The 189,811-nt window shown below is 49.7% G+C and carries 179 protein-coding genes, 1 pseudogene and 2 riboswitches (1 of these 182 running past the window's edge); of the genes and pseudogenes, 41 read left to right on the top strand and 139 right to left on the bottom strand.

Features of this window, described 5'->3' with window-relative positions; all coding sequences use genetic code 11:
- The 9 genes and pseudogenes from AR333_RS01355 to AR333_RS01310 form a co-directional block, all read right to left on the bottom strand.
- Positions 1–2,425 (bottom strand): annotated as a pseudogene (locus tag AR333_RS01355) (hypothetical protein); the annotation flags it as partial.
- 136 nt (positions 2,426–2,561) lie between these two features.
- Positions 2,562–4,820: a fibronectin type III domain-containing protein gene (locus AR333_RS01350; protein ID WP_068773560.1), complete on the bottom strand. Its 2,259-nt coding sequence runs from the start codon at positions 4,818–4,820 to the stop codon at positions 2,562–2,564.
- A gap of 493 nt (positions 4,821–5,313) precedes the next feature.
- Positions 5,314–6,258 (bottom strand): aminopeptidase, encoded by a 945-nt coding sequence (locus AR333_RS01345; RefSeq protein ID WP_068773559.1) that lies wholly within the window; start codon positions 6,256–6,258, stop codon positions 5,314–5,316.
- A gap of 396 nt (positions 6,259–6,654) precedes the next feature.
- Entirely contained in the window at positions 6,655–9,303 is a 2,649-nt protein-coding gene (locus AR333_RS01340) for an exo-alpha-sialidase (protein WP_068773558.1), read from the bottom strand.
- Between the two features lie 583 nt (positions 9,304–9,886).
- Positions 9,887–10,570, bottom strand: coding sequence for an N-acetylmannosamine-6-phosphate 2-epimerase (locus AR333_RS01330; protein WP_068773556.1), 684 nt, complete (start codon positions 10,568–10,570; stop codon positions 9,887–9,889).
- 28 nt (positions 10,571–10,598) lie between these two features.
- Positions 10,599–11,549: a dihydrodipicolinate synthase family protein gene (locus AR333_RS01325; RefSeq protein ID WP_068773555.1), complete on the bottom strand. Its 951-nt coding sequence runs from the start codon at positions 11,547–11,549 to the stop codon at positions 10,599–10,601.
- A 120-nt stretch (positions 11,550–11,669) separates the two neighbouring features.
- Positions 11,670–12,551 (bottom strand): carbohydrate ABC transporter permease, encoded by an 882-nt coding sequence (locus AR333_RS01320; protein ID WP_084783435.1) that lies wholly within the window; start codon positions 12,549–12,551, stop codon positions 11,670–11,672.
- Between the two features lie 11 nt (positions 12,552–12,562).
- Complete coding sequence (locus tag AR333_RS01315; protein ID WP_068773554.1) at positions 12,563–13,459, bottom strand: carbohydrate ABC transporter permease; 897 nt, start codon at positions 13,457–13,459, stop codon at positions 12,563–12,565.
- Between the two features lie 76 nt (positions 13,460–13,535).
- On the bottom strand, positions 13,536–14,903 hold the full coding sequence (locus AR333_RS01310) for an ABC transporter substrate-binding protein (RefSeq protein WP_068773553.1): 1,368 nt from the start codon (positions 14,901–14,903) through the stop codon (positions 13,536–13,538).
- Positions 14,904–15,111: 208 nt separating this feature from the next.
- On the opposite strand from AR333_RS01310, the gene AR333_RS01305 reads away from it, so the two are divergent.
- The 5 genes from AR333_RS01305 (at position 15,112) to AR333_RS01285 (ending at position 24,058) form a co-directional block, all read left to right on the top strand.
- A complete protein-coding gene (locus AR333_RS01305; protein WP_068773552.1) occupies positions 15,112–16,767 on the top strand; it encodes a response regulator in 1,656 nt (551 codons plus the stop codon).
- A 5-nt stretch (positions 16,768–16,772) separates the two neighbouring features.
- On the top strand, positions 16,773–18,584 hold the full coding sequence (locus AR333_RS01300) for a sensor histidine kinase (protein WP_172798784.1): 1,812 nt from the start codon (positions 16,773–16,775) through the stop codon (positions 18,582–18,584).
- A 393-nt stretch (positions 18,585–18,977) separates the two neighbouring features.
- On the top strand, positions 18,978–21,149 hold the full coding sequence (locus AR333_RS01295) for a bifunctional diguanylate cyclase/phosphodiesterase (RefSeq protein ID WP_253735689.1): 2,172 nt from the start codon (positions 18,978–18,980) through the stop codon (positions 21,147–21,149).
- Between the two features lie 531 nt (positions 21,150–21,680).
- Complete coding sequence (locus tag AR333_RS01290; RefSeq protein WP_068773550.1) at positions 21,681–23,036, top strand: cytochrome ubiquinol oxidase subunit I; 1,356 nt, start codon at positions 21,681–21,683, stop codon at positions 23,034–23,036.
- Positions 23,033–24,058, top strand: coding sequence for a cytochrome d ubiquinol oxidase subunit II (locus tag AR333_RS01285; RefSeq protein ID WP_068773549.1), 1,026 nt, complete (start codon positions 23,033–23,035; stop codon positions 24,056–24,058). The genes AR333_RS01290 and AR333_RS01285 overlap by 4 nt, the downstream gene beginning before the upstream one ends.
- A gap of 752 nt (positions 24,059–24,810) precedes the next feature.
- Here AR333_RS01285 and AR333_RS01280 read toward each other — a convergent pair.
- On the bottom strand, positions 24,811–25,245 hold the full coding sequence (locus AR333_RS01280; RefSeq protein ID WP_068773548.1) for a hypothetical protein: 435 nt from the start codon (positions 25,243–25,245) through the stop codon (positions 24,811–24,813).
- Positions 25,246–25,557: 312 nt separating this feature from the next.
- The gene (locus tag AR333_RS01275; protein ID WP_068773547.1) at positions 25,558–26,649 is read right to left on the bottom strand and encodes a Gfo/Idh/MocA family protein; all 1,092 of its coding nucleotides are present in this window, start codon (positions 26,647–26,649) and stop codon (positions 25,558–25,560) included.
- 206 nt (positions 26,650–26,855) lie between these two features.
- On the opposite strand from AR333_RS01275, the gene AR333_RS01270 reads away from it, so the two are divergent.
- Entirely contained in the window at positions 26,856–27,725 is an 870-nt protein-coding gene (locus AR333_RS01270; RefSeq protein WP_068773546.1) for an AraC family transcriptional regulator, read from the top strand.
- A 187-nt stretch (positions 27,726–27,912) separates the two neighbouring features.
- Here the strand turns inward: AR333_RS01270 and AR333_RS01265 are convergent, their stop codons facing one another.
- The 3 genes from AR333_RS01265 to AR333_RS01255 form a co-directional block, all read right to left on the bottom strand.
- Complete coding sequence (locus tag AR333_RS01265; RefSeq protein WP_068773545.1) at positions 27,913–28,635, bottom strand: response regulator transcription factor; 723 nt, start codon at positions 28,633–28,635, stop codon at positions 27,913–27,915.
- 122 nt (positions 28,636–28,757) lie between these two features.
- Entirely contained in the window at positions 28,758–30,557 is a 1,800-nt protein-coding gene (pnpS, locus tag AR333_RS01260) for a two-component system histidine kinase PnpS (RefSeq protein ID WP_068773544.1), read from the bottom strand.
- A gap of 244 nt (positions 30,558–30,801) precedes the next feature.
- Complete coding sequence (locus AR333_RS01255; protein ID WP_068773543.1) at positions 30,802–32,388, bottom strand: fumarate hydratase; 1,587 nt, start codon at positions 32,386–32,388, stop codon at positions 30,802–30,804.
- 149 nt (positions 32,389–32,537) lie between these two features.
- Between AR333_RS01255 and AR333_RS01250 the strand changes: the two genes are divergently transcribed.
- Positions 32,538–33,710: a polysaccharide deacetylase family protein gene (locus AR333_RS01250; RefSeq protein ID WP_068773542.1), complete on the top strand. Its 1,173-nt coding sequence runs from the start codon at positions 32,538–32,540 to the stop codon at positions 33,708–33,710.
- On the opposite strand, the gene AR333_RS01245 is transcribed toward AR333_RS01250, so the two are convergent.
- The gene (locus AR333_RS01245) at positions 33,673–33,948 is read right to left on the bottom strand and encodes a hypothetical protein (protein WP_068773541.1); all 276 of its coding nucleotides are present in this window, start codon (positions 33,946–33,948) and stop codon (positions 33,673–33,675) included. The genes AR333_RS01250 and AR333_RS01245 overlap by 38 nt on opposite strands.
- 20 nt (positions 33,949–33,968) lie before the next feature.
- Between AR333_RS01245 and yfbR the strand changes: the two genes are divergently transcribed.
- The gene (gene yfbR, locus AR333_RS01240) at positions 33,969–34,565 is read left to right on the top strand and encodes a 5'-deoxynucleotidase (RefSeq protein WP_172798783.1); all 597 of its coding nucleotides are present in this window, start codon (positions 33,969–33,971) and stop codon (positions 34,563–34,565) included.
- A 215-nt stretch (positions 34,566–34,780) separates the two neighbouring features.
- Here the strand turns inward: yfbR and mdh are convergent, their stop codons facing one another.
- The 3 genes from mdh to citZ all read right to left on the bottom strand — a co-directional run bounded on the left by mdh (position 34,781) and on the right by citZ (position 38,422).
- Positions 34,781–35,725, bottom strand: coding sequence for a malate dehydrogenase (mdh, locus tag AR333_RS01235; RefSeq protein WP_068773540.1), 945 nt, complete (start codon positions 35,723–35,725; stop codon positions 34,781–34,783).
- Between the two features lie 154 nt (positions 35,726–35,879).
- A complete protein-coding gene (icd, locus tag AR333_RS01230) occupies positions 35,880–37,178 on the bottom strand; it encodes an NADP-dependent isocitrate dehydrogenase (protein WP_068773539.1) in 1,299 nt (432 codons plus the stop codon).
- Between the two features lie 131 nt (positions 37,179–37,309).
- Positions 37,310–38,422, bottom strand: coding sequence for a citrate synthase (gene citZ, locus AR333_RS01225; protein WP_068773538.1), 1,113 nt, complete (start codon positions 38,420–38,422; stop codon positions 37,310–37,312).
- 263 nt (positions 38,423–38,685) lie between these two features.
- Here citZ and AR333_RS01220 point away from each other — a divergent pair, with 263 nt between their 5' ends.
- On the top strand, positions 38,686–40,212 hold the full coding sequence (locus tag AR333_RS01220; protein ID WP_068773537.1) for a Ppx/GppA family phosphatase: 1,527 nt from the start codon (positions 38,686–38,688) through the stop codon (positions 40,210–40,212).
- Between the two features lie 282 nt (positions 40,213–40,494).
- Positions 40,495–41,628, top strand: coding sequence for a sporulation integral membrane protein YtvI (gene ytvI / locus AR333_RS01215; protein WP_068773536.1), 1,134 nt, complete (start codon positions 40,495–40,497; stop codon positions 41,626–41,628).
- 51 nt (positions 41,629–41,679) lie between these two features.
- Here ytvI (AR333_RS01215) and AR333_RS01210 read toward each other — a convergent pair whose 3' ends face one another.
- The 10 genes from AR333_RS01210 to hisC all read right to left on the bottom strand — a co-directional run bounded on the left by AR333_RS01210 (position 41,680) and on the right by hisC (position 54,490).
- On the bottom strand, positions 41,680–42,075 hold the full coding sequence (locus tag AR333_RS01210) for an FxsA family protein (RefSeq protein WP_068773535.1): 396 nt from the start codon (positions 42,073–42,075) through the stop codon (positions 41,680–41,682).
- 6 nt (positions 42,076–42,081) lie between these two features.
- Complete coding sequence (locus tag AR333_RS01205; RefSeq protein ID WP_068773534.1) at positions 42,082–42,513, bottom strand: thioesterase family protein; 432 nt, start codon at positions 42,511–42,513, stop codon at positions 42,082–42,084.
- A 153-nt stretch (positions 42,514–42,666) separates the two neighbouring features.
- Positions 42,667–44,427, bottom strand: coding sequence for a pyruvate kinase (gene pyk / locus AR333_RS01200; RefSeq protein ID WP_068773533.1), 1,761 nt, complete (start codon positions 44,425–44,427; stop codon positions 42,667–42,669).
- On the bottom strand, positions 44,420–45,394 hold the full coding sequence (gene accA / locus AR333_RS01195) for an acetyl-CoA carboxylase carboxyl transferase subunit alpha (protein ID WP_068773532.1): 975 nt from the start codon (positions 45,392–45,394) through the stop codon (positions 44,420–44,422). The genes pyk and accA overlap by 8 nt, the downstream gene beginning before the upstream one ends.
- Positions 45,384–46,250 carry an acetyl-CoA carboxylase, carboxyltransferase subunit beta gene (gene accD / locus AR333_RS01190; RefSeq protein WP_068773531.1) on the bottom strand — a complete coding sequence of 289 codons (867 nt, stop codon included), beginning with the start codon at positions 46,248–46,250 and terminating at the stop codon, positions 45,384–45,386. The genes accA and accD overlap by 11 nt, the downstream gene beginning before the upstream one ends.
- An 85-nt stretch (positions 46,251–46,335) precedes the next feature.
- Entirely contained in the window at positions 46,336–46,524 is a 189-nt protein-coding gene (locus AR333_RS01185; RefSeq protein ID WP_068773530.1) for a glutamate decarboxylase, read from the bottom strand.
- A gap of 458 nt (positions 46,525–46,982) precedes the next feature.
- A complete protein-coding gene (locus AR333_RS01180; RefSeq protein ID WP_068775079.1) occupies positions 46,983–47,486 on the bottom strand; it encodes a phosphatidylglycerophosphatase A in 504 nt (167 codons plus the stop codon).
- 120 nt (positions 47,487–47,606) lie between these two features.
- Positions 47,607–52,037 (bottom strand): DNA polymerase III subunit alpha, encoded by a 4,431-nt coding sequence (gene dnaE / locus AR333_RS01175; RefSeq protein WP_068773529.1) that lies wholly within the window; start codon positions 52,035–52,037, stop codon positions 47,607–47,609.
- Between the two features lie 162 nt (positions 52,038–52,199).
- Positions 52,200–53,393, bottom strand: a complete 1,194-nt coding sequence (locus AR333_RS01170; protein ID WP_068773528.1) for a pyridoxal phosphate-dependent aminotransferase — start codon at positions 53,391–53,393, stop codon at positions 52,200–52,202.
- 41 nt (positions 53,394–53,434) lie between these two features.
- Complete coding sequence (gene hisC, locus AR333_RS01165; RefSeq protein WP_068773527.1) at positions 53,435–54,490, bottom strand: histidinol-phosphate transaminase; 1,056 nt, start codon at positions 54,488–54,490, stop codon at positions 53,435–53,437.
- 219 nt (positions 54,491–54,709) lie between these two features.
- On the opposite strand from hisC, the gene AR333_RS25230 reads away from it, so the two are divergent.
- The 3 genes from AR333_RS25230 (at position 54,710) to AR333_RS01155 (ending at position 56,046) form a co-directional block, all read left to right on the top strand.
- Complete coding sequence (locus tag AR333_RS25230; protein WP_268893085.1) at positions 54,710–54,787, top strand: putative holin-like toxin; 78 nt, start codon at positions 54,710–54,712, stop codon at positions 54,785–54,787.
- Between the two features lie 390 nt (positions 54,788–55,177).
- On the top strand, positions 55,178–55,510 hold the full coding sequence (locus AR333_RS01160) for a YtrH family sporulation protein (protein ID WP_068773526.1): 333 nt from the start codon (positions 55,178–55,180) through the stop codon (positions 55,508–55,510).
- Between the two features lie 2 nt (positions 55,511–55,512).
- On the top strand, positions 55,513–56,046 hold the full coding sequence (locus tag AR333_RS01155) for a hypothetical protein (RefSeq protein ID WP_253735776.1): 534 nt from the start codon (positions 55,513–55,515) through the stop codon (positions 56,044–56,046).
- Positions 56,047–56,061: 15 nt separating this feature from the next.
- On the opposite strand, the gene AR333_RS01150 is transcribed toward AR333_RS01155, so the two are convergent.
- Genes AR333_RS01150 through AR333_RS01140 form a run of 3 tightly spaced genes read right to left on the bottom strand, consistent with a single transcriptional unit; the run spans position 56,062 to position 59,407 of the window.
- Complete coding sequence (locus AR333_RS01150; protein ID WP_068773524.1) at positions 56,062–57,000, bottom strand: polyprenyl synthetase family protein; 939 nt, start codon at positions 56,998–57,000, stop codon at positions 56,062–56,064.
- 50 nt (positions 57,001–57,050) lie between these two features.
- On the bottom strand, positions 57,051–57,674 hold the full coding sequence (locus tag AR333_RS01145; protein WP_068773523.1) for a response regulator transcription factor: 624 nt from the start codon (positions 57,672–57,674) through the stop codon (positions 57,051–57,053).
- A complete protein-coding gene (locus tag AR333_RS01140; protein ID WP_172798782.1) occupies positions 57,671–59,407 on the bottom strand; it encodes a sensor histidine kinase in 1,737 nt (578 codons plus the stop codon). Before AR333_RS01140 ends, AR333_RS01145 begins: the two co-directional genes overlap by 4 nt.
- 1,185 nt (positions 59,408–60,592) lie before the next feature.
- Between AR333_RS01140 and AR333_RS24860 the strand changes: the two genes are divergently transcribed.
- A complete protein-coding gene (locus tag AR333_RS24860; protein WP_172798781.1) occupies positions 60,593–60,745 on the top strand; it encodes a hypothetical protein in 153 nt (50 codons plus the stop codon).
- Between the two features lie 174 nt (positions 60,746–60,919).
- A complete protein-coding gene (locus tag AR333_RS01135; RefSeq protein WP_068773521.1) occupies positions 60,920–61,216 on the top strand; it encodes a YtpI family protein in 297 nt (98 codons plus the stop codon).
- On the opposite strand, the gene AR333_RS01130 is transcribed toward AR333_RS01135, so the two are convergent.
- From AR333_RS01130 to AR333_RS01120, 3 genes are all read right to left on the bottom strand, one after another.
- Entirely contained in the window at positions 61,213–62,535 is a 1,323-nt protein-coding gene (locus tag AR333_RS01130) for a DRTGG domain-containing protein (RefSeq protein WP_068775078.1), read from the bottom strand. The genes AR333_RS01135 and AR333_RS01130 overlap by 4 nt on opposite strands.
- Before the next feature lie 173 nt (positions 62,536–62,708).
- Positions 62,709–62,984: a hypothetical protein gene (locus AR333_RS01125; RefSeq protein ID WP_068773520.1), complete on the bottom strand. Its 276-nt coding sequence runs from the start codon at positions 62,982–62,984 to the stop codon at positions 62,709–62,711.
- Between the two features lie 120 nt (positions 62,985–63,104).
- The gene (locus AR333_RS01120; protein ID WP_068773519.1) at positions 63,105–63,296 is read right to left on the bottom strand and encodes a hypothetical protein; all 192 of its coding nucleotides are present in this window, start codon (positions 63,294–63,296) and stop codon (positions 63,105–63,107) included.
- A 275-nt stretch (positions 63,297–63,571) separates the two neighbouring features.
- Between AR333_RS01120 and AR333_RS01115 the strand changes: the two genes are divergently transcribed.
- Positions 63,572–64,810, top strand: a complete 1,239-nt coding sequence (locus tag AR333_RS01115; protein WP_068773518.1) for a serpin family protein — start codon at positions 63,572–63,574, stop codon at positions 64,808–64,810.
- Between the two features lie 497 nt (positions 64,811–65,307).
- On the opposite strand, the gene AR333_RS01110 is transcribed toward AR333_RS01115, so the two are convergent.
- The 6 genes from AR333_RS01110 to AR333_RS01085 all read right to left on the bottom strand — a co-directional run bounded on the left by AR333_RS01110 (position 65,308) and on the right by AR333_RS01085 (position 72,020).
- Entirely contained in the window at positions 65,308–66,303 is a 996-nt protein-coding gene (locus tag AR333_RS01110) for an acryloyl-CoA reductase (protein ID WP_068773517.1), read from the bottom strand.
- Between the two features lie 151 nt (positions 66,304–66,454).
- The gene (locus AR333_RS01105) at positions 66,455–67,291 is read right to left on the bottom strand and encodes a PRD domain-containing protein (protein WP_068773516.1); all 837 of its coding nucleotides are present in this window, start codon (positions 67,289–67,291) and stop codon (positions 66,455–66,457) included.
- A gap of 17 nt (positions 67,292–67,308) precedes the next feature.
- On the bottom strand, positions 67,309–68,727 hold the full coding sequence (locus tag AR333_RS01100; protein ID WP_068773515.1) for a PTS transporter subunit EIIC: 1,419 nt from the start codon (positions 68,725–68,727) through the stop codon (positions 67,309–67,311).
- 44 nt (positions 68,728–68,771) lie between these two features.
- The gene (locus tag AR333_RS01095) at positions 68,772–69,617 is read right to left on the bottom strand and encodes a carbohydrate ABC transporter permease (RefSeq protein WP_068773514.1); all 846 of its coding nucleotides are present in this window, start codon (positions 69,615–69,617) and stop codon (positions 68,772–68,774) included.
- 13 nt (positions 69,618–69,630) lie between these two features.
- Entirely contained in the window at positions 69,631–70,581 is a 951-nt protein-coding gene (locus AR333_RS01090) for a carbohydrate ABC transporter permease (RefSeq protein ID WP_068773513.1), read from the bottom strand.
- 80 nt (positions 70,582–70,661) lie between these two features.
- Positions 70,662–72,020 (bottom strand): extracellular solute-binding protein, encoded by a 1,359-nt coding sequence (locus AR333_RS01085; protein ID WP_068773512.1) that lies wholly within the window; start codon positions 72,018–72,020, stop codon positions 70,662–70,664.
- Between the two features lie 414 nt (positions 72,021–72,434).
- On the opposite strand from AR333_RS01085, the gene AR333_RS01080 reads away from it, so the two are divergent.
- From AR333_RS01080 to AR333_RS01065, 4 genes are read left to right on the top strand one after another with little or no spacing between them, the layout of a single operon-like run.
- Entirely contained in the window at positions 72,435–73,826 is a 1,392-nt protein-coding gene (locus tag AR333_RS01080) for a YheC/YheD family protein (protein WP_068773511.1), read from the top strand.
- Positions 73,827–73,839: 13 nt separating this feature from the next.
- Positions 73,840–74,985, top strand: coding sequence for a YheC/YheD family protein (locus AR333_RS01075; protein WP_068773510.1), 1,146 nt, complete (start codon positions 73,840–73,842; stop codon positions 74,983–74,985).
- 4 nt (positions 74,986–74,989) lie between these two features.
- Positions 74,990–76,357 carry a YheC/YheD family protein gene (locus AR333_RS01070; RefSeq protein ID WP_068773509.1) on the top strand — a complete coding sequence of 456 codons (1,368 nt, stop codon included), beginning with the start codon at positions 74,990–74,992 and terminating at the stop codon, positions 76,355–76,357.
- A complete protein-coding gene (locus AR333_RS01065; RefSeq protein ID WP_068773508.1) occupies positions 76,357–77,481 on the top strand; it encodes a YheC/YheD family protein in 1,125 nt (374 codons plus the stop codon). The genes AR333_RS01070 and AR333_RS01065 overlap by 1 nt, the downstream gene beginning before the upstream one ends.
- Positions 77,482–77,607: 126 nt before the next feature.
- Here the strand turns inward: AR333_RS01065 and AR333_RS01060 are convergent, their stop codons facing one another.
- From AR333_RS01060 to AR333_RS01045, 4 genes are all read right to left on the bottom strand, one after another.
- A complete protein-coding gene (locus tag AR333_RS01060; RefSeq protein WP_068773507.1) occupies positions 77,608–78,867 on the bottom strand; it encodes a glycosyltransferase family 39 protein in 1,260 nt (419 codons plus the stop codon).
- Between the two features lie 92 nt (positions 78,868–78,959).
- The gene (locus tag AR333_RS01055) at positions 78,960–79,331 is read right to left on the bottom strand and encodes an EamA family transporter (RefSeq protein WP_068773506.1); all 372 of its coding nucleotides are present in this window, start codon (positions 79,329–79,331) and stop codon (positions 78,960–78,962) included.
- Complete coding sequence (locus tag AR333_RS01050; RefSeq protein ID WP_068773505.1) at positions 79,328–79,720, bottom strand: DUF2304 domain-containing protein; 393 nt, start codon at positions 79,718–79,720, stop codon at positions 79,328–79,330. Before AR333_RS01050 ends, AR333_RS01055 begins: the two co-directional genes overlap by 4 nt.
- 14 nt (positions 79,721–79,734) lie before the next feature.
- Entirely contained in the window at positions 79,735–80,430 is a 696-nt protein-coding gene (locus AR333_RS01045) for a glycosyltransferase family 2 protein (RefSeq protein ID WP_068773504.1), read from the bottom strand.
- Between the two features lie 334 nt (positions 80,431–80,764).
- Between AR333_RS01045 and AR333_RS01040 the strand changes: the two genes are divergently transcribed.
- Together AR333_RS01040 and AR333_RS01035 are read left to right on the top strand one after the other, a co-directional pair.
- The gene (locus AR333_RS01040; RefSeq protein WP_068773503.1) at positions 80,765–81,304 is read left to right on the top strand and encodes a protease; all 540 of its coding nucleotides are present in this window, start codon (positions 80,765–80,767) and stop codon (positions 81,302–81,304) included.
- A gap of 20 nt (positions 81,305–81,324) precedes the next feature.
- Entirely contained in the window at positions 81,325–82,881 is a 1,557-nt protein-coding gene (locus tag AR333_RS01035) for a flotillin family protein (protein WP_068773502.1), read from the top strand.
- Between the two features lie 224 nt (positions 82,882–83,105).
- Here the strand turns inward: AR333_RS01035 and AR333_RS01030 are convergent, their stop codons facing one another.
- Both AR333_RS01030 and AR333_RS01025 read right to left on the bottom strand, forming a co-directional pair.
- Positions 83,106–84,332, bottom strand: a complete 1,227-nt coding sequence (locus AR333_RS01030) for a glycosyltransferase family 39 protein (protein WP_253735775.1) — start codon at positions 84,330–84,332, stop codon at positions 83,106–83,108.
- Between the two features lie 351 nt (positions 84,333–84,683).
- On the bottom strand, positions 84,684–85,376 hold the full coding sequence (locus AR333_RS01025) for an HAD family hydrolase (RefSeq protein WP_068773500.1): 693 nt from the start codon (positions 85,374–85,376) through the stop codon (positions 84,684–84,686).
- 222 nt (positions 85,377–85,598) lie between these two features.
- On the opposite strand from AR333_RS01025, the gene AR333_RS01015 reads away from it, so the two are divergent.
- The 3 genes from AR333_RS01015 to nagA are packed head-to-tail and all read left to right on the top strand — an operon-like array spanning position 85,599 to position 88,373.
- Positions 85,599–86,456 (top strand): MurR/RpiR family transcriptional regulator, encoded by an 858-nt coding sequence (locus tag AR333_RS01015; RefSeq protein ID WP_068773498.1) that lies wholly within the window; start codon positions 85,599–85,601, stop codon positions 86,454–86,456.
- A 1-nt stretch (position 86,457) separates the two neighbouring features.
- Entirely contained in the window at positions 86,458–87,186 is a 729-nt protein-coding gene (nagB, locus tag AR333_RS01010; protein WP_068773497.1) for a glucosamine-6-phosphate deaminase, read from the top strand.
- Positions 87,183–88,373, top strand: coding sequence for an N-acetylglucosamine-6-phosphate deacetylase (gene nagA / locus AR333_RS01005; RefSeq protein WP_068773496.1), 1,191 nt, complete (start codon positions 87,183–87,185; stop codon positions 88,371–88,373). Before nagB ends, nagA begins: the two co-directional genes overlap by 4 nt.
- A 125-nt stretch (positions 88,374–88,498) precedes the next feature.
- Here the strand turns inward: nagA and AR333_RS01000 are convergent, their stop codons facing one another.
- From AR333_RS01000 to AR333_RS00960, 9 genes are all read right to left on the bottom strand, one after another.
- Complete coding sequence (locus tag AR333_RS01000; protein WP_068773495.1) at positions 88,499–89,620, bottom strand: ROK family transcriptional regulator; 1,122 nt, start codon at positions 89,618–89,620, stop codon at positions 88,499–88,501.
- Between the two features lie 162 nt (positions 89,621–89,782).
- Positions 89,783–90,970 carry an MFS transporter gene (locus AR333_RS00995; RefSeq protein WP_068773494.1) on the bottom strand — a complete coding sequence of 396 codons (1,188 nt, stop codon included), beginning with the start codon at positions 90,968–90,970 and terminating at the stop codon, positions 89,783–89,785.
- Between the two features lie 152 nt (positions 90,971–91,122).
- Positions 91,123–92,250: a Gfo/Idh/MocA family protein gene (locus AR333_RS00990; protein WP_068773493.1), complete on the bottom strand. Its 1,128-nt coding sequence runs from the start codon at positions 92,248–92,250 to the stop codon at positions 91,123–91,125.
- A gap of 5 nt (positions 92,251–92,255) precedes the next feature.
- Entirely contained in the window at positions 92,256–93,068 is an 813-nt protein-coding gene (locus AR333_RS00985; RefSeq protein ID WP_068773492.1) for a sugar phosphate isomerase/epimerase, read from the bottom strand.
- Between the two features lie 110 nt (positions 93,069–93,178).
- On the bottom strand, positions 93,179–93,460 hold the full coding sequence (locus AR333_RS24855) for a hypothetical protein (protein ID WP_068773491.1): 282 nt from the start codon (positions 93,458–93,460) through the stop codon (positions 93,179–93,181).
- A 161-nt stretch (positions 93,461–93,621) separates the two neighbouring features.
- Complete coding sequence (locus tag AR333_RS00975; RefSeq protein ID WP_068773490.1) at positions 93,622–93,948, bottom strand: hypothetical protein; 327 nt, start codon at positions 93,946–93,948, stop codon at positions 93,622–93,624.
- A 29-nt stretch (positions 93,949–93,977) separates the two neighbouring features.
- Positions 93,978–94,679 carry a pirin family protein gene (locus tag AR333_RS00970; RefSeq protein WP_068773489.1) on the bottom strand — a complete coding sequence of 234 codons (702 nt, stop codon included), beginning with the start codon at positions 94,677–94,679 and terminating at the stop codon, positions 93,978–93,980.
- A gap of 253 nt (positions 94,680–94,932) precedes the next feature.
- On the bottom strand, positions 94,933–95,331 hold the full coding sequence (locus AR333_RS00965; RefSeq protein ID WP_068773488.1) for a holin family protein: 399 nt from the start codon (positions 95,329–95,331) through the stop codon (positions 94,933–94,935).
- 233 nt (positions 95,332–95,564) lie between these two features.
- Positions 95,565–96,440: an NlpC/P60 family protein gene (locus AR333_RS00960; RefSeq protein WP_068773487.1), complete on the bottom strand. Its 876-nt coding sequence runs from the start codon at positions 96,438–96,440 to the stop codon at positions 95,565–95,567.
- A 3-nt stretch (positions 96,441–96,443) separates the two neighbouring features.
- A riboswitch (cyclic di-AMP (ydaO/yuaA leader) is annotated at positions 96,444–96,586 on the bottom strand.
- A gap of 146 nt (positions 96,587–96,732) precedes the next feature.
- On the opposite strand from AR333_RS00960, the gene AR333_RS00955 reads away from it, so the two are divergent.
- Positions 96,733–97,788 carry a polysaccharide deacetylase family protein gene (locus AR333_RS00955; RefSeq protein WP_068773486.1) on the top strand — a complete coding sequence of 352 codons (1,056 nt, stop codon included), beginning with the start codon at positions 96,733–96,735 and terminating at the stop codon, positions 97,786–97,788.
- Between the two features lie 72 nt (positions 97,789–97,860).
- Here AR333_RS00955 and AR333_RS00950 read toward each other — a convergent pair whose 3' ends face one another.
- From AR333_RS00950 to AR333_RS00895, 12 genes are all read right to left on the bottom strand, one after another.
- Positions 97,861–98,823 carry a 3D domain-containing protein gene (locus tag AR333_RS00950; protein WP_068773485.1) on the bottom strand — a complete coding sequence of 321 codons (963 nt, stop codon included), beginning with the start codon at positions 98,821–98,823 and terminating at the stop codon, positions 97,861–97,863.
- Positions 98,824–98,835: 12 nt separating this feature from the next.
- A riboswitch (cyclic di-AMP (ydaO/yuaA leader) is annotated at positions 98,836–99,023 on the bottom strand.
- 253 nt (positions 99,024–99,276) lie between these two features.
- The gene (locus AR333_RS00945) at positions 99,277–99,477 is read right to left on the bottom strand and encodes a hypothetical protein (RefSeq protein ID WP_068773484.1); all 201 of its coding nucleotides are present in this window, start codon (positions 99,475–99,477) and stop codon (positions 99,277–99,279) included.
- A gap of 273 nt (positions 99,478–99,750) precedes the next feature.
- Positions 99,751–100,320, bottom strand: coding sequence for a manganese catalase family protein (locus AR333_RS00940; protein ID WP_068773483.1), 570 nt, complete (start codon positions 100,318–100,320; stop codon positions 99,751–99,753).
- 92 nt (positions 100,321–100,412) lie between these two features.
- Positions 100,413–100,679, bottom strand: coding sequence for a spore coat protein CotJB (locus AR333_RS00935; protein ID WP_068773482.1), 267 nt, complete (start codon positions 100,677–100,679; stop codon positions 100,413–100,415).
- A 47-nt stretch (positions 100,680–100,726) separates the two neighbouring features.
- Complete coding sequence (locus AR333_RS00930) at positions 100,727–100,930, bottom strand: spore coat associated protein CotJA (RefSeq protein ID WP_068773481.1); 204 nt, start codon at positions 100,928–100,930, stop codon at positions 100,727–100,729.
- Positions 100,931–101,170: 240 nt separating this feature from the next.
- Positions 101,171–102,217, bottom strand: a complete 1,047-nt coding sequence (gene ytvI / locus AR333_RS00925) for a sporulation integral membrane protein YtvI (RefSeq protein WP_068773480.1) — start codon at positions 102,215–102,217, stop codon at positions 101,171–101,173.
- Positions 102,218–102,234: 17 nt separating this feature from the next.
- Positions 102,235–103,557, bottom strand: a complete 1,323-nt coding sequence (locus AR333_RS00920; protein WP_172798814.1) for a hemolysin family protein — start codon at positions 103,555–103,557, stop codon at positions 102,235–102,237.
- A gap of 73 nt (positions 103,558–103,630) precedes the next feature.
- On the bottom strand, positions 103,631–104,743 hold the full coding sequence (gene yfkAB, locus AR333_RS00915; RefSeq protein ID WP_068775077.1) for a radical SAM/CxCxxxxC motif protein YfkAB: 1,113 nt from the start codon (positions 104,741–104,743) through the stop codon (positions 103,631–103,633).
- Between the two features lie 98 nt (positions 104,744–104,841).
- A complete protein-coding gene (locus AR333_RS00910) occupies positions 104,842–105,183 on the bottom strand; it encodes a hypothetical protein (RefSeq protein WP_068773478.1) in 342 nt (113 codons plus the stop codon).
- A gap of 85 nt (positions 105,184–105,268) precedes the next feature.
- Complete coding sequence (locus AR333_RS00905) at positions 105,269–106,357, bottom strand: HD-GYP domain-containing protein (protein ID WP_068773477.1); 1,089 nt, start codon at positions 106,355–106,357, stop codon at positions 105,269–105,271.
- Between the two features lie 125 nt (positions 106,358–106,482).
- Complete coding sequence (locus tag AR333_RS00900; RefSeq protein WP_068773476.1) at positions 106,483–107,313, bottom strand: undecaprenyl-diphosphate phosphatase; 831 nt, start codon at positions 107,311–107,313, stop codon at positions 106,483–106,485.
- A gap of 161 nt (positions 107,314–107,474) precedes the next feature.
- Entirely contained in the window at positions 107,475–108,944 is a 1,470-nt protein-coding gene (locus AR333_RS00895; RefSeq protein ID WP_068773475.1) for a bifunctional UDP-sugar hydrolase/5'-nucleotidase, read from the bottom strand.
- Between the two features lie 161 nt (positions 108,945–109,105).
- On the opposite strand from AR333_RS00895, the gene AR333_RS00890 reads away from it, so the two are divergent.
- From AR333_RS00890 to AR333_RS00880, 3 genes are all read left to right on the top strand, one after another.
- A complete protein-coding gene (locus AR333_RS00890; RefSeq protein ID WP_068773474.1) occupies positions 109,106–109,864 on the top strand; it encodes a molybdenum cofactor biosynthesis protein MoaE in 759 nt (252 codons plus the stop codon).
- A gap of 48 nt (positions 109,865–109,912) precedes the next feature.
- Complete coding sequence (locus AR333_RS00885; protein ID WP_068773473.1) at positions 109,913–110,986, top strand: ThiF family adenylyltransferase; 1,074 nt, start codon at positions 109,913–109,915, stop codon at positions 110,984–110,986.
- A gap of 380 nt (positions 110,987–111,366) precedes the next feature.
- Entirely contained in the window at positions 111,367–112,419 is a 1,053-nt protein-coding gene (locus AR333_RS00880; protein ID WP_068773472.1) for an HD-GYP domain-containing protein, read from the top strand.
- Positions 112,420–112,676: 257 nt separating this feature from the next.
- On the opposite strand, the gene AR333_RS24475 is transcribed toward AR333_RS00880, so the two are convergent.
- The 27 genes from AR333_RS24475 to AR333_RS25685 form a co-directional block, all read right to left on the bottom strand.
- Complete coding sequence (locus tag AR333_RS24475; RefSeq protein ID WP_068773471.1) at positions 112,677–112,925, bottom strand: hypothetical protein; 249 nt, start codon at positions 112,923–112,925, stop codon at positions 112,677–112,679.
- 128 nt (positions 112,926–113,053) lie between these two features.
- A complete protein-coding gene (locus AR333_RS00870; protein WP_068773470.1) occupies positions 113,054–113,506 on the bottom strand; it encodes a GNAT family N-acetyltransferase in 453 nt (150 codons plus the stop codon).
- A 250-nt stretch (positions 113,507–113,756) separates the two neighbouring features.
- The gene (locus AR333_RS00865) at positions 113,757–114,167 is read right to left on the bottom strand and encodes a phage holin, LLH family (RefSeq protein WP_068773469.1); all 411 of its coding nucleotides are present in this window, start codon (positions 114,165–114,167) and stop codon (positions 113,757–113,759) included.
- 20 nt (positions 114,168–114,187) lie between these two features.
- Complete coding sequence (locus AR333_RS00860) at positions 114,188–114,916, bottom strand: N-acetylmuramoyl-L-alanine amidase (protein ID WP_068773468.1); 729 nt, start codon at positions 114,914–114,916, stop codon at positions 114,188–114,190.
- A gap of 67 nt (positions 114,917–114,983) precedes the next feature.
- Positions 114,984–115,397 carry a hypothetical protein gene (locus AR333_RS00855; RefSeq protein WP_172798780.1) on the bottom strand — a complete coding sequence of 138 codons (414 nt, stop codon included), beginning with the start codon at positions 115,395–115,397 and terminating at the stop codon, positions 114,984–114,986.
- A 95-nt stretch (positions 115,398–115,492) separates the two neighbouring features.
- The gene (locus tag AR333_RS24850) at positions 115,493–115,633 is read right to left on the bottom strand and encodes a CD1375 family protein (RefSeq protein ID WP_172798779.1); all 141 of its coding nucleotides are present in this window, start codon (positions 115,631–115,633) and stop codon (positions 115,493–115,495) included.
- Positions 115,630–116,076 carry a hypothetical protein gene (locus AR333_RS00850; RefSeq protein ID WP_068773466.1) on the bottom strand — a complete coding sequence of 149 codons (447 nt, stop codon included), beginning with the start codon at positions 116,074–116,076 and terminating at the stop codon, positions 115,630–115,632. The genes AR333_RS24850 and AR333_RS00850 overlap by 4 nt, the downstream gene beginning before the upstream one ends.
- Positions 116,077–116,089: 13 nt before the next feature.
- On the bottom strand, positions 116,090–118,687 hold the full coding sequence (locus AR333_RS00845) for a hypothetical protein (protein WP_068773465.1): 2,598 nt from the start codon (positions 118,685–118,687) through the stop codon (positions 116,090–116,092).
- A 2-nt stretch (positions 118,688–118,689) separates the two neighbouring features.
- Positions 118,690–118,971: a ketopantoate hydroxymethyltransferase gene (locus tag AR333_RS00840; protein WP_068773464.1), complete on the bottom strand. Its 282-nt coding sequence runs from the start codon at positions 118,969–118,971 to the stop codon at positions 118,690–118,692.
- Positions 118,968–119,552, bottom strand: coding sequence for a putative phage tail protein (locus tag AR333_RS00835; RefSeq protein WP_068773463.1), 585 nt, complete (start codon positions 119,550–119,552; stop codon positions 118,968–118,970). The genes AR333_RS00840 and AR333_RS00835 overlap by 4 nt, the downstream gene beginning before the upstream one ends.
- Positions 119,545–120,624: a baseplate J/gp47 family protein gene (locus AR333_RS00830; protein ID WP_068773462.1), complete on the bottom strand. Its 1,080-nt coding sequence runs from the start codon at positions 120,622–120,624 to the stop codon at positions 119,545–119,547. The genes AR333_RS00835 and AR333_RS00830 overlap by 8 nt, the downstream gene beginning before the upstream one ends.
- Positions 120,617–121,027, bottom strand: coding sequence for a DUF2634 domain-containing protein (locus AR333_RS00825; RefSeq protein ID WP_068773461.1), 411 nt, complete (start codon positions 121,025–121,027; stop codon positions 120,617–120,619). The genes AR333_RS00830 and AR333_RS00825 overlap by 8 nt, the downstream gene beginning before the upstream one ends.
- Positions 121,024–121,278, bottom strand: coding sequence for a DUF2577 domain-containing protein (locus AR333_RS00820; RefSeq protein ID WP_068773460.1), 255 nt, complete (start codon positions 121,276–121,278; stop codon positions 121,024–121,026). Before AR333_RS00820 ends, AR333_RS00825 begins: the two co-directional genes overlap by 4 nt.
- 1 nt (position 121,279) lies before the next feature.
- Positions 121,280–122,248, bottom strand: a complete 969-nt coding sequence (locus AR333_RS00815) for a hypothetical protein (RefSeq protein WP_068773459.1) — start codon at positions 122,246–122,248, stop codon at positions 121,280–121,282.
- Positions 122,249–122,257: 9 nt separating this feature from the next.
- Positions 122,258–122,923 (bottom strand): LysM peptidoglycan-binding domain-containing protein, encoded by a 666-nt coding sequence (locus AR333_RS00810; protein ID WP_068773458.1) that lies wholly within the window; start codon positions 122,921–122,923, stop codon positions 122,258–122,260.
- Positions 122,923–124,953, bottom strand: coding sequence for a hypothetical protein (locus AR333_RS00805; protein ID WP_172798778.1), 2,031 nt, complete (start codon positions 124,951–124,953; stop codon positions 122,923–122,925). Before AR333_RS00805 ends, AR333_RS00810 begins: the two co-directional genes overlap by 1 nt.
- A 309-nt stretch (positions 124,954–125,262) precedes the next feature.
- The gene (locus AR333_RS24845; RefSeq protein WP_172798777.1) at positions 125,263–125,430 is read right to left on the bottom strand and encodes a hypothetical protein; all 168 of its coding nucleotides are present in this window, start codon (positions 125,428–125,430) and stop codon (positions 125,263–125,265) included.
- Positions 125,430–125,852, bottom strand: coding sequence for a phage portal protein (locus tag AR333_RS00800; RefSeq protein ID WP_068773456.1), 423 nt, complete (start codon positions 125,850–125,852; stop codon positions 125,430–125,432). Before AR333_RS00800 ends, AR333_RS24845 begins: the two co-directional genes overlap by 1 nt.
- A 14-nt stretch (positions 125,853–125,866) precedes the next feature.
- Entirely contained in the window at positions 125,867–126,334 is a 468-nt protein-coding gene (locus AR333_RS00795; protein WP_068773455.1) for a phage tail tube protein, read from the bottom strand.
- A 1-nt stretch (position 126,335) separates the two neighbouring features.
- On the bottom strand, positions 126,336–127,652 hold the full coding sequence (locus AR333_RS00790; protein ID WP_068773454.1) for a phage tail sheath family protein: 1,317 nt from the start codon (positions 127,650–127,652) through the stop codon (positions 126,336–126,338).
- The gene (locus AR333_RS24840) at positions 127,649–127,825 is read right to left on the bottom strand and encodes a hypothetical protein (protein ID WP_172798776.1); all 177 of its coding nucleotides are present in this window, start codon (positions 127,823–127,825) and stop codon (positions 127,649–127,651) included. Before AR333_RS24840 ends, AR333_RS00790 begins: the two co-directional genes overlap by 4 nt.
- Positions 127,818–128,237, bottom strand: coding sequence for a DUF6838 family protein (locus tag AR333_RS00785; RefSeq protein WP_068773453.1), 420 nt, complete (start codon positions 128,235–128,237; stop codon positions 127,818–127,820). Before AR333_RS00785 ends, AR333_RS24840 begins: the two co-directional genes overlap by 8 nt.
- Positions 128,238–128,596: 359 nt before the next feature.
- A complete protein-coding gene (locus AR333_RS00780) occupies positions 128,597–129,097 on the bottom strand; it encodes a hypothetical protein (protein ID WP_253735688.1) in 501 nt (166 codons plus the stop codon).
- A gap of 22 nt (positions 129,098–129,119) precedes the next feature.
- Positions 129,120–130,448, bottom strand: coding sequence for a replicative DNA helicase (dnaB, locus tag AR333_RS00775; RefSeq protein ID WP_068773452.1), 1,329 nt, complete (start codon positions 130,446–130,448; stop codon positions 129,120–129,122).
- The gene (locus AR333_RS00770; protein WP_068773451.1) at positions 130,429–130,803 is read right to left on the bottom strand and encodes a replicative helicase loader/inhibitor; all 375 of its coding nucleotides are present in this window, start codon (positions 130,801–130,803) and stop codon (positions 130,429–130,431) included. The genes dnaB and AR333_RS00770 overlap by 20 nt, the downstream gene beginning before the upstream one ends.
- On the bottom strand, positions 130,763–131,677 hold the full coding sequence (locus AR333_RS00765; protein ID WP_156430794.1) for a hypothetical protein: 915 nt from the start codon (positions 131,675–131,677) through the stop codon (positions 130,763–130,765). Before AR333_RS00765 ends, AR333_RS00770 begins: the two co-directional genes overlap by 41 nt.
- A gap of 131 nt (positions 131,678–131,808) precedes the next feature.
- A complete protein-coding gene (locus AR333_RS25685; protein ID WP_068773449.1) occupies positions 131,809–131,997 on the bottom strand; it encodes a helix-turn-helix transcriptional regulator in 189 nt (62 codons plus the stop codon).
- Between the two features lie 150 nt (positions 131,998–132,147).
- Here AR333_RS25685 and AR333_RS25225 point away from each other — a divergent pair, with 150 nt between their 5' ends.
- Together AR333_RS25225 and AR333_RS00750 are read left to right on the top strand one after the other, a co-directional pair.
- A complete protein-coding gene (locus AR333_RS25225) occupies positions 132,148–132,471 on the top strand; it encodes a helix-turn-helix transcriptional regulator (protein WP_084783427.1) in 324 nt (107 codons plus the stop codon).
- A gap of 11 nt (positions 132,472–132,482) precedes the next feature.
- Entirely contained in the window at positions 132,483–132,947 is a 465-nt protein-coding gene (locus AR333_RS00750) for an ImmA/IrrE family metallo-endopeptidase (RefSeq protein WP_068773448.1), read from the top strand.
- Between the two features lie 268 nt (positions 132,948–133,215).
- On the opposite strand, the gene sufB is transcribed toward AR333_RS00750, so the two are convergent.
- The 7 genes from sufB to AR333_RS00715 all read right to left on the bottom strand — a co-directional run bounded on the left by sufB (position 133,216) and on the right by AR333_RS00715 (position 139,879).
- Entirely contained in the window at positions 133,216–134,613 is a 1,398-nt protein-coding gene (gene sufB / locus AR333_RS00745; RefSeq protein ID WP_068773447.1) for a Fe-S cluster assembly protein SufB, read from the bottom strand.
- 26 nt (positions 134,614–134,639) lie between these two features.
- Entirely contained in the window at positions 134,640–135,068 is a 429-nt protein-coding gene (sufU, locus tag AR333_RS00740) for a Fe-S cluster assembly sulfur transfer protein SufU (protein WP_068773446.1), read from the bottom strand.
- Complete coding sequence (locus AR333_RS00735; protein WP_068773445.1) at positions 135,055–136,281, bottom strand: cysteine desulfurase; 1,227 nt, start codon at positions 136,279–136,281, stop codon at positions 135,055–135,057. Before AR333_RS00735 ends, sufU begins: the two co-directional genes overlap by 14 nt.
- The gene (gene sufD / locus AR333_RS00730) at positions 136,278–137,570 is read right to left on the bottom strand and encodes a Fe-S cluster assembly protein SufD (protein WP_068773444.1); all 1,293 of its coding nucleotides are present in this window, start codon (positions 137,568–137,570) and stop codon (positions 136,278–136,280) included. Before sufD ends, AR333_RS00735 begins: the two co-directional genes overlap by 4 nt.
- A 34-nt stretch (positions 137,571–137,604) precedes the next feature.
- Positions 137,605–138,441 carry a Fe-S cluster assembly ATPase SufC gene (sufC, locus tag AR333_RS00725; RefSeq protein WP_068773443.1) on the bottom strand — a complete coding sequence of 279 codons (837 nt, stop codon included), beginning with the start codon at positions 138,439–138,441 and terminating at the stop codon, positions 137,605–137,607.
- Between the two features lie 252 nt (positions 138,442–138,693).
- On the bottom strand, positions 138,694–139,266 hold the full coding sequence (locus tag AR333_RS00720; protein ID WP_068773442.1) for a DUF1802 family protein: 573 nt from the start codon (positions 139,264–139,266) through the stop codon (positions 138,694–138,696).
- Between the two features lie 163 nt (positions 139,267–139,429).
- The gene (locus tag AR333_RS00715; protein WP_068773441.1) at positions 139,430–139,879 is read right to left on the bottom strand and encodes a Dps family protein; all 450 of its coding nucleotides are present in this window, start codon (positions 139,877–139,879) and stop codon (positions 139,430–139,432) included.
- 253 nt (positions 139,880–140,132) lie between these two features.
- On the opposite strand from AR333_RS00715, the gene mtnK reads away from it, so the two are divergent.
- Together mtnK and mtnA are read left to right on the top strand one after the other, a co-directional pair.
- Positions 140,133–141,359, top strand: coding sequence for an S-methyl-5-thioribose kinase (gene mtnK / locus AR333_RS00710; RefSeq protein ID WP_068773440.1), 1,227 nt, complete (start codon positions 140,133–140,135; stop codon positions 141,357–141,359).
- Complete coding sequence (gene mtnA / locus AR333_RS00705) at positions 141,356–142,462, top strand: S-methyl-5-thioribose-1-phosphate isomerase (protein WP_068773439.1); 1,107 nt, start codon at positions 141,356–141,358, stop codon at positions 142,460–142,462. Before mtnK ends, mtnA begins: the two co-directional genes overlap by 4 nt.
- Before the next feature lie 104 nt (positions 142,463–142,566).
- On the opposite strand, the gene AR333_RS00700 is transcribed toward mtnA, so the two are convergent.
- The 4 genes from AR333_RS00700 to AR333_RS00685 all read right to left on the bottom strand — a co-directional run bounded on the left by AR333_RS00700 (position 142,567) and on the right by AR333_RS00685 (position 146,967).
- Complete coding sequence (locus AR333_RS00700) at positions 142,567–143,091, bottom strand: SMI1/KNR4 family protein (RefSeq protein WP_084783425.1); 525 nt, start codon at positions 143,089–143,091, stop codon at positions 142,567–142,569.
- Positions 143,092–143,144: 53 nt separating this feature from the next.
- Positions 143,145–144,164, bottom strand: a complete 1,020-nt coding sequence (locus AR333_RS00695) for an HNH endonuclease (protein WP_068773437.1) — start codon at positions 144,162–144,164, stop codon at positions 143,145–143,147.
- A gap of 671 nt (positions 144,165–144,835) precedes the next feature.
- Positions 144,836–145,798, bottom strand: a complete 963-nt coding sequence (locus AR333_RS00690; RefSeq protein ID WP_068773436.1) for an aldo/keto reductase family protein — start codon at positions 145,796–145,798, stop codon at positions 144,836–144,838.
- Positions 145,799–145,956: 158 nt separating this feature from the next.
- A complete protein-coding gene (locus AR333_RS00685; protein ID WP_068773435.1) occupies positions 145,957–146,967 on the bottom strand; it encodes a Gfo/Idh/MocA family protein in 1,011 nt (336 codons plus the stop codon).
- 245 nt (positions 146,968–147,212) lie between these two features.
- Here AR333_RS00685 and AR333_RS00680 point away from each other — a divergent pair, with 245 nt between their 5' ends.
- Positions 147,213–147,833 carry a pyridoxamine 5'-phosphate oxidase family protein gene (locus AR333_RS00680; protein ID WP_068773434.1) on the top strand — a complete coding sequence of 207 codons (621 nt, stop codon included), beginning with the start codon at positions 147,213–147,215 and terminating at the stop codon, positions 147,831–147,833.
- A gap of 409 nt (positions 147,834–148,242) precedes the next feature.
- Here AR333_RS00680 and ptsP read toward each other — a convergent pair whose 3' ends face one another.
- The 9 genes from ptsP to AR333_RS00635 form a co-directional block, all read right to left on the bottom strand.
- On the bottom strand, positions 148,243–149,988 hold the full coding sequence (gene ptsP / locus AR333_RS00675) for a phosphoenolpyruvate--protein phosphotransferase (RefSeq protein WP_068773433.1): 1,746 nt from the start codon (positions 149,986–149,988) through the stop codon (positions 148,243–148,245).
- Positions 149,988–150,257 carry an HPr family phosphocarrier protein gene (locus AR333_RS00670; RefSeq protein WP_068773432.1) on the bottom strand — a complete coding sequence of 90 codons (270 nt, stop codon included), beginning with the start codon at positions 150,255–150,257 and terminating at the stop codon, positions 149,988–149,990. The genes ptsP and AR333_RS00670 overlap by 1 nt, the downstream gene beginning before the upstream one ends.
- Before the next feature lie 47 nt (positions 150,258–150,304).
- A complete protein-coding gene (locus AR333_RS00665) occupies positions 150,305–151,039 on the bottom strand; it encodes an SIS domain-containing protein (protein ID WP_068775075.1) in 735 nt (244 codons plus the stop codon).
- Positions 151,040–151,173: 134 nt separating this feature from the next.
- The gene (locus AR333_RS00660) at positions 151,174–152,028 is read right to left on the bottom strand and encodes a creatininase family protein (RefSeq protein WP_084783423.1); all 855 of its coding nucleotides are present in this window, start codon (positions 152,026–152,028) and stop codon (positions 151,174–151,176) included.
- Positions 152,029–152,040: 12 nt separating this feature from the next.
- Complete coding sequence (locus AR333_RS00655; protein WP_068773431.1) at positions 152,041–153,033, bottom strand: phosphotriesterase; 993 nt, start codon at positions 153,031–153,033, stop codon at positions 152,041–152,043.
- A 150-nt stretch (positions 153,034–153,183) separates the two neighbouring features.
- Positions 153,184–154,479, bottom strand: a complete 1,296-nt coding sequence (locus AR333_RS00650) for a PTS ascorbate transporter subunit IIC (RefSeq protein WP_068773430.1) — start codon at positions 154,477–154,479, stop codon at positions 153,184–153,186.
- Positions 154,480–154,498: 19 nt separating this feature from the next.
- Positions 154,499–154,762 (bottom strand): PTS sugar transporter subunit IIB, encoded by a 264-nt coding sequence (locus AR333_RS00645; protein ID WP_068773429.1) that lies wholly within the window; start codon positions 154,760–154,762, stop codon positions 154,499–154,501.
- Positions 154,763–154,764: 2 nt separating this feature from the next.
- Positions 154,765–155,202, bottom strand: a complete 438-nt coding sequence (locus AR333_RS00640) for a PTS sugar transporter subunit IIA (protein ID WP_068773428.1) — start codon at positions 155,200–155,202, stop codon at positions 154,765–154,767.
- 26 nt (positions 155,203–155,228) lie between these two features.
- A complete protein-coding gene (locus AR333_RS00635) occupies positions 155,229–157,349 on the bottom strand; it encodes a BglG family transcription antiterminator (protein ID WP_301336115.1) in 2,121 nt (706 codons plus the stop codon).
- Between the two features lie 274 nt (positions 157,350–157,623).
- On the opposite strand from AR333_RS00635, the gene AR333_RS00630 reads away from it, so the two are divergent.
- Positions 157,624–159,867 (top strand): helix-turn-helix domain-containing protein, encoded by a 2,244-nt coding sequence (locus AR333_RS00630; protein ID WP_068773426.1) that lies wholly within the window; start codon positions 157,624–157,626, stop codon positions 159,865–159,867.
- A 13-nt stretch (positions 159,868–159,880) separates the two neighbouring features.
- On the opposite strand, the gene AR333_RS00625 is transcribed toward AR333_RS00630, so the two are convergent.
- The 9 genes from AR333_RS00625 to AR333_RS00585 form a co-directional block, all read right to left on the bottom strand.
- Positions 159,881–160,744 carry a carbohydrate ABC transporter permease gene (locus AR333_RS00625; RefSeq protein WP_068773425.1) on the bottom strand — a complete coding sequence of 288 codons (864 nt, stop codon included), beginning with the start codon at positions 160,742–160,744 and terminating at the stop codon, positions 159,881–159,883.
- A gap of 13 nt (positions 160,745–160,757) precedes the next feature.
- A complete protein-coding gene (locus AR333_RS00620) occupies positions 160,758–161,702 on the bottom strand; it encodes a sugar ABC transporter permease (RefSeq protein WP_253735687.1) in 945 nt (314 codons plus the stop codon).
- A 143-nt stretch (positions 161,703–161,845) separates the two neighbouring features.
- Positions 161,846–163,390 carry an extracellular solute-binding protein gene (locus tag AR333_RS00615; RefSeq protein ID WP_068773424.1) on the bottom strand — a complete coding sequence of 515 codons (1,545 nt, stop codon included), beginning with the start codon at positions 163,388–163,390 and terminating at the stop codon, positions 161,846–161,848.
- Between the two features lie 377 nt (positions 163,391–163,767).
- Positions 163,768–164,631: an SDR family oxidoreductase gene (locus AR333_RS00610; RefSeq protein ID WP_068773423.1), complete on the bottom strand. Its 864-nt coding sequence runs from the start codon at positions 164,629–164,631 to the stop codon at positions 163,768–163,770.
- A 123-nt stretch (positions 164,632–164,754) separates the two neighbouring features.
- The gene (locus AR333_RS00605) at positions 164,755–165,561 is read right to left on the bottom strand and encodes an inositol monophosphatase (protein ID WP_068773422.1); all 807 of its coding nucleotides are present in this window, start codon (positions 165,559–165,561) and stop codon (positions 164,755–164,757) included.
- A 126-nt stretch (positions 165,562–165,687) separates the two neighbouring features.
- Positions 165,688–165,990 (bottom strand): hypothetical protein, encoded by a 303-nt coding sequence (locus AR333_RS00600; RefSeq protein WP_068773421.1) that lies wholly within the window; start codon positions 165,988–165,990, stop codon positions 165,688–165,690.
- 178 nt (positions 165,991–166,168) lie between these two features.
- Positions 166,169–166,657, bottom strand: a complete 489-nt coding sequence (locus AR333_RS00595; protein ID WP_068773420.1) for a DinB family protein — start codon at positions 166,655–166,657, stop codon at positions 166,169–166,171.
- 105 nt (positions 166,658–166,762) lie between these two features.
- Positions 166,763–167,179 (bottom strand): hypothetical protein, encoded by a 417-nt coding sequence (locus AR333_RS00590; protein ID WP_068773419.1) that lies wholly within the window; start codon positions 167,177–167,179, stop codon positions 166,763–166,765.
- A 251-nt stretch (positions 167,180–167,430) separates the two neighbouring features.
- On the bottom strand, positions 167,431–167,733 hold the full coding sequence (locus tag AR333_RS00585; RefSeq protein ID WP_068773418.1) for a YunC family protein: 303 nt from the start codon (positions 167,731–167,733) through the stop codon (positions 167,431–167,433).
- Positions 167,734–167,870: 137 nt separating this feature from the next.
- Between AR333_RS00585 and AR333_RS00580 the strand changes: the two genes are divergently transcribed.
- A complete protein-coding gene (locus AR333_RS00580; protein ID WP_068773417.1) occupies positions 167,871–168,431 on the top strand; it encodes a hypothetical protein in 561 nt (186 codons plus the stop codon).
- A gap of 86 nt (positions 168,432–168,517) precedes the next feature.
- On the opposite strand, the gene AR333_RS00575 is transcribed toward AR333_RS00580, so the two are convergent.
- The 6 genes from AR333_RS00575 to AR333_RS00550 form a co-directional block, all read right to left on the bottom strand.
- Entirely contained in the window at positions 168,518–170,425 is a 1,908-nt protein-coding gene (locus tag AR333_RS00575; protein WP_068773416.1) for a bifunctional diguanylate cyclase/phosphodiesterase, read from the bottom strand.
- Complete coding sequence (locus AR333_RS00570) at positions 170,422–171,900, bottom strand: PAS domain S-box protein (RefSeq protein WP_068773415.1); 1,479 nt, start codon at positions 171,898–171,900, stop codon at positions 170,422–170,424. Before AR333_RS00570 ends, AR333_RS00575 begins: the two co-directional genes overlap by 4 nt.
- A gap of 173 nt (positions 171,901–172,073) precedes the next feature.
- Positions 172,074–172,445, bottom strand: coding sequence for a DUF423 domain-containing protein (locus AR333_RS00565; protein WP_068775073.1), 372 nt, complete (start codon positions 172,443–172,445; stop codon positions 172,074–172,076).
- A gap of 262 nt (positions 172,446–172,707) precedes the next feature.
- The gene (locus AR333_RS00560) at positions 172,708–173,013 is read right to left on the bottom strand and encodes a hypothetical protein (RefSeq protein ID WP_068773414.1); all 306 of its coding nucleotides are present in this window, start codon (positions 173,011–173,013) and stop codon (positions 172,708–172,710) included.
- Positions 173,014–173,249: 236 nt separating this feature from the next.
- A complete protein-coding gene (locus AR333_RS00555; protein ID WP_084783419.1) occupies positions 173,250–174,764 on the bottom strand; it encodes a DHA2 family efflux MFS transporter permease subunit in 1,515 nt (504 codons plus the stop codon).
- A complete protein-coding gene (locus AR333_RS00550; RefSeq protein ID WP_253735686.1) occupies positions 174,757–175,221 on the bottom strand; it encodes a MarR family winged helix-turn-helix transcriptional regulator in 465 nt (154 codons plus the stop codon). Before AR333_RS00550 ends, AR333_RS00555 begins: the two co-directional genes overlap by 8 nt.
- A gap of 563 nt (positions 175,222–175,784) precedes the next feature.
- On the opposite strand from AR333_RS00550, the gene AR333_RS00545 reads away from it, so the two are divergent.
- Together AR333_RS00545 and AR333_RS00540 are read left to right on the top strand one after the other, a co-directional pair.
- The gene (locus tag AR333_RS00545; RefSeq protein WP_068773412.1) at positions 175,785–176,201 is read left to right on the top strand and encodes a hypothetical protein; all 417 of its coding nucleotides are present in this window, start codon (positions 175,785–175,787) and stop codon (positions 176,199–176,201) included.
- A 292-nt stretch (positions 176,202–176,493) separates the two neighbouring features.
- On the top strand, positions 176,494–176,832 hold the full coding sequence (locus tag AR333_RS00540; protein ID WP_068773411.1) for a VOC family protein: 339 nt from the start codon (positions 176,494–176,496) through the stop codon (positions 176,830–176,832).
- Positions 176,833–177,054: 222 nt separating this feature from the next.
- Here AR333_RS00540 and AR333_RS00535 read toward each other — a convergent pair whose 3' ends face one another.
- The 6 genes from AR333_RS00535 to AR333_RS00505 form a co-directional block, all read right to left on the bottom strand.
- Positions 177,055–177,333, bottom strand: a complete 279-nt coding sequence (locus AR333_RS00535) for a hypothetical protein (RefSeq protein WP_068773410.1) — start codon at positions 177,331–177,333, stop codon at positions 177,055–177,057.
- 157 nt (positions 177,334–177,490) lie between these two features.
- The gene (locus tag AR333_RS00530) at positions 177,491–179,404 is read right to left on the bottom strand and encodes a lamin tail domain-containing protein (RefSeq protein ID WP_068773409.1); all 1,914 of its coding nucleotides are present in this window, start codon (positions 179,402–179,404) and stop codon (positions 177,491–177,493) included.
- A gap of 380 nt (positions 179,405–179,784) precedes the next feature.
- Positions 179,785–180,387: a glycerol-3-phosphate responsive antiterminator gene (locus AR333_RS00520; protein ID WP_068773407.1), complete on the bottom strand. Its 603-nt coding sequence runs from the start codon at positions 180,385–180,387 to the stop codon at positions 179,785–179,787.
- Between the two features lie 85 nt (positions 180,388–180,472).
- Positions 180,473–181,264, bottom strand: coding sequence for an HAD-IIA family hydrolase (locus tag AR333_RS00515; protein ID WP_068773406.1), 792 nt, complete (start codon positions 181,262–181,264; stop codon positions 180,473–180,475).
- Between the two features lie 22 nt (positions 181,265–181,286).
- Positions 181,287–182,039: an MBL fold metallo-hydrolase gene (locus AR333_RS00510; protein WP_068773405.1), complete on the bottom strand. Its 753-nt coding sequence runs from the start codon at positions 182,037–182,039 to the stop codon at positions 181,287–181,289.
- Between the two features lie 472 nt (positions 182,040–182,511).
- Entirely contained in the window at positions 182,512–183,147 is a 636-nt protein-coding gene (locus AR333_RS00505) for a hypothetical protein (RefSeq protein ID WP_068773404.1), read from the bottom strand.
- 274 nt (positions 183,148–183,421) lie between these two features.
- On the opposite strand from AR333_RS00505, the gene bluB reads away from it, so the two are divergent.
- On the top strand, positions 183,422–184,063 hold the full coding sequence (gene bluB, locus AR333_RS00500; RefSeq protein ID WP_068773403.1) for a 5,6-dimethylbenzimidazole synthase: 642 nt from the start codon (positions 183,422–183,424) through the stop codon (positions 184,061–184,063).
- A gap of 245 nt (positions 184,064–184,308) precedes the next feature.
- Here the strand turns inward: bluB and AR333_RS00495 are convergent, their stop codons facing one another.
- The 4 genes from AR333_RS00495 to AR333_RS00480 all read right to left on the bottom strand — a co-directional run bounded on the left by AR333_RS00495 (position 184,309) and on the right by AR333_RS00480 (position 188,670).
- Positions 184,309–184,998, bottom strand: coding sequence for a YitT family protein (locus tag AR333_RS00495; protein ID WP_068773402.1), 690 nt, complete (start codon positions 184,996–184,998; stop codon positions 184,309–184,311).
- Between the two features lie 284 nt (positions 184,999–185,282).
- Positions 185,283–187,007, bottom strand: coding sequence for an amidohydrolase family protein (locus AR333_RS00490; RefSeq protein ID WP_156430791.1), 1,725 nt, complete (start codon positions 187,005–187,007; stop codon positions 185,283–185,285).
- A 254-nt stretch (positions 187,008–187,261) separates the two neighbouring features.
- Positions 187,262–188,239 carry a LacI family DNA-binding transcriptional regulator gene (locus tag AR333_RS00485; RefSeq protein ID WP_084783417.1) on the bottom strand — a complete coding sequence of 326 codons (978 nt, stop codon included), beginning with the start codon at positions 188,237–188,239 and terminating at the stop codon, positions 187,262–187,264.
- Positions 188,240–188,487: 248 nt separating this feature from the next.
- A complete protein-coding gene (locus tag AR333_RS00480; RefSeq protein WP_068773400.1) occupies positions 188,488–188,670 on the bottom strand; it encodes a hypothetical protein in 183 nt (60 codons plus the stop codon).
- A gap of 202 nt (positions 188,671–188,872) precedes the next feature.
- Between AR333_RS00480 and AR333_RS00475 the strand changes: the two genes are divergently transcribed.
- Together AR333_RS00475 and AR333_RS00470 are read left to right on the top strand one after the other, a co-directional pair.
- A complete protein-coding gene (locus AR333_RS00475; RefSeq protein WP_068773399.1) occupies positions 188,873–189,601 on the top strand; it encodes a response regulator transcription factor in 729 nt (242 codons plus the stop codon).
- Positions 189,591–189,811, top strand: partial view of a sensor histidine kinase KdpD gene (locus AR333_RS00470; protein WP_068773398.1) — the 5' end (the start) only. 826 nt of this gene lie beyond the right edge of the window; 221 of the gene's 1,047 nt are visible here — the first part of the coding sequence; it begins with the start codon at positions 189,591–189,593; its stop codon lies off the right edge, out of view. The genes AR333_RS00475 and AR333_RS00470 overlap by 11 nt, the downstream gene beginning before the upstream one ends.

The following is a 189,811-nucleotide window of genomic DNA, read 5'->3' as shown; positions in this document are numbered from 1 at the left end:
GCGCGTCGTCTTTAATGGTAATGCGTGTAGGGTTACCGAAAGCATCATACGTATAACTCGTGTGGGCTTGCAGGGCACCTGCCGCATTGTTCTCTTTTACCCGTACTTCCTTGATTCCATTGGTCACCGGGTAACGTTCCAGTTCCATGTAGCTGTTTAACCCGCTCGTAGCCGGTGCCGTTACACTGCTGAGCAAATGGGTGGCTGCATCATACTGATACGTGCTCACCGTATTGGCGGGGTCCGTCTCTGTCAGCACATTCCCGTATTCATCATACGTACGCTGACTCACTTGTTCCGTCGAGCTGGAAGCACCCTGCACCGTCTTCGTGGTGGTTTTCGTTGGAGACGGCCAGCGGTTTGTCCGGTTGTACTCCATGGCCGTGGTCGTTTGCGTCACCCCGTCGTCTTGTTTGATCTGGGTGTTGTAGAAGACTTCCGGTGTATTGTCGTCGATATAGACTTTGTCGTAGCTATAGGTCGTTTGGGTTCTACCGTTGTTGATGGTGGTAGCGAAGGATGAATTGCTATTCTGAAACGATCCGCCGTCACCTGAGTAGGTATAATCGACGTGATTAGACTTATTCTCCGTGCCGTCGGCATAGGTGATCACATCTTCACGGGCTTTGACACGATTGACTGTTTCTTTTGCATAACTACCCAGTTTTCTAGAAAAAGGCTCATACGTATAGACAGTCTTAGCCATAGTCGGATGATGCACTTCTTTAAGCAAAGCGGAGTAGTTATTTTTCATCCGTTTTGCATTCACTAAATCAAAAGGCGTATTCTCAATCGAATAAATATAAGAAGTCTTTTTACCCAAAGGATCCGTTACTTGTGATAGTAGTTCCTTGTTTCCTTTCGGGTCCTTTATCTTGTCATATTTGACAGTCTTATCTCCCATCGTTACAGATACGGAGCTATTTTCATAGGCAATATTAATTTCATTCCCGATTGAATCTTTAATCTTAACTAATTGCCCTATTTTCTGATCATCCGTATTATTGTATTCAAATTGGATGGAATTCTGGTAGGCATCGGATATTTGAATTAATTCTCCATTAGTTGAGAAATATTGTTTTTGACCATTGAGATGCTTCAGCGCTTTTGTAGAAGTCTTATTCCCTACCCTAACGGAGATATCTTGAGTTAATTCAAGGTCTTTCCACGGATAACCGACTAGTATGTTCCCGTTTAATTCATAGGTAGCACCGCCGGATAAATGAATGGCTTGTTTATTCTTCTCTCTATTGTAGTCAATATAGGGAATATCCCAACTCCAGCCTTTGCCAATTGAGAATCTGTCTTCATTTCTAAGATCTTTAAGAATATTTCTATACCCCCATCTGTATGTGGGGTAATTTTGAAAAGTAGGATCCTTAATAACCTGCCCCGTCGTGTAAGCTTTGGTCATTAGATTCACACCATCTAACTGAACCGATTCTGTAGAAACAGGTCTACTATTGGGGTCATCCGGATTTACATAAGGCCATCCTTCGGCTAATGAATCTTTTACATCGTCATCAAACTCTTCAACAATAGATGGAATGGGATAAATCCAATATTTACTCTGCATGTGAAACTGAATAAATGAAACATATGAAGCATTAGAAAAACCAAATCTAGATGAATGGCCCTGACTGGTTTCTACTTGTTTATTGGCATATAGATAGAATAATCTTGTGTCTAATCCCGGATAATACCTTGTCTTATAACCTGAAGTATATTCAACATCTTTATCGTAATAAGATGTATTGGAACTGTCGTAGATCCGATTTAAAGAAAATCCTAAACCATTTCTACCCGGAAGCGTCATATCGGTTGTTTGTAATTGTAAAGAACCATTCATTACAGAAATATTCTCGTTCACAGCACTTGTAGAGAAAGGAGCATCCGTCTTAATATCTAAACGCTTCATTGCTAATTGATCATAACTTTGCGGGTAGCTGTTCGATGAAGTCAGACTTCTACCTTGCAATTCATAGGTATCGGATACAACAGTTTGTGAATTATCTTGTAATTCGAGCTCATGCTGTCCATACACTTGTGAACTAACTGTTTGTGGATCGAAATTAACTTCTGCTTTTTTCTTTTCGTAAGCCTCCAATGAATAGTCCAGCTTTTGAAGGTTTGTTTCAACATCTGGGTTTATTTTTTTAAGCGTTTCTTTGAAATCCTCGTTACCCGTTTGTAAGGCTGAATATATTTCTAGAAGCGTGTACCCTTTATTCAGCTCCTCAAGCAAAGTAATCTCCGAGATATGATAGCTGCGGCTAAGCCATTCTAGCGTTATAACTTCTTGATTATTAGAGGATGGACTGGCGGGTACTGTATCTGATGCACTGACTGCCCATGACTGTGTTAGGGGTGCTATCAGCTGTACAAATAAGCATAGTATGATTAACAATGATGTTTTGTTTTTCACTAAAAAGCCTCCTTATATTGGGTTGTAATTACTTTGAGTTGGCCTTAAGTTGTCGTCACTAGATCAATATCAGCCGTAAGTATAATGGATAACGGGCTGCTTGAAGCCGTGATTCCCCTCTGCGCTTGTGTTCTGGCTACGGGATGATATTCCCGTCAACTGACGTTTTCCTCAACGTTTTCTTTATTAGATTTCCATTGGGATCATATTGGTAATAGAGTATTTCCTTGTCGGATAGTCGCTGAAACTTTAATCTCCCATTAAGATCATAATAATATCTCGCATAATTTATATCTGGCAGATTTGATGTATAGGATACTATATTACTCGAAGCGGATACTTTCCCCGCATGATTAATTGCTTTAACAGTAAAAGAATTTATCTTAAATAGAAGAAATACATCTAACTGAACATTGTTTGTAAAGGTCTTCTCAATCAAATTATTGTTGTTATAGAGTTCATAATACTGCACGTCAATCTTATTGTTATGTTCCCATGTGAGTGAAACCGAATCGGCTGTTTCTTCTGCTATTGTTAACTCCGTTGGAGCGTCCGGAACTAGTCTATATATGAATGATTCACTAGGGGCTGATATATTCCCAGCTGCATCTTTGGCTCTTATTGTAAATACATTCGCTTCATTCAAAGTTTGTAAACTTACAGAGGCATAATAGGGAGTGGTAGTTAGAATGTAATCATTACCATTAAAAAGATCATATCTCGTAGGTCCGTTAGGATTAATGGATTCATTCCAAGTTAATTTAAGTACTGAATCCGTAACGCTATGAATTCTTAGATTTAAAGGAACTGAAGGAGGAGTCTTATCAATCCGAGCCGTTGAAGAGGCAATCTTGCTAGGATATCCTCCCTGATCAATGGCTTGTGCTTCAATTATCGTACTGCCTTCATTTGTAATGCTGACAGGTCCAGTATAAATGGCCCAGTTCCCCGTAGTTCCTGTTGATTGGTTGATTAATCTGTACTTCAGCTCTCTTGTGGAGGCGGGTGATGTGATGTTAACCGTAACAGGTTGATTGGTCCAGTTGTCATTTGATAATGAGATTACAGGTGCATCCGGAATCCCGTAAGTGATACTAGCTGAGAAAGAAGTGACAAATCCCGTAATCTCATTCCCATCTTCAACATAAACAGGTACCTCAGCTGTGGCATTATTGATATGCCACAGACCTGGCTTTTTGGCTCGGATATCATCTCCGCTAATCTTAAAAGTGTGTTGCCCGGTTAAAATATAGTTGTTAAATACAGTTACATTCGGACCGTTAAGGAAACTGTAAGTCATCATACCGCCGCGGGCGTTCGGATAATCCCCCCAATATCCCGAGGTTCTAATTTTGAATCCGGTTGTGGAAGTAAATGAAGCCTCAATGACTTCCAAAGAACTTATGGAAGGAAACTCTACAGATAATCCAATTCTAGGGCCTGCGGCTCTAGCTTCTTTCGTTACCGTTGTCGGATCGATGACCATCGGATACACGAGACCCTTATCATCCAAAATAATTTCTAGAACCTGACCTTCTTTAGTCGTGTTCAGCGAAACCTTCAGACGGTCATAACGAAGCTCCTCACTGGAGCTGTCTTTTACCCACATAGGCGGGATAGAGAATTGCAATTCTCCTTTCTTATCTAAGAAGTCCACGGAACCATCGCTGTTTAATTTACTCTGCACTCCACCTGTCTTAAGCTTAAAGCTATACTTTTTTGGGGCTTTCTCGTTTTTTAAATGCACAAGCATTTTCAGATCCGAAGGATTTACCATATAGATCAGATCCGCGTTGTCCCACGCGTCTGTGTATGTAATCGTATTATCTTTCGTGATACCGGTTACATTATGGCTATTTAGTGCTTCATACGTTACAAAATTGCTCTCGCTGGAGAACTTAATCGGCTGCTTACTTTTTTTATTAAATTTTACTTGGAATGAGTTTTCTTTTACTCCGAGTTCATACTCTTTATCCGTCGTATCTGCTTGAATGGAGGTATTGATTTCTTTCCATGTTTGTCCTTCTTTATAATGCAAAGGCTCATTGGACATTAGAGTGGTACGGGTATTATCTTTATTAAGAAAAGTTTTGCTGTTCGGTGTCCGGTCTTTTTCGATTTCCTTGCTGTGCTTTTTATCGCTTTTTTCCCTTGCGAGAAATGACTTGTTAGCGACTTGTTTCTCTACTAGATCATCGATCATCGTTTGTTTCTCAGTTAATTGTAAAGGGGCTGGTTTAGCTGTTGTCTGATCTTCAACTGCAGTTGATTCCTTAAAATTAACCTTCTCTGATGCACTGTTCGCATAATTCACGGTCGGAAAAAGATTCATCACTAAACACAATGAAATCATAAAACTGAGAAATAATTTGAACATTTTCTTTTGAATCTTCATACTTAAACCCTCCACTATAAATGATAGACATACTTGAATCTCCCTTCATTACTGCAAATTACAGAATTTTCTTAAACTACTGTATTAATACATATGTATTATCTTGTTTGTAAAATTGTTTTACAATAGAATGTTTTGATATAATTTAATTTATTATGTCGAAATTGATTAATTTCACGCAAAATTTATTTGGTTTTTACATAATTACAACATTTCTTTATTAAAGTTTATTTCGATCTAGAGAATACCTCTTCTGCAATTTAATAGATGACGGTTCAAACACATGGCAACTAATTACTAACCGGCAGGATCAGAAATACCACTTACAATTCAAGGTGTTTCTTGGGCAATGAGCTAACCTTGTTCTTCAATAAAGTCTGTCCCCATATAACGTTAGATTTAGTTAACTGTACTATCACACAAAAAAAATCGCCTGCCCCATTTCCGCCCCAAAGGGCCGAACAAGACAAGCGATTCCCCTACTGCTTACACCCTACACAAACTTCCCTGCCGCCATCACAGCACGGCCGTCCAGCTCCACACTCGGCTGCTTCACGACGCAGTCGATGTGAACACCTGCGGCGATGGTGCCGCCGAAGGTGTTGTTGCTGCCGAACGCCACGTGGATCGTGCCGTACACCTTCTCGTCCTCGAGGACGACACCGGTGATTCTCGCTTTATCGTTCGTGCCGATGCCGAACTCGCCGAGAAGACGGCCGTCCCCGTCTCCGAGGGTGCGCAGCAGCTGCCCGGCGGCTTCGCCTTCTGCGCTGACGATGCGTCCCTGCTGAATAGTCAGCAGCAGCGGAGCGTTCAGCTTGCCGATTCCGGCGACGGAACCGTCAATCAGAATCTGGCCCTCGGCCTTGCCTTCAACCGGAGCGATGTACGCTTCACCCGAAGGCAGGTTGCCGGATTCGCCGCGATTGACGTACATGCCCGTGCTCGGCACGCCGCTCCGGCCTGCGATCGGGAACGTGAGGACGTAGCCGTCCTTCTCGATCCGCACGTTCTGAGCCTCTGTGAGCAGCCCGGTGACCTGCAGGGTCAGCTCCTTCACCTTGGAATAGTCGGCCGTAATCGCGCCTTCCATGAACATGTCCTCGGTGATGCTCGGCATCGTAGCCACGCGCACACCGGCAGCAGCGGCCTGCTTGCGGGCCGCTGTATGCGTCAGCGAGTGTTTCGTGATGCAGACAGCGGCATCGGCGCCCAGCATCGCGCTGGCTACGGCAGCCGGAGGCTCTTCGCCTGAACGGCTTCTTTCCTGCATGACCATCAGCATGGATTCCGCGCCCAACAGCTTGCCCGCTTCGTAGAGCGATTCAGCCAGCTCTTTTTTATCATCGTCGGCCACGACCAGGAACACTTCTCCCTTTTTCAATCCCAGGCAGTCCCTCAGCAAGTTGCGGCTAATCTCAATTCTTTTGTGGCTCATATCCATTCATTCCTTTGTCTGTAAAAGTTCTGCTTCCATGTAAGTCTACTCTGCTTTTTTAATCCCGCAAAAAATCTCTCCGCAAGACGCATCCCACAGAATAAGTTGATACCATCTCTCTTCTCAAGCTTACTCCGCTTTCCTCCAAAGCTCAAATCATCTCCAAGGCTAGCTTAACCATCCGTGCATTGAATAAAATAACCGGGAGTCCCGTTGCGCCCTTCAGTACGCCTTTAAAAAACAGCTCCAGATTGCCGTTCGCCTGATTGAGCGCTTCCTGAGCGTTATTGCCGATTTTGGTTTCACGCGCCCCCTTGCGTAGCCTACTGCCGGCCGGATAAAGCCAAAAAAAAGATCTTTCAAGCCGCTGTATAAGCGCCTTGAAAGATCCGGGAATTACGGAGTTTTGATCCAGTCCAGATTAAAGCGTGTGAACAAAATTTCGCCGGATTCCCCTTCGTACAGCAGGCCGATGCTCTTGTCCGGGAGCACGGTTAGAGACGAGTAGGAGTAGCTGCCCGGTGTGATTACTTTGGAGTAAGCCCACGTGGAGCTTCCGTCCTCGCTTAGACGAACCGTGCCGTTGGTGCGGCTTCCCGTGCTCGCCGGATTCGAGAAGAGGACGCGGCGCTTGCCGTCTCCTAGATCAGGGAAGTTCACGGCCGAAAGCTGGCAATAAGGTTCAGGCAGCGCAGAGTCGAACGTCACATTATCGTCCCATGTGGCACCACCGTCACTGCTGGTCGCTACCGCCACGCGCTTCTGGGCGGACGTGTTGCGCATAAACATTTTGAGACCGCCGCCGGTAACCTCAATCACCGCATCTTCGGTGAGCTGGGCTGTGCTGACGTTAAGCGTCTGCGAATTCAGAACGGCTCCGTTTACGACACGGCCGTCGTTCGGAGATTCGCCCCTTTTCCAGGTTTTCCCGTGATCGTCGCTGTAAATGACCGCGCTGGACTGGTAGCCCCCGGTGTTCGTGTAATAGACCGGGAATACGAGCCGTCCCGCGTAAGGACCCGAACCGATGGCAATGCCGTTTCCGGGGCCTGTGCCCATAAATTTCATCCAGTCCGCTTTGACCTGTGCGTTAAGGTCGACCGGAGCGGACCAGGTCAGACCGTCATCGGTGCTCTGAATGATCTGAAGGTAAGACGTGCCATACTCGTGCAGGCTTTCCGGAGCGATGCCGGTCTTGAGATAAATATTGCCGGCATAAGTCGCGCCGTTGTACACGTCTCCGTTATCGCGTACCGTGTAAGTCGTCACCGCGCCCGCGCTGTTATAAACGGCTCCCCCTGCTCTCAGCGTATAGGCAGCTCCGGAGTTGTCCGTCAGTATCTTGTTGCCGTTGGCATCGAAGCCCGTCCCGGCCTTCGCCTGCCCGAATCCGTAACCGCCGGGGAAATGGTCGACCAGAGCGAAAAGCGTGCCCGTCGCCGGGTCCTGCATAAGCTCGGAGTCGATTACGGACGCCCCGTTGTATCCGGAGCCGGGATAGTCGATCAGCACCTGGATGCTGTTCCAGGTCTGTCCCCCGTCCGTGCTTCTGCGGATTGCGAAATTGATGTCGTTCGGGCTGTCCGCATTACCCGGAATCCGCTGGTCAATGCCCGCAATCAGCGTCCCCTTGCTCGTGGTGAACAGGGACGGAATGCGGTAGCCCGCCGATCCGAACATATTCGGACCGAAGAGCGCGGTTGGAACCGTTTTGAACGCATTGCCCGTTAAAGTCGCCGCCGAAACCGGCGCGCTCCATTCGCCCGTACCGCGGCTGTTGCGACCGCGAATCTTGTAGGTATGCGTGGAACCCGCCGCTAGCCCTGTGTGCAGGTATGGCGATGTTACTCCGCTGATAACGGTACCGTCCGCCTCCAGATCGTAACCGGTCGCTCCGGCAGAGTCGTTCCAGCTCACGTATATTTCCGATGACTTGGTCGCTTTGGCGGACAGCCCCCCCGGAGATGGAGGGGTACCGTCTCCGCCCGGCACGTAAACGCCGATTTCCGCAGCGGAAGCGAAGCCGCCTGTTCCTGCGAGCGCTTTCAACTTAACATAGCGGACGCCATTCGCCGCGACTACGGCTGCTTTAAGCGTTTTATCGTTGGCCCAGGTACCGGATACCGATTTGGTGAAAGCCGTTCCATCGGCACTCGTATAAATTTCGTAGCTCGTGATCGTACCGTTCGCCGAGCTATCCTGTCTGGGCAGATAGGTCAGTTTGGAGAGACTGTAAACCCCGCCGAGGTTCAGCGTAAGCTCTCGCGTCGTATCGGTACCGCTCCAGAGCGTGTGCCACATCGTGCCCGTGTTTCCATCCAGCGCTTTGACCGGCTCGTTGCCGGTCTGGAAGCTCGATGCGGATGCGGTCATCGCGTTTTGAGCAAGCGCTCGGTCCGTACTGACGGCAAGAGCTTCATCCGCGGACAGGGCTTTGTCGTAGAGCTGCACGAGAGCGATATCACCTGCATAGTACCACTGGCCTCCGCCGTTATCCCCATTTCGGCCGATCCACATGCCGTCCGGCGTTTTCACGTTCGGGAAGAAACTCGTCGATGCGTCCGTAACACTCAGCGCACCGTCGATATACATGGCAGTGCCTCCGCTTCCCACGGTCAGGACGACCGTATGCCAGTTTCCATCGTTGATAACGGAAGAAGCCGGAGCGTTAAGTTTCGTCGCGTAAACGCCGTTTTCACGATTTTCAAAATACAGGGAACCGCCGTTTATCGTCAGTGACATGTTGCTGGAAGGATCTTTCGTATCCGATAAACTGAAAATCGTTTTGACCGCCGCACCGCTTGATGTTCTTACCTTCGCGGCAATCGAACCTTGCGCAAGACCGGACACCCTTGAAATATCCGATGTGAGATCGGTGAAATCCGCCGTGCCGTTAAACGTTTTGTTTACGGGATAGTCCAGGACGGGCGCTGCCGGCAGAGCAGCCGAGGCAAGTCCCGCTGTCAGGCCGGAACCCAGAAGCCATAAAACCAATGCGAGCGATAACACTTGAACGACCGGCGAAAACAGTTTGTTTTCCTTCAATAAAACAACCTCCCGGGGTGTATGATTTTTAAAACTGTCTTCATTTTAGGCCCTGCCGGACATGCTTGAAATCCCTTACTTTTTACTTTAAGGGGTCTTGTTTTGACCTATTGACCTATTGAGAGGGATTCTTGACCTTTCGGCCGATACTTCTTCATGTATTTTCCATCCCGGTTACTTCCCCCCAATTTTATATCCGTGACTGGCACTCCGAGCGAAGAACAAGGAGGCAGCTTTCATCCCTTTACGGCCGATCCATTTCATAAAAGGGGCTGCCTCAAAAATGCACCGGAGAACGAATCCGTCGCAAACGTTGAACAAAAAGCCTTCATACCCACAGCTATGGGGTTTGAAGGCTTCTCTGCTGCTTGAAAGGCTATGAGGGATTCGTCCGCCTGAAACCCACGCTCCTCCGTCCTGACCGTCCCGGCCATCGTCGGCAGGCTCACCGTACGCAGCGCGCCGCCCCCACGCGTAACCCGAGTCACGCACTGAGCTTCGCGCCTCCGGTATTGACGCCGACGGCGGTATCGGAGGGTGCGATGCTCGCCGAGTTCGCAGTCATCACCGCCAAAGGCCCTCCTTAAGACAAGCGGCTGCCGATCGCATCCACATAGCGGGCGACAATCAGCTGCGGACGGGTAATCGCACTGCCCACGACTACATAGGATGCTCCGGTTTCCAGCGCCCGGGCCGCATCCGCGGGCGTCCAGATGCGCCCCTCGGCAATGACGGGCACCTTCGCACGGGAGCACAGCCCCCTCAGCAGCTCGAAGTCCGGCTCTTCCTGCTGGAGGCTGTAAGCGGTATAGCCCGAAAGAGTGGTCCCGATGAAGTCGACGCCCAGGCTTTCGGCTGCAAGCCCTTCTTCCAGCGTAGAAATATCCGCCATTACGAGCCTGCCCTTCGAATGAGCATACTCAATGAGCGGTTTTACCCGCTCCAGCCGGTCTTCCCGGCTAGTCACATCCAGCGCCACAATGTCGGCTCCCGCCTCCACGATGGCTTCCACTTCCTCCAGTGTCGGCGTGATAAATATGCCGGAGCCGGGAATATCCCGCTTGATGAGACCGATTACGGGCACATCCACCTCTTGTTTGATCGCCGCAATATCGTGGGCACCGTTGGTCCGGATGCCGATCGCGCCGGAACGTACGGCCGCCCTGGCCATTTTGGCCATGGTGTCGCCGCCGTGCAGCGGCTCGTCCTCCAAAGCCTGGCAGGATACGATCAGACCTCTGGCAAGAAAAATATCGTGTGTATTCATCTCATTCGCTCCTCTATTACCGTCTCCGTCACTGGCGCGTACTCCCCTGCCGTTGCTTGCGGGAAGCTTCCGCCCGGGCTATGCAGTCCAGTATTTTATCGTTCAGTGCCCCCACCCGCTCCATGTCCGTTTCACGTACCGGCAGCAGAGGCAGTCTCGGCTCGCCGGAGTCGAGTCCGCGCAGCTTCAAGACCGCTTTGCAAGCCCCGTACAGGGACGGGAACGTCAGCAGTTCGGCGATCAGCTCATTGACGGTAAACTGCCATTTCTGCGCTTCCGCCAGCTTGCCTTCCTGGAAGCAGTTCTCGATTTCGAGGAAAAGCTCCGGCATAACCCCGTACGTTCCGCCGATTCCGCCGTCCGCCCCGATACTCCGTCCCGCCAGATACTGCTCGTCCGGTCCGTTTAATACGAGAATGTCATCTCCGCCCGCCGCCTTGAATTGCTGAAGCTCGAACGTGCTTTCGGCGGAAATTTTCACCCCGATAATTTTGTCCTGCCGAATTAGCCGGGTCAAAAGCGTTTTAGACAAATGGAAGCCCGTCGTCTGCGGGATATGGTAAATGATAAAAGGTAGTAGCGTGCTGTCTACAATCGACTGCCAGTGATGCTCCACACTTGCCTCAGGCAGACGGTAATAGATGGCCGGGACGGCGGATACCGCATGTGCTCCCGCTTCCTCCGCATGCTTGGCAAGCGCAACGCTGTCACGCGTGGACGGCGCTCCGATATGGGCGATAACGGTGAGCTCCCGCCCGACTTCGGCAATGACTGCTTCCAGCATTTTTTTGCGCTCCTCTACCGATTGCAGCATACCTTCTCCAGAGCTGCCTCCGACGTACAACCCGCTGACGCCCGTGTTCGCGTAATGCCGGGCCAGCATGCGGGCCGCTTCCGTTGAAACTTCTCCCTGTTCATCGTAGCAGGAATACATGGCGATCGTAATGCCTTTGAAACGATCCAAATCTACCGTTCTCATTTGTGGATAACCTCCGTTTATACAAGCGAATATAATGGATATTTTCACCTAAAATGCGCAAATAGATGTTTTTTATTTGATATTTGTTGCCCGCCAACCACTCAGAACGGCGATCGCTGACTATCCTTTTACGGCGCCCATCGTAATTCCCTGGGTAAACGATTTTTGGAACAGGAGAAAAATCGCGATCATCGGTACCGACGCAAGAGCCGCTCCCGCCATCATCACCCCGTAGTTCGTCGTATACTCGCCCTGCATCGTCGCGATTCCAAGCGGGAGAGTCATCATCGAAGTGGAGCGTGTCATGATGAGCTGGCTGAAATAATCGTTCCACGAAGCGATAAACGTAAAAATAGCCAAGGCGCCGAGCGCCGGTTTAAGCAGCGGTAAAATAATCGTGGCGAACAGTCTGATCTCCGAGCAGCCGTCCATTTTCGCCGCTTCCATCAATTCGCCCGGAATCGTTTGCGCAAACTGCTTCATGAGGAAGACGCCGAACGGCCAGCCGATTGCAGGCAGGATCAGGCCCCAGTACGTATTCACCCAGCCGAAGTCAGCCAGCATGGTGAACAAGGGAACGAGAATCACCTGCTTGGGCAGCGCCATTGCAGCCACGAACAGCGTGAAAATCATTTTGCGGCCCGGAAACACTTTTTTCGCGAGCACATATCCGGCCAGCGATGAAACCATACAGACTGCGATCATTTCGCAAAAGGCGATCAGAAAGCTGTTGAACGTCCAGCGCCAGACCGGATTTTTGAACAAATCCGTCCAGTTCTGCAGGGTCGGTTTCAGGGGAAACCACTCCGGCGGAATCGCGGTCGCGACGGTCTGAACTTTAAACGCGCCGGTGATGATCCAATAGAACGGGAAAATAAAAAGCACAGTAGCCAGCAGCAGCAAGATGAAGGAGAATACTTTAACGGGCGATATCTCCTTCAGCCGGCTTTTTTTGCGGACCGCGCCAGCAGTCCCCGGACTCCTATCAAGTAAAGCGTTCATAAGTATCCCTCCTAGTACTCTACATCGCTGCCGAAGAATTTGAACTGGATGACCGAGATGATTCCGATCACGATCGCCAGCAAAATGCCCATCGCCGAAGCGATTCCGAAATTACCGAGCACAAACGCCTGTTCATAGACGCCGTACATAACGGTAGAGGTGCTGTAAACCGGACCGCCTGCGGTAAGCAGCTGAATGAGAGCGAAGCACTGGAACGTATTGATCGTCGTAATGACGATGATGTACAAATTCGTCGGCATCAGCATCGGCCAGATGATTTTGCGGAAAATCTGCCAAGGCGTGGCCCGGTCAATCTGAGCGGCTTCGATGTAAGAAGTCGGGATGTTGCCTAGGGACGCGACGTATAGAATAATCGGCTGCCCGACCGAAGTCGTGATAAGCACCGCAATAATCGCAAGCAGGGCGGTACGCGTATCCCCCAGCCAGAACACAGGCTCTGCTCCGGCCAGACCCGTCAGGTAGTTCAAAATCCCGTAGTTCGGATGATAAATCCAGCCCCAGACGACGGTGATGCTGACGACGGAAGATACGGCCGGCAGATAAAAGACCCCCCGGAAGAAAGAGCGGGAGAATTCTTTCATTTTGTAAATGTTCACCGCTACGAAAATCGAAAACACGATCACGATCGGAACCGCGATGACGACCAGCAGAAGCGTATTTCTCATCGATTTGAGAAACGTATCGTTTTTGAGCAAAGAGGCGTAATTATCCAGTCCGGTAAATTCGAAATGCCTCAGCGAATAATCAAAGAAGCTGATATATACTCCCTTGAACATCGGGTACGCCACAAAGAGCAGGAAAAACCCGAGCGCCGGCAGTAAAAACAGGTAACTCATCAGCCAATCGCGCCGCACCGCTTTCCTGGATTTGCGAACTGCTGCTTCCATCCCCTATCCCTTCTTTCTCTGTTGTTTAGTGAAAGGAGCGGAGTACACTCGCACCCCGCTCCCACGCTTTGCTTGTTTACTTGGCCTTGCTCTGCGACTTCGCTTTCGTAATCGCCTCATTGGCTTTGGAGGCGAAAGTGTCCAGCGCTTCTTTGGCCGTGGCTTGACCCGACAAAGCTTTCTGCAGTTCAGGGAACCAGAACGTGCGGATTTCGGCATATCCGTCCGCAATCGTCGGCGGATCGGTAATAAATTCACGGGCAAGCTCCGCGTATTTGTATTCCGAATTGTCGTACAGCCCCGTGACCGATGTACGTGCGGACAAGCCGCCCGTCTGGATAAGGTTTTTCTTTGCCGTCTCAGGATCGTTCGCGATGAAATCGATCAGCTTTTTGCCAGCTTCAATCTTAGCTTTATCCCCGTTGTTGAAAATAGCCATTCCGCCGAGATACGGTTCCAACTTGGGCTTAGAGCCGTCGAGTGTCGGGAACGGAAGCAGCACGTCATCGAACTTCACCTTCTTGTTCGGCTCGTTCTGAGCCTTCAGCACGGCGGAGTAGTTGATCGTAAACGCAAGCTTGCCTTGCAGGAACAGATCGTTCACGTCGGCTGCCGCAAGGGAAACCGCACCCGGAACGACAAGCTTGTCTTTGCTTCCTTTTACGATCCAGTCGAGAGCTTTGGCCGCATTGTCGGTGTTGATCGCGGCTTTGCTGTTGTCCTCACTCAAGAATCTGGATACGCCCATGTTGGCGATGTAAGCGCGCGTTCCCTGATCGCCCGCTGTGCTTTTCGCGTAGAAGCCCGACGGAATAATTTCCGGCGCTTTTTCTTTAACCGCTTGCAGCGCCTTCTCATATTCGGCCACCGTCCACGTACGGTCGGGACGATCAAGCGGGAGCAGATCCGTCGCGCCAATTTTATCGAACACGCTTTTGTTGACCGCCATCATGAAAGGAGCTGTGTTAACCGGATACATATAAATCTGATCCCCGACCATCGACTGCTTCCAGAGCGCCGGTGAAATGTCTTTCTTCACTTCTTCGGACACCATATCGTTTAGCGGAGCCAGCAAATTTTTCTTGCCCCAGTCGATAATGCGTCCCGGAGCGTCATAAATCACGTCGGGAGCGGTGTTGGAAGCAATCGCCACATTGAGCTTTTGCGGTCCGCCTTCGTACGTAATCATTTCCAGATTCACTTTGATATCGGGATACTTTTTATTAAAGGCAGCGATAATCTGCTTCTCGTACTTACCCACTTCACCGTCCAGCGGCTGGAAATTCGGGAAGTTCCACCAGGTAATCTCTACCGGTTTGGATGAAGACTGATTAGGTGAAGCGCTTTCATTTTGTTTAGTCTGATCACTGCCGCAAGCGGCCAGTTGTGTCCCGATCAGGGCAATGCTCGCTGCGGTCATGAGTCCTTTTTTCCAAGTTCTCATTTCTTATCCCCCTCTATAGTTGAAAATGAATCGCTTTCATTTCCTGTGTTAAGCATAGAACATATCGCGGCGCTGCATAATCCCTTAGATTTTACTTTCATGGGCGTATTTTGACCTGTTGGGATTTAAACCTGTCCTCTATGTCCGGTGTTTAGTATACTAGTTTTACATCTAACTATCAGCATGACAACACTTCCGGAGGACATCTATGTACAAATTGATGATTGTCGAAGACGAGCCTCTCATTCGCGCGGGGCTCAAACATTATTTTGCCTGGCAGGAACTTGGAGTCGAAACCATATTGGAAGCGGAAAACGGCAAACAAGGGTTCCACATAGCGCTTGGCGAACGGCCCGACATCGTCATTACGGACATCCGCATGCCGGAAATGGACGGCCTTCAAATGATCGAAGAACTGCGCTCCGAGCTCCCGGATACCGTTTTTATAATTTTAACGGGATATAACGATTTCGCCTACGCCCAGAAGGCCATACGGCTCGGGAGTGTTCACGCGTTCCTTCTCAAACCCTTGGAGTACGACGAAAGCCTGTCGATCTTGACGGAATGCCTGGACACACTGAAGCAGAGAAAAGCGGCGCGCGTCCAGCTAAATCTGCTCGAAACGCAGGCCCGGGAAACGATAAAGCTGAAGCGCAGCCAGCTTGTGAAGCTTCTCCTGGAGGAATCCGTTCCCGGAGAGGTCCCGCTATCCTCGTACGGACTGGACGGCGCATCGTATACATACCTGCCCTTTGTCGTCACGTGGTTTACGCAGCAGCCGCTGAGCTACCTGGCACGGGGACGTCTCAGAAACCAGGCGGAGAAGCTGGCGTCGGAGCTCATCCGCTGCTGCTACGACGATGCCGATCGGATCCAGGTCCTGACGTATTTTGATCACGCCAAAATGTATGCGCTTGCATTCCTGGAAGAGAGTACGAGTCCGTCCTTGACCGGGGCCGGAATTTCCGGCCCGGACGTCTCAAGGGCAAGCGGACTCTTCCGCCAGGCAGGCACCGATCAGGCCACTTTCTACGCGGCGCTCGGCCGCCACTCGTCTGACCCGGCCGCAGCGGGCTCTTCCCTCCGGCAGGCGGAGAAAGCGCTTTACTTGCGCTTTTTCCAGCCGGAGCGGCAGCTCTTGGAAGCAGGCAGGCTAGCCTCTCTTCCGGCGGATAGCGACTCAGACCCGCTCGTCCGGCTCAGCGGCCCGGACAAGGCCGAACTCGAGCGCGGCCTTGAGACCGGCGGCGCCGAGCCGATCAGGGAGCTTTTGGCGAGGCTTGCCCGGGAGAAACTGCTGGACACGCCGGGAGCCGCTTACGGCAGCCTGCTCGGCTTTCTGCAGGATATCGTGTCCGTCACGCTGCGCTTCGCCCACAAACACGATATTCCTGTCGAAGGCGTCTATAGCGACAAGCTCCTCAAGTTGAGCTGCGTGGACGATTTCCGGACGCTGGAGGGACTTCTGGACTGGATGAGCGGGTGGATGCTGCACCTAAGCAGCGTCTACCAAGAGTCATCGCAGACGAACGGTCCCGGCAACGGGATTATTTTCAAACAGATCGAAACTTATATCCGGCAGCATCTCGATCAAGATGTGACTTTGCAGATGGTGGCGGACCAATTTTTCTACAATCCTTCCTATCTCAGCCGGCTGTTCAAGCTCAAATTAAACAAAAATTATATGACGTTCGTATCCGAAATCCGTATTTCCCATGCGATGGACTGCCTGCAAAAGCCCGAGTATCTGGTGACGGAGGTCTGCCATCTGTGCGGGTATAAGAGCTACAAACATTTCGTTAAAACCTTCAAGAAGATTACCCGTCTGACACCGACCGATTACCGAAAACAAATAGGGTTGTGAGTGCCGTGAAGTTAAGAAAACCGAACGTGAAGTTTACCCGTATGAGGCATGTGAATCACCAGATTTTCCTGCTCATGATCTTGACCGTTACCCTGCCGCTTCTGATCATGTCGGGAATCATATATATGTTCTCCTTCAAAGCCGTGAAGACGGAGTATCAGACGAGCTCCAACCTGATCCTGAACAACCTTTCCTTTAATATCGACCAGTATTTGCAGAGTATCGAGAAAGGGACGCTCAACGCCCAACTCGACGCCCAGCTTCAGAACGCCCTGGAAAACTACACCTACCATCAGGAAGAAAACAGCCAAGATATGAAATTCCAGTACCGGAGCGTAATCGAAACGTTTATCAGCTCAATCGAAATGACGATCAAGAACGTGGACAGCATCCGCATTTATGCGGGAGACCGCGCCTTCTACTCCGCCGATTTTAACCGGGCCGATTATACCTCCGGTGATTTTACGAAAGAGCCGTGGTACATCCAGACCCTCCAGCATAACGGCGGGGTCGTGCTGTTCGGCACCCATCCCCCGTTTAACCGGACGAACGTGCACGAGCCCGTCATCTCCATCGCCCGGGTTATTAACAAGGTCGGAAGCAAGCAGCAGCTCGGCGTCATGCTGGTGGACATCCGCCTGGATTCGCTGCGGGAGATTTTGAAACTTTCGGAGACGAGCATGCGCAACTTTGTCATCATCGACAGCGACGGGGGAATCGTTTATTCCTCCGCCAACAACCAGATGGACCCAAGCAGCGTCTACAAGCTGGACACCGGAATAATCGAAACCGTTCTGAAAGAACGCACGGGCAGCTTTTACGCGCCTATTTCGGGCAAAAAATCGTACATTCATTTCCTCACGTCGCCTTATTCGGACTGGAAGGTCATTCAATCCATCGAGGAGAAAGAAATGACAAAGCCGGCCGGTTTGCTCGGCAACCTCATTCTGGGGCTGGCTCTCGCTTCGCTCGGAACTGCCGTACTGTTCATGATCCTGCTGTACAACCGCGTCACGAAGCCGATCATCAAGCTTACCCGCCAGGTTAAGCTCGTCGGCATGGGCCGCTTCGATGTGAATCTGAGCAGCAGGCGGCAGGATGAATTCGGGGTGCTTTATCAGGGAATTCATAAAATGGTGGAGGAACTCCAAAATTATATCGAACGTTCTTCCATGGCGAAAGCCCAGCAAAAAATCGCCCAATACGGAGCGCTGAAAAGCCAGATCAATCCCCATTTTCTCGCCAACGCCCTGGAAACGATTCAGATGAAAGCCGTTATCAACGGTCAGCGGGACATCTCGGAAATGGTAGGCATCCTCGGCAAGCTGTTCCGCATTCATATCCAGACCGGCAAAGAAACCGTTACTCTGCGGGAGGAGCTGGATCACATCCGCCTCTATGTCCGGGTTCAGCAGATGCGCTTCGGCGACAAAATCCGGTACGTCGAAAATCTCGACCCGGGAAGCGAATCCGCGGAAGTGATGCATTTCTCGCTCCAACCGCTGGTCGAGAATGCCATCGTCCACGGACTGGAACGCAAATCCGGTCCGGGGCTGCTCGAGATCGGCGCCACGCTCTCCGGTCAAGAACTGGTCATCACCGTCCGGGATGACGGGGCGGGCATGAGTGCCGAAGAGCTGGAGAAGCTGCGCGAGCGGCTGAAGCTGCCTTCGGACACGCTGGATCAGCGGCACATCGGGATCAAAAACGTACACGACCGCATCCACTTCTACTTCGGCGAAGCTTATGGTCTGACGGTGGACAGCACCGACGGAGAAGGTACGGCGGTCAGCATCCGGCTGCCGGGCGGAAAGTAAGCCGAAGGACAGCACCTTCTCAGCACCTATGCTTATGCGGCCTTCGTTTACAGACATAGGAACGCTCGTTTCCGAATATCATTACATAGCAGCGGTCACTTGTGCCCAGATCACAAGTGACCGCTGCTATTCTATTTACCTCCTATTGCAGCCTATCCCTTTCATGCTCCAGCCAAACTAGGACAGGCACCTATTTGTAAATTATTCGTAAAAAGAATCACACTCCCTTACTTACCGGTTCCCACGACTATGATTTTTTATGAAAAATTAATATTTTAAAGATTTTTACGACTTTAGACCTATAAACAGTCATTATTTCCGCAGAAATATCCGATAAAAAGAAAATAAGGATTTAATATTCTCTTTACCATCTCTATCTGGGAGTTGTTTTGAATGGGAACCACAGAGAAGACGAGTACACCTGACACCGATTCTGATTCTTTACGCTATTTTTTAAATCAAATGTCCATAATGACCGATAACAATCAATCGCTGCTTCCCTTTTATCAAACCTTGTTCCAGACTCTTTTTAATAATGCTCCAATCGGAATTTATATTCTGCAAGGGGAACACTACACCTATGTAAACAATTATTATTCCAAATTACTCGGATATACGGCACCGGAATTGACCGACGGAAGTGTATCGCTGGAGCAGATCATTCATCCGGATGATTTTGAGATGATCCAGCAAAGAATAAAGAGCCGGAGAGCAGGCGAACCGGCTGACGGGCAGTATGTACTGCGGAAGTTCCACAAGGACGGCAGTTTGATCTATACCGAAATTCACGCCTCGGCCGCGGAAATAGAAGGAAGAACCGTCTTATTCGGGAGCGTGATCGATATAACCGAGCGGGTGCTGACGCAGCAGAAGCTCCTGGAGAGCAACGAGCAGTACAAATCTCTCTTCTATAACAGCCCGGATGCCATCTTCTCCTTCGATGACGAAGGGAATTTTCTCAGTGCGAATCCCGCAAGTGAAGTAATCACCGGTTACACGACGGAAGAATTGCTGAACATGTCGTTTGCTCCCCTCATCCACCCCGAGGATCTGCCCGAAGCGATCAAGCATTTCGAAGATGCCAAGAACGGCATACCGAGCAGCGGGGATCTCGTGATCACCAAGAAGGACGGTACGCCTATTCACTTGAACGCCACCCACTTTCCTATGAAAGTAGGCGGTGTAATCACGGGTACATACGGACTGGCCAGAGATATTACCCAGCGGATTCTGTATGATCAGCAGATGGAACAATTCGCTTTCTATGATCCGCTTACGGGCCTGCCGAACCGGAAGCTGTTCGAGGACCGGCTGGGGCAGTTAATGAACTATTCCGAAGAAGACCGCAAACAATTTGCCGTCTTGTTCCTCGATCTGGACCGTTTCAAGCTCATTAACGATTCGTTAGGTCATCATTTGGGGGATGAGTTTCTCAAAATGGTGGCGGTACGGCTCTCGCAAGTGCTAAAACCGACAGATACGTTCAGCCGCCTGGCCGGCGATGAATTCACCATCCTTTTACCCGAAACATCCAGAGAAGAAGCCCAGCAGACTGCCGAAGCAATTATCGACCTGCTGGCAGAGCCCTTTCAGGTAGAAGGTCATTCGGTAACCGTTACAGCGAGCATTGGGATCGCTTTCGGCAAAGGACGGGAGAACACCGTTCATGAACTGATCCGCAATGCCGATACCGCTATGTATTACACCAAAAAGTTCCGTAAAACGAGGTATACGATTTATTCCGAAGAAATGGACCAGAACGCTTCCTACAAACTTACAATTGAGCGCGATCTCAAATTCGCGATTGAAAAGAATGAACTGGAACTTTTTTATCAGCCTATCATTGATTTGAAAACAGAGCAGATTACAGCCATGGAAGCGCTCATCCGCTGGAAACACCCCGAACTCGGACTTGTTCCGCCAAGTGACTTTATCCCTGTTGCGGAAGAAAGCGGGCAGATCATTACCATCGGCTCCTGGGTTCTGCACACCGCCTGCCAGCAGGCCAAGGCTTGGCAGGATTCGGATGTGCCGCCTTTTAAGGTAGCCGTGAACATTTCAACCAAACAGCTGCAGCATGAGAATTTCGTCGATTCCGTCATTGAAATCCTCGGTACGACGAATCTGGCTCCCAAATGGCTGGAGCTTGAAATTACCGAGAGTATCCTGCTCGATGATGTGGAATTAATCAATGAAAGCTTATTGAAGCTGAAGCAGGCGGGTGTTTTTATTTCCATTGATGATTTCGGTACGGGGTATACCTCCTTAAGCTATCTGCGGCAGTACCCGTTCGATAAGGTCAAAATCGACCGCAGCTTCATTGACGATATCAACCGCGACCTGAACGGCAAACGGATCGCCTCCGCTATCATCTCGCTGGCCCACAGCCTGAACATGAACGTCGTCGCGGAAGGCATCGAGAATGAAGTCCAGTGGGAGTATCTGATCGAAGAAAAGTGCAACGAAGGACAAGGTTACTTCTTCAGCCGGCCGCTGCCGGTTCATTCTCTTCAGCTTCATTCACCCATGAAGTTTGCTTCCACCGGCAAAAATCAGCAGATCTGACTGGCTTTACCTGCTGTGTGTCTGATCCTGCTGCGTGTCCGATTCCACAGTTGAATAAGCTTCTGATAGAAAGGGAGCCGCGGCTCCCTTTTTTGTATGCCTGTTATCGGCTGTAAAACATGAATAGCTGCCTTATTGGCAGCTGTCAAATTGTTGTCAAGATTTATTCAAGCTTTCTTCACCCGTTTGTCAACGATCCATCACATATATTGTGAAAATAATCACATACAAGATGTATCCTAGTGTTATAAGGTTTTTTATTCACATCAAGATTTTGTTTTCGTATGAACCAAGGGGGAAGGCGATGACAATGACTCCATTCAAAAAGCACGAGAAGAATCTCATGATTCTGATGTTCGCAGTGGCTGCGATCATGCTGATCTCTTTTCTCAGAAGACTATTCAGCTAACGTTTCCAGTTATAATCCAGCTGAGATAACGGGTCAGAGGAAGAAATCAGCCGATTGCAATGGCTGCACGAATGCAGCCTGCTTATTCTATTAAAATACTACTAAGAGGAGTTGACACTATTATGTTCGATTATGATCCGGTGCTGTACAGCCGCTATCTGACGGAGCTGACACTGGCTTTCCATATCATTTTTGCGACGATCGGTGTCGGCGTTCCTGTCATGATCGCCTTGGCGGAATGGACGGGAATCCGGCGCAATGACCGCTACTACTCCCTGCTCGCCCGCCGCTGGGCACGGGGATTCGTCATTACCGTTGCCATCGGTGTGGTGACCGGTACGGCTATCGGTCTCCAGCTTAGTCTGCTGTGGCCGAGCTTCATGGAAATTGCGGGGCAGGCCATTGCGCTTCCGCTCTTTATGGAGACCTTCGCTTTCTTCGTAGAGGCGATTTTCCTCGGTATTTATTTATATACCTGGGACCGCTTCAAGCCCAAAAAACACTTGATGCTGCTTATACCCGTTGCCATTGGAGCTTCGGCTTCCGCTTTTTTCATCACCACGGTGAACGCGTTTATGAATACGCCGCAGGGATTTACCCTGGAGAACGGCGTCATCACGAACGTCGATCCCCTCGCGGCCATGTTCAACCCGTCGACACCTACCAAAGTGTCTCACGTGCTCGCTTCCGCGTACATGACCAGTGCCTTTATTCTCGCGGCGATCGCGGCCTTCTCGCTTCTGCGCGGCAAAGGCGACAGGCTCTACGCTAAGAAAGCGCTGAAGCTGACCATGACAGCCGGTCTCGTCTTCGCCCTGGCCACTGCGGCCATCGGTGACTTGTCCGGTAAATTCCTTGCGGAATACCAGCCGGAGAAACTGGCCGCAGCCGAATGGCATTTCGAGACGCAGGAGAAAGCTCCGCTTCTGTTCGGCGGCATCCTGACCGAAGACAACGAAGTCAAATACGCGATCAAAATCCCTTACGCCCTAAGCATACTTGCCGGAGGCACGCCCGGCTACGAGGTGAAGGGGCTCGATCAGATCGACGATGAGCTGGAACCGCCGCTCTACGTGCATTACTTCTTCGACGGCATGGTCGCCATCGGATCGTTCACGATCCTGGCTGCGCTCGTGTATCTGTGGATGAGCCGCCGCAAACGGGCCGCTAAGCCTCTGCCGCGCTGGCTGCTGCGCACGATCGTTGCGTGCGGGCCGCTGTCCATGCTCGGCATCTGGCTCGGCTGGTTCTATGCCGAGGTCGGCCGCCAGCCATGGATTCTGCGCGGCTACATGAAGGTAGCCGATGCCGCGACCACCTCTATGCACGTCGATAAGATGCTGCTGCTGTTCTGTCTGCTCTACCTGATCCTTGCTTTCACCGCAGTGAAAGTGCTCTCCAAGCTGTTCCGCAACAACGATGTGGCAGATGAACTGATCGCCTTCGGTGTTTTGGAGAAAAGGGGGCCGCTTAAATGAGTATTGAACTTCTTGGCATCACGGTACTCTGGATATTTCTGTTCGGTTATCTAATTGTCGCTTCCATTGATTTCGGAGCCGGATTTTTCAGCTATTACTCGGTCATTACCGGCAACAAAAATATCACGCACCGCATCATCGAGCGCTATCTGTCACCCGTGTGGGAAGTGACGAACGTCTTTCTAATCTTCTTCTACATCGGACTCGTCGGCTTCTTCCCGGAAACCGCCCGCTATTACGGGACAGCGCTGCTTGTCCCCGGCTCGATCGCATTAATTCTGCTCGCATTCCGCGGCTCGTATTATGCGTTCAGCACGTACGGCTCCAAGGACAACAAATGGTACATGCTGATCTACGGAGCTACGGGGCTGCTGATTCCGGCCGCCTTATCGACTGTCCTTGCCATATCGGAAGGCGGAATCATTCTGGAGAATGCGGGAACAATCACACTCGACTGGAGCGCCTTGTTCGGAAGTGTCTACACCTGGTCCGTCGTTCTGCTTGCGATAGTGAGCGTGCTGTATATCTCGGCCATGTTCCTGTCCTACTATGCGCATAAAGCCCGCGACGAGGCGGCTTTCGAAATTGTCCGCGGCTACGCGCTCTTCTGGAGCATTCCGACCATTCTGGCGAGTGTGCTTGCTTTCTTCGCCATCTCCAAGCACAATCCGGAGCATTTTGCCAATATGCTGGATCTGTCTTGGATGTTCGTTCTCTCATTCCTATTCTTCCTGATTGCCGTGTACAGTGTATGGAAGAAACGCAATCTCGGCCTTGCCTTCGTGGCCGTTATCCTGCAGTTCGGCTTTGCTTTCTTCGGCTACGGGGCTTCACATCTTCCGTACATTCTGTATCCGTACATCAGCATTCACGAGAACTTCACGAATCAGACGATGGGGGCTGCGCTGGTGACCGCCTTTATCGCGGGACTGCTCATCCTCGTGCCTTCACTCGTGCTGCTAATGAGACTTTTCCTGTTCGACGCCAGTTATGTGCAGGGCAAATCCGACAAGAAAGGATGATCAGTCGTGGAATATTTCCTGATTACGTACGCGCCGCCGCTTGTTGTCGCACTTTCGCTTCTTTTTCTGTTTCTCTGGTCACCCCGAACCAAAGAAGTAACCGACCCCCGGGACCCTAAGGAGCAAGTCGAACGAAATGCAGGTGAGCCGAGGACCCCGTCCCCGAAATAATTTTTCTCACCCTCTATAGAAAATGAAGAAGTGAGTCGTCCCTTTACCGGGCTGCGGCTCACTTTTTTTTGATATCCGGGTCTTATGTCCGGCTCCTATTGACCTGCCCTTAACAAAAATAGGTTCGTTAGCTAACAATTCGTAGTTATACTATTCACATCACCTGCATACAATAACCAACACAAGGAGGTGCTGCAGCTTGTACTATGAAGAAGACCGAGAACCGTTCGAAGAGCCGTCCTCTGACGAAGAAGAGTGAAGACATCTATGTGACGTGATGCTCCCCCAAGCTTCCTAGGTCTGTCCCGATCCACCTGACGCCCCATTGAAGTTCCTTATCCCTTTTCAAACCCATTCATGTTTATTCGATCCCAATACAAAAAGCCCGTTACCTCGAAAGGCAACGGACTTTACTTTTGTTAAACGCGGATGCCCGGCAGCAGCGTTTTTTTATTTGTCTGTTTGAACTTTTTTTTTGTTTTTTCGTCAACGACCAACATACCGTCCTTCTTGTTTGTAACGATCCCAACGCTCAAACTTTCCATAGTCCCGATCCATCAACAGGCGTGTAATGTAATACTCTAATCAAACAATATTACTCCTGTTCCCTCCAAATTTTTTATTATTTTTAATTTATCATTAACATCGATAGCATAATATTCTTCACTATTATTATAGTTAAAGTACCCCTCTTCCATTGTCAGCAATCTAAAATATAAATATAAGGATTCGTCATTTTTATTTGTTTCTATTTTAACAAAGAAGTCCCATCGGTCATCATCCGGCTTTTTTTCCAATTGGATCGATGGTTTTAATAGAAGTAAAAATTCAGAAATGAAATTCGCATCACGAATTTCTATCTCCTTTCCTTTGTGCACAACTGAAACCATTCTTACATTCTCTATTGAAATATTTTCATTAAATTTAGTAATCGTTGTTTGTGATTGATTATAAATATAAAATACCAATGCAATTAATATAAAGACGCCAAATACATAAAAGATAATTTTCTTCATTTGTATATCTCTACTTTCTCACACGAACGTCAAAGATCGCTATCACAACAATTAAAGACAATAGAAATAAATAATATTTTCTTTGCATGAATACTACTTTCTGGTTTATGAGGTAATTATATACAACTCATCATTGTATGCAAAGAAATTTTGAATGAAACTCTTATACGATCTTATGTAAATAACTTCATACCCAGACAACAAAAAAAAACTGACGCCGGCAGATTGCCAACGACAGCTTGCTGTCTTTTAACTATTTTTCAAAGAGGGAGCACCGTCCCCTAGAGAAACAATTCCTCCGGGATACTCCGCTTATTTATCTTCGTTCAAATACACGGCTTTGCCTGTTTTGGAGGATTCGTAGATCGCTTCCAGAATCTCCGATACGACAAGCGCCTGCTCCGGTGTAACGACAGGGTCCTTGTCGTTCTCGATGGCGTCGATCCATAGACGCATCTCAAGATCCGGCGCGTTATCCGTATCACCTTCGTAGAAAGCGACACCGCCGCTGGACAGCTCGATGTTCTGCGTGTAGAGACGGCTGTTCTTCTCGCCGTTAATGCGCAGACCGTTTTTCATGTCCGCTCCGCCTTCTGTTCCGCTCAGTGTGCATTTCGCTTCGTCCACCTCCAGCGTGTTCAAAGCCCAACTGGATTCCAGCATGATCGTCGCGCCGTTCTCCATGGTGATCATTCCGAAAGCGGAGTCTTCGACCGTAAATTTAGCCGGATCCCAAGGTCCAAAAGCGTTAGCTGCATCTGCGCGGTGGGACAGCTTGTGATAAGCGGTACCCAGAACGACTTTGGGTTTGTAGTTATCCATCATCCACAGGGTCAGATCCAGCGCATGAGTACCGATATCGATCAGCGGGCCTCCGCCTTGCTTCTCTTCATCCAGGAACACGCCCCAAGTCGGTACGGCGCGGCGGCGGATCGCATGAGCCTTGGCGAAGTATACTTCACCCAGTTCACCGTCCTGGCAAAGTCTTTTCAAATACTGGGAATCCGAGCGGAACCGGTTGTTGTAACCGATCGTAAGCTTCTTCCCGGTACGTTTTGCAGCTTCTACCATCCGGCGGGCATCGGCAGATGTCTTCGCCATCGGCTTCTCGCACATCACGTGCTTATCTGCTTCCAGAGCCGCAATCGTAATATCCGCATGAGAATCGTTTGGTGTACAAACATGGACTATATCAAGGGAGGAATCCTTTAGCAGTTCACGGTAATCCTGGTACACGCAAGCATCTCCGGAGCCGTATTGTTTCTTTGCGTTTTCTGCCCGTTCAAGGATGATATCGCAAAATGCAGCCAATTCTACGTTAGGCAGTTTGGCCAGACTTGGAAGGTGTTTGCCGTTAGCAATACCTCCGCATCCAATAATTCCGATCCGGTACTTTTGTGACATTGCAGTTCCTCCTTAAAATGGTTAACCAAGGTATGTAGATAGGAGCAGACAGGGTCGGCATTCTAAATGTACGCGCGTTCTAAAATTTATCGGCTTCCCCTGTCCTCTCGAACGTACTACAATAAAGTATAGAAGATACGACGCCAAAAGAAAATTACGAATCTGGCGATACTTATATGCAATTTTGGCATTCGGGGGTCCAGTCGGTGGAAATCTATAATGAACAAATTAACTATGAAAACCCTTTTTTGGCTATGCGGGTTTTTCAAGCCCGCAGGGAGACTGAATTGCTGGGGCAGTGGCATTACCATAAGGAGGTGGAGATGCTGGCCGTCGTCGAGGGAGAACTGGAGGTCTACCTTGAACACGAGGTTGTCCGCATGAAGGCAGGCGATGTTCTCCTTATCGGTTCTTCAGAGCTGCACCGTGACCGCTCGGCATCCAGTTCACCTCTGATCTACTACGTATTTCAGTTTGATCTGGAACATTATTTTGACGAAAGCGGGATTGCATATCTCCGATACTTCTCAGAGACTCAATCGGCGCTCAGTAAGCTTAATTATATCTTCCGGGATAATCCGGCCATCCGGTCTGAAATCTTCTCGTACATCAAGGACATCCACATGGAATGGAAAAACAAGCAGGTCGGCTACGAAATTGCCGTCAGTATTCTGATCAAGCGGATCGTACTTACCCTGCTGCGCGGAGATACGGAAAGACTGCTTAATTATGGCAGCAGTACAGACCTCGTCAGGCTTAAGCCTGTATTCGAATATATCGACCGCAATATCGACGGCAAAGTATACGTGGAAGAGGCTAGCAGAGCCGCGAATATCTCCTACTACTATTTTGTCAAATACTTCAAGAAAGTACTCGGCATTTCTTTCATGGATTACGTGAATTCCAAGAAAATCAAGCGGGCGGAGAAAATCCTGCTCACCCAGGATATCAGCGTCGCGCAGGTCGGCGAACAAATCGGCATGCCGAATATGGCGCACTTCTACAAAACCTTCAAGAAAGTCAATCAATGCTCCCCGCATGAATTTCGCAAAAAAATGCTGGAATGGAACCGGTAGTCCCTAAGTTCTCTCCTGCCGTCAACCTAATAGCTTCCCGGCGTCGTCTTGGCTCTGTACCCAGCTTGAGCACCATGCCCGCGCATTTTGTTTAAGCCCCTTGCTTGATAAGAGTATCCTATATAAAAAAAAGCCCGACCGAATTCGGCCGGGCTCTTCAGTACGGAATCTTGTCCATTATTACTCGTTAAAGTGACCGGCGAACCTGCTGGGCAACCAGCTTATAGCCTACCCCGCGGATCGATTCAATCTGCACCGACTGCTGGTTCATCTCCAGCTTCTTGCGGAGCGAACTAACATGCACGTCCACCGTCCGCTGTCCGCCGATATAATCGAACCCCCATACGATGTTCATCAGATCATCGCGTGTGACGACAACGCCGGGACGCTGGACGAGATACAGCAGCACCTCGAACTCCTTCGGACGAAGCGGGATCGATTCTTCTCCGAGATAAACTTCATATTTTTCAGGAAAAATCTGAAGATCTCCGAACGCAATAACCTTGTCCGTTGATTTCTTGCCCTCGCTGCCGGGTTCATCCGTATGGGTGCGCCTTAAAACTGCGGCAACCCTGGCAAGCAGCTCCGCAACTCCGAACGGCTTCGTAATATAATCGTCTGCGCCATGCTTCAGACCTTGAACGACTTCTTCCTCCGCGTTGCGGGCCGTCAGAATGACAACCGGCGTCGCGTTGCCTTTCTGTCTCAGCTTGGACAGTACTTCAAACCCATTCAATCCCGGCAGCATGATGTCCAGAATGATCAGATCATAGGGCTGCTGCATAGCAGCCTGCAGACCGTCTCCCCCATGATCGACCACCTTAGTCTCATAGCCTTCCTGAGTCAAATTATAAGAAAGCAGCCTTGCGAGTGTAGGCTCATCTTCAATAACCAGAATTTTTTGTGACATCGTGTCCCCCACGCCTTTTAACGTCTTGTACGACTAGTGTAAGCTAATCATACCAGTGAAATGTAAATCTCATGTAAACAAATCATTAAGGCCATGTAAACTATCCTCAAAAAACACCGCGTCTAAGGATGAATGACCGGCAGCTCGATAATAAATTCGGTTCCGGAGCCGACTTCGCTTTCTACGCGGATCGTACCCTGGTGCATATCGACCAGATGCTTCACAATCGACAGACCCAATCCGGTTCCGCCTGAACTCCGGGATCTTGCCTTATCTACCCTGTAGAATCTTTCGAAAATACGCGGCAAATCCTTACTTGGTATTCCGATGCCGCTGTCTTTAATGCTTATCCGGATACGTTCATCATCCATACCGCCATCATGCTCAATCGACTCGGCCTGTACCGATACCGTCCCGCCTTCCGGCGTATAATTAATTCCATTGGCCAGGAGATTAATGAGAATCTGGCTGATCCGGTCTTCGTCCGCTTCCAGATAGAGATTCTCCTCTGCACTCATGGATAGGGATATCTTCTTCTTCGCCGCTTCTGACTCCATCATTTGAAGAGATTTTTCAATAATGCTGTCCAGGCTCGTAGGCGACAGCTGGAGAGGAATGCGTTTGGACTCGATTTTGGATAACTCCAGAATATCCCCAACCAGCCTGTTCAACCGTTCGCTTTCATCAAAAATAATTTGCAGGAACGACTTCGCGGTCTCGCGGTCGTCAAGTGCGCCCGCCAGCAGCGTTTCGGAGAAGCCTTTTACAGCTGCAATCGGCGTCTTGAGCTCATGGGATACATTGGCGACAAACTCGCTGCGCATCCGCTCCAGACGGCGGATCGCGGTAATGTCGTGCAGAACGACCAGCACGCCCGACCATTCCCCGCCCGCCTGAAGAATCGGGCTCAGACTTATTTCCAGAATCCGCTCCACCGGATAATAGAAAATCTTTTCTTCGCGGATATATTTATTCGTTTCTATACATTCCTGAATCAGCTTCGTCAATTCGAACTGCTGCTTGGCTTCATTATACTTCTTCCCGTACAGTTCACTCGAAGAGAAGCCCAGAATATCTTCCACAGACCTGTTTACAAGTACGATCCGCTGATCCTTATCCACCATCAGAATGCCGCTGCCCATATTCTCAAGGACACCTTTAAGGCGTCCCTCATGCTCCAGAATCCGGTTCATCTGCATCTGGAGGCTGTCAGCCATCCGGTTAATCGCCTGGCCCAGCTGCCCCACCTCATCCAGGCTTTGAGTTTCTACCCGCGCTTTGTAATTGCGGTTCGTAATCTGCTGGGCGACTTGAGTAATATTCTCAATCGGCCGGGTCAAACCTCTGGCAATCCGGTAACTGATTATGCCCGCTGCCGCGAACAAGATAAGCAGTCCGGTGAGCAGGAACAGCCACAGATGGCGGATTGTCTGTTCCACTTGCTCCAGACTAATCGCAAGCCGCAGGTATCCGCTCACTTCACCTCTGCCGTCTCTTACAGGTATCGCCGCATACAGCATATTCCGCTCCAGCGTATTGCTGTGACGGATGGTATAACCCGCGCCTTCCTTCATAGCTTGACTGATTTCGGCCCGATTCATGTGATTATCCATTTCTGCCGGATTCTCATCGGAATCTCCCAGAACTCGGCCGTCTTCCCGGATATAAGTAACACGAGCTTCCGTATATTGCTTCAGACGCTGTGCCTGCTGCGTATAATACGGAATCAGGAACTCTTCTTTGCCTGCACGGTTCCAGTCGCCCATTGTTTCCATCACGCGAAGCTCGCGTACGAGATTGCTCTCCAGTTCTTTTATATGGGAGTCCTCAAGCAGCTTCGCCATAAACACACCGGCGATCAGCATGGAGCCCCCGATCATGATCATAAGAATAACAGTTAATCGGACACGAAATTTATGCATCGGTTCTTTTCACTCCAAACGTCGGGATCATCTTATTGCTAGTGTCTGCCTTAATAGCTATCGTTCTTTTATACCGTATTTGCAGACACACAAATTCCATCTTAAGTGTAAGCTCCCGCCGCGGGCAACAAAAGTAAAGATTATGTAAATGGCAAGAAAACCGGAAGCGAATTGCCTCCGGCTTCCTTATATTCACAACTTTTTAATCATCGTATAAGTCCGTATTCCAATTATATTACAAGTATTAAATGAATACCGGCTCTTTAAATTGCTCCAGCTTCTGAAGGGAATTCTTCTCTACATCCGCATGCAGGCTGTTGCCGTGAGAGTCCATCGTCACAATCGCAGCGAAGCCTTCCGTCTCCAAGTGCCACATGGCTTCCGGAATACCGAATTCCATAAAGTCTACACCCTCAACCTTTTTGAAACACCTCGCATAGTATTGCGCCGCGCCGCCGATCGCATTCAAATACACACCGCCATGCTCGTTAAGAGCGGCGAGCGTTTTGGGCCCCATACCGCCTTTGCCGATGACAGCACGGATGCCGAACTTCTTAATAATATCTCCCTGGTAAGGCTCTTCCCGGATGCTGGTTGTCGGACCTGCTGCCCGGACTTGCCAGTTGCCTGCCTGATCTTTGCTCATTACCGGACCGCAGTGATAAATGGCTGCGCCGTTAAGATCCACAGGAGCATCGTGGTCCATCAAGTATTTGTGCAGCGCGTCACGGCCTGTGTGCATCGTACCGTTAATGATGACCACATCGCCTACTTTCAGCTCACGGATTTGCTCTTCGCTGATCGGAGTCTGAAGAACAATTTCGCGCTGCCGGGCAGGCGCTTCCGCTTGTACCGCAGCTGCGATTGCCGGGGACGGAGCTTCTTCCACAGGTGCCGCTTGATCGAGCGCCGCGTTTTCCATCGGAACATCGGAGCCGCGCTCGTAAGACCATTCGCGGATCTCGCCTGTCGAAGCATCCAGGACGACACCTTGACGGCGGTATGCCCAGCAGTTATACGCTACGGATACGAAGAAACTTGCCGGCAGACGGTTCATGACTCCGACTTTACAGCCGAGTAAAGTCACTTGTCCACCGAAGCCCATCGTTCCGATTCCGAGCTTATTGGCGTTCTCCATCACATAATCTTCCAGCTTACGCAGATCCTCATTCGGATTCACATCATCGAGCCTGCGGAAAAGCTGATGCTTGGCAAGCTCATAGCCCGTGGTCCGGTCGCCGCCGATGCCGACGCCGATAACGCCTGCGCTGCATCCTTGACCTTGAGCCTGATACACGGAATGCATCACGCACTTGCGGATGCCGTCGAGATCCCGGCCGGCTTTGCCGAGGCCCGGAATCTCAGCAGGCAGGCTGTACTGGATGTTCTTGTTCTCGCAGCCGCCGCCTTTTAGAATAAGCTTAACTTCAATATCGCTGCGTTCCCACTGCTCGAAGTGAATCACCGGAGTACCCGGTCCCAGGTTGTCTCCTGTATTCTCTCCAGTAAGCGAATCGACTGAGTTCGTGCGAAGCTTGCTGTCTTTAGTCGCTTGCGCCACCGCTTCACGGATTTGACGCTTCATCGTGATTTGGTCAGCTCCAACCGGACAGTGTATAATAAACGTAGGCATTCCCGTATCTTGACAAATCGGAGATACGTTGGCTTCCGCCATACCAATATTCTGAGCGATCGTACTCAGCGAAAGCGCTGCTCGGGTTCCTTGATCCTCCAGTGTCCGGGCATGGCGAATCGCCCGGCGAACGTCTGCAGGAAGGTTCGTGGATGTTTCCACGATCAGGTCATATACACTTTGTAGAAACTGCTGCATGGTGTTGATCTCCTCTCCTCTGGTCACATCTTACGAGTCTGCATCCTGGAACCTGTCCAGGAAAACTCATTATTCCAATACTTTAATTATACCACACTGTTATCACCGCTTGTCACCAAGGATAATAGAAACAAGGAGCATATCCATCCATGCACAAACGACTTATTAGTGCCCTGCTTTTTTCCGTGATCGGACTGGGCGCACTGCTTGTACCCACCCAGGCGGAGAGGAACCAAGTGCTGTACCGGGACCAGGTGGCTGTCTTGATGTACCACCATATTCACGATGAGGATACAAGTACGAGCACCATTACAAGCCAGCTCTTCCGCGATCAATTGCAGTTCTTACTCAGCAAAGGCTATCATTTTATTTCTCTGCAGGAATTTAAGCAGTACATGGACGGCGCCACGGTACCCGATAATGCCGTACTTGTCACCTTTGACGATGGATACGAGAGTGTCTACAAGAATGCTTATCCGATTCTGCGTGAGCTTCGCGTTCCCGCCGTCAACTTCATGATAACGGATGCGCTTGCCGATCCGAAGTCTACGTATATCCCGTCCATGTCCCCAGAAGAACTCGCCCGCATGTCCAGGGAAACGAATTTCATGGAAGTCCAGTGCCATACGGACGGTTCGCACCGCAAACTTCCTAACGGAGAAGCTGCACTTGTCGGAAGGGACACACGGGACGGCAGAAGCGAGACGGATGCCGAGTACCGGACCAGGATATCGGCGGATGCGGCGGCTTGCGCGAACAAGCTGGAGCCCCTTCAGGACCTTCCGGTCGATACGGTCGCTTATCCTTATGGCATCATCAATGAAGAAGGAGCCGATTTGTTCCGCCAGGCAGGCTTCAATTACGGCTTTACCATCATCCCGCAGATGGCAACCCGGGAAGCGGACCGTATGCGCATTCCGCGAATCAATGCCGGCAGCCCGTGGATTACCCCTGAGAGGCTTCATACCATGCTGAAGCGCAGGACAGTAGCCCGGCCGGACACATTCACCGCAGTCGACCTGGCCGATGCCGTATCCAGACTGGGCGGAACTGTTGTCGATGACGGCAGCTCTATTCTTGTCCGGCTCGGCGACAGGTCCTTGACCGGCAATGTCGGGAGCAAGCTGTTCACATCCGGCGAGGGCAACGTTCAACTGCAAGAACCTATCCGCAGGGAACAATCCGTACTTCGGATTAATCTTCCCGACCTGCAGCAGCTGCTCGGGCGTGAAATCACCTACAACCGCAGAAGCGGCTACATCGATTGGCGGGAGCAGCCCCTAATCAGGCAGGCAGAGTCAAAAACACCCGCAGGTCCATAACGGCCTCGCAGGTCAGGAATCCTGACCCGGACGAACCGGCACACCAGGTTGTACCGGATCGTACCGTGTTGTGCCGGACACTCGTTATTACGGCCGCGGCGATTCCCGCCCGGTCATTTGCTTGTATCCTGGTTTCCGGCAGGTAACTTTTAGCTTTCGCCATCTTTACATATCCACGCTGAACCGCATACCCGCTGCTGCGTGCGGGTACACGGAACCTTTGCACCCATACCGGCATAAGCGGAAAGGAGCCCCTACATGGCTGACATGGAATCAGAGCACCATTTCTTCGCGTATTTGTACCGGCTGCGTTATATACAGCGGTGGAGTCTCATGCGCAGCACGGTATATGAGAATGTCGCCGAGCATTCGTACCATGTTTCACTGCTCACTCATGTGCTGTGCACCATCGGCAACGAAGTATTCGGCAAACAGCTGCCGACCGACAGGGCCGTCTCCTTGGCATTGTTCCATGATGTCACGGAAGTCATTACCGGCGACATTCCGACGCCGGTCAAGCACCACAATCCGCACATTCTGCGGAATTTCCGCGAGATCGAACAGCTTGCAGCGGACAAGCTGGTTACCATGATCCCTGACGAGCTCAGAAGCACCTATGAGCCGCTCATATGCGGACATGCTGATCCAGAGCTCTCCAGGATCGTCAAAGCGGCAGATCTGCTTGACGCCTACTTAAAATGCACGGCCGAACTGTCAGCCGGCAACCGCGAGTTCGGCACCGCCAAGAAACAGATCGAGCGGTCCATCTCAGAACTGGATATGCCCGAAGTGAATTACTTCCTCACCCGTCTTGCCCCCAGCCTTGAGAAAACACTTGATGAGCTGTCCGAATAACGGACAGCTTTTTTATATGTTTTTATAAGCAAAATCCTTAGCACTAAGCACACGCCTACGCTTTCAATTTCACATTCGCTTTCGATTTCGCGCAGTATCATCTGCTCGGTGCCAAGTTCTAGCAACTCCCGCACCGTTTCCCCCAGACAACAGAAAAGAGCCGAATCGGCTCTTCTCTGTGGAGTACTATTTATGACAGCAACCGGACAAATCAATTAAGCGCCCGTTACGACTTTGATTACGCTGCGAACGGAATCAGCGGACTTGTCGAGTGCTGTTTTCTCTTCGCCAGTCAGTTCAAGTTCAAATACTTTTTCGATTCCTTTTGCGCCGAGCAGAGTCGGAACGCCCATGAACAGGTCTTCATAGCCGTATTCGCCTTGCAGCAGAGCGATTGCAGGAATGATACGCTTCTTGTCTTTCAGGATAGCTTCAGCCATTTGAACCAGGGAAGCTGCAGGAGCATAGTATGCACTGCCGTTACCGAGCAGGTTAACGATCTCGCCGCCGCCTGTACGTGTACGTTGTACAATCGCTTCGATACGCTCAGCAGGAATCAGCTTTTCGATCGGAATACCGCCAACGTTGGAATAACGTACGAGCGGCACCATGTCATCCCCATGACCGCCAAGAACGAAACCGCGGACGTCTTCCACCGATACGTTCAGCTCTTGAGCGATGAATGTGCAGTAACGTGCCGTATCCAGCACGCCGGATTGGCCGATTACACGCTCTTTTTCGAATCCTAGCGCCTCGTAAGCCACATAAGTCATCGCATCTACCGGGTTGCTGAGGATAATCACGATGGAATCCGGACAATGCTGCTTAACGTTATCGCAAACGGATCTTACGATGCCTGCATTGGTGTTCACAAGGTCATCACGGCTCATACCAGGCTTACGCGCAATACCTGCAGTAATAATCACGATATCGGAACCAGCTGCATCTTCATAAGAAGACGTACCCACGATGTTGCTGTCGAAGCCTTGAACCGGACTTGCTTCCATCATGTCGAGAGCTTTACCTTTTGTCGGGTTTTCTAGTTGTGGGATATCGACGAGAACGACGTCTCCCAGTTCCTTTTGAGCCAGCATAAGAGCTGTCGTTGCTCCCGTAAAACCTGCACCTACAACCGTAATTTTATTGCGGCGAATAGCCATAATTGTGAAACCTCCTGTTCATTATCTTCCGCTTCATGAAAGGTAAGCGTGTATCTGGTAACAATGGTCTGAAGTCCACAAATACTTAGAAGGACACAGCCGGGCTGACCCGGCCTGTCCCTTGAAGTTGTACAACCGTAAAGCGGTATATCTATTAGCCCATGTGCTTGATGATTGCGTCACCGAACTCGGAGCATTTGATTTTAGTAGCACCGTCCATCAGACGTGCGAAATCGTAAGTAACAGTCTTAGCGTCGATAGCGGACTCGATACCTTTATAGATCAGGTCAGCCGCTTCCTGCCAGCCCAGGTGCTCAAGCATCATAACGCCGGACAGAATCACGGAACCCGGGTTAACTACGTCAAGACCAGCGTATTTCGGAGCTGTACCGTGAGTTGCTTCGAAGATTGCGTGTCCTGTCACGTAGTTGATGTTAGCTCCCGGTGCGATACCGATACCGCCAACTTGTGCTGCCAGTGCATCGGAGAGGTAGTCGCCGTTCAGGTTCAAAGTTGCAATCACTTCGAAATCGGTCGGACGAGTCAGAACTTGCTGCAGAGCGATGTCGGCAATCGCATCTTTCACGATGATTTTGCCTGCGTCTTCAGCTTCTTTCTGAGCCTGGTTAGCAGCGTCTGTACCTTTCTCTTCTTTGATCTTATCGTATTGTGCCCAAGTGAATACTTTATCGCCGAACTCCTGCTCAGCAAGCTCGTATCCCCAGTTCTTGAAAGCACCTTCGGTAAATTTCATGATGTTGCCTTTGTGAACGATGGTTACGCTCTTACGGCCATGCTTGATTGCATATTCAATCGCAGCACGGATCAGACGCTGGGAACCTTCTTTGGAAACCGGCTTAATACCGATACCGGAAGTTTCAGGGAAACGGATTTTGTTAGCGCCCATTTCATTTTGCAGGAACTCGATCACTTTCTTCACTTCAGCGGAACCTTCTTGATACTCGATACCTGCATAGATGTCTTCCGTGTTCTCACGGAAGATAACCATGTCTACGAGCTCAGGATGCTTCACAGGTGAAGGTACGCCGTTGAAATAACGGACAGGACGCAGGCAAGTGTACAGATCCAGCTCTTGACGAAGCGCAACGTTCAGGGAACGGATACCGCCGCCTACTGGCGTAGTCAGAGGACCTTTGATGGCTACGATATACTCGCGGATAGCTTCGAGCGTATCGTTCGGCAGCCAGCTGTTATATTGGTTGAATGCTTTCTCGCCGGCAAAAACTTCATACCAAGCGATTTTCTTCTCGCCATTGTAAGCTTTCTCTACTGCTGCATCCAGAACGCGCTGGGAAGCTGCCCAGATGTCAGGACCAGTTCCGTCGCCTTCGATAAATGGAATGATAGGGTTGTTCGGAACGTTCAGCTTACCGTTCTCAATTGTGATGGACTGACCTTCAGTCGGCAGTGCATAGCTTTCAAATTTCGGCATAATAAAAATCCTCCTAATCGATAATGGGTTATATGGGAGCAAAGGCTCTGTGCAAACGCACATAGAAGCCGGATTACCGGGCAAGGGAAAAAGACGGGTCCCTGTTATGTAAGCCCGTTGCCGGCTAGTAATTAACGCTCGTTGATCGGTACATACTTCTGATTCGTAGGGCCTGTGTATTCGGCACGAGGGCGGATCAGGCGGTTATTATCGTACTGCTCAAGAATGTGCGCTGTCCATCCGGATGCGCGGCTGATCGCGAAGATCGGTGTAAACAGGTCGCGAGGAATACCAAGTGTCGTATACACGGAAGCGGAATAAAAGTCTACGTTAGGCTTCAATCCTTTGAGGCTCGTTACAAGCTCATCGATTTGAATGGACATTTGATACCATTTGCCAAGACCCGTAGATTCTGTCAGCTGTTGGGACATCTTCTGCAGATGCTTCGCGCGCGGATCGCCGTTCTTATAAACGCGGTGTCCGAAGCCCATGATTTTCTCTTTGTTCTCTAGCTTACGGTTGATGTAAGGAACAACGTTCTCCACTTCACCGATATCTTCGAGCATTGCCATAACCGCTTCATTCGCTCCTCCGTGCAGAGGGCCTTTGAGAGCGCCGATAGCCGATGTGATGCCGGAATACATATCTGTCAAGGTTGCAACCGTTACACGAGCCGCAAAAGTGGAAGCGTTGAGTTCATGGTCTGCATGAAGGACAAGCGCCTTATCCAGAGCCGTGATAGCGGTTTCATCGGGTTCCTTGCCCGTAAGCATATAAAGAAAGTTTGCAGCAAGAGAAGGCAATCCCTTGGAGGCAACAGGTTCTTTGCCTTCACGGATGCGCGCAAATGCGGCAATAAGGGTAGGAATTTGCGCCTGCAGCTTAATCGCCTTGCGGACGTTAGCTTCACGGCTCATATCATTCGCTTCGTCATCATATAGGGCTAGGCTGGATACAGCCGTACGAAGTGCTGCCATGGAATTTGTATCTTTGGGATACAATTTAATTTGTTCAAGTACCTGATCCGGAATTGCAGAACTCGCATTTAAATCGCTGCGAAGCTGATCCAATTCGGATTGATTAGGCAATTTACCGAACCAAAGCAGGTAGATGACTTCTTCAAAGGAGGCGTTTTCCGCCAAATCATCGATATCTAATCCGCGATAAGTTAACACACCGTCCACGATGGAGCTTATCGACGATGTTGTCGCAACAATACCTTCCAAGCCTTTGGTAGCTGTCATGGAAACCTCTCCTTATTTCACTGGATTGACAAAAACTGCAGTACTCTTCTTTCCAATAATAAAGTATTTTGACCATTAAGTGAACAAAAGCGCCATAAAACTTCATTATCACTCTCATAAATAAACCTTCTTGAAAATCCGGACGCTTGCTCTCTGTTTGTGGTCATAGCTCTGTATTGATACAATTAGAGCGTGCAAAATTTCGTCATTTTTTATCATACCACATATTCGATAAACTTTCTCAACCTCCGGGGGACTAACTTATGAAAAACATTCGCTACGGCATTATCGATATAGGCTCCAACTCAGTGCGGCTTGTCATTTATGAGCTTACACCTTCGGGCGCCTATCGCATTCTTCACGAGACCAAAGAAACAGCGCGTCTTGCCGAACGCATTGGTGCAGACGGGGCCATGACTGAAGACGGAATCCTCTCTGTCGTTCCCCTGCTCCGCAGATTCCTGCGGATCTGTGATGTCTATGAAACCGATCACGTGAAAGCTGCCGCGACCGCTGCCATCCGCAATGCGGTTAATTCGGCAGACATTGCCCGGGAGCTTACGGAACGATCGGGCATCCTCATCGAGGTGCTTCCCGGACAAGAAGAAGCGCGGCTCGGATTCCTCGGGGTCGTAAACACCCTCGATATTTCCGATGGATTTATCGTAGATATCGGCGGCGGAAGCACAGAGATTACGCTGTTTCTCGGCCGCAAGCGGGTAAACAGCGTATCCTTCCCGTTCGGCGCAGTCACGGCCGCCCGGGAATACACGCCGGGCGGAATCGTCCGGCAGGAGCGTATCCGCGATCTGCGGCTGCTTCTCGGGCAGGCTATAGACCGGCATCCATGGATCGGCAGCGCACGCGCTCTGCCGCTGGTCTGCCTGGGCGGCGCCGGCCGTGCGCTGGCCAAGCTGATACAGAAGCGTACGGATTATCCTCTTCCGGTTATGCACAATTTCGAGCTGCAGGCGGAAGATCTCAGAGAGTACGCAGATCTCCTCCCTGCGCTTCCCATCGAGAAGCGCAAGAAGCTCAACGGCATGTCCAAAGGCCGCGCGGACATTATTGTTACCGGCGTCGTCCTGCTGCAGGCCATATACCAGCGTCTGGACGCATCCAGACTGATAGTCAGCAGTGCAGGCCTCAGGGACGGCCTCTTCTTCGAAGCGGCTATGGGAGACCGCCTGCCGATCGAAGACGTACTCCGCTTCAGCATAGAGAATATGATGAACCTGTACACCCCGCAGCCTCACGATTATGTGCGCAGAGCCGCGGCCCATGCCGCCATCCTGTTCGATGCGGTGGCGCCCGCCTCGCCTCTGCTCCAGCCTCGTCACCGCTCGCTTCTGGAGGCATCCGCCCTTATGCAGCGGATCGGCTTTGCCATCAGCAGCTACCAGCATGCGCGGCATACCTTCCACATGATTACGGAGTCGCGCATTGACGGCTTGAGCCATAGAGAGACGATCCTATGCGCCATGATCGCCACATTCAAGAACTCGAAACGTACCCGCCAGCAGGCTCTGCGGTTCGAGAAACTTCTGCACCAGTCAGATGTAGAATGCGCCGTGAAATTGGGTTCTCTGCTTCGCCTTGCCTCTTCATTTGACTACGGAGAGACAGGCAACATAACCGGACTGAAAGCCTGGATCACAGGGTCCTGTCTTCAGTTAAACCTGAGCCTGAGAGAACAGGATCCTTCCGAGCTCATTCATATAGAGGAAGCGGCGGCCGAGTTCGCCAAATACTGGCCTTATAAGGCTGTCATACAAAGTTCCTACTCCTGATTTGCGGTTCAATTTTGCCGATAAGCCTTAGAGCTGCCCGCTGCCTCTACTTCGCCGACACAAAAACCGTCAGCCGACGAGATTCACAAGAGCCGCTTTGAGGGTATGTTTAGTAAGCGGCCCTATCTACATATAATGAAAGAATGCAGATTCTTTCCTTCCTGCAGATTCCTGCTTGCATACAGGAGCATGCTCTCCTGAACGTCGATACAAATTCAATGAGTCATCTGACTATCGCTGCGATTGTACAGAATCTCATCCGCATAAGAAAGAGGAAGCCAAATGAGAGTATTCAATCCCTATCTGCTGCATCAAATTTTCCGCGGAGCACTGGTGGCAGCGCTGCTCTACTTCGGCTGGTGGGCAGCACGTTACGTAACACCGCTCGTATATCCGTTTATACTCGGATGGCTGCTTGCTTATCTGCTTAACCCTGTCATCAATCTGCTGCAGCGACGAGCCAAATTCCCGCGCTGGTTATCCGTCACCACGGTCATTTTGATTCTCATTGCACTGACCGTCACTGCAGTGACTCTGCTGGTTACTAAAGTCATCGTAGAACTCGGTGCTCTTGCCGTTAATTTGCAGAACAACATCAATACATGGGGAGATAAAGCGGCGAGCTTCTGGAACTCCTCCTGGTTTCAGGGGGTTATAGGCCAACTGAATAGTTTTATGAAAAGCAACAATCTTGACCTGAGCACCAATTTGAGTTCAGTGACCGGGACTGTTGCAGACTTCAGCTCCAATGCTGTGAAGGCCATCGTCAACGCCCTGATCAGCATCGTTCAATCCCTGCCTAACATTGCAACCGTGGCCATTATCGTCCTGCTTGCGACCTTTTTTATCAGCAAAGACTGGTACTTGATTGTAATGCGTTATACCGCAATTATCCCTGAAACGGCTCGCAAAGCCGTGCGCTTAATCAGCGGCGACCTGCACAAAGCTCTATTCGGCTTTCTCAAAGCTCAGCTCATCCTTGTTTCTTTGACCGCCTTAGCGGTTATTATTGGACTGCTGATTCTGCGGGTTGACTACGCCATTACGATCGGCCTGCTGATCGGGCTGTGTGATCTGATGCCTTACCTCGGTACGGGAGCGGTCATGGTCCCCTGGATCATTTACGCCTTCTTCTCTGGCAATGTCTACCTGGGGATAGGCTTATCCGTCCTGTACGGCTTGATCGTCATCGTAAGGCAGATTATGGAGCCCAAAGTACTGGCTTCCAGTGTCGGTCTGGATCCGCTGGCCGCCCTGATCGCCCTGTTCGTGGGACTAAAGCTCTTCGGCTTTATCGGCCTTATTCTCGGCCCCGTACTTATGGTCGTTCTCACTGCCATCTACCGTGCCCATGTTTTTCATGACATTGTCACTTACATCAAAAAAGGCTCCGAAGCGAACGCAGAAGTTCGCTGACGGGCCTTTTCTTTTGGCATATAACGATAAGTTCTTGCGTCTGTTAAGTCATTAGCGCCGGTTGATAAACATAAAATTACCGCCGCGCATCAGTTTCTGCAGCAGATATACCATCCCCACTTTAAAGAGAGGGCGGGTAAACGGAAGAATGAGCAGAATTCCGATCAGATCCGTGATAAATCCGGGAATAATCAGCAGCAGACCCCCAATGAAAAAGCTTAAGCTGTCGATGATCGAATCCGCCGGATTCTGAATCACCGTCACTTGGCTTTTTCTATAAGAGCTTATTCTGCGGGCTTCTCTTTTGACCAATAAAGCTCCGATTAGAGCGGTCACAAGAATCCATGTGAATGTAAACCAGCCCCCGGCGAGACTCACCATACCAATAAGCAGTGCAATCTCAAGAACAGGAACCAGAAGTATTACAGCGAGTACCTTACGCAACAACGGTCATCAACCTCCTTGCAGCCATCGATATAAATCCGGTGCTTCTCTATTTATACGTACAGGCTTCCAAGAAAGATTCACCCAAACGTGACGGGTTGTCCCGGTAACAAGCAGCTGCTCCTGCCGGCGGACCTCATAGCCGAATTCAAGTTTTACCGGACTTTGCTCCACAATACGCGCAGCAAGGGTAATTTCATCGTCATACCGGGCCGGACTGATGTACTTGAGCTCTGCCCCGACAACAGGAAGCATCAGACCCAGATCCTCAATTGTTTTGTATGTAAAACCTTTACTCCGGATGTACTCCGTCCTTGCAATTTCAAGCCAGGTCAAATAGTTCGCATGGTAAACCACGCCCATTTGATCGGTTTCCTGGTACCGGACCCTGAGTGTTTGCGTAAACCAATCCTGCCCGGTAGCCGCTTCGTTCTCCTTCATACAAACAACCTCCATGTGCTGTATTCACCTTATGTTGTGCCACTGCTGCCAGAGCGATCCTTCTCTGCAAAAAAGAGTGAATTCGCACCTGCGAATCCACTCCTCTCTTTAGAATAAGCTGGCAGAGCCAGCTCTGCTTTCCAAACCCAAAACTTAAAGTACGCGTGCACGCCCGGAGTAAACAATGCCAACTTCCGGATAAATCGTAACTTCGATATCATCTTTGATCAGCTCGACAGCACGATCCACACCTACGATAACCGGGATTCCAAGGCTCAGAGCCACTACCGCAGCGTGCGATGTAATTCCGCCGACTTCCGTAATAAGTCCGGCGGCACGTTCGATTGCCGGCATGTATTCCTTGTCCGTGGTACGGGTGACGAGAATGGCGCCGTCTTTCATCTTGCTCACCGCTTCTTCCGCCGTTTCAGCTGTAACAACGATGCCTTGGGCATGCTGAGTACCGATCCCTGTACCTTTGGCAATCATCTCGCCAACCTGATGAACTTTCATCAGGTTCGTTGCGCCTGCGTTGCCGATCGGCACGCCAGCAGTGATGATGACGATGTCTCCCAGATCAACATGGCCTTCACGGATGCTTGCATCTACTGCCTGCTCGAAGAGCTCGTCCGTAGTCTGGGCATTCTCATGAAGAAGCACAGGCTGAACGCCCCATACCAGGTTCAAACGGCGCATGATATGGCGGTTGCGGGTTACGGCTACGATTGGAGCTTTAGGGCGATACTTGGAAACCATTCTCGCCGTATAACCGCTCTCTGTAGCTGTAATGATGGCTTTGGAATCCAGCTCAAGCGCAGCATTCGTAACGGATTGCGAAATCGATTCCGTTACGGAAGTCTGGAGCGCCTGTGCCTGACGCACGAACAGTTCACGGTAGTCCAAGGCCTGCTCTGCGCGCTCTGCAATGCGTGCCATCGTCAGAACGGCTTCAACCGGGTATTTACCGGCCGCTGTTTCACCTGACAGCATAACCGCATCGGAGCCGTCAAATACGGCATTGGCTACGTCACTTGACTCAGCGCGGGTAGGACGCGGGTTGCGCTGCATGGAGTCAAGCATCATCGTCGCGGTAATGACCGGTTTGCCGACAAGATTACATTTCTTAATCATATGCTTCTGAACGATCGGCACATCTTCCGGCGGGATCTCGACGCCAAGGTCTCCACGAGCTACCATCAGACCATCCGATACTTCCAGAATTTCGTCCAGGTTGTCTACGCCTTCCTGGTTCTCGATCTTCGAGATAATCTGAATGTGAGAAGCGTTATGACGCTCCAGCAGTTCACGAATTTCCAGAACATCGCTGGCTTTACGAACAAAAGAAGCCGCAATAAAGTCGATACCTTGCTCGATTCCGAAAATAATATCGTTAGCGTCTTTTTCCGTGATGCCCGGCAAGGAAATGCTTACACCCGGAACGTTTACGCCTTTTTTGCTTTTGATAGGGCCGCTGTTCACGATCCGGCACTTAATGTCCGGTCCGTTTACTTCTTCTACAGTAAGGCCGATCAGACCGTCATCAATGAGAATAATGCAGCCTGGAGTTACGTCACTGGCAAGACCGTCATAAGTTACGGACACGCGTTCACGGTCACCGAGAATTTCTTCGGTTGTAAGAGTAATCGTATCGCCCGCGACCAGCTCGATAGGCTCTTCCTTCAGCTTGCCCAGTCGAATTTCCGGTCCTTTGGTGTCCAGAAGAATAGAAACATTACGGTCGCCTAGCTCTTCACACGCTGCACGGATATTCTTGATCCGGTTGCCGTGTTCTTCAAAATCACCATGAGAAAAGTTCAGTCTCATGACGTTCATTCCCGCTTCGATCAGCTTCTTGAGGTTTTCCTTCGATTCGCTTGCCGGTCCTATGGTACATACAATTTTTGTCTTACGCATGATTACCCTCCTGAGTGAATGTATATCTGCCGATTTGTCTGAATTTCTCGTATCTTTCGTCTTTTAATTCTTCTGCGGACATGGCTAACAGCTGCTGCAGGTGCTCCAGAATCGCCGCCTTTATATGTGTGGACTGGAGCTCCAAATCACGATGGGCGCCTCCCTGAGGTTCAGGAACAATTCCATCGATAACACCCAGCTCCGCAATTTGTTTGGCTGTAATCTTCATAGCTTCTGCCGCTTGCAGTGATTTGGATGCATCATTGTACAGGATCGCTGCAGCCCCTTCAGGACTGATGACCGAATAAATCGCATTCTCAAGCATCAGAACCCGGTTGCCCAGCCCCAGTGCCAATGCTCCGCCGCTTCCGCCTTCACCGATCACGATGCAGACGATAGGCACGCGAAAGCCGGCCATAGCGAGCAGATTCCGGGCTATAGCTTCACCCTGGCCGCGCTCTTCCGCAGCATTACCCGGATAAGCCCCCTTGGTATCGATAAACGTAATGATAGGCCGGCGAAACTTGTCCGCCTGACGCATAAGACGAAGTGCTTTACGAAAACCTTCGGGGTGAGGACATCCGAAATTACGGGCAATATTGTCCTTCGTATCCTTACCCTTCTGATGCCCGACTACTGTAACAGCCAGCCCGTCCAGCTTGGCAACACCGCCAACAATAGCCAGATCATCCCCGTACAAACGGTCTCCGTGAAGCTCGACAAAATCAGTAAAAATCGTTTGTATGTAATCGATTGTAGTCGGACGCTGAGTATGTCTGGCCAGCTGCATCTTCTCCGAGGCGGATATCGTCGTATACAGCTCTTCTTCGAGCTGCTTGTAACGTTCCTCCAGCCGCTTGATTTCTTCTGTGAAATCGATGTTCTTATCTTCTCCGAATTTCTTAAGCTCATCAATTTTGCTGCGCAGTTCTACTAACGGCTGCTCAAATGACATTTCACTCGCCATAATTCGCATCCCCCTTTCCTGCATGCAGATCAAGCAGCTTGGTCAGTGTAGCACGAAGGTCCTTACGGGCTACGACCTTATCGAGCTGCCCATGCTGGAGATTGAATTCCGCAGTCTGGAAATTATCAGGCAGTTTCTGCTTAATTGTCTGTTCAATAACACGGCGTCCTGTAAAACCGAAAGAGGTCGCAGGCTCCGCTATAATAATATCTCCAAGCATGGCAAAACTGGCCGATACACCACCGAATGTCGGGTCCGTAATGACCGAGATAAACAGACCGCCCGCTTCATCCAGACGGGAGATAGCTGCACTCGTTTTGGCCATTTGCATGAGGCTCAGAATACTTTCCTGCATACGGGCCCCGCCCGAAGTCGAGAACAACACTAACGGGTAGTTTTTCTGTATAGCGTTTTCAATAGCGCGCGTTAATTTCTCCCCGACGACAGAACCCAAAGAACCGCCCATAAAATCAAAGCTCATCGCTCCGAATACGACCGGATAGCCTCCAATGGTTCCTTCCCCGGTCACAATCGCATCTTTCAGACCGGATTTATCCTTTGCCTTGCTCAGTTTGGCTTCATAATCCGGAAATTGAAGGGGGTCCTCCGAAACCATGTTGTCGTCGTACTCGAACAGACGGCCCTCGTCGAGAGTCATCGCAACGCGTTCAAGCGCATTTAGTTTGTAATGATAATTGCATGATGTACATACTTTTAAATTCTTCTCAAGCTCTTTGCTGTACTGAATCGTTCCGCAGCGCGGACATTTATTCATCAGCCCTTCGGGTATTTCCCGTTTCGTTTTTTCAGAAGGGATGGTTGCATATTTGCGTTTTTGAAAAAGATCCTTTAACACATTCGCACCTCTTTGGCTTACAATATCCGCTCCAGCTATTCATCATGCAGGCGTCTGTTCAATAACGCCCCTGCAGCCGCTGCGGTCAGCGATGTAAAATGGTGTTGAGCACTTCCTGTACCTCTTCCACTTCACCCTCAGGAACCACGATTTCAAACTGGTTTTTGGTCATGTTGATCGCCCGGATTTGGACCAGAAAACCCTCCTCCGACAAGCTTTGTTGAATACGCTCCGCGATTTTGGGAGTGGGGGCGATATAAATCACGGTCCACACGAAATATATACCTCCTCAAGATTGCCCGGGTTATAAATGAATGCCCACCAATCGATGGCGCTGCAGCGCGCTTAAAACGACTTTCCGTTCTCACAAGTCTATACAATGGAATAATGATAACACAACCTTTCTTTTTACCGCAAGGAAGGGTTGTTTACTTCATCGGGCTTGAGAACGGGTTCAGCGCAGCCAACTGCCATGCAGGGACGACATAACCCACAATCTTATCCGGCAAAAAGAGACTCCTCACACCCGAAGGCTGTGCCGAAGTCTCCGGATTTCTTGAGCACCTCAAGAATGCAGAAGGATTCTACTCTGCTATATACTCTCGTATAGCCCGGTTGGTTTCAAACCTTTATATAACCTCTCTCCTGCACTAAAAGAAAAACTATACGTACCGGGGTATAATCAACTTGCTTGGGCACCGCTTCTTAATAGCAGCGCAGCGACAAAATACGCTATAATCCGAGGACGGCTCCACCGGGTCCATCTTCCACCCCTTCTCCGGGATAGCAGGATGCCGGCTGGTTCTGATGGGCGATTCTCGCGGAAGCCGCCGCCGCCAGAGCCGCAATCAGATCGTCGAGGAAAACATGGATTTGCTGCGGATGATCATTCAATGTACGGATAATGCCGGACTTCTGCTTATCCAGATAACCGAAGCTGGTAAGACCGATCATTCCGTACACATGAACAATTCCAAGCGCCATCGTTTCATCCACTCCGTACAGCGGCTCGTCAGCGTCCAGAATGCTCTGAAGCGGCTCAGGGAGCAGTCTGCGCTCTGCCAGCTCATCCAGTGCGATGCCGGTAAGCAGGGTGTACTGCACTTCACGCTTAGTCAGCACCGTCATGACGCTCTCCAGACATGTCTCCAGGGTTAAGGCATCGTTATAAGGCTTTTGCAGCTGGTATACGATTCCGGCAATATCATCAGCCTTAACGCCGCGTTTCTCCAGCATATGCAGCACCAGTGTCGCATTCACGCCTGCATCCCTCCCTCATCCCCCGCCCTCGGCTCCATCTCGGGACAAGCGGCAGCCTTCAGCGGGTTCTACCATTTTATTCGGGGAGGGAAATGTTTATTTCACTTTGACACAATCTTTACCCATGATTTGTTCAACAGCTGCGAACAAATCCGGCGACGGCTTCACGCGGTATTGCGCGCTCAGTGCAAGCAGCCGCTGGGTCCGCTCGTAGAACAGCACGACTTCGAGCGGGCCGCTGTGAAGCTGCAGCAGCTCCTGCAGTTTCACAAGCTTCTGCGGCTCTTCGAGATGAGCCGCAATCTTCACGTACACCCGCTGCCTGGCCGCGGGTGTGCTCGCCCGCTCCCGGTGAGCGGGAGCGGCAGACGTGTGGTCCGCCTTCCCTGAGGCGGACGTACGCTCCGCACCGGTTCGAGGTGCGGCAGCGCGGTCAGGGCCGCTGGCGGCATAGCGGCTGCGCTGCGGTGCACCGGCCTCGTGCACGCTGCCTGCGCCGCCTTGAGCGGTGCCTCGCGCCTCCGTGCGCGGTGCTTCGCTGCGACCGGCGGATCCTCGCATATCACTGCGCGGCGCCTCGCTGCGGTTCACTCCGCCTCTCGCATCACTTCGAGGTCCTTCCACACTGTTCACTCCGCCCCGGGCATCCGTCCGCGGAGTCTCGCTGCGGTTCACTCTCCCTCTCGCATCACTTCGAGGCCCTTCCGCGCTGTTCACTCCGCCCCGGGCATCCGTCCGCGGAGTCTCGCTGCGGTTCACTCCGCCTCTCGCATCACTTCGAGGCCCTTCCGCGCTGTTCACTCCGCCCCGGGCATCCGTCCGCGGAGTCTCGCTGCGGTTCACTCCGCCTCTCGCATCACTTCGAGGCCCTTCCGCGCTGTTCACTCCGCCCCGGGCATCCGTCCGCGGAGTCTCGCTGCGGTTCGCTCCGCTGCGTACGCTGCCGTCATAGGCTGCCTGGGCCCTGCCGGCTCCGCTGCCCGCAACCTGCTGCTCCGCCGGGCCCTGCCGCGTCTGGCCTGCACCCTTACGGCCGGGTCCTTGCGGGCCTCCGGACTGCTGCCCGCCCGGGCGCATCTGACGACGCTGCCAGCGGCGCGCAGCCGGATCATCGGGCGCGCAGAGCGCTTCGGCCAGAAGCTTCGGCGGATCCTCGTCCTGCAGCTGAAGTTTGCCTTTGACAAGCACTACGCTGCCCTTCTGCACAAGGGGAGCATGCTTTTTCCATACTTCCGGGAAAAGCACGACTTCCACCTTCGCAATGCGGTCCTCAAGATCCATAAAAGCCATCGGCTGGCCTTTCTTGGTCACAATGGTCTTACTGGTTACGACCATCCCTGCGACAATCACCTCACTGTGATCGGCGTAGTCCTGCAAATAGTGAAGCGGGTCCGCTTCAAGCTCTTTGAGCAAATCTTCATGATCATCCAGCGGGTGTCCCGAAATATACAGCCCTAACAGCTCCCGTTCGTATTCCAGCTGCTGGGTGCGGGTCAGAGGAGGAACGTCGGGTATCTCCACTTCCCAGTTCGGCTCCTCCACGAATCCGAACAGGTGAAGCTGGAGATCGTCCCGCTCTTTGCGCCACTTCAAAGCTGCCTCTACCGTATCGTCCAGCATCGCTATGAACTGCGAACGGTGCCCGGGGAGTTCATCCAGTGCTCCCCCCTGAATAAGGCACTCAATTACGCGCTTGTTGCACACACGCAAATCTACACGCCTGCAGAAATCAAGCAGGCTTTCATAAGGCTTCTGACGCCTTTCCTTCAGAATAGCTTCTATTGCATTCGTTCCTACGTTCTTGATAGCTGCGAGACCGAAACGGATTGCCCCTTTAGGAGCGGAGGCAGCTCCACCGCCTCCCTCCCGCTGAATAGTGCTGCGCGCCTGAAGTCCTTCACGCTCTGCTTCACGGCCATTGTGATCGTCCGGTCCAGCACTACTGGCTCCCCCGGATTGCCCAGCCTCACTGGCAGACGATACCGGGATCTTGTTCCCCTCTTCTGCCGAAGGCTCTGCTGCTGTATGTTCATCCGATTCATTGAGCCTGCGCGGATTAAGGGCAACGGGAGTAAAATTCACTCCGCTTTCATTGACATCGGGAGGCAGTACGTCAAGCTTCATCCGGCGACATTCATCGACATATTCCGCTGTCTTGCGGTGATTTCCCACTACCGCTGTCAGCATTGAAGCCATAAAATGACGCGGATAGTGAGTCTTTAAATAAGCCGTCTGAAAGGCTAACACACCGTAAGCGGTAGCATGGGCGCGCGGAAATCCATAATCGGCGAAACGGACAATCATATCGTAGACCCGGTTCGCTTCGTCACCGGTAAACCCTTGCCCCAGACTGCCTTCCACAAAATGCGCACGCTGCTCATCCAGAACTTCGCGCTTCTTCTTGGAAACCGCCCGGCGCAGCAGATCCGCTTCTCCAAGTGAAAACCCGGCCATTGCCGAGGCAATCTGCATGATCTGCTCCTGGTATACAATGATACCGTACGTATCCTGGAGAATAGGCACCAGTGCCTCGTGCGGTATTTGGGGCTCCGCCAAACCGTGCTTGCATTCAATATAGCGCGGTATAAATTCCATCGGGCCCGGCCTGTAGAGTGCAACCACAGATACAATATCTTCGAAGCCGGAAGGCTTCAAATCCCTGAGTACCCGCCGTACACCTGGAGACTCAAGCTGGAATATTCCAGTGGTCTCCCCTCGGCTAAGCAGTTCATAAGTCAGGGGATCATTATCCATATCCAGCTGGGCGAGATCCAGCCGCAATCCCTCCTGCTCCTCAATAGAACGGAGCGTGCGTTCAATAATGGACAGCGTACGCAGTCCCAGGAAGTCCATCTTCAGCAGTCCGATCGCTTCGAGATGCTCCATGGAATATTGGGTCAGCGGAGTCTGTCCGGTCCCTTCCTGCAGAGGGACATAATGCGTAAGCGGTTCGCGCGAAATGACAACTCCCGCGGCGTGTGTCGAAGCGTGACGAGGCATCCCTTCGACACGTTTCGCCATATCCAGCAGTTCGCCCGTCTTAGGCTGCTTGACAGCCAGCTCCTTCAAATCGGGGTTAACCTTCAGCGCAGATTCCAGTGTCATTCCCAACTGTCCCGGAATCATCTTGGCTGCCCGGTCCACTTCATTGTAAGGAACGTTCAGCACACGTCCGACATCGCGGACGGCTGCCTTGGCCGCCATAGTTCCGAACGTAATAATCTGGGCTACATGCTGCTGGCCGTATTTGGCCACTACATAATCGATAACCTCATCCCGGCGCTCATCATTAAAGTCGATATCGATATCCGGCATCGTAATCCGCTCCGGGTTCAGGAACCGCTCGAAGAGAAGTTTGTAGCGGATCGGATCTACATCCGTAATTCTGAGCACATAGGCAACCAGACTTCCTGCGGAAGAACCGCGTCCGGGACCGGTAAGAATACCGTTCTCATGCGAGAAGCGGATAAAATCCCATACAATCAGGAAATAATCGGAGAATCCCATGCTCTCGATGACCCGCAGCTCGTAAGCAAGGCGGTCTTCAAGAGTCCTGCGGTATTCCCCTTCTTCGTCCTGCCAGCCATCACGGCTTCCATACCTCTGGGCAAGCCCTGCTCTGCACAGCTCTTTCAAATACTCACCCGCGGTCAGCTCTTCGGGTATCGGCTGAAAACGCGGCAGGACCGATTTGCCGAACTCCAGCTCCAGCCGGCACTTATCCGCAACAAGGACGGTGTTGTCCAGCGCCTCCGGTACGTGGGCGAACAGACTGCGCATCTCTTCTTCGCTTTTGAGATACAACTGGCTGGTCTCAAATTTAAGCCTCTGCGGATCATCCACCGTCTTGCCCGTTCCAATACACAGCAGGACATCCTGTACGACATGATCCGGCTGCCTGACATAGTGGACATCATTGGTAGCGACGAGGGGAATGCCGGTATCCCTGCTGAGCTCGATCATGCCCTGCATCACTTTTTTCTGCTCGATGGAGCCGTGGTCTTGAATTTCCAGGTAGAAGTCTTCGCCGAAAATAGACCGGTAACGCTCAGCGGCCGCCTTCGCTTGTTCCTTACGGTCGTGCAGCAGATGCTGGGACACTTCTCCGCCCAAACACGAACTGAGACAGAGTAATCCTTCCGAATACTTCGCCAGATTCTCATGATCAATCCGCGGCTTATAATGAAAGCCCTGCAAATGACCGATCGAACAAAGCTTCATCAGATTCTGATAGCCCTGCATATTGCGAGCCAGAAGAATCAGATGGTAGATAGGCTGTTCCTGCCTAGTCCCTTTCGTACGGATCGATCCCTCGGTAAAATAAGCCTCGCAGCCGATGATCGGCTTGATGCCTTTGGCTATACAGGCTTTATAAAAAGCAATGGCCCCATACATGACACCATGATCCGTCAGGGCGAGCGATTTCATGCCAAATTGAGACGCCGTCTCCACCAGGTCGTGGATGCGTGCGGCGCCGTCAAGCAGGCTGTATTCACTATGTACATGCAGATGGACGAATGAATTCATGATGGCGGCTCCTCCGAAACTTTCCTTTCTTCTATTCTATCACATTTTTCAAAAAGGCGAAAATGCGTTCGGGTTACTCCCCGTAATAAAAACCGCCCGCCGAGATCATCCCGGCAGGCGGCGCAATTATACTCTGATAACCATTTTAAATAAGACTTGATCCTAACGGTAAGAATCCAGCACGGCTTTGAAGACAGGACCCGAACGCTCTATTTGACGGATAGGAACGCTGTAGGACAAACGGAAGTGTCCTCCCCGTCCAAATCCGCTTCCCGGGACAATAAGCAGTCTGTGATCCTGCACGGCCTTCAGGCAGAACTCCACATCGTCCGCAATCGGTGTCTTAGGGAAGATGAAGAAGCCACCTTGCGGCACATCGAACTCGTAGCCCGCTTCCTGAAGAACCGCTACCATCAAATCCCGGCGTTTGCGGTATTCATTCTGCTCCACTGTCAATGACTCCATTCTCGCTAAAGCACGCTGCATAAGAACCGGTGCATTGACGAAACCGAGCGTCCGGTTGCTGAACACGAAGGCCTGCGCAAGCAAAGCAGCATTCTCGGCGGAAGAATCCACCGCGACATATCCCAGACGCTCACCGGCTATCCCGAGATCCTTACTGAAGGAGCTGATGAGAATGGTGCGCGGGTACGCTTCAAACGGATTAGGCGGTACCGCATCATACACAAGCTGACTGTACGGATCGTCATAGAGGAGATACAGAAGAGAACCGTGCTTCTTCTCGGCTGCTTTGAGCACATCGCCCAGTTCGTTCAAGTTCTGCTGCGACAGCAGCTTGCCTGTAGGATTGCCCGGTGTATTGACGATAATCGCCCGTGTACGCGCCGTGATAGCTTCCGCAACCCGCTTCGTGTCGATGCTGAAATCATCTGTGAGAGCAACATGGACAGGGATGCCTCCATGATTGTCTGCATAATAGTCATATTCGACAAAATAAGGCGTCAGCAGGATCACTTCGTCTCCCGGATTAAGAAGGCTTTTGCACACGACATTCAATCCGCCTCCGGCACCGACCGTCATGACCACATGCTCCTGAACGATCTTACCGCCGTAACGGCTGTTTAGATACTCCGCGACTTTTTGCCGGGCAGCCGGCAGTCCTTGATTGGGTATGTATTGATGTTTGCCGAGCTGCTCATCCGTAATCGTATCCTGGAGGGCTTGCCGGAAAGCCGCCGGGGGTTCTACTATAGGATTGCCCAGAGAGAAATCGAATACTTCATCCGCTCCGTAAATTTCAGTGAGACGTTTGCCTTCGTCAAACAGCTTCCGAATCCATGAACCTTTCTCAAGCTGGTCCGCCAGCTTCGCTGATATTGCGCCTTGATTAGTCATTCGGGTAAACCTCCATAATTCCTTATATTTTCATTGCGAAGTTACATGGAACGTAAAAGTTGAAGCAGACATTCGTTCTCCTCTTCGGTTCCGATGCTGATTCTCAGTTTGTCCTCCAACAGGGGAGAATCGAAATAACGGATATAGACGTGCTGCTCGGCAAGTCTCGCTGTAATCTGACGGGCAGTTAAGCCCCTGGAAGCCGGAGGTGTGCAGAGGACGAAATTCGCTTGTGAATCCGGAGCGGAATAACCCAGGCAGCGCAGCTGTCCGATCAATTCCCGGCGGGATTCCTTCAGGCGCCGGACCGTTCCGGCAAGATAGCTCTGGTCCCGCAAAGCCGCAGCGGCAATCGTCTGCGTAAGCATACTTACGTTGTAGGAATCTTTACACTTGTCGAGCGATTGAATCAGGTCCGCATTTGCGAAAGCATAGCCAAACCGGATTCCGCACAAGGAATAAGATTTCGACAGCGTGCGGATAACGATCACATTCGGATGCTCATGAATGAGCGGTAAGGCTGTCGCCGCCCCATCGGCGAAATCAATATACGCTTCATCAATGATCAGCAGACCTTTGTAGCGCCGGGCGAGCTCCGTAACGCTCTCAACAGGGAGAAGGAGTCCCGTAGGCGCATTCGGATTAACGAGAATTATCGCCTCGGAAGGCACGGCGAGCAAAGCTTCGATGTCCACCCGAAAATCTGCATAGGTCGCCACAAACTCAGAATGGACCCGGTGAATGCGGGCTGCCGTCTTATACAGCGAATATGTAGGGTATGGCAGTACAATTGTACTTTCTTCCGGGAGGAATGCTTTGAACAACAGGGCGATAATTTCATCAGATCCATTCCCGCAAAAGACCTGTGATGGCTTCACGTTATAAAGAGAAGCCAGCTCTTCCCTCACATATTCGGCCGTTGCATTCGGATAGCGGCGCAGCAGGGAATAATCGAATGTCTGCAGCGCTTTTTGTACCCGCGGAGACGGCGGATACGGGTTCTCGTTCGAATTCAGCTTGATGACCTGCTGATCTGCAGCCGGCTGAAAGCCGGGTATGTAGGGCGCGAGCTCGCGGATATGCGGTTTAGCGTACACAATGATCCCTTCTTTCCCTAGGCCGTTTGCATGTTTCACTTTAATCTAGTATAGCGCAATTCGTTAGAGATTCTAGCAAAAACTTTAACCGGATAAAGAAGAAAAATAATCCTATAGGAACATATGTTTGTATATGTTTTCATGCTATACTGGGTGAACAATAGAGTCGGCCTCCGAGGCGAATAACACGCTTCAAGAAGGGAGGTGCGCGCTTTGGATATGAAGGATACCATGACCCTCATGTTCATGTTCGGCATGTTTATTCTTGCCCTCCTTACCTATGTTAAAAAGAAATAGACCTCCCTGAACTCCAGAGGAGCAAGTAGGTCTATCCGGCCCGTAAACCGATGCCCGGGGGCAGTCTATTGTATCCTCTCCCGCAGACGCTGGCACGTCTGCGGGATTTTGTGTGCCCGGAAGCCGCGACGGCTATCCGGAACGTTTCCTCTTATTGTAGCATAGCAGCGCTTGGGGTGGAATAACCCACTAGGTCTAATGATACAGCCGCTTTGTCCTAGTGACCCCTATGCAGTCTAACCTCTTCCTTGCTTCTTTCTATTAGACCAACTGAATTTCTAGTAATCTTTTTGCTTCTCTCTCTCATATTTCATTTCTCAGCTTCATAGACTAGATCAAACAAGCAACTATCACAACCGCCCTGCCGGTCAAAAGGAAGAAGGGAATCCCGTGACGAGCTTTGTCACAGCTGCTATTATGAATTTTTGCGTTGCCTTCGGAGTAGTCATGGGGGGCAGCATGCTGGCGGGAATCGGCTCCGTCCTCTCGCTTCAACCTCCCACCTATAAAATGCAGCTGATTGCCGAGAACATCAAGATTTGGGCCATGGTTGCCGCGATCGGCGGCACAATTGATCCGATCCGGATGATACAGGATAATTTCCAGGACGGCCAGCTGTCACCTGCCATTAAACAGATTCTGCTGATTATCTGCGCATACATCGGCGCACATTCCGGAACTTCTCTTATCCAATTGATCTGCAAGGGGGGCGGACAGCCGTGAGAATGCCTGATTTCAACCGGTTCCCCCGGCTTCTATCCGGTCTCGGACTATTCATATCCGGAGGAATTGTAGGCAGCGCCGTATTCTTGAGCCTGTACCATCATACCTACAATGTACTGGTCATCGATAATTTAAATCTGCGTAAAGAAAACAGTGAGCTGCAGCTGGACATCGAATCCTTGAATAAGTTCCGAAACAAACAGGGACTCATTACGCACGTAACTGTTCATTTATACAACAGTGTTCAGCATCCGCTCGAAAGTCATGTAGAGAAAGCGATTGAAGACCGGGTCAAAAGAGATTTAAAGATTGTGGAGGGGCAAAAAGTAGGGGAAATCAGGGACTCCCCCCAACTGTATGAGAGGCTCATCACGAACAAGACCTATTACGGGGTCGTCGATAAAGATTATATCGTCAACGTGAAATCAATGGTACTTGTCCAATCGGAGCTTACAGTGTGGATTACGGCAGAAGAGCCCAGGAAGCTGCCCGCGCCAGACAAAGGCACGAACGCGCCGGGAGGCGATTCCTTCTAACCAACTTCCTGAGGACTACAGCTCAAAACGCGCCAGCGCGACTTGCCGGAATGCTTCTTTGTTAGAAGCAAGTGCGGGTATTTCCGCCAGCAGCTCGTCCGCGTGGTGAAGATATAAGTTCTGTATGGTGCGCGTGTATTCAATACAGCCGGAGCCATAAATATACTCCACGCATTCCGGCTTATGCTTCAAAAACTGCTCTTGGTCGATTTCGCCCTGGTAATACTGCCGGATCCAAGGGGAGCCCTCTTCCTCTTCATCCAGCAAGAACATCACGGGAATGGTCTGTTTCTTCTGGACAATATCGTTCTTATAGTCAAAACGGAGCAAATCGCTCAGGTCGTTGTCCAGCTGCGCCATCAAGCCCGTATAAAGACCCAGCAGGTTTAATTGGCTAACCGTTTCTTCATTACTGCCGCCAAGGGTGCAGGTATAGCCCAAATAAAGAGCAAGCTGCACCAATGCACCCGATTTGCGCTGTACCATATCTACATAATCCTCTTCGCTCTGAGCCGCGCAAGTAATATCCAGATGCTGCCCGTTGATCGCCTCGGTTATAAACCGCCCGACCTGAGCCGGATCGGGAAGAGGGCTTCCCGGATAGCGCAGGCGCAGAGCCCCTAATTCCGAGATCGAAGCCGTTACAAAACCGGTGTAGATATTCAAGGCTTGTTCCTGCGGAATTCTCATCCAAGGTTTGGCTGTATTGTCCTGATCCTGCAGGTCATCCATAATATCCAGTGCCAGAAGAATCAGCTCCGTAAGTGCAGCTACCCGGTGAATAGCGGGATGATTCCCGCCCAGCAAATCATGTGCGCCGAGTGTTAACTCCCCCCAGATGGATTGCTCCTCCCGCTTGTCCTCCACACTTTTCTTCATCAAGAGACGTAAAGACTCTATGGGAAAGTGCGTTTCGATAAGATTCTGGATCTCGCTCCAAACTTCCGCCTTCATGCGGCACCGCCTTTTCGGATTGTAGATATGTCGCTTCTATACTCTAACGCTTAACGCTTCATCTGTATGAATTTCTCGATGGCTTGGGCGCGTGATTTCACTCCGAACTTATCATATATTTTGCGCACGTAGTTATCTACGGAACGCTTGCTCATATGAATTTCATCGGCAATCTGCTCGTTGGTCGCCCCTTTTACAATCTGGTTCATGATATTGATTTCCTCGTCGGTCAAACTCGACATATCATCCTCCGGCTGGCTCAGCCGTAATTGATGCAGCAGCGATATAGGAATAACCGTCTGGCCTTCTTTTAAAGAACGCATCATATTGCGGATCTGCTCCTCGCTTGAATCTTTGGACATAATGCCGCATACACCCAGATCGAGCAGATTATTCAGAATCGGCATATAATCAATTCCCGTGAAAATAACAATTTGAATCGTTTCATCTATTTCCCTCATCTTGACTGCGACTTCCATCCCTGTTAAATCCGGCAGGTGAAAATCGAGAAAAATAATGGAAGGCTTCAGCTGCATCATCATTTCGATACCGCTTTCCCCGCTGTTAGCTACACCCACAACCTGAATATCTTTTTCCTGCTCAAGAATGAATTTCGTCCCGTAAGCCATGGCGGGGTGGTCATCTACAATCAGGATCTGCTGTATATTATTCATGTCAGTAAGCCCTCCTTTATTGGGATGTGAATCGTAACCTCGACGCCTTTGCCTGACATGGTGTCCATTCGAAAGTTACCGTTCAAATGCAGCACACGGCCTTTCATCTGTTCCAGGCCCATGCCCGAACGGCCAACTGTTTTGCGTCCTGCCAGTTCCTGCTGAAAGCCAACGCCATCGTCTTCGTAATGGATAACAACTTCCTCTCCGCTTGCACGCAGCTGGATGAACAACCTGCTGGCCTGTGAATGCTTCTTGGCATTCGTGATTAACTCCTGGATCACCCGGAAAATATGGCGTTTGGCATCATAATCGAGATTTTCCATAGCCGTTGTTTTGCCCTCTGTGCTGAACTGAATCTCATAGTCTCCCATGCTTGACTCCGTATCTACCAGATTCTGAAGCGCACGGACAAGTCCTATGTTCTTGAGCAAATACGGATTCAGTTCAAAACAGCACTGCCGGAGGTTCATATTAATAAGCTCCAGATGATTCAAAATATCTTTGAGCAGACGGTGGTCATCCGGATTCAACATCTGCTTCTGCAGATTCTTAAGCTTCCTCTGGACGAAAAAGATGTCCTGCATAGTCGTGTCGTGAAGATCGGTTGCAATCCGGGTACGTTCCTTTTCCTGCAGATCGAACATCGTTTTACGGAACCAGACATAATCGGAAGAGCCTTCCTGATTAGGAAGCTCGGATGCGAGCTCCAGCAGTTTCATGTTCAGCTTGCGGATCAGATACAAATTCTCCAGGCTGACGGATAAATATGAGATAATCAAATTCAGCCACTGATTTTCTTCCCGGTTCATAAACGTATTCGTCTTCTTCTTAGTCAGAACCAGATAGGAAATATACTCCTCATGACCCTTGATTAACGTTCTCGTATACTCCGAGTCAAACCAGTCATTCGAAATAAACCGCCGTTTAACTTCCTTCTCGTCAATGTTTCCTTCGCTGATAATTTCCAGATTTCCGGATGCGTACTGAATGACGATAGCACCCCCGAATACCTGCAGCGTATCGACGATATCCACGAGAACAATGTCTTTTAACTCACGGAAATTGGTAATGCTGCCGAGGTCTGTGGCAATTTTCTTAAGCGAGTTCTGCAAGTGATATTTCCTAGGGAACATGATCTTCTCCAGCCTCGTCGCAAAATACTCCAGGGAGTAAGTAACGAAGGTCAGGACAACCATGGTCGTAGTGAAACTGATTACCAAATGCTTGACGCTGGCATCTTTCTGGAAAATAAAGTAGTTCACAGCAACCAGCACAACACTCGGAAGAATCGAAATAACGGCTGTGGAATAAATTCTTCTTAGGATAATATCCAAGTCATACAACTGCTTGGACATAATCAGATAACCGAAAACGACTGGAAATACGAGTACAAACCAACCGCTGTAGTAGGAAAAAGCTAATTCCTGCTGGAATACGATTCTTGGGATGAATGTCAGGAAAACGAGCGGGAAGAATGAAATCGTCAGCGCTATGATGACCGTTTTGATAACCGTAAATAAGTAATCATTTGTTTTGCGGTATTTATTGTAGAGATAGCCGAGCCAATATATATTCAGTAAAAACCCGATTACAAATATAAACATCGTTCCGTAATAAATTGTTTTGTAGAACCCGATATTAATGTCCGGCAGAAACATGCCCAATTGAAGGAAAGAAGATAATGTTAAGGTCATATAGACATATTTCATGAATTTAGTAGATATATTCAAACTAGATTTCTCTTTAAAGAAAGTAATTAAGAAATGTAAAAATACAAAGGGCAGACAAGCCACTAAACTTGTTATCATCCCTTTCGCCAAAATATCTATTCGAATGGACGCTCCTAAACACATAAATATAAGAGCAATATTAAGAAATACAGCGGAGAGCATAAAGGCTGATTTCGAATTAGATTGTCGGCTGAACAAGAAATAAGCGAATAACAAAGCAATTATTTCACCTAATAAAGAAAGAATATCAATAGTCATTGAGGTGGCATGATCTCTTGTTACAAACAATAATTCTTTACCGTCCCGAAGAATTTTAATTTCATCGGCCTGCTCTATACTGTAATATTTTTTAACTGTAAAATGTTCTGCAGGTTCTTTTCCATCAATACTTAGAATAATATCTTTAGTGTGAAAACCAATCCGGTCCCCTATACTTACTTTTTCTAATTGTGAGATATACCACTGTTTATTTGCATTCTGTTCAAGCAAAATACCTAAATAGGGATAGCGATAAGCTACTCTTAAGCTCCATATTTGCAGGAAGATGATGACTAATAAAAACAAGATCAACCATTTTTTATTGATTTTCATAAAATCCGCCTTTTCGAGTGAAAGATTTTAAGGTAATATAGGAAATAAGTTATATATCCTTCTTAAAGAGAGGTGTCTGTCATGCAAACGGCAGTACTATGGTCCCGTGAACTTAAGCAAGCGGTCAAAGAAGCAGTAAGTTCCAATTCGGTATCCTCATCCTCCACATCTTTGTCTAAACTCGAAGTGGCATCCTTGCAGAAAGCCGTAATTAGCGAGAAGCCAGAAGTTAGATATTTAATGTGGTAAACCTATCCACATCATAGCAAAAAACAAAAAGATTGCCTATCCGCTTAATTACGGATACGCAATCTTTTTTGTTTGCCCCTAACCTTGAATTTGCGCTCAAACGCAGCAGAAAATGCGCATTCAACCCGATCCTTTAAGTCTAACTACATACTTTGAGACATTAGGACCTAATTGTGTCCCTATATGATAGGAAAATATAACCCCATACCATGTTTATCCGGTTGCACAAGAGTGCAGATGAATTTGCATGGTAGCGAAACAAAATTGCGCTGAATATGTAAGCTTTTAAAGATAATATAAAAGTATACAATATTATCCATAGTTTAGAGCTTAGGAGTGTTCTTTATGACCCAGTATCAATTCGATAGCCATTTTGAGGATCTGCTTAAGGACGCGTTAGTTGAAAAATTTGAAGCAGTCGAGGTACCGTATGTACAGCTCAACTCCTCCTGGGAAAGTTTAAAAAAGAAACTAGAGATAAAAAACTATCCTGCTTAGAATGCTGTTATGAAGTCGTTTATTGAACCTTGTCAGTTCATAGTTCTACATTAATAAATTTCTTTCCTTCTTTTATGGATAGAGCCGGCTGCCTACAAGGCCCCGGCTTCGTTGCTTTTTGCCCGGAAAGTCGGTACAGTTAAAGCAAAACGCTCAATAGGGGGATTTTATTAGATGCTCGAAACGATACAAATTGCATTATCTGTCCTGATCTTCATTACGCTTCTATTCTCGGTTATCTTCAGCTTCCGTTCTCGCCGTCAAACCGATCCGAAACAAAAGGGCATCAATACCGCTCTGATGAACATCAGCATGGGATTGATGCTTATCGTCATTGCCATTACGCAGCTTTTCTTTATGTCCGACACGGCCACACGCCGAGTTTTCGGTACGGTCTGCATGCTGCTTGGCCTCTTTAATTTATTTGCCGGAATTCGCAATTATGCTTATTTTAACCGGATGTCCCGTTAAACCCCGTCTATAAATTGAGCCGTCAGCATCGCTCTGCATACTAAAGTGCCGGCGTGATAGATTTGCACATCGATCTTACCGAACTTCCGGCTCACCTCCAGAATATTCGGGCGGATCTGGATCTCGCTTTCCATCTGAACCGGCTTAATGAAATAAGTAGACATATTATCCATGACAAGGTCGCCTTTCTTTACCGTTTGTACCACACGATAAGCGGCCTCTGTCATGAGTGTCGTCAAAACACCCTCGGATACGGTTCCCAGATGATTGGTCATTTGCGGAGTAATCGTACCCTTGAACACCACATTGCCCTGCTCATCCCGGAATTCCTCGAATCTTCCCCATATCAAATCTTCGAATGTCTCGCCATTCTGCGGCTGTTTCTGAATGTACTGCATCGCTTTAAGCACATCGTTCCGATTGATAATCCCCAGCATTTTGCGGTTACCATCCACGACAGGCAGCAGCTCGATGCCTTCCCAGACCATCATATGGGCTGCAGAAGCTACCGAAGTAAGAGGACCCGCCGTAAGCGGGTTGCGCGTCATTAAACGGTCCACCGTCTGATCGGATTCGGCCCCCAGCATATCCTTCGGCGCTACAAGTCCAATCACGCGGTTCCACTCATCCGTAACCGGAAAGCGGCTGTGTCCCGTTTCTTCCACAAGCGCCCGCCATTCCTTGACCGTACTGTTCGACTTCAGCGCAAACACATGCGGGTTCGATGTAAGAATATCTTCAACAAGAAGAATTTTCTTCTTGATCAGCCGGTCATAGATAGCTCGATTAATCATCGAAGCCACTGTGAACGAATCATAACTGCTCGAAATAATTGGAAGCTCCAGCTTATCGGCCAGCTTCGTCATTTCCTGGCTCGTATGAAATCCTCCCGTAATCAGCACCCCCGCCCCATGCTGAAGCGCCATCTCGTGGGCCTCTTCCCGGTTGCCCACGATAAGCAGAGAGCCCGCTTCCACATAGCGAAGCATCGCGTCTAATTCCATAGCTCCAATGACAAATTTATGGAGCGTTTTATCTAGGCCGTTCATGCCGCCCAGCACTTCACCATCTACGATATTCACCACTTCTTCGAAGGTAAGCTTGTCGATGTTGCGCCGCTCGCGCTTGCCGACTCTTACTGTACCCACGCGTTCCTTCGTGCTGACAAGCCCCTGATTCTCGGCTTCTTTAATGGCGCGGTAAGCGGTCCCCTCACTGACTTCCAGCTGATCGGCAATTTTGCGGACGCTGATCTTACTGCCTATCTTCAAGCTTTCTATAAAACGGAGAATTTGCTCATGCTTGGTTAAAGTCTCCATTCCGGTTTCATCCAACTGTATTACCCCCGTCCGGTTCTCTGTATTAGTCTGTTAGTATCATTATAGACGAACACGAACCAAACGAAAAGTTCAGAGCGGCACCATTTCCTTTTTTATGAAAAATAAAGGGTCATACCGGACTAAGTAAACCCGAAACATAAGGCAGTTCCCTGTTATTTCCGAAGCCCCAGCTGTTTTTTCCCTTGGATTTTCTGCTCGTTCTGCCATCTTTTCATACGCTTGACACGGACCAGGTCCTGACGCGTTTCCTCGTCGACACCCAGAAGCTCATGCAGATGAGCTGCGATGACCAGCAGTGCAAAACAGATCCAAACCACTCCGGCGACCGTTGGCAGGGTAAACCCTTCTCCGATGTTAAGCTGCGGCACGGAATACAGCAGCATTCCCAGCGCCAGACTCATATAAATGACGTTTTTTAATCCTTTCATGGTCCACACTCCCCCTGAGATTAACAGTTACGCATCCGGATGAGGACACGCTGCCTATCTGTACATCCTATGACGGGCTTCGGGGATATATGATGTTTCCTTAGGCGCTCAAGTCCCGATTTATAAGACGGGTCTGGATTTCGTTGGTACATCTTTCGTATGCATATCCTTCATCTGATCCGCTGTCCCGGTTTCTTTTTGACGCCTAGCATGAAGAAATCTGCCTATCCGATTGTAATCACGAAGCTTGCGGTCTCGATCCCGATTGTGCTGCTCCATTTCTTTTTCCAGAAAATAATAATGAGGAAACATGCGTCAAACCCCTTTTCTATTTGAAGTGACCGGCTAAGTCTGATTATAGAAGAATTTGGAATAACAAAAAGAGTAGGTTCTCCGTTTGCTTTTTCCCCTTTTACAGATGAACACGGATAACCGGTATGTATGTATACAGGCTGTTACAGTCACCGCTACAGAAGCTGTGTATATGAAAGAGCCTTTTCCAAACTATCTTTATTGAAACATTTACCAGAAAAGCCGCGTCTAAGCATGTACATCACACTCACACAATAATGGAGGGTTAGATCATTTTGACATTCACTAAACTGGCAGCGGGCTTCATTGTCATCAGCCTGCTCAGCTCCTGTTCCCTGTCGGCCCAGCCCCGAATATCTGTACAAGAACGTCAGGAGACAGCCTCCAATCTCGATATAAAAGTAGTGAAGGCAGCGAACACTTTTGGATTGCAGATTCATAAGCAGCTCGCTCTCCAGGACCCCGATGTCAACTTGCTGCTTTCTCCTCTCAGCATCTCCATGGCGCTGGGCATGACCTACAACGGCAGCAGCGGCACTACCAAAGAACAAATTGCCTCGGTACTGGGCTGGCAGGGAATGAGCGATGACGAGATTAATCGGGGAAATCAGACCTTGAACACTCTTTTGCAAAAAACGGGAAAAGGCGTAGACGTCCATATAGCTAATTCAATGTGGCTTCGCAAAGATTTTTCCTTCAAAAAAGATTTTCTCGACACCAATAAAACCTACTACGGGGCTAAAGCGGAAGAATTGGATTTTGGCGATTCCGACAAGACAGTCCGGACCATCAACAAATGGGTTGAGCAGCAGACCAAAGAGAAAATTCCGAATCTGCTCGCGCAGGTAAACCCCAGTGATGTCATGTTTCTGGTTAATGCCGTTTACTTCAAGGGCGGATGGACGCAAAAGTTTCGTACAGCAGATACAAAAGATGATTTATTCAAAAAGAAGAACGGTTCCTCAAAAACCGTTAAAATGATGTCTCAGCAGGGCTCTTACGAGTATGTGAAAACAGAGGATTATGAAGCCGTACGACTGCCTTATGGGGAAGGGCAGATGGATCTGCTGGTCGTACTGCCGGATGAACAATCAACGCTCCAGGCTCTGCAGGAGAAGATATGGCAAGATCCTTCTCAGCTTCAGAAGCCATTCAAGAAAAGTTCCGGACAAATCCGCATACCCCGCTTTAAAGCCGAGTATGGAAAATCACTTATTGAAAGCTTGGAGAAAATGGGAATGAAAATTCCGTTCGATCCTCTCCAAGCTGATCTTAGCCGAATTGCTGCCACGCCTCCAAACTTGTTTATCGGACAGGTCACGCACAAAAGCTTTATCGAAGTGAATGAGAAGGGCACAGAAGCTGCGGCTGCAACCGTTGTCGGTGTAGAAAAGGTATCACTCGATCCGCCCCGGGATCCTTTCGACTTGAAAGTGGACCGTCCGTTCTTCATCGCGATTGAGGATCGCCAGACAGGCGCGTGGCTGTTTGTAGGATCGATTGTAGAGCCGTAGAATTTATTGTTATAAAACCTTCCCTCGATATCAGTCCAATCCAAAAAGCCGGCCGCCTGAAACTTAGGCGGCCGGCTTGTGTGTTGATAGGATCATGCGCAGGTCCTTTGCACAGAGCGCAACCCACTGCGCATACTAGTCTGCACATGGCTGCAATTGCTTCTTCCCGCTGCAGCTCTCATTCTCATACAGCTATATCGGCTATATCCCGCTATATCCGGATGTATGCTGCCCTCAAGAAAGCTGTAAACGCAGCGGGCTCTCGCATCCGCTGAGCCGAGCTGACCAGCGAAACAACGCGGAAGAGAGGAACATCCTGCAAGCAAGCGGCAATGTAAAGCGGAAGCCGCGTACATGTCCCAGAGGGCGGCGATTCAACACAGGAAGAGCCGGACATGTCCTATAAGCGGCAATTCAATGCAGGAAAAACAGGGCATGTCCCAGAAGCGGCGATTCAACACAGAAGAGCCGGACCAAGCGCCTCGGCACTTCCTGCGTTACAGCCGCACTACGGCGCGTCCGCGCATGCGGCCCGCGAGAATGTCCTCCAGCGCGGCAGGCACTTCCTCCAGCGTGATTTCCCGCTGGATCATGTCTGCAAGGCCTCGCGGCTTAAGGTCGCCCGCAAGCCGCTCCCAGATCTTCCTGCGCAGAGGCGCCGGGCAATTGACAGAGTCAATGCCCAAGAGGTTAACGCCGCGCAGAATGAACGGGTACACGGTGGCGGGGAACGATCCGCCGCCGGCGAGCCCGCTGAGGGCGACAGAGCCGCCGTACCGGATTGTGCTCAGCACGTACGGAAGCGACGCGCCGCCCACAGGGTCCACCGCTGCCGCATACTGCTCGCGGCGCAGCGCCTTCCCTTCTGCCGAGAGGGTTTCTCTCGGCAGCACATCCTTAGCTCCGAGTGCGCGCAGATACGCGTGCTCGGAGCTCTTGCCCGTGCTGGCGGTTACGTCGTAACCGAGGCCCGCCAGCATGGATACGGCGCTGCCGCCCACGCCGCCGGTCGCCCCGGTGACGAGCACGGGGCCCTGGTCCGGGCGCAGGCCGTTGTCCTCGAGCCGCTGCACGGAGAGAGCGGCTGTGAAGCCTGCGGTGCCGAGGGCCATCACGTCCTTCAGGGACAGGCCGCCGGGAACCGGCACCGCCCAATCCGCCGGCACGCGGGCCAGCTCGCTGTAGCCGCCGAAATGTCCGGTGCCCAGCCCATAGCCGGTGACCAGAATCTGGTCACCTTCGCTAAACCGTGGGTCTGCCGAGGACACCACGGTACCGGACAGATCGATTCCAAGTATCATGGGATAAGCTGCGACAACATGACTTTCGGGCTGTGAAGCTAGTCCATCCTTGAAATTAACACCCGAATAAGCTACTCTCACCAGCAGCTCTCCCGCAGGAAGCTCGCCAACAGTCATCTCCCTTATCCCCAGCGAAATGCCTCCAGCGGCATTAAGTTCAGCATGTAAAGCACGAAATGAAGAATCTTGCATAAACTCATCCCTCCTCATTCCGATCTTACTCTATCTTCGCCGGTTATGCATCCGCCCGAGTGAGGCCAGCTGAATCCGTCCAGAAAATATGAGGCTGTCCGTTTCCGTGTCCCATACTTTCCGGGCGGCAGCAGCGAAGCAGCGATGCCTGCTAGCCCATGTCAGAACGCTGCATCTGCCTTTCCAAATGCAGCGCCAGGAAGCCGATTTCATCCATCGGAATCGGTTTCTGCAAGTTTTTCTTAAGCAGCTCCGCGAGCAGCACCGCCTTTTGAAAAGCAAGCGGGTATTCTTCGCAAATTTTACCAAGCAGCGGGTTGCGTATCGTTTTCTCCTGCTTGATCCGGTCAATTAGCGCTTTCAAATGAGAGATAAAACGAACGGTCGAGAAGGAATTGTCAAAGTCTAGCCCCAGCTCCTTGGCACGCTCAATGACATCCGCCACCAGTCTTACAACGGCCAGAGCCGTCCCTTTTTCCAGCTTGGTACGGGCTGTATGGAAATGCATCGCAAGGAAAGCGATTTCATCATCCGGAAGCTTAACATCCAGGTGTTCATTAAGAAAGTCGATCGCTCTGCTTGCAATCCGGTACTCCTCTTCATACAGATGTTTAATCTCATAAGCAAAAGGATTACCGATTTGGACGCCCCTCTTGCAGCGTTCTACGGCAAAATTAATATGATCGACGAGCGCCGCATGGATGGTTTCGGAGAATTCCCCTTCCAGATGTCCCTGGGCGAACGCAATGACCTCCTCGGTTATCCCGATAATTTTAACATCAACGGCATGAAGAATATGTTCATAATGCTCCAGAACCTCAGAAGTTTGCAGCAGGAATTCCTGTGTGATATCCGAATCTTGGATCGTCATGCCAGGCTCTTTTTTAAATCCGATTCCTTTACCGAATGCAATCGAATTTTTGCCAGTGGATAATTTGGTCATGACCACATTGTGAGAAAGCACGTAAATGATTTTCCTTTGAATCATAAATGGCCTCCTCCCCTTCAGGCAGTCAATCGTCTGGCAATAGAGTCTTTAATTAGCTCTGATTCCGTGCCGAAAATAATATGAACGTGTCCCTTACCCATATTCATGATGCCGAATGCCCCCAGCTCTTTGAGCGTGTCCTCTTCTATTCCCTGATCCGTTTCCAGCCATAATCTGAGCCGGGTAATACAAGAGTCTACTTTAATGATATTGCCGATTCCCCCCACGCATTCTACAATGGCGGAAATCCGCTTCTCGTCCATCGAAGGACTATCTGCGGCTATTACCGGTGTAAGCTCAGGGAAATCCTCTTCACGTCCTGGCGTTTTCAGATGAAATAAGCGGATCAGGAGCATAAACAGCCCGTAATAGAGCAAGAAGTATATAACCCCGATTCCTAAAAACGCCCAAGGAAATTCCTTTAATTTCCAATTCAACACTAAATCAATAATTCCTGCCGAGAAACTGAATCCCATTCTGATCTCTACGGCATACATGAATGCCATCGCAAGCCCCGTTAGCAGCGCATGTACACCATACAGCAAAGGAGACGCGAACATGAATGAAAATTCCAGCGGCTCTGTCACACCAGTAAGAAGCGAAGTCAAAGCGGCGCTGTACATAAGAGCTGCCGTACGTTTGCGTTTCTCTGGACGGGCGCATTTCACCATCGCTAAAGCAGCTGCAGGCAGTCCGAAAATCATAACAGGGAAGAACCCGCTCATGAAGCTGCCCGCGGTCGGATCCCCCGCATTATAACGGGTCATATCCCCATGGACGATACTCCCTGGTCCGGTAACGTATTCGCCGATCTGAAACCACACCACGCTGTTGAGAATATGATGCAGTCCGGTAACCAGGAGCAGCCGGTTCAGGAATCCGTACATAAACACACCGATACCGCCTGCCTCCACAATCCAGAGGCCCGCACTTCGGATCACATCCTGAACGGGCGGCCAGACCAGACCCATCAGTCCTCCCATCACGACCATGACAAGCGATGTGATAATCGGCACAAAACGGCGGCCTCCAAAAAACATCAGGTAATCCGGAAGCTTGATGCTATGAAATCGGTTAAATAGCATCACCGTAATGAGCCCCGTCATAACTCCGCCGAGGACCCCCATATCCAGATGCAAATCCACGGGCACATCTTCGAAAGATGCCAGTACCCGGATAAACACGAGGTATCCGACTGCTGCGGCCAGTGCGGCCGTGCCTTGCCCCGACGTCATCCCGATTGCAATGCCGATCGCAAACATCAGCGGCAAATTGTCGGAGATGGCTTTGCCGCCTGCATCGCATATTTTACTGATATAGACAAGAAACGGATTCTCAAAAGTAAAAGCGCCAAGCCGCTGCAAAATTGCGGCGGCCGGCAGGACGGCTATCGGAATCATGAGAGACCGGCCGATTTTTTGAAGCGTATGCAGCATGTGATATCACCTTTTTGGTCATATACGGAAAGCAAGGTGACGGCTTATTTCACCGCACCTGCTGTAATTCCGCTTGCTATTTGACGCTGGAATATAAGATAGAAGATCATAACGGGCACCATCGAAATGAGCAGGGCTGCGAACAGCGGACCCCATTCGGTCCTGTACTGCATCTCTCCCTGCATAACGGCTATGCCGACAGGCAGCGTGTATTTGGAAGGTTCGCTGTTCAGGACAACACCTAGTATATATTCATTCCAAGTATTCAGGACATTGATAATACTGACGGAAATTAGTCCGGGTTTGGCGAGGGGCATCATAATTCGAAAAAAGATACCGTAATGGGAAGCTCCATCCATCATTGCGGCTTCCTCGATTTCCGACGGCAGGGTCTTGAAGAAGCCGACAAGCACGAAGACGCTGAAGGGGATGGTAGATACTGTATATACGATGATAAGGCCCAGCAGGGAGTTGGTCAATCCCATATCACTCATCAGAAAAAACAGCGGAATCATACCCAGGAACATCGGGATCATCATGGAAGCAATATAGAGATAGTACAGCGCGCCGCTTCCCTTGAAAGCATAGCGGGCCAGAACATAGGCCGTCATGGCGGACAACACAAGCCCCAGCACAACACTTGCAACCGTAACGATAATCGAATTCATGAAATAACCGCCAAACTGATATTTCTCCCATACATAACTGAAGTTAGAGAAAAGAAGCGGCAATTTCGGAAGATCCCAGGGATTGCCCAGGAAAAACTGCTGATTGTCTTTCAGCGATCCGAATACGGTCCAGATAAGCGGATACAGCACCATAATGGACCACAGAATCAACAACAGGTTGACGACAAAACGCCAGAACGGATTTTTAAGTCCATAGCTCATGCAAATAACCCCTCTACGAAATTTCTAGCGGTTCTCTCTTCATAATCCGCTGCAAGGCGGCCGTGGTGATTAATGATACGATGAGCGTCAACACGCCGATTGCAGCCGCATAGCTGAGGTGGAACTGCTTGAAGCCCTGCTGGTACAAATAAGAGCCAAGCACCTGTGTTGCGTTATCAGGTCCTCCCTCGGTCATAATCGACACGATAATAAAAGAACCGTTAAGTGTTGTCATGACGATCCACAGAACTGAAGTCTGGATTTGTTCCCAGGTCAGTGGGAGTGTAATGTTCCAGAATTGCTGCCACTGGGTAGCACCATCGAGGCCGGCCGCCTCATACAGGCTCTCCGGGATGCTCAGAATACCTGCGATCATAAGCAGTGTACAGAAGCCTACGCCTGCCCATATGGATGGCGGAAGCAGTGACCACATCGCCGTCGCTTTGTCCCCCAGCCAAGGGAACACATAGGCTTCGCCTTTAATGGCTCCGATGATGGAGTTCAGGAAACCGAGATTCGGGTTGTACACATAACGCCAGAGTACGCCGACAACAACGACGGAAATCACGTTCGGCAGGAAGAAAATCGCCCTGTAGAACCCGGCTCCTTTAATATTCAGCCTGGTTATCGCAACAGCGAAGAACAAAGCCAGAACCATAAAACCGATGACTTTGCCCAGAACCAGGAAGTAATCGTTCAGAATCGCCTTCGGGATAATCGGATCTCGGATCATTTCCTTGAAATTATCCAGGCCGATAAAGTTGTAATCCATCGAGCCGCCGGACCAGTCAAACAAACTCAGATAAATACCCTTGAGCATCGGATAAACCGTGAAAACCAGATAAATAATCAGGGTCGGTAAAATAAATGAAGCGATGAAAAGACGTCGTTTGGCTTGACCTCTTCCCCCTTTAGATTTCGCAAGAGGAGCTTGTGCTCTCCCGGTAACCGGTGTTCCTTTCATGCGCGTACCTCCGTTTTTGCTGCGGAACGACAATAAGGGAATTTACATTCCCTCATTATCCATTCCGGAGATATGTGTGCTTATTTTTTTAACTTGGCACGCTGTTTGGCGGCTTCATCCTCTAGACGTTTGGCCCACTCTTCTTTGGTAATGGTGCCCTGTGTCAAAGCAATAGTAGCATCGTTACGTACCTTCTTCAGATCTTCCGGAATCACCGGCTCTGGCGCAACCACCGTATCAGGCGAGCTGTACGATTTGATAGCGGTTTTCGCAAGAGGACTTGCATTCGTGCTGTCCAGGTTTGTTTTGATGTTCAGCAGTGCGCCTGTTGCTTCCGCCCACTTAGCAGCTTGTTTTTCCGTGAAGATAAACTGGATAAATGCTTTTGCCGCTTCCGGGTTCTTCGCTTTTTTGGCGATGCCCATCATAGCTGTTGTCGGAATTGCCACGCTCTTAGCGCCTTTAGCCTGTGTAATCGAAGGAATAAAGCCGAATTCAAAGCCTTGCGGAACATCTTTCTTCATTTCATTCTCGATCCAGAGACCATTCGGAATGAATGCGGCTTTGTGCTGCAGGAATTGAGTCTGGGAATCGGTATGATTCAGCGCAACGGAACCCTTGTCAATGAAGCCTTTGTCGCGCAACTCGACCAGTTTATCAAGCGATTTCATAACCGGTTCGCTTTTGAATACGCCCTCTTCCATGTTGTTAATTTTCTTGATAATCGAAGTATCGTAATTATTTGCCGCTACAGTAGCAGCATCCAGGAAAGCTCCATTGATGTAGTAAGGGTAGACACCCGTGTGAATATATACGCTCATCTTGCCGGACGCTTTAATCTTATCGCCAACCGCCAAGAAGCTTTCCCAGTCTTTCGGCTCTTCCCAGTTGTTCTTCTTGAATTCGGCACGATCCCAGAACGTTCCCCATGATCCGAATACGAGCGGGATGTCGTAGTATTTGCCCGCCTCATACTCTTCCGGCTTGGAGATCAGCATATCCATGATGTTCTTGCCATCGGCATTCTTTGCGGTTTTCAGCCAGTCGGTAATGTCCATCAGCTGGCCGTCCTGGAACATCGTTCTTGCATTCGCGCCTGCTCCGTCAATATAGACCACATCCGGCGGATTGCCTTGAATCCAGCGCGGTTTCATTTGATCGTTAATTTTCGCACCGGCGGATTGCTTGATTTTGAGATCCGGATTCGCTTTCTGGAATTCGTCGATGGCAGCTTTCCACCATGTATCCCCGTATCCGCCTACAAAATACTGGATTTCAAAATCACCGGTCAATTTCTTGGCGCCGGACCCCGTATCAGTAGTGGCAGCCGGTGAAGCTGCGGGTGTTGATGTCGGTGCAGCCGTCTTGCTGCAACCTGCCGCAAAAGCGGAAATAAGAAGTAAAGAAACACCCATGTTTAACCATTTGGACTTTTTCATGTGTACAAACACTCCTTTAAGATTCTTTTTGTAACCGATTTCATTTTGAAACGATCCCCCTGATGCTTAAGAAACAGTGTCCGTCTACCGAAAAATCCTCACCTCCTTCAGACAACAGAAAAAGGGCACAGTCAAAGAAGCAGAATCACTTCTTTAACTAATGCCCTTTCGGTAACATGTTAAAGTTTGGGTTTGAAATTAATTCCATACTACATGGATTCCAGGAATCCGTCAATCCCTTTCTTTTCATTTATTTAACATTTGTTTAGCTTACTTAACCGTGCTTCCCCTCCTGAATCCAGAGAACCTGATATCCGCCCTTGCACCAAGGGATATATGTCCTCATATGATGGAGTAATTCTTAAGATCACCCAGATGAAACATACCCCTTCATTCCCGGAAGGAGCCCGCCGTATGCCTCGTAAGACCGCAATCGTACGCAGCCCTGCCGATGACTGCGCGGAAGAACATGACGTAATCCGGCTGAGTCCTGCGCTTTTGCGGTCTTGGCGGCTCACTGCTGACAGCGTAATCTGTTTGCGCTTCGGCTCGGCAACCTGCGAAGCGAAGGTACAGCCACTGCCCGTTAAACGGCTCCGGTCCGCTGAAGAAGAATTGCATCTGCCGGAGAGGCTGTGCGGCAAACTTGGTCTGCGCGGCGGCTGGCGGCTCTCCCTGCTCTACCTGGCTCACGCCAAGTCGCTCTACCTCGGGCCGCTCGTTGGTGTCCTCATCAGCCGCCTGTACTCTTCCTCAGCAGAGATGCCCTTCGGTTCTATGACAGCCTTCTGTCAGGAACTCGCCCAAACTTGCGAGGCAGCCGGAGTCTGTATCTTTTTTTTCTCACCCGAGCAAATGGGCTCGCTTCCCGATGTAGGCGGTATGTATTATGACGGTGAATGGCACAAACGATCTTTCCCGGTCCCCCATGTCATTTATAACAGGCTGACTTCACGTAAGGACGAGAAGAAGCCGGATGTGCGGGAATTCCTGAAAACCGTGCATCTCCTTTATGACACACAAATTTTTAATGATAAATACCTGGATAAAAATGATGTATTTCAGGTGCTCCGGAATGATCCTGCTTTACGGGACCATTTGCCGGAAGCCTACCCATTCACTACCTACCAGCTGTTAAAAACGATGGCTCACCGCTATCCGGTTCTGTTCATCAAGCCCGCGGCGGGAAGCCTCGGCCAAGGCATTCTCAGATTGTTCCGCGCTGCCGATGATCGCTGCCAAATCCGTTATACGGCCATTAGCAGCACGGTCACCCTGCATTTTCAAACTCTCTCGCATGCTTACGCCTATATCGCGGCTAAAGTCCGCATCCAGCCGTATCAGATCCAGCAGGGACTCGATCTCCTTACAATCGGCAGCCGCCCCGTCGACTTCCGTGCTCTCGTTCAGAGAGACGGTGAAGGGAAATGGGTCCTATCTTCGCTCATAGCACGAATCGCGGCGGAGGAGCACTTTGTCTCCAATATCGCAAGGGGCGGCACGATAAGCGGAGTTCAAGAAGCACTCGAACAATCCCGGCTTCGTGCCATGAAGCAAGCCATCCATACGAAGCTCCGGAAAGCCGCACTCGGGATCGCACATTCGGTAGGTTCCCGTGTACCCGGATTATTCGGGGAACTCGGGATCGATCTGGCGGTGGATACGAGCGGCAGCGCCAAGCTTCTGGAGGTCAATTCGAAGCCCTCTCGGGAAGAGTTTGCCCGTCCTCACCCGGAGCAAGCCGTTCGGCCATCGATCAAACGACTGATAGACTACGCCATTTACCTGGCGAAATTTGCACAATAAGGCGGTGCGTACAATGGGCGGTGCCGCAAACCGCTGTCTGGGCGTCCTGGCTGCCTCAGATGAATCCATCTTGTCCGGAGATTCGGAGCCGTTCCTGCGCAAGTTATGCCTCCTTGGCGCAGAGGAAGGCGTAGACGTTATCGTATTTACGCCGGACAGCGTCTCCTGGGAGAAGAACTCAGTGAACGCTTATCACTTCCTGGCTGATACAGCCCGCTGGGAGCAAGGACATTTCCTCCTTCCTCCGATCATCTATGACCGCTGCTTCTGCAGCAGCCCGGCAGACCTCATTGTCTACAGGCGCCTGCTTGCCCAGCTCCGCGACCAGCCCGGTATCCGGCTGCTGGGCGGCGGACTTAGGGGCAAGTGGGATGTGCAGCGCCTGCTAGCAGCGGATTCCGTGCTCCGCCCTCACCTTGCGCTTACCTGTATGCTGCGCACCCTCCGGCAGCTCCAGGCTTGGCTGCATATCCGCAGCGAGGCTTTCCTGAAGCCGGAGGCGGGCACGCACGGTAAAGGCACGCTCCATATCGCACAACTGGGCAAGAATAGCAGCCTTTACCGGGTAAAAGGCCGCGACCGCTCCAATCGGCTGATCGAACTGGAATTCACGGATACCCCCGCCTTGTTCGGATGGATACGCAAATTCGTAGAGGGAAGACGCTATTTGCTCCAAGAGTATTTGCCGTTAACAACTGCGGACGGTACAGCATACGATGTCCGGTCCCTTATGCAGAAGAACGGCCGGGGCTCCTGGGAGTTAACCGGAACGGCGGTGCGCTGCGGAGATGAAGGCAGCGTCACCTCTAATCTGCATGGCGGAGGCAGCTCCTGTGAAGCGGACCCCTTCCTGCAGGAGCAGTTCGGCCGCTCCGCTGCGAGCGGGATAATCGACACGATATCCGCACTTTCTTACCGGATTCCGCTCGTACTGGAATCCTCACACGGCCGTCTTGCGGAACTCGGTATCGATTACGGCGTCTGCCGTGACGGCCGGATCCGCATACTCGAAGTGAATTCCAAGCCGGGCCGGGCTGCCTTCCGCAGCCTATCAGGCGGGGAGACCGCAAGGCTGGCTGTTTGCAACCCGGTCAGGTATGCAGCTTTTCTGCTCAAGTCGCAGCGGGCAGCAGCAGGGGCAACAAGTTTAGGAGGGTAACCCAATGAGTTTGACGACGTGCACGGTTCACGTAACAACCAAACAGGAAAGAAACATTTTCATTTCCGGAGAACTGGCCAAAGCGCTGAGGTTATCGAAAAGCAAGCAGCTCCAGCTCCAGGTCGGCTCCCAGTCCGTCACACTTCCGGCCCGGTATATCAAGAAAGCCGGCCTTCATCTTTATTTGCCCCAATCCGTTATTGCTTCTATCAAGCTTCCCCGGCTCGGCCCCTGCCTTGCTTCAAGCGGCAGCGGTAAAGAGATCCGGCTCGGTCCTGTCATCGGTGTTCTGACGAATACGATAGGTACCACTGCCGGTCCCTTCGGCTCACGCACCCCTTTCATCCGCTCTATTATGCAGCCGGGAGAGCGCAAGTCTTATCATGTGGCTTTTTCACCCAAAGATGTGAATTGGCAGCAGGGTACCGTGTCCGGATATCTCCTTCTTCCCGAAGGAGGCTGGGTGCGCAAAACGGTTCCTCTTCCCGACGTCGTATATAACCGTCTTCCTAGCCGCAAAGCGGAGAAGATGGAGTCGACCGAGATATTCAAGCAGCGTTTCGTTAAACGGAACATCCCCTTATTCAACTGGGGGTTCTTCGATAAATGGGATGTTTACCGGCTCTTGGAAAATGATCCCGTCTTCAAATTCGTCCCGGAGTCCGTCCTCAATCCTACAGCGATGCAAATTAAGGAACTCCTGGAAAATCACAAATTTATTTATTTAAAGCCGACAGCAGGCAGTCTCGGTATTGGTATCTACCGGATCACTTATTCACAAGGCAGGGGTTACTTCGTCCGGTACAGGCGCAGCGGCAAAAATGTCTTGCTCCGGTTCAACAAATTCGACGGCCTTGTCAAAATGCTCGGCGTCAACCGCGGAAAGCTGAACAACTATGTCATCCAGCAGGGAATCCGGCTGATTGAAATCGATTCGTGCCCGATAGACTTCCGCTTTCATATGACCAAGAACGGCAATAACGAGTGGGTAGTCGCAGCTATCGGCGCCAAGAAGGCCGGTAAGGGGAGCGTAACCACGCACCTTCGCAATGGTGGGCAATTGATGACAGCCGAGCAGGCCTTGAAGCAAGTATACGGCGGACGCAGCGAATCCATTCTGACCAAGATGAAGGAGACATCCATCGAACTCGCCAAAGCCATTGAGCATAATTACAATCACCCCCTCGGGGAACTTGGCTTTGATCTGGGCATTGATCAGAATGAACAGACGTGGATGTTCGAGGCAAACGCCAAGCCGGGCCGCTCTATCTTCAAACACCCGGGCCTCAAGCAGCAGGATAAAGCTTCACTCGCCAATGTCTACGATCACTGCGTCTACTTGAGCCGCTTCCGTGCGAGGAGGGATAGCTAGTGGACGCTACGATCCATAGCAGCAAGCAGCCTCCCCTTTGTATCGGCATCCTGACAACACCCGATCCCAAGCGGAAATTCTCGGGAAACCGGGAGAATTTCATCGATTTGATCCGGACCGGTTACGAACATGGCGCACTCGTTTATGTGGTGACTACAGCCGATATAAAGCTGGGGAGCAAGCAAGTGCAAGCTTTCTGCTATCAATTTCCAAGCAAGAAATGGAGAAAGCAGCTCATGCCCTTCCCGGATGTTATCTATAACCGGATTCCGACGCGACGCCTGGAGATCCAAAGTGATGTACAGCGGACGCTTCAGGCTTGTATCCGGAGTAAAAGCCTGAATGTGTTCAATCCGTATTTTTTTGATAAATGGACACTGTTCGAATGGCTGGATCAATCGAGTACGACCCGTAAATATGTCCCTACGACCAAGCAGCTGCACGGCAAATCCTCTCTGGAAGGCATGCTGAATCGCTTCGATTGTATTTACCTCAAGCCGATCGAAGGCAAGGCCGGCAAAGGAATCATGCGGCTGGAGCAGATCCCGGTCAAGAACAGCCAGCCTGTCCTTAAACTGACGATGCAAGAAAAAATGAACTCTCATTATGAACAATTCAATGATCTAAACGATGCCTGGAACCGGATTGACGGTCTGACCAGCGGAGAAGAGTACATTATCCAGCAAGGGATCTCTCTAGCCAGCTATAACAAGCGGCCGTTCGACCTGCGGGCCCTGCTGCAGAAGACCGCGGAAGGCAAGTGGAGCGTAACGGGAATCGGAGCCCGGGTTGCCGGTAAACGAAGCATCACAACCCATGTACCCAGGGGCGGAACTATTGATGATCCGGCCCGGCTGCTGGCGAAATCGTTCGGCAGCCTCAAAGCCAAGCGCATCCTCCGGCATTCGCGTAAAACTGCCCTGCTGCTTGCCCATAACCTGGAGAAGACCTCTAAGCAGACGCTTGGCGAAATGTCTATGGATCTGGGTATCGATACCAACGGGCGCACGTGGTTCTTCGAGGCCAATTCCAAGCCGATGAAGTTCGACGAGCCGCATATCCGTAATAAGTCACTCGAACGCATTATCAGCTACAGCCAGTATTTAGCGAAGAAGAGCAAATGAACAGTGAAGCCCCTTCTCCCGGACGCTTCACTTCAACACAAATCAAAGATCGCCCGCCACCTGAAAGAAGGTAGCGGGCGATCTTTGATTGTATTCAGCAGCAGAATGAATCAGCTGCCTGGCAGATCATGCCGGGTGGTTGTCACGGCTGCCTAGATGTCCCCGGCTATCCGGGCTAATCCGCTTGTTCCACTGGTTCAGAATCGCATAGGAAGCGAACAAGGCCATAAAAGGCATCAGCGGGACTGTATACCGGGAATGCGCCAAATAAACCATGTGTAACAACGTCATATAAGCAAACAGAACTGTCAGCAACAGAGTAAGGCGGTTACGGCGTGACTGCCAGATTCCTTTAAATCCGTAGATCAGGATGAAATAGTGCATCATGATGACGGGAATAATGTTAATTCCGTGAACTTTAACCCAGTAATAAACATCGCCCCAGAACATAGTGAATTTACCTGCCGTATACCACTGCAAATAATAAAGCGGCTGTTCGGTAAACCCTTCTTTGATTCGTTCCTTGGCCCACTTTGTATCATATGCGTCATTCTCAGCTAAATGATCGGACCGTGGCCAAGTCCTTTGCTCCTCAATCGTAGGAGGCCCAAAAGGAAACGTCCCGAGCAGAAGGGGATTGCCGCTTGACTGAGTCAAAGGAATGAAACGGCCGCCGGACACCTCATAGTTGCGAACCCACCAAGGGAGCAGACACAGCACGAAAATAACGGAAGCGACGGACAGGCACGTCAGCAGCTTTTTCCAGGGAATCGCCCGCCAGTAAAGAAGCAGAAGAAGAAATAATCCGGGCCAGAGCGCAATCGTAGGCCGGACGTATACAGCGAATACCCAGGCAAGTCCAAAAGCTGCCGCTACGCCGAGCGTCGGTTTATCCATGGCTTTGAGAGCGGTGTAAATCAGGAGCATAACCGCCAATACAAATAATGCCTCGGTCAAAATCAGAAATGATACGAGCCACATGGGTAAATAAAAAGCTGTGAGTATGACCGCTAGAAGCGCCACTTTTTCATTAAAAATACGTGTGCCTATTTGAAATAAAAGATAGAGCGCGAAAGTAACCATAAGGACTTGAACAATCCGCAAAGTCTGTTCCAGTTCATAACCGGTGCCGATCCATTTCATGAAAATAGCAATAAATGCCGGAAGAGCCGGCGTAATAAACATCGTAGGACGAGTCGGATCGTTGTAGGTTAACATCCCCTCTTCAAGCCAGATACGGGCCGTTTCGATATACAACTTATCGTCCGATCCAAGGCTGTATGAGTGCCCGTTGACCAGAACCTCGATGATTTTAAGCAAAGTTGAGACTAGCAGAACGATCCCCAGCCAGGAACGCACCGAAAGAGAACGCAGTTTCCTCCACATCAATGACTCTCTTACTCCCCTTTCTTACCAGTTCCTTACCGTATTTGATTCCTTGTCAATCCTTGCCAGGTCCCCTCATAAATAGAAGCGCGTTACGAATAACGCGCCGAAAGTCCGATCATCCCTACACCGATCAGAATCACGATACATCCTGCTATTTTGAGCAAAGAGAGCTGCTCGTTGAACACATAATAAGCACCGATAACTGTGATCAGATAAGCAACGCTCTGCATGGGATAGGCGATACTGATGTCCACCTTGTTCAGAATGAACAGCCAGAGGACTGTAGCCAGTCCATAAATGAAAAGTCCTCCCAATATAAAAGGAGAAAACATCAAATGAATGATACTTTGCAGATTTTCAAATGGATCTGTTTTGCGGGAGAGCCCGTATTTCCATAAAAATTGTCCGCTCACCAGCATGAGCGTATTCAATAAGATCAATCCGATATGTACCGGGTTCATGGCTTTTCTTGTCTCCCTGTATGTGTAAAAGTATCAGGCCCGTTCTCACTTTTCTGTTTGAGCAGCATGACTTCGTTCTCGAGATAAGCGTGTTCCTGGGCGAGCGTCTTGATCATGTCCTGCTGCTTCGACAACTGAATGGTTTGATGAACAAGCATACTGAGCATCACAACGATCACAATCAGGAAGATGAGCGAAGGCATGTAGGACACGCCGATCCAAAGGGCAAACCGGTTCAGAAGCGGAATACCGATGCCGGTAATAATGCCTGTAATTGCTATGAGAATCCAAGTGAAGGCATGGCGGTCTTTGAGCTTATTTTTGCTCGTATAATATAATATCTGGAATAGGAATAAGACAGTAATTCCAATTGTAATGCCTTGAATCAAAGTAAGGCCCCTCCCTAGAAGCTTCTCCGGATAATGGAAAACATGGTCACCTTCAGCATATAATAGACCGACCTCACCACATTAATGGATGATACACCGCCTTGGCGTTTTTTCATCTCCACACTAATTTCTTTGATCCGGTACTTGCTGCGGGCCATGGATACCAATATTTCCACTTCCGGGTAATCCACGGGGTACTGCTTAGAGAACTCGTTAATAATATTGCGGTTCACAATCCGGTACCCTGATGTCGGGTCAAAAATCCGATTGCCTGTAAGCAGGCGGATCAGCATATAAAAGTAATAAATACCGATACGTCTAGGCAGGCTGCTTTTGTAAGAACTTTTCTCCACGAAGCGGGAGCCGATTACAATATCCGTATCCGATGTTCGGATCTCGCTCACGAGCTTGTCTATATCGCGGGGATCGTGTTGTCCGTCTGCATCCAGTTGGATGGCATATTCATAACCGTGACGCGCAGCATATCGGTAACCGGTCTGCATCGCACCGCCGATACCCAAGTTAACGGGCAGACGAACTCCGTTATATCCCCGCTCTCTTATGATAGCCGACGTCCGGTCCGTTGACCCGTCATCGACGATCAAATAGTCATAGCTCGTATATCGTCTTAGATGTTCAACCGTCTGCTCGATTGCGTCTTCTTCATTATAAGCAGGGATGATAATCAGCACGTCGCTTTGTCTGGACATACGGTTTCCTCCTTTTCTCTATCCGACTACCCCTTCTTATGTCCAGATCTCTCTTGTTGTTAGGTTCTGTTAGGTTCATCGTTTTCTATAATTTTGGTTTAGCAATTTGTCAGCATCTTGTAACAAAAAGACCTTTGTAGTAGTTCTCAACCTGCTGTACGAACACTGAATCATTATAGTGCAAATTGATTAACTTGAACAGTTATCTCGATGGCAACTTCCAGCATATGTATACAGGACTTTACCCACTGCAGAGTCGGAACGAAACCAATCCGCTCATGAAAGCGTATATAATTTTATAGCATCATCCAGTATTTGATAGAGGAGGGATGAGATGGAAACCTGGTACTGGGGTCTGTTTATCGCCGGTGTTCTGTTTGCACTGGTTACACTTATTTTCGGTGAAATACTCGGACACCTCTTCGGATTCCTGGACTCTGCAGGCGGTCATCACATGCCTGTACTCCAGCCTGCCGTCCTTGTCGGCGGAATTACGACCTTCGGAGGAGCCGGCATCCTCCTTACCCGCTACACGGAATTCTCAGCTCTGCAGACAGGAATTGTCTCCTTGCTGATTGCAGCTGCGTTGTCGATGCTCACGTATCTGGTGTATGTCAAACCGATGGCGAACAGCGAGAACTCCGTCGGTTTCTCGATTCAGGATCTTACCGGTAAGATCGGCGAAGTAACGATACCTGTACCTGCCGCCGGACACGGGGAAGTCATTCTGCGCATTGGCGGCGGAGTGACGAATCAGATTGCCGCAAGCTTTGACGGCAAGACCATTCCTTCGCATCTGCGTGTCGTTGTCGTCGAAGTCAAGGACGGTATCCTGCTCGTTTCTCCACTGGATTCCGAATCCGAGCTTAATTAACCAACAAAGGAGCTGTGCCCATGTTTTTATCAGATGTTGTGATTATCCCCGGAATTATCGTTGCTGTCATCCTCATACTCGGTATCGCATTCTGGGCCCGTTACAAAACCGTTTCCCCGGATGAAGCCATGATTGTTACGGGTTCTTTCCTTGGAAGCAGAAACGTCAGCATCGACGAATCCGGCCGCAAAATGAAAATCGTGCGCGGCGGCGGGGCTTTCATCCTGCCTATCTTCCAGCAGTCGCAGTTTCTCTCCCTTCTCTCCCATAAACTCGATGTCATGACTCCCGAGGTTTATACAGAGCAAGGTGTACCTGTCATGACAGATGCGGTCGCGATCATTAAAATCGGCGGCTCTGTCGAAGATGTGGCAACTGCCGCAGAACAGTTCCTCGGCAAACCGACCGAAGCGCTCAAAAGCGAAGCGCAGGAAGTTCTCGAAGGTCATCTCCGCGCTATCCTCGGATCGATGACCGTCGAGGAAGTCTACCGCAACCGTGACCGCTTCGCCCAAGAGGTACAAGGCGTCGCCGCCCGCGATCTCAAGAAAATGGGACTCCAGATCGTATCCTTTACGATCAAAGATGTCCGCGACAAACACGGTTATCTGGACGCACTCGGTAAGCCCCGGATCGCTGCAGTGAAGCGGGATGCCGATATCGCCGAAGCAGAAGCTATACGGGATTCCCGTATCCAGAAAGCAAAGGCCGAGGAAGAAGGACAGAAGGCTGAGCTGCTGCGGGATACGAACATTGCTGAAGCAAGCAAAGAGAAAGAACTGAAAGTCGCCGCCTTCAAAAAAGATCAGGATATGGCGAAGGCCGAAGCCGATCAGGCCTATCATATCCAGGAGGCACGCTCAAAACAGAGCGTAGTCGAAGAGCAGATGCGTGTCGAGCTTGTTCGTAAAGAGCGGGAAATCGATCTGGAAACCAAAGAAATCCTGCGCCGCGAAAAACAATACGATGCCGAAGTCAAGAAGAAAGCGGACGCCGACCGTTACTCCGTCGTGCAGGCCGCGGAAGCGGAGAAATCCCGCAAGATGCTAGAAGCCGAAGCGCTGCAGTTCCGCATCGAGGCGGAAGCCAAGGCTAACGCCGAACAGAAACGCCTCGACGGTCTGGCGATCGCCGACTCCGAGCGGGCGCGCGGTACGGCAGAAGCCGATGTAATCCGGCTTCGCGGTCTGGCCGAGGCCGAAGCGAAGCAGCGTCTGGCCGAAGCCTTCGAGAAGTTCGGCGAAGCCGCCGTGCTCGACATCATCGTGAAGATGCTGCCTGAGCTGGCCGGCAAAGTTGCCGAACCGATCAAGAACATCGACAAGCTGACGGTGGTCGATACCGGTCACGGCGAAGGAGCTGCACGCCTCAGTAATTACGTCACATCGCTGATGGCAACCGCCCCCGAGATGCTGAAGAATGTCTCCGGGATCGACGTGGAGCAGCTCATCAAAGGCCTGACGACACGCGCGCCCCAGCCGGCAACCCAGCAGCCCCGGCCCTTGTTGACTGCGGCCGATACCCCCGCTGCCGAAGCGATAGCAGCCGCCCAGGAGACCGAGCCGGAGAAAGCTTGATTTGGAGCATGCGGCCTGAACAACGGACATATCAGCACGGCTGATTCTTCGTCCACGCTCCAAATGGGATCGTACGTGAATCGCAGCCCGATTTACCCAGAATGCCGCTTAAAGTCTGTCTGCAAGTAGATCTCCCCTCCTCTTTCATCTGTTAAACGCTGGCAGTTGGCGCAACGATTGCCGCGCAAAGAATGCGCGTTCCTACCGGGAACGCGCTTTTCTTGTCAGCGTCCGCCCGCCTCGGCCCGCCGTACTTTTCTGCCTGCGCCCAGCCTGCCGGAGAGGTAAGCAATCCCTTGAACGAGCAGTCCCGATACCATAAGCATGAGCAGGAGCATCATGCCGATCGTGTAACGCGGCTCCGGTATAAACATAAGCTGAGTGCCGAGCATAATAAAGAAGATCGCTGCCAGATACCGGTAGCTTTTGTTAATAAACCAGCTCACTAAAGAGCTCATCAGACCTGCCAGCACCAGCAGCTTATGAAGCTTGGGCAGCATAAGCGCATACCAGCCAGCAACCGTTCCGGGATAATCCCCCATATAAATCCGGTTCCAGAACATTTCCTTCAGTTTACCCACCGTAAACCATCGGATCCAGAGAGCCGGATCGGTCTGCAGCCCCTCCTTGATCCGCCGGATCGCTTCACCCTTCTGATCATTCGGGTCAATGCGGCTCCAATCCAGCGTCCCTCTCATATACGGGTCAGTTCCGCCCAGCAGCGGGTTTGCCGCTCCCTCTTTGGACAAAAAAATAAATTCCTGAAACGTCACCAGATTGCGTACCCACCAGGGCAGCATTCCTATTGCAAAAGCAAGCACACCCCAGCCGATCTCCTTGACAAACGGTTTGCGGTACTGAAACCAGAGGAAAATATAAGGCACGGGAGCGATAAGAAGAATATTAGGCCGGATCAGAACCGAAAGCGCCAGCAATATTCCGGCTATCAAGTGATCCTTACGCTTGTTTTCCTGGATAATCTTCACTTGATAGTAGACGAGCGCCATTAAAGAAGTCATGAATATAACCTCTGTAAGAATTAGAGACGTCACGAAAATAAAAGGCGCGTATACGGCTGCCATCAGAGCTGCCACGATGCCCGTCTGCCAATTGAACAGCCTGTTTCCGATTTTATAAAGAAATCCTATTGCCGCTAAACTGATAAAAGCCTGTAAAACTCTCACCACCATGTAGGTCTGCTCGATATCCGTATAGCCAAACACCGCTAAAATTGCGGTCAGAAACAAAGGAAAACCGGGTGTCACATATGTATTGGATTCCGTACTCAGGTAACCGTATACCCCTTGTTCAATAATTTGCTCGGCCATCACGGTATAGTTCTTCTGATCGTACTCCAAAGGTTCATATTCGTTGCCAAGCAGGTATGTAAGCCTCAGAACAAGCGCTATAATCAGGACAAACCAGATAAGTAATATTTTCACTAGCTGCACTGATTTCAAGAATGCGGCCCCCTTTACAAAATTTGTATACTCATAGACGATCCATATCCTTAAAAAGTTTCTTGGAGCCTAGTGACACTGAAAAAATCATGTCAGATTATATGAAATAGTTGATTTCTCCTGTCTTAGTTTAACCTAAAGAGATTATCCTTTTTCCAGACTTCTGTAAAATAATGATTAATTATCCCGTCGGGCAAACTAGGGATGCATACGATTCTACTTCACAATCTGATGTTCACCATTCACCCAATTTCGTGCACTAGAAACATAAAATCCCCACAAACAGGAATCCATTCCTGCTTGCAGGGAGTTATACTTGTCTTTACTCTATAGAAAGTAAGATTAAACACCGCTTCCGCATTCCCTGCCCGGCAGGAGCTGCAGCAGTTCGGCAAAAGAGGAGATTCTTACGTCCGCAGCATCCAATTCGTTGTCCGAACGAAATCCCGCATAATCACAACCGATGACCCGGAGGCCGTTGCAATGACCCGCTTCCACATCCGAAGAGCGGTCGCCGACCATCCAGGCATGCTGAATGTCATGGTCCTGCAGCAGTCTTTTGACAAGATCGACCTTGGATTTGGTTCTGTATTCGCCCGCACTGTACAATCCGGTGAATAAAGGGGCCAGTCCCTTCAGTCTGATCACTTCCTTCACGTAGTCCTCCAGCCCGTTACTGGCAACAAACAAGCGGATTCCTTCGTCATGCAAAGCTTTGAGGGTAGATTCCACATCATCGTAAAGCATGCCTTCACCCTGCGCAAGGCGCTTGTCTTGTTCAAACGTAAGCAGCTCGTTGGCACGGTCTCTCACCTCGGCGGATGAATCCGGCAGCACTCTTTCCCAGATCTGTTCGAGAAGCATGCCCAGCCCTCCCAGAACCCTTTCGTCCGGCGGCGTGGGCCCTTCGTAAACCCCTTCTTCGCGAAGCGCATCAAAAGTGGCGTGATAAGCCGGAAGCAGGAGTGTTTCTGTCTTGAACAACGTTCCATCGAGGTCAAAAAGCATAGCAGCGGGTTTCTCGGTTCTATTCATAGTTGTTCTCCACATCCTATTTTTTATTTTTAGCATCGCAAATCAGAGCTCGGCTTGTCAATGAAACGTCTCACATCCTTACCCGCTTCGTGAACTTTAAAAAGCCGTAAAAGAAAATCTCTATTGATGTTCCCCTGAAAATATTTTAAAATGAATATGAAAATCTTTTTCTTAAGGAAAGATATTTTCACTAAAATTTTTTTCATAAAGGTGCGATTTCCCATGTCCAGTATTCTTCGTGCCATTGAGGAAAAAAAGCACGGGCTTAACCGTCAGGAACAGGTTCTCGCCATTTACATTCTGGATCACGCGAATCAAGTTGTCCGGATGGGAATCACTGAGCTCGCAGAGCACTCTACCACGAGTCCTGCCACCATATCACGTTTCTGCAAATCTTTTCATTTCCAGGGATTCACCGATTTCAAGTTTCAGCTTGGAGCCGAACTTGCCATGCAGCCGTCGGGCCAGTCCTATCAGGACATCGTAGCCGGCAATCCGCTGGACAAGATCGTATCGGCTATCGAAGCCAATCACATGCGCTCCATTGCGGACACGACCCGCCTGCTGGACCTGAAGCAGGTACAATTGGCCGTCGATACCCTGCAGAATGCGCGCCGGATTGATTTGTACGGCGTGGCTACATCCGGTGTCGTCGCCCTTGATTTCTACCAGAAACTCGTCCGGATCGGCAAAAGCGCCACCGCCTTGTCCGATCCGCACATGCAGGTCACTTCCGCTTCCAATCTGGTTCCCGGAGATGTCGCCTTTGCGGTTTCCTACTCCGGGGACACGCCAGAGACCATACAAGCCCTCCGCTGCGCTCAGGAACAGGGGGCTACTACTATCAGTTTAACCAAGTATGGTTCGAATCCTCTGGCCGACCTTGCCGACATCCAATTGTTTGCATCGACACTGGAAGAAGGAATGCGCCGGGGCGATATGGCATCCCGCATCGCCCAACTGCATGTCATTGACATTCTGTTCACAAGTATGGTCAGTGAACGTTTTGACGAACATGTACCTCGTCTGGAAAGAACGTACCAAATGGTCCGTAAATATCGAAGCAAAGGGAGAGAATAGAATGATCATTCATCAGTTTAGCAGCCAGCAGGAATTAAACGAGGCAGGTGCGGGAATTATTGCCGCTCTTGTACAGACGAAACCGGATGCCGTACTGGGTCTGGCTACTGGAAGCACACCGATCGGCATTTACGAAGAACTGGTAAAAGCTTATAAAAAAGGCCGTGTCAGCTTCAAATCCGTCTCCACTTACAATCTGGATGAATATGTCGGCCTTCCCGTCGATCACCCGGAAAGCTACCATTCTTATATGAATCAGCACTTGTTCAGTCACATCGATGCAGCTCCTGAACGTATCCGGATCCCCAACGGCAATGCAGCGGATCTGCAAGAAGAGTGCGCGAGCTATAACCGCGAACTGGAAGAAGTTAAGCAGGTGGACCTGCAGATCCTCGGTCTCGGACATAACGGGCATATCGGTTTCAATGAACCGGCCGATTCTTTGCAGAACGGCACGCACCTGGTTGAGCTGGATCACAAGACGCGGGAAGCAAATGCACGCTTCTTCCCTTCGATCGACGATGTTCCGACTCACGCTCTTACAATGGGCGTAGGCACCATTCTAAAAGCCAAAATGCTGCTTCTTGTCGTACGCGGCGCCGACAAGGCGGAGATTCTTCACCGCGCGCTGACAGGTCCGATTACGACTCAGTGTCCGGCAAGCCTGCTGCAGACTCACCCGAATCTGGTTGTTCTTCTTGACGCTGAGGCTGGGAGGTTGTTTCAATGAGCGCTTCAAACAGTAAAGAGCGCGTTCTGATCACCAATGCCCGTATTGTAACCGAGAACAGAATCATTGAGAACGGTTCCCTGCTGGCCGTTGACGGACGGATCGAGCAGATATTCAGCGCGGATGAAACCGCGCAGCTGGATCTTGCGGGAGCTATTGATGCGGGCGGCAGCTGGCTGCTTCCCGGCTTCATCGATGTGCACGTTCACGGCGGAGCAGGCGCGGACTTCATGGATGCATCCGCTGAATCGCTGGATACGATTACCCGTTTTCACAGCACGAACGGTACGACTGCAATGCTCGCAACTACCGTTACCGGCCCGCAGGAAGCTCTTGATGCGGCCATCACTGCAACCGATGCGTATATTCGTGCCGGAATGCCTTATGCGCAGCTGATCGGCGTACATCTGGAAGGCCCCTTCATTTCGCCGAAGTGGAGCGGCGCCCAGAACCCCGAGTATATCGTGCTGCCGACTACCGAGTGGCTGAAGGACTGGCAGGAGCGCTTCCCCGGCGTCGTCAAAATGATGACACTCGCCCCGGAGCGGGAAGGAGCTCTTGAAGTGATCGAGTGGCTGAGCAGCAACGGAATCGTGGCGGCAGCTGGCCACACGGACGCTGACTATGATACCATTCAGCGTGCCGTCGATCACGGTCTCAGTCATGCGGTGCATACCTTCAACGCGATGACTCCGCTTCACCACCGCAATCCGGGTACGGTCGGAGCGGTACTGACGGATCCGCGCATCCACGCGGAAATCATTGCGGATGGTGTGCACGTACATCCAGCAGGCATTAAGCTGCTGACGATGGCCAAGACGAAGCATAACCTGATTCTGATCACCGATGCGATGTCCGCTGCCGGCCTGCAAGACGGCAACTATAAGCTTGGCGGTCTGGATGTCATCATGACAGACGGCGTCTGCCGGCTCAAAGAGGGCAACTCACTGGCCGGAAGTACGCTGACGATGATCGAAGGCTTCAAATTCCTGGTCAACCGCGTCGGCGTCAGTGTCCAGCAGGCAAGTGAGTATGCGAGCGGCAACCCGGCCCGCCAGATGGGTGTGGCGGACCGTATGGGTTCCATCGAACGCGGCAAACAGGCTGATCTCGTCCTGGTCAGCCCGTCCCTGGACCTGGAACGCGTATGGGTACTCGGCCGTGAGCTTTCACTTGATTTCAAATAAGCTGCAGCTAACAAAAAAGCAGCCTCCGACCTCCACTGTCAAAGTGGATTCCGGAGGCTGCTTTTTGTGCTGATTATGCTCCATCACCGGCGGCTTCACCAGCGGCAGCGGCTCTATCCGCTGCGTTAACTCATCGTACGGGATTTGAACATGCGGTGAAGACCAATCGTGGCGGCACCGATTGCCGCTCCGTACTCTTTCCATTGAGGCGCCTTCACCGGGGTAGGCACAAGCGCAGCTTCCGACTTCTGGATTTCCTCAGCCAGCTTGCTGAAGAACGCTTCATTCTGCGCGATCCAGCCGCTTAGAATAAGCTGCTCCGGACTCAGCAGTTGAAGAACATCGCCGCAGTAAGCGGCTATACCCCGGATAATCCCGTTCAGTTCGGACGCCAGCGGCTCCACGCCGCCTATACCCAGCTCCACGAACCGCTGGATAATGTGAGTGGGGTCCATATCACTGAAGTGATCCGGATACGAATCCATCAGCCGTTTGGACAGGTATTTGGTGCTATAGGGGGCAAAATTCTGAATGCGTCCCGCACGTTCATTCCGGCCCCTATAAATCTGATTGTTGAGAACTAGTCCTGCTCCGACTCCATAATCAATCAGAATGTAAACGATAGTCTGCAAGCCTTTAGCCGTTCCGTTAAATCGCTCGGCAAAGCCAGCCGCGTCAAGATCGTTGACAAGATGCATCGGAATACCAAATTCTTCGAAGAGCAAAGTCCGGAGAGGAAAGTTCTGGAGGCCCAGATACGTCGAGTTGACGATGTTCTCCCGTTTCTCATCGATACGGCCCGGAATGGAAATGCCCATCCAGCGGATAGTACTGAGCTGAGCAGACTGATTGCTGAGAAAAGAGCGAATCAGCTTGGGCAGCTCGATCCGGATCGTATCCTCGCCGAATAGCGGCTGGAGCCGTTCCGCTGCGAGCACCTTGCCCCGAAGGTCCAGCAGAACACAGCGCGCAGGCGCATTGGACAAATCTACGCCCAGGACGCAGCCTCCTTCCGCATGAATGTCCAGCAGCGTCATCCGGCGGCCGACTCCTGAACCGGCCGTACCTGTTTCGCGCACCAGACCCTCCTGGATAGCGTCCTCCATCAAAACGGAAACGGTCGTCGGGCTCAGCCTTGTCTTACGGGCCAGCTCCACTCTGGAGATCGGACCCTGCTCATAAATGTAATTCAGCAGTAAAGATTTGTTAATCTCACGCAGCATCTGTTGATTGCCGATTTGATTCATAGTTACCTACTCCCTGCAAAGCCATATTCTCGTTCATTTTCTTACTCCTTCTCACCCACCTTGCAGTCTGGCTGTCTAAGATTTCACAATTGCAGGTTCTCCAGATCCATTCTTCTATCCCCATACAAAATCAGTTTTCCTAATAAATTACACGGTCATCCCCTAGTCCCCGTTATGAGCTTTGCGCCGCAGTCCCTGCCAGATCAGAATAAAGCCTGTCATACCGATCAGTGAAACGCCTGCTCCGATTCCGTACATTTTGGCGGCCCCCAGTGTATCATACATCCAGCCGCCCGCAAATCCGGCGAAAATCCCCGAAACACCGCCCCAAGTCAACGCAAAAGCCGCCTGACCCGACGCTCTGAACTGGGAAGGAATCAGATGTGCGGTCAAATTCGTCCCGATGTAATAATAGCCTCCGAACGTCAGGCAGTGAAAGAGCTGAATAAAGATAAGCTGGGCCGGACTGTCCACAATTGTCATGAACATCCAGCGGATGCTGAACAGCAAACTGACTAGAGCTAAACATGCAAACATGGTTCTTGAATCTTTTTTGAGATAGCGGTCCAACAGCAGGAATACAGGCGCCTCAAAGACAGAAGACAAAAATGCCGCCCACCCGATCCAAGTTGCCGATCCGCCCATTTGTGTCAAATAAATAGAAACGAATGTAGAGTTGATGGAGTTCGGTACCGAGATCAGAATACCGAGCAGAAGCAGCAGCAGAAAGGTCCGGTTCTTGATTAGATTACGAAAGCCGCCCCCGGGGATCGTTCCTACAGAAGCTGCCTGTTTGGGCTGTGAAATACTAAACACGAACAAGAGTGAAGTCAGCAGGACACCGCTGTACAGCCACCACAAATTCTCGATGCCGATCTTCGTCAGCAAAGGCCCCGCCAGAACAGCGGCAAATGCCCATCCCAGTGATCCCCACAGCCGGAAAGTGCCGAATTTATGAGGCGTATTCTCGATAGTGCTGAGAATCAGACTGTTGCTCTGAGAGAAGATAGGACTTTGGAAAAAGAAATACATCAGCAGAACCACGTACAGCCATGAAAAAGACTGCAGATGAAAAACAGGCTGAACGACAATCAGGCTGCATACGACCAGCACGATCAAGATCTTGCGGATGTTCTGCGTACGATCGCTCCAGTAGCCCCAGAACGGATTCGCTAGAATAGAAACAAACGGACCGCCCGCCATCAGCATCCCGATCTGGAAGGGCGTCAGTCCATTTTTCAGGAATAGAAGCGGCAAATAAGTAAATAAAAGAGAGAATGCGCTGTACAAGAATACGATGTACAGCTTGAACATAGTAAATGAGCGCCGGTCGGCGGCTCCAGTCGTCATGAGAGTATACTCCTTTATGATTCGGTTCTGAGCGGGACGAGCCTGATCCGTCATACCAGTCGGGGCCGGGGAAAGCTTCCGCTCCCAGGCCCCCATGGTATTCTTATGGACCGCAGGGCCGTGTCAGCCTCTGTGACGGCTATGGCAGCCGCTTAAGCATCGACGCGTTCACTCTGCGGCTTCAGTACGGCAGCCACTTCATCTGCGCTGACTTCGCGCCCGATAGCGTCTGACAGATACATCCCTTCGCTGATCAGCATCGTCTGAAGAGCAATATCCTTGGTCGGAAGTAGTCCGGTTCTTCCTTGCAGTACGGCAATCCAGTGCCTTTGAGAAGAGTCGTAAGCATCCTCGCCATCACGAATCCGGTGCCAGCGCAGATCGGCCGCATCGACATCTATGCTTGTGTCCATATCCATATCACAGCGTGTCGAGAAGTAGTTGAGCTTGTTCTCCCCCGGAGCATTGTTAGGCAGGCGGAGGCCGCCTTTTGAGCCCAGAATGGAGCTTCCCTCGAATGCATTCATGTGAACCGCCCATGATTCCACGATGTCCATCGTCATGCCTTTCTCAAATCGTACAAAACCGAGTGCCAGTTCCTCTACATCAAATCCGGACGATTCGCGGCGTCCTTGGTCCATATCCATTTCCTGGTACAACTTGCCGGAAATACGCTCCACTTTGGGCATATCGAGCAAATACAACATTCTGGAGATATGATAGACGCCCATATCGAGCAGCGCGCCGCCAGCAGCCGTTGCCTTCCTTGTAAAAGCCGGTGTGCCGTAGCCGTCTACAAATGGCCTGTTACGCCGTCTATAGCCTGTAGAACGGGCATGGAACAGTTTACCGAGCTCCCCGCCCTCTATAAGAGCTTTGGCCACCTTCGTGTCTTTCTTGTACAATGTCGCAAGCTGAATATGAAGATGGCGGCCGGTTTCCAGCGATGCATCGACCATGGACTTGCCATCGGCATATGTGCCTGCGATAGGCTTCTCACAGTAGACATGTTTGCCTGCCTGCATAGCTGCAATCGATACCGGAGCATGGAGATTATTGTGCAGACAGACATCAACGGCATCCAGATCGTCGCGCTCTAACAGCTTGTTGTAATCGGTGTATACGTGAGGTATCCCGTACACTTCCGATACGCGGCGCGCCTCCGCTTCGTTCACATCACACACCGCGACAATCTCGACACCAGGTATGCCTTTGTATTCGTCCAAATGCAGTTTGCCGATTTGGCCTGCACCGATCAGACCGATTTTTACAGTTTTCATGAGAATTACGCCTCCTTGTGTAGATCTTCTTCACTTTGCAGCAGCAAATGCTTAACCGTTGCCAATAACCATTCCACTTCCGTATAAGGTTCTTTCATAGCATGGTGCTCTACGCCCCAATACCCGTCGAAGCCGTTATTGCGGAGCATGCGGATCGTCTCGACAGCATCCGCAGAAGCCGCAGCGCCCACGTCAAAATGAGTATGTACGGTCCAGGGAGAGATCATTTCATCCCCTTTATCTTTCTCTTGATCCCAGCGTCCGATATGAAGCAGGAAGCCGTAGGAAGGATGGTCCACCGCCTCTGCCAGCCGTTTCATTTCGGAAGGTACAAGCGAAGGGCCCATATGGTTCTCCGGACCGATCATGAAGCCGTTCTCCTTCGCGATCTTACAATATTCACGGTAACGTCCGGCTACATAATCAAGCTCCTCCTCCGAGAATGAGGACTGTCCGCGTCCGCCTGTATCAATACGTACCGTCTTAGCGCCCAGACGGATAGAAGCTTCTATATACTCCAGCGCGTTTTTGTGAAGCGCTTCCCTTTTATCGGGGTCAGCGTCCCACAGATGTGCCCCGTCTATCGCGATATTTACAAGCGTCATGCCTCTTTCATCAAGGCCGCGGCGGATTTTATTCAGGAATTCTTTGTCCGGCAGTTTGAGCAGCGGGTCCGAACGGTCGGCAAACTGTCCGTTCCACAGATCCACCGTGCTCAGTCCGTAGCGGTATCTGACCGTTTCCAGATAGCCGAATACATCCATCGTTCCATTTAAAAAAGACTGATTGAATGAAAAGCCGCCAACCGACAATTTCATAAGATAAATCCTCCTCATAATTAATTGTTCCAGTGGACAAATTAATTAAATAAATGAAAAAGTGAACGGTGTCCACTTTGTTTTGATCTTAAACCCGCTGATGGCGGATGTCAACCATAAATTGACGATTCAAAAGAATAATTCTCCTTTTTTCTATTCAAATGAGGATGTACTCTCGGCGGGTTGGGAGAAGCGGCTGATTCAGCGGATGGCGTCCATGCCAGAATATCTTCTTTACGAAAATTTCGCATCGCCTTCCTTGCATAACAATAAGCCTGGATCTGATCTCCATGGACAGTCACAGGACGTACGTCCCGCTTGCTGATTGTTCCTTCTCGGTCCATATAAATAATACTGACTTTACGCCCCAGATACCGCTCCATAGTCGCCATACCGATCCTCCTCCAAATAAAAAAAATAAGAACATTTGTTCTTATTATATCTCTACAGTTTCTTTCTTGCAAGAGGAACTCTCTGCCATTCTGCGGGCTATACGGTCCTGTCTATTTCGGTATCTTTCCCGCGTTGCAAGCAACAAAAAAACCGGACGTCCTCAGACGTGCCGGTTGCTGTAGGCCATTCGGGTATCTACCGTGATGCTAAGAACATGCCCATTGGATTCATATTCGATTCCGGGGGTTTTCTGACCGTAATACCACCATTTCTCAGCTGTATCCGCTGCCTCTTCCATGTAAAAAAGGTTCAGCTCGTCACGAAAATCAGCGATTTCCCTCGCAATATCCAAGTCAACATCGCTGACTTTGAAGCACCAGCCGCCCGCAACCCGGGACAATTGTATCTGTCCCCCGGTTTGGTCCGTATCGAGCAGCATCCGGCTTCCTACTGCGTGCTTAACATACAAGCGATGATTCGAGCTCATCTGTATAACCCCTTTCCAATGCGGCGAATTCAGGGTAAATCAATTAACATGATCCGTGCACCGGCACTGCTTTCAATTATTAGAGAAGCAGTATCCGTGATACGCGCGGAATCTCTCCTGTTAAGTTCATTTACGCCATTCAACGTTACTTTTCCTTCAAGAACCATAAAAAATATACGTCTGCCTTCCGACTGTTCAAAAGAAAGCTTTCTTCCGGGATCCAGATCCGACAAGTAAAGGGTCAAGTCCTGATGAATAGAAGCAATGTTCGGCCCGGTTTGCGCCTTGGAGACAACAGGCAGCAGATGATTCTTCATCTCTGCGGGATTGAATTCGGTTGTTTCGTAGGATGGGGCCAGACCCCGTTCTTCCGGGTCAAACCACATTTGCAGCAAACATACCTCTTCTTTACCCGGATTCACCTCTGAATGAATAATACCGGTACCGGCCGTCATTCTTTGGACACCTCCAAAGGTTGTAATGGCCCGGTGCCCCGTACTGTCCTGATGCTCGAGCTGTCCTTCAAGTACAATCGAGACAATCTCCATCTCCCGGTGCGGATGAGCGCCAAAGCCTCTTCCACCTTGGACATAATCATCGTTCAGAACACGCATTGGACCAAAACGGCTGTTTTCAGGGTCATAGTACTCGCCAAACGAGAAACTGAAATGACTAACGAGCCAGCCCAGATCCGTGGAAAAGCGCGATGCCGCGGGATAATGCAAAATCATTCATGTTCACTCTCCTTATTCAGGGATTATTCTATTCTATGTAGTATGTTACCCTTTTAACTTACAAGCAACTATAATACCAGTTATTTGTTTCTTCTCATTTTGTCACTCTTTTGTTACCCTTCGGAAAGCATTTAAAGCTACAATATGTATTAGGACCAAGTCATAAAAAAAGTCCGTTCGAACTAAACGGAAAATTTTCCAGAAAACCGTTTCATATTGGAAAATAGAGGGTAATTAATTTTACCGGTTTTTAATCTTTATCATTTTTATTCTTCAGATCCGCTATAATGTTTTTGATTCTCTTAGGAAGCGGCAAGCCGAGCCGTCCATAATTTTCGGTAATAGAAATCAATTCATTCATAAGATAGAAGTAAACAGCCGCATTCATAATTACATCGGTCTGCATCATCACATCTATACGATGCGCCAGTAATATAACGAGCAGTATGAAACCTTTCTTGGCCAGTCCCCAGAATCCGACATTGCTGTTGAGACCGGATTTTTCTTTCAACACAGCTGCTACGCCGGTGATATAATCAATGGCTATCGCAACAAGAAGCAGCTTAATAAGATCGGACCATCCGCCGAAAGCAAACGTAATTACAGAGGCAGCGAAAGCGGTAAGGCCTCCGGCAATCGACTGGTTCATAATTATCCCCCCTTCCTCTCTGCTATTCTATGTATCTAGCAGCGAAAGGGAACGACGCTTAGCTTACTATCTTACTTAATTTTCTAGTGAAATGAACAGATTCATGGCGAAACTTTTGTGAGTCCCCGATCGTTATAAGAATAAGTCCAAAAACAGCAAAAAACCGCCCGGTCGCACCCGGACGGCATCTAAATGAAATAGCTGAATTAGTAAGTAGAGAATAAGTACAATATTTACAGGACGCGTTTAGCTCCCACATAACGGGAACCCCAGTAAGAACTGCCTAAGCTGTCCACTGTAACACCATCGTTCGTAGCTGAAATGAACTTGTTAGATCCGACATAAATTCCGACATGTTGCATTTTGGAGTTGCTTGCAAAGAATACGAGATCACCTGGTTGCGGGCTCGAAACTTTATATCCTGCCTGGGCGTACATGCTGGCGGAGGATCTTGGTAAATCCACTCCATGCTTGTCAAACACGTAGCCTACAAAACCCGAACAATCAAAACCGGATGGCGTAGTTCCACCATAGACATAGCGGACGCCTTTGTATTTATTGGCTGTCTCAAGGATCGTGCTGCCCTTGGAGCTGCTGGACGTTGCTGCTTGAACAACTGGCGGTTTAGGTGCATACCATGCAGGTGCATGATATTTACCATCTTCGTTAAAAATAGCAATGGTGTTCTTATCGTCCCACTGTACACGGATGTTCAAGGAATCCGCAAGAAAACGCATCGGAACATAGACGGTGCTGTCAATAAACTGTGCTTTGCTCGGCAATGTAATCTTCTTGCCATCCACGAGAGCTGTCTTTTCTCCCGTTGTAAAAGTGACTTTGTGTCCATTCCCATTCACCGTAAGACTCATCTGTGACCCCGAGCGTGTCCAATCTACTTTTGCTCCCAAATCTTCAGCAACAACCCGAAGCGGAATCATGAGATTACTACTGGAGTCAATAAAAGGCTTTAAACTTCCGGTGTTAACTAGCGTATCGTTGACCTGAACCTTAGCGGTGCGTGCGGAGGATGCTTCAACATCAGTTGCCGACAATAAACCCGCTGTTACTACTGCGCATGAAACCACGATGCTCTGTACCCAAATCTTCAAAACTATTTTCCTCCTTGCAGCCTCCGAGGTTAGTTGACGGGTTCGGGAAGAGAGGTTCCCTAGCTAGTAAAATCACACGCATTCACCCCAATGAAAAGTCCCCCGTACCGATGGCTTTGATTCATCGGATTCGGCATTTGTAGAAATTGTGTCCTATGACACTCTTCAAAAGGTTAACATAATTTACAAAGCGGGACAACCCTTTTTCTTGTGTCCATTTTTCAACAACTCTCGGATAAAAACCCTTCCGTTAATTAAAACTACTGAAAACGGACCGTAAGGAGGGTTAAAAATGAAACGGCTTACAGCTGCAGCCGGATTAGCAGCAGTCCTCTTCATAAGCGCGACCGCATGCGTTCCCGTCAAAGATCCGAGTCCTCATTCTGCTGTATTGGAACCGGATCCGAACCGGTATATTCCGCATTCCCTGACAGCCGAACCTCCAGCTCCAGCTCCTTCTGCGCTTTGGCATCCTCCTGCTGATCCCGACATTCCTAGAGATTTGCCCGTGAAGCCTTCCGCATCACCGGCGGCCAAAGCTCCAGCTGAATGGACCAAAAGAACGCTGAAGATCCCTTTTCCAAAGAGCAGCCCCTCTGCACAATCAAGATCAGCAGTGCGAAAGCCCGCTCTTCCCGTTCAAAAGCTTCAGCAGGCGGAGCAAAGGCAGCAGAGCGCCCAGCGCAAACTTACGCTCTCAGAAATACACCGTAAATATCCTTCCGTGTTCCGCCTGAGAGGTCCTTCGCGGGGCGGTAAAATAGCGCTCACCTTTGACGATGGCCCGGATTTGAAATTCACGCCGCAAATACTGGACATTCTCCGGGAGCACCGGGTAAAAGCTACTTTTTTTGTCATTGGCAGCCGTGCCAAAGCGCATCCCGAACTGATTAGACGGATGGTAAGAGAGGGTCATGTGGTAGGCAACCATTCATTCAGCCACCCTTATTTCCCCAAGCTGAGTGAAGATAAGTTTGCAGCTCAAATAATGGACACGCAGTATATACTCAAACCGCTAACCGGTTATAGTCCCAAGCTTATCCGTCCTCCTTACGGAGCCATTAGTGAGGACCAGGTAAAGTGGATCGCCAATCGCCAGCTTCTCATCGTAAACTGGGATGTCGATTCCTTGGATTGGAAGGGTCTAGCAAGTCAAGAGGTGATTCAGAATGTCCAGGGACATGCACATGCCGGATCGGTTGTTCTTCAGCACAGTGCCGGAGGCACGGAGAAGCACAACCTGAGCGGAACCGTAGAGGCTCTGCCTCAATTAATCCGTCATTTTAGAGCTGAAGGATATAAACTTGTTACAATCCCCGAGCTTCTGCAAACGACTAAAAGCAAATAAACCGTGAGACGCTTGAATAAGACACAAAAAGGGTGAAGGAGCATTAAGCTCCCTCACCCTCACCACAAGCGATTATTTAAGGATATACACTTTGACGTTCTGATATCCGAAATTGTTCACTTTTTCTTTGGATCCCGGTACAAATATATCAATTCGGTTGCCTTTAATAGCGCCCCCGATATCCGTTGCCTTAGCTATCATGCCTTTAGCCGGCAAGCCATCGAATGAATAGCCTGTCACATACACGGTCGTTCCGAGCGGAATGACCTTAGGATCTACCGCAATCGTTCCGACTTTCAATTTGTTGCCGAAATAATCAAGGCCGGCATATCCGCCGTTTTCACTCGGGTCCGCGGAATAAGCGGACGCTTTGATGTTAAGCATGTTTTTGTAAGGAATCTGTTTGCCAGCCGCTGTCGTAACGACACGGCTAGAACTTGCAGCAGCCTTCGCGGGTACTGATTTCTTAACCGGCGTTTTCTTCGCGGCAGGCTTCTTCTCCGCCGCTTTCTTAACCGGCTTCGCAGCGCTCTTATCAGGCTCCGCAGCCTTTTGAATAGCTTTGGAAGCTTGCAGCGCGGCCGTTTTCGGTACGGTATCAACTGCTGCTTTTGCAGCCGGCACTGGAGGTGTTACAATCTCGGCTTTTAAATCCGATAGTTGGTGAAGATTAATCTCATTTAAAATTTTCAACTTTAACCCTTGAGGAAGATCCAGCGGGTCGGCTTCCGGATTCAAAGCCAGCAGATCAAGCACATCCATCTGAACTTGTGCTGCCAAATTCCACAAAGAACTAGATTCCGAGAGAATAATAGTCTGTGTCCCGGACAGCAGCAAAGACGGATCCCTATATGTTACTTCCGAGTTCAGACTGGCGGGAATTGCGACCTCCTGCAAGGATTTGGCCAACTTCCAGTGTAAATGACTCTCCGCCTTAGCAGCATCAGCAGCCCGGGTCGGTACCCCCGATAAGGTTACGATGGCTCCAAGAACAAGTACTGCGCATGTTTTTTTCCAATGATGTGTGAACTTCATAGCTGTGTGTACGCTCCTTCTCGGTATTGCCTACGAGGTTAGTTGTCGGGTTCGGGCTGAGAAGTAGCCCACGCTGCTGACAGCGTTCACCCCAATCGGATTATGAGGGCGGCTTGCCCGTCTATCCGAAAATCATCCCCCGCACCCCAGCTTCTTTGTAAATCCAAACAGAAACGTAAAGGTTTCGGCGCTATACACAAGCTATCACAGGAAAACTATCAATCAAACACACACAAATTGGTAATTAACTTATTTTTCATTTTTTTAATCAAACAGATTCTTTATGAAAACCCGCTATTCCCTAGAAAAATTGTAATGCATCAACGTATCGTTTCGGTCCGCACTAGTCTTCAAGAATTAACACTGTTTTCATAATACACTCATTCACTTTTAATCAAATTCTCATTTTGTATACCCGTCTCATCTATCTTTCACAGAAGTCAAGACGGGGTCTTACTTCCGCTTTTCCTTAAGCGAAGCATAGGCGGAAGCACTTGTAGCTTCTACGGAAGGGGCTGTTTTTCCCGCCATAATCTCATCATAGGGCCGGAAGGAAGGTCCTTCCAGGTGTTTGAATTCGTTAGGTTTACGCAAACTTACGGCTACTGCTGCAAGAACAAGCAATCCAATCAATAAACTTAAAGCGATTCCCATGTAAAAAGCAACCTCCTTGTCCGTTCTTGTATCTGCCTGCTCCGCAGAGAACGAACTTCATATTCCCATTTCAACAAAATCCAAGAAAATTAGCGGCAATAATTCTAAGCTGCAGACATCTCACTAGTTAGGACAATCTTATACTTCTATAAATTATAGACAGCTCCAGAGAGTAATAAGTTACGGTTAATTAGTAAGTTTATAAAAAATTTCCATATAACATAAGAAAAACGGAATTTCCGACAGAGTCGGTTTCCGCTTTTAAGACCCGAATTAAAATATTTTCTGGGCTTCCCGCTCGCATTTTAAAATTTCTACGGCCTCCCTGAAACGCATGGAATGGATGATTTCCCGCTCTCGCAGAAATTTTAACCCATCCTGTAAATCGACGTCATCGGTTAAATCAATCAGCCACTGATAGGTCGCACGGGCTTTTTCCTCTGCTGCTATATCTTCATATAAATCAGCAATCGGATCGCCCTTGGCTTGAATATAGGCCGCAGTCCAAGGCACTCCGGCCGCATTCTGATAATAGAGGGCGGAATCGTGGTTCACGTAATAATCACCGAGCCCAGCCGCTTTAAGCTGATCAGGCGTTGCATCTTTAGTCAGCTTGTATATCATCGTCGCAATCATTTCGAGATGCGCGAATTCCTCTGTCCCGATATCGGTCAGCAGTCCGATTACTTTGTCCGGAATCGTGTACCGCTGGTTCAAGTAGCGCAGCGCGGCAGCAAGTTCCCCGTCCGCACCCCCGTACTGTTCGATCAGCAGCTTCGCCATGTGCGGATCGCATTTGCTTACACGGACCGGGTACTGCAGCTTTTTCTCGTATATCCACATAGAAATCCTCCCTATCTTGCGCACTCCTGTGCTTGTTATGGACATCCTACTTGCGTGCCTGCCCCAATCATGTAAACTCTATGCCCGGGTATCTATACCTGCCAAGGCCAGGGATCCTGTGCCCACCGCCAGCTGTTCTGGGGAGGGCCGCTTTGTCCGAACTGGGTAAGGGGACCATAGACAAGCTGGAATTCATAGGCCAGCTTTTGCCTTTTCATAGAGAAATCATTAAACTGCTGCAGGGCTGCCCTGTCCGTGGGATGGGTGTCCAGATATAAAGTCAGTTCAACCAGAACAAAATCAGCGGCCTGCAGATCGGTGAGCATCCGGTAATAATTCTCGTCTAGCTGTATCGTCATCAATTTCTTCTCCTTTCGCCTTCTGTAGTCACCGCACTTTAGTCTCCTTATCGTCTCGGATGATAATTGCTGTAAAGATCGGGCCAAAGAGTTCCCAGTGTCAACGCTTCATAAGGACTAAACTGCGGCAGACCCATCGGCTGGAACTGAATGAATAAATTGGGCGGCGTTACATAGGTTTTGACACCGATAGGCGGACACGGATCAAACGGCCCCCTGAACGGGACATACATCCTGACTTGTGGATTCATCGGTCATCCTCCTTATCCGGAAATTTTCTTTCCACTCCTTTTAACTTAGGGCATCGCCTATGGGCGGGATTGGCGTATGCCTGATTCACCCCCTTCATTTTTATGCCCGGATAAACCGGAACATGTGTGGACGAGCTCGTGAACTTTGAACTTTACTATCTCCTTCAAAAAAGAGCCTGCCCGCCCGAGTTCCCATGAACTCGAGCGGACAAGCTCTTTTGCTTCATACAAAAAAATAGCTTAATCCAGATTAATCTTAAAATGCAGCAGCCCTACCTGCCGCATGGTTTGAATCAGAATGATGACCAGAGGTCCCAGGAACATACCGGCAACCCCCATCAGCTCGAAGCCGACATACAGGCTGACCATGGCAGCCAAGGCGCTGATTCCTACAGAATTACTTAGAATCTTAGGTTCGATAACACGCCGGACGATTGTGATCACCACAAAGAGCAGGAAAATCTGTGTCGCCATCGCCGGATCGCCAAGCAGCAGCCTGTAAATGGCCCAAGGAATGAACACGAGCCCGGTTCCGATTACCGGGACGAATTCCATGAACATCACGAGAAGGGCGATCGCCAGCGGATACTCTGTCCGGATAAAGAGCAGGCCGATCAGTGTGAGCACATACGTCAGCATAGACATCATCACCTGGGCATACATAAAGCCGAAGAGGGCTTGCCTCAGGGAAATCATCATATTCTCCACTTTCTCGCGGGAACGATCGTCGAATAACTGCAGCAGGGAATGTTTCATAGCAGGCAGAGAATAAGAAATCAGATACAGAGAGATCAGATACACCACGAAAAGAATCAGGAAATTCGGAATGGCCGCAGCCGCTCCGAGGAACGAATCGGATAGCATAAGGACAAATCGCTGAAAGGCCTGTGCGGCGGATGCCAGTCCATTCTCGAGCCAGAGCTGGACCTGTGTGTCGTTGCTTGAGAAAAGCGTGTTCACTCTCATACGTGCATGAGAGGCGGCATCCTCCAGATAAAGGCTCGCTTCGCCGATATAAGCGGGAATTCTGCCCCACAGATTCATAAATTCTACAAATGCCTTGGCTCCGATCAGGGAAAATAATCCCAGGGTCAGCACAGTAAAAAGTGTACTGACTAAAGATACGGCTGTAAAACGGCCCATTCTAAGCAGCCTCATCAGAAGAGCTACTACAGGCTCGAGCAGCATGGCGGTCACAATAGCCAGCAAGAACGGCAGGCCCACCGTAAACAGGCCGTACAGCATCAAGAGCCCCAGAATCATAATCGCTGCTGTTTTCCACGACACCGGAAAGACATTCCCCCTTAATGTTCAGGGTTAACGGCGGTAGCATCTTTCTCTGTTTTGCTTTTATTACCCGGCTTGGTTATATGAACCCGGGTGATCCGCAGACGATCCACTTCGCCCACTTCGAAGATATGATCTCCATACTCGATTTTGCGACCTTTGACAGGCGCTCCTTCCAGCGTCTTGAATAACCAGCCGCCGATGGAATCCACTTCATCGTCCTCAATCGACAAGTGAAGCAGGACATTCAGATCGGCAATGAGTGTACGTCCGTCAACGGAAGTGACATTATCTTTCACTTCCACACCGGGACGTTCGTCATCGTCAAACTCATCATGCAGTTCACCGACGATCTCCTCAATAATATCCCCAAGCGCCAGCATCCCCGCTGTACCGCCATACTCGTCCACCACGATGGCAAGCTGGGAGTGTTTCTTCTGCATCAGCTTGAGCACTCTGCTGATCTCCATCGATTCCGGCACGCTCAGAATCGGACGGATAAATGCCTGAAGCTCGTGATGAAGCTTGAAATCATCTGTCAGCAGGTCCGTAATATGGACGAATCCGATGATCTGATCCTTATCCCCAAGAGCAACCGGATAACGGGTATGCTTCTTCTCGTTGATGAGCTTAAGGTTCTCTTCCAGCGGCTGATCCATAAATAAACAGTCCATATCCAGACGTGGAAGCATAACTTCACGGGCGATCCGGTCAGAGAAATCGAAGATATTATCGAACAGCTTCATTTCATCACGGTCAATGTGTCCGCTTCGAGTGCTCTGATACATCAATATGCGGATTTCTTCTTCCGTATGCGCAGCTTCATGCTCTGTAGCAGGCTGAACCCCGATCATTTTCAGAAGCAGGTTGGCAGCACCGTTCAATACCCAGATTGCGGGCAGGAAGATTTTATAGAAATACATAAGAGGAGCAGAGGTCCACAAAGACACTTGATCCGGTTTGCGGATTGCAAGCGACTTCGGCGTAAGCTCCCCAAGTACAATGTGCAGGAAGGTTACGATAGAGAATGAAAGAATCAGCGATATGGTTCCGGATAGAACCGAGTTATGCCAATTTAACATTTGAAAGAAAGGTTCAATAATGAGATGGGCGATTGCCTTTTCCCCTACCCAGCCAAGACCGAGGGAGGCCAGTGTAATACCAAGCTGGGTTGCAGACAAATAGGCATCCAGTTTTTTGGTAACGGCATATGCAAATTTAGCTCTTTTATTTCCTTCGCTTACATACTGCTGCAGCTTAGTTTGCCGTACTTTGACTAAGGCAAACTCCGCAGCCACGAAAAATCCGTTGAGCAGGACCAGTATCAACACCAAGGACATATTCAGAATTATTTTATCCCATTCAAATGTACTCCCCAATGTATACGTCTCCTTTGCAGCTAGAATTCTGTCGTCAGATGATTGCTATGCGGCGGGTAAAATCTTCACCCGGATAATAAGAATTCGCTACGAGCAGATTCGGACCGCAGCATGCGGCCGCCGGGCAATGACAGTCGACAGTACGGCTGAGCGGGTGCTGAATCCAGCGGTCAAACACCTCTTCCAGCCGGTCATTAGATAAATTGCCTAGAGCAGGTACATCTGCAAAGTCTGTAACGTAAATGTCGCCTGTAAACATATTGACATTGAGACGGTTACGGCCATCCGGATCATTGCGGACCGTAACGTTCGGTTCATTACGCAAACGGCGAAGAAGCATCTGATCCTCCTCCGAAGAACTGCAGGCAAAGAACGGCAGCGTACCGAGGAGAATCCACATGTCCGGATCACGACTGTCCAGAAGCCGGTGAATCGTCTCACGCATCTGGTCCAATGAGAGAATCGGCAGATTCGATGCAAAAGAACTCGGATACATCGGATGCACTTCATGGCGTCTGCATCCCATCTCGACAATCAGCCTATGGATCTCCGAAATATTATCATGAGTCCGGGTGTTCAGCATCGACTCCGCAGAAATGAACATGCCTCCTTTGCTTAGAGCGGCGGCGTTCTCCAGCATGCGCTCATAGAGCCGGCTGGCTGCCTTGATCCCGACAGGCCGGCCCGATCTTACAAAACCGACTTCGTGAAAATCCTCGGCATTCGTGTAATTGAACGAAATGTGCATGACATCCAGATATGGAGCGATCCATTCATAGCGCTCCAGATCGAGTGTCAGGTTCGAATTGATTTGAGTGCGCACCCCGCGTTCATGCGCATAGCGGAGAAGCGGAACCATATAGTCTTTCACCGTCTTCACGGAAAAAGTCGGCTCTCCGCCTGTTATACTGATCGTCTCCAGGTGTTCCACTTCGTCCAGCTTACGCAGCGCATCGGCCAGAGGAAGCTTAGGCCCCTCCTGCATGACGAGCGTATCGCCCACCGCGCAATGTTCGCACCGCATATTGCATAAGTTGGATACTGTAAATTCTACACTCGTTAAAGTATGGCGTCCGTACTGTCTCAGCGAACGAATCGGGTCCCACGGATCATAAGAAGGGGAGAGTTCGGTCCAGGTACGGTTCATCGTCGGTTCATTAATCAATTGGGTTCACATCCGGTAACAAAATTGGGCGATCGCTAGGATCCCCCTGTTATACCCCGCCTATAGCGGACATATGCCCTCTATTGTACCTGATGCCGTTGAAAAATGAAATAAACCACACTCCGCAGCAGCTTCATAAGCGAAGGAAGCAGCAGGCAGAACACTACACCAAGAACAAATATAATTACCACTCGCAGTTGGTCTTGAATCCGGCTTGGCATGTCGAGCTTGAATGCAGACCCTCTCGTAATAAGCGTCTCCAGCCCCCCGTCCGGTTCCCGAAGCTTACGGGCGAGCGTATCGACCGCAGGGCGTATTCGGGAAATTCGCGGAACCGCGCTTAAGCGGAGTACTATCCACTCCGTATGATTTGTGACTTCAAGGCTATGAAGAGAAAAGATAACCTTCCTAGTATGGTCCATTTCATTCCTTTTTTATCAGCGGCTCTCATCCGGAAATAGACAAAAACTCCCCTAAGGGAGTTTCGGCGTAAAGTATAATGCGGTATCAGGTCGGATTGATACTGGTTATCATAATGGATAATTGCTTGGACAAATCGACCTCATAAGGAACTTTAAGCGGTTCCCTCCGCTGATTCTCAATAATGCGGATTACCGGCCGCTGCGGCATAGAGGCATTCAAATCTACGACAACCCCAATTTCACCCGTACATAGAGACACCGTTACCCCCAGCGGGTAAATCGCCACCTTATCCCGGAATAAATTCACCATATCCGGATCATACAGGGTGTTGGCGCCGCCCATAATCACTTCTAATGCCTCATGGGGCAGCAAAGCCGGCCGGTACACCCGGTGGGTAGTCAAAGCATCGTAAGAATCCACCATCGCGATCCATTTCGCATAAGGGTGGATTTCATCCCCTTTGATACCGCGGGGATACCCGCTTCCGTTCATTCGTTCATGATGCTGGAAGGCACAATGCGCCGACAGAAGGGGAATGTTAGGTTCCTCCTTGAGAATCCGATACCCGTAGACGGTATGATTCTGCATCTCGGTGAATTCCGAATCCGATAGTTGGGTCGGTTTGCACAGGATTTCATCCGGTATTTGTGTCTTGCCTATATCGTGAAGCAGGGCGCCCAGCCCCAAAGTCATTAATTCATCCTTCCCGTAACCATGACTCATCCCGAGCATGGTGGCATACATACACACATTAAGTGAATGCTGATACAAATAATTGTCCTTAATCTGGATATCAGACAGCATAATCATCGCGTCACCATGTCTGGACAAATCTTCAATCAGACTGTCCATATGCAAACGGAACGTTTTGCCGAAATGATGATAGCTCGCTAATGTTCTGCGTCCCGGATCGTTCGCCAGTTTGCGGAACGAACTCCGGATTTCTCTGAGAAGCTTATTCTTGTTCTCCTCGGAAATCAGCTCTACGTGAACGATATCGTCCGTTAAGGAATCCTGAATATACAGGTAGTTAATTCCATGACGATCCAGGCGGTCCAGGAGCGGCTGTGTCAACTCGACACCTTCAGCCAGCAGTACCATACCTTGTTCATTATAAATGTGCTTGCCCAGCTTCATACCGGCACGGCACATGCTGATGGGAAAAAGCCGCATAGTATTCGTAACCCCACGTTTCTGGAATGTTTCTCTCTATTCTCTTACTGTATAAGATATTTTTGGAAAGAGCAATACAAAAACCGCGTTTTTTCGACGCGGTTCCCGGCCATCACACAAAATAGTCAAATGAAGTATAAATAAACGATAAAAATTGCGGCTAATGCAAACCGGTAATAAGAGAAATAGGTCAGCTTCATGCGCTGCACAAATCGGATAAACGTAACGATTGCCAGCAGAGCGACAAGGAAGGAAACAACAAATCCCGTCAAGAAGAAAAGGATATCATCCGCCGTGAAGTTCTTGTAGCTTTTCAGCAGCGAATAGGAACTGGCGGCAAACATAATCGGTACGGCCATAATGAAAGTAAAATCCGCCCCCGCCTTACGACTGACGCCGTGCAGCATGCCTCCCGCCATCGTGGCTCCCGAACGCGAAAAGCCTGGAATCAGCACAGCCAGACATTGGTACAGCCCGATAAGTAAGGCTTGACGGAGCGATATGCCATCCATATCCTCGACAACCGGAGCCTCATTACGTTCCATTTTCTTCTCTGCCGCAATCATCAGAATACCACCGAGAATAAGCGATACGACAACAGTGTGCGGTGAGAATAAGTACGTCTCGATCAGATCATCAAATAAAAAGGCAATCAGCATAGCCGGCACAATTCCGAGCAGAATGTGAACCAGCGACAGCCGGGACTCTCCCGCCTTGACAGGTACAGGCTCACGATCTATTCCGACAATACGCAGAATACGTCTCCAGTACACAATCACAACAGCCAGTATCGCTCCGAGCTGAATCACGATGGTAAAGGTCTTCATGAGGGGCTCATCTTCATGGACCCCAAGTAAAGACTGGGCCAGAATCATGTGTCCGGTTGAGGAAACCGGAAGAAATTCCGTCAGTCCTTCAATAATTCCGATAATCGCAGCAATCCACAGACTGTACATAGTCTCCCCCTAGTAATTTGGGTAGTATTCGATATTCTGACTTGCTGCTGACCGGCAAGTCCCGCACGCGCCTAGTCGTATTTAAAGTCAGCTTACAATAGAACAAGAAATCAGCCGGCCTTCTCCCGACCGCGGAAGCCGGCAGTAGGTCAGCCGGCATATCATTCCTGCAGCGGCTGTTTACCGGCAAGAGGATACCACCTAGGCTCATCCGCTTCGTCCAAATGCTCCCCCGATCGAAGCTCTTCACGAAGGAGATCCCGCAGAAGTTCCGGCAGCAGATACTCCACATCGCTGCCTTCGCTCAGAGACATGTAGCCGACGCCGAAAGTAAACATGTCGATCATTCCGACGCTGTAAATCCGGCGGTCTTGAAGCGGTTCATCCCCAATGAACGCTTCCTTGATCCGGTTCATCGGTTCACCTTCCGGATCGTAACGGACTGTCATTCCATCGATACAGAGCATGCCGAGCACTTCTCCGCGGAAGCCGTAGCCGCGGATCGGCTTATCTTGAAATTCCCGCAGCAGCGACTCCTCCAGAGCCTGCCGCAGCTTGTCTCCCGCCAGCTTAACGCGGCAGGGATTAATAGGACCGGGACAGATGGCGAGCAGATGGCCCAGCGTGACGGGTCCTGCCGCAAGTCCGCGCAGGAGCTGTCCGGCGTTGACCAGGCCGATCTCGGCGCTCATCCAGCGGCGCAGCGCGGAGGCCAGCAGGTTGCCGAGCGCGGACTCCCGGTACCAGTCAAGTTCGAGAGGCCCGGCCAGCTCCGCAACATGGATATCCAGAGCACGCCTGCCAAGCTCCATGTTGCGGCTTAGAATCTCCTGGATGACCGGATCGTCTTCCCACCCGGACATCGTGTGGACGCATCCGCTCATCCGGAGTATACGCCGCCAGGTCAAATCGACTTCTACTTTCACTTCACCGACGTAGTTCCCGTACTTCCCTGCTGCACATACCAGCGTATTTCGGATAAGAAGAGGCTCCTGGAGCAAATGGTGCGTATGAGCGCCGAGAATCACATCAATTCCGTCGATTTCCCCGGCAAGACGCTCGTCGTACCGAATCCCCAAATGAGACAGGACAATAAGCACGTCGCACTGCGGACGGAGCTTCTGGACCCACCAAGCTGCCGATTCCATCGGATCACGGACATTCCAGCCGAGGAGCTGGTAATAATCCGTAAATGCGGCCGTCAGGCCGATGAGACCGACTGTCAGCTCTCCTTTTCGGATGAGATGATACGGAAGCATCCACCCCGGCGTCTCACCTGTAACGCTATCCTCGATGTTGCTTCCGATAACCGGAAAAAGGGCCTGTTTTTCAAATAGCTCTCTAAGTGATTCATGATCGTAGGTCAGCCCCTCGTTGTTGCCCGGGACCATCGCCTCGTAACCTGTAGCGTTCATCACTTCTATGTTGGCGGAACCGTTCGTACCTTCTGTTTCAAGCCGCATCCGGTCCATGTGATCGCCAATATCGAGCGTCAATATAGCTTCGCCTGCATAGCGGCGCTTCAGTTCTTTGAAGCAAGAGGCTATCTTAGGCATCTGCTCAAAATGACTGTGCAGGTCATTCGTATGAAGAATCCGTAAAGTCTGTGTCGATTGACGGTTTGTGGTCATCCTCTCACCTCCGCAGGAAAGCCTGTCTCTTTTAAAAATATGCACTTCCGATTGCTGTTATGTAAGATTAGCCGCAAGACACTGGTTGCCTCATTATATCATTTTCATCAAATCGTATGATATGCTAGTGGTAAATGCAAGTTGCGGGAGTGTGACCGTTCATGACGTTCCGAATACGTCTTTTTGCAGGTCTGGCCGATGTGCTCGGCAGGCCTTTTGTCGATCTGTCTATAGATGAGAAGACAGCTGGCGGAAGTGATACCGTCAAGGTACAGCAGCTGCTGGAAGAAATGAGCCGTCAATTTCCCGAAGCGGGATCCCTGCTGGCCCACTGCTTCCTAGCCAAGAATCATACTTACGCTGCACCAGAAGAACCGGTTGCCGTAACGGACGAGCTGGCTCTGATCCCGCCGGTATCGGGCGGCAGCGGCAAAGATCGAAGCGCCAATAAGGAGAAAGAGGCAGAAGACTCCTCCCCCTATGCACTGACCCGCAGTCCCATTGATGCGGATCAAGTCGCAGCCAGGACGGCTCATCCCGACTGCGGGGCCACGCTCCTCTTCATCGGCACGACACGGGAGCATACAGATGGGCAGCGTACTGTCCTGCTGGAATACGAGGCATATGAACCCATGGCCCTTATAACCATGAGAACGATCGGCGAGGAGATCGCCGGACGCTGGCCGGGAGCACGCTGTGCTATGACCCACCGCCTGGGCCCTGTTGCGATAGGCGAAAGCAGCCTTGTCATTGCGGTATCAACGCCTCACCGGGCGGCGTGTTACGAAGCCAGCCGCTATGCGATCGAGCGAGTGAAGCAGATTCTTCCGGTTTGGAAAAAAGAGATTCATGAGGACGGTTCCGAGTGGAAAGGGTATGCATCCGGAGAATGGAACCCACTGGACCCGGTCTTGAAATGACCGCGGCAAACTGCGCCGCTTATTATGTCACTTCTATAGTAGAAAGGAATGAGGATTGTGCAACTTCCTCCGGATGAAATCAAACCTGAGACGGTCCCGTCCAGGTATTCGCGCCACGTACTGTTTAAGCCCATAGGCGAAACAGGCCAGCGCACGCTGAGTCAGTCTCGCGTTGCAATCGTCGGCCTCGGCGCCCTCGGCACCGTCCTCGCGAACCACATGGTTCGCGCCGGAGTCGGCTATGTGCGCCTGATCGACCGCGACTTCGTCGAGGAGAGCAATCTGCAGCGGCAGATGCTCTATGACGAAGAAGATGCGCGCCAGGCGCAGCCCAAAGCCGCAGCCGCGGCAGCCAAGCTTGCGCGGATCAACTCTCTCGTCGACATCGAAGCGCATGTCGGCGATCTGAGCCTCTTGAATGCCGATGACCTGCTGACAGGCGTTGATCTGATTCTGGACGGGACGGATAATTTCTCCGTCCGCTTCCTGATCAACGACGTCAGCGTGAAATACGGCATTCCGTGGATCTACGGCGGCGCCGTCGCTTCACGGGGCGTATCGCTTGCGATCGTGCCCGGCCAGACGCCTTGCCTGCGCTGCCTGTTCGGCGCAGCACCGGCTCACGGCGCAGCGGATACATGCGACACCGCCGGTGTGATCGGCCCGATCATTCATATGGTCGCTTCCTATCAGGCAACTGAAGCGATGAAGCTCCTGATCGGGGACCGCGAGCATGTCAACCTCCGCATGCAGCAGTGGGACCTCTGGTACAACCAGTATTCGTCGGTTGATGTGGCCGGTGCGCGCAAGCAGGATTGTCCCGCATGCGCGCACCGGAAATTCGAGTACCTCGATGCCGAAATCGAGGGTGAGACCATCCAGACGCTGTGCGGCCGCGACTCTGTCCAGATCCTTCCTGTCCAGGCACCCGTTATTACCCTGGACCAGTGGGAGCGGCGCTTATCGCCGCTCGGGGGAGTCAGCAGGAACCGTTTCCTGCTCCGTTTCCATCCGAGCGATGAAGTTACGCTCGTGATTTTCCCGGACGGGAGAGTATTAATTCAAGGGGTTAGTGACCCCGCAGCGGCCAAAACTATATACAGCCGGTATATCGGCATGTAAGACCGAGACAGCGTGTCCTCTTGAGATTAGCGGGAGACCGCTGTTTTTTATAGGAATGCATTTAATTATTTGATGTCTCTCTTCTGCCGATTCCCTTTATATGGGACCCAATACTATAGAGATAGGGACAGCAGTGCGCACTCCCTGCCAACTTCTTCGCATATTCGTTTCTTTGTTGAAAAGCCTTTATTCTCATGCTTGATCTCATACCTAATCTCATGCTTTTTTCCAGCCGCTTGCCATCTTATCCTCTCTCTTTTCTTAGGTCGAATCGCATTAAATAATTCCGAAAATTGGAAGAGGTTTCATTGCAAGAACGCTGTCTTTGCTGATATTATTAAGGTGATTGAGAATTTTTGGGAAAAAGGTGAATGAATTCAATGAGAATTCATATAGCAGAACTTCAGGTGGGTGACCGGCTTACCCATGATACGTTCAATTCCGTTGGATTGAACATCTTACCAGCCAATACACAAGTGGACGAGTTCGACATCCTTAAATTAAGCAAGCATCAAATTGAATATGTCGATATTAAATCACGTCCGCTGCCCGAGAATCCTCAGCAAGATGAAAACGCCGCCACAAAGGAAATCTTTCGTCATGAAGAATCGTTTCAAACCGCAATTAACGGTATCAAAGATCTGTTCGCAGACGTCATGAATTCCGGTAAAATAGAAGAGGAGACCGTCAACAAGCATTTTGCTCCTCTGATCACTACAGTCAGGGAAGAGAAGGACGTCGTCAATCTTCTGCTCTGCCTCGATAGCCGCGATGATTATACATATCAGCACAGTGTGCAAGTAGGCATTCTTTCTTATTTTATCGCACTTTGGCTGGGCAACTCCGATAAGGAAGCACATCAGATCGGCCGGGCCGGATATCTTCACGATATCGGGAAATGCAAGATTGATTTCGATATGCTGCAGAAAGCCGGCAAGCTGAGCGAAGAAGAGTTCAATGAAATGCGCAAGCATACGGTTTACGGGTATGATATTATCCGCAAGTCGATCGGCGAAGAACTGCCTGCTCTCGTCGCTTTACAGCATCATGAGCGCATGAACGGCTCTGGTTATCCGTTAGGAAAAACAGCGGAAGCCATCCACCCTGCAGCCAAAATTGTAGCGGTAGCCGATGTATACAGCGCTATGATCAGCAATCGTTCTTATCAGCAGAAGAAAGACCAGCTCTACGTATTGAAGGAACTTCATAGAATGAGTTTCGGGGAGCTTGATGCGGAAGCGGTGCATGTGTTTATCGCCAACATGATTCCTAACTTCATCGGCAAAAAAGCAACCCTCTCGGATGGCAGTTCCGGAATCATCGTGATGACCTTCCCGAATGACTTTTTCCGTCCGCTAGTCCAGGTTGATGAAGAATTTATTGATCTGACTCATCGTCCTGATCTGGAAATCATCTCTATCTCTATTCACTAATACTACCCAGATTCGAATTGTACAGCCGGCGCCTCTTCTCCAAGAGCCGTTCGGCTGTTTTGTGTTACACTAATTAATAACCGCTGGAAAACATGCCGGATAAATTCCCGGTTTTGAGCACACGTTATTTTAAGCCTAACAGAAAGGTGGATTTTCCCTTGGAGCAAGATGATCAGATAGAGTCCTCCCCCCAGCGTCAGCAGGAAACCTCTATACATTCGGGAGAGCACACAAAAGCGGTGACGGTTAAACGACGATCATCCCGATTCAGCTCTGTCTTCGCCTTCATTAGCGGATTGCTCGCGTGCCTGTTCAGTCTGCTGCTCGTGACGATCCCCCTCGGGCTGCTTTTTGGCTTCGCCGCCCTGATCAGCGGGTTCATAGCCTGGCGTCGTTACCGCCGCTCCTCCGGCCTGGTTTTGTCTCTTTTCTCTTTGCTGATCGCTGCGGTATGGATTGCAGGCTTTGTTGTTCCGCTTGCGGCAGATCCTACCATCCGAGTCCATATCCCCTTTTTGTAACTGCATCATTCGGTGACTATAGAGAAAATAAAAAAAAAGCAGCCACTCTTTTAACAAGTTGTGGCTGCTTTTTGTAGATAAAAAATTACATTAGGTAAACGGAGAACGTTTTTTTACAAATCCTGTGACAGTCTTACCATATCCCTTACCTGAATACCATTCTCGTATATCTCTTCCGGATAATGACGGATAAAGAAATCACGATCGATTCCCGTCATTCTGAATCCGCACTTCTGGTACAGAGCAAGCTGGTTCACGCTCGAATTGCCGGTTCCGACTTCAATCGTCCTATAGCCTGAAACCCTCGCTTGCTGAACCGCATGGTTGACAAGCTTCTTACCGACGCCATGGCCTTGATACTCCTCAGACACCGCTACATTCACCAGCTCAACCGTTTCGGGGCTAGTCGGCAGCAGCACATATTCGCCTATTACTTTCTCTTCCTTAACCGCGACGTAACATTGTCCTCTCAGCAAATACTCTTTTACAATCACTTCAGACGGGTCGGCCAAGAGGAGCAGATCCATAGGGGGCCGCTCGCCGGCAGCTAGTTGCCTTATTCTCATAGATTGTTCAAACTCCTTTGTACGTACAAGCAAGCATGCTATAAAAATCATGCCCGGAGAAACCGGGCACGCAGGATATTAGAAGTAACTGCTCTCTAAGATTAACGGATATGATCTTTCATCTAATCTAATCTTATCTTAACGATTGGAGGGTATCAAGGTAAGTTGTATGTTTCCAGCTAAATTAGCCTATCAGATAAACCTTGCAGAAGTAGCGTGGAATTCTCAAAATATTTAAATGTAAAAGTTGCTACTTAGCCTCTGTATGAAGCGTAGTTGTGTTCATTTCCACGTTCTCTGTGCCTTCGAAGGCGGTTTTCTGAATAGGTTTGTTATACTCCATCCAGGCGTCCTGCACCGTTGCCAGCAGCTTTTGACGATCCACATTAACACCCCGGTTTTGCAGTTCCTTGGCCGCGTAATCAATAGCGGCGTTCAACTTGTCTTTTCCTTTGATAAACTCATCCTGATTTTCAGCATAAGCCATAGCTTCACGCGCTACTTTGAAAATCAGCTCCTGTTGATCCGCATTTGTCCGTGCCTGAATCCAGCTGATCAAGTACGACTTCGCGGAAGTAATCGCCACTGTCAGCACGCCTGCCAGAGCCGTAACAAACGCTAGAATGAGCGGTGTAAGAATCTCCGTAATGTGTTGAGCCATGTAATGATCCTCCTCTAAATTTACAGCCTCTCGGCCATACGTTTGATAAGCAGTGCAACGTAGTCCCCTCTTGCCGTCCCGCCGGTTCGTGCATGGACAGCCCAATACTCTGGGGAATTGATCACACCTGCCTTTTGCAGCTTAGCCAGATCATCCTTTAAGGTATCAGCTGCAGCAGCTGCAGTCGGCAGCCCAAAAGCTTCCGCAAGTCCGTCCGCGGTTGCCCTTGCTATATGGTCCAGGAAGTCCTCCTTTTTTAGCAGAGCCGCGTCAGTAGAATTGTCAATAAATCCATATTCAAGAAGTGCAGCAGGCATCGCAGTTTGACGGAGTACGGCCAGGTTTGCCTTTTTCATCCCTCTATCAGGCAGCTCTTTCTCTTTGAATATTTTCGCGATTTTCTTATGAATCGCGGATTGAATCTGCTTTGTTATGCTGTCATCCTTGACTGACGTATACACGAATGATTCAAAACCGCTCCCACCACCCGCATTGATGTGTACAGACAGGTAATAATCGGCCCCAAGGGTATTAGCGAACGCAGCTCGCTCCGATAAATCCTTCGATTTATCAGGATTCAAGTCTTTATCCGTTGCGCGCACCAGACGGGTGTCCGCCCGATCTCCCAAGTGTCCGGCAATCTTGTGAACCAATAGAAGCGTCAACTGCTTTTCTTGCAGTCCGTTCGCCACCGCACCCGAGTCTCTTCCGCCGTGACCCGCATCCAGCACGATCCTTACTTTCTTCATGGACTACCCCTCCCTAAAATAATAAAAGCCTTCCAGTCGGAAACCGGAAGGCTTTTAACCATCATCTTTATTGGCTGAATAGATAAGTGACAATGATACCGATTGTAACGCCAATGACATACTTAGCGAAGTTCATCCAAGCTGTTTGAGAGCTTGTCCGCTCCTTATTGCCTTCAAAGCGTTCCTTGATGTTCTCACGTGTTACAAACTGCAGCAGCTCGGCATTGTTTCGCGTAATGTCACTTAACGTACTAAACACGCGCTGCTCAAAACCGTCAAATTTCTTCAGTACCTGGTCGACTAAATTATCGGTGTTTTTTTGTCCTGCAATCAATAATTGCACTTGAACATCCGTCTGAATTTGACTTTGTTTGAGTGTATCAATATCGGCACGATATTGGATACTCTCCCGGTTCAACCGGTCGATCTGAACCCCGTAATCCGTAATCTCAGGAGTCACTTGCTCTTCAGCTCCTTCCATACTCATGATCCTTTCATTAATCTTGAGCACTCTGCCCTGCAAAGTGCCACTTGATTTATAATAAGACGCTTGAAGCGCGCTTGCTCACTTTGAGCTTATTCCTTAGGTTGTCCGTCCGTGCCCAGATCCATTGCTAAAGCCCTTTCGACATCGGTACGCAAAGAGATCGGAACACTGCTAATTTCCCGGCGTCCGGCCTTGATCAGTTCGACATATACGTTTACCATACTTGTCATGCCGTAGGTTCGCCTCCCCCTGGTGACATGGCCGCAAACTGATCTTGCAGGCTGAGAAGTTGTTCAAAAACAGTTGCCACGGCGTCCAGGGCCGTAAAGGTTTGTTCCGTTTGAACGGCAAGTGCTATCTCCAGCGCTGCAATCTTCTGCTCGGCCTCAGTCGCTTCTTGCGGCTGCGGCTTTATGATCTCTTCGATTTCCTCCGGCGTGAGCGCTTCGGTCCATGACTCGGTTTCGAAATCCCACTTGGGGCGATACAAGCCTGGCGGAACACCTACAGCAATGCGGTACCCGGTGATTTTCGGTTCCTGTTGTACTTCTGCGCTGCCTTCTTCGGGATGTGGCAATGGGCCATAAATGGGAAAGACGCCTATCACATCATCTGTAACAAGCGTCGTTTCTTCGAACACACCCAGCGTATCGGTTATGATTGCTTCTTTCATCTGATCACTCCTGCTAAATGTTGGTATTAAATGTAATACTATCTAATAGAGCATAATCATTGCTTCCCGATTCTATACACACAGCCCCTGTCGGAAAAATTGTGACATAGCCGAACCCATTGCTTTGAAGAATAGGGAAATATAAGGCCCTACTAGGACGGTAGCCGACAGGTAAATAGAAAATAGCAGAAGCAATTGTAATTGCACCCTGGCTGACTCTTCCTCTCAAGCGTACATTACTTTGTGAGTCTTTATAGTATTGAGTACTGCCGTATAGCGGCAACCACCCATTAAGCAGCGTCGCCGCGATCCATTGCGGCTGTGCCTTGTTTGGCGCTATACTCTCCAGGATACTTACCCTTGTCTCAACGTTCGCTTGATTCGCTGCTACAGTGTCCAAGGTGGTTTTAAGATTGGAAGCGTATGATCCTGTAAGACTTCCGACTGGAGCCGTGATAGCATATTGGTCAAAAGCTAGATATGTGATTGAGTATGGGCTGTCTTTACCGTATTGTTGATCTGGTATTTCTGCCCTCTCTTCTCCAAACGCATAGCCACCGTTCCCCGCTGTAATTACACGCCAGGTATCCTTCAATCTTCCTCTATAGATACTTAAAATTTTATTTACCGCATACCTAGTCCCTGAATCAGCTATCGACGGATGTCCCTGCATGTTAATATGCCAGGTATTTCCATACTGATTATAGCTAGGCTTTGCCTGTTCCCGTACGATCATCCCCACGCCTACCTCAATTTGGTTCAACCCTTCGTGCAGCGTGATACTGCCTTCGGGGGTGATCTCCTTCACCGTTGGTTGCTCTAGTTGGTAGTTAAGGTGATAAGGGACCCAATTGAAATTGGGAGCTACTACAGTGGGGACGGTGCGCACCGTATAGTCTGGGGAGTGAGCATCAAGTGATCCGATCTGTACCCATGCCTTTAGAGAATTATCAGTCGTATTGTACGGATCATTATTAGGGCCACCCCATCTAAACATTCGCCAACCGTTGAAATATGCTTTTATTTCGTCAGCAGTTGGCGTGTAGTCGGGACCCCAACCGCTGTCGGAGTTTGCTATACGAAGATACAAAATATTATAGTTATTGCCTCCGATTTGCCACTCTTCACCAGTCCAGCCCAGGACGCCTCCCAGATCATTTTTGATTAAATTTCCATTATGCTTCACAAGATGACCTTGGGGCACAGTCTTGACAGCAGCCGATAATGAGGCAAGTTCAACGGTCTTCCCCCCCCCTGTGCCAGGTGTAACTTTCCAGTCTAGGCTCCCATCCAGTATGATTTGCTGGTGCTTAGACGTTTTCCAGTACTTCCCGTCTCGCTGCGTTACCTCGTCGCACACGCTACCATCGACGCTTGAGGCAAGTTTAATGTCCGGGAAAAAGAGATAATCATCCTCTCGCGGCTTGAAAGGCTTGGATGCAGTCCCAATTACGATCATTGGATTTGAATAAGTAACCACTTCAGATATAATTGGATTAAGATTACTGTCTACGGGTTTCATAACAAATTCCATAAATGCCGCGTTTGCCGGGGCTGGCTTCGTATCTCGAAGTACATCCGTCAAACGTCTTTTATTAGCATCTGTGAAATAATAATAGGCTTTTGCATTAGCTGGCTTTGTCGTAACTGTTGGAGTGTAATGCTGACCGGGCACTACCGGGGCAAAAAATTCGACGAAAACATTCGCATCCGCCTTATAGCGCATATCTGTACTATAAAGGCCTGTTATATCCGAATGACTCGGTGTAGATATGATCCAACTTTCCGAACTAGGCGCCAGGTTTTCACCCGTCTTAGTCACGTATGTTCCGGTTGTGTGCTGGACGCTATCGACGTAAGGGAAATGCTTAGCATACTCAGTCCATTCAGTACCGGATATATAATCATATTCTGATTGCGATATTTCGTAGAGTCTGATGGAATCCGCAAAAACCTGTTGCGGGGGATTAGCAGGAGTAAACTGTGTCATTAGAGCGGCGTCCAGAACCTGTATCCGAACTTCTAGTTTTAAAGTACCTGAAGGTGTTGTAAAACGAAATCCGACAGCCTCCCAAACCTCATTTTTAATTGGTATACTAATTTTATCCAGGAGTACTTTGTTAGCTGAGTCATAAGCTATCACACGATAGACACCTGCTCCAACTGCTGTTTTCATATCTCCGATTACGCAATAATTCTTATTCGGTCTAACATTCATAAGCTCGGTAGATACAAAATGTTCACCTATCGGTTCTGCCGCAGTAACGTAAACAGCACTTTTACCACTGGTCCAGATATTAGAAGTTGTCCCGGCAATTGCCCGGTTCACACTCCATTTTGACACGTTTTCACCATTCCCAAGCTTGCCCAGTAAATTTACCAACGTCCGGCCCTTAAGGCTTTCCAACCTAAACGGCGAGGTCCTGGAGGCATTAACGACCTGCACGCCGTTATTCAGAGTCACGGGCGTAAGCAAGGGACTTTGCTTGATATTTGCCTCTATACTGTCAATCGACGTATGAGCCTCTCCAATTCCCAGCTCAATTCGATTTAAATCATTCTCGGTTACGGTATCGTCTAATTTCCAATCTGTTTTTGCCTGATAGCTCAAAATTATCCCTCCTTAATCGTGATGGTCTGCCGCATGATCGTATCCGAAGTGATCGGAACATATACTTGATTAGTTGAAACCTTATTATGAAGCGAATCTTCAACTTCAATCGTTTGGACAGCATCCACTGATCCGAAGGGAACCAAATACTCCAGCGAGAGCATCCCTCCTGAAACGGTCTTGACCCTCAACTGCTCAATTTCATAGGTCCCATTCAGCACAATCTTCGTCACTTTGGCACTCGTATGCTCAGCCAGTTCATTCAAATAAGCCGGTTCAATCATTTCACCTGCACCTCCTGATTCCGTGTAGCAAAAGGCGTACTTCCTAATTTCCATGTCGTAGATAAACGCGTCCGCCTGGATAACGGCGTCTTAAACAGCTGTTCCTCGATCAGTATCGTGTCGCCTAAAGCTGTCTCCTGAAGGTAAACCAGATTAGCCGGTTTTACATTCCGGATCGTGTAGGCCAGTTCTTTAAAAAGAGGCGCGTCTGTTAATTTCGCGGTTATTTTTAGAATAGCCGCTTGAACATCGATGCTGACAATCGCTTTGCCTGGACCCAATAAATAATCCAGTCGCTCTTGCAGGTATCTCTCCGTAAAAGGCGGCTTCGTGGATAACCGGTTGATGATCCGCTTTCTGCGAAATTCCAACGTTTCGGCCGAAGTGTCTGCACGAATCGTTAACTGAGCCTCCCATCTTCTAATGGAAGACTCAGATGCCGTGAGCACGAATTTATCATCCAGCGCCTGCTCAACGGCCTTGTGCAGCCGATCGAATTCAGGATCTTCCGCAGCTGTAAGCTTCTGGAACTCCAGAATATCCCGGTACTGCTGCGGCAAGTATTTAATCAGTTCAGCCATGAAGCGTCACCGTCCCCTTAACCGGGATTTCTTCCGCTTCAAGCTCAACATTGCCGGTGCTGCCGTTTAGTCTGGTGACCGTGATGTCTGTGACACCCGCTACGGCTAGGATGCGCGCTTCGATCTGGCTCACCCGGACGATCAACCGTTCTTCGTCCTTCCAGAGCTTACGGAGGGAAAGAAAATAAGCCTCGATGACGGCCTCAATCTCCGGCCTCACCTGGCTTATCGTGGTATAACTCGCAAGGGTAATGTTCGTTTCAATTTCAATGCTTACACCGCTTGCTCCTGCAATCGTAACCCGATGACCGATCGGAGCCATCCCGATCCCTTCACCGCTGCTGACGACAGGATCTACAATGGTTTGGACGCTCTCGACAAGGGAAGCGGAAGGCTCATTATACTCGCTGGTGATGATTACACATTTTACTGTGCCGCCACCCTGCCAGACCGGGAATACCTTAACGCCTCCGACACCTGCCAGACTGTTGATTTTCTTTCTGTAGTCCGCGACGTTACCGCCAAAAGGCTGCTCGTTGATGGCTTCGAGATAGCGTTTGCGGAGAGCTTCATCCGTTTCATCGTCCTCACCGGGAACAACCTCTCCGGTCAGCACCGCACGGGCCAGGTCCGGAATATAGTCAATCGGAATCATCGTCCCGAATATCCGGTTGGCCGTTCTTCCTGCGGTCTCAGCTTCCATGACATATTCCCCTGCTGCCAGTCGTTCAACCGCTGTGAAGTTCGTGTTCTGCGCTGTAAACCGGCTGCCAAGCGGTATATCCAGCAGGGTATCTCCTTTAGCGAAGAATTGTCCTTTCTTAAGCGCTTTCGTTTTCCGTTCGCGGTTCACCCCGTATTCGGCTGTCCGCCGCTCCAGGTATTCGCCGGTTGCCGTATCTGCATATGCAAGTGATTTGTCCTGCTCTAGGCTCACATAAGCCTGAGCCAGTTCTGCGGCGGCCGGGGCGATTGCATTGTAGATAATACTGCCCTCACGCTTATCCAAATCATCCGGTATCCGGCTCAGCATCCGCTTAATCAGGATGTCAAATGTCTGGTACTCAACCAAGTCCTCTCACCTCTTTCTCTACTTCCAATACCCCTTCTATCGTATATATCCGGAAACTGAACAGCACCCTGTCTTCCTTGAAGCTGAACGTAAAATCCGTTACGGCTGTTATCCGTTCATCCTGAAGCAGCGCTTCTGCGACCCGGCGCTTCAGCTCGGATTGCAACAGAAGTGAATCTGTGCCGATGAGACCGGGCAGCTCACTGCCGTAATTAAAGCTGTAGATCAAATGCTCATACCGCTGCGTGTTCAGAATAGCGTATACGGTCTGTTTGATCGCTTCGATCCCGTCGATCATGCCCGATATGCGTTTATTCTCGAAGTCGACCCGGTAAGTCAGACTCGGCTGCAGCTCTGCCGATGCCAGCGTGGTCGGGAGAGAAGTAACGGGTAAAGTGCTCATGATTCAGCCGCCTTTCCCAATACAATGAAGCTTTGGCCGCCCTGAACGCGCAGAAGAACAAGACTGCTGCCTACGCGGATATCGGTTACATGATCCAATACCACCAAGAAGTCCTCTGCAAGCCGGAAACGCTGATCCACGCTTACCTCCAGCGGACTCACCCGGGTAACCGCTGCATACAAGACAGCGACCGGATCGTCCGATCCTACTGCATCGCGTCCAATCTCTTTAATTAAATTAAGGAGGCTCATCTTAAATCACCTTCAAATCCAATGTCATCGTATGCTCACTGCCGTCAAAACGATGCGTGCATTCATCAACCAGAAAATATTGCTTTAACTCCAGCTCCTGGATATAAATGTAGACAAAGCAGCCGGCCCGGAACCGGAGATCACCGAGAGCGGTGATTTGGAGCGTCTTCTTTTCCCGGTTCTTAACCGTCATGAGGTTGTTCAGCAGCTCATTAATTTGAGCACTGTTCATGTTCTCATTCACTTTTTCGTAATACTGAAGCTTTCCCCATTTGGCAATATTAGCGGAGTCTTGGGCAATGTATACGTCTCTTTGCTTGGTTTCCTTATTATCATGGACCAATTTGACACGGTTGAAGACATCTTGGTCGATGCTCCGCTTCTGCTGATACCCCACCATCAAGCTCTCGTCTCCCACAGCGATTTCAACTGTCATATTATCGATATTCCGCAGCGTAATCTCACCGAAATCATCGTACAGCACGTAATTCTTTTTCGTGGCAACCAGAGTCATGTCCAGAGCTTTGCATACCGTGTCAAAAAGCTTCTTGTTGTCCTCCACCATCGAAGGAATGGCATAGCCCGTCTCCTCCAGAACGCCCACTTTCAGGTCCAAATCTTTGGCAATCCGCCGGATCACATCCGTTGCTGTAGTATTGGAGAATACATAGGTATCATTAGACATCAAGTACCTGAGCTGATCAAAAGCCGTGAGCTTGACGGTCTCTTCCTTATCTCTCTCCACGGTAAAAACATAGCCGTGAAACACGTTGATGTGATCCTTCCGAAGCCAGATCACATCCCCGTTGTTAACGTTAAACGCCTTATTCTGATAAAGAGCCCCGCGGATGAAATCAATCTCCAGACTCGATGCCCGGCCGATCCGGCTTGTCTTCCAGGACAGGTTATGAACGAGTTCGGACATATCCCAGACATAGCCATTGCGATTATCCATCAACAATTCGAACATAAGTCCCTCCTATGGAAGTTTAATTACCGTCCCGATTCTAAGTTTTTTGAGCTGCGCATCTGTAAAACCATTGAACTTCTGAATCTCCTTAAACCGGCTCTCATCACCCAATACCGTCTTCGCCACTTTCCAGAGGGAATCCCCCGCTTTAAGCGTATATGTCTTAGGCGTTTGTTTCTCATCCTGCCTCTTCGGCTGCTCCGCCGCCTGGACCTGTTCGCCGCTCGAATTCGTCTTCACGATAACTCTCCGCGCTGCGTAAAAGACGTACTTCTTAAGCGTCATGTCGAACTCAATATCGCCCGGTGATCCCGCCGCTTCCTTCCAAGTGAAGGAACTGATGGTAGCAGCCAGATTTATGTCGAAATTAGAGCCGACAAAAACAAAACGCATCGGTCGCCGGGTGGCCATCCAACTCTCAATGAGCTGCACATAGCGGAATGGCTCCAGAAGCACGGTGTCGACTACAAACGGATAACGGACCGCCGGGAAAAAGCTGCTGAAACTGATTTCGGTCAACTGGGGATCCTTCGGAATATTGATTTCTCCGCCCTTCACCAGGTTATACGATTTCCCTTCTACCCCGCCCGACACTTCGATTTCTTCCGGATTGACCGGAAGCCGGAAGCCGTTCTCCTGATTGTTAAAGCTTAAATAAATGCCGTAATCGTACATTAGCCGTACACCCCCTTGGCGGAAGCGGCAACCTCGAGGGTCAGGGCCTGGGTAATCCTGTCCACAATCGTGTTAATGTCGTCACCGGTATTAATGTCCCCCGTCTCCACGGACACCGTAGGAGTGAGCGTAACGAAGTTCTGAATGCTGCTCATTTCCGCTAGCTCTCTCATAAGCTGCAGGTTTTCATCGGCTATGTCGACCTTGTCTTCGATCTGGCCGACTGTATCGACTTTGCCGATGTTGCCCATGTTGCCCATGTTGCCCATATTGGCGGCTTTGGGCCCTGCTATCCCTTTACTCGGATCATTCTTCCATTTATTCAGATCTTCTTGAGGATCTTTCTCATTTTTAAATTTATCCGCTATTGAATTAAAAGCTCCTGCTCCTTTGCCATACCCGAAATCAAATTCGTTCTTTAGGTTCTTGTATTCCATATGATCGAATTTCAGTACTTTCTTGTCCGTTTCAGGTTTTTTCATCTTCATCATAATTCCGCTTAAACCATCACTAAGAGCGTGCGTATTATTCTCATCAAACAACCCGAGCGGTGGAATGTTCATTCCAGGTAATTTGTTCATTGCATCAGCAAGCCAATTCATACCTTTCAATACGCCGTTGATTCCCTGGAGAATCGTCTTCATAAAGCCGCCCGCGAATTCCTCGGCACTCCGCAACATGGTTAACATTAATTCCCCAAAAGATTGAGCCAAATTATAGGAAATCATTTCCAATGCATACAACGGATCTGCTAGAAAGTTGAAAATAGATTCTGCTATACTCATAACGAAATTATAAATGAATGCAAAAACGTTCATTATTATTCCCACTAACATCATAAATGCTCCCGCAATAAAACCCGCAACTTGTTCACCCGTAACACCAAAATGAATCAGCATAAATACGAGGGCTCCTATTAGTACACCAATAAGAATGATCGGTGCGTACGTCATCATCCATGCAACCGCTTGAGCATACAAGGGTGGTATTGCAGCCCATAGAGAAGCGATCATTCCCCATATTCTCGGAATCAGTATAGCCGTTAAAGCACCCGCAATACCAGCCAGCACCGAGGCAATAACGGGCCAGGCAAACACAATTAAGTTAATGAATTGCTGCACTCCCCAGACCAAGAAACTAAAACCTTGTACGGCTATCCATAATGCCCCGGATAACGCATTGAAAAAAGTTTGAAGCTGCCCATTTTGAAACGCCTGATTTAACATCTCAATGATAGGCATTAACGCATTCATAGCATTACCGCCTGCTCCTGACATCGCATCGTTGAAATTGCTGCGAAGCGTCTCAACCTGGGTTAACGGTGTATTAAACATGGTATCAAATGCTTGTTGACCCATGTTCTGTTTTTGAAGAAGTTTGTCAAAAGCAGCAATTAACCCGTCGATATCTCCTTTTTTACTGAGATCTTCAAGCTTATATTTCTGTAAATCGGCTTTAGGAAGACTGAATTTATCGGTAAGTTTAGTTATGTCCCCCGACATGGCTTTTCGAATAGCTTCGAAAGCAACCTCAGGCTTATTCCCTGAACTATCAAGAATACTTAACCGGGCAGCCAGACTATTTGCTTTATCGAGTTGTTTCGTATTCTGTACAGAAGGCATTAAAGATAGAGTCCCTTTGAGATAATCTTGAGGGTCCATGCCTGATTTTAAAGCATCCTGATTGTACTTATTAAACATGGAACTGCCCAGAGCTTCATTCCCCGTTCGTGCAACAAAGAGATCTTTTAATTTCTCATCTTCCATAGCCCCCTTGACCGACATAAGGGCTATCGGCCCTACCGCAGCATAGATTGTAGCTGCAAGCTTCTGAAAGTTTTGAATCCCTTTTAAGATCGACAAGTTAAACCGATTCTGGGATTTTTCCGCCTCATTAACAGCTTCCGCCACTTCTTCCGTGGCGCCTTTTACTTCCTCAGTCGTTCCCTGAGCTCCTTTTGCGGCTGCCTGTAGTCCATTTGTCGCCGTTTGCGCCCCTTGGGCAGCTGCTTGCACATTCTGCATGTTCACAACCATCATATTGATGGTTTGGTTAATCTGAGTCAAATTAACGCCCATGGAATCAAACATACCGGAGCTGCTGCTCGCTGCTTTAGGACTAAAAAGCTCCAGACTTGTGCCCGCTGGTGAAGGATTGTACGGCTGCACACTTGTAGGAGGCGGGTTATAAAGCTGCAGACTTGTAGAAGCACTACTCATACGCGTTCCTCCTTCCTCTATAAAAATAAGACGCCCCTACTGGTATAGGGGCGTCATTTATTTCGTTGCCGACAAGACGCAGCAGGCAATTCAGGCCGCATGCGGCGGCAGAAGCAAAGCCTATTTCCTCTTCCTGCGCGCCTGCTTCTCTTTGCTTACCTTATAGTCAATCATAGCAAAGATCGCAGCTTTTTCTCTGACAGACATGGCTGTCAGGTCATGCGGAAGAATGTGCAGTTCATGGAGGGCATAGTAGGCATAATTCGCCTCGCCATCGCCCTCCTCCATTAGTTTTTTACCTCATCCTTCAGATCATTCACGCTCTGGTCAAAGCCGTTAACGGCTTGAACTTTCTCCAACAGAACGGCATATTCACCCGGCAGCAGCATCTTGACAACCAGCTTTTCAGCGGCCATCACCCCGTAAGACTTCAGAAGCTCCGCGTCTTTCAGGTTTGGGAAAGCGACGGAAGCGACAACAAGACGGGCCAGATACTCGTTCGTATCCATTTCCGGCATGTACATGCCGCCTTTTCCCTTCACTTTGCGGGTTGCAGCCTTACGGCACTCCTGGTTTTCTTCTTCTGTGATACTTCTGATCTTCCAGGATACATTCTTACCGTCTTTATCTTTAAAACGGTATGATACTTCTACCGTTTCTTCCGTATCCACGCTCGCGTTCTGCGCGAAAAACATGCTTAAGCTGCTCATTTATATTCCTCCTGTTAGCCGCCCAGTACCGGTGCGGTGAATGAATCGGGGATTTGCACATCTTCGAACGTGAATTCAATGTCTTCTTCCAGAGCTTCCGACTCCGTATTGAGAGAGGCCATCATAACGCTGTCCAGATTCACACCCAGGAGCGTAACTGTCTGGGTACCGATGGTGGAGCTCGGGTCTTCATTGGTGACCATGATATCAAAATAGGTATCTTTACCTGTTTTGATATAGTCGTACATTAATTTACGGAAACGGGACGTTACATAATAGATCGTCATGCTGCCGGAACCGGACCAGCCTGCCGCTTTATGCTGAGTTCCACGACGGCCCAGTGTACGCACCTCGGACTTCTGCTTCTCAGCTGTCGCCTCCAGTGATTTGATGTAGAACATTTCCTCGACTTTGCCGTCGATCGTAGCGTAAGCCCGGCCTTCCTGGCCGGAGATGGTATCATTTCCTTTTAGGAAACCCATGTTATCTCACCTTCACTTCCATATAAATTTTTTCTACGGCATCTGCCGGCTGAACATACGAAGAGATCAGAATACTGTCGCTATCCATACCTTCTGTCACTTGAACGTCTTTCTGGGCGTCCAGGTTCTTGATCGCATTGATTCCTTGGAGGGTCGTCAGATACTGCACAGCTTCTTTGAGGAAAAGATTGCGGCCATCCTTGTTGTTATCTACTTTGCCGATGTAGAAGGAATCAAAGATTCGTTTCAAGTCATTTGCGATACCATCCAGGACCCGGATAACTCTATTCTTGGAGAATTGTCTGCCTTTGGCGGAAGTGAAAGATTTAAACGTATTGATATCCACTTCTACAAGGGCACGTCCCGCACTTGGCGTGAACACAAATTCCCCATTCTCGATAGCCGTGACGATTTGAGTATTCGTGTAACGGATATCCACATCAACCGCATCGTCATAAGCTTGATGGGTAAGAGATTGATTGACGGCAGCGGATGCCGTGGCAGCGGCAACCCATACGACCGCCTCCGATGCGGGGACGAGAGTACCATCCGCCAGAATGACACCGTTCTTGACGCTGATCACGCCCTCGTTGTCTGCAAGAGGGTAATTTTCAAGCACCAGCTGAATCTTCCTGCCTTCTGCGTCTCTAAGGCGTTTGACAAATGCCGTATAGATGCTTTTGAGCGTCGGATCGGAAGACGGCAGAGCAAGGGTGTTAAAGTCCAGCACTTCCGCAGCTGCGAGGTAATCGGCATGATCCTGGTTCGTTACCGTACCGTTATCCCCGCCTGTCAATGGCATTCCAGCCGTAACCTCCAGTGCCCCGGTTCCTGAGAAATCAATCCATGCATTATCCTTCAGATCCTGGATAGCCGGAACCGTCTGCGTATCTACCATTCTGCCGGCAAGAAGTGTATTTACATCAAACTTCGTATTGTCGTCAATGTTAGGCTGGATCACGATAGCGAGATCATTACCCAGTATTCCTCCATGTTTAGCCGTCGCGGTTAATCCGCTTTTCGTAACAGCCGCTTTAACACCGGTATTAAGACGATAAACCAGAACAGTTTTAGCCCGTTTGAATGCCTCACGAAGCAGCAGCATTTCCGGAGCCGTAATATCATAGCCAAGCTGGTCTCTGAGATCCTCACCTGCTTGAAGCTCAATTACTTGTTTCGGAGCACCCCAGCTGAGTGCCAGCGGGAAGCTTACGGTACCGCGATCCCCCACTGTACCAAGCGTTTTAGGATCACTTACGATATTAATATACGTACCGGGTCTCACTTTATTTTGCGTTGTCCAATTTCCTCCGGTCATTTCTGTACCTCCTTCAAATAAAATTCTTGTTGGATCTGTTCAATTTCGCTCCAGGTATATCGCTCATCATCAGAGAGCAAACCTGCAAGAACATCCTTCTGCAGCAATGTAAACTGGCCGGACCCCAGAAACTGTTCCTTGGTGTATCCTTCTTCATTTTTCAACTTAGTCATGCTTGATTTGTCCCTCCTGTTTCAGGCTGCCCATCTTCGCAGCAGATACCTCCGTGCGCAGCACTTGAAATTCGTAATCCACGTAGAAACGCAGCACATCATCAACGGCTTCATGCCGCATTCTGATTCCATGGAGCATACTTCCTGCCGCCGTAATAAATTCCAGCTTATCGTACAATTGCTCAGCTGCATGATGCCGCTCTCTGCCGGTTGCGCCGAAATACCGGATCTCAAGCGTGCAGGCCCGGCTGTAACGGCGTCCTTGCAGGCGTGTCTGTTTGCTTGCGATAAGCTGGATATAGAAGCTGCCTGGTTGTAAAGCTTCTGGAACCTTCTCGTCATATACTTGATTGCTTGGAAAAGCTGCCGCAACCGATGCGGCGACGGCATCACGGATTTTATTTTCCGTCATCTTCTGCCCATCCCTCTTTCATCGACCCGCTTGGGCCTGGAATACTCCATGACCTGCGTTTGTTGCAGGGTGTTCTACAAGTTCATCTCACCACGCTCCCGTTTGATATACAGGCTAAGCTTTGATAAAAACTAAAGTGCTCGGGCCCAAGGGAATAGCAAAGGCCCCGGCAGTCTCAGCCAGGGCCCAAAATGTTCTGATTAACCACCGCTTATTAGTTGTCAATGTCCTCATATGGAGGTTCGGCGCGGTGCTATCAGGTTTTTATCACTTTTCTACAATTTCATCTTATCACGTTCAAATGTCCAGTTGGTGCTCATCCTAGAGTCAGGTTACGTCCAACTGCATTCACATTACAGTCAGAATTCAGCGTTATCTTGTTCAAAGAAACCGATCAGCTTCAAGTGATTAGCCATATTGACCATTCCTTCCGTCATCTTACGTCGGATCGTGCTGTCACTGAGGGCGGCGCGCCGGAAAAACAAAATGGTCTCCGTATAAGAACACCCTTCTATATACCTCCGTTTAATTACTTCCTTGGCCTCCGGGTCTCTAATCAAACCGAACGCACGGTACAGCATGGTGGTATAAAGTGTATACTGCTGGTACACCCATCGCTGCTTCTCCATCAGGATGACGGCATTAGCTGTTTTATCCGAATACAGCTCGTCCTGATCGATCCGGCGGGCTGCTTCACCATCTACCCCCACCATAGCGAGATCTTTTTCGTATTTCTCGAAGTCCTCCATTAACAGGATCATGCTTTTATATTTTTCTAGCAAAAATTTGGTCCGCTGAATCTCTTGTTCATTGGCGGCGGGAAATAACCCGCTTTGTTTCTGCTGCATAGTCCGTTCCATTGAAAGTCCCCCTCAGTTTCCTTCATAAATTGTCAAACTTGTTGAATTCCTTCATGAAAACCAACTCGACCGTGCCAACGGGGCCATTTCGCTGCTTAGCCATAATAATTTCAATCCGGTTCTTCTTCTCTGATTCTTTATCGTAATAATCTTCCCGGTGTAGGAAGGCTACGATATCAGCATCCTGCTCAATGGATCCCGATTCTCTGAGATCCGACAAAACAGGCCGCTTATCCTGCCTCTGCTCCACACTGCGGGAAAGCTGGGAAAGAGCGAGGACCGGGACGTCCAGCTCACGGGCGAGCTGCTTGAGTGTACGCGATATCTCAGACACTTCCTGTTGCCTGTTACCGTCTTTCCGTGTTCCGGCGATCAGCTGCAAATAATCAATGATAATCATGCCGAGTCCCTTCTCCTTTTTCAGCCGCCGGCACTTTGCCCGGATTTCCCCCGCCGTAACGGCCGGGGAATCATCGATATAAATAGGAGCCTCCGATATCCGGCTGAGGGCCATCGTCATTTTGTTCCAGTCAGCCGGCTCCAGTGTGCCTGTCCTGAGCCTGCCGGCATCCACATTTGCCTCTGCCGAGATAATTCGTTGCGCAAGCTGCTGCACTCCCATTTCAAGGCTGAAAATAGCAACCGTTTCCTTGTTCCTTATACTCACATTCTGAGCGATATTGAGAGCAAAGGCCGTTTTACCGACCGAAGGTCTTGCTGCAATAACAATCAAGTCCGACTTCTGGAATCCGTTCGTCAGCCTATCCAGGTCATCGAAGCCGGAAAGCAGCCCCGCTCCTTCACCGCTGCCTGTGCTGTAGAAATTCCGCTCAATCTTCTCGAAACATTGAATGGCTGCCTTCTTGATAGGATGAAAAGGCTGTTGAATACACTCTTGTGCGGTCAATGTATCCGTACCCGCCTGGATCATGGCAACCAGCTCAGCTATATCCTCGCGCTCTTCCGCATGCTTCAGCTGCTGCCTGAGCTGCAGGATAATTCGCCTGTGCACCGCCTTGTCTTTCACAAGACCGGCATAGTAAGCCAGATTCGCTGCGGTCGGCACGGAGTTAACTAGCTCCGCTAAGTAGCAAACACCCCCGGCACTCTCCAGCATTCCTTTGCTGTGGAGCCTCTCCGCTAGTGATATCGTGTCTATCGCTATCCCTTCACCCGCAAGTTCCAACAAGGCGCCGAACGTGATTCGGTGATTCGGATAGTAAAATTCATCGCCTTTCAGAATGACATCCGCCTGACCCATCGTTAGAGGATCCATCAGAATGGCGCCAAGCACTGCCTGTTCCGCTTGCAGATGATTCGGCAGCGGCGTGTTATGAATGTCTAGTACCAAGCTTGCTCAACCTCTCTTTCAGTTCGGGCGGTAGAGGGACAGGTTCAATCATTCGCTGCTGCCCGTTGGCATCACGGACTATGAAGCGGTTATCCAGCATCTGACGGGTTTCGGCAGCGTCCGGTATATACCGGCCTTCCCGTCCATGTCCCGGCTTCCTGGCCAGAAATCCGGGTGTTGGCGGAAAACGGTGATCCGGATGAAGGATGTATTCCATAAGGTTCTTTTCCGCTAGCTCAAAGGGGATCTCTTTTAGAATGCTCTGCCATAGTTTCACTTTGAAATCATCATAAGAAAAGCCGGTGAATGTGTTATCAATCACCAGAAATATCTTGCGCACTTCGACCTCGTTCACGTTCTTCCGCCTCCTGTATTTTTCGGATTGCCAGCTCGTTTTTGGAATGCTGGGAATTCCTGATCCCTCCGCTCTGCTTCGATGAAGCCATCCTGGGTTTTCCTATCAGGACCTTATTTGCCCAAGCCTCGTTAATGGCATTAACATAATAGTTGAAGCTCGACGGCTGACTGAAAACCAGCCCAGCTTCTTTATCCCGCCCGCACTTGGCATCGTACAGTTTACGCATAGTCTGAATGACGAAGGAAACCGGTATGCCGGATGCATACATACCCTTGATAGCCTGCCGTTCGGTTGGTTTAAGGTGTATGTCCAGACGGTTATGAAGTTCACAATAGGCCTTCACAATCTGTATGAAAGGTTCTGCCATAGGCCCCTGTAAGTGAGAGATATTTCCTATCCCCTCAGTAGCAGTACTTTCTTGTTCTGTACCCCGGTAACAGGTAACATCCCCTGAATTTGCGTTATCTTTAACAGCAGCAGGGTTATATAGATCCCAATTTATAGCGGTTATCAGCGTCCCGTAACTGTTACCTCTAACCCCAGGGGAAGCGTTACCCGTAACAGGTTCATAATGGATCATGCGGTGCTTTCTCATCCACTTTAAGATAGAGTCAATTGTTTTAGGATTGGGTTCATATAACTTTCCCTGCTCCTGCCATCCCACCCCCTTTGCGATTGTACGCAAGGTGGATAAGCATTGCCCCGGGAGAATTACGAGCAAAGTCCCGTCTCCAAGTGTCATTTCAGCCTTTCCGTGGTTAAATTTATATTTCAGATATTGCCAGACCCGATGATATAAAGGAGGCATCCGCCATATATCACTGCTCAGTTCCTTGCGGTGATCTTTAATATATCCAGCCAATATTTTCACCTCGTGCTTTTCTGCTTCAACAGATAATTTCTTACGTACCCGTAGAATGTTTCCGCTTCTTGTCAGAGCAGCTAATTCAGAGAATATAACTTATCTACTCAAACATTAACAAATCCACCTAAAGTAGACTTCTAATCAAAAAAAATTTCATCTATTCTAATACCGACAATTTCTGAAAATTCCTTGGCTTTATCTAGAGGCATTTCATTCGCATTCCGTTCCCACTTCATATAGGTCTGCCGAGGGACTCCTAGTCTGTCAGCCACTTGTTGCTGAGATAAGCCGCATAATTCCCTTGCTTGTCTTGGAGATAGGGCCACGGTTTTGTTCCCCTTTCTATCGTAATGGAGTTATATTATTCTACTTTAAGTGGATTGTCAACGTTTATAAGTACGACAATTATACCTTTCAGTTGATTTTCGTCATCAACTATCCTATAATTTACTTAAAATAGAGCGGAGGATTCGGTTGTGGGAATTAGCGAAAATATTAAAATCGTTCGTGAGCGCTACGGGTTAACTCAACAAGATTTGGCGGATATCGCTGGGGTTACGAACAAAGCTGTTTCCGCCTGGGAAACGGGCCACAAAGAGCCCCGGATGGGGGCTATCGAGAAAATCGCCAACCGTTTTGGCATCAAGAAAAGCAACCTTATTGAAGATGGCGGAATGCAGCAGACCGATTCCAGCTTTCCCGGGACCATTGCAGCCCATTTTGACGGGGAAGAATACACGGAAGAAGAAATGCGTGAAATTCTAGAATACGCCAAATACATCAAATCAAAACGTAAGTGAGGTTGAGCCATTTGTTTAAATCACTTCTTGCTGAAGCAGAAAAAAATGGCGTCCAGGTTGTCGAACATGTTTTCAACAGTCGTAAACTCAAAGGTTTATATATGGATGGATTTATCATTTTGAATTCTCGAGCAATACGCACCTGGACCGAAAAGACGTGCATTATCGCTGAAGAACTCGGCCATTATCACACTTCTGCAGGAAACATCTTGGATCAGTCAACCTTACAGAATCGCAAGCAGGAGAAGAGGGCCCGAAACTGGGCCTATGAGAGACTCGTTAGTTTACTAGCCATAACAGAGGCTTTCGAACACGGAGTTCAGAACCGATATGAATTAGCGGATTATTTGAATGTAACCGAGGAGTTTTTGACGGAGACAATTGACCATTATCAAGAAAAATACGGATTATGTACACCGGCGGGAGATTATATTGTTTACTTTAACCCTCTTGGAGTAGTAAAACTGTTCGAATAGAACCATGATTCAGGACCTTCCAGTAAACCCATTACGACCTCAAACTTCTTTCTAAAAGAAGAAACCCGGTGTTTCCTATGTTCAGGAAACACCGGGTTTTCTGGTTCGAGTTTTTAACGCTTAAAGTGCATAAAAAAAACATGCCCGGCAGACCATCCTGACACGCAGGATCGTCACCAGACACGTCTTTCTAAACAAAGATGCTTACTTTCAAGTAGACCCTCGTACGGGCTTTGTGCGAGATCGGGGAACCGCTGCAGTGCAGCGTTTAACCGATACTGCCTTCCATCTCGAACTTGATGAGACGGTTCATTTCGACCGCATATTCCATCGGCAATTCTTTGGTGAAAGGCTCGATGAAGCCCATGACGATCATTTGAGTCGCTTCCGCATCCGTCAGACCGCGGCTCATCAGATAGAAGAGCTGATCTTCGGATACTTTCGATACGGTTGCTTCATGCTCAAGTGTGATGTTATCGTTCAGGATCTCGTTGTACGGGATCGTATCCGAAGTCGATTGCTTATCCATGATAAGCGTATCGCACTTGATGTTCGATTTGGAACCGGCGGAGTTGCGGCCGAATGATGCCAGACCACGGTAAGTTACTTTACCGCCGTGCTTGGAAATAGACTTCGATATGATCGTAGAAGTCGTATCCGGAGCCAAGTGATGCATTTTGGCACCTGCATCCTGATGCTGGCCTTTACCCGCAACGGCGATCGACAACACGGAGCCTTTGGCGCCGCGGCCTTTGAGAATAACCGCTGGATACTTCATCGTCAGCTTGGAACCGATATTGCCATCCACCCACTCCATGTTCGCGCCTTCTTCGGCAACGGCACGTTTGGTTACGAGGTTGTAGATGTTCGGTGCCCAGTTCTGAATGGTCGTATAACGGGCACGGGAATTTTTGCGGCAGACGATTTCTACAACCGCGCTGTGCAGGGAATTCGTGCTGTATACAGGAGCTGTACAGCCTTCAACATAGTGAACGAAGCTATCTTCATCCGTAATGATGAGTGTACGCTCGAATTGGCCCATGTTCTCCGAGTTGATACGGAAGTAAGCTTGAAGAGGCACTTCACATTTTACGCCTTTAGGCACATAAATGAAGCTTCCTCCGGACCACACCGCGCTGTTCAGCGCAGCGAATTTGTTATCTGTCGGAGGGATAACCGTTCCGAAATACTCACGGAACAAATCCGGGTATTCACGAAGCGCAGAATCCGTATCCATGAAGATAACGCCTTGATCTTCAAGTTCTTTCTGCATGCTGTGGTAAACGACTTCGGATTCATACTGTGCGGATACACCGGCAAGGAACTTTTGCTCCGCTTCCGGAATCCCCAATTTATCGAAGGTTTCCTTGATTTCAGTCGGAACTTCCTCCCATGTTTTCCCCTGCTTCTCAGAAGGCTTCACATAGTACTGAATCTCGTTAAAATCCAGATCGTCCAGATCCCCGCCCCAACGCGGCATCGGCATGCTGAAGAACTGCTCCAGTGATTTCAGACGGAACTCGAGCATCCACTCGGGCTCGCCCTTCATTCTGGAAATTTCGGTTACGATTTCTGCATTCAGCCCTTTTCCGGATTGGAAAATGGATTTATGCTCGTCCCGAAAGCCGTATTTGTACTCTTCCATTTCTGGCATTTGCTTGGCCATCGTGCTAACCTCCTTCAAAATTGTAATTACGCTTGCTTGGTCTGATCAATTCCTTTACGCAGCGCATTCCATGCTAATGTAGCGCACTTAATGCGGGCCGGAAATTTGTTCACACCGGACAAAGCTTCTATATCTTCGTACTCGAATTCCACATTCTCACCTTTCATCAGCTTAGAAAAGTTCTCTGCCATCTCCAATGCTTCATCGAGGGTCTTACCCTTCACGGCATCCGTCATCATGGATGCGGAAGACATCGAAATCGAACAACCTTCGCCTACATACTTGGCAGCTTTCACTACCCCGTCTTCCACCTGCATCTGCAGAGTGATACGGTCCCCGCATGTAGGATTGTTCAAATTAATCGAGACGGATTCGTTCTCGTCGAACGTTCCGCGGTTTCTTGGTGTCTTATAATGATCCATAATGACTCTGCGGTATAAATCATCCAAGTTCATGACCGAAGTACTCCTTTGTTTTTAGTAAGCCCTTGACGAGTCGGTCGATGTCATCTTCAGTATTGTATAAATAAAAGCTGGCACGGGCCGTTGCGGATTGTTCCAGCCATCTCATAAGAGGCTGACAGCAATGGTGACCGGCTCGGATGGCGATTCCTTCCGCATCCAGAACGGTAGCCAGGTCGTGCGGATGAACAACATCCACGTTAAACGTGACCAGACCTACGCGATTCTTCTGCGGGCCATATACACTCAGACCTTCAATCTCAAGCATACGCTCCATGGCATAAGCCGTCAAGCTGGCGTCATGAGCCGCAATCGCGTCCAGACCAATATCCTCCAGGAAATCGATGGCTGCCCCAAGACCGACTGCTCCTGCAATGATCGGGGTGCCTCCTTCGAATTTCCAAGGAAGCTCCTTCCATGTGGAATCATACAAATCTACATGGTCGATCATTTCGCCGCCGTATTCAATCGGCTCCATGGCATCAAGCAGTTCTTTCTTCCCATACAATACCCCAATCCCGGTTGGCCCACACATTTTGTGGCCGGAGAAGGCGAAGAAATCGCAGTCCAGATCCTGCACATCTACCTTCAGATGCGGTGCGCTCTGGGCGCCGTCTACCATCATTTTGGCGCCGTGGCGGTGGGCAATTTCGGCAATTGCCTTCACCGGGTTCAAGACACCAAGCACGTTGGACAAATGCACGATGGAGACGAATTTCGTACGGTCGGTGATTGTCTTCTCGACATCTTCTAGCGTAATTGAACCGTCCGCCTGAAGCGGGATATATTTCAGCGTGGCTCCTGTCGCTTTGGCGACCTGCTGCCACGGAATGAGATTACTGTGATGCTCCATAGGCGTAATGACAATTTCATCGCCCTCACCGCAGATGGAGCGCGCATAACTGCTGGCGACCAGATTGATCGCAGTCGTTGTACCGCGGGTGAAGATAATTTCCTGCTCGGAACGGGCATTGATGAAGCGTACGACTTTGGCCCTCGCCCCTTCGTAAGCATCCGTCGCCCGAGATCCCAGAGTATGAACGCCTCGGTGTACGTTGGAATTGTCCCATTCGTAGTATTTCTTCAGGGCTTCGATGACTTGGACCGGCTTCTGGGAAGTCGCAGAGCTATCCAGATAAACGAGCGGATGCCCGTTCACTTCCTGATTCAAAATGGGGAACAGTTCACGTATTTCCGAAGGTTTCATTGCCCCAGCTTCCTCTCTACCATCGATTGCAGCTGCTCTTCCAGCTTCGCAATCGGAATCTCCGATACGACCGGCGCCAGGAAACCGTAGATGAGCAGGCGAGTCGCTTCGTCACGGGAAATACCGCGGGACATCATGTAGTAAACCTGCTCCTGGTTAACTTGGCCTACGCTCGCTGCGTGACCGGCTTTAACATCGTCTTCATCGATCAGCAGGATCGGATTCGCGTCTCCGCGAGCTTTAGGACTCAGCATCAGGACACGCTCGGTCTGCTGACCGTTGGCGCCCGTAGCGCCCTTCTCAATCTTCGTAATGCCGTTCACAATAGCTGTACTGTTGTCTTTCATAACAGCACGCGTAATCATGTCACTGGAAGAATTCAGACCGAAGTGAATAGCGCGGGTCGTCAGGTTCAGCTTCTGATCCTGCGTTCCGACGCAGATGACTTTCGCATCCGAGAATGAACCGTTGCCTTTCAAGACGGAAGTCGTATCCGACATCGAATTGCCTTCGTTCATTTCGCCGACTACCCAATTCACGCGGGCGTCGTTCTCAACGATAGCGCGGCGGTAAGTGAGGTCGGTTACCCCTTCGCCGAGGTTGTGGACTGAAGCCACTTGTACATTAGCGCCCGGCTTCACGAATACTTCCGTTACACCGTTCTGCACCAGCTTGCCGGCACCCGTGGATGTAAAGTTCTCCACATAAGTAACGGAGCTGTTCGCCTCTGCGACGATCAATACGTGCGGAGAGAAGCTTGCCGCTGAATCATCCGATAAGAACAATGCTTGCAGCGGAATTTCTACGTTCACGTTCTTAGGAACATAGATGAACACGCCGCCGCTCCATAGAACAGAGTGAAGGGCTGTCAGCAGATTCTCGCCTGCATCCACCGCTTTGCCCAGGTAAGGACGCACCAGATCGCCATGCTCGCGTACAGCTGTTTCCAGATCCGTGAAGATAACACCCTGGTTAGCGATTTGTTCCGAAAGCTTATGATAAACAGCGCCTGAATTGCGCTGAACAATGATGTTCGTTTCGTTCACAAGCGACTTCACCTGTTCAGGCAGGTCGCTTACGGATGCCAAACTTTGAGGCTTGCTGTAGGTTCCGAAGGAACTGAAGTCCCAACGATCCAGTTTTGTTTTCTCAAGCTTCGGTAATTCCAAAGATTCCGCCAGATTGGCCGCCTGCACACGCAGATCGGTCAACCACTCCGGCTCCTGTCTGGCTTTCGACGCTTCGGCGACGGCTTGGGAATCAACGGGAAGAATGGTTTGTGTCGTCATTTCTATTTCCTCCTAAATTAAATAGCCCAGGCCATTAATTGTATTTCGGTGCAGTCGTATTCATAGGTACTTGAAATTCCTGTTCGTCATCATGACCCACCGTTTCGTCAACAATGCCGAGTTCTTCTTTAATCCAGTCGTAGCCTTCTTTCTCCAGACGCTGAGCCAGCTCAGGACCTCCGGATTTAACAATTCTGCCTTGCATCATGACATGGACGAAATCCGGCGTTACATAATCCAGCAAACGCTGGTAGTGTGTAATGATCAGGAACCCGCGTTCTTCGCTGCGCATAGCATTCACACCTTGAGCGACGATGCGGAGTGCGTCGATATCCAGACCGGAGTCAATCTCGTCGAGAATCGCGATACGAGGATCAAGCATGAGCATTTGCAGAATTTCATTCCGTTTCTTCTCACCGCCGGAGAATCCTTCATTCAGGTAACGGTGCATGAATTCCGGATTCATTTCGAGCTCCTTCATGCTGCCTTCCATTTGGCGGATAAATTTGATCAAAGAGATCTCGCTGCCTTCTTCACGGCGGGCATTGATCGCACTGCGGAGGAAGTCGGCATTGGTCACGCCGGCAATCTCGCTTGGATACTGCATAGCCAGGAATAGACCGGCGCGCGCTCTTTCGTCAACGGCCATTTCCAGCACGTCTTCACCGTCAAGGGAAATGGACCCTTCCGTTACTTCGTATTTAGGGTGACCCATGATCGTGGATGCCAGCGTACTTTTACCTGTTCCGTTCGGTCCCATGATCGCATGGATTTCGCCGCCCTTAACTTCCAGGCTGAGGCCTTTCAGAATTTCTTTACCTTCGATTGCTGCTTTCAGACCCTCTATCTTAAATACGGGTGCATTTGCCATAGTGAATTAACCCTCCAACTTTTAAATGAATTTCACTTTATAATCATTCTAATATGATTATCAATGATTCTCAATAGCCTCATGATAGACTATCCCGCCTACTTTAATCAAGAAAGTACATTATGCACGGCTTTTCAAGCCTAAACGCCTTTGTTTGAGCTTTTTCATTTTATTTTGCTTGTCCCGTGTATCCAGCAGACTTTCCGGTTGTCAATATGTATGTTAAGTATGCTCTGTCCGCTTCAATCCGCTTTACTCGGCCAAAGCCTGATCCAGCTCCGTCAGAATCTTCTGGAAAGCTTCATCGCTCAGTACTGGCGTTCGCCCGGCGGGGGCAAGATCGGTCTGCAGCTCTATCCAGGACTTGCAGCCTTCATAATCGGACAGGACAGGAAGCACGGCTGGCTGATCGAGCTTGTACACACGCAGCACCATTACATGAAGCGGGTGCTTGCGTTTCCATTTGAGTCTTTCTTCCGCGAATGATTCCGTCCAAATATGAAAAGGCAGCAGACGATTCAGCATTTCAGGATCACTGATTTCGATATCCCGGACGAGCTCCGCCCAGCTTGAAATCGTGACCTGCCTGTCCTCCGGGTTCCATTCGTGGACAGTGGCCTCCAGATGCTGCCTGTTCTCGTCTTTAACAAGATGAGGTTTCTGATGCTCATAAGTCGGATACAGGTAAAAAGCATCGGAAACAACGCTGAAATGCTTCGTTTCCTCGCGGATTCCGCCTTTGCGCATGATCAGAATCTGATCTCCGCGCTCCAGCGCCTGCACAGCGGCTGCCCACTCTTTTAACGCGATAAGGGGATGGTTCATATCAAATCACCTCTTTGTGCCCAAGTTATCGGCTCACTTCACTCTATTATAGAGGTCCCCCTCCCGTAATGGCAAACCGGGGCAGTGCAATGACCGGCACAGGTGCGCAAAAAGACCAGCGCCCCCAGTCGGGGGCTGCCGGCCACTAGCAGGTTAATCGGACTCAGTTCTTTGCAAAAGAGCTTAACATCCAGCGATGCTTTTCAAGAGCCACACTGATGCCCAGCAGCATATCTGCTGTTCCCTCGTCTTTGGCCTCGTCGGCCTCCTGGATTCCTTGCTTCAGCTCTCCAATGATCGTTTCGAAATCTCCAAGGAGACTGCGCACCATTTCATCGGGTTTCTCACCGCCGGCCGCTTCTTTAATGCTGGAGAGTTCAAGACTTTCCTTCATCGTCGCCACCGGCTTCCCGCCTACCGCGAGCAGGCGCTCTGCAAGCTCGTCGACATAATTAGCCGCTTCGTTGTACAATTCCTCGAATTTAACGTGCAGGGTAAAAAACTCATGACCTTTCACATTCCAGTGAAAATTATGCAGTTTAACGAACAATACAGTCCAGTTGGCAACCTGACGGTTGAGCACTTTATGAGCGGAACGGATAGCAATTGACATCTCTTAATCCTCCTGATCTCGTGTTCTTCGGCTAGTGTAGGCGAATCGCCTTCATTTTATGTACAAGTCCTTTTAGAGCCGAAGCGGCAGCCGGAATAAGCCGGAGAACCCAAAGAGAGGATAAAAACGACCTTCTTTTTCAGTAAAAGCAGTTTCATGAAGGGGGGTTTTCATTTATACTAGTGCTTAAGTCGGAATTAACGGATCACCGGAGCGACCCGTCTTTGCATACAACTACCAGGAGGAACTGCCCATGACCACTTACCGCGCACTTACCGAAGCGGAAGCGATAGCATATGCCAAAGAGCTGCCGAATATTTTTGCGGCTGATGCGCAGCTGACAAGCCGTGAAATCGGAGACGGCAATCTTAATCTTGTTTTTCACATTACCGATGAACAATCAGGCCGCAGTCTTATCCTCAAGCAGGCCCTTCCTTATGCCAAAGTTGTGGGTGAATCATGGCCCTTGACCCTGGACCGGGCGCGTATTGAAAGCGAAGCTCTGCAATTGCAAGCTTCATTCTGTCCGGAACTCGTCCCTCATGTATTTGCTTATGAGAAAGATTTAGCGCTCACCGTCATGGAAGATCTGAGCGATCATGTCATCATGCGTAAAGGTCTTATGGAGAATAACCGTTATCCTCTGTTCGCCGGACATATCGGCACCTTCATGGCGCGCACGCTGTTCTATACATCAGATCTTGGCATGAACCAGCAGAAGAAGAAACTCCAAGTCGGCCAGTTCATCAACCCTGAGTTATGCAAAATTACAGAGGATCTGATTTTTGACGATCCGTACCGGGATTCGCCCAACAATAACATCGAGGCTCATCTGAAGGATGCCGTCGAGGCAATCTGGAAGGATCATGATCTTCATCTGGAAGTGGCCATTCTGCGCAATACGTTCCTGACCCGGGCGGAGTCGCTGCTGCATGGCGACCTGCATACAGGAAGTATTTTCATCAAAGCCGACTCCACCAAAGTGATTGATCCCGAATTCGCCTACTACGGACCGATGGGTTTTGATATCGGAGCCCTCCTTGCGAATCTGCTCCTGAACTATGCCGCTCAGGAAGGCTGGAGTACAGACGAAGCAGAACGTGCGGACTACAGGAAATATCTTCTGGAAACCGTCAAAGAGGTTTGGACTGTATTCGAGCGTGAATTCCGAACTCTATGGGATAACGACATCACAGATCCGATGTCGGAGACCCCCGCTTATCAGGACTGGTATATGAATCGCGTCCTGCAGGAAACGATTGGCTACGCCGGATGCAAAATGGTGCGCCGTATTTACGGATTGTCGCATGTAGCGGACATTGACGGCATCGAAGATGCCTCCGCCCGTGAGAAAGCCCAGCTTCTGGCGCTCGCTGTCGGTACCTCCCTGATCAAGCACCACCGCAAAGCGGCATCGATTGACGAGTTGATTGCAATCGCCCGCGATGCGGCAGTTTCAAGAGAAGGAGTAGTGAAATGACCTCAACAACTGACACACATTCGGAAGGACAACGCGGCTGGCTTCAATCGGTCCGCTGGAACGGAGAACAGCTCGATCTTCTCGATCAGCGTCTTCTGCCTGAAGAAATTGTTTATCTGCCGCTTGATTCCGTTCACGGCGTCTGGGAAGCCATCCGCTCTATGAAGGTGCGCGGCGCCCCGGCCATTGCCATCGCCGCTGCATACGGCGTCTTCCTGGGCCTCAAAGATTCCGCGGAAGACGCCGCCATCTCCCGCGAAGCCAACCGCAGACGTCTCGCAGGCGAAGTTGCGAAGCAGGCGGATTATCTTGCCACTTCGCGGCCGACCGCAGTCAATCTGTTCTGGGCACTGGACCGGCTGAAGCGACTGACGCAGAAGCTCGTCCAAATGGACATTTCTCATAGCGAAATGAAGCAGGCGATTCTCACCGAGGCCATACAAATCCAGGCCGAGGATGAAGAAACCAACCGCCGCATAGGCGAATTCGCGCTGGAGCTGTTCGAGGACGGCATGGGTGTGCTTACGCACTGCAACGCCGGCGGCCTGGCTACAGCGAAGTACGGCACCGCCTTGGCGCCGTTCTACCTCGCCCAAGAGCAGGGCATCTCGCTGAAGGTGTTCGCCGATGAGACGCGTCCTGTGCTGCAGGGTGCGCGTCTGACGGCCTTCGAGCTTCAGCAGGCGGGTGTCGATGTGACGCTCATCTGTGACAACATGGCGGGTGCCGTGATGAAGAAGGGCTGGGTGCAGGCAGTTATCGTCGGCACAGACCGCGTTGCGGCTAACGGCGATGTAGCCAATAAGATCGGCACGTACAGCGTAGCCGTATTGGCCAAAGCGCACGGCATTCCTTTCTACGTGGCATGTCCGATGTCCACGATTGATCTTAGCACCGCGACCGGCGAAGAAATCCCGATTGAGGAGCGCGGAGAGGAAGAGATTACGCAGAGCTTCGGTAAGCGGACGGCTCCGCAGGGCGTGAAAGTGTACAACCCGGCATTCGATGTAACGCCGAATGATTATGTCACCGCAATTATTACGGAAAAGGGTGTTGTAAAGGCGCCTTTCACCGAAAATTTAGCTAAATTGTTCGAAGAATAGATCATAGGAATACAGAAAAGGATATAGGTTCTTGTTTTGAGAAAAACAAGAACCTATATCCTTACTTATTTCCATTTTGAGTAAAGGACGATTTTCACCCTTTCTTACTTGAAGATCGGCCATAACCAAAATTCTGAACCTTGTGTTACTACGAACAAATCCAACCATTCTTCAAAACTTACTTTAAGATTCATTGATATGTTATCGCTGCAATCTTGCCAATACAAATAATGAGATTTCTCTTCCAATCGGTTAGAATCTATAAATATAACAGAAGCATTAAACATAGCAATGGGATAGCAACGATCTGAAAACAAATAGTTATATTCTTCTCTTACCAATTCAATATGATCTAAACCAAGTAAATGCAGGCCTCCACTTTGAGAATAATTATCTTGAAAAATCACTGCTCCGTCATGCATTTCTAAAAACTTCTTGTAATCATCCGGAATTGCCCAGTTGTGCTCGTTAAAAAAACTAACAACTTGTGAAGATATGTTTGGTTTATTGAAATGGGAGCTAGTTTCAATAAGATATCCACCTGTACCTTGAACAGTTAAAGAAGAACTACTTTGATATCTCTTTTTCAAAGCTGTTAGAGTCTTCTCAATCAGAGTAATCTCCATCATACATCTCCATACTTTTTATTAAGAAGAAGGGTTTTCCTTCTCATTATTTCATGTTAATAAGAGTCCCACCATCTTGTCAATTGCGAGTGTTTGAGAATTGTATTGGAAGAGCTGAAATAATTCATTAATGGAATTAGGTTGTAAAAATCATTCGAGCCACCATATTTCAATGGCTTCATATGATGAACCTCGACTTGTCCCCATGTGAATTTTGTTGGGGTTCCCCAGTTTCCCTCATAATAAGATATAAATTTGGAACGGTAATCATTGGATCTGGTTACCTGATTCACAGGAAGATTAGTTGGTGGAACATATAAAGGTATTCCTGATTGGGGGTCAGAGTAATTGAGCGGGTAGGCTAAACCCTTCTTATTCAAGAGAAGTGGGATCGTACCGTTTTGAGCTCCAGCCGGCCAACTTGGATCTTTTTCTGCATATATAATATTGTCATACTTCCAGAAGTGAGTGTTATAGATTTTTTCAGTATCAATAACATCTTCTAGAACCCGGGCATCTTCTGAAATAGAAGCATAAATACCATAAGAACCATATTGATTTGTTGAAACAAGAGTTCTAAGTTTTATTTCATATTCTTTTGGGCATCCAATGCCCCAGCATCTAAGTACAGTACCAGTATTAATAATTTCTGCATCAGTCGTATCAGCGTTCCCTACGCCAAAAAAGAATTTTACCTCAAAGAAGGCTAAGCTTGATTTTTGAGGTGTTACTAGAGAATTAGTATCAGCTGCATCGATAATTTTCTGAATATCATTAATTTGCTTTTTGGTAGTCGTGTCCAACGCAATTATTTGAGTGCTTTCATTGTAAATATCTAAATTACCGTTATATTTTTCAAAGTATTTAGGCTTGTAGTCTGAAAATGTATCATACGAATAGTCCTTATCAAGGTATCCAAGCTTATGGAGAGATTTTAATTGATCTTTAACCTTATCAAAACCGACTTTAGTATTGGGTACAGTCCTTTCTTGGGAAATCGAAGAAGCTAAAGCTGTTGTAATAGATAGACTTAAAAAAAGACTTAACGTAAGTACAAATGAGAGCATTTTTTTCACTTCTCTTCCTCCTTAGATTTTAAAATATGAATCTATGTTTTTAATGAGCCACTCCTTTCTGGATTATTCATACCATAAATGTATTAAAATGTAAAAGGAGATTTTAGTGATTCTTGATTCTTTATAGTTGCTCCAGCAAACAATAGAGCCATCAAATTTTTCTATAGTCTATGCCGCAGGCCACTTTCTATTAGAAAATGATCCTATTGGGAAATATAAGGAAGAAGCCAGCCCGTATTAATCCCGCACTGGATTTTTTTGGATTCTTCTACTTTCTTAGCTCGATTCCGGTGAGGGAGACCCTTCGGGCTCTTGAACATGGGCTGCTCCACCCGATTCTGCCGCGAAGGTACAAGAATCGTTCTCCCGGGATAAGGCAGAGCTGCGGACGCTCCTGCCCAAACTTCAGGATGTGATGGACACGCATACGGCGATGCATTTGGGCTGGTATTCAAATTCAGCTGTCTGGCTCTGCTGCTGGGAGCCCTCTGCGCTTTCGTTAACGGGCGCAGGAGTGCACCCTCTGCTCAAGAAACGGATACAACGGGAAGAATTCTGCAGTCGCCTTAATACAGAAGCGCAGAATGCACAAAAGCACCGGTATAAGCCGGTGCTTTTGTGGTATGTTTTTAGGCGGTCTTGCTCTGTCTTTTGCTATCCTTCGGAGTTGATTACTTCCCGGAGTCCCCGGAGTTCCCGGACAAGATCTCCTCGACTTTCTCCAGGACGTCCTGCTGCAGCTCAATACCGCTGGCTGCCGCGTTCTCTTCCACCTGCTGCGGCCTGCTGGCTCCAATAAGTGCGCTCGCCACATTCGGCTGGCGCAGAATCCAGGCAAGCGCCAGCTGGCCGATCGTCATGTCAAGCCCGGATGCTATGCCTTCGAGCTTCCGGACTTTGGCGATGTTCCCGGCCGTAAGCGCCTTGCGCATGGAATCGACCTTAGCCGCACGGCTGTCCGCCGGAATATCCTCTTCGGACTTGTATTTGCCGGTTAATAACCCCTGCGCAAGCGGTGAAAAGACCACTTGTCCGATGCCTTTTTTCTCGCCGAGCGGGATCACTTCTTTTTCAATATAACGGTTGAACATATTATAAATCGGCTGGTTCACAATGATGCGGTCAAGCAAGTACTTGTCAGCAATCGCATGAGCTTCCGCCATCTGTGCGGCTGTCCACTCGCTCACCCCGACATACAGGATTTTGCCCTGCGTAACAAGATCGTCAAGAGCGCGCAGCGTCTCTTCCAGCGGCGTATCCGGATCATAGCGGTGACAATAAAAGAGATCGACATAATCGGTGCCTAACCGCCGAAGGCTGGCGTGCGCCTGCTCCATCAGATGTTTGCGGGAAAGTCCCCGGTCGTTGGGGCCTTCGCCCATAGGGCCGAATGCTTTCGTAGCAAGTACATAAGATTCTCTCGGATATTCCCTCAGCGTCTCTCCGACGACCTTCTCCGCTTCCCCCTGCATATACACATTGGCGGTGTCAAAAAAGTTGATTCCGAGCTCATACGCTTTGCGGATCGATTGTACTGCGTTGTCACGTTCGACGTAACCCCCGTATGTAAGCCAGCTGCCGAGACTGATTTCACTTACTTTCAATCCGGATCGTCCCAATTTGCGGTATTTCATCGGTTCCCTACCTCCAATAGTTATGGTCAGCCTGTAGAACGGCCGGTCTTCCTAAACAAGCATAGAGTACTTTATCTATCGTGAAAAGAATGGAATAAGGCAGTCTGCGACTATTTATTTCGAAAAAGGTACGGGAAGGTCTCTCCTCAAGAGAAATCTTAATCCCGCTCTATCTGCACCGCGCAGCCTTCAGCAGCTGATCGGTTAGAGGCTTCCATTAGCCTGGTCAGGTCAGCCGCCAGCTGAACGTTTGCCACGGCCTTGGTACCGCAGCGGATATGATCCACCCACTGTTCAAAGGCGGACGGATTCGGCTGCGGCATTTCATGGACCACAGTCCAGCTCTCGCCTGCTCCTTCCTGCTTGCGCGTGCGGAGCAGAAGTCTGTCGTCATGCTGGGAATACAGCAAGCTTCCTTCGGTTCCGTGAATCTCCATCACAAATGGGGAATAACTGTTCACGAAACCCGCTTCCACCATCCCAAGCGCCCCGTCCGGGTAGCGGAGCACGCTGACCGCGTTATCTTCTACGCCGCGACCTGTCACACTCCCGTATGAAGCCGTCACACTCTCCGGCATGCCCAGAAACAGCCGCGTCAGATACATCGGATGGCAGCCCAGATCAATCATCGCGCCGCCCTGACAAGCTTCCGGATCGAAGAAGCGCTCCGGAAGCCAACCGCCGCCTTCTTCCCGGCTCAGTCCGCCGCTGTGGGACAGCCTCGCGCGCACAAGAGTCAGCCTGCCGAGCAGGTTCTGCTCCAGGATGTTCTGAACAGCCAGCGTATAGGGCTGGTTCAGTCTCGGCAGAGACACCGTGAGCACGACACCCGCTTCCTCCACGGCTTGCAGGATTTCACTGCATGCCGCCCATGTGGAGGCAATGACTTTTTCCGTGAAAATATGCTTGCCTGCTCTTGCTGCCGCTATCAGAACCTCTTGGTGAAGTTTGGTGGGCGTCGTTACAATGACCCCTCCGATTGCCGGATCGGCCAGCAGATCATCCAGCTTCTCGTAGAAAGGAAGTCCCCGCTTCTTCGCCTCCATCGAACCTCTTGATGCATCTTCATCCCAGATCGCTGCAAGCTCCGTACCCGGATGCCGGATGGCGTCCTTCTCATAATCGGCCGCATGAACGTGCCAGAAGCTGAGCAAAGCTACTTTTAACATGCTGTTACCTCCGCCTGTATGTCCTGTTGGTCAGTCAAATGCTGTTTCGCTTTTTCTTTTACTTAGTGCCGTGGTGACGCTTTCAAATCCTTTGTGAAAAAGTGTACACGCGTGCATTTTTTCAGCACAATGAAGTCAATAGCCAGATAGGCTAACTGGTCCACTAAAAATAGCGTAAAGTGGCTCTTTTGAAAAGTCAACCGGCCCGCTATGATTAGACAAAAAACAAGCAGGAGTGACACACCATGAGGAGAAAAGAATTTGCCATGGAAGAATGGCGCGAAATTGAGAGCTTCCTAAGTGAAATGACTTTCGGCGTACTGGGAACTGTCGGCGAGGACGGATATCCGAACCTGAAGCCGCTCAATTTCGTCTATACGGACGGCGCTCTCTATGCGCACGGCAGTAAAATCGGCGAGAAAATTGCGGACATGAAGAGAGACTCTTTAGTAACTTTCTCTGTCGCCAAAGAATATGCGCTTATTCCTTCCTATTTCACAGATCCGGTGTATGCTTGTCCAGCCTCGGCTTTCTTCAAATCAGTCATTATCAAAGGCCGGGCAACCCTTGTGGAGGACCTGGAAGAGAAAGCACGGTCATTCGTCAGCTTTATGCACAAACTGCAGCCTGAGGGGGGCTACGATCCTGTTACGCTCGATGACCCGGGCTATGTCAAACAGATAAACGGAGTCGCCGTCATCCGTATCGACCCGGACGATATCTCCGCCAAATTCAAATTCGGCCAGAACATGAAAGGCGCCAAGCGTGAAGGCGTTATAAGCGGACTGGAAGAGCGGGGTCTCGAGCTCGACGAGGAAACGCTGAGACTGATGAAAGCATATTGTCCTCACCATAAGGAAGAATGACCTCTGCATGGAATTAGAGATACAAATTAAAGCTGACACCGTTATAGGGGCGTTGTCAGCTTATTTTATATTTTCTGCTTTCCTGTTTCTCAGCCAGTTTGATAATTCAGTAACTACAGACTCCGATTCATCATACGTGCTGACATTCTTTTCTAAATTATCGGCTCGCTCCAGTTTAGATCTTGTACCACGAAAACTAGAATGCTTAGGGTACCCGAGCACTATCCTGCATCTAAGGCATAATTACCGGGGTACCGGACAAAAACATATCTTCCTGCAAATCACCTATTAGAACTGCCGTTATCTACTAATTAGTTCACTAGTCATTTTAAACCATTTTACTAACAAAAAGCCCCCCTACCACCATACGGTGATAGGGAAGCTTTCCATTCATTCACATTACATAGCTTTACTCCACGGCTGCAAAATCCTTCAATGCCTGACGGACGGCAGCCGGAGTATCCAGACGCAGCACGTCCTCCGCCAGTTTGCGGCAGGCGTCGCGGTCAAGACGAGCCAGTGTCTCTTTCATCCGGCTCAGCCCCCCTGCTTCCATGCTCCACTCGTCAAGACCGAGTCCGAGCAGCAGCGGGGCCGCCAGCGGATCGCCTGCCATGCCGCCGCACATGCCGGTCCATTTGCCGGCATGATGCGACGCTTCGATGACATTGCGGATAAGATGAAGCACGGCCGGATGAAAATAATCGTACAGGTACGCGACATGCTCATTCATCCGGTCTACTGCCAGCGTGTACTGCACAAGATCATTCGTGCCGATGCTGAAGAAGTCGACTTCCTGGGCGAATAATCCGGCCATAACAGCCGTGGAAGGGATTTCGACCATAATGCCCACTTCCATGTTCCGGTCGAAATCTACGCCTTCCTGTTCCAGCTCCAGCCGTGCTTTTGCAAGAACAGCCTTGGCCTGGCGCCATTCGTCCAGGCCCGAGATCATCGGGAACATCACCTTCATCGTACTGAAGGCGCTGGCCCGCAGAACCGCGCGCAGCTGGGTCTTCAGCAGCTCCGGCCGGGAGAGGCCGATCCGGATCGCACGGTAGCCGAGGAACGGATTCGCTTCCTTCGGCAGCTCCAGGTAAGGCAGTTCCTTATCTCCGCCGATGTCCATCGTGCGGATGATGACCGGCCTGCCGTCCATGAGCTGCGCAGCCTCCAGGTACGCACGGTACTGCTCCTGCTCGCCCGGCAGTTCCTTGGCGTGCATGAACAGAAACTCCGTGCGGAACAAGCCCACGCCGTCCGCTCCGAGCCGGAGGGCGGCTTCCGCCTCTGCGGCGGCACCAATGTTCGCCGCGAGCTCTACGCGCGTGCCGTCGGCGGTAACCGCCGGCTGCGCGGCATAGGCCTCAAGCGACTTCTGGCGCTCGAGATCCAGCCCCATCCGGCGGCTGTATTCCGCCGCCGTCTGCTCGCTTGGCCGGGCGATACACAGCCCGTCGGACCCGTCGAGGACGAGAGGATCACCGTCCTCGATCCCGTCTATTAAGCTGCCTGCGCCGACGATAGCTGCAATGCCGAGCGACCGTGCGAGAATCGCGGTGTGCGAGGTCGCTCCGCCCGTGCGGGTGATGAAACCCGCCACAAGGGCCGGATCAAGCTGCACGGTATCGGACGGGGTCAAGTCATCCGCAACGAGGATCACTTGACCGCGGATGTCCGCGAGACCCCGGGACTGCTCCGGCGACAGGCAGGCTAAGAGGCGGCCGCCTATGTCACGGATATCCGCGGCGCGCTCCTGCATGTACGCATTCTTCATGCCTTCGAAGAGAGCAGCCACGGCGCGGATGACCTCCGCTACAGCCGCCCCGGCCGTCTCATGCTGTTCCCGGATGCGGGCTTCCATCTTCGGATAGAAGGCCGGGTCATCGAGCAGCTTGCGCTGTCCGGCTACAATACCCGCCTGTTCTTCGCCGACAGAGACCTTGGCCTTCTCCGTCAGCGCCTCCAGTTCGGCAGCGCAGCGCTCCCGGGCCTCACCGAGCTTCGCTATCTCGGCTTCTACCTGACTGCTGTCAATAAACTGCCGGGCTTCCTCCGGCTGTCCATAAGAAACAGCCGCCGGGCGGTACACATACGCTGGCGCTAACCTTATTCCTTCGGATACCCCGATTCCGTCTATACGGAGCTCCGTCATCAGGCTTCACCGAACTTGCTTTCCACAAGGGCAGCGAGCGCTTCAACCACTTCTTGCTCCCCGTCTCCGCTGCCTTCGATCGTGATGACCGCTCCTTCTTCAATCCCCAGCGTCATCAACTCCAGCATGCTTTTACCGTCTGCTACTTTGCCGTCTTCTGTTCTGAGCTTAACAGCCGCCCCGGATTCTCCTGCCTTGTCGGCAAAGAGCTGTGCCGGACGGACGTGAAATCCCTGCTTATTCAGTATGGTTACGGTTTGTGTATACATCTTATTTCCTCCTCCACCTATCTCCGTTTCCCGCTGCACCTTACCGATTAAGATAGTAAAGTAATGCGCTCCTTGTACTTCTCGATCAAAGCATGGTTGTGAGCATCGGATCCGTCAATATTGCCGCTCAAAAATACCGGAGGCTGAGTGCCTCGCTCAATCATAATCTCGATCGCTTCCGCAAAAATCGCATTCAACAGGGTCGCCCCCACTACGGTGGAGCTTGGCGTAAAGGGAACTTTCATTCCAGGATGGGAAAGCACAGCGTCACCCTTTACGGAGTAGTTATCCACAACAAGATCCACTGCGTCGGCCAGATGCTTGCCGCTCACATGACGGGACGGCTGACTTTTGGAATATTCCAGTGAAGTGATCCCGACAGTAAACGCTCCTTTTTCTTTCGCCATCAGAGCGACGTCAACCGGAACGGGATTTCTTCCCGAGGTCGACAGGACAAAAACCACTTCGCCTTCGCGGATATCCTGCTCTTGCATGAAGTCGACAGCCAGATCATTCTGTCTCTCCAGCTCGGAAGAACGGACAGCGCCCTCATGAAGCATAAGCTTCTCTACAAAAATAGGACGGATCGGCACAAGCCCGCCTGCCCGGTAGAATACTTCCTCGGTCAGAATATGCGAGTGTCCGCAGCCGAACAAATGAATAATGCCGCCATCCTCTATGCAGGCCGCCACTTTCTCTGCGGCTTCTCTCATTTGAGCCGATTCTTCACGTTGAACCTTGTTCAGCAGTTCTCCAATTCGATCAAAATACGTATTCATCATCATAGCTCTCACCCCGGTGTCTGTATTGGACGGCTGCCGCTCCTTCTTATGAGCCCTAAACAAGTTGTGCCAGCCTGTCCTGTTAACTCATTTACTGCTTATTTATTGGCACAGCCAACAGCGGTTGCCTGATTTTATACGGGTTGCTGCTTTCCATTAACGATTCGCTTTTTAAGACCAGGCTCTCTCGGCCTGCTTTCCTTGTTCAGCTTACTCTCGTTATTGCTGCTTTTGCTTCCGTTATCCGCTCTCTCTTCTACTGCCAGTCTTTCCTTGGCGCGGTTCAGCATATCCGACATCACGTCCAGGCTGCGCTCAATAATTTTCTCGCCTTTTGCTCTCGTTGCGAGAGTCGCATCGCCAAGCACGGCAGAGGAGGTCATCTCTTCCCACGGCGTCGGCGTGCAGTCCGCTTCAGCCGTTATCACCGGGGCGCCATCGATGGCTTTGCTCATCTCAACATATTCTCCGGCGAGGTAAAGCATATAGGAGGTTTCAATTTCATCCGCATGCATATAGGTGCCGTGAGCCGAAACTGTTTCTCTTACTTCGGCAGTCACTTCTCTCGTTCCCGGATAAAAGAAGTAATAGACCTTCAGTTCAGGGACACGCTCGTAAAGCACGCGCGCCGCTTCCTTCAGAGCAACCGCATTGCCGAGATGACCGTTCACCATGGCAAAAATACGGAAACCCTGCTGGTAAAGGCTTTCTCCGATATCTGTCAGCATCCGGATCAGTGCTTCATTAGATACGTTGATGCTGCCCGGAAAATTACGCAGGCTCCATACCTGTCCGTACGGGAGCGTCGGCAGGACGAAGCTGCTTGTTCTCTCCGCCAGCATGCCGGCCAGTCTCTCCGCCAGTAAATTGTCCGTCCCGAGCGGCAAGTGGGGACCGTGGGCTTCAACCGCCCCAATAGGCAATATAGCCGCCCGGAATTGTCGGATTTTGTCCTGCACCTCGTAAGAGTTTTCTGTCTCGAACCTCATCGTGTCCCCTCCTTATTTTTTGAAGGTAAAGCACCTTGCCGGGTTGGCCACAAAAAACTTCTCGATTAACTCCGTTCCGTTTAGTCCGCTGCGGCTGGCTTCATCCACGAAGCGGGGCACCCATTTGGCGATAATATGCTCAAGGCCCGGCCCGTAATCGTAATGCTTGTAATAGGTCTTGCGCGCTGTATCTCCGCTGATCAGAATCTGATCTTCGTAGCCCTTGCGTACGAGATTCAAGATAAGCTCAATGCGGGTACTCTCCGGCGCGTATTTGATCTTACCGATCCCATCGAAGCACATGAAAGCTCCGGTCGCCGCGATCTGTTCATGATAGTAAGGGTCCGGATTACGGTCCATATGCCCCAGACTCAGATAGGACAGATTCACGCCCTCGCTTCTGAGCAGCTCGATTTGTTCAAGCGCCATGGTGCCGACTTCCGTATGAGAATGAACGGGCGCTTTCGTCTCATGATGAGCCCGGGCAACAGCGCGCAGTGTTTTCTCTTCGAGCGGAGTAATCCGGTTATAGCCGGTGCCAAACTTCACCTGTCCGGCTTTAAAAGGAGTTCCTTCCAGGCCTTCCTCCACCTCGCGGATTACGAAATCCGCCAGTTCATTAATGCTTTTCGCCTCAATCCACTCCGCATATGTCCGGTAATCACCGGTCAGCGGCTTCAGTTCTTCTTTAATCGCCGCATCCCACAGGAAGCTTTTGTTGAAGCCTGCCGTGCCGACGATTTGAATGCCGGTCTCCGTGGCAATTTCCTGAACGGCCTGTACGTCACGTCCGTAGTCTACCGCGGTCGCGTCGACAATGGAGCGTCCACCGTGTTTTTTGAAATCCAGCACGTCGAGCTTGGATTTGTTCTTATCGTCGAGAAGTAAATCATCTTCTCCACGCTCCTGCCAGAAAGCAGGCCTGCAGACGATGTGTTCGTGAGAATAAGTGAAACCGAATTCACTAGGTGAAATATCTCCATGAAGTGTGCGGATATAGCTCATGCGTTTCTCCTCCACTCTATCTATGTTCACTCCCGGCCTTTTTTTCCACAATGTGCGGGCTCAGCGAGCTAAGTGAATTAGCAAGGTCCGGGCAGAAGCCGGGAGCTGTTTGTTTTTATATCGAAATCCCCAAAAATACTTATGCGCTTCTTAGAAGAACAGCTTCGCCAGGAAGCTCAGGATCGGTCCGATTATGAACATGTCGGAATCGGCCGCCCACATCGCCGTGTCCGGTACAGTGGATGAGATCAGGAATTTCACCATGAAGAACTGCCCCCAGGCGACGACGGTAGCGGTAATGAAGCCGCCAATGAGCGCGCCGCGCACACCACCGGTCGAGTTGCCGAATACCCCGGCTGTAGCGCCGTGGAAGAACAATACGATCATCGTCGGTACGAAAATGTAAGCAACGGTGTTGCCGAGAACCAGGAGCCAGATCAGTGCGCCCGCGAACGCTCCGATAAAGCCGAGAACAACCGCGTTAGGTGCGTAAGGGAATACGATCGGAGCATCCAGCGCAGGTTTTGCGCCCGGTACCAGCTTGGTGGCGATCCCGTTAAATGCCGGGACAAGCTCGCCTACGAACATCCGGACCCCCATCAGTACGATGGCGATACCTCCGGCGAATGTGAACGATTGGATAATGGAATAAATAATGAAGTTCTGGTCTCCCGATTTGGCAATAAGCTCCTGAGCCCCGGGAGTGCCTTTAAAGGAAAGAATGATGGCGCCGACGAGGAACAGAATCCCCATGCTCAGAGCCGTAATGACATTGGAATCACGCAGAAATTCAAGTCCTTTGGGAACTTTGATTTTCTCCGAATCGTTGTTCTTGTTGCCCAGCAGCTTACCGAACCAGGCGGACAGGAGCGCTACCGATGCGGACGTATGACCGAGGGCAATGTTGTCGTTGCCGGTAATTTTGCGCATGTACGGTTGTGTAATTGCCGGCTGGAAGGTCCAGTACAGACCCAGCACAACAGCAAGCAGCAGGACAAGTTTCCAGATCGGCACATCTCCGGCAGCATGTACCATGACACCTGCGAATACGGTCGACGTCCAGAACATCATATGGCCGGTCAAGTAAATATATTTAAACCGTGTGAAGCGGGCCAGCGCTACGTTGATCAGAAAACCGAGCAGCATAGCCAATGTAACTGCACTCCCGAATTTGGAGTTAAACGCTTCCTGCCCCATAAAGGTGCCCAGAGAGCCTGTCTCAAGTCCGAAGACTTCCTTCCACATCGGCTCGAATACATTCAGTGCTTTTACGATAACGTCCGAACCCGCTCCGATTACCAGGAAGCCGATAATAGCTTTAAAGGTACCGCTTACGAGCTGGCTGGCTGACTTTTTCTGAAGCAGCAGACCAAGCAGAACGATAAATCCTAGCAGAATAGCCGGTGTTCCGAAAATGTTGGTAGCGATCCAAAAAAGTACGTCCATGGAGACCCCTCCTTATGAGTTACAGAACTTCTTCTAATTTTTGTTTAATTTCATTGTTGTCGAAGTAGTTGTTCACGATCACGATTTTGGCCGAATGCCCTTCCAGGCTCTGAGCCAGTTCATTGCTTGTAATAATATAGTCCGCCGGGGAACCGGATGCCGTGGATACGTCTGTATGCTCCACATCCGCGTTAACCCCCATGCCGCTTAATACATTCTCCACATTCATTCTCAGAATCAGGCTAGTTCCTTGTCCCAGACCGCATACGCATAAAATTTTCATTGTTAATTCCTCCCTAATAGTTGTTGGATCGTTTCTACATCAGGTGCCTGCATGAATTTCTCGATATTGCCTTCTTCACTGAGCAGCGTCGTCAATTTGCGCAGCATCGTGATGTGCTCCGAGCTTGTCGAGCCTCCCAGGGCGAACACGAGTCTCACCGGATCGTTCGAAGCGTGGCCGAATACGACCGGTTCCTTCAGACGGAGCAGAGAAACCGAAGCCTCCTTAACCCCTTCCTCCGCACGGGCGTGCGGCAGTGCGATATGCGGCGCAAGTACGAAATACGGCCCTTTCTCGCGGTAAGATTCCACCATCGCATCTACGTAACGCGCTTCGGCTGCATCCGCACGGACCAGCAGTTCCCCTGCCTTGCGGATGGCATCCTCCGCTGCTGCGCTTTCCACATCAAGAGCAATCAGTGATGGTTCCAAAAATTTCATTTCTCATCTCTCCCGTTACAGCTATTCTATCTACCACTGCCATTTGGCCCGATCAGCCCCGCAAGTTCTTGGATCGTCCCGGCTTCCTTAAGCCGGGTCAAGCTCTTCTCCTCGCGCAGCAGGATCGTTAATTCGGATAAAGCCTTCAAATGAGATTCTCCATCAATAGCGGCAAGCACCAGAATGACCTGGACCTGATGCCTCTCCTGATCCGAGAATGCGACCGCTTCCTCCAGCCTCAGGAGACTCATGCCAAGACGCTTGACCCCGTCCTGAGGTTTGCCATGCGCGATTGCGATGCCGGGCGCTACGACAATATAAGGACCGAGCGCCTCGACTTTATCGATCATCGCCTGGACATAAGCTTCTTCGATGCGGCCTTCCCGCAGAAGCGGCTCCGAAGCCATCCGGATGGCCGTTCTCCAGTCTGAAGCCCGCGGCTGAACCCGGATCATCGAAGCGGGCAGCAGATCGGCCAGCGCCGGCTTGCGCGACTCGCTGAGCCAAGTCTTCTCGGCTGACATGTAGCGGTTCAGCTCGTCGGTCAGCCCCGCTTCATCCTTGATGTCCGCATACTTGCGTACAATATCCATCAGTGCCTGAACGGAACTGGCCTGCACCCGCGAGCGGCGTCCCAAAGCCGTATTCACCTGATTCAGCAGATGCTCCTTGTCCTTGTCGCTCAGAATCGGGTTTACGACGAACACTGGAACCCGGCTGTCCGGCAGCGGAATTGTCGAGAAGATGAAATCAATTTCATCTTCGCCGAACACCTTGTAATCTCTGAGCGACAGTACGGCTGTTATATCAACTGCCGAGAACAGATGCTCCAGCTGCGATTTCAGCATCCGTGAAGCGGAGATTCCGTTCACGCAGACAATCGCGGCTTTGCTTCTGGCTGCCGGCTGTGTGTTCTCTCTGCGCAGCCAGCCGCCGAAATGCATCGCAAGATAACTGATTTCGCTGTCGTCCAGCTTTCGGCCGACCAGCTTCTCGAATGGCCCCGCTGAGCGCCTTGCCAGCTCGAACACTTCACCGTATTTCGACCGGATGTTCTCCAGCAGCGGATTCTCGTATTCGAGTCCGTACCGAATCCGGTAATATGCAGGTTTGAGATGAACGAGCAGATTCTCTTCCATAACCTCCCGGTTAGGCAGGAATAAGCAGGCGTAACGCTGGAAGGCATCTGTCATTTCGCGGGCTGCGTTCTTCAGCGGCCCCAGCATCTCATCTGTACCGGCAAGCGGGTCCATCCAGTTCAGTCTGGCTCCGAGAAGGTGCATCGTCATATAGCCGACTTCTTCTTCCGGCATCGCGCTTCCGGTCATACTCTCCAGACCATCCGCGATTTGTCTGGCCGCGGTGTACTCCGGCATGCGCCGCAGTACCTTGAGCTCATCCTCATCTACAGTGATGACTCTTCCGAGCTGAATCCTGCGGACCGTTAACAGAAATTGTCCGGTAAGACTGAAGACCATCTCATCCGTAAGCTCCAGGCCAAGCAGCCTTTCACTCTCAGCTATTAACCCGGATAATTCTTTTAACTGTTCTGCACTGTTCTCCGGGAACACCGGCTTAGCCAGTTCATAACCGGGAAGCTTATGAAGCTGATTCACAGCCGTTTCCCAGCCCGCTTTACCAAGCACATTCCCGAGGTAATGAGACAGCGCTTTTCTCTGGTCGCTCTCTTCGCCCCGGACCCGGTACCCCAGCTTGCGGTCATAGGTAACCTCCAGACGTAAATCCTTCAGTTCAGGCCGGATGAGATTCAGATCCTTAAGCACCGTTCCTCTGCTGACCTGAAGACTGTCAGTCAGATTGTGGACGAATAGAGAATCTGACGCCGATATCAGCTGCACGGCCAGCCAGGAGAGCCGTTCCCGCTGCGAGAAGTAATAATACTGCGGCGGCAATTTGCCCGACAGACCGGGTAAGCCCGCCCTGCTTTCTTCCGGCAGATAGTAACCGGCGGAACGTACATATTCCACAGGCGGCAGATGCATTTGCTTGAGCCAATCGTTTATTTTATCGAGATCGTAATAGACCGTACGCCGGGAAATCCCCAGCTTCTTCATTAATTCTTCCAGAGACACGTAATCCGCAGCTTCCTGCAGAAGTGCCAAGATCCTTGTACTGCGTTCGTCCAGAATACGGCATCCACTCCTTTGCCGCTTAGTGTACTCGTTGGTTCGACTTGATTATACCTATGGACATAGGACTAAAGACAGTTCAAATGATGTAGCCGGGTTTGTGCAAAAATGAATTCATTCCCGATAACCGGTTATTCCTATCCGGACTATCTCATTATTATGGAAGAATAAATTTTTCATGAATAAGTTGTAAAGTAGCAACTATTTCCTTCCTCATCTCCCTACTCTCCGCTAAACTAGTAAAGAGAGCGTATACATAAGGAGATTTCGCATGAACTTAACCAAACGATTTCCGTTTAATTCTCTTTTCGTCAAAATGCTGCTGTATTTTCTTATCGTCATTGTCTTACTCTCGTCCTACAATATATGGTCCTTAACGTTCTACACGCGCAATGTAGGCAACGAAATCGTTCACTATAACCGGACTCTGATCCGCAATACCGTAGACAGCTTCGAGAAGCAGTACAAGACCTGGAAAAGCAGCCTCCTTACTCTGCAGCATGACGAATACGTGCTCAACGTTCAGCGGCAGGCCGAAGGAAGCGGCAAAGCCGGGATCGATTATTTGCAGATTGAGAAAATCACCGCTCAGATCAGAGGTTTAGTCGGACAGCCCTACTACCACCTCAACAATGTCATGATTTATTACCGGAACCATGCGTTCCTTCTGGAGAAAGACGGACTGGTCGATGAGGACCGCATGTTCGATTATTACTATGTCAATAAAAGCTATCCCCTTGATTTCTGGAAAAACCGCGGCAATGAGCCGGGGTTCCTGCTGACCCTCCCGAGCCGGACGTTTACGATAAACCCCGACCGGGGGAATGTCCTTCTGCTTCCTATACGAACGAATGTGACAGGGAGCCCTTACGAAATTATCGCTTTTGTGGATATGCAAAAATGGTACGAGACGTATCAAGGACGCCCCGGCTCGCAATTTTTTCTGCTGGATTCCGTCGGCCAGCCTCTCTTCAAATCCGATGAAACCGCAATGGCTGAAGATTTACCTGCCTGGGACGGCAAGGCGGAATGGATTCTGAATGACGGAACGTACTATTTCTATGAGAGAGGCAGCGAGTCCGGTTTTACTTATGTCACCGTCATTCCCCATGACAATCTGAACCAGAATATTACCCGGATGAACTGGATTGCGCTTCTGTTATTTGCCGCGACCGTTCTGATCGGCATCGGGGCCTCCTTTTTCTTCAGCCGTACGATTAACCGGCCTTTGAAGAAAATGATTACCGGTCTGAATCAGATCGAGACCGAGCTGTATCATGGGAGTATCGCCGAATTTAATGCGATTTCTGATCATCTGCAGGGTCTTAAGCACGAACGCCAGCAGATCAAGGCATGGATGGAGAGTACGCGGCCGATGCTGACCAGCTACAATTACATGGCCCGGTTCAAAAATATCGAAATAGACCCGCAGGCTTCTAAGGACCTGTGGGTCGGGGATGGTGCCTTCATGATTGTCGTCCATCAGCTCAGATACCGGCAGCTGCAGACCGACCGGCTCCAGGAGCTGATGCTGAAGGCGACCGCCAAGATTCAGGAAATTATCCGGCTTCAGATCGGCGCAGCCTTCCCGCTGTCTCATACATTTCAAATGGAGACCCAGCAAATTCTGACGATCGTCTATTCCGGCGAGAAATCCGGCCAGCTCCAGCAGTGCCTGGGCCGGTTAAAACAGATATTCGATCAGGACCGCAGCTCCTATCTGATTACCATTGCCGTGTCTTCGCTTTTCCAGCAGTCCGCAGACTTCGACCAGGCTTACGCCGAGGCCCTATCTCTGATCGGGCAGGCCAAACCGGTGGAAGAGACACAAATTATATGGGAGAAAGAACCTGTGCCGGAGCTGACCGGCTTTACCACGGAGCAGGAGCATGAATTCTACGTCAACCTGCAAGCCGGCAGTGAGACCGCCTGCCGGCAGCTGGTCCAGCGCGCCCTGGAAGGACTGGACCGGCAGGGGGCGACTTCCGAACAGCTGCAGCGGTTCGCCGATCACACAGCGCTCCGGATCCGGCGGACGGTAGAGCTGCTGAAGATCGTCCATGAATGGCGTCCCGATACCCCTCTGATGCTGTCGTACAGCGTAACGCCGGATCAGTACCGGGAATCGCTGGAGCTGCTTATATCCGAAGCGGCGCGTGCCATTAAGCTCAAGAGGGAAGAAAATTACGACATTATCCAATATGTCATTACATTTCTGGAAACTCATTACGCCGAGGATATTTCTCTTGATCTGATGGCGCAGAAGCTTAACATGTCGCCCACCTACTTATCGGGCTATATCAAAGAGAAGACCGGAAGCAACTTCAGCGATCAGCTGAATGCAATCCGCATCTCCAAAGCCAAGGAACTGCTGGAATCGACTTCGTTATCCATCCAGGAGGTCGGCAACTCCATCGGTTACCGGAATGTGACTTCTTTTATCCGCATGTTCAAAAAAGAAACCGGCCAGCCGCCCGGTGATTACCGGAAAACGATACTCCGGAATAACGGGTGACGGGCCGGCTCTATCAGCCTTTGACGGAGCCGATCAAGGCTCCTTTTACAAAATATTTCTGGATGAACGGATATACCATCAGAATCGGCAGGGTGGAGACCATAATCGTCGCGAACTTAAGAGCGTCCTCCACGATGACAATATCGCCCACCACAGGTCCTTCGCTCCCGGTAAACTGTCCCGAAAGGACGATGTTGCGCAGGATAACCTGCAGCGGCTGAAGATCCGCACTGCGCAGGTAGAGCAGCGGCCCCATGAAATTGTTCCACATGCCGACCGCATAATAGAGGCCGATTGTTGCCAGTACCGGCTTTGACAGCGGCAGAACAATCCGGAAGAAAATTCCGATCTCGGACAGTCCGTCAATTTTGCCGGACTCTTCGAGTTCTTGCGGCATCCCCATGAAGAAGGTACGCATAATGAGCAGGTTCCAAGTTCCCACCGCTCCGGGCAGGACCATCCCCCAGACCGTGTTGACCAGGCCGAGTTCCTTCACGACCAGGAAGGTCGGGATCATGCCTCCGCTGAAGAACATCGTGAAGACGATCATCAGAAGGACCGGTTTGCACAGCACCATCTTGTTCTTGGACAGCGCGTAGGCTCCCAGAGCCGTGACGATCAGCGAGATTGCGGTACCCAGCGTAACGTAAATCAATGTATTCTTATAGCCCTTCAGCACGCGCCCGTCTTCAAACACATACTGGTACATGTCGAAATTAAAGCCATGGGGCCACAGCCATACCTTCCCCTGGGCAATTGCCGCCGAATCGCTGAGCGATACGGCCAGCATATAAATGAACGGATACAAGCAGGCCGCTACGACGCCGAAGAGCACCAGGGTGTTCAACGCATCGAACCAATTCCACCGTTGTTTCATATCTTCTCCCCCTCTACCAGATGCTGCTTCCGCTGACTTTGCGGCTGAAGGCGTTAGCCGCGATGATGAAGATAAAGCTGATGATCCCGGTAAACAAGTCAATCGCGGTCGCATAACTGTAATTTCCCTGAGTTAAGCCAACCCGGTATACGTAAGTCGAAATGATATCGGCGGTCTCATAGGTGGCCGGCGTTGCCAGCAAATATACTTTTTCGAATCCAATTTCCAGTATTTTACCAATATCCAGAATTAAAATGATGACGATCGCCGGGGTAATCCCCGGAAGAGTAATATGCAGCATCTGCTTCCAGCGGTTGGCCCCGTCCATCCGGGCCGCTTCATACATCTGCGGATCTATAGCCGTCAGCGCCGCCAGATAAATGATGGTTCCCCATCCGATGTGCTGCCAGACGTCCGTCGATACATAGATGGAACGGAACCAGGAGGCTTCCACGAGGAAATTGATCCGTTCCGCTCCGATCGCGCTCAGGAGCTGGTTCACAATTCCGCTGGTCGGCGACAGGAACATCACCGCAATCCCCGCCACAACTACGTTGGATATAAAATGCGGCAGGTAGCTGATAGTCTGGACGAATCTTTTCATAATCGACTTGCGGACTTCGTTAATCAGCAGTGCGAGAATGATCGGCGCCGGAAAACCGAAGATCAGCTTGTACAGACCGAGCAGGAACGTATTGCGAAGGACAGGCCAGAAGTCCGGACTGCCGAAAAACATGGAGAAATACTTCAGGCCGACCCAGTCGCTTTCCATTACGCCCTTAAACAGATTGAAATTCTTAAACGCGATGACTACGCCAAAGATGGGTGCATATTTAAATACGAGATAATAAAGCAGGCAGGGCAGCAGGAGGAGGAGCAAATACTTATCCCGTCTGAGCTTGCGTCCAAAGGACAAGTTCTCCTTCGCTTTTCTCGTCACTTTCGTTGATACCTGCAAGGGATTCTTCCCCCTTTTCTGTAAAATTCTTAGAAGAGACTTATAGATAAAGCTCCTCCGTTCCGAGAAAGTCAGAATTTCCTGAATCCGCGGCCGGAGGAATTTCTATCTGACGAAGTTGAAGCGGCTAGTGGTCCGCTCTCTTATTTGCTTTCGTTTAAGAACTTCTGGTTGCGTTCAAACGCCGCTTTATGAACATCCAGCACCTTTTGCACGCCAAGCTTATTGATCTCGGCTACGTAAGCATCCCACTCGTCCATACTCTTCTGGCCAAGAATGAATTTCGCAATCTGCTCTTCCTTGTATTTCTTGACCGCTTCGCCTGTCATGCTGATCACTTCATTCTCTTCATTCGTATAAGCAAGACGCGGCTGCGTCTTCGTCTCATATTTAGCGACTTTGCTCATAGCTGCCTGCATCTTGGGGGAATTCATGGAGTCGTAAGCTTTCATATCCAGAACGGTATGAGCACCGATTGTGGCTATTCCCGTCTTGGTTCTCAGATCTCCGAACCCTTTATAATCCGCTTTGAACTTCCGCGTACCGTTCTCTGTCGTGAATGTCTCGCCTTCCTTGCCCCAAGTCGCCAGCTCGATTCCTTCCGGAGAGAAGAGGAAGTCCATATAAGCCAGAAGCAGATCACGCTCCTTGGAATTGGCGGAGACTACAAAACCGTCCGCCTGAAGGCCACCGAATACGTTCTGCGCTTTGCCTTCCGGCGAGCCTACAGGAGGAATCATGTAGTCCAGGCTGAACTCGGAGGCTTTGTCTCCTAGCGTCAGCGGAAGCTCATCCATAATGCCGATGTAGTCGCTGGCAATGAAGGCTTTGTTCTGCAGCAGCAGGTCGTTGAACTGCTTCCGTTTATGCGCCATGAAGTCGGGAGCGACAAGACCTTCCTTGTAGAACTTGTTCATGTACGTGACCATCGTCTTGTAGTTGTTCTCGGACGGGCCGTAACGCCATTCCTTCTTGTCGTAATCGTAGTAGTATTCGCTTTCTGTTCCGAAGCCCGGAGCCATGTTAACCAGCGGTGACAAGCCGTTGAAGACGGCAATCGGATAGCTGCCCGGGTACAGCTCCTTCAGTTTTTTGGATACGGTATACAGCTCGTCGTAGGTGGTCGGAGGCGTCAAGCCATGCTTCTTGAACACGTCGTCTCTGAAAAGCCAGGAGCGGCGCGACTGCTGCTCCAGACCGTAGAGCGGCATAAAAAAGTTCTTCCCGTCCGGAGACAGAATGGATGCTTTCACATCCGGATGATCCTCCAGGAATTTCTTATAATTCGGCATCTTGTCCAGATGATCGAAGAAATTGACGAAAGCTCCGCTTGATCCGTGGGTATTCGCCGCCTTCAAGCTGTTGACCATCATCAGATCCGGTATTTCTCCGGATGAGATCGCCAAGTTCATCGTTGTTGCATAATCGCTCATGACAGGCTGCACCTTGAAAGATACATTCGTTTTCTCTTTCAGGAATTTGTAAATCGGCCAGTCTTCTTTATAAGGCCAGTTCGTATGAGAGAAGGTCATCATATTCAGCGTGACCGCTTTCTCTCCGAGAGCGCTTCCATTTTTACTCCCGCTTGCATCTTCTTCCTTGGCGCACCCCGCCAGAATCGAGCCCGACAATAAAGCTGTCAGCGCGATTTTCCCAAACTTGTTCCACTTACTCCGCCACGTTCTCATCTAACCCTCTCCTTTATCTAAACTTGCCTGTACGGAGCCTGCCTCATCCAGGCCTCTTCCGTGCATGATTTTATTGTAGCCGCATGAAGCCCGATTAGACTATTCACATTCCTTCCCCTTGCTTACCCAAACTGCGAATATGAAAAGATGGCAATTACCTGAAAGTCGGTAAACTCGGCTTGGAAAGCCCGCGGCTGCGGGGTTATTCGGCTGAACTCATACAAAAAGCCCCCCCTGGAATTTACGAGTTCAGCCTAAAGGCTGGCCCAATAAGTTTCCAGGAGGGGATGGAGATTTAACCTATTTAACCGCAGGAAGCCGCTACCCTCCCGCAGAGTATTGTGATGATATCTTAACGGTGAATGGAATGATTCCGGTTATGCGAAATAATTCTCGGACTCCTCCAGCTTCACTTCCTGCTCACTCCAGGCCCAGAAGCGGGCTGCAAGCTGCCGGTCGCGGGCTGCGGCCGATACGGGCGACACTTTTTTCTTATAGTAATATTGCCCGGTCGTACGAAGGACTTCATCACTTGCTGCCAAATAAATTGCTGTAGAGGCACCTTCGGCCGGCGTCTGGAAGAAAGGTCTCAGCAGTGCGTGGATGGATTTACCGAATCCCGTGTTCCGATTGACTCCTAAACCCGTACTGACAGCACCGGGATGCACGCTGTTTACCGTTATGTTCGTGTGCTTAAGCCGCTGTGCAAGCTCGGTCATAAAGAGAAGGTTGGCCAGCTTCGATTGTGCATAGCCTTTCCAGACACTGAATCCGCGGCTTAAAGTCGGATCCTCCCAATGAATTCTCCCGATTTTGTGCGCTCCCGAAGACAGCACGATGACCCTGCCCTGTGTGGAGCGTTCCAGATGCCCGAGCAGCAGATTGGTAAGCAGGAAATGGCCCAAATGGTTCACGCCCAGCATCATTTCAAACCCGTCTGCAGTAAGCTCCCGTTTAATCGAAACGACACCGGCATTGTTGATTAGTACATCAAGCCGGTCATAGCTGCGCTTGAATTCTGCTGCAAAGCCCCGGATACTCGCCAGCGATCCCAGATCACAGATCATAAGCCGGATTTCCCGGGAACCGCTTTGCTGGGCCGCTTCCTGAAGCGCCCGTTCTCCCCGCTCTCTGCTGCGGCATACCATGATCACTCTGGCGCCTTGCCGCGCAAGTTCTATTGCCGTAGACAGTCCCATGCCCGAATTGGCGCCCGTAATCATAACAATTCGATCCTTCATGTTCCGTCCTCCTTCCCCTGGATGCTAAGCAGCCGTTAAGTTTGACCGGGAATCTGCATATCCCGGCCAAATTGTATACATACCCTCCAGCGCGCGGGTATATCCTGTGAATGATTCATACAGCTACTCCTTCTTACCCAATCCCTGACGGACCAGCTCCATAAAGTACTCTTTATGTTCCGGGTGGCAGGCAATCAGATAATGCTCCGCACTTCCGCCTTCAAAAGGATTGCCCTCGTAGTCAATCACAATACCGCCAGCTTCCTGTACCAGCAGAATACCCGCGTATAAATCACTGCTCTCTGAATTATACAGGACGATTCCGTCCAAGTCGCCTTTAGCCAGCATGCACCACTGAATAGTCGGCGCCCATAATCTCATCATCCGTCTTACGTTAACATCCAAATAATGACGGAGTTGTACGGCCTTGGCTTCGTTCTGCACAGCATGGCCTTGGATCCAGCCGATTGAGCTTCTCTGAATCTTTTCATTCTTCTTGACTTGGATGCGCACATTGTTGCAGTAAGCCCCTTTTTCCGCCATCGTGACAAACAACCGGTCTACCATCGGCTCATACACGACGCCGAGGACAGGTTTTCCCCTGTACAAAAGCGCCAGAGTTGTGGAATAGAGCGGCATTCCGATCGCGTAATTGTTCGTTCCGTCAAGCGGGTCTACCACCCACACCCAATCGCTCGTTTTCCCGTTGTGACCGGCTTCTTCACTATCTATGACATGATCAGGAAAATGCCTGCTGATTCCATTTACAATAATTTCTTCCGCCAGATGATCCACTTCAGTCACCATATCACCGAAATCATCTTTTACTAAAATGCTGTTTAAATTCTCAAAACGGTTTTTGGCTTCTTGTCCGGCTTGAAGCGCCGTTTGAATGGCCAGTTTCTTGGCCGCACGCAAGATTTCTTCCACCAGCTTTCTCCCCCTTATTACCCTCTCTTTATTTAGCTGAATTCCTTAAAGGAAGCCAGACTTGGCTTCTCTATGAATTCGGTCTATCGTACCACGTACGGAACATTTTTGGAAATCATTGCCTGATCAAAAAGCGAAAATAGCAAAGACACCTATGTAACTCCCCGCGACTGCCAGCACAAGCAGAAGAGACTGATAATACTTCCGGTTTTGAAAACTGATCATGATACCGATAAAAAGAGCAAATAGCGCGAGTAACGCACTAAGGGGTAGAAAACAGATAAACGTCACCATCGCAGCCCCTTCATCTATAGAAGGGAGCCTGGAAACAGAGAACGCTGTTACTTCCACAGCTAGACTGATGATCAAGTAGATGACAAAGTACCGCCAAGATAACGTGATAGGCTGATCGCGAAACCTCATTTTCATCCGATATTCCCCCAGACACTTCCATCCGTATAATTGTGTTAAATATTACCTTATTGCAAGAGTAACACATTCTTTATACTCATGCGTCTCTAAAAAAAACAACACCAAGCAGGATAGCTTGGTGTTGTTTAAACTTCGTTGCACAATTGGAAACGCAAGTTAAGCCGGAATTGCAGGCTTATTTGCGCATCATTTGACTTTGTTCCTTGTTCGGACCATAGATGCCTGGAACCGTCAGATCCGCCTGGCGCATCAGGACGCTCATCTGACCGCGGTGATGAACCTGATGCTGAAGCAGCATCCGCAAGAGAGCAAAAATCGGGATCTCCTGGCCGAACAGCGGCTTAGATTGCTGAAGGGTTTCGTCGGTCCATTGGGTTTGTATCGCCTCAAGCGCGCCATTGCTTGTCCGCTCGTAAGCTTCCGCGATTGCCGAAGCAGACTCGGGCAGATCCTTCTCGCTTCCCGGGCCTTCAAACTGTAAACCAACGGCAGACAGAAGACCATGCATAGTAACTGTCAAATGCCATCCCAGCTCGCCTAACGAGAAGTGATCCGCCGCGATGCTCTGATTCAGTGATTCATCTGTCAGGGCGTTCAGCACGTTCAACGTTATTGCCGCTTCATTCTTCCATTCTTGCTGAAACTCACTCAGATTATTAAACATGGATTCGTTTCCTCCTAATAAGGGTCTGGTTCACTTCTTAAGTATAATACAGATGGGGGGATAACCTCCAACTGGTAAGCATGCTCTCCACTTCCCGCGAACAGCTCAACGTTCCTCCTCTTCCTCTTCACTGATCAGAGTAAGTCCGCAGCCGGGACACACCCTCACTGTGGATGGCACAACCCTGTCGCAGCCGGGGCAGTTCTCATACTCAGGCTCCTCCTCTTGCGTTTCATCATGCCCTGCAGCAGCAGTTACAAGCACATATTTGCCTTGAATCCGGCCGTAGATTTCCGATACCCGAATGCCGTCAACTTCCACAACCTGCAGATCATCTGTATACATCCATTCGATTTCCCCGTCTTCTCCGCACACCGCCGCTACCGGTATTTCTCCGCTTCTTTCGTGGGGGAATAAAGCGCCCCCGATGAAGCTCGGACTTTCTGAATAATAGGCGCCATAACCTGTTCCGAGCAGAAGATATACTTTTCCCGTAACTTTATGTAAGACAACCGTCGCCATGACTGTTTCCCCCTTGCAGCAATTGGTTTAAATATTGTTAAAGCTCTATTCAGCGCATGAGCGAGGGCAGCCAAGGACAGAAGTATCCGGTGTAATAATAATTTGAGATTCCTCCCTCCGCTACCCTCCCATTCCATCTAAATCCTACGTATAGTGTGTAAGTAACACACATTTCTTCTACATACGCCTAAAAAAGGATGAGGTTCCGCAAACAGCTTGCAGAACCTGCATCCTTCTTCCAGTACCGTCCGTTACAGCATTTTGCGAATGGCTTCCCTGCCTGTCATACCCGGCAGGACGCCGAGAGCTTCGGCCGTATGGGTAACGGATTCCAGAGGGGCGTCAAGCAGTTCGCCGATGGTTCTGACTCCAGTCGCTCTTGCCGCGATAATGTTACGGTCACTCAAACGTTCATTCAATAAACCGACATCCAGTGCTCCGCACATGATATACCCTTTATCTGTCGTAACTACCAGGAGTGTTGTTTTTGGTAATTTGACTTCAATAGCTACGACGGTCCGTCCGTCCAGTTCGATGGGTTCCACTCTCATCATGATCGCCACATCTCCTCGCTTGGAATCACTAGGCAGTATATGCCCGGGCGTATGAATCTGTGCGCGAATACATCTATAACTAAAGACCTAATCATGATATAGTTAGAAAAGACTAGAAATCGTATGTCGGAGGTCGCATGCCAAACAACAAGAACCAATCATCGAAACAGGGCCATCTCTTCACCGTGAATATACTGATTGAGGAAGAAACGAATGGACTTGCTCTGCAAAGCCTGCTTCAGACGTTGAATAACGCCCAGTTCAAAGACTATCGCATCATCGAGGGGATTCAACTCGGCAAGCTGATTGAGTTAAACGAACCTTCCGGCAGCAAGGAAGGCTCAGGTGCTGCATCACTACCTGCAGCAGCAAGCTTTAACTCAACGGAGACCAAGGATTCTATTTCTGTCCCGGAGGCCGGAGCTAACCCAGTTCAAGCTTCTAAACCCGCTCAAGCCAGCTCATCTGATCCGCTTACATCCAATTACGAGACACTGGAGGAGAACCTGCGGAGAATCATTAAAGCTAACACTTTAATCCGTTTGTCCGTAGTTAAAGGCGCAGGAATTCGACTCAGCCTGCCTTGCCGGGTTCTCAACTTTGATGAAGAGAGCGGGAATGTATCGGTATATCACGTCGATGAGAAAAAGGTCTACTTGTTCAAATTGAACGAGATCGATAATATGTCCGTTCATTGAGCGGACCCCCATATCTAAAGCCCGGATCACCGGATCCGGGCTTTTTGCTGTGCACCTGCGCTATAGAGCTAGCTTCTGCCGCCATGCTAAGCTTCGACATGCTGACTCGCCCGGCATGTAATTCTTCCCAGGAGCGTCCCCATCTTCTCTGCATTCAGCGGAGGACTAAACCAATACCCTTGTACTTCATGGCATTGGTTGCGGTGGAGAAAGGACAGCTGTTCTTCTGTCTCTACCCCTTCGGCAATTACTTTCAGATTCAAATGGCGGGTAATCGAGATGATCGTCGCCACAATAGCAGCGTCACTCGGATCGTCCATAATATCTCGGACGAAAGAACGGTCGATTTTCAGCCGGTCGACCGGGAATTTTTTGAGATAAGAAAGCGAGCTGTAGCCTGTTCCGAAATCATCAATGCTCACCTGCACGCCCAACTGCTTCAGCTCGACCAGGGAAGCAATCGCATGCTCCACATCCATGGTCATCCCTTCTGTAATCTCCAGCTCGAGGTATTCCGGAGCGAGGCCGGTATGCCGAAGCACCTCATTCACTTTGTTCTTGAGGTTATGCTGCAGAAACTGCCTGGAGGAGAGGTTAACCGATACGGGTACTTTCGGAAGCCCGGCGTCCTGCCAAGCTTTATTCTGCTGACACGCCTCAAGCAGCACCCATTCCGATATGGCGACAATCAGGCCGGATTGTTCTGCGTACGGAATAAAATCTCCGGGTGGAATACTGCCCTTCATCGGATGGTTCCAGCGAATGAGGGCCTCCATTCCAATGATCTTCCCGCTCTCAATTTCTACCTGAGGCTGATAATGCAGCACGAATTCATGGCCCGCAATCGCACGCCGCAGATCATTCTCAAGCTGGAGCTTCTGCAGAGCGAGGGATCTCATCTCGGAGCTAAAGAGCACAATATCGCTCTTGCCGTTCTCCTTGGCTCTTGTGACGGCCATGTTGGCCTGCTTCATCAGCGTGTCCGCATCTTCACTCTCTCGGGAGAGCAGGGAAATGCCAACGCTTGCCGTCACATGCAGTTCAACCTGATCAAGTATGAAGGGCTGCTCCAGAACAGCCTGAAGCTGACCGGCCAGCAGCATCGCCTGTTCCCGTCCTTCAATTTGTGTATAGAAAAAGGCAAATTCATCGCCCTCGGTTCTGGCTATAAAATCATTGTCGGAAATGCACCGGGTGAAGCGTTCCCCTACTTGCAGAAGCAGCATATCGCCATAGTCATAACCGAAACAGTCATTAAACAGCTTGAAGCCGTCAATATCCACATACAGCACGGCTACACACTGGTGATGAATTTCGGCTAACCGGAGCGCCCCGGTCAGCTGGTCCCGGAAAAGCCGTCTGTTCGGCAGACCCGTCATGTCATCATAGTAAGCCATATGCCTGAATTGTTCATCCGCACGCTTGCGTTCCGTAATATCCTGGAACATAAACAGAAAGCGGTCCTTGTTCCCCTGATCGTCAAGAGGTACGGCCGTAGTGGTCAAATCAACCCGGTAGCCGCTGCGGTGCAGGACGGACGTATCGAACACTTGCGGAGTGCCCAGCTTCATCATCGTGTAACGCTTTCTGAGGGATGCCTGTTGTTCCTCCGAAATAAAGCTGTCGAATGTCGTCCCGATAAGCTGATTCGTCGGAACACCCAGCAAACGTTCCAGTGTCCGGCTGACACGCTGGAAACGCCCTGCATCGTCCGTCAACCCGACCGGGCTCGGACTGTGATCGAACAAACTATCCAGGATATCGGACGACGGCTGCCTATTCTCTGCCGAGCTATCCTCCGGGAGTGCCGTACCCGTATCCTTAGCAGAGCGATAAGCTGGAACAGTTGCCTGCATCCGGCGCTTATTGATCTGCTGCAGAGCCAGTGCCAGCACCAGGGATGCTGCCAGACATATCCAGACCGCGTAAGCTTCCAGCAGCAGGCTGCCTGCAATGACGATGAACGCATAGCCGCCTAATAAGACTGGTATCATAACCGCACCGCCCCTTTTGTTCGAGTTGTCCTTTTTAAGGGCAGCCTGACACGTACCGTTGTACCTTCCCCCGTCACACTTTCAATTTCAATCGTCCCCTTGTGTTCCTCTGTAATTTGGCGGCTTACCATCATTCCCAAGCCCGTTCCCTGATCTTTAGTCGAATAAAAAGGCTCACCGATCCGCATGAGCTCCTCTGGAGAAATGCCGCATCCTTGGTCTCTAATCTCAACATATATGCTTTCACGGGTATCCTGATGCAGGTTAATCTCAATTTGTCCGCCACCCGGCATAGATTCAACCGCATTTTTAAGCAAATTAATGAAAAGCTGCTTCAATTGATTCTCAGCACCCATCATATCTGACAGGCTGTTTTGGGCAATAATCACGAATTGTACGTTATTCAGGGCCGCCTCCGGCTCTAAAAGCGTCACTACATGCCGGATCATGAGCTGGGGATCTAGCCGTTTGAATTCCGAGGTCCTGGGTTTAGCCAGCATGAGCAGCTCTGTAATAATCAGATCAATCCGGTTCAGCTCGGACATCATAATTTCATAATAAGTCTCTTTAGCTACCGCGCCGGACTGCAGAAATTGCGTAAACCCTTTGAGCGCTGTCAAAGGATTACGGATTTCATGCGCCACACCCGCCGCCAACTGGCCCACAGCCGACAACTTCTCGGAGGTGCGCAGCATTTCTTCGGCTTTCTTGCGCCCGCTCAAGTCCTTGGCAATCGCATAAATGCCCTCCACAGTTTGGCCCACTACAATCGGCAGAGTACGGACTTCCATAGTCGCCCACCCGCCAGCTTTGCGTGAAAAAGACAGTTCTGCGGTAGAAGAACGGCCAGCCATAGCTTCTTCGAACAATTTCCATGCTGCCTGCTTATCTTGAGGGAGGATAAAAGGGAGGATATAGACGCCGCGGAGATCAAGGGGATCATAACCGGTGAAACGGATCATGGCTAAGTTTGAGCTGACAATGCGGCCTTTCAAATCAAGAATGCAAATCGTATCCGGATTATGCTGGAATAAAGACCAGACTTCAAGACGGCTGCGCTTCATGTTCTTCTCGAGCAGCTTGCGGTAAGTCCAGTCCTGAAGCTGGACGTAGAAACGTACTTCTCCATCGCCCGTGCGGAAAGAAGAGATTCTAAGCAGGCCCCACCGGGGTTCTCCGGTCCTGCTTGTATAAGATTTCTCGATCTGGCGTGAGTTTGCGGCACTAGGACCGGATGCGTCGGCGAGAAACCGCAGATCTTCGGAAGAAACCAGCAGATCTTCCGCATTGGCCGAGAGCAGCTCCTCCGGCTTGTAACCGAGCAGCTCGCACAGCGAGTGATTAACCCGCAGGAACCTTCCCTCCCGGCTGACAACCGCCAAACCGATTAAAGCGTGATGGAACGCGTGAGCGAACATAGGGTCCGATTCATTCAGTCCCTCATTATCCTCTTTTAAGGTGAATGACGCCAGCATAGATATTCCTTTCCACCAGAAGGATGAATTCAGGTATGCAGTCCGTTTCCTATCCGATTCATGGTTTTACCGATAGGCCAATTCCTGTAAATGGATACTTTCTACACAATCCTGCAAAATTCCTGCTTTTATGACGAAAGACGCATAAAGAAAGAGCCGGTGAGAACCGGCTCTTACTTCTTTGAGGCTGCGACAGCGAGCATAGTCCAGCCAAACAGGAACGCAACTCCGCCCAGCGGTGTCACCGCGCCCAGAACCTTGATACCTGTCAAACTGAGAACATAGAGGCTTCCAGAGAACAGAATGATGCCGATCAAGATCGCCCAGCCTGCAATCTTTACAAGTCCGGGACTCTTCGGCAATCGGTCAGCCAGCAAAGCTACAACAATCAGACCCAGAGCATGCATCATGTGATATTGAATGCCGGTCTGATAAACCTCAAGCATATCGGCCGAAATGCGTTCCTCCAGAATATGTGCGCCAAAAGCACCCAGCGCTACGGAAAGAAACGCGTTGATGCTTCCCAGCATCAGAAACAAACGCATCATAGTCGAATTCTCCTTTTATACGCAGCGGTAATCTCACTTCCTTCATGATAGCTCATTCACAAGGAAGAATCCATTACCGTCAAGGAATGTTCAGAGTCTTGACTAGGAGGGCCTAACTTTGCGCCACATCACATCCATCCGGAGATTGCAGACGATGCCACTCTGCAGCGTCTGGCTGCAGGCGCATCTTATACACGCTCCCGAAGAACCCTCCGCTCACCGGTTGGCTTAGCCTCCCGGACCTTCCGTCTGCAGGTTCTTACTCGGTCTCGCCTACATCGTGCTGCCCGAGGATCAGCACCTGAGGCTCCAGATAGACACGTGTCGTGGACGGCTCGTTCAGCATGTCGACTTCAATGTCGACGATTTTGGAGCGGGCCGGCTCGATTCCCTCCCGGCTGTCATATACGATCTCGAACTTCTTCAAGCCCAGCGAGTGAGTCACGACCGTAGCGCCTACGGATAGAGCCGCGCCCGCCACCTCGCCGTGATTAAATAACTGCTCCGACATCGCCTCATTATTCATATCGACAATCTTAACCCATTGGCAAACTGTACAGCGCATATCCAATTCCTCTCCTTTAAACCCTTGATATCGTCCAAAATTCGACAAAACCTATCCTAATTCCTTCACAGATCATTCTTGTTGTGACATGCTTCCTCGAGCCGGGAAATTCACATCCTTTTCTGATAAAAAAAATCTCCCCGCCGCTGCTATTTAGAGCAGTTGACAGGGAGATTCATTCAGATGGACCGTTGCGCCTGCTGGCGACTCATCCATTGTTTATTTGCCTTCATTGCTTATTTGGTTGAGGCGGTAGCCGCTTCCTTCTGATCATCGGGAATCTCCACATGTTTCACTTCTCTATGCGGTTCAACCTTCCTGATGAAGAACGCCAGCACCAAGGCCACTACAGACATCCAGGTTGCCACGACGAAAGAAAAGTTAATGCCGTGGATGGCTGCCTGCTGGCCAATCTCGGCCATTTTGGCCTGATTGGCCGGATCCGCCGGATTGATTTGTGCGGCCATCGCCAGTTCTTTACCCTTAGTAGCCGCCGTGTTAGTCATGATCGAAACCAGCAGCGCGGTACCGATAGCGCCTGCTACGTTACGAAGCGTCTGCGACATAGCGGAGCCGTGGGCATTAAGACGCTGCGGAAGCTGGTTCATACCGGCCGTCTGAATCGGCATCATCAGCATCGACATCCCGAAGCTCCGGACGGTATACAGAATGATGAGGGACGTAAAGGTCGTCTCCGCTGTAAGCTTACTGAATTCAAAGGTGGTGACTACTGTAATCAGCAAACCGATCACGGATAGCCAGCGCGCACCGATTTTATCGAAGATCATTCCCGTAATCGGCGACATAATCCCCATCAGGATAGCACCCGGGAGAAGCAAAAGCCCGGATTCCATTGGCGTAAAGCCGCGGATTCTTTGCAGATAAAGCGGCAGAAGAATCATGCCGGAGAACAAGGCCATCGTAATAATGACATTAATAACTGTCGTGAGGGAATACATATTGAATTTAAAGACCCGGAATTCCAGAAGCGGTTTCTCGATAACCAGTTGACGCCAGACAAACAGAATCAGAGAAACTGCGCCTACCGCCAGACAGGTGAGGACAACCGTACTGGTCCATCCGTCTTTACCTGCATCACTGAAGCCGTACAGAATACCGCCAAAGCCCAGCGTAGACAAGATGACGCCAAGAACGTCCAGACGCGGTTTGGATGTCTTGGTTACATTTTTGAGCGAGAAAGCGCCAAAGATAAGAGCAAACACCGACAACGGAATAATAATGTAGAACAAAGCTCTCCAGGAGTAGTGTTCCATAATCCAGCCGGATAAAGTCGGGCCGATAGCCGGAGCGAAAATCATCGCCACACCCATCATGCCCATCGCTTTACCGCGCTCTTCAATCGGGAAAATCGTCAGGAATACAATGGACATCAGCGGCATCAGAACCCCTGCTCCTGCGGCCTGTACAAGCCGTCCTACCAGCACCAGCTCAAATCCGGGAGCAAAACCGCTAATCATCGTTCCCAGTGTGAACAGGCCTACCGCCGACAGAAACAGCTTCCTTGTTGAAAAACGTTCAATCAGGAATGCACTAATCGGTACGAGTACACCACTGACGAGCATGTAACCGTTGGATAGCCACTGAATCGTATTCTCGCTGACGTTCAGGTCCACCATCATACCCGGCAGCGCCACGTTGAGGAAGGTTTGGCTCAAGAGGGCGACGAAGGCCCCGATCAGGAGAGAGGCCACAATAGGGCCTCTCCTTAAATTTTGTATAGCTTCACTCATGGTCGTTATCATCTCTCACTCTCTGTAGAATGTTTATAATTTGTTCATTAATCCGAAATAACTGCTGCTGATCTTCCTCAGACAAAGCCAGCAGAGGTGTCATCTTCACCAAATGTTCTGCTTTGACTTGCTGCCAGATCATGGCCCCTTTCTCGCTTAAATTAAGAGATAGGCTGCGCCGATCCGCGTGCAGCCGCTGGCGCGTCACCAAACCTGCTTTAACCATCCTTTCCACGATCCCGCTTGTTGTACTTCTCCCAAGTTGGATACATTCGGAGAGTTCGCTCAAACCTATATCTGGATGATCCTTCAATGCCCTCAGCACAATTAATTGAACCCGTGTCAGCCCATGAATTTGCGCGGTTTTAGCCAGGACATGATAGAAAGCGTGATTTACTTCCCGGTAAGACTTAAAAATCTGGTGAATTCGCTGCTGCTCATTCATCCGTTCATTCACTCATTTACTCCTGCCCTTCATGACGAAAGATATGTTCATAGCCAAATAATTCGGATACGAAATATTTTAGTGTTTAAACAGTCAGAAGTCAACAATCACTCTATAAGTTATTTACTGCAGAATTACCAACAAAGCACCGTTTTAAAAGCTTTTTCTCTAGTATTCGAATATTTCTGAAAAAAATTACTAAACAAAGAAAAACCCTCCTGTAGGCTTAAGGAAGGAAACCCGTCTAAGAAGAGTACGATAAGGGGGCCGCATGATTGCGTACAGTATCTGAATGGAGAAACACCTGCCTGTTCATCCAGCCGCCGTCTGCACAATAACATGACCGTTCCAATAATCCGCAGCCGTGTAAGCGGCAGAATAGCGGGTCCGATCATGTGGCGGCCTTGCACATAAATGAACGTAAAAGAACCGAAATCGGTTGTCCGTTCCGGTTTCCACTACCAACCGATCTTCTTCCTACCGAGTCTTTCACCCCTTTTTAATAGTCTCGTACAAAAGCCGCCATCTTTTCATAGAACAAACCATATGATGATCTCAGAAAGGAGGTGGTCACTATGGCAGTTATCTTATCCACAGGTACAATCAATAGAACTCGTTCCACAAGAGCGGCGCATTTGGAAATTCTCAACCTCAACTTCAGTTCAAGAACGGTACGGGTACAAGTTATTGACTGGGATCGCCGTGTATCCTTGTTCAATCAGCTCGTCACAATCAGTGCCAATCAGAACCGGTTCGTAACCGTTAGTCTGGCGGGTGTATCCTTCCACTACGAGATCCGTGTCACAGTTCCTTCTACTCGTAATCTGATTGTGAACACATTCGCAATAGATAACGATACGTTCACGGTTGAAAACAACAATGTCCTGCAGGAGCAGCTGGTCCGTGTCTTCTCGCCGCTTCCGGGCGTGAGCAGAACCATCAAAGCAAAATCAATCCAAGGCGTTAAAAAGCTTCCAAAACCGAAGAAATAATTTGGTAAAGCTTAATTTGCAGCAAACAACAAAAGCGGGTGTCTTCATCTAATGAGGACATCCGCTTTTAACGTATTTTTAAATTCCTATTTTCCGGTAAATAGAACGTATGAACATGTAATAAGTATCTCAGCACTATCGGACACTTAAAGATAGATTAATCTCATGTGACGGAATTCTGCCATAAAATTATCGAATAAGCGCTTGTAACATTCTTACTCGCTTGAACTTGGTAAGATTAGAGAGTAAGCTAATTTAAAGGAATAAAATACTATAAAAGGATGCGATTCCGATGAAGCTAAACCATCTCAATCTCACGGTAAACGATGTTCATGCAGCCCGGGAGTTCCTGGAGAAGTATTTCGATCTGCAAACCCGGCATACACGCGGTAATTCATTCGCTGTACTCTTCGACGATGACGAGTTGGTGCTCACCTTGATGAAAGGTAATCAAGTAAACTACCCGAAGACCTTTCATATCGGCTTCATCCAGGAAACCGAAGAGCGGGTGAACGAGATCAATCAACGATTGAAGGATGACGGCTATGATGTGGAGCCTCCGCAAAGAGCGCATGGCTGGACCTTCTATATCGAAGCTCCCGGCGGATTTACCGTTGAAGTTCTTTGTTGAAGTTCATATGAGGCACCTGCAGCGGAAAACGAATGACTGCTTCGCTATAACTCAGCATCGCTCAGATTCCTTGGCTTCTACTATTAGCGATGATTCGCCTTTTCTACTGACATATACTCCGTTACATAATATTTTCAAGAAAATAATCTCCAGACAAACAAAAGAAGGTACAGCTTGGCTGCTTCTTCTTTGTTTATCTCGTCCGGTAAGCGCCGCTGTTAATTACGCATAATACCCGCCCTGAGCCGGATACTCCCCGTGCTCCGCATAATAATTGCGGATTTTGCGAAAAGCTCGATAGGCCATAAACTCGCTCTTCGTAGCAGAGGGCAGCAAACGCACAACCTCGCTCATGGGCGTATCTCCCGCAATCTCACCTGTCATCAGTTTGTACACATCAACTTCGAACAGTCCGTCCATTTCTTTCAGACATTCGCCATATTGATAAGTAGCCAGCGTGCCGCATACTTTAATCAGTTTGAATTCAATGCATATAGCCATTCAGAACCTCCCTCTCCAAGTTCCATCACTCCTTGTATTATAACGATTATAAAAAATATAGGCGTACCTGTCCCTTGAAGATTAACAAGAAACCCGCCAATCTCCATAGAGATCCGGCGGGTTTCTTGTTACAAACTAAACGGTATGGCTTCCTACCTTACATCTGGTCCCATTGGTTCCAGTTGATCTTCAGCATACGATCCATCACATAAGTAGTCGTATAGCGGTAAGTATTGGCACCGGACTCCAGCAGAACGAACAGCTCGTTACCGATAGGGACGATGCTTTCGGACATCGGGACAATCGTCAGCTTGCTGTTGGTCGCCTTAGCGGACTGCCCGTCAAGGAACCAGAGCGGAACACTCGTCGTGCCTACCGTACCTGTTGCATGAGCAGGCTCTTGCAGCGGGTTATTGTAACGATAGAGCGCACTGTCATTGTTGCGTCCGTAGGACTGACTTAGCACAATGGAATTCTGCATGAATGAAATCCCCTGGACCTTATCGGTCGTGGACAAGAGGTAGTCCGGCACCGCAGGCGTTGCGGCATCTCCGTTCCATTTCTCGCTGCGGAACGTGTCTGTTACAGGGTCCAGTCTGAAGCCTGCCGTCCAGGCATACTGCTGTACGCCGTCACGGTTAGTGATATGATGACTCGGATCGGTCGGGTAGCTCTTGCTTTCGTAGAATTCACCTACCCAAAGGACGCCATCGGCAAAGGAATTGTAAGAAGCCTTCACAGGAAGAGGCACACGTCCGGCAAAACGAACTTCCGAATTGTCCTGTGCATTAATCAGGTCCGCCAATCTAACCTGGAATACGTTCTTGCCGGAAGCGATCCACGCGTTATCCCGGCTTACGGATATCCCCCCGGCATGTCCGACGTACGGAGTGCCGTCTTCGTTGTACAGATGGACTGTCTTAACCAGCTGTCCTGTCGTGTTGTCTACGATAGACAGCGGGCCCGGTCGGCCATCTTCCATATAGGAGACGGTAAGAATCCAGTTATTCGCCGCATAGTAACCGATTCCTTGCGGAACTGCATCCTGTGCCAGTCCCGGAATAACCGGGCCGTCTGAGGAAATGTTCCACAAAGCCTGGTACTTGCTGCTTTCCGGATTAACCGATCTCTCGGATTGAGTAATCTGCTGATGAGACGGCGTCACCGACACCGCGGCAGAACGAGCGGATTCGTTGTCCGACGTATCCACTGCGCTGACTTCAAACGTAACCGGAACGTTACCTGTCAGCAGTGACGCGGTAAACTGGGTTTGAGCGGCCGGAACGGTGTACTCCAGGCTGCCGTTCTTATAGATGTTGTACTGCAGCACATCGGATTCCGGATTCGCAGCCCAGGTTAGAGCCGCTTCCCCACCGCCGGCTGCTGCCGTTAAGCCTGCCGGTGCTTGAGGCGCAAGCTGGTCCAGCTTAGGCTTCGCAGGCGCTTGTCCGGGATCAATTCTGCCCGGAGTCGGCTCCTGGCTTCCCGCAATCTTCTGCATAGCGGTCCCGCCCGATGCCGGGTAGCGGTATGTAATCGTTTTACCTTCTTTTACATCCGTTGCCGTGTAAGAAGCCGTAACCGCATTGGTCCCGTCCGGATTTATAATCGTCACGGTCTGGGTACCGCTGTTCGTAAAACCGCCGACATCCTCCATGACATAAAGACGATTGTCCGGTACATGCTTGCTTGCATAGGAGAGGAAGTAATAGCTGTTAAAAGCGTCTTTGCCCAGCGGGCTGATTTCGCCTCTCCGGGTCCAGACTACACCTGTTTCCCACGGCCCGAGCTTGTAAGAATCGGTGATTTTGGATGACCAGCTGCCGGCTTTAATCGCATAATTCTTCAGATCGACGGTAGCCGAGCTGTTGTTGTACACTTCTACATACTCAAAAGCGTCGTAGCCTGCAAAGTTGCTCGTATCCGGGATCAGCTCCGTAATTAACAGCTGCGGGATAGCCGTAGTCGTTACCGCCGCTTCCGCCGTTTTGGGCGTGACAAGCAGGAGGGGAGTTGCTGCCAGGACCAAGGATAAGGCACCCACCATCTGTTTTCTCAAAAGTTTACGCATTCTAACATCCTCCTCTAGTGTGTTTATCTATGAAAAACGGTAAACCAGGCAAGCAGTACCTTTCCCGCATGGGATAACCGTTATTTCCCAATTCATCCAGATAATATGTAAGCGTTTACAAAATATTAATAAACGATTATCGCCGAAAAACTTTATTAGTTTATCCGCTTTATCCGGAATTTTCCGTTCAAAAAAACTACAACTGCCTTGCATTCGTTCAACCTTCTCCTATTGAGTTGCCAAATTATCAACCCATTACGTTCACCCCCTTACCTGATAGCGATCCTCCCAAAACCGTCCCCTGCCTTCCCTGTCCATCTTGTTGTCCTGGCCGGGCATCGAAATAAGCTTGCAATCCAATTGCCTCCTGACGGAAGACTCTACCGGTTAGCATCCTGCCATTTCCATAATTCCTTGCTGGACGTTGAAATGCCGATGACACCGCTTTTAAGAGCTTCATTGAAATCTTCCAGGTCTGTCATCAGTCCCCCTGCAATGACGGGAACATCCACTTCGGAACGGATCCGCTTCATAATGCGCGAGCATACCATGCCCGGCAGAACTTCAATCGCGTCCGGCTGTGAGCTTTTGGTCATACGAATCCCGTTATCCAGCGACACTGAATCAAAAACAAATAACCGCTGAACGGTGATAAGACCGTACTTTTTACCCTCTGCAATAATATTGTTCTTGGTCGTTACGATCCCGTCAATCCCGATTTTCTCCGCCATATAAGCGACTCCGGCCTTGTCCTTGCCGATCCCGTCAATCAAATCAAAATGGACAAAGGATAGCTTGCCGGCTTCTCTAATTTTCTCGACAATGGACTCGATCATGAAAATATCGGATTTAAGAATAAACACAATGTTGGAGGAGGTCTGCAAAAGGGCAGGCAGCTCCTCCGCATTCATCAAACTGGTAATCACGGGTTTCTTTTTCAGGCAATAAGCCACTCTCTGTGCACGTTCCGATACTTCTTTCATTTCTGATCACCTCATCGTTGATTAAACATCTCCAGGTCTCCGGTCCAATCAAACGGTCAGTCAGTTATTCCGGTAACTAGCTCATTTACTTGGAAGAAACGCTCTCTCTAAGGATAGCATGAACGGACGGAACTACGTAAGTAGGGGTTACATCCGATGCAGCCAAGTCTTCTTCCTGTGTTATTCCAGACAGCACCAGAGCTGTGCTCATTCCTGCCAGTGCGCCCATACGGATATCTGTCTCTAGACGGTCGCCTGACATCAGACAATCTTTCGCTTCCAGCTGCAAAATATCAAGAGCGGCCATAATTGTCATCACGGAAGGCTTGCCCATAATGGTCTCGATTTTCTTGCCCGTCACGCCTTCGATAGCTCCCATCATGCCTGCGCAATCCGGCACATCGCCGCCTGGCATCGGACAGGTTCTATCCGGGTGGGTAGCGATTACTTCGGCACCGTGCTTAATAGCCTGGTAGGCGAAATCCAGATGTCTGTAATGGAACTCACGATCCCAAGATACGACGATAATATCGGTCTCTTGAGGGGTCGTTGCAAACTTGATGCCGTTATCCAGGAACTCTTCCTTCAGCACAGGCTCCCCGATTACATAAACCTTCTTGTCCGCATAGTTCTTCTGAAGATAATGAATGGTGACAAGGGCCGGATTGAGCATATGTTCCATGCCGATCTGGATCCCGAATTTATTTAATTTCTTCACGTAGCTCTCGCGTGAGTCAATCGTTTTGTTTGTAAGGAAAAGAAGCTTCTTGCCCTGCGCCTGCAGATGCTGGATGGTCTCTACGGCACCTTCGATGGCGTGATCGCCCAAATAAATCGTTCCATCCAAATCGAAAATATAACCTGCGTATTGTTCCACTTCTGTCTCTCCCTTTATCTGTTTAATCGATCGAAATTACGGCCATGTCCTGCCCCAGCGTCAACTTGGAAGAAACACTTACAGGCAGCTGCGCCATAACGGCTTCGTAAGGCTCTCCGTCAGACAGATGAACCAGTATTCCTTGACCGACCCCGCTCCAATCATAGTAATCCGCAATTTCGGATAATGTACTGTGCGTCCGCAACCCTTGTTCAGCCGTGGTTGCTTCATGTACAAGCACATCGATAGGTCCCATCCCCCTGATCAGCGGATTAGGAGTCGTATCTGCGGAATAGACCAGCACTTTCTCCCCGCAGACCGCCCGGATTCCTACCGTAGGAACTCCGTGCAAGCTCGGGAAAACGGAAAGCGATACATCTCCTTCCTCCCACACGGTTGAAGCCGTTTGCCAATCGAAGGCATGAATCCGTATCTCAAAAGCGACCGGCCACTCCCCCGTTCTCATCAGGCTCAGCCAGCTCTCCAGCCACTGCTTCTCTGTGGCCTCGCAATAAATATCAAATGGTTCTGTACGCTTATCAATCCACATCCCCCAGAGCAAAGAAGGCAGACCGTAAATATGGTCGGTGTGAAAATGCGTGAACAGCACTCTTTTGACATCATGTGTGGATAGGTTTAATTTCTTCAGCTTGCCCAGAGGATTGCCGCCGATGTCAATCAGCGTACTCCCGCTTGCTTCACGGAGAAGTAAGTACGTGTTGTCCCTTTCTTGTCCCGAAGCGGCGCAAGCCGTCCCCAACAATATAAGATCCATCTGTTCCCCCTACTGGATGCCCCGATACATAGAGCTGCTCACGGCTAGTTTGACCCTGCCCAAATGTACCAGGCAAGCAATGGCTGAGCGCCAAGAGTGGCCGCCGCTACCGTCCTGCACTGCACAGGCCCTTGGCGATCGGGGCCATTCGACCTTCACGCGGTGAACGATGCAGACGGGACTCCGTAAGTGCGTAACAACGGACAGCCACAAAATTAAGCTCTGATACAGGTTCTTAAGTCGTGAAAAAGGCGGACGATTGTGGCACATAAGCCTTTATTTATCGCCTAAAATAAGGCAAAAATAAAAGAAGCCTCCAGCATAAAACACTTCCTCGAAAGGAAGGGTATGCGGAGGCTTCTCATCATCTCTAGCCAACATCACGTACTTATTGAATTTGACTCTATCTTACACGGAAGTGCTTCCATTGGCAAGGTTTTTTTACCAGTTTGTGACCTAATTCATTGCTATTTTATTTAGAACCGTATTTTGAAAGAACTTCTTTCTTTAAGGAGTTGAATGTTTCTATTTCATGACCTACATAATCAAGCTTTTCGAATTCTTGCAAGGTATAACTCGAAGTTTTATAATCCGTTACTTTTACTTCTTGTTTTATATTTAAGTCAAATTTACCTTGATACACTCCTTCAACTGCATAAGTGCCTGTCGGTGCCTTGGATAAGAAAAGCATATACTTTCCACTCATATTCATTATCTTATAGCCCTCAATATTTACATACAAGCCGTCTTTCATATACCCGGGTTCATAGACGGTAATTTCATTCCCCTCTTTAAGATCTCCCTTATAAGAACGGTTAACTTTTACTTGTACCTTATTAGCCGCATCAATCTTATGACCATTCTGAAAGAATTCCTCAACTGTACCGGGAGATATCACATTAGCTTCGATAATAACATCAGCGAATGACTCGAGTTCTTGGAGATTATTAAATACTTTATGGTCTGCTTGAGCGGTTGATAATAGCACTCCTTCTTGGGCCGACTCATTAGCTTGCTTAGCGGGTCTAATATATTGGTTACCGGCTAACGCAGCGCTTCCAACTATAACAATTCCAAGAATCGTCATATATATCCTTTTGTTTAACATGAATATCCACCTTCTCCTATAATTCATAGTTTTTAACGTTGAAAACAAGATAATGTTTCAAATACCAATTAATATTTCCACTTAACATTTTGTTTTTCTGCCCAAGTAGGATAATGAGAACCGCAATAGGATAATTTTGAAGGAAGACCAGCATCAGACAATGTAAATGAGAGTCCTGCTTTATCATACCTCTATTTCGAACCTTTCTTTTAACGGGAGATATTAAGAGGAAATCTGTTAGCCGGAGGCATATAATAGAAGGGAGGTGATGGACATGTTTACTCCAGAAGAAAAAGATGCCGTTTATAAAGTCATTTATACCCGAAGAGACGTCCGAACTTTCCGCTCCGATCCGATTCCGGATGACACCGTCATGAATCTGTTAAGCGCAGCACACCATGCGCCATCAGTCGGCTTTATGCAGCCGTGGAATTTCGTCCTCGTCACATCGGACGATGTCAAACAGCGCCTGGCATGGGCCGCGGACAAAGAACGGAGAGCACTTGCCATTCACTATGAAGGAGAGCGTCAGGACCAGTTCCTGGAACTCAAAATTCAAGGCATTAAGCAGGCGCCTCTCACGATTTGTATCACCTGCGATCCTACCCGGGGCGGATCGCACGTCTTGGGGCGCAACTCGATCCCGGAAACCGATATGTTGTCGGTCGCCTGTGCAATCCAGAATTTATGGCTGGCTGCGTGCGCTGAAGGATTGGCCGCCGGCTGGGTGAGCTTTTACAAGAAAAATGATGTAAGAGATATCCTGGAAATCCCTCCGCACATCGATCCCATTGCCTTAATCTCCATCGGTTATACGGACCAGTATCCGGACAAACCCATTCTGGAGTCTACCGGCTGGGAGAAGCGCCGGACAATGGATGATCTCATCTACCACGAAAAGTGGGGACAATCTTAATAGAAAAACAGGGCCCTCCTCAAGTCATCAAGCTGACTTAGGGAGGGTCCTGTTGTTGTATGTACATGACTAACGCGCGATGAATATGCTCATTAAGCTCCGGTACGCTGTATTACAGCGGGCAGCTGAGACGAGCGGTCTCTTCTGCGAAAGGTCTATGAACAGAACGAGACGCTCACTTTTTATCAGAAGGATACAAGGAACATCTCGATCCAGCTCGGGTGATGCTTAAAGTATAAACTCTATCAGATTGTCGGTGCTCCCCCTTTTCTGGCCTTTGATCTCTTAAACAGATAGGAATACAATTTGATATATTGTCCAACCAATATTGCATTTAGTATGGTACCTTCGCGAATAAACATAATCTTATGCAAGAAAAACAATCCGATGCATGCCGCCAAAAGAAGCAAGGAACAATCAAAAATCGTTTTAATGTTCCCCCATTTTTTTCCCGTTCTTTTAAATACCGTATTCACGAACATATCAATAGGCATAAGCACCAGGTTAGCTTGAATCATCAGAAATAAACCAAAGGCTAGAGCTGCATCTCCGAATACAAGTAGCATTAATTTGGCAAAATAAACATCCAGTTGTATGAAACTGGTCAGTTGTAGATTAAAATCCAAAAAGAAAGCCAAGGCCAAAGCAGGAATTAATGAAGCAAAGTTTTTTAATTTAAAATCTTTTGGCAATACTAAATAAGTTAACAACAACATAATAAGTTCCAGAATGAAATTATAAGTCCCCTGGGACAATTCAGGATGAATCACCGTCATAACCCTGGTAAGACTGCTTTGAGGCGAAATTCCAATACCTGCTCTTATTGCCAAACTAACACCAAAAGTCAAAATATAAATTCCAATTAAGTACATGGCCCATCGCTTTGTTAAGGTACTGTTACTTTGCAGTTCGTTGGTAACCGTATTATTTTGCATATACCATCCCTCTTTCTAGATAAAATTTGTAGAACTTAAACTCCTCTTTTAAACGTAAGCGCTTACACATTAACAAAACGTTACTTTCTTCCATGAACATTCTTGGATTCCATTGGCGCGGATATATGCTTCACGTAAATTTCCGGCTTGATCTAAATGAAGGATGGGCTGACTTGACTAAAGTGGCTCCTTTCTTGGTGGGTGATGTTCTCGTCAAACATCATCCCATCCAAAATTTGAAGCACATTTACTAAAAGGAATTTCGTTCAAAACGTCTCGTACTATTATTCCATGAAACGGAAACGGTGCAGAGAAATAAACAGGCTTAAAAGCTTATTAACAACAGGCTCACCCTCGTTGCGGTTACCCAAATCCTCCAGGGCAGCATCAATTGCTGCAGCGCTAGACGTTAATTCATCTACGCTCATATTCGCCATCACACCGTAAATTTCAAGCGGCATCACACTTTTATTCGTTTGGTTTTCCGTTACAATACATGCTCCTGAATACTGATCCACTTCTTTTGCGCAGTAGCACATCTCTTCACTTTCCTGTCCGACTACGACGAAATAGGGGGTTGGAGCAGGCCAAAAAGTGGCTACAGCACCTCGCTCTATAGAAACACCTTTAAATAAACCATTCATTACATGTCGTTTTCCTTCTGAATAACGCTGAATAACAGACAGACGGCTGAATTTCTCGCCCTCATATTCCGGAACAATTTGCCCATCTCTCAGGGGTACCCAGACTTCCTGGTAGAACTTGGCATGACCACGCCCATATACATCAAATAAGTAGACTTTTGCTTGAGTTCCGTCTTCAGAAACTTCTAGGGGTACAATATCCAGCTGCTCTGGTGTTAAGTCATCTAAACCTGTTATCCCCTGCGTGCACATTGATGAGTAGTCGATATCGGCATTCTTCAATAATTTTTTATCTTTTGCAATCAATTCACCATCTTTGAATACATAAAGAGGGTTTATTTTAGATAAACTGTCTGTCAACACGATATCTGCGAAACGTCCTGGTGTCAAAGAACCGATCTGATCTTCCATATGGAAAGATTTAGCCGTATTGTAAGAAGCCATTTTAATTGCTTTAATGGGACTGATTCCCATCTCCGCACACAGAGAGATAATCCAATCCATATGCCCCATCTTAAGCAAACGCTCAATCGATATGTTATCGGTACAAAGCATAAAATTATCGGTCGGGAACTTCCGGTCTACAATGGCACGAAGCAAGGTTCTGATGACTTCGCTGCTGCCTACGCCAAACTTAATTTGTGTGGCAAAACCATAGCGAATACTTTTTTCGATATCATCTACATTCCAGACATCATGATTGTTGGATACGCCAATAGCTGGCAAATAGTTCAACATCATATCCGAAAGGGCAGTCACTCCCCAATGCCCATTGATAAATCCGCCTTTATCCCGGACCCAAGCGGCTTTATGAAAATCATCCTCATCTCCCGAGCTGTAAGTGAAGTGTTCAAATTCACCTAATCCTATAACAGGTTCCATCTCCAGCACTGCTTTTGTCACCGATGCCGCTGTTTTTTTACCGGGTGCAAACGCGTACAATCGGTAAGGCAGTTTATCATAATCTTGGAATAAATCTTTAGCTGCTTGTACGCCATTCTCACCAGCCGCACTAAGAAGATCCAGGCACTCAGCAAAAATAGTCGTCGTTCCGCAAGGAACCATCGCCTCAGCTAGCGCTGTCGGATGGGCTAATTGAGATTCAAAATGTAAATGTGCATCAATCAAACCTGGAATGGCATAAAGTCCCTTCCCGTCAAATACATCTTTAACTCTTATTAGAGATTCGTCTGGGTTAAGTGCTACAATACGCTTATCATAAATGAGTATAGAACCTTGATATACCGTTTCCCCATGCACATCCAGAATGTTCAAGTTCTTCATAAGAAGATCGGCTTCTTTTTTGCCATTTAAAATATCAAAAATAGCGCGGACTTTTTGTAAATGGGTTTCTGTCTGTTTCATTTTCATTTCTCCTTTTTATTCATTTTTTATAAGTAGAGCTAAGCTCTTAACTTATTTCATTAATCATGTTTAGTTAAACGTTTAACTAATAGATGAATTCCATTGATAAAACTATCATTAGAGCAATAAGCGGTTAAGCACTTTTTAGTTAAACGATTAACTAAAAAACAAGCTTTCATTACTAGATAAAGAGCATCGTTGATCCTCTATCCACTTTAAAATCCATCTGACTTCCAGCCTTTTATCTCTAAAAATCAGACGGATTTACGTTCAACGATAAACGGCTCCAATATCGTTATGGGTTCGAATACTTGTTTTCGGATCTGGCTTAGAATAATCTCTGCACTTCTTATACCTAATTCTCGGTTCTGCAAATCTACACAAGTAAGCTCGGGCGTAGAAATTTGGGACATCAGGGAATTTCCCAGACTTAGAACGGCAATATCCTCAAATACACGAATCTTAGCTTGAACCAATGCCTTAGTCAAATATACGGCACTCAATTCGTTAAGTACAAATACACCATCAATATTGTTCTCCAGAAGATGTGGAACACAATTTTTCGGCAGGTCCATACCATCTTCAATTTCCATAATCATTGGCTTTTGCTGACCCTTACTCGCCAGATTAAAACCATCTATAAAATATTCAAGCAGATGGTTAGGCAGATTTTTATGCATTAAGGCAATTTTACTTTTTCCTTTTAAAAACAGATGCTCTGCACCTAACTTACTTGCTTTAACTAAATCTGGGTACACCAACGGAAAACCGTTGTACGGAATACATCTATTTGCATACACGACTGGAATATTCCATTCGAAAACGCTTTGAATACTCTCTTTAAAAGATACATCAGAAAATAATCCAATAAATATAATTCCAGCTATCATATTTTCTCGCATAAGTTGAAGGATTTCATCTTCATTTAAGTTTAGATTGTCTACTTCATATACAAAAAGATTATAATGATGCTTTCCTAAAGTTTGACTGATGCCGGAAGTTATCTCAGAGTAATAAAGATTATTAATCTTTGGCAAGATTACAGCTACATTAAAGGTTTCATTACGTTTTAATGCTTTTGCAACCACATTGGGTACATATCCAAGTTCTTTAATTGCGCGTTGAATTCTGGCCTCTGTTTCTTTTTTGACGACAATATCGGAATTCAAATATCTGGAAACAGTACAAGCGCTTACATTCGCATGTTTTGCAATATCTTTTAAAGTAGTCACTGAAACCTCCTTACTAACGGCAATTTATATCATCGGGTTAATCGTTTAACAAAATCATCGTATCATGCAAAAAGACAAATTACAAGAAAATTATACCTATATATTTTTAATAATCTAATAAGTATTATGAAAGTAATTCTAAGTGTAACAAATGACAAGCTTCTATTCCTTGTCACCTCCCTCCCGTTAAAAAACTGCCGGATTCTCGAATCGCGGCAGTTGCTTGTATTCGTATAGGAACCTACCTCTTATTTACCAAAAAGCGAACGTACACCGCGTACAATAAACACACCGGCAAATACGATCATCGACAGCGATCCTACCAGATCCAGTACAGGTTCCAGACTGGTTAAGACCGTGCCGTCAACAGGTGTTTTTACCAGCGCATATCCGCCGAGAACTCCACCCAAAGTAACCAGAAACTTATCCACAGCTCCACTCCTTCCCGCTTTCTTGTACATCTTATGCGCCAGTAAAGCTAAGATGCAGCACGCTCCGCGCCTCTTTTTGAAAAGATGATATTTAGGCCCCGCCTTTGATTTACTTTGCGCTTTGTATTACTTTTAGAAGGACATCTCCGCGCATCTTAGCGGTCTGATTTCTTTGTTAAATGCAGAAAAAGCAGGTGGACTTATGAAAAATGTGCGTATTCTAGTGGCCGACGACGATAAAGAAATCCGGGATTTAGTGAAGATTTATCTGGAAAGAGAATGGTATCAGGTGGATACCGCTGTAAACGGCGAGGAAGCCATAGCTTATTTTGAACGCAGCCGGTACGATCTTGTCATTCTCGATCTGATGATGCCCCGAGTGGACGGAATCGAGGTGTGCCGTGTTATCCGGAACAGGAGCAATGTCCCGGTTCTGATGCTGACGGCCAAAGATCATGAGGCGGATAAAATCGTAGGCCTGAATATAGGCGCCGATGATTATATGACCAAACCTTTCAGCATCCACGAAGTGATCGCCCGGGTGAAAGCTTTGATGAGGCGTTTCCTGGTACTGGGAAGCAGCAGCGAATTGGATTCTGTCCATCGCGCGGAGCCGAATATCGTCAAGTTCAAAGGACTTATTATGGATCTGCAGAATTACACGGTCACACGTGACGGTGACGAAATTCCATTAACAGGCAAAGAACTTCAGCTGTTGAAATTCCTGGTCTCGCATCCGGGGCAGGTATTTACTAAAACTCAACTTTTCCGGAACGTATGGGACAGCGATTATTTAGAAGATGACAATACCGTGATGGTTCATATCCGCAAGCTGCGTAAAAAGGTTGAAAGAGATCCGTCCAATCCGCAGTGGATCCAGACGGTATGGGGGATCGGTTACAAGTTCGTAGGTGAGAAAGATGAAGCTTGATAAGACTCTATCCCTCCCGTTCTTACAACTTCTCGTTATCAGCGCGCTTATCTTGGCTGAACTTGCAGGCCCTCCCCCTAACTGGCTGAGATGGGCCTGTCTGCTGACCTTATTCCTTCTTTCCTGGCTATATCTGTATGGGCAACTGCGTACCCGCGCCCGTCTTAAGCAGATGCAGCAGGAGCTTAGACGCGTCCTGGACGGCAACCG

The sequence above is a fragment of the Paenibacillus sp. FJAT-26967 genome (genome assembly GCF_001541095.1).
Lineage (GTDB): Bacteria > Bacillota > Bacilli > Paenibacillales > NBRC-103111 > Paenibacillus_F.
Note: the sequence above shows the minus strand (reverse complement) of the source record. Positions and strands in the feature narration are given on the sequence as shown.

Excerpts from the sequence above, each read along its gene's own strand:
- AR333_RS01350 (WP_068773560.1), bottom strand. The coding sequence starts at position 4,820 with ATGAAGATTCAAAAGAAAATGTTCAAATTATTTCTCAGTTTTATGATT.
- AR333_RS01345 (WP_068773559.1), bottom strand. The coding sequence starts at position 6,258 with ATGAGCCACAAAAGAATTGAGATTAGCCGCAACTTGCTGAGGGACTGC.
- AR333_RS01330 (WP_068773556.1), bottom strand. The coding sequence starts at position 10,570 with ATGAATACACACGATATTTTTCTTGCCAGAGGTCTGATCGTATCCTGC.
- AR333_RS01325 (WP_068773555.1), bottom strand. The coding sequence starts at position 11,549 with ATGAGAACGGTAGATTTGGATCGTTTCAAAGGCATTACGATCGCCATG.
- AR333_RS01320 (WP_084783435.1), bottom strand. The coding sequence starts at position 12,551 with ATGAACGCTTTACTTGATAGGAGTCCGGGGACTGCTGGCGCGGTCCGC.
- AR333_RS01315 (WP_068773554.1), bottom strand. The coding sequence starts at position 13,459 with ATGGAAGCAGCAGTTCGCAAATCCAGGAAAGCGGTGCGGCGCGATTGG.
- AR333_RS01310 (WP_068773553.1), bottom strand. The coding sequence starts at position 14,903 with ATGAGAACTTGGAAAAAAGGACTCATGACCGCAGCGAGCATTGCCCTG.
- AR333_RS01305 (WP_068773552.1), top strand. The coding sequence starts at position 15,112 with ATGTACAAATTGATGATTGTCGAAGACGAGCCTCTCATTCGCGCGGGG.
- AR333_RS01295 (WP_253735689.1), top strand. The coding sequence starts at position 18,978 with ATGGGAACCACAGAGAAGACGAGTACACCTGACACCGATTCTGATTCT.
- AR333_RS01290 (WP_068773550.1), top strand. The coding sequence starts at position 21,681 with ATGTTCGATTATGATCCGGTGCTGTACAGCCGCTATCTGACGGAGCTG.
- AR333_RS01285 (WP_068773549.1), top strand. The coding sequence starts at position 23,033 with ATGAGTATTGAACTTCTTGGCATCACGGTACTCTGGATATTTCTGTTC.
- AR333_RS01280 (WP_068773548.1), bottom strand. The coding sequence starts at position 25,245 with ATGAAGAAAATTATCTTTTATGTATTTGGCGTCTTTATATTAATTGCA.
- AR333_RS01275 (WP_068773547.1), bottom strand. The coding sequence starts at position 26,649 with ATGTCACAAAAGTACCGGATCGGAATTATTGGATGCGGAGGTATTGCT.
- AR333_RS01265 (WP_068773545.1), bottom strand. The coding sequence starts at position 28,635 with ATGTCACAAAAAATTCTGGTTATTGAAGATGAGCCTACACTCGCAAGG.
- pnpS (WP_068773544.1), bottom strand. The coding sequence starts at position 30,557 with ATGCATAAATTTCGTGTCCGATTAACTGTTATTCTTATGATCATGATC.
- AR333_RS01255 (WP_068773543.1), bottom strand. The coding sequence starts at position 32,388 with ATGCAGCAGTTTCTACAAAGTGTATATGACCTGATCGTGGAAACATCC.
- AR333_RS01250 (WP_068773542.1), top strand. The coding sequence starts at position 32,538 with ATGCACAAACGACTTATTAGTGCCCTGCTTTTTTCCGTGATCGGACTG.
- AR333_RS01245 (WP_068773541.1), bottom strand. The coding sequence starts at position 33,948 with ATGCCGGTATGGGTGCAAAGGTTCCGTGTACCCGCACGCAGCAGCGGG.
- yfbR (WP_172798783.1), top strand. The coding sequence starts at position 33,969 with ATGGCTGACATGGAATCAGAGCACCATTTCTTCGCGTATTTGTACCGG.
- mdh (WP_068773540.1), bottom strand. The coding sequence starts at position 35,725 with ATGGCTATTCGCCGCAATAAAATTACGGTTGTAGGTGCAGGTTTTACG.
- icd (WP_068773539.1), bottom strand. The coding sequence starts at position 37,178 with ATGCCGAAATTTGAAAGCTATGCACTGCCGACTGAAGGTCAGTCCATC.
- citZ (WP_068773538.1), bottom strand. The coding sequence starts at position 38,422 with ATGACAGCTACCAAAGGCTTGGAAGGTATTGTTGCGACAACATCGTCG.
- AR333_RS01220 (WP_068773537.1), top strand. The coding sequence starts at position 38,686 with ATGAAAAACATTCGCTACGGCATTATCGATATAGGCTCCAACTCAGTG.
- ytvI (WP_068773536.1), top strand. The coding sequence starts at position 40,495 with ATGAGAGTATTCAATCCCTATCTGCTGCATCAAATTTTCCGCGGAGCA.
- AR333_RS01205 (WP_068773534.1), bottom strand. The coding sequence starts at position 42,513 with ATGAAGGAGAACGAAGCGGCTACCGGGCAGGATTGGTTTACGCAAACA.
- pyk (WP_068773533.1), bottom strand. The coding sequence starts at position 44,427 with ATGCGTAAGACAAAAATTGTATGTACCATAGGACCGGCAAGCGAATCG.
- accA (WP_068773532.1), bottom strand. The coding sequence starts at position 45,394 with ATGGCGAGTGAAATGTCATTTGAGCAGCCGTTAGTAGAACTGCGCAGC.
- AR333_RS01180 (WP_068775079.1), bottom strand. The coding sequence starts at position 47,486 with ATGCTGGAGAAACGCGGCGTTAAGGCTGATGATATTGCCGGAATCGTA.
- dnaE (WP_068773529.1), bottom strand. The coding sequence starts at position 52,037 with ATGAATTCATTCGTCCATCTGCATGTACATAGTGAATACAGCCTGCTT.
- AR333_RS01170 (WP_068773528.1), bottom strand. The coding sequence starts at position 53,393 with ATGACTAATCAAGGCGCAATATCAGCGAAGCTGGCGGACCAGCTTGAG.
- AR333_RS25230 (WP_268893085.1), top strand. The coding sequence starts at position 54,710 with ATGAAGGATACCATGACCCTCATGTTCATGTTCGGCATGTTTATTCTT.
- AR333_RS01155 (WP_253735776.1), top strand. The coding sequence starts at position 55,513 with ATGCCTGATTTCAACCGGTTCCCCCGGCTTCTATCCGGTCTCGGACTA.
- AR333_RS01150 (WP_068773524.1), bottom strand. The coding sequence starts at position 57,000 with ATGAAGGCGGAAGTTTGGAGCGAGATCCAGAATCTTATCGAAACGCAC.
- AR333_RS01145 (WP_068773523.1), bottom strand. The coding sequence starts at position 57,674 with ATGAATAATATACAGCAGATCCTGATTGTAGATGACCACCCCGCCATG.
- AR333_RS24860 (WP_172798781.1), top strand. The coding sequence starts at position 60,593 with ATGACCCAGTATCAATTCGATAGCCATTTTGAGGATCTGCTTAAGGAC.
- AR333_RS01135 (WP_068773521.1), top strand. The coding sequence starts at position 60,920 with ATGCTCGAAACGATACAAATTGCATTATCTGTCCTGATCTTCATTACG.
- AR333_RS01130 (WP_068775078.1), bottom strand. The coding sequence starts at position 62,535 with ATGGAGACTTTAACCAAGCATGAGCAAATTCTCCGTTTTATAGAAAGC.
- AR333_RS01125 (WP_068773520.1), bottom strand. The coding sequence starts at position 62,984 with ATGAAAGGATTAAAAAACGTCATTTATATGAGTCTGGCGCTGGGAATG.
- AR333_RS01120 (WP_068773519.1), bottom strand. The coding sequence starts at position 63,296 with ATGTTTCCTCATTATTATTTTCTGGAAAAAGAAATGGAGCAGCACAAT.
- AR333_RS01110 (WP_068773517.1), bottom strand. The coding sequence starts at position 66,303 with ATGCAAGATTCTTCATTTCGTGCTTTACATGCTGAACTTAATGCCGCT.
- AR333_RS01105 (WP_068773516.1), bottom strand. The coding sequence starts at position 67,291 with ATGATTCAAAGGAAAATCATTTACGTGCTTTCTCACAATGTGGTCATG.
- AR333_RS01100 (WP_068773515.1), bottom strand. The coding sequence starts at position 68,727 with ATGCTGCATACGCTTCAAAAAATCGGCCGGTCTCTCATGATTCCGATA.
- AR333_RS01095 (WP_068773514.1), bottom strand. The coding sequence starts at position 69,617 with ATGAGCTATGGACTTAAAAATCCGTTCTGGCGTTTTGTCGTCAACCTG.
- AR333_RS01090 (WP_068773513.1), bottom strand. The coding sequence starts at position 70,581 with ATGAAAGGAACACCGGTTACCGGGAGAGCACAAGCTCCTCTTGCGAAA.
- AR333_RS01085 (WP_068773512.1), bottom strand. The coding sequence starts at position 72,020 with ATGAAAAAGTCCAAATGGTTAAACATGGGTGTTTCTTTACTTCTTATT.
- AR333_RS01080 (WP_068773511.1), top strand. The coding sequence starts at position 72,435 with ATGCCTCGTAAGACCGCAATCGTACGCAGCCCTGCCGATGACTGCGCG.
- AR333_RS01075 (WP_068773510.1), top strand. The coding sequence starts at position 73,840 with ATGGGCGGTGCCGCAAACCGCTGTCTGGGCGTCCTGGCTGCCTCAGAT.
- AR333_RS01070 (WP_068773509.1), top strand. The coding sequence starts at position 74,990 with ATGAGTTTGACGACGTGCACGGTTCACGTAACAACCAAACAGGAAAGA.
- AR333_RS01060 (WP_068773507.1), bottom strand. The coding sequence starts at position 78,867 with ATGTGGAGGAAACTGCGTTCTCTTTCGGTGCGTTCCTGGCTGGGGATC.
- AR333_RS01055 (WP_068773506.1), bottom strand. The coding sequence starts at position 79,331 with ATGAACCCGGTACATATCGGATTGATCTTATTGAATACGCTCATGCTG.
- AR333_RS01045 (WP_068773504.1), bottom strand. The coding sequence starts at position 80,430 with ATGTCCAGACAAAGCGACGTGCTGATTATCATCCCTGCTTATAATGAA.
- AR333_RS01040 (WP_068773503.1), top strand. The coding sequence starts at position 80,765 with ATGGAAACCTGGTACTGGGGTCTGTTTATCGCCGGTGTTCTGTTTGCA.
- AR333_RS01035 (WP_068773502.1), top strand. The coding sequence starts at position 81,325 with ATGTTTTTATCAGATGTTGTGATTATCCCCGGAATTATCGTTGCTGTC.
- AR333_RS01025 (WP_068773500.1), bottom strand. The coding sequence starts at position 85,376 with ATGAATAGAACCGAGAAACCCGCTGCTATGCTTTTTGACCTCGATGGA.
- AR333_RS01015 (WP_068773498.1), top strand. The coding sequence starts at position 85,599 with ATGTCCAGTATTCTTCGTGCCATTGAGGAAAAAAAGCACGGGCTTAAC.
- nagB (WP_068773497.1), top strand. The coding sequence starts at position 86,458 with ATGATCATTCATCAGTTTAGCAGCCAGCAGGAATTAAACGAGGCAGGT.
- nagA (WP_068773496.1), top strand. The coding sequence starts at position 87,183 with ATGAGCGCTTCAAACAGTAAAGAGCGCGTTCTGATCACCAATGCCCGT.
- AR333_RS01000 (WP_068773495.1), bottom strand. The coding sequence starts at position 89,620 with ATGAATCAAATCGGCAATCAACAGATGCTGCGTGAGATTAACAAATCT.
- AR333_RS00995 (WP_068773494.1), bottom strand. The coding sequence starts at position 90,970 with ATGACGACTGGAGCCGCCGACCGGCGCTCATTTACTATGTTCAAGCTG.
- AR333_RS00990 (WP_068773493.1), bottom strand. The coding sequence starts at position 92,250 with ATGAAAACTGTAAAAATCGGTCTGATCGGTGCAGGCCAAATCGGCAAA.
- AR333_RS00985 (WP_068773492.1), bottom strand. The coding sequence starts at position 93,068 with ATGAAATTGTCGGTTGGCGGCTTTTCATTCAATCAGTCTTTTTTAAAT.
- AR333_RS24855 (WP_068773491.1), bottom strand. The coding sequence starts at position 93,460 with ATGGCGACTATGGAGCGGTATCTGGGGCGTAAAGTCAGTATTATTTAT.
- AR333_RS00975 (WP_068773490.1), bottom strand. The coding sequence starts at position 93,948 with ATGAGCTCGAATCATCGCTTGTATGTTAAGCACGCAGTAGGAAGCCGG.
- AR333_RS00970 (WP_068773489.1), bottom strand. The coding sequence starts at position 94,679 with ATGATTTTGCATTATCCCGCGGCATCGCGCTTTTCCACGGATCTGGGC.
- AR333_RS00965 (WP_068773488.1), bottom strand. The coding sequence starts at position 95,331 with ATGAACCAGTCGATTGCCGGAGGCCTTACCGCTTTCGCTGCCTCTGTA.
- AR333_RS00955 (WP_068773486.1), top strand. The coding sequence starts at position 96,733 with ATGAAACGGCTTACAGCTGCAGCCGGATTAGCAGCAGTCCTCTTCATA.
- AR333_RS00950 (WP_068773485.1), bottom strand. The coding sequence starts at position 98,823 with ATGAAGTTCACACATCATTGGAAAAAAACATGCGCAGTACTTGTTCTT.
- AR333_RS00945 (WP_068773484.1), bottom strand. The coding sequence starts at position 99,477 with ATGGGAATCGCTTTAAGTTTATTGATTGGATTGCTTGTTCTTGCAGCA.
- AR333_RS00940 (WP_068773483.1), bottom strand. The coding sequence starts at position 100,320 with ATGTGGATATACGAGAAAAAGCTGCAGTACCCGGTCCGTGTAAGCAAA.
- AR333_RS00935 (WP_068773482.1), bottom strand. The coding sequence starts at position 100,679 with ATGACGATACAGCTAGACGAGAATTATTACCGGATGCTCACCGATCTG.
- AR333_RS00930 (WP_068773481.1), bottom strand. The coding sequence starts at position 100,930 with ATGAATCCACAAGTCAGGATGTATGTCCCGTTCAGGGGGCCGTTTGAT.
- AR333_RS00920 (WP_172798814.1), bottom strand. The coding sequence starts at position 103,557 with ATGTCCTTGGTGTTGATACTGGTCCTGCTCAACGGATTTTTCGTGGCT.
- yfkAB (WP_068775077.1), bottom strand. The coding sequence starts at position 104,743 with ATGAACCGTACCTGGACCGAACTCTCCCCTTCTTATGATCCGTGGGAC.
- AR333_RS00910 (WP_068773478.1), bottom strand. The coding sequence starts at position 105,183 with ATGGACCATACTAGGAAGGTTATCTTTTCTCTTCATAGCCTTGAAGTC.
- AR333_RS00905 (WP_068773477.1), bottom strand. The coding sequence starts at position 106,357 with ATGCGGCTTTTTCCCATCAGCATGTGCCGTGCCGGTATGAAGCTGGGC.
- AR333_RS00900 (WP_068773476.1), bottom strand. The coding sequence starts at position 107,313 with ATGTACAGTCTGTGGATTGCTGCGATTATCGGAATTATTGAAGGACTG.
- AR333_RS00895 (WP_068773475.1), bottom strand. The coding sequence starts at position 108,944 with ATGACCACAAACCGTCAATCGACACAGACTTTACGGATTCTTCATACG.
- AR333_RS00890 (WP_068773474.1), top strand. The coding sequence starts at position 109,106 with ATGACGTTCCGAATACGTCTTTTTGCAGGTCTGGCCGATGTGCTCGGC.
- AR333_RS00885 (WP_068773473.1), top strand. The coding sequence starts at position 109,913 with ATGAGGATTGTGCAACTTCCTCCGGATGAAATCAAACCTGAGACGGTC.
- AR333_RS00880 (WP_068773472.1), top strand. The coding sequence starts at position 111,367 with ATGAGAATTCATATAGCAGAACTTCAGGTGGGTGACCGGCTTACCCAT.
- AR333_RS24475 (WP_068773471.1), bottom strand. The coding sequence starts at position 112,925 with ATGGACTCGGATGGTAGGATCTGCCGCAAGCGGAACAACAAAGCCTGC.
- AR333_RS00870 (WP_068773470.1), bottom strand. The coding sequence starts at position 113,506 with ATGAGAATAAGGCAACTAGCTGCCGGCGAGCGGCCCCCTATGGATCTG.
- AR333_RS00865 (WP_068773469.1), bottom strand. The coding sequence starts at position 114,167 with ATGGCTCAACACATTACGGAGATTCTTACACCGCTCATTCTAGCGTTT.
- AR333_RS00860 (WP_068773468.1), bottom strand. The coding sequence starts at position 114,916 with ATGAAGAAAGTAAGGATCGTGCTGGATGCGGGTCACGGCGGAAGAGAC.
- AR333_RS00855 (WP_172798780.1), bottom strand. The coding sequence starts at position 115,397 with ATGGAAGGAGCTGAAGAGCAAGTGACTCCTGAGATTACGGATTACGGG.
- AR333_RS24850 (WP_172798779.1), bottom strand. The coding sequence starts at position 115,633 with ATGACAAGTATGGTAAACGTATATGTCGAACTGATCAAGGCCGGACGC.
- AR333_RS00850 (WP_068773466.1), bottom strand. The coding sequence starts at position 116,076 with ATGAAAGAAGCAATCATAACCGATACGCTGGGTGTGTTCGAAGAAACG.
- AR333_RS00840 (WP_068773464.1), bottom strand. The coding sequence starts at position 118,971 with ATGATTGAACCGGCTTATTTGAATGAACTGGCTGAGCATACGAGTGCC.
- AR333_RS00835 (WP_068773463.1), bottom strand. The coding sequence starts at position 119,552 with ATGGCTGAACTGATTAAATACTTGCCGCAGCAGTACCGGGATATTCTG.
- AR333_RS00825 (WP_068773461.1), bottom strand. The coding sequence starts at position 121,027 with ATGAGCACTTTACCCGTTACTTCTCTCCCGACCACGCTGGCATCGGCA.
- AR333_RS00820 (WP_068773460.1), bottom strand. The coding sequence starts at position 121,278 with ATGAGCCTCCTTAATTTAATTAAAGAGATTGGACGCGATGCAGTAGGA.
- AR333_RS00815 (WP_068773459.1), bottom strand. The coding sequence starts at position 122,248 with ATGTTCGAATTGTTGATGGATAATCGCAATGGCTATGTCTGGGATATG.
- AR333_RS00810 (WP_068773458.1), bottom strand. The coding sequence starts at position 122,923 with ATGTACGATTACGGCATTTATTTAAGCTTTAACAATCAGGAGAACGGC.
- AR333_RS24845 (WP_172798777.1), bottom strand. The coding sequence starts at position 125,430 with ATGGAGGAGGGCGATGGCGAGGCGAATTATGCCTACTATGCCCTCCAT.
- AR333_RS00800 (WP_068773456.1), bottom strand. The coding sequence starts at position 125,852 with ATGAGCAGCTTAAGCATGTTTTTCGCGCAGAACGCGAGCGTGGATACG.
- AR333_RS00795 (WP_068773455.1), bottom strand. The coding sequence starts at position 126,334 with ATGGGTTTCCTAAAAGGAAATGATACCATCTCCGGCCAGGAAGGCCGG.
- AR333_RS00790 (WP_068773454.1), bottom strand. The coding sequence starts at position 127,652 with ATGACCGGAGGAAATTGGACAACGCAAAATAAAGTGAGACCCGGTACG.
- AR333_RS24840 (WP_172798776.1), bottom strand. The coding sequence starts at position 127,825 with ATGACTAAGTTGAAAAATGAAGAAGGATACACCAAGGAACAGTTTCTG.
- AR333_RS00785 (WP_068773453.1), bottom strand. The coding sequence starts at position 128,237 with ATGACGGAAAATAAAATCCGTGATGCCGTCGCCGCATCGGTTGCGGCA.
- AR333_RS00780 (WP_253735688.1), bottom strand. The coding sequence starts at position 129,097 with ATGGAACGGACTATGCAGCAGAAACAAAGCGGGTTATTTCCCGCCGCC.
- sufB (WP_068773447.1), bottom strand. The coding sequence starts at position 134,613 with ATGGCCAAGCAAATGCCAGAAATGGAAGAGTACAAATACGGCTTTCGG.
- sufU (WP_068773446.1), bottom strand. The coding sequence starts at position 135,068 with ATGAACTTGGATGATTTATACCGCAGAGTCATTATGGATCATTATAAG.
- AR333_RS00735 (WP_068773445.1), bottom strand. The coding sequence starts at position 136,281 with ATGAAACCTTCGGAAATACGTGAACTGTTCCCCATTTTGAATCAGGAA.
- sufD (WP_068773444.1), bottom strand. The coding sequence starts at position 137,570 with ATGACGACACAAACCATTCTTCCCGTTGATTCCCAAGCCGTCGCCGAA.
- sufC (WP_068773443.1), bottom strand. The coding sequence starts at position 138,441 with ATGGCAAATGCACCCGTATTTAAGATAGAGGGTCTGAAAGCAGCAATC.
- AR333_RS00720 (WP_068773442.1), bottom strand. The coding sequence starts at position 139,266 with ATGAACCATCCCCTTATCGCGTTAAAAGAGTGGGCAGCCGCTGTGCAG.
- AR333_RS00715 (WP_068773441.1), bottom strand. The coding sequence starts at position 139,879 with ATGTCAATTGCTATCCGTTCCGCTCATAAAGTGCTCAACCGTCAGGTT.
- mtnK (WP_068773440.1), top strand. The coding sequence starts at position 140,133 with ATGACCACTTACCGCGCACTTACCGAAGCGGAAGCGATAGCATATGCC.
- mtnA (WP_068773439.1), top strand. The coding sequence starts at position 141,356 with ATGACCTCAACAACTGACACACATTCGGAAGGACAACGCGGCTGGCTT.
- AR333_RS00700 (WP_084783425.1), bottom strand. The coding sequence starts at position 143,091 with ATGATGGAGATTACTCTGATTGAGAAGACTCTAACAGCTTTGAAAAAG.
- AR333_RS00690 (WP_068773436.1), bottom strand. The coding sequence starts at position 145,798 with ATGAAATACCGCAAATTGGGACGATCCGGATTGAAAGTAAGTGAAATC.
- AR333_RS00685 (WP_068773435.1), bottom strand. The coding sequence starts at position 146,967 with ATGTTAAAAGTAGCTTTGCTCAGCTTCTGGCACGTTCATGCGGCCGAT.
- AR333_RS00680 (WP_068773434.1), top strand. The coding sequence starts at position 147,213 with ATGAGGAGAAAAGAATTTGCCATGGAAGAATGGCGCGAAATTGAGAGC.
- ptsP (WP_068773433.1), bottom strand. The coding sequence starts at position 149,988 with ATGACGGAGCTCCGTATAGACGGAATCGGGGTATCCGAAGGAATAAGG.
- AR333_RS00670 (WP_068773432.1), bottom strand. The coding sequence starts at position 150,257 with ATGTATACACAAACCGTAACCATACTGAATAAGCAGGGATTTCACGTC.
- AR333_RS00665 (WP_068775075.1), bottom strand. The coding sequence starts at position 151,039 with ATGATGAATACGTATTTTGATCGAATTGGAGAACTGCTGAACAAGGTT.
- AR333_RS00660 (WP_084783423.1), bottom strand. The coding sequence starts at position 152,028 with ATGAGGTTCGAGACAGAAAACTCTTACGAGGTGCAGGACAAAATCCGA.
- AR333_RS00655 (WP_068773431.1), bottom strand. The coding sequence starts at position 153,033 with ATGAGCTATATCCGCACACTTCATGGAGATATTTCACCTAGTGAATTC.
- AR333_RS00650 (WP_068773430.1), bottom strand. The coding sequence starts at position 154,479 with ATGGACGTACTTTTTTGGATCGCTACCAACATTTTCGGAACACCGGCT.
- AR333_RS00645 (WP_068773429.1), bottom strand. The coding sequence starts at position 154,762 with ATGAAAATTTTATGCGTATGCGGTCTGGGACAAGGAACTAGCCTGATT.
- AR333_RS00640 (WP_068773428.1), bottom strand. The coding sequence starts at position 155,202 with ATGAAATTTTTGGAACCATCACTGATTGCTCTTGATGTGGAAAGCGCA.
- AR333_RS00630 (WP_068773426.1), top strand. The coding sequence starts at position 157,624 with ATGAACTTAACCAAACGATTTCCGTTTAATTCTCTTTTCGTCAAAATG.
- AR333_RS00625 (WP_068773425.1), bottom strand. The coding sequence starts at position 160,744 with ATGAAACAACGGTGGAATTGGTTCGATGCGTTGAACACCCTGGTGCTC.
- AR333_RS00615 (WP_068773424.1), bottom strand. The coding sequence starts at position 163,390 with ATGAGAACGTGGCGGAGTAAGTGGAACAAGTTTGGGAAAATCGCGCTG.
- AR333_RS00610 (WP_068773423.1), bottom strand. The coding sequence starts at position 164,631 with ATGAAGGATCGAATTGTTATGATTACGGGCGCCAATTCGGGCATGGGA.
- AR333_RS00600 (WP_068773421.1), bottom strand. The coding sequence starts at position 165,990 with ATGAAAATGAGGTTTCGCGATCAGCCTATCACGTTATCTTGGCGGTAC.
- AR333_RS00595 (WP_068773420.1), bottom strand. The coding sequence starts at position 166,657 with ATGTTTAATAATCTGAGTGAGTTTCAGCAAGAATGGAAGAATGAAGCG.
- AR333_RS00590 (WP_068773419.1), bottom strand. The coding sequence starts at position 167,179 with ATGGCGACGGTTGTCTTACATAAAGTTACGGGAAAAGTATATCTTCTG.
- AR333_RS00585 (WP_068773418.1), bottom strand. The coding sequence starts at position 167,733 with ATGATGAGAGTGGAACCCATCGAACTGGACGGACGGACCGTCGTAGCT.
- AR333_RS00580 (WP_068773417.1), top strand. The coding sequence starts at position 167,871 with ATGCCAAACAACAAGAACCAATCATCGAAACAGGGCCATCTCTTCACC.
- AR333_RS00575 (WP_068773416.1), bottom strand. The coding sequence starts at position 170,425 with ATGATACCAGTCTTATTAGGCGGCTATGCGTTCATCGTCATTGCAGGC.
- AR333_RS00570 (WP_068773415.1), bottom strand. The coding sequence starts at position 171,900 with ATGCTGGCGTCATTCACCTTAAAAGAGGATAATGAGGGACTGAATGAA.
- AR333_RS00565 (WP_068775073.1), bottom strand. The coding sequence starts at position 172,445 with ATGCGTTTGTTTCTGATGCTGGGAAGCATCAACGCGTTTCTTTCCGTA.
- AR333_RS00560 (WP_068773414.1), bottom strand. The coding sequence starts at position 173,013 with ATGCGCTGTACAGTTTGCCAATGGGTTAAGATTGTCGATATGAATAAT.
- AR333_RS00555 (WP_084783419.1), bottom strand. The coding sequence starts at position 174,764 with ATGAGTGAAGCTATACAAAATTTAAGGAGAGGCCCTATTGTGGCCTCT.
- AR333_RS00545 (WP_068773412.1), top strand. The coding sequence starts at position 175,785 with ATGGCAGTTATCTTATCCACAGGTACAATCAATAGAACTCGTTCCACA.
- AR333_RS00540 (WP_068773411.1), top strand. The coding sequence starts at position 176,494 with ATGAAGCTAAACCATCTCAATCTCACGGTAAACGATGTTCATGCAGCC.
- AR333_RS00535 (WP_068773410.1), bottom strand. The coding sequence starts at position 177,333 with ATGGCTATATGCATTGAATTCAAACTGATTAAAGTATGCGGCACGCTG.
- AR333_RS00530 (WP_068773409.1), bottom strand. The coding sequence starts at position 179,404 with ATGCGTAAACTTTTGAGAAAACAGATGGTGGGTGCCTTATCCTTGGTC.
- AR333_RS00520 (WP_068773407.1), bottom strand. The coding sequence starts at position 180,387 with ATGAAAGAAGTATCGGAACGTGCACAGAGAGTGGCTTATTGCCTGAAA.
- AR333_RS00510 (WP_068773405.1), bottom strand. The coding sequence starts at position 182,039 with ATGGATCTTATATTGTTGGGGACGGCTTGCGCCGCTTCGGGACAAGAA.
- AR333_RS00505 (WP_068773404.1), bottom strand. The coding sequence starts at position 183,147 with ATGTTAAACAAAAGGATATATATGACGATTCTTGGAATTGTTATAGTT.
- bluB (WP_068773403.1), top strand. The coding sequence starts at position 183,422 with ATGTTTACTCCAGAAGAAAAAGATGCCGTTTATAAAGTCATTTATACC.
- AR333_RS00495 (WP_068773402.1), bottom strand. The coding sequence starts at position 184,998 with ATGCAAAATAATACGGTTACCAACGAACTGCAAAGTAACAGTACCTTA.
- AR333_RS00490 (WP_156430791.1), bottom strand. The coding sequence starts at position 187,007 with ATGAAACAGACAGAAACCCATTTACAAAAAGTCCGCGCTATTTTTGAT.
- AR333_RS00475 (WP_068773399.1), top strand. The coding sequence starts at position 188,873 with ATGAAAAATGTGCGTATTCTAGTGGCCGACGACGATAAAGAAATCCGG.